Annotated in this window: 137 protein-coding genes (2 of these 137 only partly in view); 105 read left to right on the top strand and 32 right to left on the bottom strand. The window is 40.7% G+C overall.

What is annotated here, in order from left to right:
• The 8 genes from LLW17_RS00945 to LLW17_RS00910 all read left to right on the top strand — a co-directional run.
• Nucleotides 1-1,754: the 3' portion of a SusC/RagA family TonB-linked outer membrane protein gene (locus LLW17_RS00945; protein WP_228228394.1), read on the top strand. The gene continues 1,315 nt to the left of window position 1, outside the view; the window shows 1,754 of its 3,069 coding nt (coding positions 1,316-3,069); its start codon lies off the left edge, out of view; its stop codon occupies nucleotides 1,752-1,754.
• A gap of 8 nt (nucleotides 1,755-1,762) precedes the next feature.
• On the top strand, nucleotides 1,763-3,472 hold the full coding sequence (locus tag LLW17_RS00940; protein WP_228228393.1) for a RagB/SusD family nutrient uptake outer membrane protein: 1,710 nt from the start codon (nucleotides 1,763-1,765) through the stop codon (nucleotides 3,470-3,472).
• Between the two features lies 1 nt (nucleotide 3,473).
• Complete coding sequence (locus LLW17_RS00935; protein ID WP_228228392.1) at nucleotides 3,474-4,541, top strand: DUF1735 domain-containing protein; 1,068 nt, start codon at nucleotides 3,474-3,476, stop codon at nucleotides 4,539-4,541.
• A gap of 151 nt (nucleotides 4,542-4,692) precedes the next feature.
• Entirely contained in the window at nucleotides 4,693-6,633 is a 1,941-nt protein-coding gene (locus LLW17_RS00930; RefSeq protein WP_228228391.1) for a DUF5060 domain-containing protein, read from the top strand.
• Between the two features lie 6 nt (nucleotides 6,634-6,639).
• On the top strand, nucleotides 6,640-7,506 hold the full coding sequence (locus LLW17_RS00925; protein ID WP_228228390.1) for a 3-keto-disaccharide hydrolase: 867 nt from the start codon (nucleotides 6,640-6,642) through the stop codon (nucleotides 7,504-7,506).
• Between the two features lie 258 nt (nucleotides 7,507-7,764).
• A complete protein-coding gene (locus LLW17_RS00920) occupies nucleotides 7,765-9,573 on the top strand; it encodes a glycoside hydrolase family 2 protein (RefSeq protein WP_228228389.1) in 1,809 nt (602 codons plus the stop codon).
• A 204-nt stretch (nucleotides 9,574-9,777) separates the two neighbouring features.
• Nucleotides 9,778-11,415: a glycoside hydrolase family 43 protein gene (locus LLW17_RS00915; RefSeq protein ID WP_228228388.1), complete on the top strand. Its 1,638-nt coding sequence runs from the start codon at nucleotides 9,778-9,780 to the stop codon at nucleotides 11,413-11,415.
• 17 nt (nucleotides 11,416-11,432) lie between these two features.
• Nucleotides 11,433-12,254 (top strand): 3-keto-disaccharide hydrolase, encoded by an 822-nt coding sequence (locus LLW17_RS00910; RefSeq protein WP_228228387.1) that lies wholly within the window; start codon nucleotides 11,433-11,435, stop codon nucleotides 12,252-12,254.
• Between the two features lie 125 nt (nucleotides 12,255-12,379).
• Here LLW17_RS00910 and LLW17_RS00905 read toward each other — a convergent pair whose 3' ends face one another.
• The 4 genes from LLW17_RS00905 to LLW17_RS00890 are packed head-to-tail and all read right to left on the bottom strand — an operon-like array spanning nucleotide 12,380 to nucleotide 17,749.
• Nucleotides 12,380-13,726, bottom strand: a complete 1,347-nt coding sequence (locus tag LLW17_RS00905; RefSeq protein WP_228228386.1) for a glycoside hydrolase family 27 protein — start codon at nucleotides 13,724-13,726, stop codon at nucleotides 12,380-12,382.
• Nucleotides 13,727-13,785: 59 nt separating this feature from the next.
• Entirely contained in the window at nucleotides 13,786-15,228 is a 1,443-nt protein-coding gene (locus tag LLW17_RS00900) for a family 43 glycosylhydrolase (RefSeq protein ID WP_228228385.1), read from the bottom strand.
• A gap of 5 nt (nucleotides 15,229-15,233) precedes the next feature.
• Complete coding sequence (locus tag LLW17_RS00895) at nucleotides 15,234-16,205, bottom strand: hypothetical protein (RefSeq protein WP_228228384.1); 972 nt, start codon at nucleotides 16,203-16,205, stop codon at nucleotides 15,234-15,236.
• Between the two features lie 47 nt (nucleotides 16,206-16,252).
• Nucleotides 16,253-17,749, bottom strand: a complete 1,497-nt coding sequence (locus tag LLW17_RS00890) for a sulfatase family protein (protein ID WP_228228383.1) — start codon at nucleotides 17,747-17,749, stop codon at nucleotides 16,253-16,255.
• A 231-nt stretch (nucleotides 17,750-17,980) separates the two neighbouring features.
• Here LLW17_RS00890 and LLW17_RS00885 point away from each other — a divergent pair, with 231 nt between their 5' ends.
• The 9 genes from LLW17_RS00885 (at nucleotide 17,981) to LLW17_RS00845 (ending at nucleotide 35,219) form a co-directional block, all read left to right on the top strand.
• Nucleotides 17,981-18,985 (top strand): family 43 glycosylhydrolase, encoded by a 1,005-nt coding sequence (locus LLW17_RS00885; protein WP_228228382.1) that lies wholly within the window; start codon nucleotides 17,981-17,983, stop codon nucleotides 18,983-18,985.
• Entirely contained in the window at nucleotides 18,982-20,364 is a 1,383-nt protein-coding gene (locus LLW17_RS00880; protein ID WP_228228381.1) for a glycosyl hydrolase family 28 protein, read from the top strand. Before LLW17_RS00885 ends, LLW17_RS00880 begins: the two co-directional genes overlap by 4 nt.
• A gap of 201 nt (nucleotides 20,365-20,565) precedes the next feature.
• Entirely contained in the window at nucleotides 20,566-22,056 is a 1,491-nt protein-coding gene (locus LLW17_RS00875; RefSeq protein WP_228228380.1) for an arylsulfatase, read from the top strand.
• An 18-nt stretch (nucleotides 22,057-22,074) separates the two neighbouring features.
• Nucleotides 22,075-23,523, top strand: coding sequence for a glycoside hydrolase family 27 protein (locus LLW17_RS00870; RefSeq protein WP_228228379.1), 1,449 nt, complete (start codon nucleotides 22,075-22,077; stop codon nucleotides 23,521-23,523).
• A 19-nt stretch (nucleotides 23,524-23,542) separates the two neighbouring features.
• Nucleotides 23,543-27,790, top strand: coding sequence for a hybrid sensor histidine kinase/response regulator transcription factor (locus tag LLW17_RS00865; protein ID WP_228228378.1), 4,248 nt, complete (start codon nucleotides 23,543-23,545; stop codon nucleotides 27,788-27,790).
• Nucleotides 27,780-28,760, top strand: coding sequence for a glycoside hydrolase family 43 protein (locus LLW17_RS00860; protein ID WP_228228377.1), 981 nt, complete (start codon nucleotides 27,780-27,782; stop codon nucleotides 28,758-28,760). The genes LLW17_RS00865 and LLW17_RS00860 overlap by 11 nt, the downstream gene beginning before the upstream one ends.
• 266 nt (nucleotides 28,761-29,026) lie before the next feature.
• A complete protein-coding gene (locus LLW17_RS00855; RefSeq protein WP_228228376.1) occupies nucleotides 29,027-30,160 on the top strand; it encodes a hypothetical protein in 1,134 nt (377 codons plus the stop codon).
• Nucleotides 30,161-30,549: 389 nt separating this feature from the next.
• The gene (locus tag LLW17_RS00850; RefSeq protein WP_228228375.1) at nucleotides 30,550-31,794 is read left to right on the top strand and encodes a site-specific integrase; all 1,245 of its coding nucleotides are present in this window, start codon (nucleotides 30,550-30,552) and stop codon (nucleotides 31,792-31,794) included.
• 851 nt (nucleotides 31,795-32,645) lie between these two features.
• Nucleotides 32,646-35,219: a family 43 glycosylhydrolase gene (locus tag LLW17_RS00845; protein ID WP_228228374.1), complete on the top strand. Its 2,574-nt coding sequence runs from the start codon at nucleotides 32,646-32,648 to the stop codon at nucleotides 35,217-35,219.
• A gap of 69 nt (nucleotides 35,220-35,288) precedes the next feature.
• On the opposite strand, the gene LLW17_RS00840 is transcribed toward LLW17_RS00845, so the two are convergent.
• Entirely contained in the window at nucleotides 35,289-36,194 is a 906-nt protein-coding gene (locus LLW17_RS00840) for a helix-turn-helix domain-containing protein (RefSeq protein ID WP_228228373.1), read from the bottom strand.
• A gap of 505 nt (nucleotides 36,195-36,699) precedes the next feature.
• Between LLW17_RS00840 and LLW17_RS00835 the strand changes: the two genes are divergently transcribed.
• From LLW17_RS00835 to LLW17_RS00735, 21 genes are all read left to right on the top strand, one after another.
• On the top strand, nucleotides 36,700-39,918 hold the full coding sequence (locus LLW17_RS00835) for a SusC/RagA family TonB-linked outer membrane protein (RefSeq protein WP_228228372.1): 3,219 nt from the start codon (nucleotides 36,700-36,702) through the stop codon (nucleotides 39,916-39,918).
• A 31-nt stretch (nucleotides 39,919-39,949) separates the two neighbouring features.
• Entirely contained in the window at nucleotides 39,950-41,881 is a 1,932-nt protein-coding gene (locus LLW17_RS00830; RefSeq protein WP_228228371.1) for a RagB/SusD family nutrient uptake outer membrane protein, read from the top strand.
• 27 nt (nucleotides 41,882-41,908) lie between these two features.
• Nucleotides 41,909-43,108: a DUF5000 domain-containing lipoprotein gene (locus LLW17_RS00825; protein WP_228228370.1), complete on the top strand. Its 1,200-nt coding sequence runs from the start codon at nucleotides 41,909-41,911 to the stop codon at nucleotides 43,106-43,108.
• Nucleotides 43,109-43,143: 35 nt separating this feature from the next.
• Complete coding sequence (locus tag LLW17_RS00820; RefSeq protein WP_228228369.1) at nucleotides 43,144-44,367, top strand: DUF4998 domain-containing protein; 1,224 nt, start codon at nucleotides 43,144-43,146, stop codon at nucleotides 44,365-44,367.
• Between the two features lie 323 nt (nucleotides 44,368-44,690).
• Entirely contained in the window at nucleotides 44,691-47,705 is a 3,015-nt protein-coding gene (locus LLW17_RS00815; RefSeq protein WP_228228368.1) for a SusC/RagA family TonB-linked outer membrane protein, read from the top strand.
• 11 nt (nucleotides 47,706-47,716) lie between these two features.
• Entirely contained in the window at nucleotides 47,717-49,207 is a 1,491-nt protein-coding gene (locus LLW17_RS00810) for a RagB/SusD family nutrient uptake outer membrane protein (protein ID WP_228228367.1), read from the top strand.
• A gap of 391 nt (nucleotides 49,208-49,598) precedes the next feature.
• Nucleotides 49,599-51,140 (top strand): sulfatase, encoded by a 1,542-nt coding sequence (locus LLW17_RS00805; protein WP_228228366.1) that lies wholly within the window; start codon nucleotides 49,599-49,601, stop codon nucleotides 51,138-51,140.
• A 116-nt stretch (nucleotides 51,141-51,256) separates the two neighbouring features.
• Complete coding sequence (locus LLW17_RS00800; protein ID WP_228228365.1) at nucleotides 51,257-52,675, top strand: sugar porter family MFS transporter; 1,419 nt, start codon at nucleotides 51,257-51,259, stop codon at nucleotides 52,673-52,675.
• Complete coding sequence (locus LLW17_RS00795) at nucleotides 52,665-53,378, top strand: SGNH/GDSL hydrolase family protein (protein WP_228228364.1); 714 nt, start codon at nucleotides 52,665-52,667, stop codon at nucleotides 53,376-53,378. The genes LLW17_RS00800 and LLW17_RS00795 overlap by 11 nt, the downstream gene beginning before the upstream one ends.
• A complete protein-coding gene (locus tag LLW17_RS00790) occupies nucleotides 53,366-56,242 on the top strand; it encodes a DUF8487 domain-containing protein (RefSeq protein WP_228228363.1) in 2,877 nt (958 codons plus the stop codon). Before LLW17_RS00795 ends, LLW17_RS00790 begins: the two co-directional genes overlap by 13 nt.
• A 35-nt stretch (nucleotides 56,243-56,277) precedes the next feature.
• Nucleotides 56,278-59,592 (top strand): DUF5107 domain-containing protein, encoded by a 3,315-nt coding sequence (locus tag LLW17_RS00785; protein WP_228228362.1) that lies wholly within the window; start codon nucleotides 56,278-56,280, stop codon nucleotides 59,590-59,592.
• Nucleotides 59,593-59,598: 6 nt separating this feature from the next.
• The gene (locus LLW17_RS00780) at nucleotides 59,599-61,587 is read left to right on the top strand and encodes a sulfatase family protein (RefSeq protein ID WP_228228361.1); all 1,989 of its coding nucleotides are present in this window, start codon (nucleotides 59,599-59,601) and stop codon (nucleotides 61,585-61,587) included.
• A gap of 9 nt (nucleotides 61,588-61,596) precedes the next feature.
• Entirely contained in the window at nucleotides 61,597-63,123 is a 1,527-nt protein-coding gene (locus LLW17_RS00775) for a sulfatase family protein (protein ID WP_228228360.1), read from the top strand.
• Nucleotides 63,120-65,945 carry a DUF8487 domain-containing protein gene (locus LLW17_RS00770; RefSeq protein ID WP_228228359.1) on the top strand — a complete coding sequence of 942 codons (2,826 nt, stop codon included), beginning with the start codon at nucleotides 63,120-63,122 and terminating at the stop codon, nucleotides 65,943-65,945. Before LLW17_RS00775 ends, LLW17_RS00770 begins: the two co-directional genes overlap by 4 nt.
• A gap of 94 nt (nucleotides 65,946-66,039) precedes the next feature.
• Nucleotides 66,040-69,261 carry a beta-galactosidase, LacZ type gene (gene lacZ, locus LLW17_RS00765; RefSeq protein WP_228228358.1) on the top strand — a complete coding sequence of 1,074 codons (3,222 nt, stop codon included), beginning with the start codon at nucleotides 66,040-66,042 and terminating at the stop codon, nucleotides 69,259-69,261.
• Between the two features lie 10 nt (nucleotides 69,262-69,271).
• Nucleotides 69,272-70,450, top strand: a complete 1,179-nt coding sequence (locus LLW17_RS00760) for a glycoside hydrolase family 43 protein (RefSeq protein WP_228228357.1) — start codon at nucleotides 69,272-69,274, stop codon at nucleotides 70,448-70,450.
• A 9-nt stretch (nucleotides 70,451-70,459) separates the two neighbouring features.
• The gene (locus tag LLW17_RS00755) at nucleotides 70,460-71,899 is read left to right on the top strand and encodes a sulfatase-like hydrolase/transferase (protein WP_228228356.1); all 1,440 of its coding nucleotides are present in this window, start codon (nucleotides 70,460-70,462) and stop codon (nucleotides 71,897-71,899) included.
• Between the two features lie 51 nt (nucleotides 71,900-71,950).
• Entirely contained in the window at nucleotides 71,951-74,401 is a 2,451-nt protein-coding gene (locus LLW17_RS00750) for a beta-galactosidase (RefSeq protein ID WP_228228355.1), read from the top strand.
• 184 nt (nucleotides 74,402-74,585) lie between these two features.
• Nucleotides 74,586-75,596: an SGNH/GDSL hydrolase family protein gene (locus tag LLW17_RS00745; protein ID WP_228228354.1), complete on the top strand. Its 1,011-nt coding sequence runs from the start codon at nucleotides 74,586-74,588 to the stop codon at nucleotides 75,594-75,596.
• A 53-nt stretch (nucleotides 75,597-75,649) separates the two neighbouring features.
• Nucleotides 75,650-76,564, top strand: a complete 915-nt coding sequence (locus LLW17_RS00740; RefSeq protein WP_228228353.1) for an alpha/beta hydrolase — start codon at nucleotides 75,650-75,652, stop codon at nucleotides 76,562-76,564.
• Nucleotides 76,565-76,848: 284 nt separating this feature from the next.
• Nucleotides 76,849-78,228, top strand: coding sequence for a BNR-4 repeat-containing protein (locus tag LLW17_RS00735; protein ID WP_228228352.1), 1,380 nt, complete (start codon nucleotides 76,849-76,851; stop codon nucleotides 78,226-78,228).
• Between the two features lie 1,510 nt (nucleotides 78,229-79,738).
• Here LLW17_RS00735 and LLW17_RS00730 read toward each other — a convergent pair.
• A complete protein-coding gene (locus tag LLW17_RS00730; RefSeq protein ID WP_228228351.1) occupies nucleotides 79,739-79,936 on the bottom strand; it encodes a hypothetical protein in 198 nt (65 codons plus the stop codon).
• A gap of 118 nt (nucleotides 79,937-80,054) precedes the next feature.
• On the opposite strand from LLW17_RS00730, the gene LLW17_RS00725 reads away from it, so the two are divergent.
• On the top strand, nucleotides 80,055-81,158 hold the full coding sequence (locus tag LLW17_RS00725) for a Fic family protein (RefSeq protein WP_228228350.1): 1,104 nt from the start codon (nucleotides 80,055-80,057) through the stop codon (nucleotides 81,156-81,158).
• A 106-nt stretch (nucleotides 81,159-81,264) separates the two neighbouring features.
• On the opposite strand, the gene LLW17_RS00720 is transcribed toward LLW17_RS00725, so the two are convergent.
• Nucleotides 81,265-81,609, bottom strand: coding sequence for a hypothetical protein (locus LLW17_RS00720; RefSeq protein WP_228228349.1), 345 nt, complete (start codon nucleotides 81,607-81,609; stop codon nucleotides 81,265-81,267).
• Between the two features lie 1,166 nt (nucleotides 81,610-82,775).
• On the opposite strand from LLW17_RS00720, the gene LLW17_RS18910 reads away from it, so the two are divergent.
• From LLW17_RS18910 to LLW17_RS00700, 4 genes are all read left to right on the top strand, one after another.
• On the top strand, nucleotides 82,776-84,467 hold the full coding sequence (locus tag LLW17_RS18910) for a helix-turn-helix domain-containing protein (RefSeq protein ID WP_228228348.1): 1,692 nt from the start codon (nucleotides 82,776-82,778) through the stop codon (nucleotides 84,465-84,467).
• Nucleotides 84,468-84,747: 280 nt separating this feature from the next.
• The gene (locus tag LLW17_RS00710; RefSeq protein WP_228228347.1) at nucleotides 84,748-86,328 is read left to right on the top strand and encodes a sulfatase; all 1,581 of its coding nucleotides are present in this window, start codon (nucleotides 84,748-84,750) and stop codon (nucleotides 86,326-86,328) included.
• 123 nt (nucleotides 86,329-86,451) lie between these two features.
• Entirely contained in the window at nucleotides 86,452-87,888 is a 1,437-nt protein-coding gene (locus LLW17_RS00705) for a sulfatase-like hydrolase/transferase (protein ID WP_228228346.1), read from the top strand.
• A 166-nt stretch (nucleotides 87,889-88,054) separates the two neighbouring features.
• Nucleotides 88,055-91,927 carry a glycosyl hydrolase gene (locus LLW17_RS00700; protein WP_228228345.1) on the top strand — a complete coding sequence of 1,291 codons (3,873 nt, stop codon included), beginning with the start codon at nucleotides 88,055-88,057 and terminating at the stop codon, nucleotides 91,925-91,927.
• A 116-nt stretch (nucleotides 91,928-92,043) separates the two neighbouring features.
• Here the strand turns inward: LLW17_RS00700 and LLW17_RS00695 are convergent, their stop codons facing one another.
• On the bottom strand, nucleotides 92,044-93,462 hold the full coding sequence (locus LLW17_RS00695) for a sialate O-acetylesterase (RefSeq protein ID WP_228228344.1): 1,419 nt from the start codon (nucleotides 93,460-93,462) through the stop codon (nucleotides 92,044-92,046).
• A 46-nt stretch (nucleotides 93,463-93,508) separates the two neighbouring features.
• The gene (locus LLW17_RS00690) at nucleotides 93,509-95,146 is read right to left on the bottom strand and encodes a right-handed parallel beta-helix repeat-containing protein (RefSeq protein WP_228228343.1); all 1,638 of its coding nucleotides are present in this window, start codon (nucleotides 95,144-95,146) and stop codon (nucleotides 93,509-93,511) included.
• Nucleotides 95,147-95,406: 260 nt separating this feature from the next.
• Between LLW17_RS00690 and LLW17_RS00685 the strand changes: the two genes are divergently transcribed.
• The 9 genes from LLW17_RS00685 to LLW17_RS00645 all read left to right on the top strand — a co-directional run bounded on the left by LLW17_RS00685 (nucleotide 95,407) and on the right by LLW17_RS00645 (nucleotide 115,692).
• Complete coding sequence (locus tag LLW17_RS00685; RefSeq protein ID WP_228228342.1) at nucleotides 95,407-96,987, top strand: sulfatase family protein; 1,581 nt, start codon at nucleotides 95,407-95,409, stop codon at nucleotides 96,985-96,987.
• Nucleotides 96,988-97,134: 147 nt separating this feature from the next.
• Complete coding sequence (locus tag LLW17_RS00680; RefSeq protein ID WP_228228341.1) at nucleotides 97,135-101,163, top strand: two-component regulator propeller domain-containing protein; 4,029 nt, start codon at nucleotides 97,135-97,137, stop codon at nucleotides 101,161-101,163.
• Between the two features lie 150 nt (nucleotides 101,164-101,313).
• A complete protein-coding gene (locus LLW17_RS00675) occupies nucleotides 101,314-104,451 on the top strand; it encodes a SusC/RagA family TonB-linked outer membrane protein (RefSeq protein ID WP_228228340.1) in 3,138 nt (1,045 codons plus the stop codon).
• A gap of 5 nt (nucleotides 104,452-104,456) precedes the next feature.
• A complete protein-coding gene (locus tag LLW17_RS00670; protein ID WP_228228339.1) occupies nucleotides 104,457-106,004 on the top strand; it encodes a RagB/SusD family nutrient uptake outer membrane protein in 1,548 nt (515 codons plus the stop codon).
• Between the two features lie 17 nt (nucleotides 106,005-106,021).
• Nucleotides 106,022-107,350 carry a glycosyl hydrolase gene (locus LLW17_RS00665; protein ID WP_228228338.1) on the top strand — a complete coding sequence of 443 codons (1,329 nt, stop codon included), beginning with the start codon at nucleotides 106,022-106,024 and terminating at the stop codon, nucleotides 107,348-107,350.
• A 68-nt stretch (nucleotides 107,351-107,418) separates the two neighbouring features.
• Nucleotides 107,419-108,849 (top strand): sulfatase-like hydrolase/transferase, encoded by a 1,431-nt coding sequence (locus LLW17_RS00660; RefSeq protein WP_228228337.1) that lies wholly within the window; start codon nucleotides 107,419-107,421, stop codon nucleotides 108,847-108,849.
• Between the two features lie 19 nt (nucleotides 108,850-108,868).
• A complete protein-coding gene (locus LLW17_RS00655; protein ID WP_228228336.1) occupies nucleotides 108,869-110,437 on the top strand; it encodes a sulfatase family protein in 1,569 nt (522 codons plus the stop codon).
• 17 nt (nucleotides 110,438-110,454) lie between these two features.
• Nucleotides 110,455-112,542, top strand: coding sequence for a sulfatase-like hydrolase/transferase (locus LLW17_RS00650; RefSeq protein WP_228228335.1), 2,088 nt, complete (start codon nucleotides 110,455-110,457; stop codon nucleotides 112,540-112,542).
• A 444-nt stretch (nucleotides 112,543-112,986) separates the two neighbouring features.
• The gene (locus tag LLW17_RS00645; protein WP_228228334.1) at nucleotides 112,987-115,692 is read left to right on the top strand and encodes an MG2 domain-containing protein; all 2,706 of its coding nucleotides are present in this window, start codon (nucleotides 112,987-112,989) and stop codon (nucleotides 115,690-115,692) included.
• 124 nt (nucleotides 115,693-115,816) lie between these two features.
• Here the strand turns inward: LLW17_RS00645 and LLW17_RS00640 are convergent, their stop codons facing one another.
• The 4 genes from LLW17_RS00640 to LLW17_RS00625 form a co-directional block, all read right to left on the bottom strand.
• A complete protein-coding gene (locus LLW17_RS00640) occupies nucleotides 115,817-116,977 on the bottom strand; it encodes a TonB-dependent receptor plug domain-containing protein (protein ID WP_434084768.1) in 1,161 nt (386 codons plus the stop codon).
• A 47-nt stretch (nucleotides 116,978-117,024) separates the two neighbouring features.
• Nucleotides 117,025-118,230 (bottom strand): TonB-dependent receptor, encoded by a 1,206-nt coding sequence (locus LLW17_RS00635; protein WP_228228333.1) that lies wholly within the window; start codon nucleotides 118,228-118,230, stop codon nucleotides 117,025-117,027.
• Between the two features lie 11 nt (nucleotides 118,231-118,241).
• Complete coding sequence (locus LLW17_RS00630) at nucleotides 118,242-119,363, bottom strand: DUF4249 domain-containing protein (protein ID WP_228228332.1); 1,122 nt, start codon at nucleotides 119,361-119,363, stop codon at nucleotides 118,242-118,244.
• A 175-nt stretch (nucleotides 119,364-119,538) separates the two neighbouring features.
• Entirely contained in the window at nucleotides 119,539-121,644 is a 2,106-nt protein-coding gene (locus LLW17_RS00625) for a thioredoxin domain-containing protein (RefSeq protein ID WP_228228331.1), read from the bottom strand.
• 299 nt (nucleotides 121,645-121,943) lie between these two features.
• On the opposite strand from LLW17_RS00625, the gene LLW17_RS00620 reads away from it, so the two are divergent.
• From LLW17_RS00620 to LLW17_RS00600, 5 genes are all read left to right on the top strand, one after another.
• Nucleotides 121,944-124,931 (top strand): SusC/RagA family TonB-linked outer membrane protein, encoded by a 2,988-nt coding sequence (locus tag LLW17_RS00620; protein ID WP_228228330.1) that lies wholly within the window; start codon nucleotides 121,944-121,946, stop codon nucleotides 124,929-124,931.
• An 11-nt stretch (nucleotides 124,932-124,942) separates the two neighbouring features.
• Complete coding sequence (locus tag LLW17_RS00615) at nucleotides 124,943-126,427, top strand: RagB/SusD family nutrient uptake outer membrane protein (protein WP_228228329.1); 1,485 nt, start codon at nucleotides 124,943-124,945, stop codon at nucleotides 126,425-126,427.
• Between the two features lie 91 nt (nucleotides 126,428-126,518).
• Nucleotides 126,519-129,848 (top strand): VCBS repeat-containing protein, encoded by a 3,330-nt coding sequence (locus LLW17_RS00610; RefSeq protein WP_228228328.1) that lies wholly within the window; start codon nucleotides 126,519-126,521, stop codon nucleotides 129,846-129,848.
• An 82-nt stretch (nucleotides 129,849-129,930) separates the two neighbouring features.
• A complete protein-coding gene (locus LLW17_RS00605) occupies nucleotides 129,931-131,424 on the top strand; it encodes a vanadium-dependent haloperoxidase (RefSeq protein WP_228228327.1) in 1,494 nt (497 codons plus the stop codon).
• 16 nt (nucleotides 131,425-131,440) lie between these two features.
• Nucleotides 131,441-132,523, top strand: a complete 1,083-nt coding sequence (locus tag LLW17_RS00600) for an endo-1,4-beta-xylanase (RefSeq protein ID WP_228228326.1) — start codon at nucleotides 131,441-131,443, stop codon at nucleotides 132,521-132,523.
• A 2-nt stretch (nucleotides 132,524-132,525) separates the two neighbouring features.
• Here the strand turns inward: LLW17_RS00600 and LLW17_RS00595 are convergent, their stop codons facing one another.
• Complete coding sequence (locus LLW17_RS00595) at nucleotides 132,526-136,659, bottom strand: hybrid sensor histidine kinase/response regulator transcription factor (protein WP_228228325.1); 4,134 nt, start codon at nucleotides 136,657-136,659, stop codon at nucleotides 132,526-132,528.
• A 395-nt stretch (nucleotides 136,660-137,054) separates the two neighbouring features.
• On the opposite strand from LLW17_RS00595, the gene LLW17_RS00590 reads away from it, so the two are divergent.
• The 9 genes from LLW17_RS00590 (at nucleotide 137,055) to LLW17_RS00550 (ending at nucleotide 154,324) form a co-directional block, all read left to right on the top strand.
• Nucleotides 137,055-138,989 carry a glycoside hydrolase family 97 protein gene (locus LLW17_RS00590; RefSeq protein WP_228228324.1) on the top strand — a complete coding sequence of 645 codons (1,935 nt, stop codon included), beginning with the start codon at nucleotides 137,055-137,057 and terminating at the stop codon, nucleotides 138,987-138,989.
• A gap of 4 nt (nucleotides 138,990-138,993) precedes the next feature.
• Nucleotides 138,994-140,355, top strand: coding sequence for a glycoside hydrolase family 43 protein (locus LLW17_RS00585; protein ID WP_228228323.1), 1,362 nt, complete (start codon nucleotides 138,994-138,996; stop codon nucleotides 140,353-140,355).
• Between the two features lie 14 nt (nucleotides 140,356-140,369).
• Entirely contained in the window at nucleotides 140,370-142,811 is a 2,442-nt protein-coding gene (locus tag LLW17_RS00580; protein WP_228228322.1) for a glycoside hydrolase family 95 protein, read from the top strand.
• A 9-nt stretch (nucleotides 142,812-142,820) separates the two neighbouring features.
• Nucleotides 142,821-145,457 carry a xylan 1,4-beta-xylosidase gene (gene xyl3A, locus LLW17_RS00575; protein ID WP_228228321.1) on the top strand — a complete coding sequence of 879 codons (2,637 nt, stop codon included), beginning with the start codon at nucleotides 142,821-142,823 and terminating at the stop codon, nucleotides 145,455-145,457.
• Nucleotides 145,454-146,557 carry an alpha/beta hydrolase-fold protein gene (locus tag LLW17_RS00570; RefSeq protein WP_228228320.1) on the top strand — a complete coding sequence of 368 codons (1,104 nt, stop codon included), beginning with the start codon at nucleotides 145,454-145,456 and terminating at the stop codon, nucleotides 146,555-146,557. The genes xyl3A and LLW17_RS00570 overlap by 4 nt, the downstream gene beginning before the upstream one ends.
• A 3-nt stretch (nucleotides 146,558-146,560) precedes the next feature.
• Nucleotides 146,561-147,697, top strand: coding sequence for an alpha/beta hydrolase-fold protein (locus tag LLW17_RS00565; RefSeq protein WP_228228319.1), 1,137 nt, complete (start codon nucleotides 146,561-146,563; stop codon nucleotides 147,695-147,697).
• Nucleotides 147,698-147,715: 18 nt separating this feature from the next.
• A complete protein-coding gene (locus tag LLW17_RS00560; RefSeq protein ID WP_228228318.1) occupies nucleotides 147,716-150,391 on the top strand; it encodes an alpha/beta hydrolase-fold protein in 2,676 nt (891 codons plus the stop codon).
• A gap of 63 nt (nucleotides 150,392-150,454) precedes the next feature.
• Nucleotides 150,455-152,542, top strand: a complete 2,088-nt coding sequence (locus tag LLW17_RS00555) for a glycoside hydrolase family protein (protein WP_228228317.1) — start codon at nucleotides 150,455-150,457, stop codon at nucleotides 152,540-152,542.
• 48 nt (nucleotides 152,543-152,590) lie between these two features.
• A complete protein-coding gene (locus tag LLW17_RS00550; RefSeq protein ID WP_228228316.1) occupies nucleotides 152,591-154,324 on the top strand; it encodes a glycoside hydrolase family 43 protein in 1,734 nt (577 codons plus the stop codon).
• Nucleotides 154,325-154,803: 479 nt separating this feature from the next.
• Here the strand turns inward: LLW17_RS00550 and LLW17_RS00545 are convergent, their stop codons facing one another.
• Complete coding sequence (locus LLW17_RS00545; protein WP_228228315.1) at nucleotides 154,804-156,732, bottom strand: RagB/SusD family nutrient uptake outer membrane protein; 1,929 nt, start codon at nucleotides 156,730-156,732, stop codon at nucleotides 154,804-154,806.
• An 11-nt stretch (nucleotides 156,733-156,743) separates the two neighbouring features.
• Complete coding sequence (locus LLW17_RS00540; RefSeq protein ID WP_228228314.1) at nucleotides 156,744-159,851, bottom strand: SusC/RagA family TonB-linked outer membrane protein; 3,108 nt, start codon at nucleotides 159,849-159,851, stop codon at nucleotides 156,744-156,746.
• A 619-nt stretch (nucleotides 159,852-160,470) separates the two neighbouring features.
• Here LLW17_RS00540 and LLW17_RS00535 point away from each other — a divergent pair.
• From LLW17_RS00535 to LLW17_RS00520, 4 genes are all read left to right on the top strand, one after another.
• Nucleotides 160,471-162,738: a glycoside hydrolase family 3 C-terminal domain-containing protein gene (locus LLW17_RS00535; protein ID WP_228228313.1), complete on the top strand. Its 2,268-nt coding sequence runs from the start codon at nucleotides 160,471-160,473 to the stop codon at nucleotides 162,736-162,738.
• Between the two features lie 7 nt (nucleotides 162,739-162,745).
• Nucleotides 162,746-164,704, top strand: a complete 1,959-nt coding sequence (locus LLW17_RS00530; protein ID WP_228228312.1) for a sialate O-acetylesterase — start codon at nucleotides 162,746-162,748, stop codon at nucleotides 164,702-164,704.
• Between the two features lie 123 nt (nucleotides 164,705-164,827).
• Entirely contained in the window at nucleotides 164,828-168,025 is a 3,198-nt protein-coding gene (locus LLW17_RS00525) for a VCBS repeat-containing protein (protein ID WP_228228311.1), read from the top strand.
• Between the two features lie 185 nt (nucleotides 168,026-168,210).
• Nucleotides 168,211-170,664 (top strand): glycoside hydrolase family 31 protein, encoded by a 2,454-nt coding sequence (locus tag LLW17_RS00520; RefSeq protein WP_228228310.1) that lies wholly within the window; start codon nucleotides 168,211-168,213, stop codon nucleotides 170,662-170,664.
• Nucleotides 170,665-170,743: 79 nt separating this feature from the next.
• Here LLW17_RS00520 and LLW17_RS00515 read toward each other — a convergent pair whose 3' ends face one another.
• Nucleotides 170,744-171,886, bottom strand: a complete 1,143-nt coding sequence (locus LLW17_RS00515) for a redoxin domain-containing protein (RefSeq protein ID WP_228228309.1) — start codon at nucleotides 171,884-171,886, stop codon at nucleotides 170,744-170,746.
• A gap of 220 nt (nucleotides 171,887-172,106) precedes the next feature.
• Between LLW17_RS00515 and LLW17_RS00510 the strand changes: the two genes are divergently transcribed.
• Nucleotides 172,107-174,485 carry a GAF domain-containing protein gene (locus LLW17_RS00510; RefSeq protein ID WP_228228308.1) on the top strand — a complete coding sequence of 793 codons (2,379 nt, stop codon included), beginning with the start codon at nucleotides 172,107-172,109 and terminating at the stop codon, nucleotides 174,483-174,485.
• Nucleotides 174,486-174,492: 7 nt separating this feature from the next.
• On the opposite strand, the gene LLW17_RS00505 is transcribed toward LLW17_RS00510, so the two are convergent.
• Complete coding sequence (locus LLW17_RS00505) at nucleotides 174,493-175,698, bottom strand: Pycsar system effector family protein (RefSeq protein WP_228228307.1); 1,206 nt, start codon at nucleotides 175,696-175,698, stop codon at nucleotides 174,493-174,495.
• A 59-nt stretch (nucleotides 175,699-175,757) separates the two neighbouring features.
• On the opposite strand from LLW17_RS00505, the gene LLW17_RS00500 reads away from it, so the two are divergent.
• Together LLW17_RS00500 and LLW17_RS00495 are read left to right on the top strand one after the other, a co-directional pair.
• The gene (locus LLW17_RS00500) at nucleotides 175,758-179,468 is read left to right on the top strand and encodes a metallophosphoesterase (protein ID WP_228228306.1); all 3,711 of its coding nucleotides are present in this window, start codon (nucleotides 175,758-175,760) and stop codon (nucleotides 179,466-179,468) included.
• Nucleotides 179,469-179,483: 15 nt separating this feature from the next.
• The gene (locus tag LLW17_RS00495; protein ID WP_228228305.1) at nucleotides 179,484-181,049 is read left to right on the top strand and encodes a bifunctional GNAT family N-acetyltransferase/carbon-nitrogen hydrolase family protein; all 1,566 of its coding nucleotides are present in this window, start codon (nucleotides 179,484-179,486) and stop codon (nucleotides 181,047-181,049) included.
• Here LLW17_RS00495 and LLW17_RS00490 read toward each other — a convergent pair whose 3' ends face one another.
• The 3 genes from LLW17_RS00490 to LLW17_RS00480 form a co-directional block, all read right to left on the bottom strand.
• Complete coding sequence (locus tag LLW17_RS00490; RefSeq protein ID WP_228228304.1) at nucleotides 181,050-182,189, bottom strand: pentapeptide repeat-containing protein; 1,140 nt, start codon at nucleotides 182,187-182,189, stop codon at nucleotides 181,050-181,052.
• Between the two features lie 192 nt (nucleotides 182,190-182,381).
• Nucleotides 182,382-183,326 carry a mechanosensitive ion channel family protein gene (locus LLW17_RS00485; protein ID WP_228228303.1) on the bottom strand — a complete coding sequence of 315 codons (945 nt, stop codon included), beginning with the start codon at nucleotides 183,324-183,326 and terminating at the stop codon, nucleotides 182,382-182,384.
• Nucleotides 183,327-183,353: 27 nt separating this feature from the next.
• Complete coding sequence (locus LLW17_RS00480; RefSeq protein ID WP_228228302.1) at nucleotides 183,354-183,842, bottom strand: Dps family protein; 489 nt, start codon at nucleotides 183,840-183,842, stop codon at nucleotides 183,354-183,356.
• 190 nt (nucleotides 183,843-184,032) lie between these two features.
• Between LLW17_RS00480 and LLW17_RS00475 the strand changes: the two genes are divergently transcribed.
• The 20 genes from LLW17_RS00475 (at nucleotide 184,033) to LLW17_RS00380 (ending at nucleotide 201,722) form a co-directional block, all read left to right on the top strand.
• Complete coding sequence (locus LLW17_RS00475; protein ID WP_228228301.1) at nucleotides 184,033-185,031, top strand: SDR family oxidoreductase; 999 nt, start codon at nucleotides 184,033-184,035, stop codon at nucleotides 185,029-185,031.
• Nucleotides 185,032-185,041: 10 nt separating this feature from the next.
• On the top strand, nucleotides 185,042-186,313 hold the full coding sequence (locus LLW17_RS00470; RefSeq protein WP_228228300.1) for a nucleotide sugar dehydrogenase: 1,272 nt from the start codon (nucleotides 185,042-185,044) through the stop codon (nucleotides 186,311-186,313).
• The gene (wecB, locus tag LLW17_RS00465; RefSeq protein ID WP_228228299.1) at nucleotides 186,300-187,427 is read left to right on the top strand and encodes a non-hydrolyzing UDP-N-acetylglucosamine 2-epimerase; all 1,128 of its coding nucleotides are present in this window, start codon (nucleotides 186,300-186,302) and stop codon (nucleotides 187,425-187,427) included. Before LLW17_RS00470 ends, wecB begins: the two co-directional genes overlap by 14 nt.
• Nucleotides 187,424-188,470 (top strand): dTDP-glucose 4,6-dehydratase, encoded by a 1,047-nt coding sequence (rfbB, locus tag LLW17_RS00460; RefSeq protein WP_228228298.1) that lies wholly within the window; start codon nucleotides 187,424-187,426, stop codon nucleotides 188,468-188,470. Before wecB ends, rfbB begins: the two co-directional genes overlap by 4 nt.
• Nucleotides 188,471-188,480: 10 nt before the next feature.
• A complete protein-coding gene (gene rfbA, locus LLW17_RS00455) occupies nucleotides 188,481-189,338 on the top strand; it encodes a glucose-1-phosphate thymidylyltransferase RfbA (RefSeq protein ID WP_228228297.1) in 858 nt (285 codons plus the stop codon).
• Nucleotides 189,338-189,892: a dTDP-4-dehydrorhamnose 3,5-epimerase gene (gene rfbC / locus LLW17_RS00450; RefSeq protein ID WP_228228296.1), complete on the top strand. Its 555-nt coding sequence runs from the start codon at nucleotides 189,338-189,340 to the stop codon at nucleotides 189,890-189,892. The genes rfbA and rfbC overlap by 1 nt, the downstream gene beginning before the upstream one ends.
• Nucleotides 189,885-190,736 carry a dTDP-4-dehydrorhamnose reductase gene (gene rfbD / locus LLW17_RS00445; protein WP_228228295.1) on the top strand — a complete coding sequence of 284 codons (852 nt, stop codon included), beginning with the start codon at nucleotides 189,885-189,887 and terminating at the stop codon, nucleotides 190,734-190,736. Before rfbC ends, rfbD begins: the two co-directional genes overlap by 8 nt.
• A 52-nt stretch (nucleotides 190,737-190,788) precedes the next feature.
• On the top strand, nucleotides 190,789-191,406 hold the full coding sequence (recR, locus tag LLW17_RS00440) for a recombination mediator RecR (RefSeq protein WP_228228294.1): 618 nt from the start codon (nucleotides 190,789-190,791) through the stop codon (nucleotides 191,404-191,406).
• Nucleotides 191,407-191,409: 3 nt separating this feature from the next.
• Nucleotides 191,410-192,516, top strand: a complete 1,107-nt coding sequence (locus LLW17_RS00435) for a glycosyltransferase family 2 protein (protein WP_228228293.1) — start codon at nucleotides 191,410-191,412, stop codon at nucleotides 192,514-192,516.
• 88 nt (nucleotides 192,517-192,604) lie between these two features.
• Entirely contained in the window at nucleotides 192,605-193,960 is a 1,356-nt protein-coding gene (locus tag LLW17_RS00430) for a dihydrolipoamide acetyltransferase family protein (RefSeq protein WP_228228292.1), read from the top strand.
• Between the two features lie 199 nt (nucleotides 193,961-194,159).
• Nucleotides 194,160-194,936 (top strand): 3'-5' exonuclease, encoded by a 777-nt coding sequence (locus LLW17_RS00425; RefSeq protein ID WP_228228291.1) that lies wholly within the window; start codon nucleotides 194,160-194,162, stop codon nucleotides 194,934-194,936.
• Nucleotides 194,937-195,548, top strand: coding sequence for a fumarylacetoacetate hydrolase family protein (locus LLW17_RS00420; protein ID WP_228228290.1), 612 nt, complete (start codon nucleotides 194,937-194,939; stop codon nucleotides 195,546-195,548). It abuts the gene before it with no gap.
• 17 nt (nucleotides 195,549-195,565) lie between these two features.
• The gene (locus LLW17_RS00415; protein WP_228228289.1) at nucleotides 195,566-195,907 is read left to right on the top strand and encodes an Hpt domain-containing protein; all 342 of its coding nucleotides are present in this window, start codon (nucleotides 195,566-195,568) and stop codon (nucleotides 195,905-195,907) included.
• Nucleotides 195,907-197,154: a competence/damage-inducible protein A gene (locus LLW17_RS00410; protein WP_228228288.1), complete on the top strand. Its 1,248-nt coding sequence runs from the start codon at nucleotides 195,907-195,909 to the stop codon at nucleotides 197,152-197,154. The genes LLW17_RS00415 and LLW17_RS00410 overlap by 1 nt, the downstream gene beginning before the upstream one ends.
• A gap of 79 nt (nucleotides 197,155-197,233) precedes the next feature.
• The gene (gene rpmB, locus LLW17_RS00405) at nucleotides 197,234-197,473 is read left to right on the top strand and encodes a 50S ribosomal protein L28 (protein WP_228228287.1); all 240 of its coding nucleotides are present in this window, start codon (nucleotides 197,234-197,236) and stop codon (nucleotides 197,471-197,473) included.
• Between the two features lie 23 nt (nucleotides 197,474-197,496).
• Nucleotides 197,497-197,679 (top strand): 50S ribosomal protein L33, encoded by a 183-nt coding sequence (gene rpmG, locus LLW17_RS00400; RefSeq protein WP_028375871.1) that lies wholly within the window; start codon nucleotides 197,497-197,499, stop codon nucleotides 197,677-197,679.
• Between the two features lie 3 nt (nucleotides 197,680-197,682).
• A complete protein-coding gene (locus LLW17_RS00395; protein WP_228228286.1) occupies nucleotides 197,683-197,835 on the top strand; it encodes a DUF4295 domain-containing protein in 153 nt (50 codons plus the stop codon).
• Nucleotides 197,836-198,061: 226 nt separating this feature from the next.
• The gene (gene ftsY / locus LLW17_RS00390; protein WP_228228285.1) at nucleotides 198,062-199,015 is read left to right on the top strand and encodes a signal recognition particle-docking protein FtsY; all 954 of its coding nucleotides are present in this window, start codon (nucleotides 198,062-198,064) and stop codon (nucleotides 199,013-199,015) included.
• An 85-nt stretch (nucleotides 199,016-199,100) separates the two neighbouring features.
• On the top strand, nucleotides 199,101-200,747 hold the full coding sequence (locus LLW17_RS00385; RefSeq protein WP_228228284.1) for an amidase family protein: 1,647 nt from the start codon (nucleotides 199,101-199,103) through the stop codon (nucleotides 200,745-200,747).
• A gap of 12 nt (nucleotides 200,748-200,759) precedes the next feature.
• Nucleotides 200,760-201,722: a hypothetical protein gene (locus tag LLW17_RS00380; RefSeq protein ID WP_228228283.1), complete on the top strand. Its 963-nt coding sequence runs from the start codon at nucleotides 200,760-200,762 to the stop codon at nucleotides 201,720-201,722.
• A gap of 11 nt (nucleotides 201,723-201,733) precedes the next feature.
• Here LLW17_RS00380 and LLW17_RS00375 read toward each other — a convergent pair whose 3' ends face one another.
• Complete coding sequence (locus LLW17_RS00375) at nucleotides 201,734-202,807, bottom strand: serine hydrolase domain-containing protein (protein ID WP_228228282.1); 1,074 nt, start codon at nucleotides 202,805-202,807, stop codon at nucleotides 201,734-201,736.
• 171 nt (nucleotides 202,808-202,978) lie between these two features.
• On the opposite strand from LLW17_RS00375, the gene rimO reads away from it, so the two are divergent.
• Together rimO and LLW17_RS00365 are read left to right on the top strand one after the other, a co-directional pair.
• Nucleotides 202,979-204,286, top strand: coding sequence for a 30S ribosomal protein S12 methylthiotransferase RimO (gene rimO, locus LLW17_RS00370; protein ID WP_228228281.1), 1,308 nt, complete (start codon nucleotides 202,979-202,981; stop codon nucleotides 204,284-204,286).
• Nucleotides 204,287-204,317: 31 nt separating this feature from the next.
• Nucleotides 204,318-204,761, top strand: a complete 444-nt coding sequence (locus tag LLW17_RS00365) for a hypothetical protein (RefSeq protein ID WP_228228280.1) — start codon at nucleotides 204,318-204,320, stop codon at nucleotides 204,759-204,761.
• Here the strand turns inward: LLW17_RS00365 and LLW17_RS00360 are convergent.
• From LLW17_RS00360 to LLW17_RS00345, 4 genes are all read right to left on the bottom strand, one after another.
• Nucleotides 204,724-205,728: a carboxypeptidase-like regulatory domain-containing protein gene (locus tag LLW17_RS00360; protein WP_228228279.1), complete on the bottom strand. Its 1,005-nt coding sequence runs from the start codon at nucleotides 205,726-205,728 to the stop codon at nucleotides 204,724-204,726. The genes LLW17_RS00365 and LLW17_RS00360 overlap by 38 nt on opposite strands.
• Before the next feature lie 69 nt (nucleotides 205,729-205,797).
• Nucleotides 205,798-208,656, bottom strand: coding sequence for a M16 family metallopeptidase (locus LLW17_RS00355; protein ID WP_228228278.1), 2,859 nt, complete (start codon nucleotides 208,654-208,656; stop codon nucleotides 205,798-205,800).
• An 18-nt stretch (nucleotides 208,657-208,674) separates the two neighbouring features.
• Nucleotides 208,675-209,241, bottom strand: a complete 567-nt coding sequence (locus LLW17_RS00350; protein ID WP_228228277.1) for a mechanosensitive ion channel family protein — start codon at nucleotides 209,239-209,241, stop codon at nucleotides 208,675-208,677.
• Between the two features lie 6 nt (nucleotides 209,242-209,247).
• Nucleotides 209,248-211,728, bottom strand: coding sequence for a M14 family metallopeptidase (locus tag LLW17_RS00345; RefSeq protein WP_228228276.1), 2,481 nt, complete (start codon nucleotides 211,726-211,728; stop codon nucleotides 209,248-209,250).
• Between the two features lie 123 nt (nucleotides 211,729-211,851).
• Here LLW17_RS00345 and bshC point away from each other — a divergent pair, with 123 nt between their 5' ends.
• A complete protein-coding gene (gene bshC / locus LLW17_RS00340; protein WP_228228275.1) occupies nucleotides 211,852-213,456 on the top strand; it encodes a bacillithiol biosynthesis cysteine-adding enzyme BshC in 1,605 nt (534 codons plus the stop codon).
• Here the strand turns inward: bshC and LLW17_RS00335 are convergent.
• The 6 genes from LLW17_RS00335 to LLW17_RS00310 form a co-directional block, all read right to left on the bottom strand.
• The gene (locus LLW17_RS00335) at nucleotides 213,446-214,159 is read right to left on the bottom strand and encodes a YqjF family protein (protein ID WP_228228274.1); all 714 of its coding nucleotides are present in this window, start codon (nucleotides 214,157-214,159) and stop codon (nucleotides 213,446-213,448) included. The genes bshC and LLW17_RS00335 overlap by 11 nt on opposite strands.
• The gene (locus tag LLW17_RS00330) at nucleotides 214,160-214,609 is read right to left on the bottom strand and encodes a sterol desaturase family protein (protein ID WP_228228273.1); all 450 of its coding nucleotides are present in this window, start codon (nucleotides 214,607-214,609) and stop codon (nucleotides 214,160-214,162) included.
• A 1-nt stretch (nucleotide 214,610) separates the two neighbouring features.
• On the bottom strand, nucleotides 214,611-215,450 hold the full coding sequence (locus tag LLW17_RS00325) for a phytoene/squalene synthase family protein (protein ID WP_228228272.1): 840 nt from the start codon (nucleotides 215,448-215,450) through the stop codon (nucleotides 214,611-214,613).
• 6 nt (nucleotides 215,451-215,456) lie between these two features.
• Nucleotides 215,457-216,920, bottom strand: a complete 1,464-nt coding sequence (crtID, locus tag LLW17_RS00320) for a bifunctional phytoene desaturase/3,4-desaturase (protein WP_228228271.1) — start codon at nucleotides 216,918-216,920, stop codon at nucleotides 215,457-215,459.
• An 8-nt stretch (nucleotides 216,921-216,928) separates the two neighbouring features.
• Entirely contained in the window at nucleotides 216,929-217,834 is a 906-nt protein-coding gene (locus tag LLW17_RS00315) for a MerR family transcriptional regulator (RefSeq protein ID WP_228228270.1), read from the bottom strand.
• Nucleotides 217,835-218,003: 169 nt separating this feature from the next.
• Complete coding sequence (locus tag LLW17_RS00310; protein ID WP_228228269.1) at nucleotides 218,004-218,693, bottom strand: NUDIX hydrolase; 690 nt, start codon at nucleotides 218,691-218,693, stop codon at nucleotides 218,004-218,006.
• 199 nt (nucleotides 218,694-218,892) lie between these two features.
• On the opposite strand from LLW17_RS00310, the gene LLW17_RS00305 reads away from it, so the two are divergent.
• The 9 genes from LLW17_RS00305 to LLW17_RS00265 all read left to right on the top strand — a co-directional run.
• On the top strand, nucleotides 218,893-220,437 hold the full coding sequence (locus LLW17_RS00305) for an alpha-N-arabinofuranosidase (protein WP_228228268.1): 1,545 nt from the start codon (nucleotides 218,893-218,895) through the stop codon (nucleotides 220,435-220,437).
• 29 nt (nucleotides 220,438-220,466) lie between these two features.
• Nucleotides 220,467-221,465: a glycoside hydrolase family 43 protein gene (locus tag LLW17_RS00300; RefSeq protein WP_228228267.1), complete on the top strand. Its 999-nt coding sequence runs from the start codon at nucleotides 220,467-220,469 to the stop codon at nucleotides 221,463-221,465.
• 5 nt (nucleotides 221,466-221,470) lie between these two features.
• Nucleotides 221,471-222,451 carry an arabinan endo-1,5-alpha-L-arabinosidase gene (locus LLW17_RS00295; RefSeq protein WP_228228266.1) on the top strand — a complete coding sequence of 327 codons (981 nt, stop codon included), beginning with the start codon at nucleotides 221,471-221,473 and terminating at the stop codon, nucleotides 222,449-222,451.
• Nucleotide 222,452: 1 nt separating this feature from the next.
• Nucleotides 222,453-224,810, top strand: a complete 2,358-nt coding sequence (locus LLW17_RS00290; RefSeq protein ID WP_228228265.1) for a beta-L-arabinofuranosidase domain-containing protein — start codon at nucleotides 222,453-222,455, stop codon at nucleotides 224,808-224,810.
• A gap of 85 nt (nucleotides 224,811-224,895) precedes the next feature.
• Nucleotides 224,896-226,593: a ribulokinase gene (locus tag LLW17_RS00285; RefSeq protein WP_228228264.1), complete on the top strand. Its 1,698-nt coding sequence runs from the start codon at nucleotides 224,896-224,898 to the stop codon at nucleotides 226,591-226,593.
• On the top strand, nucleotides 226,586-227,284 hold the full coding sequence (locus LLW17_RS00280) for an L-ribulose-5-phosphate 4-epimerase (RefSeq protein ID WP_099645377.1): 699 nt from the start codon (nucleotides 226,586-226,588) through the stop codon (nucleotides 227,282-227,284). The genes LLW17_RS00285 and LLW17_RS00280 overlap by 8 nt, the downstream gene beginning before the upstream one ends.
• Before the next feature lie 31 nt (nucleotides 227,285-227,315).
• On the top strand, nucleotides 227,316-228,965 hold the full coding sequence (locus LLW17_RS00275; protein WP_228228263.1) for a solute:sodium symporter family transporter: 1,650 nt from the start codon (nucleotides 227,316-227,318) through the stop codon (nucleotides 228,963-228,965).
• A gap of 45 nt (nucleotides 228,966-229,010) precedes the next feature.
• Nucleotides 229,011-230,522 (top strand): L-arabinose isomerase, encoded by a 1,512-nt coding sequence (araA, locus tag LLW17_RS00270; RefSeq protein WP_228228262.1) that lies wholly within the window; start codon nucleotides 229,011-229,013, stop codon nucleotides 230,520-230,522.
• A 24-nt stretch (nucleotides 230,523-230,546) separates the two neighbouring features.
• Nucleotides 230,547-230,686 carry the 5' end (the start) of an aldose epimerase family protein gene (locus LLW17_RS00265; RefSeq protein ID WP_228228261.1) on the top strand. The gene runs 1,045 nt beyond the window's last position, so 140 of the gene's 1,185 nt are visible here — the first part of the coding sequence; its start codon is at nucleotides 230,547-230,549; the stop codon falls past the right edge of the window.

The raw sequence follows: 230,686 nt of genomic DNA, 5'->3' as shown, positions 1-230,686 counted from the left end.
ACTTGACCAATCGTGGGATTAAAAATATTAATGATCGCTATTTGCAATTTAATACCGGTTTGGATTGGGATCTAAGTTTCATCACAAAAGGTTTAACAGCGAGTGGTAAATTGACCTTTGATTTTTTTAATCGTTCTGTAGAAAATCAAAGTAGCCAGTATGCTGTTTATCAACCTCAATTTTTGGAAAATCAAGCAGGACAAGACAGTTTGGCGGTTTCAATTATTGGAGTCGATCAACCTATTAATCAACGTAATGTAAGTAGTAGTGAAGCTGCATTTAATAGACAATTGGGTTTTTATGGTACATTAAATTACGAAAGAAGTTTTGCTGATCACGCTATTGATATTACTGCTTTAGCTTACCGCACACAGCAAACACTACCTGGGACAACACAGGATTTAAAAAGACTCACGTTTGGTTTGCGTGCTAATTACATGCTCGCAGAAAAATATATTGTTGAATTTAGTGGTGCTTATATAGGATCGCAGAAGCTTGCTCCAGGTAATCGCTATGGTTTTTCGCCTACGGGAGGATTAGGTTGGTTAATTAGTAACGAGGATTGGTTTGAGAAGTCAGATATTTTTAATTATTTAAAATTAAGGGGCACAGCAGGACTTACATTGAATGATAGTTTTGATGGAAACTTCTTATACCAGACCTCATTTAGTAGAGCAGGATTTTTTAATTACAATAATACGACTGGTTTCAATGCAACCCGAAATCAGATCCTTCTTTATGATCAGGTGGGAAGTCCTATTGATTTTCAAAAGCGGTTTGATGTGAATTTTGGTTTTGATGCCGAATTGTTTAATAACACCGTTACGCTTAGAGCTAGCTATTTCCGAAGCAGATCTTATGATCTAGTAACTCAATTGAATAGTTCCACACCGGCTCTAACAGGTTATATAATAACAGCTAATAATAATTCTTTTGTCGATAAAGGTCTGGAGTATCAGCTTAATATAAAAAATGATATCGGAGAAGATTTTAAAATGGAAATTGGATTTACGGGTATTTACAATAAATCAGTTGTCGAAAAATTTGAAGAGCCTATCTATAGTGACGATTCACAGTATCGTGTAGCTACTGGTCAACCCTCAGGTTCTATATTTAGTTACGTTGCAGATGGACTGTTGGGTCCTGATGACTTCAACCCAGATGGTACTTTGAGAAGTGAGCTTCCACAACCTACATTTGGTAGTGTACAGCCAGGAGATATCAAATATATTGACCTCAATGGTGATGGGGTAATAGATGTAGATGATCAAAGAATAATTGGTAGTAATCGTCCCGATATGCAGTATGGTGTGAGCTTAAATTTAAACTACAAGAATTGGCAGTTTTATGTTTTAGGCGTAGGACAATTTGGGCAGGATCAATTTAGAAACGGGAGTTACTTCCGGTTTTCCGGGCAGGATAAATATTCGGTGTATGCATTAGATGCCTATGGACCGGGTAATACTGATGTAAATGCCACTATTCCCAGATTATCATCCGGGAACAACAGTAATAATAATAGGAATTCAAGCTTTTGGCTGTATGAAAATAATTTTTTCAACATACCTGCCATACAGTTAGGATATAATTTTAGAACAAACGAAACAAGCGGGATTAAGGATTTGAAAATCTACCTTAGAGGTATTGATGTCGTTTCCTTCAACAAGAATAAAGAATTTACAAACCTCAATTTTGGGGTTGGATCTTCACCACAGACATCTGGTTTCGCTTTAGGTCTTAATACAACATTTTAAAGTTACATATGATGAAAATAAATATACTCTCTGCCGGACTTCTTTGCTTTTTAGGAATTTTCCTAATTGGTTGTGATGAGTTTTTGGCAGAAAATCCGGATAACCGACTAGTAGAAGATGAAGTTGTTGCAACTCCTGAAATTGCAGAGGGTTGGCTGCTTGTGGCCTATGATAGATTGCCAACGTCCTATAACTTTAATATTGATGTTGTAAGTGATGATGCAGCAACTAATAATGTGGGTTCTAATTTAAATGCAATGAATCAGGGCGGATGGAATTCAGCCTTAAATCCAATTGCGATATGGAATCAGGTTTACGAAGTAAATCTGTATTTAAATACCTTTTTAGAGAATGAAGATCGGGTACAATGGTTTCCAGACCCTACTATGAACTCCAATTTTAGTAATCGCATTGTAGCTGAAGCAAGGGGGTTAAGAGCTTATTGGAATTTTCAATTACTACAGGCACATGCTGGTATTGGTACTAATGGCGAACTTCTTGGCTTTCCTATTGTGGATGGGGTACTTGATCCTCAAGACAATCTGGAAATCCCAAGATCTACTTTTGTTGAATGTTATAATTACATTCTTGCTGATTGTAATGCTGCATTAGAAGAAGGAGGATTACCTGATAAATGGACAGACTCAGGAGTTATTGATGTTGACCGGGTTTATGGTGCGCGCAATGAAAATAGAATTAACGGATTAGCAGTAAAATTAATCCGTTCTAAATTGGCTCTGTATGCTGCAAGCCCGGCTTATTCAAATTCTAATGCAACAACCTGGGATGAAGCAGCTCAGTACGCAGCTGAGGCGATTGAGGATTATGGCGGATTGAATTTATCACCACAAGATGTTGACTTCTATTTAAGAAATAATTCTAATGAGGTTATTTGGGCTTCTACAAATGCTACAAATCAAAGAGGTATGGAAGGAGCTAATTACCCTCCATCTTTATTTGGAAACGGATCCACAAATCCTAGTCAAAATTTTGTAGACACCTTTCCTATGCGAAATGGAGAACCTATTAATATGTCTTCCAGTTATAATCCCAATAATCCATACGCTAATCGCGACCCGAGACTTGCCAAATATGTCATTTATGACGGTTTAAATTTTGATGGGAAAATCATTAATACTCGACTAAATGCTGACGGAGCTAGTAATCCCAACGTTGATGCTTTAGCATTTAATCAAAATTCAACAATAACGGGATACTATTTAAGAAAATTTATGAATGAGGATGTAAATCTACCCGGTAATGGGCAACCACAAGGGGCTTCGCATTTTTATACCTATGCCAGGTTTACGGAATTGTTATTGAACTTTGCAGAAGCTGCAAATGAAGCAGGAGGGCCAGATTTTGAAATAAATGGCATTACTCCGCGTCAAGTTATCAACGCTATCCGTTTAAGAGGAGGTATCACGAGTACAGATTATGTTGATTCGATTACAAATACAGCAGCGATGCGAACTCTTATACACAACGAAAGACGGATAGAATTGTCATTTGAAGGCAATCGCTTTTGGGATATAAGACGATGGTCTAAAACGGATTTAATAGATGAAAATGTTAGAGGATTACGTATTTCTCCAGATGCCACAAGCTTTGAAGTTTTTGAGGCAAGCGTAAGAGATTATATGCCATTTCAAATTTATGGACCAATCCCACTAGCAGAAACACAGAAATATTCAATAATTCAAAATCAAGGATACTAAAATGAAAAATTTAACTCTAAAATTGTTTTCAATTCGGTTATGCTCACTGCTATTATTAGCCTGTATAACATTAGGTTGCGAAAATCAAGAACAGGATTTTGATGACTTTGAAATACAAAATGTGTATTTCCCAATAAAGTATCCAATTAGAACCATCTCTCTTCAGGAAGATAGTAGAATTGATAATTCTATTGACCTTGAAAGATCATTTAATATTGGCGTGGCAATTGGAGGACTGCGTTCTAATGAACGTAATCGGGTCATCAACATAGCATTAGCTCCTGAATTGGTAAATGACGCATTTTTTGCAGACGACGAGAGACCGGTACAATTAATGCCATCATCTTATTACACTTTGGCTTCAAATAGTGAAGTTACCATTCCAAGTGGTAGTTTTAGTGGGCTTTTGAGGGTAAGTCTCACAGATGAATTCTTTAATGATCCTTTAGCACTTTCCGCCAATTACGTAATTCCCTTAAAAATTGAACCAGGAGATTACGATGTTTTGGATGGTATGCCTTTAGATGAAGTTACAGACCCAGATCCAAGATCTTCAGATGATTATCAAGTAAATCAAGAGCCCCGAAATTTCACTTTGTTTGCTGTAAAGTACATCAATAAATATCACGGAGTTTATTTACAAAAAGGTGCAGATGTTACTTTAGACGCAACGGGCTCACCAACTGATACTGTTATTTATAATACTGAAGATTTGGTTAGAAACATTCTGACTGAGGTTTTCACAACCAGTCTAACTTCCGTAGCAACAAATAGAATAGGAAATAATACGGGAGCTGGCGAGTATGGACTGAATTTAGTGATAAATGGTAACTCAATAAGCATTACGGGCCGGGAGGATTCAGATTTGAACATTGAAGGTTCAGGCACCTTTTTAACACGTGATGATCAGGGAGCTGAAATTTGGGGTGAAGAGTCTAGAAAAACAATGTTTTTAGAATATACATATACTGATACGAATGGAGCAAACCACCGTGTAAATGACACCTTAGTCTTTAGAAATGACGATCTCCGATTTGAAGAATTCAATATTATACTAAGCGAAGACTAGCACGGTAAGAATAGTATCCAATTCATGATCTATAATCTTCAACGATCTAATTTGATAATTTTTTTTAAAAAATTGTACGGCGAATACAAAATTGCTACAGCGATATTAATATTCATTTTACTAACATTCTGTGTGCTATTATTTTTCTAAAATGAAAATCATTATTTTATTATATGTTGTTTTGGGACTAATAAAGATTCCTTGCTCCTTAGCTCTAAATTCTGATAATGGTTCTTATTCTGATTCTGAACGCCTGAATACGATAAAGGATGACAAATGCAATTTCTATGGAATAGCTAACAAATCAGATCAAATGCAAAGTTGGCTTCAAGGTTCTGTAGAAGTAACAGGAGAACTAAAGAAATGGCATAAAATCACGTTAACATTTGATGGCCCAGAATCATCAGAAACTGCACAGCCAAATCCATTTATGAACTATCGTTTAGATGTTACTTTTAAACACATCTCTAGTGGTGCGGTTTATAAGATTCCTGGCTATTTTGCTGCAGATGGAATGGCAAGCGAAACTTCTGCAACAGCTGGAGATAAGTGGAAAGTACATTTTGCACCAGATCAAATAGGAGAGTGGCAGTACAAGGTAGACTTTAGAAAAGGTAATTGGGTAGCAGTTAGTGACCGTGAGGATCCCGGTGAGAGCGGAGGATATATGGATGGTAACTCTGGGTCAATTACTATTGCCACCAGTGATAAAACAGGAAGAGACTTTCGTAGTAAAGGACGGTTAAATTATGTTGGTAAGCGTTATTATCAGTTTGCCGAAACAGGAGAATATTTTCTAAAAGTAGGACCGGACGCTCCTGAAAATTTCCTGGCATATGTTGATTTTGATGGAACTTTTCACAATGATGGGCACAAGGATGAACTGGTAAAGACTTGGGAACCACATTTAAAAGATTGGGGTGAAGGTGATCCAAGCTGGCAAAACGGTAAAGGGAAAGCAATTATTGGGGTTATTAATTATTTAGCAAAAAAGGGGCTGAATGTTTTTTCTTTCCTCACAAATAATATCAAAGGAGATGATCAAAATGTATTTCCTTATATAGATTATGATACCTATGACCGCATGGATGTTTCTAAATTGGATCAGTGGGAAATCCTATTTGAACACGCTGATAAGTTAGGCATGTTCCTACATTTTAAAACCTTGGAAATGGAAAATCAAGGCCTTCTTGATAATGGGGGGGTAGGGGCTTATTCTAAGCTGTACTACCGGGAATTAATTGCGCGATTTGGTCACCACTTAGCATTGAACTGGAATCTAGGTGAAGAGAATGGTGACTGGGTCAAGAATCATAAGACACCACCGCAGTTTACAATGCAGCGTAAAAGTATGGCGCAGTATTTTTTCGATCACGATCCCTATCACCACCCCATAGTCATACACAATGGGAATTCGTTTGAAGATCTTTTAGGACCAGACTGTAAACTTACCGGTCCATCGATACAAACCCACAAGGCTGATTTTAGCATGGTGCATGGCGAAGTCCTGCATTGGCTCAAAGCATCTGCTGAATCGGGCAAACCATGGGCTGTTGCCGTAGATGAACCAGGCGATGCACAGCATTCTTTATTGCCCGATGAGGAGGACAAAGACCACTATGACGCCAGGCGTAACGGCTTATGGGGCACTTTTATGGCAGGTGGCTGGGGTACAGAGTGGTATTATGGTTACAAGCACTCCCATTCTGACATAACTGCACAAGATCACCGCTCCCGCGATTTGTTTTGGGATCAGGCAGTGATTGCAATGAATTTTTTTAAAAACAGTGTTCCGTACTGGGAAATGGAAAACCACAATGAATTGGTGAACAACTCCAATAATGAAAATACAGTTTATTGCTTTGCAAAGCCTGGTGAAATTTATGTTATCTACATAAATAGTTTGGAAACAGCCAGTCTGGATCTCAACGGCATTAATGGTAAATTTGATGTGAAATGGTTTAATCCAAAAACTGGGGGTAAGTTATTGAAAACAGAAATTACTGAACTAATAGGGGGGGGAATGCATAAACTTGGTACTTCGCCTGACAAGAAGCAAAAAGATTGGACTGTTGTAATTACTAAAAAATAATAGTCTATGATTACTTTAAAAAGTTTGCTCATTAGTTTAACGGTGTTTTCAACTGTCTTTGCTTGTAGCGAAAGATTTTTCAGAGGGGATGCTATTATTGAGAAAAGTCCAGAAACTGTCATTAATTCTGAAGAAGGTTTCCTGTCTTTATACAACGGTATAGATATGAGCAACTGGAACCTTTTATGCAGGGATAATGAAGAAGGTCTTGCAGAACGTGTCTTTACTGCCGGTGAAAATGGAGAACTGCATGTTTTTAAAGATTTCCCAGACGAATATGGTTATAAGGAAAACCGAAGCGGCACTCATTGTATGTTCTTCACACCCAAAAAATACAGCAGGTATATCTTTAGGTTTGAATATAAATGGGGGGAGAAACGATTCAACAATTTTGACCAGTTTCAATATGATGCCGGTCTGTACTTTCACGTTTATGACGTTAAGATTTGGCCTAAGGGAATAGAATATCAGGTGCGGTATGATCACACTCAAAAACTCAATCATACTGGCGATATATGGAATTCAGGGGCAGGTTTTGACTGGGTAGCATCAGATGAGAATACCTATTTACCACTAGCTGAAGGAGGAAGGGTTCAAAAACGCCGTGGGGGCGAGCACCGGGCTCGGTCAGGAATTGATTTTAACGCCCTTAATGGAAAATGGAATCAATGCGAACTTATTGTAATGGCAGATGAGTATGCAATTTTTAAACTTAATGGTCAAGTCGTTAATGTGCTCACCAATATGGATTTGAGTGAAGGTGAAATAGGATTGCAAGCAGAAACAGCGGAGATTTACTATCGAAACATTAAAATTAAAGAATTCAAAAAATTTATACCAATAGAAGATTTCCTAAAGGAGGGGCAACATTGAACTTTAGATTGAAATTTGCATAATTTTTAATTGGCATATTTGTGTTTTTACCCGCGCATAAGGCTCAATGCTCAGAATTTTATAAGGAAGTTGTTATAGTGTCTGTAAATCTGCTTTCAAGCCATCCATAACTTGATTTATGTTTTCACTAGCTGTGGCTGAAGGGAACTATCAGAAACACAACTAATAGATTGTATTTCTTGATCTAAAACTTTCAGAATTTATCGCAAAGAGAAATTTCCATTAAAACAAACATTTATGAAGGCGAGTATTCTTTATATTTCAATTTTTATTTTCATTTCTGGCTTTGCTCAACAAAAGAACGTACAAAGTACTCACTTAAAAGCTGAAAAACCCTTGGTTACACCCTGGGCCGCAGATTTGGACAAATACAATCCCCTTCCGGAGTATCCACGACCCACGATGGTACGTGAGCGCTGGAAAAATCTAAATGGTCAATGGCAATTTGGTGAAGCTAAACCTGGGGATGCACTTCCTGTAAGTTTGAATGAAGAAATTACGGTTCCGTTTCCTTGGGAATCCTATTTGAGCGGTATTCAGCGACAACTAGAATCTAAAACTGCTTGGTATAAACGTGATTTTAACATCCCTAGGGATTGGGATGGATACGAGATAAATCTCAATTTTGGTGCAGTTGATTTTGAAGCCCGGGTGTTTGTCAATGATAAATTTGTAGGGGGACACAAGGGTGGCTATGATCCTTATTCATTTAACATTACCCAGTATCTCAAAGTAGGAACAAACAGCCTTACAATATGGGTTAATGATCCCACAAATACAAAGGGCATTGCTTATGGTAAACAAAATGAAGACCGTTTTAATAATCCGCAGCGTTTTGCTTACTCTGCATCTTCCGGAATTTGGCAAACGGTGTGGCTAGAACCGGTGCCTGCACAACATATTGATTATTTAAAAATCCTTCCGTTTGTTGATGATTCAGAGGTTGAGGTTTTGGTAAATGCTTCCGCTAAAGCGCAATCAAAAATATTTGTAAAGGTGATGGATGGTTCCTTTGTGGTTGGAGAGGGAAGAGGAAGTGCAAATATTCCCTTCCGCATACCTGTAAGCAATCCTAAACTCTGGTCACCAAACGACCCCTTTTTATATGATGTTGTGGTCACATTACAAGATAGCACAACCACTTATGACGAGGTAAAAAGTTATACCGGGATGCGAAAGATTTCTATTGAAAAGGTAGGCAACCTCAAAAAGATTTTTCTCAACGACAAGTTTTTGTTTCAAATGGGGCCTTTAGATCAAGGCTATTGGCCTGATGGAATCTATACGGCTCCTACAGACGAAGCGCTCGTCTGGGATGTAAAAAATATTAAGGATTGGGGCTTTAATATGGTGCGCAAGCATATTAAAATAGAACCACAGCGATGGTATTATCACTGCGACAGGGAAGGATTGTTAGTTTGGCAAGATATGCCCAGCACGTTTGGTGAGCGCACAGAATATGAAAAAATTCAATTTGAAGCTGAACTCAGCAGTATGGTTCAGGGTTTTGCTTCACATCCTTCAATAATTACTTGGGTTGTTTTTAATGAACACTGGGGATTATATGATGTAGAACGAATTACCAATAATGTTATTAAAATGGATCCCTCACGTTTAGTAATAGGCAATAGCGGAATTGATGCAGGAAAACCTGATATTGATTATGAGGTGGGGCATATAAAAGATAATCACAGTTACCGTCCGCCTTCAGTGCCCTTTGCCTCAAATAAACGAGCAGTGGTAAATGGTGAGTATGGCGCGATTGGCTATAATGTGGATGGCCACGTCTGGGATCTTGATGGGCCTTGGGTGCATAATAATTATGATACTAAAGAAGCAGCCACAGAGGAATACCTCAAGTTTATCAGAATGATAACCGATGATTTTCAAAAAGAAGGACTAAGTGCTTCGGTTTATACTCAATGGACTGATGTGGAAAATGAAATGAATGGCTTATATACTTACGATCGTAAAGTTGAAAAACTGGACAAGAATAGAGTAAAAGAGGCTAATCTAACGACTTATCTTCCAAAAAAAGAAAATTAATCTTACCAGGTAAATGACGTTTTTCAAAAGCTTGTCCCAATATGTTGCTATAAGTTTCACTTATATTTATGTATCGGGTAATTTGTCTAATGCTGTTAAATCATTGACTCGGTGTGTTGAGCGCATAACTGGAAATTAAGTGCTATGAGGAGGCTTAGAGTTTTCAAAAGTCACCTGGCAAAACTAAAGAAGAATAGGATACACATGAAAAAGAGAATTTTAATTCTTATGGTTTCGTTGTTTATTTTGGGGGGACTATATTCTCAATCTCATATACCTGAAAACTTTCAGAACCCTATTATTCCCGGTTTTCATCCGGACCCATCGATAACCCGTGTGGGGGACGATTACTATTTGGTAAACTCTTCATTTAACTGGTTTCCAGGGATTCCCATTTTTCACAGTAAGGATCTTGTAAACTGGAAACAGATAGGCAATGTACTCAGCAGGCCTGAACAGCTCAATATGAAAACCCCGGGCAACGGGGGTGGGGTATGGGCTCCCACCATAAGGTTTCACGAAGGTTTGTTCTATGTAGCGGTTACTTGTAAACAGTGCATCAACGCTTGCGATTGTGGGGATAATTTTTATGTTACGGCCAAAGATCCTACCGGTCCTTGGAGCGACCCCATCTGGGTAGACAGGTCTTATGGTATTGACCCTACTATTTTTTGGGATGATGACGGGAAAAGCTATTACATCGGCTCAACCCACGAGCTCGAAGGTGGTAGGGAGTGGCCCTCACAGGATAAAATCTACATCAGTGAGATTGACCTGAAAACGGGAAAAATACTAACAGAACCCATTGTACTTACTTCAGGCCATGCAACTAATGCCAAGTTTGCCGAAGGTCCACACCTCTACAAAAAAGGACAAACCTATGTATTAATGATTTCGGAAGGTGGTACTTGGAGTAATCACGCTGTGACCACATTTACTTCGCAAAAGTTGTTGGGACCTTACGAACCCACTCAGGTAAATCCCGTCTTAACACACCGCCATCTGGGGGATGATGCCGCGATTACCACCCTGGGGCACGCTGATCTGGTAGAAACCCAAAATGGTGATTGGTGGGCAGTAGTTCTTGGCTGTAGGCCTGAGGAAGGTAAGTATTATCTGGGGCGGGAAACTTTTCTTACTCCTGTGGAGTGGCAGGGCAGCACGCCTATTTTTAATCCCGGCAAAGGCCAGGTCCTAATGACGGACAAACGCCCTGATTTGGCCTGGACGCCATTCAAGAAAATAACGCGTTTTGACTTTGAAGGAGATACTCTTGATCTCGGCTGGAATTTTCTGCTAACACCGCAAACCCAGTGGTATGGCCTAAAAAATGGAAAACTTAGTATAAAACTCCGCCCGGAAGTGGTTACCGAAAAGAACAACCCTTCCCTTATTGCCCGACGGCTGCAATATTTAAGGAGCGAAGCAACCCTAAAACTTAATTTTATAACCCGTAAAAATTATGAAAAGGCAGGGATAATAGTGTTGCAAAACACCAACTACAATTATCAGTTGCTCAAAGGAAAGGATTCCGTAAGCTTGATAAAAGTTTACAATGAAGACAGGAAAACACTAAGTACGGAGACTATTGCCTCTGCGAAATATATAGAAGATGAAGTGATCCTTAGTATGGTGAATGATGGGATGAGACTACGGTTTTATTTCGGCGAAAGCCAAGAACATTTGGAACAGTTGGGCGGTGATCAAGATGCTGGTGTCATCACCTCAAATGTTGCCGGAGGTTTCACTGGCGCCTATGTTGGCATGTATGCCAGTAGCAATGGCAGGTCGTCTAAAAATGAAGCGATGTTTGACTGGTTTGAATATCGGACACTAAAATAACTTAAGAAAAGTGATCCATGAAAGTAGTACTCTTTGTATTTGTATTGGGGCTTTTAGGCTGCACTGAAAGCAATAAAAACTCGGTTGCTGTTTCAACAGATCAAAAAACAAAAGAGTCGGAAGGTACTGTTATTAACCCGGAGTACCTTTTCAACGGTAAAAATCTCGACGGCTGGCATTTTTCTGCCCGGGATAGTAGTTTTACAGCAGCACCAGAAAGTATTTTTGCAATTGAGAATGGTGTGATACACGTCTATCCCGATCAGGAAAACGGGAGTGAGCAAACTTTTGCAGGACTTATAACAGATTCCATTTATAGAGACTATGTCTTAACACTAGAATATAAATGGGGTAAAAAAAAGTTTAAACCACGGGATGAATTTGTGAGGGATGCTGGGGTGCTGTACCACGTTTTTGGCTCTGACGTGATCTGGCCCAGTGGTGTGGAATGTCAGATTCAGGAAGGCGATACTGGTGATATTTGGGCAATAGGTACACAGGTGACTTCAACGGTAAGTCCAGTTATACGAAATTATGATGTAAATGGCGATACCCTTACCCGAGGCACTATTCAAAGGCGTTTTGACCGTTTTCACCGGTCTTACGATTGGGAAAATCCTTCAGGTTGGAATATTTTAAAAATTGTCGTGCGGGGTAATAATGCTTACTATTATCTCAACGGAAAAGCAGTCAATGCAGCACTGAATATCATGTTCTACGATGAAAGTATAGGTTCTTGGAACCCCTTGTCGAAGGGGCGTATTTTGCTTCAGGCAGAAGGTGCAGAGATCTTTTACAGGAATTTGAAGCTGAAAGCGAACGATAAGACGGGTAATTAAGTGCCTACAAAAAAAAACACCTAAGAGAAAAACTTTTAGGTGTTTTAGTCATTTAATGCTTAAGCAAGCTAATGAACTTCTCCGTTTTATTGGTATCGTCAAAGGGTTTAATACCCCAAGTTAGTTTATTTTCCTTCTACTTTTAAAAGTAAAACACCATGAGGATTTACCAAGCCTGAGACGAGTTTGCTGCTCGTTTTATATTTTTTGTCTTTCCAGATATCCTGAGCATCGGTAATTTTTGAGAACCCTAACTCTTTAGCATCTACGCGTATCGTAGATGGGCTATCGCTTAAATTAAAAAGTGCAATATATTTTTCTCCACTATCCGGATCTGTACTCATCCAGGCCGCTTTATTCTCTTTACGCCATAATTGTTTTTGTTCAGTTCCATACTGATTCATACGGATGACTTCCGGTGTTGTGAGAAGTTTTTTGACAAAGGGAGTATTTTCAGGCATGTTACCCCCCATCATAAGTGGAGATTTAGAAATGCTCCAGAGACTAATGTGAGTCAACATCTCATCTTCTGTAAAGTTGCTGAATCGCTCAGGACCCTTAGGCCCACGTTTTGATATTTTTCCAATTTGAAGCATATCGGCATCAGGCCAGCTGTCTGGTCCGGAGATAGAATTCCATTTGTCGATTAGTTCAAACTGTTCTTTAAGACTATCCCATTCATCCCAAAAGTCTTTAGAAATTCTCCATAATTCCGCATTTTCCTTTACGTGTTCCCTATTTTCAAACTTCATATTTAGGGACAAACTTAAAACTATATCACTTTTATGATGGTCCAGGGCCTTACGCATTGCTTCAACTTCCTCTTTGCGATAGGGGTAGTTATCATTAAGATCTATATCATCTATTTTAATATAATCCACTCCCCAAGATTCATAAAGTTCAACCAGTGAATTGTAATATTCTTGAGCACCTTTTTTAGTCATGTCTACACCATACATTGTATTCAGCCACGGGGATACTGATGTGGTATCAGCAAGCTGAGCTGCATTAACTTCGGGAGCATCTTTAATAGAGCTTTTTGCCCATTGCGCTTGTCTGGGGATTCCACGCATTACGTGTATTCCAAATTTCAGACCTTTACTGTGTACATAATCGGCAAGGGGTTTAAATCCTTTTCCGTTCTCCGATGAAGGAAATTTTCTGGGATCAGGTAATAATCTGCTGTATTCATCCATCGGTATCCAGGGTACCGGAGCTCCGTCTTCAGGGAGGCGAAACTGCGGAGGATTAGCCTGAATACTTCCCGGTGGATGAGGATAAAACCAACAATAATCTACTACCACATATTCCCAACCCAGATCTTTCATGTTTTCTGCCATATAATCAGCATTAGCCTTAATCTCCTCTTCTGTAACTGCAGCACCATAACTGTTGTAGCTATTCCAGCCTAGGGGTGGAGTAGGAGCCTTTAGGAGGTTGTTATTCTGGGCATTAACACCTAAAACTGCCAAAAGGAGTAGAACGCATATTTTTTTTTGTAATGTCATAAGTCTAATTGTATTTTAAAAAATTAATGAATAGGTGCGCCAGCAAAAAATCTGAAGCTGTTTAATGATGCCTGAGATGCAGATTCATCAAATACCAGGATAATATTCTGAAATCCATTAGCATCGCGAAGAAAGGTTTCAGTAATTTTAGTTCCCGTACTTACCAAAGTCCCCAACAATGGACCTGAGGCTGAATCTTTATATATAGAAATTTTGGAACCTTTTGGAAAATTGTCAGCTTCCAGAGAGGCGTAGTAGTAGCCTGTTCCCAAATCAACATTTTTAAAGGTAAGAGTATTGCTTTTCTTTTTAATCTTTGCAATGGGTAAGACTATTTCGTAAGGCTGATCTACCACTACTTCATCCACTCCTTTGAGAGTTTGCTGTACCGGTCTAATAGTTTCTCCATCGCTATATTCTATTTTATCAATACAAACGGAACGTTGTGTCCACGTACCGGGTCCTTTAAAACTATCCTGTCTCCACGATGAAAGAGCTGAAGTATGATAAAATAAATATTCCGTACCGTGAAATTCTACAATTCCACCATGGTTACTTTGATATAGCCTCCAAGGCACATATTCATAATTGGGAAGTTTAGGTCCATTTTGGACATTTACACCTAGTTCAAAATTCAGTGGTCCTTTGTACTCAAATGGTCCTAAAGGGCTGTCACTAATTCCATAATCCAGTCTTGACTTGTCACGATTGATATCATCTGGATTTTCGGGATTTACCGGTTTACCGTAGTGAGAATGATAAGAAATCCAGTATTTCCCAGCTTTTTTGTTCATCCAGATGGCTTCCATAAAGCGGTTATCATCAACTTCCATTTTTACAGGCTCACCATCAAGCTCTATCATATTTTCTTTCAATTTTGCTCCGAAATGTTGTCCGTAATACAAATAGCGCTCTCCATCGTCATCAATAAATACTGCAGGATCAATACCTCGTGTTCCTTCAATCTTTTTGCTAATGATTTTAAAATGCTTATCCGGTGCATCGCTTACTGCCACCGCGGTATAACTAATGACTTCACGGTTACCTTCACCACCATCTTCCCCCAAAACAATTCTTACCGGGAAGTAGAGGTAGTATTTATTGTTGTAATAAATCATATCTGGAGCCCACAGAGCCCAATCCTCACCTTCTGGTTCTTCATTTGCCCCAATAACGTCGTATATATTTAGAACTTCACCATGGTCTGTCCAGTTTACCATATCGGGGGAAGAAAAGGTATGGTATTTATGCATTGTAGAGTAACCACCACCATTCTCGTGATCCACACTAGTGACCATCCATACCTTACCATCTGGCATCACATGCGGAGCGGCATCTGCCGTATACATATGTTGAATAACCGGGTTGTTATAAGGGTAGGGTGTGGTGTTGCTGTTTTTCTTTTGGGCCAGACCTGAAAGAGAAAACAGAAAAAGTAATAGAAAATTAAATCTAATAGTGTTCATGCTATTTACTTTAAATAATTTATTAAACCATTGATTTGATTGAGTGGAGTTAATTTATTTTTCGGAAACTCATAAGCCAGAAGATCCCAGGTCTCTGTAAAAGAAATACGTTGACCGGGCTTTATAACCTCCAGAGGACCAAGTGGTTCTATCTCGCATTTTTCATTTTTATAATACCATATCGAAACCTGGTTTGAAAGCATATCCCCATACAACTTATCGGGATATACCGGAAAGGTTTTTATGAAAAGTAAATCGTTTTGATGTATGTAGGCAATCCAACCCGCATCACTTTCTATGGCAAATTTTGGTACACTAGTAGGGCCAAGGATTTCAAGAATTCCATTTCTTTTACGAATATTCTTTTCCGGTACTGGATTAAAATCGATTGTTTGTTGGTCACGATAAAGAGCATAACCCTGCGGGAGGCGTTTGTTTTGTGCAATAGGAATGAGACATATTCCTCCTCCTTTTGCCAGGGTACGGCTCCAATGAGCATAGGCTTGGGGTATATTACCTGTATTTTCAATCGTTTGCGTGCATGTTAATCTTGATGATTCTGAGTCTAATATGAATTCCCTAATTAGCTTTAGCCCAAGAACCGTATCTATAGGGCTAGTCATAGTAGCGGAAAGCTTCCCCGTAATCTTTGCTTGCCATTTATTAAAGAAACTCGCTCTAAAAGGCGTTGTTTTTTCTGGACCAACATCCATCCTACCTCCCGGAACTTCAAAACGTTCCTCACCACCTTTCCAGATTCTCCCATCGTGTTTAGGATTTTCGAAAAGTATATTTTTCCCGTGCAATGAATATTCTAGAACACTACCACCCAAATTTGGGTTGAGAATGACACGTGTATTCTTGTTTTCAAGTAAGATACATCCTTCATATTCATACGCTGAAATGTATTGCGCACGTTGTGCTTTCGCCGATAGGCAAAAAACAGAAAATATGATCACTAACAGAGTATAATTCAATTATTAAATGTTTAAGTCTTTAGATATCCAGACATTATTTTTATAAATTATCCTTTTGTCAAATCTCTTCTCGGAGTATTTGGGATTCGCATAGTTTTAATTGTATCAAATTCAGGGTTAACGCAACGCTCGCCCCAGCGCTTATACATATCTAATAAAGAATAGGGGTTTTGTGGTTCTGTGCCTTTATCACCATAGGTATCCTGCCATTTTTGTAGATGATTACGCATAGTATTCAGTTGGTTTTTGTAGGCCGCGTTTTCGGCTAAATTATTTATCTCGTAGGGATCGTTTATAAGGTCAAACAACTCTTCTTTGGGTTTTGTGGGCTTCCAGTATTTTGCCTGTACCTCATTGAGGTTGCCCGCATCATAAGCCGCTTTTATTGATTTAAATTCTGTTCGTTGATCTCGATAAGAAGGCTGTGTATAGGACCGCTCGGGCATATAATTTTTAATGTATTTAAACTCTTTAGTGCGTACAGCTCTAATGCGATCAATGCTGAAATCACATCGATCCCGGGTAGCGATAATAAAGTCGCGCTGGTAATCATTTGCAAAAAAGTCGAACCCTTCCATAGATTTCGGGATTTCAAGCCCGGCGAGAGCTAAAGAGGTTGTGCCTATATCAATACCGCTTACGAGATCCTTACGTCGCTTATTCTTTTGGAGTTTATCTTCTTTACCAAAATAGCTGACAATAAGAGGTATTTGAATGCCTCCGTCATATACAAATTGTTTATGCCGTATCCCCTTGTAACCATGATCGGTAAAAAAGAAGATGTAGGTGTTATTTAGCAGATTTTTGTCTTTCAATTTTTGAATGATATTAGCCACCTCAAGGTCTGTCATTCTTGCAGCATCATAATGACGTGCAATATCTTCACGTACTTCTGGAATATCTGGATAGTAAGGAGGAATTTCTATATCATCACGATTTATTGGATTTATCTGACCTTTTAATTTAGGATAGAGTTGAGTAATTCCCCATTTACCACCAGTCAGTTGTACTTGGCCAAAAAATGGACGTTCCTGGCTAAGAGAGTCTATCCAGTTGCCTTTACCCGAAAAGGTATACCAATAATCCAAAGCCACGGAATCATTATATAAAGCTTTTCGATTGTATATAAAATTGTAGTCATCCTTCCCGTGATTAAAAGTATAATACCCGGCAGTTTTAAAAATCTCAGGAATAGTTAAAAAATTTTTTGGTAAGAAAATGGCATCTTCAACAGTGCGGGAAGAATGATGGTTATGTGTACCAAATGTAGTAGGCATGGTTGAAGTTATAATAGCTGATCTTGCTGCAGAACATACTGGCGCCGGTGTATACGCGTTTTCAAAAAGCACACCGTTTTCAGCAAGAAAATCTATAGCAGGTGTGGGGTTGTTGTTTGCACCATAACAACTTAAAACCGGATTTAGATCCTCAACATAAATCCACAAAATATTTGGGGGATTAATACTGATTTCCATTGAAGGTATTTCAGGCTTATTGCCCATTAATAAGCAAAGGCCTAAAAGAAAAAATAAAGTTTTGTTCAAAATCATAAGGAGCTACTAATAGAACCGAAAATTAGTTTTTAAGCATTGTCCTTAGTTGTCTATTTATTCAAAATCTTGTCTTACGTGATCCAAATGATTAAAAAGTAATTATTTGAGGTGTTTAAATCATTTGGACAAAAATTGGACTTAAATGGAAGGTAGAGTGATTTTCTATTTGAACTAATTTTATTTAAAAATAGTATGTACTCGAGAATTTTTATCCTCTGTTATTTGTTAGCAAGTATCCCAAACTTCGCTCAGGAGAAAAACGTACTTTCATGGCACAACCCTATTCGCGAAGGTCTTCCTAAATATGGAATGAAAGATTTCTATATAATGGTTGAAGATAGCACCTATTTTTTGTTGGGAACGTCCTATAAAGATCCTTACAGATTTAATAATAAAGCTTTGCGTTTATATGAGTCTAATAATTTTCAAGAATGGACAGTTTCTTCAATTTTGCTTGATTTGGAAAGGCTTGACTCGTCCAGTTGGTATAAGCATGTAATCAGTGCTCCAGAGATCCACCGGATCAGAAATCGGTATTACTTAACTTTTAATGGACGAAATGACAGTATAAATCCCTATGGAAAATTGGGTTTCGGGATTGCCGTAGCAGATAAGCTTAAAGGACCATATAGGGTTTTAAATACTAGTAAGCCATTGGTCGAAACTAACCACGCCGGACTAGTAACTGATCCTGATAATCAAACATTTCTCTACTACGATATGGATGGTAGAATTTATATGGCTCCCATAAATCTTGAGACCGCTGCCCTAGTAGAAGACCCGAAGGAGATTTTGGGACCAATTAATCTAAAGGAAAATTATAAATATTTAGATGCCCCAAATATTACAAAGGTAGGTGAAACGTATCATTTATTGGTTTCTCAATTTTTTGGAGGATATAGAGTTTTAGTTAATCATTTAACTGCAAATCACCCAATGGGTCCTTGGGTTTGGGAACAATCAAACCCTATTTATGAGTGGCTTGAATCTGAAGCTGATCTTAAAGTTAAAAATAGGTATCCCGAAGCAAATGGTTACGCGCCTCCTACCCAGGTAATTTTCAGTAACACCTTATTCGAAGGAATTAGTGGGGGTTTCTTTATAGCATATCATAGTTCTGAAAAATATAGTGAGCCCTATTTATGCATTGAACCGGTAATTGTTGAAGAGCATAAAATTGAGCCGCTTAATCCTAAAGCGATTAACCAAATGATTATCATTCCATGAAAAAAATATTGAATTTAATTTTATTAGGTTGTTTAATGCAGCTGCAAGCACAGATAATAACTTATACTCCAACAGAGAATATAATAGATAATAACCCCTACATCCATCCTTCAAAACATTACAAGGTAAGTCTTCTGCAGAACGGGGATAAAATAAATGATTTTACTTATTGTATGAAAGCGCAACATAATACCAATAATTCGCAAAATACAGCGTGGTCTAACTTCTCATTTTCTGGGTCTGTAACAGTACAAGTAGAACGTTTACAAGATACAGTTGATTTTGTCCAGGTTCTACCCCGCAGCGCAAACATTCAGGTTAAGAAAGAAAATAGCAATTTGATAAGTTTTACTATAGACAAACCAGGGCATTATTCCATTGAATTTGAGAGGGGGACCGTTATAGACTATCCTTTGCTTCTTTTTGCAAACCCGCTTGAGAAGGATATTCCTGATCCTGCAGATCCTGATGTTGTTTATTTTAAACCTGGATTACACGAAATAGGGGATCGTTTTGAGATTAAGAGTAATCAAACTGTTTATTTGGCTGGAGGAGCTTATGTAATAGGTCAGTTCTTTGCAGAAAATGCAAAAGATATAACAATCAAAGGTCGCGGGATATTATCTGGAGAGGTCTATCAGCCTCGAACTCATCAGCACATGATCAGTATGCAAAATGCAGAAAATATCAAGGTAAGTGGCATTACTATGATACACTCTCCGCGATATATGATAGCGTTAAGGGGTAAAAATCATTTTTTTGATAACGTTAAAATGATGGGCTGGTGGTTTAGTACCGATGGAATTTCTGCTGGAGAACACACTGTGGTTGAGAATTGTTTTTTTAAAGTTAATGATGATGCCGTAAAGCTTTATCAGAGCAACACACTTGTGAAGAATTGTGTGATTTGGCAATTAGAAAATGGCGCTCCGTTTATGATTAGCTGGAATGGAAGCAGTGATTTTGGAGGAATTGAAGTACGAGATATTGAAATTATAAGAGTGGAGCATCATTGGGATAATGAAAATCTAGCTGTTGTTTGTGCAGTTCATGGTGGGGAAGCTAACATAAGCAATATTAAATTTGAAAATATTGTAATTGACAATAGTAAATGGCGGATTTTCCATTTAGTAACGCGTCCTAATCGCTGGGGTAGGTGGAATCCTAAATCAGGTTCGCTATCAAACTTTGAATTTAAAAATTTCAAGTACTATGGAACACCGGTAATTAAAAATCTGATAGCCGGGCACGATGCTCAACATCCTGTTTTCAACATGCAATTTGAAAATATTGAAATCGCTGGTAGGCAGCTAACCGATTTAAAAAAACACTTCATAATTGATCCTCGGTTTACAAAGCATATTACAATCAGCCAATAAATCTAATTGTCTTTTTATTTAAAAAAATCCATTTGTATGCACAAATGAGCAAAATGTGTGTGCAAATGAGTTTATCGCAATCGATATCTCTACATAAGTTTGATTTCAAATATTAAATGTTTAAACATTTGAGATATTCTAAGTTATTCTTGTCCAATTGAACAGGAGGTTGATAATTAAAAAATAATTTCTAATCTAAAAATGAGAACTATACCCAAATTAAGAATTGTATTAATGATGTTTTTATTAAGCAATTTAGCTTGTAAGAATAATTCAAATTCTAATGAGAATCCTAAAGAAGAGGTAAACGAGTTACCTCCAAACATTGTTTTAATTTATGTAGATGATCTTGGTTTTGGAGATTTAAGCTCTTATGGACAGAAAGAGTTAAAAACTCCGAACATTGACAAGCTTGCTGAAGAAGGCATGTTATTTACACAACATTATGCGGGATCTACAGTATGTGCTCCTTCGCGTGCAGCTTTAATGACAGGTAAACATACAGGCCATACTTCTGTGCGAGGTAATAGTCCAGAGGGTCAGCTTTTAGAAAATCAAGAAACCACGATTGCTGAACTATTAAAAGAAAAGGGATACACCAGCGGTATTATAGGTAAATGGGGTATAGGAAATCATCCCGAACCAGACGACCCATCTAGAAATGGTTTTGATCATAGTTATGGATATGTCAATATGTGGCACGCTCATAACTTTTATCCTGAATTTCTTTATCGTAATGGTAAGAAGGAGATGCTAAAAGGAAATGAACTCGATGAGAGTTATCCATATCCTGATGATATGAAAGAAGGCACCGGAGTGGCAAAAATCAAAGAAACCTATGTACTCGATAAATTTCAAGAAGATGCCCTTTCATTTATTGATAAAAATCAGAAAAATCCATTTTTTCTCTATTATGCTATTAATATGCCTCATGCTAATAATGAAGCAGGCTATTACACCGGAAACGGTATGGAAGTGCCTAATTATGGTTCTTATAAGGACAAAGATTGGCCAGAACCTGAGAAGGGTTTCGCTCAGATGATACATCTTATTGATCAAAAAGTTGGAGAAGTGGAAGCAAAGCTTAAAGAGCTTGGATTATCAAATAATACGATCGTAGTTTTTGCAAGTGATAATGGACCGCATAATGAAGGGGGGCACAGTGTAGATTTTTTCGATAGCAATAGTATATACCGCGGAGCTAAAAGAGATTTATATGAAGGAGGAATAAGAGTGCCATTAATTGTTAAATGGCCACAAAAAATAAAAGCCGGGTCAACTACTAATATGCCGGTAGCTACTTGGGATTTTCTCCCAACTTTTGCAGATTTAACTGGGATTCCTGAACCAGTTAACATTGACGGAATTTCATTTGCTCCTTTATTATTAGGAGATACTAAAAATCAGCAAAAGCACGAATATTTATATTGGGAATTTTATGAACTCGGAGGTCGCCAGGCTATACGAGTCGGGGATTATAAGTTGGTAAAGCTTAATGTGAGAGATCCTGATACTCCTGTAGTTTCAGAACTCTATGACATTGTATCAGATCCAACAGAATCAAAGAACATTAAAGCCGATTTTCCTGATAAAGTAAGTGAACTTGATTCACTAATGAATGTAGCTCATCAGGAACACAGATTACTCTCATTGTTTTCTCAAGAACAAGACGCAGAAACCCGATTTGAATAATAACTTATCTATCATAAAATGAATAAAATTAAATTTATAATAATTCTTTGCTTAGGCGTACTTACATCTTGTGTAGATTCAGAAATTTCGTCACAGACGGCAAATACGAGTAAATCTGTAGAAAAAAATATATCTGTAGATACTGAATTTGAATTGGCAGCGACGCCTCCTATGGGTTGGAATAGCTTTGATGCATACGATTGTCGGATAAACGAAGAAGAATTTAAGGCTACCGTTGATTATATGGCTGAAAACCTTAAAGAGTATGGATGGGAGTATGCTGTTATTGACTATATCTGGTGGCACCCAAATCCCGGAAACTGGGATACACCAAGGCGAAAAGGTCACCCTAATATTCGTTATAATGATGATGGTAGCCCATTATATCCGGAATACACTAATATGGATGAGTTTGGAAGGTTGATTCCTGCTGTTGAGCGCTTTCCTTCTGCTGCAGGGGGCAAAGGATTCAAACCTATAGCTGATTATGTTCACAATAAAGGATTGAAATTTGGAATTCATATTATGCGTGGGATTCATCGCGTTGCCGCTTTTCAGGCTACTCCCATAATGGGTACAAATATGACTGCTAAGGATATAGCAGAACCTTTTGATACTTGTAACTGGTGCAATCATATGTATGGTGTAGACGGTTCTAAAGAAGGGGCTCAGGAATATTATGACTCACTTTTTAAACTTTATGCTGAGTGGGGAGTTGATTTCATAAAAGCAGATGATACTATGTTCCCTCCTTATCACGATGAGGAGATTGAAATGATTCATAAAGCAATAGAGAAGTCTGGAAGACCAATGATTTTAAGCCTTTCTTGCGGCGAAGCACCCGTTTCAAGAGCGCCTCACCTTATTGAAAATGCAAATATGTGGCGAATTTCAGCAGATTTTTGGGACAATTGGGAATCTTTAGAGCACAATTTTGATTTACTAAATGCTTGGTCCCCATTTATAGGCCCGGGTCATTGGCCAGATGGTGATATGTTACCTATTGGTAAATTATCACTAAATGATAGACCCCACGGTAAAGAGCGCATGTCTAATTTTACAGAACCGGAACATTATACTTTGATGACTTTATGGAGTATAGCAAAGTCACCTCTTATGATGGGAGGTGATCTGCTTTCAACTCCCGAAAGCACAATGAAATTTCTTAAGAACAGAGATGTCATTTATGTAAATCAGCATAGTGTAGACAATCGTCAAGTAATCAAACATAATAACGAAGCAATTTGGATTGCAACTGACCCAGCTAATGGAGATAGATTTATAGCTCTATTCAATCTGGCGGATCAACCTGAAACTATTTCTTTTAATCTCGAAGATGAATCTCTTAGAGGTACTTTTAAAGTAAAAGACTTATGGGAAGGGAAATATTTAGAAAATGTAAATCAAGTATTAAGTGCTAAAATTGCTCCTCACGGTGGAAAAATATTTAGATTAACTAAATTGTAATTACACATATTTATTTTTCATGCCTAGAAAGCTCATTGTTCTATCTGTTTTTTGGTTATTTCTTAATTCCGTTCAGGGGCAGGATTACCTATTTAAATTCAAGAAAATTGGAGTGAACGAAGGTTTGGCACATACTGATGCAACTTCTGTAATTAAGGATGAAAACGGTTTTATATGGATAGGCACTTACGGAGGTCTTAATAAGTATGACGGATACAATTTGCGTCTTTTCACTAATAACGTAAATACTTTATCTAAGGCTTATATTAATCGAATTAGCGACTTAGCACGTATTAATGAACATTTGATTCTCGCTACTCAAGGAGGTCTGGCTGCATTCAATACGCGTACTGAGCAGTTTGAAAATATTAGCTGGAATTTGATAAATGAAGAAGATATAACAAGAACTAAAGTAGGAAATATTCTTATTGTCAAGGATTTAGTTTATGTCATCATCGATAAAAAAGTTTATGCTTTTAAATTTAATTTTAGTCAAAATCGAATTGTATTAAACGAAAAGAAAATCAATGTGCCAGATTTTCTCGGTATCGTAAACAGTCTATCACAGGACTTTCTAGGTAATATTTGGTTAACTACTCCAAGAGGTCTTTTCAAAATTGAAACTGAAGATCAGGGAAGACAAATAAGGATCAAACCAATTGAGGTTCAAAATCTAGATGGAAAAATCTTTCAGGATTTTACTACTGTTTTTACCAACTCAAAAACTGAAATGTGGTTAGGTGGAACTAACACACTATTAAAAGCTGATCTTTATAGCTTAGACGATGGTAAAATAAGAGTCAATCCCATTGATGGTTTTGACCGTGAAGTGCGTAGAGCCTTTGATCTTGACTCAGATGAAAATTTTCATATTAGTGCTATTTATAGTTCTAAGAATGGGAAGGTATGGATAGGTACTGATTATGGATTGATTGAACTGGTCAGTAAACAAAATAATAAAATAACTTATAATTTTTATTCCGATGATCGTGGTAATGAGAGCAGCCGCCTTTCGGGAAAGCGTATAAATAGCTTTTACGCTGATGGCACTGGCAATATTTGGATAACTTTCTTTGGTTCTGGGGTCAATCTCATCAATCTTAATCAAAAGCGATTTAATTTATTAACCAATATTCCATTTTCTAGAGAAAATAATTATGCTCCAAATTACATCAGGGCTGTTACAGAGGACGAAAAAGGTAATATTTGGTTGGGTTCTGAACGAGATGGGTTAGTATATTATGATTTTGATAAAAATAGTTTTAAATCTTTTCAGCATAGTAAAAATGATCCGAATTCAATTATAAGTAATAGTATACGGTCATTATTATATGATTCTAAAAAAAGATTATGGGTGGGTACTACAAAAGGAATAAGTATTATAGATACGCGATCAGGAAGAACACGTCATTTAAATGCACTTTCACCAATTGAGCATCATCGATTATCTGACAATACAATTTTTTCAATTGCCGAGGATAAATTTGGAGCTATTTGGGCAGGATCTTGGTTTAATGGTCTAAACAAAATTACCCTAACTGACGAAAATTTACATATCGATAAAATTTATAAGACTCAATTAGGAGAACCTTTTGGATTAACTTCTAATGAAATTACTGAAATTAAAACCGATTCCCTAAGACGTGAAATATTGGTCTCAACAGTAGAAGGATTGAATCACATCTATTTAGATTTTAATGGTGAAATTGATTCCATAATACATTACAAGGGAACTAATGGAGATAGTACATCACTATCATCTAATTATGTTTGGCCAGTAGAGCGGCTCAACGATAGTATTTTATATGTCGGCACGATAGGAGGGGGACTTAATAAGCTCATCCTAAATCAAAAAAATGATTTAGGTTACAAAGCTTTGAGAATTAACAATAAGTCAAATTTAATTAGTCAGGATGTTGAATCCTTGATCTTAGATGATAATAAAGTATTATGGGTTGGAGGTCGAGGTATTACGCGTTACGATATTAAAACAAAAAATATATCTGCATTTACTGTTGAGGATGGTCTACAAGGTAATAGTTTTAAAATTGGAGCCAGTCATCACGGGGCAAGCGGAAAACTTTACTTTGGAGGAACACACGGACTCACGTATTTTCTTCCAAATGAAATAAAAACAGATACAACTCAAGCTTCAATTGTATTATCGGGTATTGCTGTAAATAATGATTTGATAAGACCGGGAGACGATACCAATATTTTAGATCAACAGATTAACAATATCAATGAATTAAAACTTCAAAGCGACCAAAATAATTTTACTTTTTACTTCAGTAGTTTGAATTATGCCAATGCAAAGAATACTACATTTCGTTATAAGCTTGAAGGATATGACGAAGATTGGATATATATAAATAATAGCGCACCACAGGCAACTTATGCAAACCTTCCTTATGGAAAATATAGTTTTAAAGTAAACGCTACAAACACAGATAATTACTGGTCTAATAAGACTAAAAACTTATCATTGGTCATTACTCCACCATTTTGGCTTTCAGTGTATGCGAAGGTATTTTATGTCTTAATTGGTATTTTAATGCTATATCTAGCTTCAAGATGGATTTTGCTTAAAAGAGCTTACGACATTTCTATTTTGGAGAAAAAACAGGAAGATAAAATCCATAAAATGCGTCTTCAGTTTTTTACAAATATTTCTCACGAATTTAGAACACCACTAACATTAATTATAAATCCGCTTGAAGAATTACTGAAAGGCAATGTAGGAAATCGTAAAAGAGACAGATATTATAGTCATATGCTCAAAAATACTAAGCGGATGCTACGTCTCATAAATGAATTAATGGATTTTCAGAAGATAGAGACTAAAGCGTACAAGTTACAATTCAAAAAAGAAAATCTCAATAAGGTACTTAAGGATGTCTATGAAAGCTTTGAAGAGTTTGCCGCTTTGCGAAATATCAAGTTGATATTTAAAGAAACTATTAACCTGGAGAACTTTTGGTTTGACCGGACAGTAGTTGAAAAAATAGCGTACAATATACTAGGCAATGCTTTTAAGTTTACGGATGATGGGGGAGAAGTGGGAATTCACATTCTAAAAAATCTGGATCAAGAAAAAAACCTTAAAAATGCTACACGTTTATCGTATAACAACTTAAATTCAGAGTTGATTTGGTTAAAAATTTATGACACTGGAAAGGGAATATCAGAAAAGGAAATGAATCATATTTTTGACCGCTTTTTTCATAATGACAAGATAGATTCATTAGAATCTCAAGGTTCAGGAGTTGGTCTTTCGCTTGTTAAAAGTCTAGTAATGTTACAAAACGGGGAGCTAATTGTAAAAAGCTCGGAGCAAGTAGGAACTTGTTTTTATATTGGTATTCCTTTCATTAAACATTTAGAAGCTGAAGAATTACAAGAGCCACAGGTACAATTATCCAAATCATCGCTAAGTCCTATTTACGACACCCCAAATTTCATCCACAATATTGGGAATTCTTATGGAAAAGGTTCTTTACTTGTTGTGGAAGATAATAAAGAGCTTAGGTTCTTTATTAAGGAAAATCTTCAGGATGATTTTACAGTTTTTGAGGCTGAAAATGGTAAGCAAGCTATACAAATTATAGAAAACAATATTATTAATGTTGTGATAAGTGATATAGTTATGCCAGTAACCGACGGAATTGAACTTTGTAAATGGGTAAAAACAACTAAGAAATATGAGAATATACCTTTTATCTTACTCACCTCAAACCTATCTATTGAAAAACAGCTAGAAGCAGCACAAGCTAAGGCTGATCTATATATATCAAAACCTTTTAGTATTGATGTGCTTAAAATTAATGTTCAAAATATTCTATCAAACCGTTTGAGTCTAAAGGAAAGTATTGTTAAAGATACGTTTGTAGAGTCGTATTCAATGACTGAAAAATCAAAGGAAAATGAATTCGTCCAAGAGTTAACCCAAACTATAATTGAAAATTTAGAGGATAATAATTTTGATGTTTCTTCCCTATCAGAATTACTGAATATGAGTAGAACAAATATTTACAACAAAATTAAAGCTACAACCAATAAAACAGCCGTTGAGCTCATTCGAGAGATACGTGTTAAAAAGGCAGCGGAAATTTTACTTACAGAGGAGGTGACAGTTGCTGAAGCTATGTATAGAGTAGGTATCCAAAGTCAATCCTATTTCACTAAAATATTCAAAAAAGAATATGGTAAAACTCCCTCACAATTTGTGAATGATGTAAGCACTAAAAAGGGGCACGATGTCACTTAGGATTTTAAACTTATTTGCCTTTTTTTTTATGAGTTTGTTTGGTTTTAGTCAACAGAACTTAAATAATATTCGGGTTAGAGATCCATTTATTTTACCGGATACTAATTCAAGTACCTACTATCTTTACGTACAGACCGGAAACCGCTTATCTAATAATGATAGTATAAAAGGAGTTGAAGTTTATACTAGCAAAAACCTAACGAGTTGGGAAGGTCCTAAGACAGTATTTTCAGCCGAAGATTACCCTCGTGAAGATTTACAGATTTGGGCTCCGGAAGTTCATTTTTATCGAGGTCAATATTATATGTTTGTGACTCTTACTTCTCATGAAAAAATAGATAATACCAAACAAGGGGAAAAGCAGCCAAGACGATGGACCCAAATATTAAAATCTAAAAGCCCATTCGGGCCTTTTAGATCTTTTGGAAAGAGAAGTGCAACACCTAAAGATTGGATGAGTCTTGATGGGACATTTTGGGTTGAGCATGATGTTCCATATATGATTTTCTGCCATGAGTGGGCCCAAATTGGAACAGGAACCGTAGAACTTGTTCGACTTAAAGACGACCTATCTTCTGCGAAAGGAAATCCTAAAACCTTATTTAAAGCGACAGATGCGAATTGGGTTGAACGATTTATGCGTAAATCTGATCAAACAATAGGAGGTTATGTTACTGACGGGTGCTTTATTTACAAGACAAAAAAGAATACGCTTCTGATGATTTGGTCAAGTTTTGGTAAAAATGGTTATGCTTTAGGACAGGCTGCCTCTATTTCCGGTTCCATAAAGGGACCCTGGAAGCAGATAGAACCACTTATCTTTGATGAAAACGGAGGTCATGGAATGATTTTCAAGACCTTCCAAGGAGATTTAAAATTGGTTCTTCATCAGCCAAATGGTAATAATTTAGAGCGCACCAGAATCTTCGATTTGGAAGATAGTGGAAACTTCCTTACTCTAAAACATTAAATATCGGATTTTAAATTATCTGGAACTTTTAACTAGAAAGCGGCTGCTATAATTACCTCAATTGGTTTAACTAATAATAAGACTTACTATTTTCATATATACTATTAAGCTTATTACTAGCTGTTTTGTATATGTCTAAACATATTATTCCTCTATTGATTTTAATCAAATCAACAAGGGTCTAGGTAAGATGAGCAAACAAACTCGATTTAATCTATTTTATTTTGATCCTGTTCAATATAATATTAACCTCAAAATATTTGATTATGGATTATTTTAAATCAATCACACTTGTTTTTTGCTTACTTGTTCTCTATAGCTGTGATAAGGATGATACTGCTTTATATTCAAAAGAAACCTCTGATGACAGTTTGGTTTCAAATCTCATTCTAACTCCCCAGAGCCCCAACCAACTTATTAATAATTATACAGGAAACGCTAATTTTGATTCAAATACCGGAATTCTCACATTTACATCTAGTGGAAAAATTAATTTTCCAAATAGGTCTCAGGGGCAGGAGACTAGATGGTTTGTACCTCCATCAGTAAGTAAAATAATTATTAAAAAGCAAACTCGTGTTGAAGGTCAATTCGATGTGGCGACAGGAACTAATGTAATTATCCAAGGAGAGAATAAATTCTCATCGAAAGTTTTTGGGACTAACCTACAAGCATATTCGGGCACTGGTGGATTGATACCTGTATCTGCCGGAGAATTCTCAGCATTTTTGAGCAGTGGTAATGGAACCAATCTTATAATTGACAATTTAACCAGTATAAATCCCAAAGGTTGGCACAGTAGAGCTAACTATGCTACCGGAGCAAGGTTGACCCTTAAAAATTCTCGATTTATTGATGACCGCGGGGGGTTTGGAAATCATAGCGATGGTGTTCATAATGCAGATTTAGTTGAGAATTGTTATTTTGAAACAGGTGATGATATAATTTGTGATTATAGCGATGCTCCTACAATTGTAAGAAATTGTGAAATTAATCTGGTCCAAAATGCTATGCCAATTCAATATGGATACAATGGGCCAACTAGTGGTAATAATACTTTAACCATAGAAAATTTGTTAATAACTGGTGATGTCGGTAGAAATGGAGCTTCGCTAATACAATGTTTAAATAGAAATAATAATTCTCAAACAGCAACTAAGACAATAAATATTGACGGGCTTTATTTCAGGCCAAGTAATAATAACAGCAAGGGTTTTATTGTAAATTGTGATGATAATATCACTCTACAGGGTACTTGGAAAAATGTAAATATTAATGTAGCAGATTATTTTAATTCAAGTTTAGATTCAAAATCAGGCCAGGCCATTTCGTTCATATCAATTTGTAATACTACAAATAAATACAAAAATTATAATTGTGGAAATCCTCCAATGCCTTAGTAAAGGGAATAATTTTAAATTTTAGTGAAAAGTCAGTAAGTTTTCTTAAATTGATTTAGAAAGATAAACTTACAAAACTTGTGAGTTAATCGTGAGTTCAGAAAGTAGAATAACTCGTGAGACCATATAATTAAAGGAGTTGGAGGGTTTTTAAATCATCCTGCCACCCCGACGAACCACATACAAGTGGAAACTAAAAGCCTGTAAATCTATTGATTTACAGGCTTTTTTATTTTATACCCTTTCAATTGATAGGGTTTGATATCAAGCAGTTTAGTGAATGATTCGGTGAATACATTTTTAAGCTCGATTCACTATCTTAGAAGGACATTTTGAAAGGTTTGACTCTCGTCTTTGAAAAACTAATGTTTCATTAAAAGACGCTCGAAATGCCTGATTTTACTACTTTTTCCGTATTATTCTTCACTAGAAAATTAAACCGGAACAAACAGGAATTGTCTATTTACGCCCGGATAACCGTAGATGGAAAATGCTCAGAAATGAGCTTAAAACGAAAAACTTCAGTGAATGATTGGGACCCTTCCAAGGGAAGAGTCCGGGGAACCACAGCAAAAGCAAGAAATTTAAACAGTTATTTAGACCAGGTTTACTCCAAGTTGCTGGATGCCCATAAAAAGCTTTTGGATAAAGACTCACTCATAACAGCTGATCGAATCAAAGCTTATTATTTAGGTTTTGATGAAGATCATATGACGCTTTTAGATATCTTGGAATATCATAATAGCAAAATGCATGGGGTGCTCAAATGGGGTACGCTTAAGAACTATTATACTACAGCGGAATACCTTTCCCGGTTCTTAAAAGAAATAAAGAAGACCGATAATATATACTTAAAGCAAATCAATTATCAATTCATAACTGAATTTGAAGATTTCCTGCGTAAGGTTAAACCCAAAAAAGGGCAGAAGCCCTGTGGGCCAAATGGAACGATGAAGCACTTAGAACGCTTTAAAAAGCTTCTGAACTTGGCTATTAAACTGGAATGGTTGGTTAAAAATCCATTCCACAGTTATTCTTTTAAATTTGAGAAGAATGACCGCCAGTTTTTAACGGAACGCGAATTGCAAAAACTGGAAGAGACTTTTTTCAAAAGTGCATCGCTCGAACGGGTGAAAGACCTGTTTTTGTTTTCTTGCTACTCCGGTTTATCATATATCGATTTAAAGGAACTCACCACAGATCAACTGGTCAAGGGAATGGACGGTAAAGATTGGATTTATACTAAGCGGGAGAAAACCCAGCAGTCGGTTAAAATACCCTTGTTGCACTCCGCAAATACGATTCTAAAGAAATATAGAGGACATAATATTTTAGAGGATTCAAATGCGGTCTTTCCTGTGATCTCTAATCAGAAAATGAATAAGTATTTGAAGGATATCATGCTGGCTATTGGAGTTCGAAAGAAAATTACCTTTCACTCTGCCCGGCACACCTTCGCTACGGTGGTTATGCTGTCAAATGGTGTACCTATAGAAACCGTTTCTAAAGTTTTAGGACACACGAAGCTATCTACAACTCAGATTTACGCAAGGGTTATGGAAGATAAGCTTAGTAAGGATATGGGTAAATTGGATAAGTTGATTCAGGAGAAGAGGGTTGTAAATAGTGAATAAACAATACCTTAACCAATAAACTTCGTAATTTTAGCACTATCTTATAAAGTGTGTAACTAAAAATAGCGGGAGCAAAACCCCGCTATTTTTTTTAAATTCAGAGTTTACACCATTATGAAGAAAGAGGAGTTAATCAATTCTGATTTTGTAAAACAGTTTAAGACAGGCGATGAGCTCAACGGTTTTTTCAAGCAACTGTAGAAACGCGGTACTGAGAACCTGCCTGCGGTGAGGCAGGAATAGTTGAAGGTAAGCTTGATGCGCATTTGGATAACAATAAAAACCAATAATCCAAGACCGGAAATACCCGCAATGGTTATACTCCAAAAACACTAAAAACTTCTTTCGGAGAATCACAACTTGCTGTCCCAGAGATAGAGTTTGAGTTTTAACCCTATCATGGTTCTTAAGAGATACTATGGTATACGGGATAATAACATCTTTGTGTCGCTTTACCTATGTCAAGGGTATGAGCAATAGCTATATTGAAGAGAAGTCTATAACATTTATGTATCTACATATGCTATATCCAGAATAACTGATAAAATCTCTGCAGATATAGTAGCCTGTCAAAACAGGTCATTAGAGCCCTATCTTTTAGTATTTATCAAATTTTTAATTTCTAAAAGCTAAAGAAGTAATTAATAGATATTGCTAATTGTTTAAAATGTAAAATTTTCCAGTATTTCCGTAGTTTACTCTAGCAAGAGTCTGATTTTAAGCTGATAAATTTACGTGATTAAGTTTTTCACAACAGTTTCTCAAACGATATCGTACTGAAATTGATTTTTAGTTTCCGCTATTTGGAATACGATGAATTTAATTTCAAGGGTATTTAAAAAATCACTCGTATGTTTAAAAAATTACTTTTTATTGCTCTGTCTTTTGCTTTTAGCGTTTCAGGCTTTTCTCAAAAGGAATCTATAAGAAATGGAGTTTCCTGGTTTGATACAGATGGGAATCGAATCAGTGCCCACGGTGCAAGTATTCTGCAGCACGATGGGGTCTATTATATGCTGGGTCAGGATTACTCAAATGATTTCTTCACTATCGGGGTCAATTTATACTCCTCTACAGATTTAGTGAATTGGACATTTTTAAATAAGGTTATTGACGCTACTACAAATCCGGAAATAGCAAGTCAACAGCGTATAACAGTTAGACCAAACTTAGTCTATAATGAGGCAACAGATCGCTTTATTATTTGGTCTGGATGGAAAAACAGAAGTCTCACATATGGCGCAATAGCAATTTTTAGCTCCCCCACGGTCGATGGTAACTATGCATTTGAAAAGATAATTGAACCTCTGGGCTATGATTCTAATGACAGTACATTATTTGTTGATACCGATAACACGGCATACTACATTTCAAATAATAAAGACAACCGAAGCCTAAATATCTACAAATTAACGCCTGATTATATGGACCTAACGGGTGATGTAAATATTTTATTCGCAGGAACGAGTAAAGAAGCTCCTGTACTTTTCAAAAAGGATGGTTACTACTATCTTTTAAATTCATATAAAACAGGCTGGGATCCCAATGAAGGACAATATGCATACACTACTTCTATAATGAAGCAGTGGTCTTCTTTACGGAACTTTGGTAATCGAATAACTTATGATACTCAGCCTACAGCTGCTTTTAGTGTAACCGGAAGCGAGGGAACTTCTTACTTTTATATGGGAGATCGCTGGAAAGATCCTGATCTTCGTGAATCAAAAAATATAATTCTTCCTATTGAAGCTAGTTTTGGTAATTTGAGTTTGAAGTATGTACCTGAACTTAAAATTGACATGGAAAAAGGAACCTGGAGCGCATATGATGATAATGTGTACGTTCCCAACAATGACTGGCGGGTAATTACAGTTTCTAGCGAGCAGAATAACACAACTTTTTCTTCCTCGAATGTTTTTGACAATAATGTAAATACCATTTGGAATACTAATTATACAAACGGTATAGATTCCTATCCTCACGAGATGATTATTGATTTAGGCAACAATTACGATGTTTCCGGGTTTATGTGTGTACCCAGACAAGATCGAAGTCCTAACCTAATTAGTGATTTTCAACTATACTTAAGTATGGATGGTGAAAACTGGGGTAAACCCGTAGCTTCTGGAAGAATGAGTTATTGGAGCGAGTTGTATTTTCCTGTTAAGAATGCGAAGTATATGAAACTCGTGGGACGTAGCGATATTTTCGGAACGCGTTTCGCGTCGGCAGCTGAGTTTAGACTGATGATGAATTCTGAGGATTATGAGGAAAACGGGATAAATTCATATTATAACATTAATGGTGGAAGCTTTAGTGTAGGGACTAAAATAGGAGTTGACATAAGTGATACCGTACGTTTAGGACCGCAAGCTCAGACGCCTACGGGTCAAACTCAATTTTATGGCTCTTGGAGCTATCACGGGCCAAAAGACTATTATTTTGAAGGTCGCGCTCCATTTATAAGTGATATAGAGTCCGATGATTTGGGTCAATACACGGTTTATTATTTAGATGATAAATTTAATGTTCAAACAAAAAACATTGAAATAGGTCTAAAATTAAAAACAAAATTGATAGAGGTCTCAGATGTTGTTTGCAACGGTGATGCTACAGGATCTGCTTCGATTGAAGTAATGGATGGATTTGCTCCTTACACGTATGAGTGGAGCAATGGGCAAAAAATGCAGCAGGCAACAGATCTTAGTGCTGGTGAATATACCGTAGCAGTTACAGATGCCTCGGGGTATACCATTACTGAAAATATAAAAATAAATGAGCCCGAGGCTTTGCAAATACGGGTCACTGAAAATGCTGAATTGCAATTTGGGTATGAAAGCCAATGCGTTACACTTGAGGTTCAATCAGTCACAGGTGGTTCAGGTAATTATTCATATTTATGGAGTACTGGAGAAATTTCAAAGACAATTGAAGTTTGCCCAACTGAAACGACTATTTATACTGTTTTGGTTACTGACGAAGCGGGTTGTACTATAAGCGAAAGTAGTGAGGTGACTGTTGAGGACGTAAGATGTACTCAAAGTTCTGGTATGACTAAAATTTTACTATGTTATAAGGGTAAAACACTTTGTGTAGCAAAAAGCGCAGTACCAGCATTAGTTGAAAACGGAGCATTAATAGGAAGTTGTACAACTGAAGACCCAGTTGAAATCGAGCAATTATCAATTTATCCAAACCCTACATCAGATCTCGCAACCGTAAGTGTAAATTCTGTGATCGCAAATAAAGGTAGTTTGACAATTTATGATATGTTAGGGACTATAATATATGAGTCAAAAATAAAGTTAAACGCCGGCGAGAATGCTTTTGAAATTGACCTTAGTCAGCAAAAGCCAGGAGTTTATATTGCACAAATCAGAAGCGCTAACTTAGAACCATTAAGTGCAGAAATAATTAAGAATTAGAATTTAAAAGAGATATATTGAAAATGACTTTAAATGCATATTGCTCCCGACTTGGAGGTAATATGCATTTTAATTATCTAGTTTTTTTTGCTTAAAATCTGACCTGTATTTTGAAGGTGGCATTCCCATCATTTTTTTAAAAGCTCTAGAATAATAATAGGGGTCATCAAAACCTATTTTAATACAAATTTCTTTCATGGTCATATCTGTAAAGTACAGGTATTGACATGATTTCTGAATCTTCAATTTATTGAAATAATGTATGGGAGAGTAGCCTGTTCTTTTTTTAAACAACTCAGAATATCTTGAAACAGATAAGTTTTGTTCTGCTGCAAGTTCCTCAACTTTAAGGTTCTTATTGAGATTTTTATTTAAAAAATCAATTGATTTAGTAATTGTATCTTCTTTAGCCTGAGCAGGATTAATATCCTCCTGATAGATCATTGTAGCAAGAAGATGATATAATTCAATATTCGCCAGCTCAACATTTTCAATTTCAAAACCAACTTCGAGAAGACTCATAATTCTGAAAAATACCTTTAAACGATCTTCATTTCGGGGTATATTTTTTATTTGAGGTTTATTATTTAACTGAAATTTTTTGTAAAAGACTTCAGCTTTTTTTCCTATAAAATGTGCCCAGTAAATGGTCCAGGGTTCATTAATTGAACTGCTGTAATGATGTGCAATATGTGGAGGAACCAATATAAATGTATTAGGGCTTACATCATAACCCTCATTCTCAATTTCAACCCGACCTCTGCCTTCTGTGCAATAGAGTAAAATGTATTCTGCGCTTCCAAACTTTCGGCGTCTGTCGTGATATACAGCCTGTGGATAATAACCTATGGCTGTTAAATTAAAGTCTGAAATCAATTCATTTTTTTCTATTTCCATTTTAATATTCGGAGGAATAGTGATCATGCGTTGCCCTAAAAAACCTTCTCTTATTTTTTGATGCTTTAACTGGTTCATAGTTATTGAGGAATTAGCACAGACTTTTTTTTATCATGATTAGCAAAACATTTTACATAAATCACAGTGGCAGAACGCAAAATGATGAATTTAATCAGTCGATAAAATGTTTACTAATTTATATATTCTGTTAAACTATTTCGTATAAATTATTCGATGAATAATCCATATTTTAATATGATAGCTAATTTACAAAAACGATGTAGTAAATCATATTTTACTGTAAATTTTACACATATTAATTGGATATATGTTTATAGCATTGGATTTCAGTTAATTATTAATATTAGAAACTATTTATTTAATCCAACCGACTGCCTTAGGGATAAAATCGTAAAATTATCCATTATAAGAAGAGAAGTATCCATTTTTTGTTAAAATGTTTAACATTAGTTTTGAGTTTTAGAATTCTAAATCGTCAAACTGAATGTATAGTTCAGCTTGATTTTGTAGTAGCTTTTAAAACATAATTTAAAAGTGAAGTCTAAACACAAATCTCAATTTAATGATTAGAAAAATACTTCAGTTAATTACGATAGTTTCTTTTTTTGCATTCATTTCTTTAGAAGCATCCGCAAAAAATATTCTTAAGAACAACAATACTTATGATCAACAGGTTGTAAGGGGAACAGTAAGATCTTCTGATTCTAATGGGCCTATACCAGGAGTATCTGTATTAGAAAAAGGTACTCAAAATGGTGTTGATACTGATTTTGATGGGAATTATCAGCTTACAGTTTCAGGTCCAGATGCAGTCTTAGTGTTTTCTTATTTGGGTTTTACCACGCAAGAAATACGAGTTGGAGATGAAACCGAAATCGATGTAGTTTTAGAACCAAGTACAGAATCTTTAGAAGAGTTGGTAATAGTCGGTTTTGGAGGCTCCCAGAAAAAAGAAAGCCTTGTAAGTTCTATTGCAACGGTACCGGTGGGCGAATTGCAAACCCCGACGAGCAATTTGACTAATGTGCTGGCTGGTCGCGTTGCCGGTCTGATAGGTTATCAACGATCTGGTGAGCCCGGCGCAGATAACTCAGATTTTTTTATAAGAGGTTTAGGGTCTTTTGGTCAGGGTAAGCGTAACCCGCTTATACTTATTGACGGTATAGAATCTAATACTACAGACTTAGCTCGGTTACAACCAGACGATATTGCTTCATTTTCTGTTTTGAAAGATGCCGCGGCTGCTTCCATATATGGTGCACGTGGTGCAAATGGCGTAATTCTCGTAGCTACTAAGAGTGGTAAAGTGGGTAAGGTTCAGTTTGATTTTAGAGTAGAGAATCGTTTTTCATCAAATACAGATAACTTTCAACTTGCCGATAATATTACGTATATGGAGTTGGCTAATGAAGCAACATTAACTAGAGATCCACTAGCTCCGTTACCTTATTCTCAGAATAAAATAGATAGAACAGCGGCAGGCGATAATCAACTTCTGTATCCTAATAATAATTGGATTGATGATCTTATTAAAGATTACACTTGGAATCAGGCATATAATTTAAGTGCCAGTGGGGGTAGCGAGCGTGCCAGATATTACATTGCGGGTACTTTAAATATTGATAATGGTTTGCTTAATGTAAATGGGATAAATGATTTTAACAATAATATTAAACTTTTTAATTACGCTATACGAAGTAACATCGATATTGATCTGACAAAAACTACTAAAGCTACCATTCGTGTATATGGGCAGTTTGATGATTACACAGGTCCAGTTGGTGGACAGGACGCTCAGGGCAATCCTATAAATGGAGGGCAGCGTATTTTTAATTTAGCCTTATATTCTAATCCGGTTTTGTTTCCGGATATCTACCCTACAGAATTACGACCCTTTACTACGCATCCGCTTTTTGGAGGTGCCGAAACGAGACCGGGTAGTGGAGTTCTTGCATTGAACCCCTATGCGGAAATGGTAAGGGGGTATCAGGAATTTAAAAATTCAACTATTCAAGCTCAATTTGAGATTAAGCAGAAGCTTGATTTTATTACTGAAGGTTTGAGCGCGCGCTCGATGGGTTATATTAGAAGGTTTTCTAACTTCGGTACCGCAAGACAATACAATCCCTTTTATTATTCTTCAAGAAGAAACCCAGAAACTGGAGAAATCGTTCTTTCTGTCATAAATGATGGTAGTGCGGCATCTATAGGTACCACGGGTACTGAGTTTCTAGATTTCCAGGAATTAGGTAAAAACCTCGACTCGCGTATTTATAATGAAACAGCTATAAATTATAATCGCACCTTTAATGAAAAACACGCAGTTTCAGGTTTGCTTTTAAATTTAATAAGCAGCTATCAAACCGGAAATAGTGGTAGTGTTCAGGCTTCTTTGCCCACCCGAAACCACGGTATTTCCGGACGATTTACCTATGGATATGACGATCGTTATCTTGCAGAACTAAATTTTGGTTATAATGGATCTGAAAAATTTTCAGAAGGAAACCGTTACGGATTTTTCCCCTCTTTTGGTGTAGCCTATCGTATTTCTAATGAGCCTTATTTTGAAAACTTTAAAAATAAGAATATTGTTACAGATTTAAAGTTGAGAGCTACTTACGGCTTTATAGGTAATGATGAGATAGGCAGAACTCAGGATCGTTTTTTTTATCTGTCAAATGTTAATCTGAACAATGCGACCTACGGAGCAACATTTGGAGAAGATTTTGGTTTTACAAGACCTGGAGTTTCCATAAGCCGTTATGCAAACAGTAGAATAACCTGGGAGCGATCAGAGCAGATTAACTTGGGATTAGATTTTGAACTCTTCAATTCGGTCGACTTTATTTTTGATGCCTTTATTCAAAACCGAACCAATATTCTTCAGGAACGAGCAGATGTAAGTCCTACTCTTGGGCTTCAGGTAACTCCATCTACAAATTTTGGAGAGGTTCAAAGTAGAGGTATTGATGGCGCAATTGAATACAATAAGCAATTTTCTAGCGACTGGTGGACCAGTCTAAGGGGTAATTTTACCTTTGCTACTAGTGAGATTAAAGAATTTGCAGAAATAGATTATCCGGATAATTTATCCTTTTTACAACGTAAAGGAGATAATGTTTCTCAAGGTTACGGTCTTATTGCAGAGCGTCTATTTGTTGATGATGAAGAGGTAGCAAATTCCCCCACACAGTTTGGAGATGTAAGGGGAGGAGATATAAAATACCGCGATGTTAATGGTGACGGACAAATAACCAATTCAGATCGTGTGCCTATTGGTAAACCACAAACACCCGAGTTAATTTATGGTTTTGGAGGAACGGTTGGATACAAAGCCTTTGATATCAGCTTTTTTGTACAGGGATCCGCAGGTTCTTCATTCTTCATTAATCCTGCACTCATTCAACCGTTTTTTATAAATGGCCGTTCAGAAAGCGGTTTGCTTAAAGCCATCGCAAATAGTCATTGGTCTGAAGAAAATAGAGATGTTTATGCTTTCTGGCCCAGATTGAGTACACAACAGGAAGTAAATAATAACCAGCCCTCTACCTGGTGGATGCGTAGTGGGGATTTTATAAGACTCAAAAATGTCGAGTTAGGCTATAATGCCCCTGAAAAGTTTACCAAAAAATTTGGCTTAAAAAGTTTTAGAATTTATGCTAGCGGGATAAATCTTGCAGTTTGGAGCGCATTTGATCTTTGGGATCCCGAACAGGGGGCAAATGGCTTGGGTTATCCCATACAATCGGTATACAATCTAGGTATAACCGCGAGACTTTAAAAAAAGATAGTATTTAAACTTAGAACGTTCTATGAAATCATCAATATTTAAATCATACTTAATAATCACATTTGCCGCAGCAGTATTCTTACAGTCCTGTGAATCACATTTGGATGTAGTGCCAGATAATGTGGCTACTATAGACAATGCTTTTACCTTACGAAACGAAGCTGAAAAGTATTTGTTTACTTGCTATTCTTACCTTCCACAGGAAGGAGACATTAGATTCAATATTGGGATGCTTGCCGGAGATGAAATGTGGAAAAATGAATTAATTCTACCTGATCTTGGAAACTTTGAAATCGCAAAAGGAAATCAGAACGTAGGCACTCCTGAATTTAACGTTTGGGACGGTACAAATTGGGGTGCTGGTCCTGGTAATAACTATGCTATTTATCAGGGTATCCGCAATTGTAATATTTTCATTGAAAACCTTCAGGATGAGTCTAAAGTACGGGATTTACCAGATTTTGAGCGTAGCAGATGGATTGCGGAAGCCAAATTTTTAAAGGCATACTACCATTACTATTTGATGCGGATGTATGGTCCAATACCTATAATTGATCAAAATATTCCCATTGAAGCTTCTACAGAAGAAATTAATGTTTATAGAGAACCGGTTGATGAGGTTGTTAATTTTATAGTAAATCTGCTTGATGAAAGTGTTACCGATTTACCCGCAGAAATACTGGATACCGGTAATGAATTGGGTAGAATTACCCAGCCTATAGCTCTGGGTATAAAGGCCGAAGTGCTTTTGCTTGCAGCCAGTCCTCTTTATAATGGAAATCCAGACTATGCCGGCTTTGTAGATACTAGAGGTGTACAGCTAATCAATACCACACCAGATCCTGAGAAATGGCAGTTGGCCGCAGATGCGGCTCTAGAGGCCATTCAGGCAGCTGAAGGTGTAGGGGCGTCACTCTATGAGTTTGAACAAAACCAGTTTGACTTATCAGATACCACATTAACAAAATTAAGTTATAGCCAGGCATTTACAGAGCGTTGGAATTCTGAAATTATCTGGTCTAATCCAAACAGTCGTACAGCAACTCTACAATATTATTGCATGGTTCCGGTTAGTACAGATTATACCCACACCTTATGTCAAAAGATTCTATCGCCGCCTATTAAAATTGCAAAAGAATTCCATACTAAAAATGGAGTTCCCATTGACGAGGATAAAACGCTCAGCTTTAACAATGATACAGAGCTCAGAGTGGCAACAAATGAAGACAAATATAACATACTTGAAGGGTATCGCACAGCGCGTCTCAATTTTGACAGAGAACCTCGATTTTATGCCAGTTTAGCATTTGACGGAAGTACTTTTTACAAACAAGATAGTCCCTCGAGATCAGATGAAAATACCTGGGTCGTACGTGCGAAATATGATGATTATGGTGGAAGTAATGCGGGGCTTTTATACAATGTAACCGGTTATTATATTAAGAAACTGGTAGATTGGCGAATGACAAATACTACTGGTACACCTTACAGAGCTTATGCCTGGCCAATACTTCGATTATCAGATTTGTATTTGATGTACGCTGAGGCACTCAATGAAGTGGAAGGCCCAACCCCTACCGTTTTAGATTATGTAGACCGTATACGGGAACGTGCTGGATTGCAAGGGGTAGCAGATTCCTGGACAACGTATTCATCCAGCCCTTCAAAATATACTTCTAAACAAGGAATGCGCGATATCATTCAGCAAGAACGCCTAATTGAATTTGCCTTTGAGGGCAAACGTTTTTGGGATTTAAGAAGATGGAAAAGAGCCGTGGAAGAGTTTAACACAGATATTACGGGCTGGAATTTTTTAGGAGATGAGGAATCTGAGTATTATCAAATTAGGACTTTAAGTCAGCAACGTTTTGTTGCTCCACGTGATTATTTATGGCCTTTGTCTGAAAATACCCTATTGCAAAACCCCAATCTGGTTCAAAACCCGGGTTGGTAATAAAAAAGAAATTAAAAAAAAGAAATTATGAAAAATGTAATGCTTAATAACAGTTGTCTTTTAGTTTTCTTTGCGTTGATTCTCTCAGCTTGTTCTAGTGATGAGAATGCAAATGAACCGCTTACTGCAGATAGTAATGCTCCCGGCCAGCTGGCAGATATTCAGATAGTTGATCTTGCCGGTAAATCAGAAATTAAGTATAAATTACCCGATGATCCCAACTTGCTTTATGTAAAAGCTACCTACGTTTTAGATACAGGACGTGAGATGGAGGTTAAGGCCTCGTATTACCAAAGGAGCCTCTTAATAGAAGGTTACGCTGAACCTGGAGAGCACGAGGTTAAGTTATATACTGTAAATCGTAGTGAAGTAGAATCAGAACCGATCACGGTAACCATTAATCCTAAAGAGTCGCCTCTTTTTGATGTATTTAGAAGTCTTGAAGTTGGACCTGATTTTGGTGGGGTTTTTATACAGGCAGATAATCCGGAGCGGGCTCAATTGGCCATCTTACTAATGGAAAAAAATAATGAAGGAGATTGGGAGACTACTGGTAATAGTATTTATACTTCTACAGACAGTATTTTTAGGACCGTGCGCGGGCTAGATACAATTAATTATAATTTCGCATTTACGGTAAGAGACCGTTTTTTAAATACTTCAGACACTTTATTTCAAACTGTTAAACCGATTTATGAAGTTGAGATACCAGCAGGACAGTATTCGGGATATCCGCTTCCCGGAGATGCACCTACTACTGAATTTCCCTTTCCAATTTCCAGAATGTTTGATGGTAATTTTATAGCCTGGCCTTCTCTTTATATAACTGATGCTGCAGCTCCGGCGCCGCATTCGTTTACAATTGATCTTGGTGAGGCCATTAAAATAAGTCGTGTGAAAATCTGGGATCATCCACAAAGCGCGAGATTTTACTATTGGCAGTTTAATATGCGCAAATTTGAAATTTGGGGTTCAAACAATCCTTCGCCTGATGGTAGCTATGATAGTTGGGATAAGTTAGGAACTTATGAGGTTATTAAACCCTCCGGCTTGCCACTGACGCAGCAGAATAATGAGGATGTTGAATTTGCACAGGACGGTTTCAATTGGGCCATACCCATTACGGCTCCTAAATACAGGTATTTGAGAATTAATAACCTGGAAAACTGGGGTGGCACTGGTCGCCTAGCTATAGCAGAAATGCGTGTTTACGGGGATCCCAGATAAATTGAATAGCTTAAAAGTTAAAGATTATGATAAAAATGAATAATAAGATAAAAGGCGTTTTAGGAGTTTTAATAGCAATACTTATGGTATGCTCCTGTGCAGAAGAAGATGAGTATCTGAAGTTTACTGAGGGTGGAGAAATACTCTATACTGGTAAAATGGATTCAGTAACTGTCTTTTCAGGACGTAATCGTGTTCAATTAAAAGCATTACTATCCGCAGACCCTAAAGTCACTTCATATAGGGTCTATTGGGCAAATAGGACAGACAGCATTGTTTTTCCGGTTGATCCCAATCGTACAAATGACACTATAATCCAAATTATAGATAATTTACCTGAAAACATTTACAATTTTGAAATACGAACCTTAGACGATCAGGGGAATACATCTATCCCGGTATTTGAAACGGGCAGAGTATATGGGGATCGTTATAGTAGTTCGTTACGAAACAGACCTATAGCTGAAAGTGCCTTGCGCGGCGATTCAGTAGTAATAGATTTTGTAGAGTCTGACTTAACTTCAGGTATTTTCACTACAGAGTTAGAATATACTGATAACAATGGGATTATGAATTCTATCGTTGTACCTGTAGACTCCACCAATCTTGTTTTGAGAAATTTTGAATCTGGAGAATTTTTCAGATACCGTTCAGGATTTAAGCCAGACAGTACGAGTATTGACAACTTTTACACACCATATGATACCATCGTGCCGATTCTTCCACTTACCGAGGCACCCTATCTTGAAAATCGAAGTGCACCATTTGCTATTTCAGATGATTCGGGTCAACGTTATTCTACTCCATCTAACTGGGTTCACAACGCCGCAGCACTTATTTACCAAGGTAGCTATGGTAATGTTGATAAACAATCTGCAAATAGAATGAATATCGTAACGGGATATGGAGGCGTACCCGATTTAGTAAATGCTAAACTATTTCAACGCCTTAACCTGGAATCCGGTACGTACACCTATACCTTTGTTTCACAGGCAGGTAATTGGAATCTGAACGATAAGCTTTATGTTCTCGCGGCATTGGGAACCGAATTGCCCGATGTTGATGATATTGAAACATCAGCTCAAACTTTGGCTTTTGAACGCGTTGCTAATGGTATAGGGCAGACCAATAATTTCACGTATACAATGTCTTTCACCTTAACAGAAACTACTCAAGTTGCTGTAGGGCTAGTCGCTTCCAATGTACCCGGCACCAGCAGATATATGCCGGTCAATTCGTTCAGTTTGACAAAAGAATAATGAGGTTTTATGAACCTTTGAATTCTACGTCCCCACTTTGGGGACTTTTTTTAATCTATATAGGTCAGCTCATTTATAAGTTCACCTCGCATTTATAACGTCAGAATGTCTAGTTTTTCCGTGAATTCATCCATTTTGATTTAGATACTTTCCTTATACATTTATTAAAATATTCATAAAATTAATATCAAAATTTTAATCATTGTTCAAAATCATTTCCAGGTTGAGTCATGTTTTGGCAATTTCTAACTACTTAAATTATGATTTATACTAATTACTTTAAACCTGGCTTAAATAGGTGTTCAGGTTTATTCTTATTATTTATGTGTCTATGTACCATTAATACATATGCTAGAACTTTTGAGCGTCCTGTAGAATTAGCCGTTCAAAAGACTATTACAGGGACGGTGCGCTCTGCAGAGGATAACACTGCGTTACCTGGAGTTTCTGTTGTAGAGAAGGGCACATCTAACGGTACCGTTACAGATTTTGACGGTAACTATAGCCTTAATGTTGCTGATGGAGCAATTTTGGAGTTTTCGTTTGTAGGATTTAAAACACAGGAAATGAGGGTTAGCTCACAAAGCGAAATCGATATCGATATGCAAACCGATGTTGCTTCACTTGATGAAGTTGTAGTTGTGGGTTATGGTACACAAAAGAAAAGAGATCTTACGGGTGCAATATCCCGTGTGAGTTCAGAAGATTTTAGTCCGGGAGCAAACCGAAGTGCTGCAGATTTGCTAAAAGGTACTGCATCAGGAGTAGCAGTAACTCAAACGAGTTCTGCTCCAGGTGCTGGTCAAACGGTGCGAATACGGGGGGCAGGTTCTATAAATAGTTCTAATGGGGTTCTTTATGTAGTAGATGGTTTGCCCGGAGTAGATCCTAATTCATTAAGTCCCGGTGATATAGAGTCTGTTGAAATATTAAAAGATGCGTCTGCTGCATCCATTTATGGTACGCGTGCGGCAAATGGTGTCGTGCTTATCACTACAAAAAAGGGTCAGTCTGGTACCGCTCAAATAAGCTACAGTACTTACACTGGTATTCAGGATGTTCCAAATATTGTAGAGGTTTTAAACGCACAGGATTATGCGCGACTAGTAAATCAAAGACTTGAGTTTGACAATCGCCCAGCGGAATTCACTGATGAAGATATAGCCGGTTTTGGAGCAGGAACAAATTGGCAACAGGAAATTTTTAGAAAGGCTGTTGTTCAGAATCACCAGATTTCTGTTTCCGGTGGTGATGAAAGAAGCAAATATTATGTTGGGATTAACTATTTTGATCAGGATGGTGTCGTCATCAATTCCGGCACAAAAAAATACAATTTAAGAACCAATGTTCAATCAAATCCTTTAGATCGCTTAAAGCTTTCTTTGGGTGTTAACTATACCGAAGAAACAATAAGAAGTATTCTTAGTGCAGGTGCAGATGGAGGGTTACTCTCGGCTGCGCAGCGTGCAGATCCCACTATTCCTGCAGGACTTGATCCTGAAACTGGCAGGTATTACAATATTGGTTCTTCTACTTCTGACAATCCTTTGGCTCTTGCAAACGGTATAAGTAATAAGAATGTAATTCGCAGGTTTTATACTTCTTTGACAACAGACTATGAAGTTGTTGATAATCTTACAGCTACATTACGCCTGGGAGCTGAATCTAATAATAGTCGTCAGGATGCCTATAATAGCCGTATTACCATGGGTGGCTTAGGTCAGGGAGGTGTTGCTTCTATCAGTGCTGGAGAATCAACACATTGGCTTGTTGAAAGTCTTTTAAAATATGAAAACACGTTTAACGACGTTCACGATTTTTCAATCCTTGGTGGAGCAACCTGGGAGCGTTTTGATTCGAGAGGACTTGGAGCGAACAGTCGCGGGTTTATTTCTGATGTTTTGGGTACTAATGCGTTAGAAAGTGGTGATGGCGACAATGGTGATAACGTGAGTAGCGATCGCTCTGCCAATCAACTTAATGGTTTTCTGGGTAGAATGACTTATGCTTATGATGGTAAATATTTACTAACAGCTTCATTTAGGTTAGATGGGTCTTCCCGTTTCTCTGATGAAAATAAATATGCCTTCTTCCCCTCTGCATCTTTAGGTTGGCGATTAGGAGAAGAGGCTTTCTTAAATTCTGTTGATTGGGTTGATGAACTAAAACTAAGAGTAGGTTATGGAGAATTAGGAAATCAGGGTATCAATAACTTTGAGACCATACAAACATTAGTAGCCGGCGGAAACTCTGTATTTAACGATCAGATTGCGATAGGAGTTGTACCTGCAAGATTACCAAATTCAGACTTAAGGTGGGAGACTACTTCAGAACTCAATGTCGGTTTAGATTACGGCTTTATAAATAATCGTATCACAGGTGCGATCGATTATTTTTATCGCGTTACTAAAGACCAGTTATTCTTCAAGCCCTTACCGGCGGTTGTGGGATTTGGTTCTGTTAGAACCAATATTGGCGAGGTACTTAATACCGGTGTTGATTTCAGTTTAAGTACCAAAAACCTAACCGGAGCATTTAAGTGGAATACTGATATTACGTTTTCTTACTTAAAAAACGAAGTTACAAGCTTGCCTGATTTCACTCAGGAGATTATAGGTGGCTATGCCGGAAATAATGTGGGCGCTTTCTGGATTGTTCAGGAAGGAGCCGCCTTACGCTCTTTTTACGGTTATGTTATTGATGGTCTTTTTCAGGAAGGTGATGATATAGCAAATTCACCTACTCCGGCACCTAATTTTCAACCGGGAATGCCACGTTTTGTTGATCAAAATGGGGACGGTACAATTAATGCCGAAGATCGTGTGATCATAGGTAGTCCTTTCCCAGATTATACCTACGGAATGCGCAATACCTTTTCCTATAAAAACTTTACCCTGAGTACTTTTATTAATGGGGTTGAAGGTGTAGACAGGTATCAATCAGATATTGCAGAAACACTTTATCCACAAAATAACTTCAGTAATCCGCTGGCAACATATTATTATAACAGATGGACTCCCGAGAATACGAACACAAATATTCCTTCGGGACAGAATTTCACCCTTTATGGGGGTGCTCAGGCAGTCAATACTTTGACTGTAGTTGATGCTTCCTATGTTCGTTTAAAAAACGTAACACTATCTTATAATTTTCCATTGAAAGATAGCTTCCTATCCTCTTTAAATATTTTTGTTGCTGGTGATAACCTTGCAACATGGACAGACTTTTTAGGGTATGATCCTGAAGCGAACATTCAGGGAGGAAGCCTTGAAGCAAAAACATATAACGCTTATCCTTTGGCACGCGTTTACAGACTGGGCCTTGATATCAAATTTTAAAAAAGTATACTATGAAAACATATTTGAAACGATCAATATTAACATCATTAGCTATAATGAGTGTTTTAAACTTTACTTCCTGTTCAGAATTTTTAGAGGAAGAAGTTTACACGCAATACGACCCTGACAGTTTTCTTCAGGATCAGGAAGGGGTAGATGCTCTCTTGACCGGGGTTTATGCATCTACAGAAATTTCAGGAGGTGATGCGAGAAATATTTATTACGCGTTAAGTGAGTTTCCTACAGATGTTTCTTTTGAGACCGATGGAGGTTTTGCTAGTCAGGTAAAACCTATTCAGGAGTTTAACCTCAATCCATCTATCCCATTTATTTCAGGAGCATATTCTAAGTTTTACGCTGCAATTGCCAGAGCTAATAATGTGCTTTTGGTAACCTCAGGTCTTCAGGGTATTGATGCTGATGTGGTGGAGAAAATTAATGCTGAAGCGCGCTTTCTAAGAGCATATTCGTATTATATTCTACATAACTTTTTTGGTACTACTCCAATTATAGAGATTCCTGCAGGAGCAACAATTGATGAGATTGAAACTATAGGGAAAGAGACGCCTCGTCCTACAGAGGCAGATTATAGGGCATACGTAGAAGCAGATTTGATATTTGCTGCCACGACTTTAGATCCTGGTACATTAAGCAGTCGTGCTAATAAAGGAAGTGCATATGCATTACTCACTAAATTTTATTTAAGCAATCGCGAATGGCAAAAAGCAGCAGATGCCGCCGCCGAAGTTTTAAAGCTGGATTACGAGCTCTATAATGACTATACAACCCTATTTTCTATTCAGGGCGAGAATAATAAAGAGTATATTTTTAGAACAGAATGTAAAGTGGGCAGCAATCAGGTTAATCAATATATGCCCCATGCTTTTCCTCCAAGATTTCGAGTGCAGCCAAATTGGGTAAATTTTGCCGCTCAGTTTAGAACATACACGGCATTTTATGAAACTTTTGAAGAGCAGGATGAGCGACGAAAACTATTTTTAACCGAGTATATTCCTGATAATCGAACCGAACCTGTTCAGCTGGTACGTGATAATAATGGTAATCCTCTTAATAATGCACGAAGCTTTAAATACACTCCTGACCCTGACGCACAAGGTGTAAATCATGGTAATGACATACCGGTTATAAGACTGGCAGATATCATACTTGCCCGTGCCGAAGCACTCAATGAAGTTAATAACGGTCCCACCCAGGAAGCAATTGATTTAATTAATCGCGTTAGAAATCGTGCAAAAGCATCACCTGTAACACTTAATCAATTTGCCACCATGGATGCATTGAATGATTTCATATTGGCAGAACGCGCCCGTGAATTATATACAGAAGGTATATTGCGCCGTGAAGATTTAATAAGACACGATAAATACATAAGCAGAGCTGTAGAGCGAGGATTCCCTGCTCAGCCATTTCATGTGTTGTATCCCATACCTCAGGATCAGCTGGACAGCAATCCAAATCTTGCACAAAACCCTGGATATTAAATCATAATAAGGTCTGTACTTAATTTTTAGTCAAGCAAAAAGCCGTTTAGTAATGGCTTTTTGTTTTTTGTAAAATTTTACGATAAAAAAATATATCTATCGATTTCGAAATATTTCGTTTTTAAGATGAATTTTTAAAAATTCGCTCTAATTGTGATATAATCCTACTATTTAAAGGTGTTTCAAGAGGATTTTTAGGATTTAAATCAATTGTAAGTTTTAAAAAAGAGCGAGTGTAAAATTATCCATTTTATGAATTGATATGTCCATTTTATTCCAGGATTCAATCAGATATATTTGAGTTAACAATATTTTAAGTTTCTGTAGGTTGAAAAAACATTTAAAACAAATTAAAAATCTGGGATTCTGTGCATTATTAGCTTTCTGTTTAATGGCTTGTAAAACCACAAATTCAGATCAAAATCAAACAGTAGGAACATCAAAGCCCAATGTCCTGTTTATTTTGGCTGATGATTTGGGTCTGCACGATTTGAGTGTTACAGGCAGCACCTACTATGAGACTCCAAATATTGACCGTATAGCAAACGAAGGAACCGTTTTCACCCAGGGATATGCTTCAAGTAGGGTGTGTAGCCCTTCCCGGGCAAGCATCATGACGGGACAATTTACAGCGCATCACGGTATAACAGATTGGATTGGTGCAGCTTCGGGAACTGATTGGAACCGTAATGATAAAGTATTACCCGCAGCGTACAATCATGCTTTAAGTGATGAAGTTATTACTTTGCCTGAAGCTTTTAAGTCTGCCGGCTATACTACATTTTTCGCCGGTAAATGGCATTTAGGTGATACTCCATCAACACCTGAAAATAACGGTTACGACATCAACAAAGGGGGTTGGGAAGTAGGTAGTCCTATTGGCGGATATTTTTCTCCCTGGGAGAATCCGATGTTGCCTAATAAGGAAGCCGGAGAAAATTTGTCCTTACGTTTAGCAAAAGAGACTAGCAAATTTATTCAGGATCAGAACGGTATGCCCTTTTTTGCAATGCTCTCTTTTTATGCTGTGCACGGTCCTATAGAAACAACCGAGGAACGCTGGAAAAAATATCGGGACAAAGCCGAAGCTCAGGGCATTGCTCCTTCAGGATTTGAAATGGAACGTGTGCTTCCCATTCGAGTAGAACAGGACAATCCCATTTATGCAGGTCTGATTGAGCAAATGGATGTTGCTGTTGGATTGGTTCTTAATAAATTAGAGGAATTGGGTTTGGCAGATAATACTATCGTAGTTTTTACATCAGATAATGGCGGGGTGGCATCTGGAGACGCTTTTTCAACATCAAACTTGCCTTTACGTGGAGGCAAGGGCTATCAATGGGAAGGTGGTATCAGAGAACCTTATTTTATCAAGGCTCCCCAACTGAAAAATGCTCCTAAAGAAATAAACGCCCCGGTAACCGGAGCCGATTTTTATCCCACTCTATTAGATTTAGCAGGTATTGCGCAACCTGAGAGTATCGCTCTTGACGGTCAAAGTTTAAAGCCTCTTTTTGAAAATGAAAACCTTGAAGACCGTTCGCTTTACTGGCATTATCCACATTATGGTAATCAGGGAGGAGAGCCTTCATCGATCATTCGTAAAGGAGATTATAAGCTTATTTATTATTACGAAAGCAATACCAGTGAGCTTTATAATTTAAAAGAGGATCCGGCAGAGCAAAATAATATCGCCTCAGAAGCTGCAGGTCGTACACAGGATATGCAGGCAGAACTGTTAGCTTATTTAGGCGAAGTAGGTGCTAATAAGCCGGTTCCTAATCCTGATTTTGATGAAACAAAAGCCAGACAGCAACAAATAGACCGTCGGGAGAAATTATTACCCAGACTCGAGACTGAGCGTAAACAAATGCTTTCTAAAGATTATAAGCCTAATGAAACCTGGTGGGATAGCAAGCTTACTAAAGATTAATAAAATGGGACAAGACGTTTTATCCACCTGGTCGATAATCTTCCGAATTCTTAAAGGAATCCAATCATATTAAAAGACACAAATACGTTTATCCTATAATTTCTCAACCCTTATCAATGGAAGACATAAAATTCAATTTTAAATACCTGCTATTCCTTGCCTTGGTCTCGGCAATGGGAGGCTTCTTATTTGGCTATGACTGGGTGGTCATAGGTGGGGCAAAGCCATTTTATGAGTTGTATTTTGGAATTAATGAACTACCATCGCTTCAAGGCTGGGCCATGAGTAGTGCTTTGGTTGGTTGTATTTTAGGGGCAGTACTTTCGGGAGTGGTAGCAGATCGATATGGTAGAAAAAATCCACTCATACTCGCTGCTTTATTATTTACGGTATCGGCTTTCGGTACGGGATACGTTGACTCGTTTACTCCATTTATTATTTACAGATTGATTGGAGGTCTCGGTATCGGTCTGGCTTCCACACTTTCGCCTATGTATATTGCAGAAATAGCTCCTGCAAAATACCGAGGCCAGTTTGTAGCCATCAATCAATTGACAATCGTTGTGGGAATACTCGCAGCACAAATTACTAATTATGCAATCGCAGACAGTATACCAGCAGGAATGACCCCTGCCGAAATACTCACATCCTGGAATGGTCAAACCGGATGGCGCTGGATGTTTTGGGCAGAATTAATCCCTGCAGGTTTGTTTTTTATCCTGATGTTTATCGTTCCTAAAAGTCCACGTTTTCTTGCGAAGGTAAATGAAGATCAGGCAGCTCTAAAAGTACTTCAGGCCATTGGTGGCGAAACCTACGCTGCACACGAGCTGCAAAACATGAAGCAAACGCTTCAGGAAAGCAGTAACAAAAAGATTAAACTTTCAGAATTGAGAAGTGCTAAAGTCCTTCCTATTTTGACTATTGGTATTGTCCTGGCATTCTTTCAGCAATGGTGCGGAATCAATATTATTTTCAATTACGCCGAAGAAATTTTTACAGCTGCCGGGTATAGCGTAGGCGATATGCTGTTTAATATTATCATTACCGGCAGTGTCAATCTCGTATTTACGTTTGTGGCGATGCGCACGGTTGACAGCTGGGGCAGACGTAAGCTTATGCTTTTTGGATCTATAGGTCTTGCATTTGTTTACGCATTGCTGGGTGGGGCTTATTATTTTGAATTCAATGGTCTTCCGGTTCTTATTTTAGTGATTGTGGCGATTGCTATCTATTCCATGTCACTGGCGCCTATCACCTGGGTGGTATTGTCAGAAATTTTCCCCAATCGCTTACGTGGAGTTGCGATGTCGATTGCAACCTTTTCGCTTTGGGTGGCGTCTTTTATCCTCACGTTTACCTTCCCAATTCTAAACGATTTACTGGGGTCTTACGGTACCTTCTGGGTATACAGTGGTATTTGCGTTTTAGGCTTTCTGTTTATCAAACGCAAGCTTCCCGAAACCAAAGGGAAAAGCCTCGAGGAAATTGAATTTGAATTGTCTAACAAAACCGGTCTAACAGATGAAAAATAAACTAGCGCTTATTCTTTTTGTTTTTGCATTGAGTCATACCATGTCTTTCGGGCAGATAGCGGGTAAAGATTATCTCGATTCTTTGAAGCATGAGCTACGGGTTAAATGGCCAAATAATCATATGATAAACCTGGTCTTTCACGGGCACTCTGTGCCTTCCGGATACCTTACAGGAGGTGTCACAGACCGTCTGGCTGCTTATCCTTTTAGAACCTTACAACACGTAAACAATCATTATCCTTATTCGGTTGTTAACAGTATTACTACAACAATCGGAGGGGAGCAGGCAGAGCAGGGAGCGCTTAGAATGACTGAGGTTCTCAATCACAAGCCTGATGTAGTTTTTATCGATTATGCTTTAAACGATCGTAGCATAGGATTAGAACGCGCTAAAACTGCTTGGGAAACTATGATTAAAGAAGTATTGGCCCACAATATCAAACTCATTTTGCTTACCCCAACCCCGGATTTGCGGGAAGATATTGCTTCAGAAGAGGCAAATCTTGAAATGCATAGTCAGCAAATACGGGATCTGGCTAAAAAATACAAAGTGGGACTGGTTGATAGTTATGCGTTTTTCAAAAAACTCACTGAAACGGAAGATTTAAAAGCCTATATGGCTCAAAATAACCACATCAATCAAAAAGGGCATCAGTTTGTTGCCGATCTAATTTTTGAAAACTATTTCTCATGGAACGACTAAATTCAATAAATACTTATAACTTATTGATTTTAAGACGATCAGCGCAATTTCTTTTGGTGATTGTGATGAGTTGTGCTTTAGGTTCTTGTGAACAACCCGAGAATACTAAGATGGACTTGTCTGGAAACTGGCGTTTTCAAATAGACTCATTAGATCAGGGAGAAGAAAAGGGGTGGTTTTCTAAAGAGCTGGCGGAAAATATTCAACTGCCGGGTTCAATGGTTGAGAATGGTAAAGGCGATGACATTGATCTTCAAACCAAGTGGACGGGCAATATGTGGAACGATAGCTTATGGTACACCAGCCCTAAATATGCCAGGTACCGTCAGCCTGATAACATTAAAGTTACTTTTTGGTTACAACCTGATAAAAAGTATTACGGCGCGGCCTGGTATCAAAAAACAATAGATATCCCTGAAAATTGGCAAGACAAGGTTCTTGAGTTTAATATAGAACGTGCGCATTGGGAATCTACCGTATGGCTTGATGATCAAAAACTGGGATCGCAAAATACGCTAGGTACAGCGCATAAGTATAAGCTGCCAGAGAATTTAAAATCCGGTAAACATACACTTACTGTGCGTATGGATAACCGCGTAAAAGATATCGATGTAGGTCTTGATGCACATAGTATTACAGACAACACGCAATCTAACTGGAATGGCCTGGTAGGCGAAATAAGCCTGACTGCCAAACCTAAAATTTACATTGAATCATCACGTATTTATCCAGATGTGGCTGCAAAAAATATTCAGGTTCAATTACAGGTTCAAAATACTACAAATGAAATAGCAGATGCAAAAGTCACACTTGAGGCATTTGGACTTTCTGAAAATATCAAAGACGTCGCTGGACATACTGAAGAATTAAGTCTCAAACCCGGTGTTAATGAAATTTCGTTTACTTACAAAATGGGTGGTAGTCCTGTTTTGTGGGATGAGTTTTCGCCCAATTTATACGAATTGGTTGTACAGGTAGCAGCAAATAAATTCAAAGACGAGCAGCGAGAAACCTTTGGGATGCGCGATTTTAAGGCCGACAAAACGCGCTTTACAATCAACGGAAGGCCTGTCTTTCTAAGAGGTACACTCGAGTGTTCAATTTTCCCACTAACGGGATACCCACCTGTAGATGTAGATTCCTGGGCTCATATTTTTGACGTAATAAAAAGTCATGGTTTAAACCATATGCGCTTTCACTCCTGGTGTCCTCCAGAGGCTGCTTTTGAAGCTGCAGATCGAGCTGGGATTTACCTGCAGGTAGAAGCTTCCGGTTGGGGAACCATTGGTGATGGAGCACCTGTTGATAAATGGTATTATAAAGAAGGGGAAGCCATTTTAAAAGAATATGGTAACCATCCTTCATTTGTGATGATGGCTTACGGTAATGAGCCCAGTGGTAAGAATCATAAGGATTATTTAACCAAATACATAGCTCATTTTAAAGGTTTAGATTCCACAAAAATGTACACCAGTGCAGCCGGCTGGCCTTTTATTGAATCTGCAGACTATTTCAATACTCCTAAACCGCGTATTCAGCAGTGGAATCAGAATTTGAATAGCATAATAAATGCAGAACCGCCACAAACCCGGTTCGACTATCAGGATATTATAGATAATACCCCAATGCCTGTAGTAAGCCACGAAATAGGCCAATGGTGTGTCTATCCTAATTTTAAAGAGATCGAGAAATACACCGGGGTTTTAAAGCCAAAGAATTTTGAAATTTTTAAAGAAACACTTGAGCAGAATGAGATGGGAGATCTGGCTGATAGTTTGCTCTTAGCTTCAGGTAAGCTTCAGGCTTTATGTTACAAAGCAGATATTGAGGCTGCATTGCGTACTAAAGGCTTTGCCGGTTTTCAGTTATTAGACCTTCACGATTTTCCCGGTCAGGGAACCGCCCTTGTGGGAGTGCTTGATGCCTTTTGGGATGAAAAGGGATACATCTCACCGGAAGAATTCAGGTCTTTCAGTGGGCAGACTGTACCCCTGGCGCGCTTAGACCAACGTACGTTTACAAGTGCTGACACGCTTAAAGCTTCGGTTGAATTGGCGCATTTTGGTGCTGAAGCAATGGTTGATGTTACTCCAAAATGGACACTCGCCGATGAGTCAGGCAACCTTGTAACCTCAGGGACTTTTGCAAGTTTAGATGTCCCTATTGGAAATGGTCTGCAACTTGGCACTATAAACTTTCCGCTTCGCGAAATCAAAACAGCCCAGCAACTAAAACTGAGTATTGAAGTCGAATCTTTTGAGAACAGCTGGAATATCTGGGTATATCCAGCAACTACAGAACCAATTGATAGGGATATTCGTGTAGTAAAGAGTCTTGACGCCAATACCCTAAAATATCTTGAAGCAGGAGGCAAGGTCTTGCTTAATGGTGATAAAGGTTCCGTTGCAGCAGATAAAGGAGGGGATATAGGCATAGGTTTTTCAAGTATTTTCTGGAATACCTCTTGGACTAATGGTCAAAAACCACATACCCTTGGTATTCTTTGTGATCCCGACCATCCGGCTCTTGAAAATTTTCCAACAGAATACCATTCAGACTGGCAATGGTGGGATGCGATGTCTCATAGTAATGCCATAATACTTGATGATTTTGCCCCCGCTCTAAAACCAATTGTTCGGGTAGTGGATGACTGGTTTGAGAACCGTAGACTGGCTTTGCTTTTTGAAGTGAAAATAGGTAAGGGGAAACTCTTGATATCGGGTATCGACTTGCATACTGACCTTGAAGAGCGTATTGAAGCGCGGCAATTGCTTTACAGCTTGAAGAAATATATGTCTGGAGACAAATTTCAACCTAAAAACGAGTTGACAGCAGAAGACGTAAAGCAATTGTATGCGTCATAAGATAAATAGTAGAAAATAAGGAAATTAAGAATATCATGAATACAGTTAAAGCCTGGAGAGAGACCATAACAATTCCTACTTATGAAGTGGGAACTCCTGAAAAATATCCGGTTTTTTTAGAAAAACGTGTTTATCAGGCCAGTACCGGATCTGTTTATCCACACCCGGTAATTGAGAAAATAAGTGATGAAAAGGTAGATAAGGAATGGGACGTTATTTTTATAGAGAATGATTACCTCAAACTAATGATTCTACCAGCTTTAGGCGGAAGGATTCAGCGGGCTTATGATAAGATCAGAGAACGTGATTTTGTGTATTACAATCATGTGATTAAGCCTGCACTAGTTGGCTTAACAGGTCCCTGGATTTCGGGAGGTATCGAGTTTAACTGGCCACAACATCACCGGCCCAGCACCTATGATCCTACAGACTCGTATATAGAAGAAAATGGAGACGGGAGTGTTACCGTATGGGTAAGTGAAGTAGAGCGTATGTTTCGAACTAAAGGCATGGCTGGTTTTACGTTACATCCTAATAAAGCCTATCTGGAAATAAAAGCTCAGCTTTACAACCGCACGCCGCACCCACAAACTTTTTTATGGTGGGCCAATCCGGCTGTTGCGGTAAATGACCATTACCAATCGGTTTTTCCGCCAGATGTAAATGCTGTTTTTGATCACGGTAAGCGCGATGTTTCAGAATTTCCTATTGCTAAAGGTGAATACTATAAGGTAGATTATGCTCCGGGAACCGATATTTCACGATACAAGAATATTCCGGTACCTACATCCTATATGGCGATTACCTCAAAGTACGATTTTGTAGGAGGCTACGAGAATGATTCTAAAGGTGGACTTCTGCACGTTGCGGATCACAATGTTTCTCCGGGTAAAAAGCAATGGACCTGGGGGAATGGAGATTTTGGCCATGCATGGGATCGCAATCTTACTGATGAGGATGGTCCCTATATCGAATTGATGTGTGGTGTTTATACCGATAATCAGCCCGATTTCTCGTGGATGCATCCCTATGAAGAGAAAAGCTTTAAGCAATATTTTATGCCTTACTACAATGTAGGTGTCGTAAAAAATGCGACTAAAGAGGCGCTCCTCAATTTAGAACTTGAAGACGGGAAGGCACATTTAAAGGTCTATGTGACTTCGGTATATGATAATTGCCGCATTACCCTAGCCTGTGGAGATACACTTTGCCTTGATGAGACTTTAGATTTAGATCCGGCTCACGGCTTTGATACATTGATTGATACCGGAAACTCAAAATACCAGGATCTTAAAGCAGAAGTTCAAGATACCAACGGAAATATATTGGTTAGCTGGTCACCAGGCAATGACGAAGTAGGCGATATCCCGGAAGCAGCAAAGGCAGCAAAAGAGCCGAAAGAGATAGACAGTGTAGAAGATTTATTTTTAAATGGCCTGCATCTGGAGCAATACCGCCATGCTACTTTTGATCCCACTGCCTATTATCTGGAAGCCCTGCGCCGTGCTCCCGGAGACGTACGTAACAATAACGCGATGGGTTTATGGAAGTTGAAGCGTGGGAAATTTGAAGAAGCTTTAGCCTATTTTGATACGGCGATTGAAACGTTGACGACACGTAATCCTAATCCTTATGATGGGGAGCCTTACTTCAACAAAGGTGTCGTTCTTAATTATTTAGGTCGAAAGGATGAGGCCTATGCGGCGTTTTTTAAATCTTGCTGGAATGCTGCCTGGCAGGCGGCGGGATACTTCAATCTTGCTCAAATAGATTGTGACAGAAATGATCTGATTAAAGCGTTAGAACTTGTAGATAAAGCCCTTATTAATAACTGGCACAATCATAAAGCCCGTCACTTAAAAGTTATTATTCTTAGAAAAATGGGGCGTGTACAGGAAGCACAAAAACTGGTTGACGATTCATTAGAAATAGATCGGTTCAATTTTGGTGTACTTTATGAAAAATATTTACTGAGCAGCGATGCCAAAGATTTAAAGATGTTTCATGAAATGCTAAGGGGATATGAGCACAACTACATTGAGTTTGCATTAGATTATGCCCAAGCTGGTGAGTATGAGACTGCCATCGAAGTTTTATTAAGCGATACTCTTGAAGATGCAGATTGCTACCCAATGATCTGCTACTTTGCCGGTTATTTCTTCGAAAAAGCTAATGATAACAGTAAAGCTGCAGCCTGGTACAAAAAGGCGCAAAGTGCCAAATCCGATTATTGTTTTCCCAACCGTCTTGAAGAAGTTTTGGCCTTGCAGGCAGCAATAGACTTTGATGATGCTGATGCCCAGGCGAATTACTATTTAGGTAATTTTTGGTATGCAAATAGACAATACAAAGAGGCGCAGAAATGTTGGGAACGAGCTATAACGCTAGACGATAAAAATGCGATCGCACACCGTAATTTATCCTTACTGTATTACAATAAAACCAATGAAAGAGGTCGTGCCCGCAAGCATTTGGAATACGCTTTTAGTCTTGATCCGGAAGACGCACGACTATTGATGGAATTGGATCAATTGTATAAAAAAGTTAACGTTTCGGTTGACGACAGACTTTCTATTCTAGAAGGAAATAGCAATCTCACCGAATCTCGTGATGATTTATACCTGGAGCGTATAGCCCTTTATAATTTCAAAGGAAATCACAAACAAGCCCTACGACTTTTAGAATCGAGGCAGTTTCATCCCTGGGAAGGAGGAGAGGGTAAAGTGCCCTTTCAGCATATCAATACCCATGTAGAACTAGCCAAAAACCTTTTAAAAGCAAACAAGCCCGAAGCAGCCATTGAGCACCTGCAAGCGGCACAGGTTTATCCACATAATCTGGGCGAAGGAAAACTTTTTGGAGCTCAGGAAAATGATATTTTCTATTGGCTGGGTTGCGCTTGGGAGCAACTGGGTGACCTTAAAAAGGCGAAGAAAGCCTGGCAAATTGCCTCAGAAGGTTTGAGCGATCCAAGTCCCGCAATATTTTACAACGACCAGCAACCTGATAAGATTTTTTATCAGGGACTCGCTTTAATAAAATTAGATAAGAAGAAGGAAGCCATAGCCCGATTTACAAATCTCGTGAATTACGGGAAAGAACACATTGATGACCGGGTTAAACTCGATTATTTTGCAATTTCACTACCCGATTTATTAATTTGGGAAGAAGATTTGCAGGTGCGCAACCGTATTCACTGTCAATATCTTATCGGTTTGGGAGCTTTAGGTCTCCAGGATTTAGAACAGGCAGAAGCGGCATTTGATGCGGTTAAAGAGCAAGACCTGTATCACCTCTCTGCGCATTTACATCATAAGATGGTATCAGAAAAACAAATGAGCTCTAATTAAGTGATTTTGAAACTAAAAAGTACGATTTGTCTGGTTCTGTTACTGCTGATAGGTTTTATTATAACTGCTCAGGAACGGCCTAATATCCTGTGGATCACGTTTGAGGACACTTCTTCTCAATTCATAGGCTGTTACGGTAACGAGAATGCAGAGACTCCGGTAATTGATGAAATGGCTAGAAGAGGTATTCGATACACCAGTGCCTTTTCTACCAATACGGTTTGCTCGCCAAGCCGTACTTCGATTATTACCGGGGTGCCTACTTTTAAGTTAGGGACAGGGCATCATCGGAGTAAATACGCTATTCCTGATTTTATAAAAGGCTTTCCTGCATATTTACGCGAAGCAGGTTATTATACCTCAAATAATTACAAAACAGATTATAATGTTGCTAATGATCAAGCATTTATAGACGAAGCTTGGGATGAAAGTTCTAATGAAGCCGGCTGGTGGAAGCGGGGTAAGGATCAACCGTTCTTTTCAGTTTTCAACATTAATGATTCGCATCAATCACGTACCATGTCAATGTCTTATGAGTGGTACGAGAAAAATGTATTGGGCTACTTGCCACTGGAATCTAAGAATTCATCAGAATTGCCCGATAAACAGGCTTCAGCCGAGAACGAAATTTCAATATCGGGAGCAAATACAGGCGATTTTGCAGGACTTCATCAAAAGCATTGGATTGCCGATAGCGCTTTTGCGATGCCATCTATTTATAGGGATTCACCGGAGATGCGTAAGCAAATGGCTCGTGTTTACAATTCGCTCAAGCTTACCGACCTAAAGATTGGCAAACTGCTCAATCGGCTACAGCAGGAAGGGTTAATGGAAAACACCATCATTTTCATTTTTGCCGATCACGGTGAGGGAATGCCCCGTATGAAAACCAATGGGATTGGCCTAGGCTATCGTGTCCCATTTGTGGTTTGGCTTCCACAACGATACAAGTATCTGGCTCTAAATGGAAAAACCGGAATTGTAAATGATGAATTGGTAAGTTTCGAGGATTTAGCGCCGACGGTTTTGAATTTGGCCGGAGTTGAACTTCCAAACTATATGGATGGTCGCGTGTTTTTTGGTAAGGATAAACAACCCGAACCTGAATATCTCTTTTTAGCTTCAGACCGGGCAGATAATGGTCTTGATTTAGTGCGTTCAGTAACTGATGGGCGCTATATGTATTCCCGCAATTTTATGCCGTTTTTCCCGGAAATGAAATACATAAACTATATCGAAATAGGAGAAATTACTAAGCATATGCGCGAAGATTTAGCCAATGATAAGCTTAACGAAACTCAGCGAAGTCTGTTTGAACCCAGACCTGTAGAGGTCCTTTACGACCTTAAAAACGATACCTGGGAAACTGATAATCTGGCAACTAATCCCGAGTATGCTTCTTTATTGTCTAAAATGCGTGCTGCCTTAAAGGAAAATATACTTCAGGAATGCGATGTACAGTTTATGCCGGAATATGAGCTTTCAAAAATCTCGGAAGACAGTACGCCTTACGATGCAAAAGCCGATAATCAGTATTACCCATTAAACGAGATTTTAGAAACAGCAATGCTGGTAGGCAAAAAAGATTCAGCCAGTATAACGGAAACATTAAGCAAATTGGAACATGACAATAAGTTTGTGCGTTACTGGGCTGCAATGGGTCTATATGCTGCGCGTAAAAGTCTTACGGATGCAGCTCTGAAAAAAATCAGCGCTCATCTTATTGACGACTATGGTCCGGTACAGGTAACCCTTTCTGCTTTATATTATGATCTAAGTGGCAATGCAGTAGCTGAAAAAATGCTTAAAAGTACTCTGGACCAAGCCGAACCGGAATTGGCACTTATGGCAATCAATTATTTGCTTTATACAAGTAATAGAACTCCTTTTATCAAAAAGGTTCAGGATATTAACCAGTCTGATGCGCCCTATAAACTAAAAGCTTCGGCACTTGATTTTCTCAATTTAGAAGGGCTCGCAGAAGCCGGCGATTAGCAAAAAACTATGAAAGTATTACAAATATTCGGGGTTGTTTTGGTATGCTTGATTTCAGGTCTTAAAGGTTATACCCAGACCGATTTAAAGAAACCCAATATCATTTTAATATATATAGATGATTTGGGCTATGGCGATATTGGAATAAATGGGGCTGTTGGGGTTAAAACGCCCAATATTGATGCACTGGCAAAAAATGGCCTAAATTTTACCGATGCACATTGCGCCGCGGCAACCTGTACACCTTCAAGGTATTCGTTATTGACGGGTAGTTATGCATTTCGAAATAACGCTGCAATTTTAGAAGGCGATGCTCCACTTATTATTGACACGACCAGATATACCCTGCCCGATATGCTTAAAAATGCGGGCTATACCACCGGGGTGGTAGGGAAGTGGCATTTGGGGTTGGGTGACGGAAATACCAACTGGAATCAACGGGTTTCACCGGGTCCGGCAGAAGTAGGTTTTGATTATAGCTTTTTGATTCCCGCTACCGGAGACCGCGTACCTACGGTATTTATAGAAAATCAATACGTTGTAAATCTTGATCCGCAAGATCCTATTGAAGTAAGTTATGGGAAGGCAATCGAAAATGCTTATCCTACCGGTCGCGAACATCCCGAACTGCTTAAGCAATATGCAGACAATTACCATTTGGGAGCGGTAACAAACGGGATTAGCCGTATAGGATATATGAAGGGCGGTAGCAGCGCGCTTTGGGTTGATGAGCAAACACCGTATGTCCTTACTAATACCGCTAAGAGATTTATTGAAAAGAATCAGGATCATCCGTTCTTTTTATACTATTCCTTTCATGATATCCATCAGCCGCGCATTGCGAATGTCAATTTTATTGAAGCCAGCAGTATGGGACCTCGAGGGGATGTAATTGCCCAGATGGACTGGTGCGTGGGTGAAATTGAAAAAAAACTCAGGGAGTTAGACTTGCTGGAGAATACCCTAATCATTTTTACCAGTGATAACGGTCCCATTTTAGACGATGGCTATGTAGATTATGCACGTGAATTGGTGGGAGATCATAAGCCGGGTGGACCTTATAAAGGTTCAAAATATTCAGTTTTTGAAGCAGGAACCCGGGTACCCACCATCCTAAGTTGGCCGGGGGTCATAAAACCGGGTATCTCAGATGCCCTATTGTCTCAAGTGGACCTATACGCCAGTCTTGCTAATCTTTTGGCCGAAAAAAATCCGGGTAAAAAAGCTCCTGATAGTGAGAACCACATCGATGCCTGGCTGGGCAAAACGCAAAAAGGACGTGAATTTTTACTGGAAGAAGCTTACGCTTTTGGTTTAAGGAAAAACAACTGGAAATACATTCAGCCTAAAGAAAATGCTACCGTACCGGGTTGGATTACTCAGAAATACGTGGACCCGGGTTTCAGTACCCACCCGCAACTGTATAATTTAGAAACAGATCCCGGTGAAACCACTAATCTCGCTGAAGATTTCCCTCAGGTGGTTATTGAAATGGAAGACAAACTCAATACAATTTTTAAGAAGCCGCGACTATGAACCCCACTAAAAATCTAAACTTCAAACGTTTTTTTATACTGGTCGCATTTTTGATTCTTACGGCCTGTACAGAAGAAACAAAACCTGGTCAGAATGGTTTTGGTATGGCTTCTGAAGACACTATTGCTACAACAACAGGTGATGAATTGAGTCTGGCAGGTCTTTGGCGCGTAAAACTCGATTCACTAGATCAGGGTAAGCAAAACAACTGGTTTGCAGAAGCTTTTAAAGGGCAGGCTATAGACTTACCCGGTACACTTGATGATGCCGGTATTGGTATAAAAGACACACTTACTCCGGCCCTTAATAATTATGTACTTTCTAATCTGGCCCGTAAACATGCATATATTGGTAAAGCCTGGTATCAAAAGCAGATTGAGGTTCCTCAAAATTGGTCCAATCAGGATAAAATTTTAAGTCTCGAACGGGTATTATGGAGTTCTACTCTTTATGTAGATAGTCTGCAAGTAGGTTCTGAAGAAAGTCTTGTGGGTAGTCACAAGTATGACCTGAGTGAAATCTTAACCCCGGGTAAACACCTCATTACTGTGGTAATTGATAATTCTAATCTGTATCCCCAAATTAATGTAAAAGGGGATAAATATCCACTTGAGGTCAATCAGGATATGGCTCACGCGTATACTAATCATACTCAAATTAAGTGGAATGGTATGTTAGGAGACCTAAAAATAAGCGCATCTCCTAAAAATAAACCTGAGAGCCTCAAATTGTATCCAGATGACTTGAACGATGCAATACAGGTGGTTTACCAACATAGGGATGTTGAAGTTAAGAGCGTTAGACTTGAAATTTCTGATGCTTCCGGTAAAAGTTTATTTGATGAGACTATTGAACGGCCCGTGGTAGAAGGGGAGTATGTACACTTTTCCATTCAACGCCCTGAAGGCTTAGCGCCCTGGGATGAATTCAATCAAAACCTCTATCAGGTAAAATTGACAAGTGGTGATTCTCAAATTTCCCAAACTTACGGACATCGCGTTCTGGAAGCCAGGGATGGAGATTTAGTTCTAAATGGCAAACGTATCTTTTTAAGAGGAAATTTGGAGTGTGTGATATTTCCATTAACCGGGCATCCTCCCATGGAGGTAGAGGAATGGGCTAAGCTTTACGAGCAGGCAAAAAATTATGGTCTCAATCACATACGTTTTCATTCTTGGTGTCCGCCGGAAGCAGCATTTGCAGCAGCAGATGAAGTTGGAATGTATTTACAGGTAGAATTGCCCCATTGGAGTTTAACCGTAGGCGAGGATGCACAAACCACTGCTTTTCTGAAAGAAGAAGCACAAAAAATACTCAAAGAATATGGGCATCATCCTTCGTTTTTATTTTTCTCGATGGGTAATGAGTTGCAAGGCAATTTTGACGTGTTAAATGCAATGGTTAAAGAGCTTAAAGCAGAGGATAGCCGTCATTTATATGCAACTACCTCGTTCAGTTTTCAAAAACCGGCAGGCATATTGCCACAACCTGAAGATGAAGTTTTCATAGCGCAGTGGACGGACAAAGGCTGGATACGCGGTCAGGGCGTATTTAATCACAAATACCCCAGTTTTGATGAAGACTTTTCGGCCAATAGTGCCCATATAGATGTTCCGCTCGTTTCACATGAAATAGGGCAGTACTCTGTGTATCCAGATATGAGCGAAATTGAAGATTATACCGGGGTTTTAATGCCGCTTAATTTCATTGCCGTTCGTAATGATCTGGAGCAAAAAGGGATGCTTGATAAGGCAAAAGACTTTACCTATGTTTCCGGAAAGCTCGCTACGATGCTTTATAAAGAAGAAATAGAACGCGCACTAAAAACACCCAGTTTTGATGGTTTTCAATTGCTGCAATTGCAGGACTTTCCGGGTCAGGGGACTGCACTCGTGGGAATTTTGAATGCTTTTTGGGAATCAAAAGGAGTCGTTTCAGGCGAAGAATTCCGAGAATTCAATAGTCCGCTGGTTCCTTTGGCACGGTTTAAAAAAGCGGTTTATGAAAGTGGAGAAACATTTAAAGCAGGTATTGAAATTGCTAATTTTTTAGAAGAGAAAACTAATCAGAAAATTAAAATCAGTTTGAAGGACGATGATGGAAAACCGTTACTTGAAAAGGTACTCGAAAACATTGACCTTAAGATTGGTAACAACATAAATCTTGGATCTATTGAATTCCCCGTAAATGTCGATCAGGCCGAAGCATGGAGTTTAGAAATCAGTTTACTCGATTCAAATTATAAAAATCATTGGCCGCTGTGGGTATATCCTAAATCAGGCGTTGAAATTTCAAATGATGCTATTGTTGAAACGCGATCTTTTGAAAAGGCAATACGTTTATTAAAAGAAGGAAAAACGGTTTTACTCAATCCCGATTACAAGGAACTTAAAGGTGTTACCGGGAGATTTGTTCCTGTTTTTTGGAGTCCTGTACATTTTCCCGATCAGCCCGCAACAATGGGGCTCTTGATCCAGAAGAATCACCCTGCTCTTGCTTTATTCCCTACTGAAAAATACACCCAATGGCAGTGGTGGGATTTGTGTAAACAGTCCACCTCGGTTAATCTCGGAGATCTGGAAATTGACCCCATTGTAGGGGTAGTAGATAATTTTGTTACAAACCGCAAACTGGGAGATGTTTTTGAAGCCAGAATCGGGTCGGGTAAACTCATCTTTAGTAGTATGGATATTTCAAACAATCTTGAGAAACGCCCCGCTGCCCGTCAATTACGAAGCAGTTTACTACGGTACATGGAAAGCGATTCGTTCAAACCGGAAATTACGTTAACCGAATCGCAATTACAGAGCCTGAAAAAATGATATTGATTGTGTAGCTCAATGAGCTAGATTTCTCAAACCTACAAATTCAAGTAAGTAACCTATACATAATTCATCTAATTAAAACGGTAATTTAATGACATCCAGAAATTTTAAAATACTAATTGTAATCCTGCTTATTTACAACGTGAATTTTTTCGCGCAGGAAAAGTCAAAACCTATCTATACAGCTCCAAAATGGGAAAACCCCGAGTGGGAGAATCCTGAAATTTTTCAGATAAACCGGGAAGAACCTCGGTCTACATACTATAATTATGCTTCTGAAGAATCTGCACTTGCTGCTTCAGGTTGGCAAAAATCTCCATACTACAAATCGTTAAATGGCACCTGGCAGTTTTACTATGCCGATAGCGTGCAGGCCAGACCGGTAAATTTTTACAAAGAAGATTTCAACACCGCAGGTTGGGATACTATTGAAGTGCCTTCTAATTGGGAAATGCAGGGTTTTGGTCTACCCATTTACACCAATGTTAAATATGTATTTCCAGCGAACCCACCTTACATTCCACACGAGCTAAATAATGTAGGGACTTACAGGCGTAATTTTACGGTTCCTGAGGATTGGGAGGGTAAAGAGACTTACCTGCATTTTGAAGGGGTGAGTGGTGCCACGTATGTTTATGTGAATGGTGAATTTGTAGGTTATAACGAAGGCAGTAAAACTCCGGCAGAATTTAATGTTACCCCTTACCTGAAGAAGGGAGAAAATATACTCGCCGTTCAAATTATGCGCTGGTCTGATGCCAGTTATATGGAAGATCAGGATTTCTGGCGTTTAAGCGGTATTGAGCGTGATGTGTATTTGAGAGCTGAAAATCCGGTATATATAAAAGATATCCGCCTAAATGGAGATTACCTGATAGATACTAATTCAGGGAAATTCTTTGTTGATGTTGATTTTGGAAGTACCGCAAAGCGAAACGAAAAAGGGGAAGTTGAAATAAAACTCCTTGACGGCGAAAAAGAACTTTATAATGAATCGCATAGTTTTCAAATTCCTGCTAGGGGTGATTCATCTTTCTCCAGTGAGGGAGAAATTATGTCAATACAACCCTGGTCTGCCGAAAATCCAAAACTCTATACGGTATCAATCAGTTTAAAAGATAATAAGGGTAAAGTATTGCAGGCCACTACTCTTAAAACAGGTTTCAGAAATATAAAAATTGAAAACAATCAATTTTTAGTAAACGGTAAGCCCGTACTTATTAAAGGTGTAAATCTTCACGATCACGATGAGCGCACCGGGCATGTAATCACCCCGGAACTTACACTTAAGGACATGCGATTGATGAAAGAGAACAACGTTAATGCCATACGTTGTAGTCATTATCCCAAAAATCCATTTTTCTACGAGATGGCAGATAAATACGGGTTTTACGTAATTGATGAGGCAAACATTGAAACCCACGGAATGGGGACAACCAATCAGGGTCTTGACAATAATTTAGAGCGTCAAAAAGTACATCCCGCATACCTTCCCGAGTGGAAAGGGATGCATATGGATCGTACCAAACGCATGTTTGAGCGCGACAAGAACCATCCTTCTATTGTAATCTGGTCATTAGGTAACGAGGCAGGAAACGGCGATAACTTTATGGCTACGTATGCCTATCTAAAAGAAGTGGATAAGACGCGCCCCACGCAGTACGAGGGAGCAACAGGGTACTCCAATACAGACATACAGGCACCTATGTACGATCGTATTCCCAAGTTGATTAATTATGCTGAAAATAATCCTCAACGCCCACTGATTCTTTGTGAATATTCCCATGCGATGGGGAACAGTCTTGGTAATTTTCAGGACTATTGGGATGTTATAGAGAAATACGAGGTATTACAAGGTGGCTTTATCTGGGATTGGGTAGATCAGGGATTACTGGCTACAACTCCTGAAGGTGAAAGCTACTGGGGGTATGGCGGTGATTTTGGTGCCGAAAATATTCAGAATGACGGTAATTTTTGTTTAAACGGTATTGTAAACCCAGACCGTACCGCACATCCAGGGCTTGCTGAACTAAAAAAAGTATACCAGAATATCGCATTTACAAACCTCAATCTGGATTCTAAAACAATTGAAATCCATAATAAATACTTTTTTACCCCTTTAAGTGATTTTGACTTTAGTTGGGAACTCCTGCGTGAAGGTGTTCAGGTTGCGACGGGTGATATGCCCGCAATCAATCCTGCTCCACAGGAACGTGTAATTACTCCAATTAAACTTCCGGAAATTCGAATAGGAGGTGAATACCAATTGCGCTTATTTGCAAAAACAAATACGGCTATGCCGTTGCTCGATGTGGGAACGGTTTTAGCCCAGGAAGAGTTTGTCTTTGGAAACTATGATTATGTTTCGCACTGCGAAGTTGATGAGTCTGTCTCATTTACAGCTGAAAAGCAAGGTGATAATCTACTGCTCAAATCTGAAGCTGTTGCCATTACGTTCAATACGCAGAGCGGAAGCATGACGAGTATGGATTATGGTAGTGGTAATATTTTGGTGCAGGGTATTCAGCCTAATTTTTGGAGACCTACAACCGATAACGACTTTGGTTTTAATATGCCAAAAGTTTTTGGAACCTGGAAAACAGCTAGTGAAAATCAGGTCCTAAAGAAAATGCACCTTAAAACAAACGGTAAGATTTTGCCAACTGATAAGCTTAAGAAAAAGAAACTGGGAAATCAGGCTTCCATCGAAACTGTATATAATCTGGGTGATTCAATCGGAACAGTTGCGGTTAACTATGAGCTTCAGGCAAATGGTCAGATACAGGTAACCATAGCATTAAATGACCTTCGGCAGGGACTATCCAATCTACCCCGATTTGGCTCCAATCTTATTTTAAAGGACGAGTACGATCAGGTAAACTGGTACGGGCGTGGACCTCAGGAGAATTATCAGGATCGCAATACGGCAGCTTTTGTAGGCAATTATACTGCGTCTGTTAAAGATTTATATTTTCCCTACATAAGACCTCAGGAAAACGGGTACAAGACAGATACGCGTTGGGTACGATTTACGAACCAGTCCGGAGCGGGGATTGAGGTAGTTGCTCCAGAGCTTTTTAGTTTTAGTGCGCACCATCAATACAATAGTGATTTTGACGCCGGAAAACAGAAGCAGCAACGGCATACCACAGACATCAAAAAGCGTGATTTAGTCAATGTCAATATTGACGCCACTCAAATGGGAGTAGGAGGCGATACCAGCTGGGGGGCACGACCATTAGATCAATATCAAATCGAAGCAAAAAACATGAAGTACTCGTTTATTATTAAACCAATACAAACAAAAAAATAAATCATTTACTATGATAAGTCTCAAAAAATATGCGTTGCTCACTCTTGTTAGTTTTACCCTGAGTGTTTGTGCTCAGAAAAAAATCGCGCATTTCGATAATGAAAATCCGGTCTGGGCAGATACAGAGGGGACACACATAAATGCTCACGGAGCAGGAATGCTTTATTACGATAATACCTATTATTGGGTAGGTGAGCATAAAGTAGCTGGCGGACGTGGTAACAAATCCTGGGTGGGGGTTCGTATATATTCCTCAAAAGACCTTTATAACTGGAAAAATGAAGGAGTTGCACTCAAGGTTGTGAAAGACACCACCAGCAAACTACAGCAAGGCTCAGTAATTGAGCGGCCTAAAATTATTTATAATGACAGTACGGGTAAATTTGTAATGTGGTTTCATCACGAATTGAAAGATCAGGGTTATGATGCGGCGCTTACAGGTGTGGCTGTTGCTGACGAAGTTACAGGACCCTATGAATACATTGATAGTTTTAGAATGCATCCGGGAGTTTGGCCCTTAAATTTTACTGAAGAACAACAGGAAAAAGCAAAAGCAATGTTGGGTAAAAATGATGATCCAAACAATGCAAAAACATTACGCAGCGGGGATGTAAAACGGGTGGAAGCTTTAGAGAATGGGGTTTATCTCGTCCGGGATTTTGAAGTAGGGCAGATGTCTCGCGATATGACGTTGTTTAAAGATGATGACGGTACGGCTTATCATATTACTGCTTCAGAAGAGAACGGGACCCTGATCATTTCAAAATTAGCTTCAGATTATTTATCGCTCTCAGATGAATATGTACGCGTATTTCCCGGAGGTAATAATGAGGCTCCTGCAGTCTTTAAAAAGGATGGAAAGTACTATATGATCACCAGCGGACTCACCGGTTGGGCTCCCAATCCCGCGCGATCTGCCGTTGCAGATGACATGCTGGGGCCGTGGACTTCTTTGGGTAATCCCGTGCGTGGTAGTGAAGAAGAGCGTAAAACTACTTTTAGAACTCAAAGCACTCACGTCATACCGGTTGAGGGCAAGGAGGATGCATTTATTTTTGTAGCAGACCGTTGGACACCACAGGATGCGATCAAAGGCGAATACATTTTTCTACCCATAGAATTTGAAGACGGAAAACCCATACTAAAATGGTACCCGCAATGGGATTTGAGTTTTTTTGATAATCAATAAATGCACAAAATGAAATTATATTTAAAAATAGTCACTCTGGTCTTTTTGGCAACAAGCACTGCCTGTAAAACTAATACGTCGTCTGAGGATGGGGCTAGCTCACCAATTACAACTACCGAAAGACCGCCGAACATTATTGTGATTTTAATAGACGATGCCGGTTATATTGATTTTGGCTTTATGGGAAGTGAAGACCTGGATACTCCGCGTATTGATGAACTCGCAGCAAGTGGTACTGCGTTTACAGATGCGCATGTAAGTGCCACAGTCTGTGCTCCTTCCCGAGCAGGATTAATTACCGGAAAGTACCAGCAGCGCTTTGGTTTTGAAGCCAACGGAACCGGTGGTGTTGGGCTAAGTGATGAAGTGGAAACCATTGCCGATGTATTTAAGGCAAATGGTTACAATACTTATGCTTTAGGTAAATGGCATCTTGGAGAAGAAGATTCAGACCATCCCAATCAGCGTGGCTTTGATGATTTTTATGGTTTTCTGGCAGGTAGTCGCTCGTATTTTCCATTAAAAAATCCTTCCGAAGAAAACATGCTTCAGCATAACGGAGAGCGTGTGATTTTTGACGGCTATATGACAGATGTGCTGGGTGACCAATCTGTGAAGTATGTTGAACAAAGCGCCGAAAAGCCTTTTTTCATGTATCTCGCTTACAATGCCGTGCATACCCCAATGGATGCGAAAGAAGAAGATTTAGAAAAATATAAAGATCATCCCCGTCAAAAGCTTGCAGCGATGACCTGGTCTCTTGATGAGAACGTAGGCAAATTACTAGATAAGCTAGAAGAACTTAATCTACGAGAAAATACGTTAATCTACTTTTTAAGTGATAACGGTGGTGCACACAATAATGATTCTATGGGAGGACCTCTAAAGGGCTGGAAAGGAAATCAATTTGAAGGTGGTCATAGAGTACCCTTTGTAGTAAGCTATCCAAAACTGATTGCGGGAGGAAAAACCTTTAACGGACTCTCTTCTTCTCTGGATATTTTCACTACGTCTCTTGCAGCAGCAAATATTGAGAAACCGGAAGGTCTTGTTCTGGATGGAGCCAATCTCTTGCCGTATTTACAGGAGATTGAACATGGTAATCCACACGAGCAATTGTTTTGGCGAAAATTAGAAGAAGGAGGTGCGCGCATTGGAGACTATAAGACAGTTCGTGTTAAAGATTTTGGAGTCAATTTGTATAATCTTGAAAAAAATCTGGGAGAGACTATTGATCTTTCTTCGGAGGAAGAAGACCAACTTAAAAAGCTGGAGACTGCTTATAGGCAATGGGAAAGCAATTTAATGGCGCCGCTTTGGGATGAAGGAGATCAATGGATGGATGTGACTTATCATATTAATAAAAGTCTGATGCAGAATAAAGAACCTTTGTATAAAGACATTTGGGATCCTGCGTTTAAAACGGACCGGGAGTATATCAAGCATTAATTCAGGCTCAAACCATTTTAAGAGTATCCTTAAACAGCAAAAAATAAACCTTTGAAACACGTAACTTTTCTTTACACGCTACTTATTCCAATATTATTGAATGCTCAAAATGAGGGCGTGACAAGTTATGAGATTGATTTACGTGTTCCTGAGAAAGATATATTTTCAGAGCATTTAAAACTAGGAGGTAAAAATTTCAAAGGAACAAGCTATGAGGTCAATAATTTTTACATTTCAAAAAATGAAAAACCCAGTATTCCAATAACCGGCGAGTTTCATTTCTCAAGATATCCTGAAGCTTACTGGGAAGAAGCAATCCAAAAAATAAAAGCAGGAGGCATCAATATGCTGGCGACTTATGTTTTTTGGAATATGCATGAGGAGATTGAGGGAGAATTTATTTGGAATGGAAACAGGGATTTACGAAAGTTCATCAAATTATGCGCACAATACGAGATGCCGGTTATTTTACGTATCGGTCCTTTTGGTCACGGAGAGATACGCAATGGAGCATTACCCGATTGGCTTTTGGCAAAGCCCATTACAATACGTTCAAATGATCCTAATTATTTATCCTATGCAGAACGGTTATATGACGAGATCGGTAAGCAAATAGAAGGTCTTTTATTTAAAGATGGAGGTCCCATTATTGCGACACAACTTGAAAATGAATATCAGGCGTCTGCCGCTCCCTGGGGATTAACGTATCCCGGTCAACCTTTGGACTATACCAGTGCAGAGCGTGATAAAGATTTTGTTCTAAATGGAGTGGGCACTTCTACACAAGAAAACCCTTACGCAGATTTGGGAACAGATCATATGCGTGTTTTAAAATCCTTAGCACAGCAAGCAGGAATCATAACGCCCTTTTATACTGCTACTGGTTGGAGTAGAGGAGCTATAATCCCCAATGAGACCTTGCCGGTAACTGCCGCTTATCCATACCCTACCTGGACTAAATCTCCCGATTTATCTCCATTTTATCTGTATGCCGATTTGCATAAAACGCCTGATTATAGTCCGGTGAAATACACGGTATCAGATTACCCGGCCTTTACGGCAGAATTAGGAGGGGGTATAATGGCCACTTATACCAGAAGACCTTTAGTACCTGCCAAAAGTCTGGATGCTTTAATAAACAGGTGTCTGGGGAGTGGAGCCAATGGAATAGGTTATTACATGTATCACGGAGGTTCCACACCAAGAGGACAAACCAATTTCTTTAGCGATGAGGCTTTTGGATCTCCTAAAATCTCCTATGATTTTCAGGCACCTATTGGCGAGTTTGGCAATATCAATGAATCTTTTCACAGACTAAGGATTCTACATTATTTCATCAATTCCTTTAGTGAGCAGCTTGCACCTATGCAGACTGTTTTGCCAAAAAATAGCGAAAGTATTAAACCTGCTGATACGGTATTATTGCGTTATGCGGTTCGTTTTAAGGATCAATCTGGTTTCTTATTTCTCAATAATTTTCAGGATGACACCCAGATGACCACTCAAAAAAATGTGCAGGTAAACCTGCAGTTAGAGGAGGGAAATCTTCAAATTCCGGAACATGGAGGTTTTGACCTTGCTGTTGATGAAAATGCGATTTTTCCATTTCATTTGGATATCGAAGGGCTTCATCTTAACTATGCTACTGCACAATTGATGACCCGTTTTGAGAATTCAGGAACAACCTATTACGTATTCTTTTCTCCCGAAGGAACTTCAGCTGAATTTTCATTTCGCTTTGATGAATCTTTTAAAATGCTTTCAAACAGATCAATTGAAGTAGATCAAAATTCCAGGAGATGGTTGGTGAAACCTATTTCCACAAATAAGAGCCTGTTTACTTTTACTAAAGGCAAGAAAAAGACAAGCATATTAGTATTATCAAAGGAAAAAGCACTGAAAAGTTGGCTTATTCCCGGACCAACCGAATCGCAACTCCTATTTACAGATGCCCTTGTTTTGAAGAATGAAGATTCCTTAAAGTTTATATCCAAGGGGAAAAATGATTTTGATCTTGAAATTTTTCCTAAGACGAAACAGGTGCCTAGGTTGAGCTTCGGAAAACTAAACAAGCTACAATCAATGAATCTCTTTACGGGATTTGAAGTGCATCTGCCTGAAGCGCAACTCGAGTTTACAAGCAGCCGTTTTTCTGAAAGACGATTGGTTTTTGATTTTAAGGGTGGAATACCGGAAAGCCTGAATGACGTCTTTATAAAGTTAGATTATGAGGCCGATACAGCTATGGGATTCTATGATAATCAATTAGTTTCTGATCAGCTGTATCTGGGAATGCCGTGGGAAATAGGCTTACGGGAACTCATTAATCTAAAAGGAGCAGAAGAAATGAACTTTTACTTCAGACCCATTTATAAAGACGCTCCGTATTTAGTAGATCTTAAAGAAAGTGCGTATTTTACGGGAAGTACAGGTAAGGTCCTGATTAAAGACATCAAGTTCATTCCGCAGTATCAAACCTCTATGTCACTATTGTCAAACTGATGGTTTAAAAGAATTGGCTATAAAATTGAACGTAGAAATTATTGATGAATATTTCAGTTTTCAAAATTAAGTTGAAAGACGAAAAGAGACACCAAATTAGAACTGTAGATTTCAAATAATCAAAAATCAAAACAAGTCTCCAAGATTAATTTTTTCCAAATGGAACAGTCTTAAAATATCTTACATGGAAAAATGGTTTTTAGTGGTCTTTCTGTTTATACCTTTAATACTGTTTTCAAACTATGGTGATGGCTCACCCGGTGACTCAAATATTCAATATCTTGGGCGTTGGGATAAATCCAATTCGCAGGCTTATCACAGCTATTGGGGAGGAGCATATCTTAAAGCCCGATTTTCAGGCAAAACAGTGCAGCTTAATTTAGGCAAGGCGGTAAACATTTATGTAAATATTGATAATACCGGTTTTAAACTGTATCGAGCAGAGCCGGGCATTCTCAATTTAACTCCAGAATCTTTAGATGATCAGGTGCATCAATTAATGGTTGTTGCCAGTTATGCTAACGACGAGATCCTTTTTAAAGGATTGATTCTGGACAAGGGCGCTACTACATTAGCCCAGCCTCAAAAAGAACTAATTGAATTCATAGGAAATTCCATTACTTCGGGTCAGCACACTACATATAAGAATTTATCGGCGTATTCCTGGATTACAGGAGAAAATTTAGAAGTAAATCATACCCAAATTTCGTACCCCGGCATTACCCTAACCGATGGATATCACTATACGGGAGACTGGGCATCAAAAAAAGGTCAGGAATTTCAATACTTTAGCGCCAAAAGCCCGGGTCATCAGGACTGTCCTAAATGGGACTTTAGTAAGTACACACCAAAGATTGTTGTTATAAACCTGGGTACTAACGATCATAACTTAAAGGTTCCCAATTCTGTATTTGAAGAAACTTATTACCAATTTTTGAAAAACATTCGTGATGAGTTTCCCGAGACGTTTATTGTTGCAATGGGAACTTTAGGAGGTTTTTATATAAAGGAAACCAAAAATGCCGTAGTTCGATTTTCTGAATCTTTAGATTCTCACATACAATTTATTGACACAACCGGCTGGCTGTTACCTTCACAAGATTTTGTAGATACCAATCATCCCAATGATCAGGGACATTTAAAGATAGCAAAGAAACTTGCGCCTATTTTAAATCAATATCTTGTAAAAAATTAAATAATGGAATACGTATCAAAATAAAGCACGACTGTAATATTAAAATGTTACCTATGAAGTTTTTTTTTATGACTGTAGTTATATTATTTGCTCAGACCGGTTTTGGGCAGCAAAAGGAGTTTCCCATATATGAAGGATCGGTCCCAAACTCAAAAGAGAATGATTTCAAAGAAATAAAGGGCAATTGGGGGGGCGATCATTTTTATTTTGGAAACGTAACAAAACCCACATTGACAGCCTTTATACCTGATTCTGAAATTGCAACAGGCACTGCAGTAATTATCTGTCCCGGAGGGGGGTATAGGGTAGTTGCAGTAGATCACGAAGGTTACACAGTGGCGCGAGCATTTCAAAATATTGGAGTTGCTGCTTTTGTTTTAAAATACAGAACACCTTCAGAAAAAACAATGCATAAACCTGCTATTGGGCCATTACAGGATGTGCAAAGAACTTTTCAGATTTTAGGCGAAAAAGCACGTGAATGGAATATAGATACTTCTAGAACAGGGATTATGGGCTTCTCAGCCGGTGGACACCTGGCAGCATCAGCTGCTACACATTATGATAAAAACTACCTTGAAGATAGCGATGAGGTTATTCTAAAGCCTGCCTTTATGATTCTGGGATACCCGGTGATCAGTTTTTCTGAAGGGCTAACACATATGGGATCTAGAAATAATCTTCTTGGAGAGAATCCTTCTCAAGATTTAATAGATTCTTTTTCCAACGAATTACTCGTAACTCCGCAAACTCCAGTTGCATTCATTTTTCATTCAGGAAATGATAAAACGGTGAAAGTTGAGAACAGCATAAAATTTTACGAGGCTTTAAACAAAAATGGAGTCAATTCGCAGTTGCTTATTTATCCTGAGGGTGGTCACGGTTATGGTCTTGACAATCCATCAACGCCATCTAAATGGTTTGTTGAATGTAAAAACTGGATGATTGCTAATGGTTGGATTGATTAACGAAATGGAAAGTCTATTTGTAACTAGTCGAGATATTTTTATTTTAAAAGTTAGCACGATCTCAATTGCTTAAAACAACTTTGGCTATTTTGTGAAAACTGAAATCTATTTAGTGCCTTATAGCTATTGTCACGCTATAGTTCATTAGGAATAACTGTTAAGAGCCCAAAAATTCTGATGTAAAAAATGATAGTTTTGATAGTGACCCTGGGAAACTTAAAATAGCTCAATAAATTAATACAGCCCCTTTTACACTACAGAAACTAAAACAAAGATCGATAAGTTTGAACTATATAACACAGATTGGAATATTGATATTTCTGATCACGCTTCAGCCATTAACTATCCGTGCTCAAGAAAAGCTGGTTCAGCTGAATCAAGTCAAATTACTCAAGAGAACCGTACTGACAACTACGGCATATTGTTCAGACGGTAGTGACCGTGCCAGAGAAGGTAAGCCAAGATTTCACGGACCAATGGTTGCAAGAATCAATTCTCACAAGGGTTATCAATATGTTAGCTATTATGAGGCTAACGGCGATATAGTTGTAGCGAGGAATGAGATAGGTCAAGAAAAGTGGGAAAAGTTAATCCTTCCAGATTATAAAATGACCTCTCAAGACCGTCATAATAAAATTGCCTTGGGTATTTCAAAAGCAGACGGGGTTATCCATTTGTCTTTTGACCATCACAATTCAAAAACATTCAACTATTCAAAAAGTATAGCTGGAGTTGCCAACGATCCACAAAGCTTTGAGTGGAAGTCAGATCTTTTTCAGTTACAGCCTAATCTGGGGTTGACAGAGCAGTTTGGCCTAATAACGTATCCCAATTTTTATGAGATTAAAAATTCAGGAGATTTATTGATGTACTGGCGTACCGGTGGTGCTACTGGCGGAGAAATGAATTTAGCGAGATACGAGTCATCTGCCGGCAGATGGAATTTTATAGGTCAGATCTCTTCTAGAGAGGGTTTATATAATTCTGCAAAAGGAACAAGAGGTCCTTATCATGCAGGTTTCGTTTCAGATAACTCGGGAGTTATTCACATAGGCTGGTTGTGGCGCGAGGCATATGATCAAAGAGATTTTAAGAACACTTTGGGCAATCATGGCATTTCATATGCTCAAAGTTCTGACGGCGGCAAAACATGGTTTTCTGAAAATGGAGTCCTGGTGGCAGATGCTGATAACAGTCTGCGTATGTCAATTAACAATTTAGGGACACCGCCTATTTCTGTGCCTATGAGATTAGATCCTAGCAATGTAGGGTTTACCTCTATTTATGACAAGAATCAGGAGCATCTTCTTTTTATGTTGAAACACTTAAATGAAACAATGGAAGATACTTATAACTATTTATATGTTAGAGATAAAGACGGAAACTGGAGTAAACAGAAGTCAGAAATAAAATTTGGTGGCAGTATGGCGTTTTTAGGCAATAAATTATTGATTTGTAATACTACTGGAATTTTCTATTCTGAAGAATCTGAAGGATATGAAACCTGGCAGAAGCTAGATTTTCCTTTTGACATTGATAGCGGAAGTATTCAGTGGGATTTTGACAGACTGAATGCGGGTTTTCTAAATTTCACAATTCAGTATAATCCAAAAAAAATAGGTGAACCTACACCAGTTGAGGTTTTTGAACTAAGCCTTTTATAAAGTATTGTTTTTAAATGGTAGATGTCTTGGGTGGGCGTTTCGATAATTGAAATCGGTATGGGATTAATAAAATTGAAAATTCTGTTTCCTAATCTTCAATCCTATTCCTTATAATTCCATCAACATTAATAAGATCATTTCAAAATGGAGATGGTACTGTAACTACTAACTTAAATAATTTTAAATAAAATCAACAAAAATAGCAAAACCTGTAAATCAAATATTCATAGCGTTTGTGTTACCAATTTTAGGTCATTTAGCGGAGGAAAGAAAAGCTATCCAAAAACCAATCTTATTCGTGTTTTCAGGGCTTAAAAGCGTATTGAAATTCTACCTTAGCAGAATCATCCCCTTTTCAAGAGAACCTAGGCGGGATTTTTTTTTACTAGTAATTTGTATATTCTTGATGATTAGCTAATCCCTGTTAGTCCATTTCCCAAAATTCCGCTAAGGCCCCATTACCGTAAAATAGCTTCATTCAAAATCTTGGATCCATCTATTATTTTGATTTCTTCATTTCATTTACCGACTTGCTACGCTTTTAGATACATTTCATCACTCTTAAATAAAAGGTACCTCGGCAGCATCGCACCAATATCGATAAACTTTTGGACGAATAGGCGATGCTGAATTTATCTTCATATACCTATGTATTTACGAAGGCTCGGAATTTTATAAAATAACGTATTTTTAAAAGGCTGGAAAGCAGCTCAGGTTTTTAAATTAGGGATATCCATTTATTTGACTTTCGCCGATAAACCTACCCAGCAAACATTAACATATCGGAAATTTTCCAAGAGAAAAGCCGATGGTTGCAGATGATAATTTGGCAACTAAATTGTAGGGATTTTTGTTCGCCTGCGGCGAACGAAAAGGAATAGCAAGAGGGTAACACGCTGCGCGATGTTACAGGGATATAACTCATTTTATTTCAGTGTTTTACGCATGTGTTTTCTGATGGATTTTGAACAATTTGCGACAAATGTGCTTTTAAGCCCTATAAATAGGCTGATTTTTGCGACAAATTCTATTTAGATTGGGGGTAAAGAAGGATATTTTTAGATAGTCCTCACCACATTCCCCTGCACGGGGTTTCGGGGAAAGAGGTTCGTCCAGAAGGTCTTGAACACAGGCCAAAAATATCAATTTTATAGTGTGACATCGAGTTTGATTTTTTCGGCCTGAGTTCGCCGGGGCATCCTAACTTGAAATGGACAATCTTTTACTTTCGTGATTTATTTTCTTTTTAATACACTCCCCACAGCATACCTTTTATGATAGCAAAAGTACAGGATTCTAAATTAGTCGGGCGCATAAACCGGTCGGCTTTGCCTTCCTATTTATAGCCCTCTTCTAATTTAAAATCCCGAAGGTTACAACTATCAAAAAAGGTATTGCGACGGCTCTGGAGGAAGTAAATGAAACACCAAAACCCCGTGTGCGTTTTGATCTAGGATGCTATTTCAATTGAGCAAAAAAGGATTTGCTCAAGATGAAATAAGTAAATGGTTTAGCGTTCGGTATGCGTTGATGATTCTTCGCTTAACAACTCCATTGTTTCATCTATAAACTGCATTTCGGAAAATGGAAGCAGTTTAATAGCAATCCCTATAACATCGGCTACATTAAATTCGATTTCCGTTGGATTGGTTTGTACCGTCCTAAAATAGCTATACAAGGCTGTCCTCAACAAATTTACTTTTCCCAAATAATAATAAATTAAACTCAAATTCTAGGTTTAAATAGCAGTATGAGCCGATTAGAAGTACTAATCGGCTCATATTTTCACTATATTTGAGCCAATTAACTAGTTTAATCGGCTCATCATGTATAATTGGCAATACGAAGACTGGCCAAATTTTAAGTATACAACAACTGAAATTGAAGAGAAACTCTTTGAATTCAGCCAAAGGGCTGGTCGCGTTAATGGTATATTGGAAGGACTTTCAGATAAGATGCAAATGGAAGCTATCTTATCGCTAATGGTTGCTGAGGCTGTAAAAACATCAGAAATCGAGGGAGAATACCTGAGCAGGGAAGATGTGATGTCTTCTATACGAAACAATATGGGTTATGGTACACCTAAAGCGGTCAAAGATCCAATGGCGCGGGGTGTGGGGGATTTAATGGTGCGGGTTAGGCAAAATTTTGCAGAACCTTTGACAGACCTGGCATTATTCGAATGGCACAGAACGCTATTAGGGAGTGCTAAACGTATTAATACCGGGCAATGGCGTAAGCACAGTGAACCTATGCAGATCGTATCCTGGAGCTGGGGCAGGGAGAAGATCCATTTTGAAGCTCCGCCTTCCCATTTGCTTCCGAATGAAATGCAAGCTTTTATAAAATGGTTCAATGAATCTCATCCAGAAGGAGTCAACCCTATAAAAAAGCCACTTATCCGTTCAGCGATTGCACATCTGTATTTTGAGAGCATTCATCCTTTTGAAGATGGTAATGGAAGGATAGGAAGAGCGCTTTCTGAAAAAGCGCTATCTCAAGACTTAAATCGCCCCATTCTGCTGAGTCTTTCAAAAGCAATAGAGCACGATAAACAAGCCTATTATAAGGCTTTAAAAAAAGCCCAGCAGTCCAATGAAATTACCGATTGGATTATCTATTTTGTCAATACTGTTTTAGAAGCTCAATCTCAAGCGGAAGAGCTTGTTGCTTTTACTTTGAGAAAAGCTCGTTTTTTTGATCGCAATAGAAATTCCCTTAATGAACGTCAGTTAAAGGTCGTTAATCGTATGCTTGATGAAGAACCGGAAGGGTTTGAGGGGGGAATGACTGCAAAAAAGTATATAGCACTCACCAAAACATCAAAAGCCACAGCAACGCGTGACCTTCAGGATTTAGCAGCAAAAAAAGTATTTATACCTATAGGAGAGGGACGTAGTACACGTTATGAAATCAACTTTGAGGACTAAAGCTGTCTTACTAAAGGTATTTCTAGAATAGTCGGCTTATGGTTAACTAGTTTAAGCTACTACCAGTTCTTTTAATTTTATTACGGGTAAAGAACATTGATCCTTATTATTCCAAATATGCTATGCGGTCACCTAAGGTATACTTTAAGATTTTCCTTTTTGCTTCACCCTTAATTTGGATTGCTCCATCAATTGTAAAATCTTTCAAACCGGTAACAACTATTTCATTTGTGTTCTTATTCAGTAAAATTTTATCTGCATTTTCCAACTGAATTATTTCTGACTGAAAATTTACATTGCCCCGAAATTCTATAGTATTATTTTCTGGATCATATTTGGCTGTTTCAGAACTAAATGATGGTTCTTCTTTATCAGATACGATATATTCATTTTTTTGTCCAAATGAGTAAAACCCGATTAGAAGTCCAAATGTTAAGAGTATATTTTTCATACTTATATTTTGAGATAAATCAATCAAACTGTAAGTTATGAAAATTCGGTTAATGAATGAATTTCAGGTGTTACCGTCTTTCTAACTCATTATTTTATTTATCAAAAAAATTGAGAAGGTTGAGCTGTGATTGGCCTAAGAGTTTTAAAATGGCTTTTAACAAGGTTGGATTACTTTTAAATAAAGCAATCTTTTTTATATCTTTATAATATCAAATACGATCAATTCAGATCATTTTGAATGCTCTATTAAGTATAGTGAATTATTCGGTGAATAGACCTAGTAATTCAGCTGTTAGATACAGGAAATATAGGGGGTAAGGAGGTTTTCAAATTACCTGCCACCCCGACGAACCACATACAAGTGGAAACTAAAAGCCTGTTAATCTATTGATTTACAGGCTTTTTTATTTTACACCCTATCAATTGATAGGGTTTGATATCAAGCAGTTTAGTGAAGGATTCGGTAAACAGATCGAACATTTCATCTGTAGAATTCCAGAAATGAAGGAGTTGGTGAACTAATTAAGATGCCTGCTTTCAATTAGCCCATAAGGTACTTGGTCTCCTGTATTGTCAATGAAATTTTAATTTTTCGTTTTTCAAAACCCGTTTTCATACACTCTTCATAAACCATTCTAGGGGATGGGTAGGCTTTGACTTGAAAGAGCCTTATTCAAGACCCTCCTAAGATAATTATTCAGATCAATAAATAAATCTCAAAGCGTATGCTTTTATTAGGATGTAAAATGTTTGCAATTACCACAACATTTATAAGTTAGGTATCTCTAAATCCGGGACAGTAATTTCGATTCCAAAAACCTCAATTTTACTTCAATTAGGAGTCGAAGTAATTTTAAACCATGTTTGGAAAATTAAGTAATTGTAAAAGCGGCAAAGCGTAAAGGATCTAAACGCCTTTTATCTCTAAGGACATCGCATAAGAACTAATACTCCTTGTATCTTTTAATTTTTCAGGAATCTCCGCAGGCTTCTTTTTATGTGGTGGCAGATATTTTTTAGTACTTCTATGTTGGGGAGCTTTATATTATGTGCAATCATTTAAAAGATCGAAAAATGACTGATGTATTATTTATATTTGCATTTAATTAACATTTGTAATAAAATCAGGTTCTTCACTATTGATTTTGACTAAAACCAGAGCCCGTGTATTTTAATATAAAATATTGTTTCATCATTATTTTACTCATATCAGTAAGCTTACAGGCACAGAAAAGTAACAGGTTTGAAAGACTTTCTGAAGAGGAACTTTTAAAGTATTACGATTCAACTGCTGATTTAGATAGTTTACAATTTATTGCTAATCGCTATTTAGAATTAGCTAAAGCATCAAATGATAAAATCAAGTTAGCCAGAGGATATGACCTTATGGCGAGGGTATATGATACGGACACCAATTTAAAATATGCCGATTCTATTATTCAGGTAAGTAAAAATCTGGAAAATCATAAAAATTACCCTGCAATCGGTTATTTACTAAAGGGGTTTTATTACTATATCAAAGATGATTTTGTAAATGCGTTAGTTAATTTTGAGGAGTCAGAGCAGTTTATTTTGAAGAATGATTTCGAAAAAATTCTAACATATAGATTAGGAGTTTCTGCAATCCATAAATTGATTGGTAGCAGTAGTATAGAATTTCAGAAAAGGACGCTTCAACTCATCGAAGATCAGGATGATTTTGAATTGGTATATTACGATGCTTTCTTTAATATTTGCGAAGGAATTGCTTATTCCTATCTTGATCTAAATGATCTTAAAAATGCAGAATTTTATTTTTTAAAAGGACAAAAACTAGTTGATAAGTTAAATCTTGATGATTATGAAAGTTTTATATTCCACGACAGAGGAATTCTTGCCTTTGAGAATCAGGATTATGATTCTGCACTTGATTTTTTTAATAAGGCCTCTGTTTCTGATTTTGATTTAAGTAAAAGAATAACTTTCTTAATTGATAGGGCTAATGCGAAGCAACTTTTTGGAAATTATGCAGGAGCTAAAAAAGATTTTATTAGAGCCGACTCATTATTTGTTGATAGTGGGGTTTTTCCGGAGCAGTTGAATGATTTATACAGTTTTCTAATCTGCGATGCCAGCGACTCAAAAAATTTTGAAATGCAGCAGGTATATATAGATCGTTTTATTCGCGTTCAGAATGAAGAAAAATCTCGTTTTGAAGAGTTAAATAAATACATTAACAGCAAAAGTAACTCCCTCAATCATTCCTCTGCAATCATTTCAAAATCAGAATTCAATAAAGCAGGGTTTGTTTTTTTATTGATCATAGCGACTTTATTGCTCTTTGTTTTAATAATTCTATTCATTAAGAGGGCTGAAGTAGCTGATAAATTCTCCATGCTTTTGGAGGGAGGCTTTCTATTTAGGGGCCCTGATCCTAAAAATAAGGATACATCACAAAAAGTGCAGCAGGCTGAGCAGGTAGTTACATATGAGCAAAAGGATGCAGATTCTACCCTTGATTTAGGTATTGATGTTGTTGTAGTAAAAGATATTCTCAAAAAACTAGATGACTTTGAGGCTAAAAAAGAATTTATCAAAATAGGAGGATTGAGAAATGTTTCTTCTCATTTAAAAACCAACAGCTCTTATCTTTCAAAAGTTATAAATGCCTACAAAAAGCAATCTTTTGCAAATTATATACACGAGCTTCGAATTGCTGAAGCAGTAAATAAATTAAAGAGCGACACCATTTTAAGATCCTATACAATAGAAGCTATATCCAAAGAATTTGGTTACTCTAGTGCTGAATCTTTCTCAAAAGCCTTCAAAAGAATCACCAATTTATACCCATCTGTTTTTATTAAAAATCTAGGCTGAAACTTTTAGTTTAAGTTTCAATTTCAAAATAGTAGTCGTTGAAACGAATTTCTCCGGTTCAGTAGCGCAGTTTTTCGCTAAATCTAAACTGAAAATGCGTAAGTATTTGAACGATTTCCAACTTAATAGGGTGTTGCAGCATTAAGTGACTTGAAGGTTGCAGTGTAATTTTTACGTTAAGTAAAAATAAACAGATATGCCATTGCTGGTTGATTGATTTAACCCCGTATTTGAATTTGAAGTACCCCTATCCTTAAAGGACTACTATTATTTTAGGCGTATGTATAAACCGCTATTATTTTGGCTATTCCTTTTGGGTTTTTCAAATTCTCTGGAAGCTCAAACCTTTGATTCTTCTTCGCGTCCCAACATTCTTTTTATTCTTGCAGATGATTTGGGGTATCACGATCTGGGTATCACGGGCAGCCGGTATTATGAGACCCCCAATATTGACCGTATAGCTAACGAAGGAACCGTTTTTACTCAGGGTTATGCGGCCAGTCGGGTTTGCAGTCCATCGCGGGCCAGTATTATGCTGGGGCAGTTTACCGCCCGTCACGGAATTACAGATTGGATCGGAGCACCGGAAGGCGAAGCCTGGCGCGATTTAAACCGATATGACAAAACGCTTCCTGCAACTTACAGGCATCAGTTGCGGCAGCAGGCAATCACACTACCCGAAGCCTTAAAGGCCGGTGGCTATGCTACTTTCTTTGCCGGTAAATGGCATCTGGGCGATGGCGATTCTTCCCCTGAAACAAATGGATACGATATTAACAAAGGAGGCTGGGAAGTAGGCAGTCCTAAAGGGGGATACTTTTCTCCCTGGGATAATCCTAGACTCCCGAATACAGAACCGGGAGAGAATCTTTCCCTGCGCCTCGCCAAAGAAACCTCACAATTTATTGCCGGGCATGCTGACACTCCTTTTTTTGCCATGCTTTCCTTTTATGCTGTACACGGACCTATTCAAACCACAGAGCAAAAATGGGCTAAATACCGAAATAAGGCAGATTCGCTGGGGATGGCTCAACGCGCTTTCGTAATGGAGCAAATGCTGCCCATTCGAACAGAACAGGATAATCCGGTTTATGCAGGCTTAGTAGAACAAATGGACGATGCGGTTGGTTTGGTTATCGAGCAGCTTAAGCAAAGCGGACTATATGAAAAAACCATTATAATATTTACTTCAGATAATGGAGGTGTGGCTTCCGGCGATGCTTTTTCAACTTCAAATCTTCCCCTGCGTGGTGGTAAAGGCTATCAATGGGAGGGAGGTATCAGAGAGCCATTTTTTATCAAATTGCCCGGGAACTATAACGCCGTAAAAAGTTCAGATGTTCCGGTTACGGGGGCTGACTTTTATCCTACGCTGCTCGATTATGCAGGCATACCTCAAATCCCAGAGCAGGCAGTTGATGGTAAAAGCCTTAGACCGCTGATAGAAGGTGAGAATTTTGAGGAGCGAGCGCTGTTTTGGCACTATCCGCATTACGGTAATCAGGGAGGTCTGCCTTCATCTATTATTCGAAGAGCAGCGTTCAAGCTTATTCACTATTGGGAAGATGATCACGATGAATTGTATAATTTGGAAGATGATCCCGGTGAACAACGGGATCTTTCCGCAGTTGAACCTGAACGGACTCGTGAACTAAAGGAAGAATTGATGGCTTTTCTCGAAGAAACCAATGCACTTCGGCCTAAAAGAGACCCGCAGTTTGATCAACATAAACGCAATGAACTTGATCGGGAGCGATTAGAAGTTCTGCTGCCAAAACTGGAAGAGGAACGCCTTCAGATGTTATCTAAAACCTATACTCCTAATCAAACCTGGTGGGGAAGTAAAATAACGCGAGATTAATTTTTTTTCAGGTAATTCGGGAGGGTTCCCTAAGCTTTCCCGTTCTGAAATTGTAAAGTAGACCGTTTTATTCTCTGATTATTTTAAATACCTGCTTAGTTACTAAACGTATCTTAAACTATTATGAAAACCTTTACTATCACCTGTTTTTTGGCCATTTGCGTGTTTCATACTTCCTGCAAAACACCAACCGAAAAGCAGCAAAATACACCCAGCTCCGAAAACCCTATCCCACCTAATGTCATTATCATCCTTATTGATGATGCAGGTTATGCCGATTTTGGCTTTATGGGTTCCGAAGATTTAGAAACTCCGCGTATTGATGAGCTGGCGGCAAGTGGTGTTGTATTTACCGATGCCCACGTAAGCGCTACCGTATGCGCGCCATCCCGTGCCGGGCTCATGACCGGTAAATACCAGCAACGCTTTGGATTTGAGGCTAATAATACCGGTGGCATTGGCCTAAGTAATGAGGTGGTTACTATGGCTGATGTTTTTCAGGCTAATGGTTACAACACCTACGCGTTGGGTAAGTGGCATTTAGGCGAAGAAGAATCAGATCATCCCAATCAAAGAGGCTTTGATGAATTCTATGGTTTTCTAAGCGGAAGCAGGTCGTACTTTCCGCTTAAAGATCCGGGCGAAAAAAATATGCTTCAGTACAACGGGGAGCGGATGGTTTTTGAAGGCTATCTCACCGATGTTTTAGGGGACCAAAGTTTACGATTTGTTGAAGAGTCAAAAGAAACGCCATTTTTTATGTATTTGGCCTACAACGCTGTGCATACTCCAATGGAAGCGAAACCGGAAGATCTGGAAAAATACAGGAACCATCCCCGTCAGGATTTAGCTGCTATGACCTGGTCATTAGATCAAAATGTAGGTAAGCTTCTCGATAAATTAGAGGCTTTAGGATTGCGTCAAAACACGCTGATTTACTTTTTAAGCGATAACGGCGGGGCTCATAACAACCAGTCTCAAAACGGTATGCTCAAAGGATGGAAAGGCAATCACTTTGAAGGTGGGCACCGGGTTCCTTTTATTCTGAGTTATCCCTCAAAGGTAGAGCCGGGTAAAACTTTTGACGGACTCAGCTCTTCACTCGATATTTTTAAAACCTCGGCAGCTGCTGCAACTCTTAAACTACCGAAAGACCTTCAGCTTGACGGGGTAAATCTGCTGCCTTATTTAACCGGGGAACTACAGGGTGATCCACATCAGCAATTATTCTGGCGAAAACTGGAGGAGTCTGCGGCACGTATGGGTGCATTCAAAACCGTAAGGCTTCATAATGTAGAGACGGTGCTGTACAATCTTGACGAAAACATTCAGGAAACAGAGAATCTGGCCGGATCTAATTTGGCAATGCTTAAAGAGCTGGAAGAGGCCTACCGCAAATGGGAAGAAACTCTCATTGCTCCGCTTTGGGATGAAGGAGATGAGTGGATGGATGTCACGTATGAAATTCAGAAAAGTCTGATGCAAAATAAACAACCGCTTTACGAGGACATTCACAGTGATGCCTTCAAAAAAAATCGGATTCGTATAAACCGGGATTAGGAATTTTTCAGCAATGATTAGGGAATGAATGATATATCCCTCGTGTTGAATGATTTAAACCAGAACAAATCTGCCTGAAACTCTAGTTTTAGGCAGATTTTGTTTTTAGGAACTAGAGACAAAATCGGGGCAATTTCACCAACACTAATCCTAAATAATTCCGAAGATGAAAAAAAATTACCTCCTCTTATTTTGCCTGAATTGCTTTTTAGGGCAATTCTTATTTGCAGGCGCACCTCCTCTAGACGATTACAACTGCAATCAAACTGCGCAGTACCTGTACTGGACAGGTGAGGAAAATCAGGACTTTTTCAATGAAAATAACTGGAGATTAGCAAAACAGAAACCTATAAATCCGTCAGATCCTATTGAAAATCACCGCTGTTTACCCGGAGCTAATAAAGAAGATTATCAGATCTGTCTGGGAGATCATGATTTGGGTTCTGATAAACACCCCGCTGCCGGAACGCTCGAGCCCGGTCTTCCCATTGCTTACAATCTGTATGCCTCAGGGGCTCAGATTCAGGTAAGCGGAGCTATTCATTTTAGCTGTGATACCAAAGGCTTGACGGTATCGCAAAGCGATTTACGTGTTGACGGGCAGTGGTCAAACGGGGTACTCAGTCTTGATAACCGAAGTACCGCAAAATTTAGTGTAAAACAGGAGTCGTTGCCTCAGTCGCGCTTTAACCTGCTTGATTCGGAAAGCTGGGTATATTTTATTAAAAATGATCCGGTAATGCTGGAGGCTGAAGCGCTAAATCAGATTTATGTAGCCGATCTTCCGGGTGTTTACAAAGCAAACTTCAGATTAGATCAATACTATCAGCAGGGTACTTTATTGCTTCAGCAGGATGATGCTTATGAGCCGCTCGAGATTTTTGAGGGTTCGGGTCTTAGTGGTAATTCGGCTACCGTAAAACCGTTCCAGATACATTCGGGCGCGGCAATTCCCGGTGGTCTGGATAACAGTATTTCTTCTTTTGTGCTTAAAAGAGGTTATCAGGTTACCTTAGCGGTTCAGGAAAATGGTACGAGTATGAGTAAAGTGTATATCGCTTCCGAAGAAGATTTAGTCGTTGAAGAGTTGCCTGCTGCTCTTAATAATACGGTAAGTTTTATTCGGGTACTTCCCTGGGAGTGGATTGTTAAGAAAGGTACCGGCGGTAATATAGCAGTTGTAAATGCAGGCTGGTTTTACAACTGGAATAACAATCAGGAAACCCAAACAAATTATAAGTACGTCCCAATGGCCTGGGGAGCGAGTGGCGCTACGGCAGATGCGGTTAAACGTATGACCGCCAAGGCCGAAGTGAACCATATTCTTGGTTTTAACGAGTCTGATAACTGCGAGGATCAATCGGGGCAATTTAATAACCTCTGCGAGCCCGAAGTTGCAGTAGCGTATTTTGAAAATCTGATGAAAACCGGCCTGCGTATAGGCACACCTGCACCTCGTGAGAACGGTCCGTTTGGCTGGCTGGCAGAATTCAGCGAGCTTGCTACTGCCCGAAACATTCGTTTTGACTATGTCGCTGTGCACTGGTATGACTGGGCCAGCAATCCCCAAAACACGCCAAACGCTTCAGCTCAGGATATTTTTAACCGGTTTAAAGCTTACTTAAAACGGGTTCACGATGCGTATCAATTACCCATCTGGATCACCGAGTTTAATGCCAATCCCAACCGAACCAATGCGATTCAGGACGAATTTTTACGCTTGGCTTTACCCTATCTTGAAAGTCTTGATTATGTAGAGCGCTACGCCTACTTTCAACCCAATTCAAACCTGTCTAGCAATCCAGTAGAATCAGCAAATTATCAGGATGAGGCCGGAAATTTAACCAATATAGGATTGCTCTACCGGGATCATATTTCGAGCCCGTCAATTGCAAATAGCACCTATGCAGCACCAAATAATCTGGAAGGTCTGGATCTTAATTTTGAAGAGCAGGAGCCGGTTGTTTTGGTTTATGAAGCCGAATGCACCTCGTACCTGGGTAATCAATTAGTGGCTGTAGAAGACACCAATGCCTCAAACGGATATTATCTTAAGTTAGATTCCGGTCGCGAAGGTGCTTCAGTACTGGCTAAACAGCTGCATTTTGACATCAGCATCCCCAAGGCGCAAAATTACCGGATCTGGTTGCGCTATAAGTCTTCAAATGCAGCAAATACCGGCGTGCGTATGTACATTGATGAAACCGAAGTCGCCGAAAACATAAGCGGTTTACGCAACGCTCAGTTTGACTGGGAACAACTTCCCCGTTTTGTAGACCTCACTGCGGGCACACACCGAATTACCCTGGAACCGGCTAATGAGCGTATGCTTATTGACGGAATCGCACTAACCACGGGCAGTGAGACTATTGATTTTGCCGGTGCAGCAGCAGATACCTGTGTAACTGCTGAAGAGCGTTGGGGAGCTACCGAAACCACAGCTCTATATTTTGCGGAAGCCGAACAGGCCGGCTTGGGAAGCGACTGGACTGTTAAAACCAGCCCCACAGCAATAAACCAGGCATATATAGAAAGTAATTTGAATGCAGCGAGTACTCCTCCGGCAGGAACAGGACTAGCTGTTTTTGAGATCGATGTGACCGAAGCAGGTCGTTATAATCTTTGGGGTAAGGTACAGGCGCTCACCGAAGCTTCTGACGCATTTTGGGTAAGCGTAGACAACGGTCCCTTTTTAAAATGGGATGGACTTAAAGCCAGTGCGTTTATGTGGAAATGGAGTAAGGTTTACAATGCGATAGCAGATGAAGAACAGGCTTTGAGCTATTTCTTAACCGCGGGGAATCATCAGGTAAGTGTTGCTTATGCCGAAGCGGGAACCAAATTAGACCGTATCGCACTTGCCGGTTTCAATCAGAATCCCGCTACTGTTGATCCCGATGTTTTGTTTCCAAATACTGCATTAGAATTTGAGGCAGAAGATGCGATTATAATTGGGAATGCAGCGTTTCAGAATTGTGAAAGTTCATCAAACGGGCAGCAGGTACGCCCGGCTGCGTTCAATTCTAACCGTATTCGTTTTGAAGGTATTGCCGTGGCTCAGGGAGGGACCTATACACTCAAGGTACATTATATGAGTAAAAACATCCGCAATTTTGGACTCCGGGTCAACGAAGAAAATTTGGGTAACCGCCCCATCGCATCATCAGGACTATGGTGCTTTGAAAGCGGAGTGCCTGCTGTTTATGAGGTGGAAATTAATCTTGTAGCCGGTGAAAATAGCATTGAACTCACCGGAGCTTCAGGCGATGCTCCCTTCTTCGATAAAATTGTTGTAGTAAAAGAACTGATTTATGAGTTGGAGGCCGAAAACGCGACACTTACAGGAGGCAGTTTTGTACAATATTGCGACGCGGCTTCGCAGGGAGCTTATGTAAACACGCGTGAATTTAATGGCAACGCTATTGTTTTTGAAAACATAACCACTACTCAGGCCGGGGAGTATGATCTGAAAATCGATTACGTAAGTGCAGTGCCCAGATCTATGGGCCTTAAACTCAATGACGCTCAGGTTGAGTCGCTTGATTTTGCAGATTCCGGAGAATGGTGCTTTAATGGCGGGCAGCCCGGCCAACTGGTGCAACGTGTAAGCCTTAATGCCGGTGTTAATCGCATAAGTCTCGTAAATGCAGGTGTTGTTGCTCCATTAATTGATAAGATAAGCATCAGGCTGGTAGAGGCAAGTGCTTCGGCGGTATCCAAATCAAAAGCAGGGAAAACCACTGCACCAGCCGTCGCATCAATTTCCGAAACTCCTGAATCAGCGATACTCGATTCAGAGTTCAGAATATATCCCAATCCGTTAAGAAGTGGCGCTTTACTTCGTGTTCAGTTGCCGGTAACCTGGGATTCGGCAGTAAAACTGGAGGTTTTAGACGTTTCCGGAAGGGTGCTGTATAAGGAAGAGAACAAGAGTGCGAACAATCTGGACTTACAGGCATCTCAGTTCGCATCGGGAATGTATTTGTTAAGGGTATCTAACGAAAAAGATCAACTCGTTAAGCGATTTGTGATTCAGTAAGTCTTAGCTCTATATCAAAGCAAAAACCGGCTCTAAACACAAGATTTAGAACCGGTTTTTTGTTTAATAAAGTAATCTACCGAAAGGTTTTAACCTTTTTAGTTAAGCTCATTCCGTTAATCTTCGGGCTCAATTAAAGGCCAGTCATCGGTTCTAAAAGGCGAGGCCGGGATGCCCGCGCTATTAATTATTTTAACTTCTCCCAGATTATCAAAACCAACCCGTAAAACAACCGGTTCCTGAACCTTTTCGCTTTGCACAATTAAAATGGAATCTTTGATTTGTGCCTGAGCCGGGTAGAATTTGCGATCAGCTCCTGCCAGTTTGATAGAACTGGTCTCGTTGACCCTGCCTGTAAGACCGCCTGAAGCATATTTAAATGAAACATAAGCCTTTCCTTTTTTAAAGATTACAGTATCCGGAACGGGACCCATATCATTTACCGCAGTTCTGTTGTAGGTTCTTGACAAGGCTAGTTTGGCCAGACGTTCACCTACCGGGCGTTTGTTTCGCGGGTGTATATCACCGGCTTCACCCACGTCATTGGTGATAGCCATACCGGTAAGCGGAATGTCTAAAGCCTGAAGTTGTGCTTCCCGTAAATAGGGAGGTTTTGTGCGTTTCCCGTAGGAAAAAGGTGCAATTTGGGTAAAATAAAACGGGAAATCGATTTCCCACTGCTTACGCCAGCTGCTGATGAGTTTTCGCATTAAAGGATGGTAGATCTGGTAATTTTCAATATTGGCCTCGCCCTGATACCAAATCACTCCCTGAATGCTGTAATTCTGTAATGGTGCAATCATCGCGTTAAAAGCCAGGCCGGGCTCTGTAGGTCGTGCTCTTCCTTCGCGCTGCAGCTTATGGGTATTCAGGATCGAATCACTGATTATAAGGTCTTTGCGTACCCAGGTTTCGGCATTGGTACCGCCCCAGCTGCTGTGCAAAATCCCGATGGGTACCTCTAAGTTCAGATGCAATTGTTCGGCAAAAAAGTAAGCCACTGCGGAAAAGTTTCGGGCATTTTCAGGCATACACACACTCCAGATTCCCGGAGCATCATCCTGAGGGGTTTCTGCCATTTTTCGATGTACGTCAAAAAACCGAATCTTCGGATAATTTGCTTTTTGCAGTTCGTTGCGAAAATGCGTTACGCCTCGATAGCCCTGAGAAACCGAATCAAGTGGCATTTGCATATTGCTTTGGCCCGAAGCAAGCCAGACCTCCCCAATATAAACATCGTTAATTTGCAGTTTTTCATGACCCTTGATGTGAAGTGTGAAGGGCCCACCGTAAGCGGGTGTTTTAAGTTTTACCATCCAGCGGCCTTTGTCTGCAAGTGTGCTTACCGTATCTGTATTCCAGGAACCCCAAACTTCAATTTTCTCGGAAGTATTGGTCGTCCAGCCCCAAATTTTCACTTCCGTATTTTGCTGTAATACCATATGATCTGAAAGCACCTGAGGCAGAATAATTTTGGAAAAACAGAAGGAGCTTTTCAGCAGTAAAACAAATGTGAGGAGAACTAGTTTTTTCATAAGTACCTGTCATTAAAAGCATGGATGATTTATAGGTTGACCGAAACTATTCGGGTTTGATAGCTCCCAGAAATGCAGCGTCTTCGATGGTTTTCCCTAAAAGATCGTGAGACATTTGAAGACCTCCCGGCAAACCCTGAGTATCCCCGGGGAGCTGAGGTATGCTAATTCCCTTATTAATCAAGCTTGAATCTAAAGGGATATAATCTGAGGCATTCAGCCCACCCGGATTTTTAAAAACCGGATCGCCGTATTTCGGGTTTGTATCCTGAAGGCTTAGTTCTGCAGGCCAGCTTTTGGAATTCCAGAACAGGTTGTTTTCAAAAACTACATTAGACGCGATTTGTGAATCTTCAACCTCAGGACGGTATTGATCGCCGAGAACCAGTTTGTTTTCGCCTTTAATGCAGAAAATATTATTGGCAATCAGGATTCCACTGCTCGTTCTTTCGATCGCCACTTTGGGCTCGTAGGAGCCATCGCTGTAAATGGTATTGTTGTAGAAGTAGGTGTTAACCGGGCCTTTTCGTTTTTTGCTGGTTCCCTGATAACCACTCAGCCAGAAGATCTTACCTTCCTGAAAAGCGCCGTCTTTACCTTTGGTACGATTGCCATCATTGATGCTGAGGTTAAAACGGTAGGCGCAGTTGTAGTTATTACCTAAAATCTCACAAAATCCGCCGGCATTGTATGCTGAAATATTGTACTGCAGCACAATCTGATCGCAATTGAAATCAATATGCGCACCGGCAGAGTCACCGGGGCCGTTGGCGTATAAAAATTTGTTTTTTTCGATGAGTACGTTTGACGATCCCCAGGTCCACAGACCGCTGCCGCGACCCCATTTGCGGCTGTCGTCATCGCTTCCCGAATGGGAAACCAAATTATCAGCAACGTAAACCGATGCGACTTCAGACATTTGAATGCCGGGCCCGCCGGTTTTGTAAATCACATTATTGGAGATTTCTACATCGCTAATGTTCTGGTTGTTGCCGGTAAGCTTAATACCGGTATGACTTACGTCAGTAACGCTACAGCCGGTAATACGTACCTTGCTGATGCTGGCAAGAGGATTGTCGCTAATGACGCGTATACCCCAGCCATAGGCCTGCGTGCCATTCGCTGTGTTCACCTCATCAGCGCCACGCGTAAAGCCTTTGTTTTCGTGAAAAATTCCTTTCAACGTCAAATGTTTCAATACAATATTACTGGTGCTAACCTCGCCCTGCGTATGAATTAAGACCCCGCAGGTCATATTTTGACTGGGTTTTAAGCCGGTATAACCATCGCCGGTGATATTAAAATCATTAAGCTCTATATAGGAGCAATTTTGAATTTGAATACCATAGCTGTAATTCTTAAAATCGATTAGCGCAGGAGCATCAATCAAATTAGCGTCCCAATTTTTTGAGCCGATATAAATGGGATTTTGCTCCTCACCGTTTAAATTCGTAAGGATCAGGCTTCCGTAGAAAACTTGACCTTTTGCCAGAAAGACTGAGTCACCTGCTTTGAGATTCAGTTGATTGATTTTTTCCAGACTTTTAAATGCTTCTGCCTTACTTAAACCGGTATGGGTATCATCACCCAGAATGGGGTGCACGTAATAGGAATGAGAATAGGTCTTGACAAAAATCAGGACTGCGAAAAAAAACAAAAGCTTTTGGTTAAACATAAGATTCATAGGTAAAACTTAGAATAAAAATTACTTGATAGCGCTTCACGGAAATTAAGAATTTACCCAGGCTTTAAAATAGCTGTATCATTCAGTTGCGGGTATAAAACGTTCAATAGCCTGTATTTTTTAAAAAAACGATCCATATTCAGTACTCTGATAGTACAAATGACTAAAACGCCCTTTTTACCCCCTCTGCTGAATTAATGATACCCCTTAAGCCTGAGTGGCTAAACTAAATTTGATTACAAGATTCAAAAAATCAGATTATGTCAAAGTATTGTATCGGCCTTTTAGGTTTTATGCTGTTTCAGCTTTCCTGTAAACATGTTCAGGAACCCAGTACTACCCGAACTAATGCCTCTCCAGATGCCCTGCCCAACATTGTCATTTTTTACGTTGATGATTTGGGTTATGGCGATTTAGGCGTATACGGTGCTCAGGGCGTTAGTACTCCTAACGTAGATAAACTTGCCGCAAATGGAGTGGTGTTTACCGATGCGCACAGTACTTCGGCTACTTGCACCCCGTCGCGATATTCTCTACTTACCGGTCAATATGCGTTTAGAAATAATGCGTCGGTGTTACCGGGTGATGCTCCTTTAATAATTGATCCCGGTCTGGAGACCTTGCCAAAAATGCTGAAGCGGTCTGGTTATCGTACGGGAGTAGTGGGTAAATGGCATTTAGGTTTGGGTAACGGGGATGTAGATTGGAACACCACAATCAAACCGGGCCCCTATGAAACCGGTTTTGACTATAGTTTTCTAATACCCGCAACCGGTGACCGGGTTCCTTCAGTATATGTAGAGAATGACAGGGTAGTAGGGCTGAATAAAAGGGAAGCCCCTCTTGAGGTAAATTATTCCCGGAAAATAGGAAATCTTCCGGATGGCATGCAAAACCCTGAACTATTAAGGCAACCGGCCGATCCCGAACACAGCAATACCGTTGTAAATGGAATAAGCCGCATTGGGTTTATGACCGGAGGAGCCAGCGCGTATTGGAACGATGAAGATTTTGCAGATGTTCTTACCGCTAAAGCAGATACATTTATAAGCGAAAAAGCAGAACAGCCTTTCTTTTTATTTTTCTCCTTTCACGATATTCACGTTCCGCGTTTACCGCATCCGCGGTTTCAAGGGAAAAGTAGCATGGGCCCCAGAGGAGATGCTATTGTACAAATGGACTGGATCACAGGAAAAGTCATTGAAAGTTTAAAGCAGAAAAATCTTCTTGAAAATACCCTGATCATTTTCACCAGCGATAATGGTCCGGTTTTAAATGATGGCTATGAAGATCAGGCTGTCGAACTGTTGGGTGAACACAAGCCGGGCGGCATATATAGAGGTGGTAAATACAGTGCCTTTGAGGCCGGTACGCGTGTACCCACAATTGTTTATTGGGAAGGAAAGGCTATTCCAGGCGTGAATGATGCGCTTATTAGTCAGGTAGATCTTTATGCCTCGTTGGCAAACCTTACTGCATCTCCGTTACAAAAGGGGGAGGCTATTGATAGTAAGGATCTTTCTGAAGTTTTACTTGGGAAATCAAACGTCGGAAGGTCTGTTATGGTTGAGGAGTCTTTTACACTGGCGCTTCGAAATAAAAATTGGAAATTTATTGATGCTATGCCTGGAAAAAAGGGCCTTCCGACTTTTATAGCCCGAAAAGGTATCGAAGATGGGGCGAGTCATGAGATGCAACTGTACAATCTGAGTCTCGATCCTTCAGAACAGATTAATATCGCTAAAGACCATCCCGAACTGGTCAAAACGCTCAAAAGTAAATTGGATTCCATCAAAGCGGTCAAACCAATTGTTGCGGAGCGCGTAGTTCTGGGTAATTGATTTGGAGATTTTGCCTTTCGTCCCTCAAAATCCAATTTTTAAAATACTAGATAAAAAATGCAGAAGCATTTTTTTCTTAGGATTGATTTAACATTATTTTTACTACAACGTTTTCATTCCGTTTTTCATTCGATTTAAAAAACAACTATGCGTACTCTATTCACATTGGTTATTCTTTTCAAATGTTTTTTAATCTATGGTCAATTAGATGAACGCGAGTATATTTTAGAATATATAACTACCAAAGAAGGCCTATCCAATAATTACGTAACCTCAGTGGTTAGCGATAGTCTGAACGTAAAATGGTTTGGCACCGAAAACGGAATTACAAAATACAACGGTTACGATTTTAATGTTTTAAAACCTGGAGATACCTATCCTGAATTTAAAAATGAAAATATTGAAACCCTGTTTATAGACAGTGCTAATAATCTGTGGATAGGTACAAAAAGTGGCGGACTCTCTAAGCTCACCATTGAGACGGACGAAATCGTGTCTTACAATGATATTATAGACCTAAATAATCAGGGTGACCTACGTATTACCGCTATTGCCGAAGGGAAAAAGGGTGAAATCTGGATAGGTACCTGGGAAAATGGTCTGTTTGTTATCAATTCTGAAACTAATAAATTGGTGGAGCATTATCCACTTCAGGGAGCCGTTTATGCTATTAAAAAAGACGCGTACGACAATGTCTGGTTTACAAATAATCGGGTTTTGTCAAAATATGATGCTACAGAGAAAAAAATTGTAAAGTTTAATTTCAACAAAAGTGTTTTTGATATTCTTCCCGATGAACGGCGTAATAAAATTTGGGTGACCGTACCCATGTCAAAAAACACAAAACTTTATTTTCTGGACACTAAGAATCAAAAACTGGATTCTATTGAAACTAATGTGACCAGCGACTTTTCTAAAACACTCCTTTTAGACAACTATCACCGAATCTGGATTGGTACCTGGGGTAATGGTCTTTATATGAGCAACCCCGAGCTTACCCGTTTTGAAAAAGTAGATCTCGTCAATCAGGATTTAAATAAAAAGGCAATTAACTACGCCACTATACTGGATTTGCATAGAGATGAAAATGACATCACCTGGGTAACAACCGCTTATGGAGGAGTTGTAAAGTTGATTGAGAATGAAGGCTTTCAAAGTATGGGAAGAATTGCTTCCCTTGGTGCTATTCAGGCCAATTTAAACGTACACAGTTTATATGCAGATGACTCGTCGTTCTGGTTGGGCACTTTAAGCAATGGTCTGTATGTGGGAGATATCAGTGATAACTTGACAAACATAACTGAATTGTCAGATTTAAAAATCAATATCATCTACCGTAAAAACAATCTTATTTACGTGGGCACACAAAAAGGATTACACATATACGATAGAAATACCCGAAAACGCATTTTTGCAGATGAAAACCTGAATAAAATATCGGCCATCTATATAGATTCTCATAATAATCTTATACTGGGGACCCAGCAACGAGGTTTGATGATCGTAAGAGGCGGAAAGTTCAGAGATAAGACTGCCTACACCTATTATAGAGATTCAGAAGACAAGCAGCACAAATTAGAAAGTGACCGCATAACCGGTATTGTGGAAGACAATCAGGGCAATATTTGGGTAGGTACTTATAATGGTGTTCACCTTTTTGATCCCCGAAAGGAAATTTTTTACCATCAATCTCAGTTTCTTGAGGGGCAGTTGCCCAGCGTAATTATAAATAATCTGTTACCGGATACCGATTATTTGTGGCTGGGAACCCCGGGAGGTTTGATTAAGACCAAATACCGGGATAAAAAACTGCAGATCATAGAGGAATTTACATCCGGACGGGGATTAAGTAATGACTTTATAAATGCAATGACCCTTGACGGGCAGGATAATCTCTGGTTCACCAATCAGCGGGAGATTGTACGCTTAAGTCCAAATGGAGAAATCGTTTCTTTCGGAGAACTCAATGGGGTTATAACGACCTCATTTAACCTACGTTCGTGCTTTAATTTTAATAATGAGACCATTTATTTTGGAGGAAGCGACAACGTGGTTTTTTTCAATCCCGAAAGCATTGGGAAAATGCAGACTACCAGTGAGGTTATTCTTACTAATCTCAAGGTGAATAACAAAATAGTAACTGCCGGAGATGTTGTGAATGGAGAGGTCATACTTGAAAAAGACTTCAGTTATGTAGATAAGATTGAATTAACCCATAAGGACAAGCTGTTTTCCATAGGTTTTGCAAGCAATGATTACCTGGGGAAATCCAATATCAAGTACCGGTATAAGCTAGAGGGATTTCAATCAGACTGGATAGATCTGCAAAGCACCAATGAGCTGTTTTTTACAGGGCTTGATGCGGGCAGTTATATACTCAAAGTACAGGCAACGCGCAATAATATCAACTGGAGCGAGGCTAAAACCATAGCTATTAAGATTCTTCCGGCTCCCTGGTTTAGTATCTGGGCTTTTATAGCCTATTTCTTAGTAATTCTTGTAATAGCCATAATTTTGATTGATTTCTTCCGAAGACAAAACCGGTTGAAAAATAATCTGGAGATTATCCGCATTGAGAAAGAAAAACAGCAGGAACTTAATGAGGCAAAAATCAGTTTCTTTACAAACATCTCTCACGAGTTACGCACTCCGCTTACACTCATTCTAAGTCCACTTACCGAATTGCTTGAAGCCAACGATTTTACACCAAAAGTTTCGTATCAATTAAACGCAATTGAAAAAAATGCGAAACGCCTGCTCAATCTAATCAATCAACTGCTTGATTTTAGAAAAGCAGACCACGGACTTTTAAAACTGCGTGTAGCTCAGGGTAATTTTGTGCGATTTGCCAGTGAGGTTTTTCTGTATTTTAAAGATTCCGCAGAGCGAAAAGACATTACCTATACGTTTAAAGCAGAGCCTGAAGAAATAGAATTTCTTTTTGACCGAAACAAGATGGAAATCGTCTTGTGCAATCTGCTTTCTAACGCGATTAAATACTGTGAGCCCAAAGACAAGCTCACCCTTAAAATCAGCAAGAACGATGGCTTTTGTGTCATTCAGGTCAAAGATACCGGGATGGGTATGGATGCCCGGGAACTCAATAACATCTTCGATAAATTTTACCAGATTCAGACTGCACAAACGGCCAAAGTTGTAGGTAGTGGTCTGGGATTGTCCTTTTCAAAAAACATCGTAAACCTGCATCACGGTGAGATTTCGGTAGCCAGTAAGTTGAATGAGGGAACTGTTTTTACTGTAAAACTTCCGTTAGAAAGCCGAATGCTGCAAAATGATATTGATACGCAGTTTATGAAGACAGACGATATAGGCGCCTATTCTTCAGACCTTTCAAAAACCTATGTAGATACCCTACAGGTTAACAGCCAGGAATACACGCTGTTAATCATTGACGATAATGCGGAGATTCGCGAATATTTAAAATCCCTGCTTTCCGAAAGCTATACCATTTTGGAAGCGCGTAACGGAGTAGAGGGGCTTGAAATCGCAACCAAACAAGTGCCAGATCTTATTGTAAGCGACGTTATGATGCCCGAAAAGGATGGAATTTCGCTTTGTAAGGAATTAAAATCACAAATCAGCACTTCGCACATCCCGGTCATTTTACTTACAGCACGCAGTTCTACTGTTTTTGAAATCAATGGCTTAAACACGGGGGCTGATGATTATATAACCAAACCCTTTAATGCCAATGTTGTTAAGGCCCGTATAAACAGCCTTTTGGAAAACCGAAGAAAAATTCAGGAACACCTGCTCAATAAAGTGCGCTTTGAACCTACAAAGGCAGATGTAAATGCCACCATAAAAGATCCGGAAGATGATTTTATTGAAAAGGCCATCTTACTGGTTGAAGAGAACCTTCAAAATCCAGATTTTGGAATTGAAAATATGGTTGATGAACTGTATATGAGTCAATCTACACTGTATCGAAAAATCAAATCACTTACCGGCTTATCGCTTACCGCTTTTATTCGGTCTATACGACTCAAAAAAGCAGCTCAAATTATACTTACTTCAAACACCAAACTGAGTCATATTGCCTACGAGGTAGGATTTAATGATTATAAATATTTTAAGAAATCTTTTGTAGATCAGTTTGATTGCCTTCCTTCAGAATACCGGGATATTAAAAAGTCAAAAATAAAGCAGGTATAGCCTGTAACGTATTGATTTTACTGATATTGATTGATTTGTACCCTCTCTTGAATGATATGCCCTGCCTTCAAAATGATGTATTTATGAGATTTGATGTCATAACTAACTCTTAAGATTTTTAACAAATTGATAAGATTCAAATCTATGCTTATGAAGTCACGAAAAATTACTAAAAACAGGGTGGTCAGCTCCAAATTTCTGTTTTTGATTTTGCTGGGTTTTTTAGGAGTCCCCAACTTAAGTCAGGCGATTGCACAGGAGCAATTGCGTGTGACGGGTACCATTACTTCCGAAGAAGATGGGATGCCTCTTCCTGGCGTTACAATTATTGACGCTAATAATACAACTAATGGTGTCAGTACAGATTTTGATGGAAATTATGAAATTACGGTACCCTCAAACACTTCCCTAACTATAAGTTATGTGGGCTTTCAAACGAAAACGATTGAGGTGTCTGGTCGTAACGTGATTAATGTGACTTTATCTACAGATGTAGCCGCATTAGATGAGGTTGTCGTTGTAGGTTACGGTACACAGAAAAAAGTAAACCTAACCGGTGCCGTAGAGACTGTTACTTTTGATGAGGCGGTCAACCAACCGGTAACCCAATCGGGCCAATTGCTTTACGGAAGATTTTCGGGGGTGCAGCTCACGCAAACCTCGGGTAACCCGGGTGCAGATGCTTCTTCTATAAATATTAGGGGTATAGGAACTTTTGGCAATAACACCCCTTTAATAGTGATAGACAATATACAATATGACAATCTTGCAGCTTTCAATAACCTTAATCCATCAGACATCGCAAGCATAACAGTTTTAAAAGATGCCTCTGCTGCTGCAATTTACGGCGCACGAGGTGCAAATGGAGTTGTTTTGGTAACTACAAAGCGAGGTAAAGCCGATACCTTTGAGATAAGGTATAATGGATATTATGGAATACAGGAAGCCACTGTTAAACCAGAATTTTTAGGTTCATTAGATTATGCCACCCTAATGAACGAGAAATATAGAAATCAGGATGGCCCCGGTTTTTTACCGCGCTATACTGATGAACAATTAGAAGCCATTAGAACAGGGTCTTTACCTGATCAGTTTTCGGAGACCAACTGGGCAGATGTGGTTTTAACTTCGGCACCGGTAATGAATCACAATTTCTCATTTTCAGGAGGTAGTGAAAAAACCACATACCGGGTTTCATTTGGGTATCTGGGGCAGGAAGCTATAGTACGCAGTAAATTTCGTAGTGACCGCTACAACCTAAGTTTGAATATCAACTCCAAGATGAAGGAGTGGTTTAGCATCAGTAGTGTTACAAATGCTTTTTGGAGACATAATGAAGGTCCTACAGGAGGTCAGAATGCCTTTGATGGGGATAATGGGATCATCTATTCCTTTCAGCGTAGCGCACCCACCATTCCTTTATATTACAGCAACGGGGAGTATGGTGTTGTTGACGGAGCTTACCTGAATACAAATAACTCCTTCTTGACCCAAAACCCATTACGAAGAGGTTTTTTAGGAAATAACGAAAGTGATAATATAAATATCAGTGAACGTATAGGGCTGACATTTCAATTTACAGAAAATCTATCTTTTGAAACCAGCGGAAGTGCCAATATTATTTATGGTTTATCATCAGATTTCGCTCCAAGACAAATCGTAAATGACTGGGAAGGAAATGTAGTCATCAATAATGAATTGAACAATCTGAATAATTCTACAAACTTTGAATACCGCCTCCTTAACGAGAATATTTTACGGTATGAAAAGACCTTTAATGAAGTACATAACTTCGGCATTTTACTAGGTCATTCAGTTTCTTATTATAAAGATGATGGCTTTTCAGGCCAGTTAAGTGGTTTTCCTACTGATAATCTGGAGGAATTTAATGCTGGAGGTGTGGTTGACCCCGCGGTATCCGGTAGTGCTCTTGAGGAAGTGTATCAATCTTTCTTTGGAAGAGTGAACTACAACTACAAAGGAAAATATCTTGCAGAATTTAACTTGCGAAGGGATGCCTCTTCAAAATTTGGGCGGGATTATCGTTACGGAACTTTTCCCTCAGGATCAGTTGGCTGGAGAGTATCTGAAGAAGCATTTATGGAAGATGTTGACTTCATTTCAAACCTGAAACTAAGAGGAAGTTGGGGTATAAGTGGTAATGACCGCATTGGTAATTACATCTTTTCTCAGACCTATAATCCGGGGATAGATTATGTTTTGGGTAACGATAATACGGTAGTTGGGGTAGCCATAACCAGCCTGGCAAACCCGTCCATTAGATGGGAAGAAACCGAGCAATATGATATAGGTATAGATTTAGGTCTATTTAATAACAGACTTGAGATTGTTTCTGATTATTTTAAACGGAATAGTACAGATATTCTCTATGGTAATTTTCCCATACCAAACACCCTGGGAATTACAAATCTAGCCGCTCAAAATGCCGCTTCGATGGTAAGTGAGGGGATTGAATTAAATCTTAACTATAGAAACAATATAGGTGGTGTTAAGTTTAGTGTAGGCGGAAACCTGACCAAGTTTTTAAATAATGAAGTAACCGGCCTGGGTGACGGAGGAGAAGAAACCATTACTAACATCAATATCATTCGCGTAGGAGAGCCCTTTAGAGCCTATTATGGTTATCGGGCGATTGGAGTTTTTCAGAGTCTTGAAGAAATAGCTGATGCTCCGGTTCAATTCAACAATGCGCTTACAGGGCCTGGTGATCTACGTTACGCAGATATATCAGGACCTGATGGAGTTCCCGATGGGGTAATAGATGCTAATGACCGTACTATTATAGGAAATCCCAACCCCGATTTACTTATCAATTTTAATGGCTCTGTAGAATTTGGAGGCTTTGATTTTAATTTCCTTTTTCAGGGAGTGAGTGGTGTTGACAGGCTTTTACAGGGTAATGGTAATTTACCTATGGAAGACGACCGAAGTAATGTTTTGACTTATTGGTTAGGAAGATGGACTCCTGAAAATCCCAGCGCTAATTTACCACGTGTGGGAGGTCAGAATAACGGCATCGTATCTTCATTTTACGTTCAGGACGTGTCTTATTTAAGATTAAAGAATATCGAATTGGGATATTCATTACCCAGCTCTTTAACCGAAAGAATTCTGGTGGATGATTTACGATTCTTTGTGGGCGGACAAAACCTCTTAACCTTTACCGGTCTTGAATATTTTGATCCTGAAGGTGCAAATGGTGCTCAAAGCAATAGAAATGCGCCTCTTTACAAGACAATCACATTCGGCGTTAATTTAAAATTATAACAGAGATGAAAAAGATATTTATAGCATTTATCATAGTTCTCACCACTACAAATTGTAGTCAGGATTACCTTCAGCGCGAATCCCTAACACAAATAGCCGAGGGTAACTTCTGGCAATCTGAAGCCGATGCTTTTCTGGCACTCAATGCTGTTTATTCAACACTTCAGTCCCGATCGTTGTACGGTGGTAATTTAAATGGTTTTCAAGGTATCCCCGGCTATGACGGTATAGGAGATAATGCCTACACCCAATTTGAATACGAGGGGCCTGCATTATTTATGGAAGGAACTATGGATCCTACTAACGGAATGATTCTCAACCTGTGGAATAACAGCTATCAGGGAATTGCCCGTGTAAACTCTGTAATACAAAATGTAGAAATCATTTCTGAAGATCTGGTTTCAGCAGAAACGAAAGAGGGTTTATTAGGACAGGCCTATTTTCTAAGAGCCTTGTTTTACTTTAACCTTTCAGTCTATTTTGAAGATGTTCCTTTGATTACTGCTCCACAAACTTTAGAGGAAGCGTATGTTTCAAAAAACACCTTTGAGGAGGTAACAGCACAAATCGTTGAAGATCTTAAACTCGCGGTTGAATATCTTCCGGAGGCTCAGCCTTCAGGACTAGAGGGCTACGCGACTAAAGGGGCGGCATTAGGCTTATTTGCACGAGTGCAATTATACAATAAAGTATATGAAGGTCCTGAGGGTGTGATTGAGTTGACTAACCAACTTTTAGGTCTTAATTACGACTTGCACCCGGATTACGGAGCGCTTTTCACCCCTGAAAATGAATTGTCTCAGGAAGTTGTTTTCGCTGTGCGGTTTTTGAGAGGAGATGACACCTCAAATGGAGAGAATTTTAGTGCTACTTTCTTAGGTACTCCTAAGGTTGATCAACGGCCTATGCCAAATTTAGTAAATGACTACTATTGCACAGATGGTCAGCCTATATCAACTTCACCTTTGTACAGCGCTGCTAATCCTAGAAATAACAGAGATCCCAGAGCTTTGGCGACCATTTATTTTAGAGGCGACCAATATCTTGTTGAGCCTGCGCGCACATTCACTGGTAACAGTCCTACGGGCTTTGGCATGCGTAAATACATAAGACGTGGCCCTGATGCCGAAGGTAACGCCGTTTTTGGCGATGGTTCACAGGATTTTTACGTCATTCGCTTTGCTGATGTACTGCTTATGAGAGCAGAAGCCTTAGCTGAAACCGGAAACATAGACGGGGCAGCGGCATTGGTTGACCGGGTAAGGGCACGTGTAAATATGCCCAGTGTGGCAGAAGCCGAAGGAACTGTTAATCAGGCTCAAATGAGAGCTATTGTAAGACACGAGCGCAGAGTAGAATTAGCTCTTGAAGGACTGCGTTTTATGGATCTTAAACGCTGGGGAGATATTGAAGGAGGCATTCAGCGGGCCAGTTCAGATCCTGTAGGGCCTTATGCTCCGCAATATTTGGGAAGACGATCAGAAGTATTCCCCATACCACAATCTGAAGTAGATGTAAATAAAAACTTAGTGCAGAACCCTGCATGGCAATAACATAAAATCAAAGAGTTATGAAAAATTATTTAGCAATAGTAATAGCAACCGTTTTACTAGTAAGTTGCGAACCTAATGTAATTGGTGACTTCGAGGATACCGCGACCGCATCTCAGGAAACCGATGAGGCTTTAGTTACCAAAAAAGGAGTAGCTTATACCAATCGGGCCAAAGCCTGGTCGCATAGAACCAGTGAGTTAGGAGCCCACTGGATGTATAGCTGGGGAAATGAGTTACGCGAGGAAATACCTGATAATGTAGAGTATGTACCTATGTTTTGGGGGAAAGGCTCTGTAACTGATGACAATATATCCCGCATTAAAGGTTTAATCGCAGAAGGCAAGGTAAAGTATGTGTTAGGGTTTAACGAACCTGATGGCGCAGATCAGGCAAATATGAGCGTTGATGAAGCCATCGCCTTATGGCCTAAAATTGAAGAATTAGGAGTCCCCATCGGTTCACCGGCCACAGTAAATCCTGAAAATGCTTGGATGGTTGAGTTTATGCAAAAGGCCGAAGCTTCAAATTTAAGGGTAGATTTCATTACCGTTCATTCCTATGGGGGTTCTAATGTCCTGAACTTTATCAATAAACTGAAAAATACCTACAACGCATATGGTAAGCGACCCATTTGGGTCACCGAATTTGCCGTGGCCGACTGGAATGCTTCTTCACCTGAAACAAACCGTTACAGTCAGGAAGAAGTCATATCATTTATGCAGCAAGCCACACAGGCAATGAACAATATTGAATGGGTGCATCGCTATGCCTGGTTTGATGGAAGACAGGCTCCGCTTTATACTTCATCGCTTTTTGACGAAGATTCAAATATCACAACCGTTGGAGAGGTTTATGCAGCCATCAATCACAATGAAAGCATTGGTCCGGGGCAGGATACCGAGTACACCCCACCGGTAGACGATAAAGAATTAATGGTTAATGGAGGCTTTGAAAGTGGTGAGATCGCTCCCTGGGCAGGTTTCAAAAATGGAGTTGTAGGCACTGGTGCGGGACCACGCACCGGTAATTTTGCAGGTAGAATAGAAAATGGAGACGGTTCTTTGGTTTATGTTACAGCTGCTGAACCCGGTAAAACCTATATCTTGAAATTTTGGACCAAATGGCTTTCAGAACCGGCAAATACCATTTCTGCTAAAATACGAAACGATGCAGGCAATGCCTTGCTATTTTCGGCACCTGACCTTGCAAAAACTACCGAGTGGACTGAGACTTCGTATGAATTTACAGTACCCGAAGGAGTCACTACACTACGATTTGTATTCTTCAAGGCAAATGGCTTTCCACCCTTATTTTTAGATGACGTTTCCTTTAAACTGAAGGAATAAATCAGATCCAAATGCTTCTACTTTAAGGTAGAAGCCTTTTTTAATCGGTCTTAAATGCTTTTTAATTTATGTTAAAATCATTCGTTTTTTTTAATTCAATTATTTTAGGTCTGTTGCTTTTCACACCTAAACTCATTGCTCAGGATGCTGAATCTCAAACCTTAAAAACGCAGCCTAATGTAATCGTTATTCTCGCCGATGACCTGGGTTATGCAGATGTGGGTTTTAATGGCAATACAGATATCCCCACACCAAACATTGATCGTATTGCCAGAGAAGGTGTAAAATTTACCAATGCCTATGTAAGCTATGCGGTTTGTGGACCCAGTCGCGCCGGAATTTTAACCGGCAGGTATCAGGATCGCTTTGGCTTTAGTAGAAACCCATTATTAGCCCCTAATGACCCCAATATGGGTTTGCCTTTAAGCGAAGAAACTCTGGCCGATGCCCTGGGTAGAGCCGGTTACAAATCGGTCGCGCTTGGAAAATGGCATATGGGTGCACACGCATCACTGGTACCCCGCAAAAGAGGCTTTACTGATTTTTTTGGGTTTTTAAGCGGAGGACATCAATACCTTCCGGAATTGTGGACGCTTAATGATCTTACCGAGGCCCGCACGCAGTATGATGGATACAATACCAAACTGTTGCGCAATGAAACCCGCGTAGAAGAAACCGAATACCTTACTGATGCCCTTTCGCGCGAAGCGGTTAACTATATTCGGCAGTATAAAGACGCTCACTTCTTTATGTATCTCGCATACAATGCACCGCACGCTCCCTTGCAGGCTACTCCGGAGTATCTGGAACGTTTTGATCACATCAAAGATCCCAAACGCAAAATTTATGCGGCCATGGTAAGCGCAATGGATGATGGTGTGGGCCGTGTTTTAGAGACTTTAGATTCGCTAAAACTTGCAGACAATACCCTCGTTTTTTTCCTTTCAGATAATGGAGGTCCGGAGCATGCTAATGCTTCAGATAACGGCCTATTGAGAGGGGAAAAGGGCGATTTGTTTGAAGGTGGAATTCACGTACCCTTTGCCTTGCGTTGGCCGGCTCGCCTTGAAGGTGGAAAATTCTACGAAAAGGCTATAAGTGCCTTAGATATTTTCGCGACAGCCATAAATCAAACCTCAGAACGTATTCAAACCAAAAATACGCTCGACGGAGTAGATTTAATACCTTACTTGACCGAAGCGAATTCCGGAGATCCGCACCCGTACTTATTTTGGAGAAAATTTGATCAGGAAGAGTATGCGGTTCGGGCTGCTAACGGTTTGAAGTTTGAGATTCAGAAAAACCAATCCTATCTCTTCGATCTTCAACACGATTTGGGAGAAACTAATTCGATTTTAGAGGAGCGTACCCAAGATTCCCGCTCCCTTAAAGAACAGTACAGCATCTGGAATATGGAGATGAAAGATCCTGTTTTTTTGGGCCTTTTGCAGGATAAGCTGTATAGCAGGCAAAATCCTAACCGGTTCACAACGAATTAATAAGTTATATTTATTGACTATGAGCATACCAAAATACCCTCTGTTTTATCTGTCAGCCTTTTTCGTAACGCTTACTTTCTTCGGTTGTAAAAACGAAAATAAAAAGCAGGAAGTCACGCCGGAAACGGTTGTCAAACCCAATATTGTAATCATTTATGCTGATGACTTAGGCTATGGCGATCTTAGTTCTTATGGCGCTACAGCTTTGGAGACGCCTAATATGGATAGATTGGTGAATGGTGGGGTTAAGTTTACTAATGGCTATGCTTCTTCGGCAACCTGCTCCCCAAGTCGCTTTGCTCTGTTGACAGGAATGTATCCCTGGCGGAATGAGAATGCTAAAATTCTTCCGGGAACTGCTCCTTTACTTATTGATACCGCTCAAATGACCCTGCCCAAAATGTTGAAGGAGCAGGGCTATCAAACCGGCATTGTAGGAAAATGGCATTTGGGATTGGGCAACGGTACTGTTGATTGGAATGCAGAAATTACCCCGGGGCCTAATGAAGTAGGTTTTGAGTATAGCTATATTATGGCTGCAACTCAGGATCGGGTTCCCACGGTTTATATCAAAAATGGAAGAGTAGAAAACCTTGACCCAAATGATCCTATTCAGCTTGATTATGAAAAAAACTTTGAGGGAGAACCCACCGGGCTGGACAATCCGGAGCTGTTGAAGATGAAATGGCATCATGGGCATAACAGCTCAATCGTAAACGGCATTCCGCGTATAGGTTTTATGAAAGGCGGAGAGCAGGCAAAATGGGTAGATGAGCAAATGGCCGAAAATTTCTTGTCGAAAGCTCAGGACTATGTGAAATCTAAAAAAGACAAGCCCTTCTTCTTATACTACGCGCTACAGCAACCTCACGTACCCAGGACTCCGGCTCCTGAATTTGCAGGCAAGTCAGGTATGGGACCCCGTGGAGATGTAATTTTGGAAGCCGACTGGTGTGTGGGCGAATTTCTCAAAACTTTAGAAGAAGAAGGCCTTTTAGAGAATACACTCATTATTTTAAGCAGCGATAACGGGCCCGTTTTAAATGACGGGTATTACGATGATGCGGTAGAAAAGCTAGGCGACCATAAACCTGCAGGTGTTTTACGTGGCGGTAAATACAGCCTGTTTGAAGCCGGTACACGAGTGCCTTTCGCCACCTACTGGCAGGGCACAATCAAGCCTCAAACCAGTGATGCCGTGGTTTCACAGATAGATTTGTTGAGTTCGCTTGCAGATCTGGTGGGCAGTACGATTACCGGAGAGGATAGTCAGGATTTATTAAAGACTTTTTTAGGCAAAAGTCAGGAAGGCAGAGACAATCTTATTCTGGAGGCAACAGGCCGCACCGCGTTAAGATCAGGTGATTGGATATTTATTCCTCCCTACAATGGAGTTGCGGTTGCTGAGCAAGTCAATATTGAGTTGGGTAATGCTAGACAGTATCAATTGTATAATCTGTCTGAAGATTTAGGACAGCAAAGGAATTTAGCTGAAAGCAATCCGGAAAAGCTGGAGGAGTTGAAAGCGATTTATGAGAGCATACGCGGTAAAACGACGACTGAAGTACAAGAACTGGAGTTAAAATAATTAGTTGAAACTTACAGATGAAATACCTTCCCAATCTGTATTTTTTGGTTTTGGTTATTCTTTTTAGCCAAACAATTTGTGGCCAGCAAAAGCTGGTGCAAAAGGCCGAAAAACCAAATATCTTATTGATCCTTGTTGATGATCTAGGCTATGGGGATGTAGGCGTATTTTTTCAAAATGAACGTAAGAGCAGGGGAGATGATTCAGAACCCTGGATGGCAACACCTCATTTAGATCAAATGGCTTCCGAGGGTGCGATGCTTACCAATCATTACGTGCCTGCACCGGTTTGTGCGCCTTCCCGTGCTTCTCTTTTAAGTGGTTTAAGTCAGGGGCATGCTAACGTCAGGGATAATCAGTTTGATAAGGCACTGGCTAATAATCATACTTTGGGAAGCGTCTTACGGCAGGCGGGATATGCTACCGCATTAATTGGGAAATACGGGTTGCAAGGCAGCGCTAAATGGTCTGAAAATGGAGATTCCTGGCCTGCACAGCCCATAAATAGAGGCTTTGATTATTTTTATGGGTATATGCGTCACGCCGATGGTCACGAGCACTATCCCAACGAAGGTATTTACAGAAGCCCCAAAACCGTTTATGAAAATACTACAGCGATCAATACCGGTCTTGACAAATCCTACACGGCTGATTTATGGACGGCCAGAGCTAAAAAATGGATTACAGAACAGGTGAAGGAGGATAACAAACCTTTTTTTATGTTTTTATCTTATGATACACCGCACGCGGTACTTGAATTACCCACTCAGGAATATCCAGAAGGGGGTGGACTTGATGGCGGTTTACAATGGCTGGGTAAAGCAGGAAAAATGATCAACACGGCGAGTGGCACACCAGACTCGTATGTACATCCTGATTATGCGAAGGCTACTTACGATCACGATAACAATCGAGACACGCCCGAAGTAGCCTGGCCTGAGACCTATAAACGCTATGCTACCAGTGTTCGCAGAATAGATGATGCACTAGGTGATATTTTTAAATTATTGAAAGATTTGGATATCGATGAAAACACCCTGGTTGTTTTTGCATCCGATAATGGTCCGTCCAGAGAATCCTATTTACCCGAGGGTTATGTAGAAAATACTCCGGACTTCTTCAAGAGTTTTGGCCCTTTTGATGGAATCAAAAGAGATGTGCTTGAAGGAGGTCTGAGAACACCCTTAATTGTGAGATGGCCGGCCCAGATTGCTGAAAATAAAGTAGTAGAATCACCCAGTATCTTTTACGACTGGTTACCTACATTTACGGAAGCGGCAGGATTGACACCACCTGCAAATACAGATGGAACTTCACTGCTTCCGGCGTTAACCGGCAAGGGAGATCAGCCCGAGAGCCTGGTTTATGTTGAATACTTTCAGGATGGTAAGACCCCGGGATACAGGGAATTTGCACAAAAGAATCAAAACAGGCAGCGTGGCCAAATGCAAATGTTGCGAAAGGGGAATTACATAGGCCTACGTTATGATGTGAAAGCTGCCGATGCTGATTTTGAAATTTATGACGTGACCAAAGATAAGCAGCAAAAACATGATCTGTCAGGCTTAGATACTCTGGCTTCCCTGCAACAACTGATGAAAGAAGAAGTATTGCAGTTGCGAATAAAAGACACGTCAGCCCCCAGGCCTTATGATGATGCAGGTATTCCTTCCTTAAAAGGGCTTAAAGTTTCAAAGGGTTTTATTCTTAAAGAGTTTGATGTTCAGTATCCGTATCTTCCTAAATTGGATCTTCTAAAACCTATAACCGAAAAAAAATATGCCGAAGTTGAAGATTTACAGCACCTAAAAAGTAATTATTATTTGCTGGAAGCATTTATTGAAATACCGAAAGACGGCAGTTATACGTTTAGCTTAAATACGAAGGAGCAATGCTTGGTAAAACTACATAGGGCCTTGCTTTTTGACGCTGATTTTGATAAACCAAATAGTACTTTAAAACGCAGAGTCAACCTTCAAAAAGGATTACATAAAGTGAAAATTTACTTCAGGAATACAGATGATAAAGTAGCACCATTTGATCTCTCTTGGACAATTGAAATGCGAAGTGAATGTAACGTGAATAATGAATTTTGGATAGAATAATCAAATTTGCTTTTCACAGAACCGGGATCTTTTTGTCAATCAAATTGAAAGCCTTTTTTTTTTCGAAGTTTCAGGAGATAGCTGTTCAGATTTAGGGGTTTAAGCTATTTCTTAAATTTATTTTATAAGTTGTTTCTGAACCTCTCATAAATTCGCATCTCTTCAACCTAAAATAGCCTCAAGCTTAGGATGGCTTTAACGTGAAATTTCAATCGAGAAGATCATAAACTTGAAGTAACCGAACCTTTTTATTTATACCCTATTTATTGATAGGTTTTGATATTGAGCAGTTTAGTGAGCGAGTTGATAGATTTTAATCCACGATTCACTATCTTACAAGAGCATTTTGATTGGTTTGTCTTTCGTTTTTAAAAGCCCTGTTCCTTTAAAAGCGAATGAAATTCCTGATTTAACCAGCCTTTCCGTCTTGTACTTCTGCAGTGTATGAAAAATATAATTGTCCTCCTGGTTTTAATGACGACGGCTGTTTGGTCACAAGAGCCTAAGTTAATAAGTTCACAAGCTGTATCCGCAGAAAAAATATACCTTCAGTTAGACCGGAATTTATACACTACTACAGATACCATTTGGTTTAAAAGTATTCTTTTAAATGCTTCACAGCATACGCCTTCTACTTTAAGTGGGGTGTTGCACGTAGAACTCATCCAGGAAGATGAAACCCTTTATAAAAAACAATTGATCAAACTGGAAAATGGAATTGGCGAGGGGTATTTTGTTTTAAATAAAAATGCAAGCGAGGGCAAATACCTGGTGAGAGCTTACACCCGGTGGAATGAGAATTTTGAAAACGATTTCTTCTTTGAAGAATATATTTACATTTTTGGTGCAGATGATAAAGGTGTAGATCCCATTGAAAACATAAGCTTAATAGAGGATGAAGAGAACAACAGGCATTTGCAAGTTCATTTTAACCCAAAAGCTATTGATTCATCCCACCGGAATAAACTAACCGTATTCATAACTCTTGATGACAAAAAAGATACGCTGGCTCTAGGTAAAGGAAAAAACGAAAACTACAGTCTCGATTACAGCGTGGATGAAAAAACTCAATTTGCAACCTTCAAAATTCAAACCGACAATAATAAAATACGTGAAAAAACAGTCATTCTGAATAAGGAATACATTGATCTTCAATTTTTCCCTGAAAGCGGAAAATTAATACACGGCTTATCAGGTAAAGTAGGATTTAAAGCGTTAGATGCTAACGGAAATGGAAAACCTGTTGAGGGAGTTATTTTAGATGAAAAACAAAACTTTATAACTCCTTTCAAGAGCAATAGTCTTGGTATGGGCTACTTCTTCATTAACGAAGCAGACAGCACTAAAAATTATTTTGCGCGGTTAAACACTTCTGCGCTAAAAGGAGAGGCAGTACTACATCCATTACCTAAAGTGGCTTCTAAGGGCACATCCTTATCGGTAATTAAACAAGGTGAAAATGTATTGATAAAAACAGCATCTAATTTCCTGAAAAATGAAAAGATCTTTCTTCAGGTTTCTATGCGTGGTGTCAATTTGTATAAACAGGAGGCCAATTTAGAGCAGGGAGCTCATCAAATGTTGATGGCTGTCAACCCTCTTCCGGAAGGGATCATTGTCATTAAGCTTTTGGATAAGCAGAAGAAACCCATTGCCGAACGTTTGTATTTTAACGAAAAACGAAACAACAGACTGCAAATTGATCTTTCCGCAGATAAACAGGTGTACAACAAACGGGAACTGACATCGCTTACCATCAAAACCAAAAAGGACGAAAAAGCACTGAAGACAAACCTGTCACTTCTTGTAATAGACAAAAAGAAATTAGGAAGCGCACAAACCTTACGTCAAAACATCTTATCCTATTTCTTAGTAGATTCTGAACTAAAAGGAACCGTGGAAAATCCCGGTTATTACTTTAAATCAGACAGTAGTAAGTATTTCGATTTAGAAGCCTTGATACTGACACAGGGATGGAGTAATTATACGTATGCTCAAGTTTACGAATCTTTCATTAATAAGCCGGAAACGGCATTGTCAGTATCCGGTAAAGTGAATACCCTTTTTTCCAATAAGAAAGGGAAGGAGAATATAGAGCTTACGATGATTACTTCCGGTAAAACGAAATCCATCTACACCCAGGTAAGTGATAGTCTGGGTAATTTTGATTTCAGGTTAAAAGATGAATATGGGGGTAAAATGGAAGTAATCGTTCAAACTACCGGAAAATCAGGCGCCAAAAAAAATAATCCGGTTTCATTTTTTAAAAGAGAATCACCTCCAGTAACTTTCGAGCACGATAATTCTGTTTATGAACTGGACAGTATCGTAACTGTCTTCGTAGAGGAAAGTAAAAAGCAACGGAAAATGGAACAGGAATTTGAAATGCAAAATGGTAGCGTGCTTTTAGATGAGGTCAATTTATCGGCTTATAAAATGACCCCCAACCGAAAAAAAGTGATGGAACGATTTGGGAAGCCCGAAGTGGTAATTGATGGCAAAGAGATTCTTTCTAAAAAGCAAACCTGGTCCTACGGTTTGTTCAGCATATTAATGCACGAATATCCGGGTATTGTGAATATTCGGCCAGGCAATGAAGGGTATTTACAGGCAAATATTAATAATGACTCCACACTCTTCGTTGTAGACGGCATCCCCGTTCAATATGTAGATTTTTCGCTTATTCCAAATATTCCTCCTGAAGAAATCACCAGTATGGAAATCATTTATTTCGCCCGTGATTTTCAGGATTTATATTGCTCCGTACACCCCGAAATACTTGAATGCAGAATGGCGCCACCAATATGGGGCCATGTCATTGCCCTTTATACAAAAGCTCAAATTGGAATTCACGGGGCGCGTAAACCGGATGGATTAACACCAAACATTGTCGATGTCTTTGCCTCTCCTCGCGAATTCTATGTCCCAAAGTATGACAATAAGCAGAACAATACATGGAAAAGCCTTGATCTCAGAACGGTTATAAACTGGAAACCCATACTTCAAACCAATGAATCGGGAGAACTGATGACTTCGTTTTATAATGCAGATGTTGAAGGGGAAATGATGGTAGTGGTCGAGGCGCTTTCAGATGAAGGTGAAATTGGTTACCAGGAGATTACGTATGAAGTAACGCAACATTCAGATTAAACTTATTTTTTAGAATTTTGGTTTTAAATGAAGCTCTATTCGATACAGTAGGTAATTGGAATGCTTGCCTTCGCCTGTCGTCATTAATTTATTTGGAATGGTCTTAATACAGAAGGATAGGGAATCAATCAAATACAAAATTGTAGGTTAGTGAAAATATGGGGCTGTTCATAATCGTGAGCTCGTATGAACCCAAAGGGCTCCCACGAAATATATTGGCATTGGCATCTCCACTTCGTTGCGTATAAAATATGTTGTATTGGTTCTTTCTGGCATAGACATTATAAATTGTGAAAGTCCAGTCGCCAGCCCATCTTCGATTCAGTTTTTTACTGTAGTTAACCTTCCAGGAAAGATCCAGGCGGTGGTAGGTTTTTAAACGCACATTATTACGTTCTAAAAAAATGGGTACATCAATACCTTCAAGATCAAAATACCCGTTAGCAGTAGTATAGGGTCGCCCGGTCTGGGCTGTGAAGTTAAAGCTTAGGGTGTTGTATTTACTTCCCTCTAAATTTATGGTACTATTAAAAACATGAGGCCTGTCAAAATCTGATGGATACCACTCATTGTTATTAACCCGGTCTGCCAATCGTTCGCTTTCTGTCTTTAAAAAACTTCTTGCCCACGTATAATTTACCCAGCCGTTGATTTTGCCTTTTGGCTTTGTTAAGCTGAATTCTACACCATAGGCTTTACCCTTAGCCTGAACCAGGTCGCGTTCTACAAATTCCTCCAAAAAGAAATCGGCTCCCGGCTTATAGGTTAAATTGTTTTCGCTGTTTCTATAGTAGGTTTCTATGCCAAGTTCTACCGCGTTATTCAGAATATTCCGGTAAAGGCCAATGCTATAGCTGTCACTTGTTTGCGGAGCTATATTGGCATTTGATGTTTTCCATCTGGAGGTAGGAAGCGGGGTAGTAGCGTTATAGATGTTCTGTAAATATTGATTCAATCGCGCATAACTTGCTTTAAGCGAGGTGTTTTGACCTAATTTTAAATTGAGCCCTAAACGCGGTTCCAGAGCATTGTAGCTTTTTACCTTTTCTCCCTGGTCAAATTCTGTAACGTTAGTGATTTCTCCGGTACTCTCATTAAATGTAGCAGCGGTATAGGGACCAACAAATGTAAAGTTGGTAAATCGTAATCCCCCAGACAATGTTAATGGTTCAAAGGGTTTCCACGTAAAATTTGTATATGCCGAAACTTCATAACTTGTTTCCTCATCCAGAGAAACCGGGAGAATGCCTTCCGAGCTTCCTGGATCTAGCTTACCCGGCTTTATTCTGTATTGATTGCCCTGTATTCCGGCATAATAATTCAGGTTTTCATTTACTTTTTTCCATATTCTGAGAAGATACTGGCAAAATTGATCTGGGATTCATATTCAATAACGTTGTCTCTGTCCTTTTCGGGAAACAGGGTTTTTGGAGTGTACTTACTCAGCAGAAAAACGGTTCTTAAGCTGGAATCGTCCCTAAACGAATGCGTCCATTGAAGGGTGTTGTTGAAGGTTTTAAAATCGTATTGATTGCTTTCGGCATTCACATTTTCAATTTTGGCAATCAGATCAAGTTGGTAAAAATCTGTGCTGTAAAAGTTGGTGAACGAAATTTGGTCTTTATCGGTGGGCAGATAGAGTAATTTAATGGTATGGTCGTAAAACCGGGCTTTGGTGTTCTTCAGCCTTTTAGAAAAGATGGGTAATAAAAAATCGGTAAATCCGGCTCTGGTACCGGCATATAGAAATAGTTTGTCCTTAATAATGGGAGTTTCCAGGGAAAGCCTGCTGGAAACCAATCCGATACCGCCGCTTAGCTTCAACTTGTTTACATAAGGATTTCTAACTTTCACGTCCAGTACCGAAGTTGTTCTTCCTCCGTAACGTGCGGGAATATTGGCCCGATAAAGATCTATAGACCCAAGAGCTTCGGGCGTAAACACAGAAAACAAACCAAATAAGTGGGTAGGATTGAAAACAGGGGCGTAATCGTACAAGAGCAGGTTTTGGTCCAGAGAACCGCCTCTAACGGAAAGGCCATTGCTTACTTCACCAGCATTATTGATACCGGGCAGTAGGGTCATACTTCTTAAAACGTCGACCTCTCCCAAAACAGCCGGCATTTTTTTAAGTTCGGCAGGAGCCAGTTTCAGGGCTCCCATCTGCGCTGTTTCCAAGCGTTCACTGATGCGTTTTGCGTTGAGCACAATTTCCGAAAGTTGCTGTTGTTCTTCCCGGAGTCTTAATTGTAAGGTTTTGTTCTCATTAAGGAAGATCTCCGTTTCCAAAGTTCTAAAACCGATGTAGGAGATCGCTGCGGTGTAGGTGTCTTGCTGCAGTTTTAGTTCAAATTCTCCATCGACATCGGTAACGCCTCCACAGGAACAAGGTCTTAAACTGATCTGAACATTCTCAATGGGTTTATTCGTAAGATCATTCAGTTTTTTGAAGGATAGGGTATATTCTTGAGCTGAGATAGTGTTTGTTACACAGGCCCATAAGACACAAATTAGCAGCAAAGGCAGTCCTTGTCTCATCTGTATTTTTACTAGTCGATCCATCCCTCCGGTTGTATTGCTGTTCTGTGTCTGCTTTCATCACAAGGGGCGTACAAGTAACTGGGGCCTGGGCCCGTAGGTGGTGGCTCTGGTCTGGGCATTATCTGGTTTTCTATGGGAGACGCTTCAACTGTGGTTCGGTCTATCATAATAGATTGTGTAAATGCCGAAGCGGCCGTAAACCTCCCCAATACAAATTCATCCGGGTCTTCCGGATTATACATGTTTCCTATAAGTGCTGCAGGCAAAGGCGCATTGAACCCCCCGTTATTATCTACCAGATCCTTGATAGCCCGGTAATACTCATAAGCCTTTGGTGTCAAAGAAAATTGCTGTATTTCGACAAGGATCCTGGTTTTTCTGGTTAAGGGAACCTGAGCTATTGATAGTGCAGAGGTCGTGGTTCCATTAGAAAAACTATCTGAAAAGATATTTATAGAGTCTCCATAATCTATTTGCCAGCAGTCCGATTCACACCAATAGGTATAATACTCTACGTTCTCATCGGGTACGCAGGCTCCGTCTCTAAATTTACTTTCGACGCAAACCTGACAAATGCGAGCCTTGTCGTAGGTTTTATGACGCCAGTAATAATAATTATCCTGATTGGGCGGATCATCAAAACTTATCAAAATCTCATGCCCCGGGATATAGTCATCGTAGTCTTCACTAAACTCCAGTTCATCATCAAATACAGCACTTATGCTTTTAATAGGAACAGAAGGATTGATTGTCTCAACCTCAGAGAAATAGGTTTTTCCATTGGGCAGACTGGCTTCCAAATACCATTTTTCACCAACAGTTCCCTTAAAGCTTAAATCTTCAGGGATATATTGAAAATCCTCTTCAAACAAGGCTACTCTCTCGCCTGTGACTTCATTGACGAAAAAAACAGTGGCGCCACTTACAAAAATATTCCTGTAATAGAGAGCAACATCTGATTCGGTTATATTGACGTATGAAGAACCCGCAGTGGTACCTACAAATCCATCAATATATATGATTCCCTCTTTAAATTCGTAGGTTGGTGTAAGCGGATTTGTACAGGCTAAGAAGTTTAAGAATCCTAAAAATAGGAATAGGCGAAATTTAGCTTTAGATGGAAAAATCATACCTGAAAAATGTAATTAACTTATTCGTTTTCAGGCATAAGGTACTTATTTAATTTTATACGCAATCGATTGATTTCGTTTTAAGTTAAATTTTACAAGTAAGATAGATAGTTTACGATCTCAAATTGATTAACCCGATTCTAAAATGGATTATTAGTTGTTAACGCATAAAATTTTAAGGAAAGAACTGATGATTCATTAATCCCAAAGCCTCAGAAACTGTGCTTACAGGATATTTACAAGTGCGTTGCTCGCAAATATAAATCAGGGTTTTTCCTGCAACATACCGGCTTTCAAATATAGGAATGTCCGTTTCGGTTTCCTCAAAAACGATCAGCGTATTAGGAAGGTAACGGCTGTTGAGATCCCGGCTAAAATTTGGACTCTGAGGTCCCGTTAGCGCTACGTCATAGAATGGAAATACGCGTTTTAAGCTAACAAACTGCCAGTGTGCATAAGCATCAGGGGCTATCTCAATTTCGGAAACCATAGCGTTGAGCATCGCGTTTGATTTGGCTGCCAAATCATCATCGTAGTAGATGTTGGCGAGTAACAGGAGGTTATTAGCCATTACCGCATTAGCCGAGGGCATAACTCCGTCATTTGTAATTACGATGGGAGCAATGAGATTATCCTGACTGTTGTATTTATAAAACGGCGAATCGTTAATCCGAAATTTGGATAGGGCTTCAACCGTAAGTTCTTTAGCATCCTCAAGGTATTGGAGGTTGCCGCTGAGGGTATACAGTTTTAGCCCGGCAGAACTCAGATAGGTATAATCATCTAAAAAACCTGCTACAGGTTTACTACCCGATTTATACGAATGTACAAGTTGTCCGTTTTTCAGGGCTTTTTCCGTCAAAACCTTATACGTTTCTTCTGCCTGCTTCAAGTAATCGAAAGTACCCGTGGCGCTGAAGGCATCTGCCAGCGATTCGATCATCAACGCATTCCACGAGATTATGATTTTATCATCTTTAAGCGGAAATTTTCGTTTGGCTTTTAGGGTATTAAGGTCTTTTTTCCAGGAAGAAGTGAGTCTTTTCAATTCGGCTGTACTCAGGTTGTTTTCCTTAACGAAAAGCGAATCGGTTTTGGTTTTATACAAATTATAAGCTTCTTCAGTATTTGATCTTTGAGAATCGAGGTTGTAGTATTTTTTAAAAAGTAGGGGTTGTTCCGAAACTTTAGCCAGTTCTTCCTGGGTAAATACATAATAGGCACCTTCCTCACCATCCAGATCGGCATCCAGAGCAGCGATGTATTCTCCGCCTGAAGTTTTAAACCGGGCGTTTAGAAAGTCAATCGTTTCAGTAATGCGTTGTTTGTAAAGCGGATTTTTAAAAATTTTATAGGCTTTAGAATACAGGCTTATCAACTGCGCATTGTCGTAGAGCATTTTCTCGTAATGCGGAATTTTCCACTCGGCATCTGTGCTGTAGCGGTAAAAGCCACCTTCGAGATGATCATAAACGCCTCCAAGAGCAATTTTATTAAGGGTAAGTTCGGTAAACTTTAGGGTTTCTACATCCTGGTTTAAATAAGCAAAGTCTAAAAGATAGCTCAGACCCGAAGGAAGCATAAATTTTTGTCCGTTGCCAAAACCTCCCTGTTTTAAATCCCAATCCTTTTGCCAGTTTTTAACCCAGCTGGTACTTGTTTTACTGTCAATTGTTTTAACGGAGGCTGAATTAGTAGCAGTGTTGAGTTCCTGAATGCGACGCGTTACTTCACTTGCGTATTCCTGTGCGCGCTCCGGGTCTTTTTTATAGAGACTATCTACCAGCTTAATACTGGTCATCCATTCCTCCCGGGTGTGATAGGTGCCTCCATAAACGGGGTTGCCATCGGGTAGGAGAATCATATTTAAGGGCCAGCCCCCTGAGCCACGCATTAGTTGAAGCGCGGTCATATAAAGGTGATCTACGTCCGGGCGTTCCTCCCGATCTACTTTAACATTTATAAAGTGGGTATTCATAAACGCCGCAACACTGTCATTAGAAAAGGTTTCCTCTTCCATTACTGTACACCAATGACAAGAGGCATAGCCAATACTCAATAAAACCAGCTTCTTCTCTTTACGCGCGTAATCAAATAACGTATCACTCCAGGCATTCCAGTTCACCGGGTTATGCGCATGTTTTAGCAAATAAGGGCTGGTTTCGTTTATCAGTGCATTGGTATGCGCGTATTTTTTTTGCTCTTTATTATCCTTTCTACAACCCGTTAAACAAAAACAGATTGAAAGTATAAGAAGGCTATTGTAAAGTATGTTTTTCATCAGTTTAAAAGTAGGGAATTTGATCAAAAATTAGCTGGATTACCGGCTATTACCAAAATAGGCAATTACAAATGATGCTCCACTTACTTTAAGCATTAAAAATCAAGAAATCCCCATTATTCAAGACTTCTGAAGCCATGATGCAACAAAATTTAAAGAGGTTGCATCATTTGTTCTATTGCAATCAGACGGGTGCAAATACTTTTGTGAAGAATAGTTCAGGTGTTCGTTCTACGAAATCGATGTATTATTTAATCTGGAATTTTAATTTTTAAAAGTTAAACTCAAAATTCACCAATATGACCAAAATTAAGCTTGCAATTTTTGCGTTTGTTCTGCTGCTCACCGGCGCAGACTTACTTGCGCAAACAAAAACCATCACGGGTACCGTTAAGGATCCGTCAGGAATGCCGCTACCAGGTGCCTCTGTAGCTGTGATAGGGACTAATAAAGGCGCATCAACAGATTTTGACGGGATGTTCTCAATCGATGGAGTTGCATCAACAGATAAAATTCTTATTAGTTATGTAGGTTTTGAAAACCAGGAACTTACTGTAGGTTCTCAAACAACATTCGATATTACTTTGGCAGAGTCTGCAGAGGCTTTGGAAGATGTAGTGGTAGTCGCCTATGGTTCACAAAGCAGAACCAAAGTTACCGGTGCTATTTCAACAGTTGACTCTGAAGCTATAGATGCCTTACCGGTAACCAACGCCGAGTCAGCCTTACAGGGTAGAGCTCCGGGTGTTACGGTAACCAATGCAGGTGCTCCGGGTACATCACCCAATGTACGTATTAGAGGTCTCGGAACTTTTGGTAATAATGATCCACTATATGTTATTGATGGTGTTATTGTAGGGAACCTTTCCGGTATCAGTCCAAATGATATCGGATCAGTATCCATATTAAAGGATGCATCAACTACTGCTCTTTACGGATCCTTAGGATCTAATGGTGTTGTTTTAGTAACTACCAAAAGTGGAAAACCGGGACGAGGAACACTTTCTTTTAATGCTTACAGTGGATTTCAAACGATCTACAAGCGTTACAATACACTAAATACCGATCAATATTTGCAATTTGCTAATGAAATTGGTGCTAATATCGACCGACCAGCAGATTTTTTAAATAATTACACAAACTTTCAGGACGCTATTTTTGAATCTGGTCTCATTCAGAATTATAATGCTGCTTATTCAGGAGGTAATGAAAACGGTACGTATCGGTTTTCAGCCAATTATCAGGATCAGGAAGGAGCTGTTATTAATTCTGGTTTTGAGCGTTTTTCTTTTAGAGCTACATCTCAATATACTACCGGTAACTTCAAAATAGGTGAAACGATGTCGGTTGCGTTTAGTAAAACTAAACCTATTTTAGAAAGCGGTGGTCGTTCTTTAATTGAACACGCTATAAAGGCTGCTCCCTATCTTAATATATATAACGATGAAAATTTAGGTGGTTTTCAAGGGCCTAACAGTGCAGCTGATGGTCAGGATGCCGAAAACCCGGTGCGGGTTCAAACACTTAGTGATTTTGAAACCCGAAACGTAGCTGTAATAGGAAACGTTTATGCAGAATATGAGATTCTAGACGGGTTAAGTGTAAGATCTCAGGTAGGTCTTGACTTTTTTGACGGATTGACTAATCAGTTTACTCCGGCTTTTAATGATGATGATTTAGGGGCTACCCACTTCCAAAACTTTGCATTTGCTCTAAGAGGAAGTACCAGAGGACAGGCAATTACATTTGACAATAGCTTGACTTATAAAAAAACGTTTAATGACGTTCATAACTTAGAAGCACTTGCCTTGGTTGAGCAATACACAAGTAAAACTGAAAGTTTTAGTGCAGAGGCGCGTAATACCATTACTAATGATATCAAAGAATTAGGTAGCGAACAACAAGCTGCGGGAAGTACAACTTTTGAGAACAATCGTTTGAGTTATCTGGCCCGTATAAATTACGATTATGATGATAAATACATCGTATCAGCCTCATTCAGGAGAGATGCATCTTCTCGATTTGGAGCTAACAATCGATGGGGTAATTTTCCCGCATTTTCATTAGGCTGGAACATAGCTCGAGAGGATTTTATGAATGATAGTGAAATTGGTACCCTTAAACTCAGAGGGAGTTATGGTATAACCGGTAGTGACCGAATTGCTGATTACAGATATTCTACTACCTTATTTAGTGACTTTGTTTACCCGGTGGCAGGTGTAGCTGCTATAGGTACCACTCCTAACGGCTTGGCAAATCCCGATTTAAAATGGGAAGAGACCAGCATGCTTAACGTAGGTCTTGATTTTGCCGCACTAAATAATAAGTTTACAGCATCATTAGAGTATTATAGAAATCAAAGTGATGAGTTATTAGTAGATATTCAGCTTCCTCTTTCTTTTGGATATAGTAGTTCAACTGTTGCTTCCAATGCTGCTTCGGTTCAAACCAATGGGGTTGAATTAGCTTTAGGATATAACGATTATGACGGTGATTTTACCTGGTCTGTTAATGTAAACCTGGGAACCAGCACAAACGAGGTTTTAGACCTTGGTGGAAGTACAGAACAGTTTTTCTTTGATGGTTTCGAAGGAGAGCGTGTTATAAGAGCTGAACCTGGAGAACCTCTGTTTCACTTTTATGGTTTAGTTACCGATGGTATTTATCAAAATCAAGCTGAAGTAGACGCTGTTTTTACAGCAAATCCAGATCAAGATGTAGTGCAGCCAGGTGATATACGTTATGTAGACACCAATAATGATGGTACCATTAACTCTGCTGACAGACAGATTATAGGTAATCCATATCCGGATTTAACCTATGGTTTAAATTTTGATGCCCGTTATAAGAACTTTGACTTCAATTTGTTTATTAATGGCGTCGCAGGTAATGATATTTACAACACGAATATCTATGATTTACAAGGTATGACCAGATTGTTTAATGCCGGAGTTGAGGTTTTAGATCGCTGGACTCCGACAAATCCATCGAATTCTATACCGCGTTACGACGGAGCGCCACAGAACGTTGTCGCTTCAGACCGTTTTGTAGAAGATGGTTCATTTATGCGTCTTAAAAATCTAAGCGTGGGTTATACTTTTGATGATACGGTTATTGATTTTGTTAAACGATTAAGAGTATATATGAGCGGTCAAAACTTAATAACGCTGACAAACTACTCCGGTTTAGATCCTGAAGTAGTAAGTAGAGCAGGAGAGGTTGGTTTTGATCGTGGGGATTATCCGCAGCCGGTTTCTGTATTACTAGGTTTTGATGTATCATTTTAAAAAAAAGAATTATGAAAAACTATAAAATTTTTGCACTGTTTGCCCTGGTTTTTGTGGTGACACAGTCTTGCGACGAAAGTAATTTGGAACTTACTAATCCAAATGCTTTAAGTCCTGAAACATTTTTCACAAACGAGGGACAGGTTCGATCTGCAGTAAACGCTTCTTATGCTCAAAATCAAACTAATGCGCTTTACAGTCGACTCTTATTTTACATGTATGATAACATGGGGCAGGATAACAGTCCTAATCCACAGCAGGAAGCAAACAAATTAACCTATAGTAGGTTTACGTTTGACTCGAGTAACACCGAGATTGCTGATTTTTGGGATAGTTGTTTTAAAGGTGTGAACAAAGCTAATTTTGTAATTTCAAACATTGATCGTATAAATGAAATTCCGGAATCTATTCTATCAGAAAGACTGAAAAATAAATATATAGCGGAAGCACGGTTTTTAAGAGGTCATTATTATTTCTTACTAGCCACACGTTTTGGTGGTGTGCCGTTGTTTAGTGGTCTTCCTGAAAGTTCAGAAGGTTTGCCACGTGCTACGCGTGACGAAGTTTTTGCCCAGATTATTGAAGATTTTCGTTTTGCAGCAGATAATTTACTTGCAAGAGGTGAAGAATTGAATGGGCGAGCAACTAAAGGTGCGGCTTTAGCCTACCTGGGTAAAGCACTTTTGTTTCAAAAGCAATATGATCTGGCATATGATGCCTTTGATGATATCACCGGTTACGATTTAGAGGATAATTATTTTGACAACTTCAAGGAAGAAACAGAACACGGAATTGAGTCTCTTTTTGAAATTGAATTTGACCGCGCCATTGGTACAGCTAATAAATGGGATTCAAATGTTAGCGCACAGGGCTTTAATGAGTCTACCTTTAGAGGTCAGGATTATGGAGTATTAGATTGGTTTAATGTATACCCATCACAGGATTTATTAGATGAATATGAAGAAGGGGATATTCGCTCAGCCGAAAACTTTTACTTTGAAGGCGACACATACAACAATGGAGAGGGTGTGATTGTAGCAAGTGATTTATCAACAACAGCGGGAATACGTCCTGCAGGATGGAGAAAATATCAGAATTATTACCGTCGTAATGCAGAAGAGCAGGAATCTGGTATCAATTTTAAAGTGATACGTTATGCAGATGTGTTATTGATGAAAGCTGAGGCTGCCAATGAAACAAACCGTACTCCGGAAGCTATTACTCTCATCAATCGTGTAAGAGAGCGCGCAGAGCTTGACCCTATAGATGATAATCTTAGTAAGCAACAGGTTTTTGACGCAATTGTACACGAACGTAAAGTGGAGCTAGCCGGTCAGCAGGTTCGCTTTGATGATATCATCAGATGGGGTATCGCAAGCACAGAACTAGCAGGTACCGGTTTCCAACAAGGGAAACATGAAGTTTGGCCTATACCGGATAGGGAAATAAGTGCCAATGACGCAATTAGTCAGGACGATCAGAATCCCGGTTATTAATTTGAATTGGTTTACCACAGAAGCAACACTATTTTTATAGTGTTGCTTCCGTGTTTTACAGCATTTATCTTTTTCTGAAACCTTTGTTTTTATGATACACCTTAGTTTGCGAATTGTTTTACTTGCCTGTTGTCTTCAGCTTTTGATTTCCTGTGGGAAAGAAGAGGAAGCAGCAGATAAGGCTGACGCTAAAGATTTTAAAATTTTCGAAAGTCTTGAGGCAGAAGCTACCGGAGTTTCGTTCACAAACACATTAACCGAAAACGATTCGCTTAACTATTTCACCTACAATTATATTTATATGGGTGGTGGTGTTGCGGCTGGAGATATCAACAATGATGGGCTTATAGATTTGTATTTTACCGGAAATCAGGTGCAGAATAAACTCTATCTCAACAAGGGAAATCTGCAATTTGAAGACATTACTTTGCCCGCAGGTGTGGGTGGAGATGGCCGCTGGTACACCGGGGTGACGATGGCCGATGTCAACGGGGATGGTTACCTCGATATCTATTGCTCGGTTAGCGGAAAATTTGAACCCAGAACTAATCAGTTATTCATCAATAATCAGGACAACACCTTTACAGAGCAAGCTAGCGCTTATGGACTGGCTGATGAAGGTAACAGTATTCAGGCAACGTTTTTTGACTACGATAAAGACGGCGACCTCGATATGTATCAGGCTAATTATCCTCCTACCAAATTCAGTTCACCAACCTGGGTCTATGAGCAGTATATGCGTAATCCTTCAGACCTGCAAACCGATCACCTCTACGAAAACACCGGTAACGGCTTTGTAGATGTGACCGATAAAGCCGGTTTGCGATCCTACAGTCTTTCGCTTAGCGCAACTATAGGCGACTTAAATAACGATGGCTGGCCCGATATTTACGTTTCCAGCGATTTCAATTCGCCAGACATGATGTATCTCAATAAAGGCGACGGTACTTTTAGTGAAGTGGTTAAAGAGGCCACGGCACAAACTGCATTTTACGGGATGGGGGTTGACATTGCCGACTTCAATAACGATGGTCTGCTCGATTTCTTTCAGGCCGATATGGATGCTAAAATCAACCGGCGCAAAAAGGCCAATATGGCGAGTATGAATGCCGATTTGTTTTGGAGTGTGGTAGATGCCGGGTTTCATTATCAATACATGCACAATTGCATGCAGATGAATAACGGGGTTTTTAATGCGGAAGGCATACCCGATTTTTCAAACATTTCCCGAATAACCGGAACATCTTCCACAGACTGGAGTTGGGGACCGCTGTTTGCCGATTTTGATAACGACGGCCTCAAGGATTTGTTCATTACAAACGGAACGCGTCGTGAAATTAATGATAACGATTACTTCAACCGTATTGAAGAGAAAGGCGGCATAGCTCAGGATAGTTTACTGTTTTGGAGCCAAAACATCCCTGAAGAAAAGCTCGACAATTTTATGTTTCAGAATAAAGGCGATTATGCTTTTGAAAAGGCCAATGACTCCTGGAATATCAGTTTTAAAGGTTTCTCAAACGGCGGTATTTACGCAGATCTGGATAACGATGGCGATCTGGAACTGGTCACAAACAATATTGACGATCCCGCTTCGATATTCAACAATAAGTCTTCAGAGCGTTCAAATTTTTTGCGGATAAAGTTTAAAGGCGAAAGTGCCAATGGCATGGGTATTGGTAATCGTATCTATTTGAAGACAGGCGATACGACTCAAATGCAGGAGCTTACCCTTACCAGAGGTTTTCAATCCTCGGTTGCGCCTGTATTGTATTTTGGGCTGAACAAGACCGAAAACATTGATGAGGTTCGTGTAGTATGGACAAGCGGGAAAGAAGAAGTACTTCGGGATGTTACTGCAAATCAGGAATTGGTTTTTGACGAAAAAAACGCAGTACAACCCGATGCGTCTCTATTAAAGCCTCAGAATGAAAGGCTGTTTGCTCAGGCCGGGGAGGGCATATTCCCAGATTATTTACACACTGAAAATACCTATGATGATTTTAAAAATCAGGTCTTACTACCTCATAAAATGTCTGAATTTGGTCCTGCTTTAGCAGTTGGCGATGTTAATAATGACGGTTTGCAGGATTATTTTATAGGGGGTGCAAAAGATCAGGAAGCCTCGCTCTTTATCCAGGAGCAGTCGGGAATAAGCCGCAAAGCTGTAGCCGCTTTTACGAAGGATAAAATCTATGAAGATATCGATGCTGCATTTTTCGATGCAGATGGGGATGGTGACCAGGATTTGTTTGTGGTAAGCGGTGGTTATGAGTTTGGTCAGAGTTCGCCATTGCTTAATGACCGTTTGTATTTAAATGACGGTAAAGGCGGTTTTAGCCTTGCCGAAGGTGCCCTGCCTGATTTAAAATCCAGTGGTGCCAGGGTTTATGCGGAAGATTTTGATGGTGATGGGAAACAGGATCTTCTGGTTTTGGGTCGCCAGACTCCCGGGAAATACCCATTCCCGGCATCTTCATACCTGCTGAAAAATACCGGGACCAGGGCTAATCCTAAATTTGAAGTCGCAAATGATATGCAACCCGAAGCTTTTAAAAATTTAGGCATGGCTACAGCCGCATCTGTTTCCGACTTTAATGGAGATAACAGACCTGATATCATCATCGTAGGGGAGTGGATGCCCATACGTTTATTTGAAAATACCGAAAACGGTTTTGTCGAGGTTTCTAAACAGGTCCTACCGGCTAAAGATACCACCGGATGGTGGTGGAGTATTGCTTCAGGCGATTTTGACGGGGATGGAGATGTTGATTATCTGTTAGGCAATAACGGACTTAATTATAAATACAAAGCTTCAGAAGAAGAGCCATTTGACATCTATGCCGGAGATTTTGACAGCAACGAAAACCAGGACATTGTACTCGGCTATTACAATGACGGTAAGCAATATCCCTTGCGTGGCAGACAATGCTCCTCGCAGCAAATTCCGGGCATAAAACAGAAATTTAAAGACTACGCCAGTTTTTCTGAAGCTACTTTAGGTGAGGTATATTCTGAAAAGTTATTAAACAGCGCCTTGCATTATCAGGTAAAATCCTTCGCCAGTATCTATCTGGAAAATGATGAGGGTAAAATGATTGTGCATGAATTGCCTCGTGCTGCGCAATTGTCTAGTGTAAACGGTATTGTTGTTAAGGATTTTAATAACGACGGAAACCTGGATGCTCTTTTGGCCGGTAATTTATACCAGTCTGAGATTGAAACTCCCCGAAACGATGCTTTTAAAGGGGTGCTATTGGCGGGTGACGGTAAAGGTGGTTTTACAGCAATACGAGCGGCAGAAAGCGGTGTTTTTCTTCCGGGAGATGTAAAAGCTCTCAAGCCTTATCGCATGGGCTCTGAAGACTATATTTTGGCGGCTAAAAATTCAGATTACCTTCAGGCGTTAAAAGTGAACTGATTTCTGTAAAAAAGAATACAGGTGTTTTTTATACACTAAATATAATTTTGTTTCTTTATATGTTATTTTTTAAGAATTTATTATGAAATTTTTCATTTCTAAAAAGCGCTTCAGCCTGCTGGTTTTAGTGCTGGTTTTCAGTTCGGTTATCGCTAATGCGCAGGACTATGTACCTGTGATGACTTTAGAAGATCGTCTTGATGATATGGATGATCAGAACCTGGCCTACCAATGGTCTGAAATGGCTATACTGGCTACCGCAAACGATACCGATCGTATCGCTCCCCGGCCAACAGTAACTTCCCGTTTTCTCGCTCTGATTTTTGTAGCGGTTTTTGACGCCTGGTCTGCTTTTGATGATGCGGCAATCCCGGTCTATATGGAGGGCTACGATAAGTTTCCGTCTGAAGCACAAACTCTGGCCAATAAAGAAAAGGCAATAAGCTATGCTGCTTATCATACCTTAAGAGAATACTATCCCTACGACAGCCTTCAGTTTAAAAAATTTATGCTGCACCTGGGATATGATCCTGATGATACTTCTTTAGATCCCACCACTGCTGTAGGTATTGGCAATCTGGCGGCGCAGGCAACCATTAAAGCCCGTTACCATGATGGTTCTAATCAATACGGGGAAGTAGAAGGATTTTCTATACCTTATTCAGATTATACAAACTATAAACCGGTAAATACGGTAGATCAGCTCAACGATTACGACCGTTGGCAACCCAAGTATTTTACACGGGATTCCGGCGAAAAATTTGCGCCCAGCTGCCTTACACCGTATTGGCAACTGGTAAAACCCATTGCGCTTAAGAGTGCCGATCAGTTCAGACCCGGGCCACCCCCAAAAGTAGGATCAGAACAGCTTCAAAAAGAAGTGGAAGAGGTGGTTGAACTGCAGGCCAATCTTACAGACGAGCAACGTGCACTTGTAGAATTTATGCGTGATGGTCCGCAATCTGTGCAACAGGCAGGACACTGGCTTAAGTTTGCCCAGCAGGTTTCAAAACGTGACAATCATAGCCTTGATGAGGATGTCAAAATGTTTTTTGCCAATCAGGTTACGGCTATGGATGCGTTTATTGCTTCCTGGGATTCTAAAATGTTTTACGACTCTGCCAGACCTTTTGCATTGGTACATCACTATTTCAAAGGAAAAGAAATCACCGGATGGAAAGGCCCCGGCCTGGGTACCGGCACGATCAAAGGAGAAGAATGGAGACCTTATTCACCATCAGCTTTTCTTTGCCCGCCCTTTCCCAGCTATACTTCCGGTCACAGTACCATAAGCGGTGCCTGCGCCGAACTTTTAAAATTATGGACCGGCAGTGACTATCTGGACGTGCAGGTAGAATTGGTTCCGGGTGCTTTAACAGAGCCTCAGGCATTGGGAGAGCCCATCATTCTTGATTTTCCCACCTTTACGCAAGCCGCAGAAATGGCCGGGATTTCCCGGGTAATGGGCGGCTATCACATACAGGCAGATAATATTGCCGGTCTGGAGCTTGGTCGCGCCGTGGCGCATCAGGTTTGGGATTTTTACAACTATCATACAGGACAATCCAATTACTAATTACAAAAATGAACTAATGCAAAAAACAGCAGAAGCTTACTCCAAATTAATGATTTTAAGTCTGATCTTTTTTATCGGATGCGTTTCGGAACAATCTGAAGAAAAAAAGGGTCTGAAAGACTTCAGTTCATTTCCCATTGGAGGGGCCGTTGAAATACGGCAGGTGCTGCAGGATACCGCATTAGAAGCCATTATTTTCGAGAACTTCACCAGTATTACGGCTACTTCAGATATGAAGATGTACGCTATTGCTCCGGAAGAAGGAAACTACAAGTGGGATCGAGCAGATAGTCTGGTAGCTTTTAGCCAAAGAAATGATCTGCGTCTTTTTGGTCATACTTTGGTTTGGCATTCGGGGACACCGCGCTGGGTTTTTCAAAAGGGTACAGAAGATAGCCTCTGGCTGGGTGATTTTCTTAAGACCTACATTCAGGATTATGTGGGCCGTTACAAAGGGAAAGTAGCTGCCTGGGATGTGGTTAATGAAGGTTTTGATACGCAGGGTGGCGAGTACAGAAAAACCCTTTGGTACAACAAATTAGGAAAGGAATACATCGCGAATGCCTTTAGATACGCTCACGAGGCAGACCCTGAAGCAGATTTATTCTACAATGATTTTAATCTGGAGCGTGATACGGCAAAACTTAACGGAGTGCTTAAAATGATTGAAGAACTTAAGGCAGATGATGTGCCCATTACCGGCCTTGGGGTTCAAATGCACCTGCGTATGGATATTCCCGATAGTCTAATACGTGAAAGTGTGCGTAAGATGGCTGCAACCGGATTAAAAATTCATTTTTCGGAACTGGATATCATCTTCAATACGCACGATGATACCCGTGGAGGTGGGGAGCAACTGTACAGCAGCGTCACCCCAAAAATGTTAGAGCAACAGGCTCAAAAGTATGAGATGGTTGCAAAAATTTATAGGGAAGAAGTGCCGGTTTCGCAGCAGTTTGGGATTACATTCTGGGATTTTACAGACCGCGATACCTGGATCAATCCGTTTTTTGACCTTAAAGACTGGCCTACCATTTATGATGAAAAACTGGAACCCAAACCTGCCTATTTCGGTTTTAGAAAAGGTCTTTCAGAATAACCTCATTTAATGTCTGTAGGAAGTTTTCCAAATTCGGCTTTAAAGCAACGTGTAAAATAGGAGGGCGTGGCAAAGCCTACTTTATAGCCTACTTCACTTACCGATTCTACGCCGTTTTCCAGAAGCTCTTTAGCCTTTTCCAGACGTATTTTTCGTATAAATTCATTAGCAGTCTGGCCCGTAAGCGCCTTGATTTTGCGGTAAAGCTGGCTGCGGCTCAGCGACAGTTCATCGGCCAGATTTTCTACATTGAGCTTGGGATCACTAATGTTCTGGTAGATGTAGTTGATGACTTTAGCTATAAATTTTTTGTCTAAAGAGCTGCTGTTAAGCTTCAGATCTGCCGTGCTCAGTTCCTGAAAATATTTGGTAAACAGTTTTTGCCTGTTGGCGATGAGCTGTTTAAGCTGGGAGCGCACAATTTTTATATTAAACGGCTTGTTGATATAGGCATCTGCACCGGCATCAAGACCGGCGAGCCAGTCGTCTGTCTGGGCTTTTGCCGTAAGCATAAGTACGGGTATATGGCTGGTTTTAATATCATTTTTCAGCTTGCGACAAAAGGTGACCCCATCCATTTGCGGCATCAGCACATCGGTAAGAATAACATCAGGTATAAATTTTTGAGCCAGATTAAGTCCTTCCTCACCATTGATGGCTTCGATTATTTTATACGATGTTTTAAGCTGTTCTTTAAGGTATTTACGCAATTCAAAATTATCTTCAATAATAAGTAGCGTGTTTAGTTTATCTCCCTTTTTGATTTCAGGTAAGGATTTCTGGGAGGTGGTAATCTCTTCGGGAACGGGCGTTTCCGTAATTTCTGCTTCGGGAACGAGATCGGTAACCGATGTGAGTTCCTGAGCAGAGAAATGCGCCTTGCCGAGACCCAGATAAATTCTAAAGCTTGTCCCTTTATTAACCTTGCTGCTCACTTCAATTTTACCTTTATTCATAATCAGAAAGCTGCGCACCACCTCGAGACCAATACCCGTGCCCCCATAGTACTGCTTATTCATCCCTTCTACCTGGTAAAAAGGGTCGAAAACTTTCTCAATCTCTTCTTTTGGAATGCCAAAACCGGTGTCTTCTACCTGAATTTCTAGGGCTTCTACAGGAGTTTCAGAGGAGATTTCCGGAAGGATTATCGGGGAGTCTGTGCGTCTTAGCCCTACTGAAACCAAACCATGATCGGGTGTCGCCTTAAAGGCGTTGGAGAGCAGGTTAAAAATGATTTTTTCCAGCATTCCCGGGTCTGCGTACACGTGCAAATCTTCTTCTTCAGATGCTATTTCAAGCGCGATATTACGCTGAAAGGCCTCTTCCTTAAAATGTGCGACAATTTGTTCGCAAAAGGGGGTGATGGCTATTTTTTCAACTTTTAGCGTTGTTTTATTGAACTGAAGTTTTCTAAAATCCATCAATTCATTGATCAATCGAATCAATCTTTCGGTATTTCTAAAAATACTCCTGTGCTTTTCGGCAATAGCCTTTGGAAAAGTGTATTCTTTATTGGTGATGATATCCTCAATCGGATTTTTGATCAGGGTCAACGGGGTGCGAAACTCGTGGGAAATATTTGTAAAAAACTGAAGTTTCCTGTTGTTAAGCTCTTCTTCCTGCCGGCGCTTATCGCGCTCGTATTGAATCAAACGCTTTTCGGCCAGTCTGCTTTGAGTAAATTGATAGCCTATGTAGGCCAGAATAAGGCTGAGCAGGATATAAAGTAAAATGGCCCAGGTTTGCTTATACCATGGGTGTAAGAGGCTTATGCTTAATGCGATGGGCTCCTCGGTCCAAACCCCGTCATTATTTGCGGCTTTAACCTTGAAGGTGTAATTTCCGGGAGGGATATTGGTATAGGTCGCGCTTTTGGCATTGCCCACATAGTTCCAGGAATTATCAAAACCTTCGAGAATATAGGCATAGCTGTTGTCTGAAGGTCTTGTAAAATCTATCGCAGCATATTCAATGGTAAATACCGATTGATGCGGTTTTAGAGTAAGCTTTTGGGTTGAAAACAGGACCTCGTGTAAAGGTGAATTCTCCGTCTTTGGACCCACTTTTTCATTAAACAATCGCAGTTCGGCAAAATACAGATCGGGTTGTTGCATAGAGCTGTTAATCGCAGCAGGGTCAAAGTAATTGATGCCTTTGTAATTGCCAAAATACAACCTGCCCTGATCGTCTTTCAAAACCGAATTGTTATGAAAGTCATTGGCCAGAAGCCCGTCATTTACCGTGTAATTAATAACCTCTTCACTTTTGGGATCGAAGTTTGAAAGCCCATTATTTCCGGCAAGCCACAATCGGTTTTGAGAATCACTTATGATTGAAGCGATAGTTTGCTTCTCTATTACATCCTGAAACCAGATGTAAGAGTCTGTTTTCTTATCGTATTTACACAAACCACCTCCGTCTGTACCAATCCATAAATTGCGCTCATCATCTAGAAACAGAGACAGAATGTAATATTGTAAATCCTCGCTATCCCTGTCCGCGTACATTCGGGCATTTTGTGATTGTACCTCGTAGCCGTCTGTCTTCTTTTTAACTGTAAAAAGACCTTTGGTAGTGCCAACCCAAAGCATGTCATTTTGATCGATAACTACTTTACGCACATCACAGTTGGCCATTCCGGCACTGCTGAACGCTTCACCATCCAGGCGTTCAAATTGATTTGTTTTAGGATCGAAGGTGATTAGACCGGCATTAAATGTGCCTATGTAAATCGTACCCTGCGAATCTTCGGCAAAGCAAATGGTACTGCGCGATGCCAGACCATTTTGACCGGTATAATTAGTAAATTGTTTAGATCCTTTTTTGAGAAAAAATATTCCCGCATTCCACGAACCGGCCCATAAATTGTCCTTACTGTCAAGAAAAAGTGCCTGAATATCGCTGGTGGTAAGGCCTGTTGCGATAGGGTTGTCAGGATCTATTAAATGGGTAAAGCTGCCGTTCTTTTTATCGTAAACGTCAATACCACCCCCGTCCATACCTATCCAAAGCCTCGAACGGTCATCTTCAAGTATTCCGGTAACCGAGCCGTCCTGTAGCGATTCAGTTTTGTATGGAATGCTTTCCAGATCCTTAAATTTATCATAATCAGGATCATAAAAACTGATGCCGTCGCTGTAATAACCCATCCAGATGCGATCATCTTTATCTACAAAAAGACTCCAGATAGAGTTTGATTGAATGAGGTTATCGCCAAATTTACTGTGGGTATAATTGTCCAGCAGGCGACCCTCCTGGTTGAGGATAAAGAGGCCGTCATTTTCGGTACCAACCAGGATCTTGCCGTAATCGATTTCGGTAATTGAAAGAATACGTTTTGTAGTAATGGGAAGCTCCCGGTAGTTGTACAGTTTTTCATTTAAGTCAAGCCGAAATAAGCCGTTACTGTATGTGCCAATCCAAAGATTGCCGTTGGCGTCTGCACGTATCTTGCTGATGTGATAGGGTATACGTGATTTAGTTCCGTTTAAGATAAACTCGCTTCGGTCGATTTGCCTGGTTTGCTCATTGTATTCAAACAAGCCTAATGAGGTACCCAAATAGATTTTAGACTGAACTATTTCAATACTGTTAAATCTGAGCCAGTCATTATTTATCGGGATTTTAAAGGGAATGGGGTCAATTTTTCCACTTTGTTTATTCACCTGGTAAACCCCATTATTGTGCGAACCTACAATTAAAGTGCTGTCGTTGAGACTGCTCACACAGTGAATGGCGAAGGGTTTTTCATTTTCCGCGATTAGCAGACTGGTGTTCTCAAAATCATCGGTTTCGGGCCGGTAGCGGTTTAAGCCTTTTTCGGTACCCAGCCAGATAGTACCCATAGCATCAGTGTAAATCGCGTGTACCAGGGAGCTGCTTAGCGACTGGGTGTCCTTCCAGCTCTCTTTGTAAGAGGTAAAGTTACTGCCGTCATACTTAAATAAACCTGCCCCGTAAGTTGAAAACCACAGAAATCCATTGGTGTCCTGCGCAAATGCCGTTACTGCACGCTGCACGGGAAGGTTTTTGACCTCGGTAAATTGAAGTTTCTCCTTTAATTCCTGAGCTTTCAGGTCTAAAGATCCGATGGCGCAGAAGAGTAAAATCGAAAAAAATATGCGGTTAACTATCATAAGTAAACGTGTACTCAGGCTATGCTCAAGGATAAGAACAATGACGTTTTTAAGCTGCTTTAAATCACTTTAAAACGGTCTGACCGGTTAAATTTAATCGAAGCTAGTGCTATTTGATCAGCTATTATTAGGGGTGTTCAGACTTTTTCTAAAAAACGGATGGATCAACTATTCGTATCAATGAGGCCTTTTGATGTAATTATTTTGAAATACTGTTTGTGTAAAATGACTTTTGATGAGTATATGCTAAAAATAATTGGTGTCCAAACTTTAGAAACCTAAGCATAAATGTAATCAAAACACTTTTTGTAATTTACGCTTTTTAGGCTTATAGTCTTTTAAACCATTTGAAAATTTTTTAGTCTAACCCGTAGATGGAATCTTTAAGCAAAATTATGAAGAGAAGTTTTACAGCATTATTAATCGGTTTTGGCCTTAGCCTTTATGCCCAAAAAGAAACGATTACCAGCCCCGAAGGATCCCTTGAGGTTGCCGTCGATGTAATGGATGGCAATCTGGTCTATTCGGTAAATTATGATGACACAGAGCTATTTACAAATGCCCCTTTAGGCTTTGTTACAAACGAAGGGGATTTCAGCAAAGGTTTGGTTTTTGTGGAAGCTGTAAAGGATGCTGTTAGTAAAACGTACGAGCAGGATAAAATCAAACAATCTCAAATTACGTATAATGCAAACACCCTTCGGTATACAGTACGTGATTCTAAAGACCGCCGATTTTCTGTTTTAGTTCAGGTAAGCGATAACGATATCGCTTTCCGGTATGAGATCGATAAATGGGGCGAAACCCGTGCTATTGTTGTAGAAAAGGAACTTACCGGCTTTAGCTTTCCGCAGGAAACCACTTCTTTTTTATCTAATGTGATGCGGCCAATGACCGGTTTTGCACGTACCGCTCCCAGTTATGAGTCGGCCTACACGGCAGACAAGCCCATAGCCGAACAAACCGCAGCGGGTGGTTATGTTTTTCCCGCACTCTATAAAATTAAGGATGAATATTGGGTTTTGCTTTCCGAAACCGGCGTGCGCAGTTTATATCCCGCTTCGCACTTAAGCGCGTATCAGGATGGTACTTTTTATATTGAATACCCCAATGAAAAAGAGAACAACGGTTTTGGCAGCAGCGGGGCACAGTTGGGCCTTCCGGGTATAACGCCCTGGCGTACAATCACCGTAGGCAAAAGCTTAAAACCTGTGGTAGAAACCACAATTCCCTGGGATGTGGTTGAGCCGCTTTACGAGCCTTCGCAGGAATACGAATATGGTAAAGGCAGTTGGAGCTGGATCATCTGGCAGGACGCCAGTATGAATTATGAAGACCAAAAAGCCTATGTGGATCTGGCAGCGGCAATGGATTTTAAATACATTCTCATAGATGCCTGGTGGGATGAGCGTATTGGTTACGAGCGTATGAAAGAGCTTATTGATTACGCTGCTTCTAAAGATGTGGGCGTTTTTCTTTGGTACAACTCTAACGGGATTGTAAACGACGCCTTCCAGACTCCGTTAAATAAAATGAATACTTCTATTGAACGTAAAAAAGAGATGAAATGGCTTCAGGAAGCCGGTGTGAAAGGCCTTAAAGTAGACTTTTTTGGTGGGGATAAGCAGGAAACCATGCGCATGTATGAAGACATTCTTTCAGATGCTAACGATTATGGACTGATGATTATCTTTCACGGTACCACCCTGCCTCGCGGATGGGAGCGCATGTATCCCAATTTTGTGGGTAGCGAAGCGGTTGTAGCTTCAGAAATGCTGGTTTTTGTGGAAGATGTACGTAAAAGAGAGGCTTATAACGCTACTTTGCATCCCTTCATTCGCAACGCTGTCGCCAGTATGGAATTTGGCGGCGTGGTGCTTAACGACTATTTAAATAGAGGAAACAAATCCGGACAAAAACGGCTGACTACCGATGCCTTCCAATTGGCGACGGGCGTGTTGTTTCAAAACCCGGTACAAATGTTTGCGCTTACGCCAAATAACCTGGACGATGCACCGAAGTTTCAGCTCGATTTCCTCAAAGAATTACCTACCACCTGGGATGAAACCCGTTTTATGGATGGCTATCCCGGAAAGTTTTCGGTACTGGCAAGGCGAAATGCAGACACCTGGTATGTTGTGGGGGTAAATGCCGAAGCCGAGCCTAAAAAATTGAATTTGGAACTTCCTTTTTTGGCGGGCAAAACCGTGAGCCTTATCAATGATGATAAAAATGGCGAAACTTCTACCCAAACGATTAAGATTCCTAAAAACGGAAAACTAAACCTGACGATGCAATCGGGAGGTGGTTTTGTAATTGTAAATGAATAAAACGATGAAGAAAAAAAATCTTTTTCAACTGTTAAGCTTACTGGCTTTTACTTCGGTTTTCGCCCAGAATCCCATTATACAAACCAATTATACGGCAGATCCTGCTCCTATGGTTTATAACGGTAAGGTTTATCTGTATACCTCACACGATGAGGACGATTCTACCTGGTTTACTATGGATGACTGGCGCCTGTATACCACAGAAGATATGGTAAACTGGACCGATCATGGTACCGTGCTGAGCTATAAGGATTTTGACTGGGCGCAGCGCAATGCATGGGCCCCGGTTACAACAGAGCGGGACGGTAAGTTTTATATGTATGTGCCTATAACAGACCGAAATGGGCAAAACGGAATTGGTGTTGCTGTGAGCGATAGTCCATACGGTCCTTTTATTGACCCATTAGGCAAACCACTCGTTCAGGAAAGTCAGGCAGATATTGATCCTGCGGTGTTTGTTGATGATGACGGGCAGGCTTATTTGTTCTGGGGAAATCCCGTGTGTTATTACGCAAAGCTTAATGAAGATATGATCACGCTGGGAAGCGAAATTCAGCAAATTCCCAATACGATAGAAGCATTTGGGAAGCGGGAAGGGGAACCTAATGAAAGACGTCCCACGACCTATGAAGAAGGTCCCTGGGTGTATAAACGTGACGGGTTATACTATCTTATTTTCGCCGCAGGGCCATTACCAGAGCACCTTGGCTATTCTACAAGCAAAAACATAACCGGACCGTATACCTACCAGGGCAAAGTGATGCCCAGACAGGGCGGGGCATTTACAAACCATCCGGGGGTGATAGATTATAAAGGGAAAACCTATCTGTTCTATCACAATGCAGCACTTCCCGGGGGTAGCGGCTTTACGCGTTCGGTGGCTGTTGAAGAGTTGAAATTTGATAAAGATGGAACTATCCCGGAGCTTCAAATGACCGATGGGATTGAGAAAAGTTTACAGGTTTTAAATCCCTTTGTAAAAACCGAAGCGGAAACCATTGCCTGGTCTGAGGGCGTCAAAGCTCACGAGAATGAGAACGTTGGTGTTTTTGTGACCGCAATGAAAAATGATGCTTACATCAAAGTAAAGGATGTTGATTTCAGAGCCGAAGGAGCAACCCGTTTTACCGCCCGTGTGGGAACCACCCACAACAGCGATGTAAGTATGGAAGTTCACCTGGACAGCAAAGAGGGGCCGCTGGTAACCGCTTTTAAGGTGCCGATGACGGGAGGCGACGACCGCTGGGCTTTGGTTTCTCAAGAGATTGAAAAAGTAAGCGGCGTGCACGACCTCTATTTCGTTTTTAAAGGAAAAGCAGCAACTAAAATTATGTTCTTCGATTACTATATGTTTTCAGAGAACTAAATTCAATTAATACTATGAACATCAAGAGCAGCATTTTTCTGATTTTTCTGAGCTTTTCGGCTTTTGCCCAACAGCCCGATATGACGCTGCGTTATGATGAACCCGCTAAACTTTGGGTGGAAGCACTTCCGGTTGGGAACGGCCGTCTGGGTGCTATGATTTATGGCGATCCGGATCACGAGATCCTTCAGTTGAATGAAAATACACTCTGGGCCGGGAAGCCGTATCGCAACGATAATCCGCAGGCTAAAGAAGCCCTGCCTCAGGTACGCCAACTTATTTTTGACGGAAACTATGCGGAAGCTGAGGATTTGGTCAATCAAAAATTTTTTAGCGGTAAAAGCGGAATGCCCTATCAAACGCTCGGGAAACTTCATTTGGACTTTAAAAATACAGGAGCAGTAACCGATTACGAGCGCACCTTAGACCTGGAAACGGCTGTGGCAACCACGCAATGGTCGCGAGATGATGTCGCTTATACAATGGAAGTTTTTTCGTCTTTCCCCGATCAGGTTATTGTGGTTCAACTTACCGCAAGTGAATCGGGAAAACTCAATTTTGCAGCTTCTTTAACCAGAGAGGAGCGAGCCACTTCTTTTGTTGATGATGAAAATACACTTCGTTTACAGGGAACTTCGAGCGATCACGAGGGTGTTGTAGGTGCCGTAAAATTTGAAGCGCAGGTAAAAGCAAAAACCAGTGGCGGAAGCCTTTCGCAAAGCGAAAACAAATTGGAAATCACCAACGCAGATGCTGCCACTTTATACATCTCGATGTCTACCAATTTTAAAAGCTATAACGATATCGGTGGGGATGCAGAAGCTAAAGCAATGTCTTTTTTAAAGGGCGCTTCTCAAAAGAAATTTGAAGATTTAAAGCGTGCACATATAGCAGATTATCGATCTTATTTCAATCGGGTTCAATTCAGTCTGGGCGAAACTACTCCCAGCTCGGAAACCACCGATGCCCGCGTTGCTAATTTTAAAGACGGAACCGATCTGGCCCTGGTGCCTTTGTATTTTCAGTTTGGACGCTATCTGCTCATTTCGTCCTCACGCCCCGGCGGCCAACCGGCCAATTTACAGGGTATTTGGGCAAATGACTTAAAACCGGTCTGGGATAGCAAATACACCATAAACATCAATACCGAAATGAATTATTGGCCTTCTGAAAGTACCAATCTTTCAGAACTCCACGAGCCTTTGATTCAAATGATACGCGAGTTGTCTGAAGCTGGAAAACAAACCGCCAGCGATATGTACGGAGCTTCAGGCTGGGTTGCCCATCACAATACCGATATCTGGCGCATTACCGGTCCGGTAGATGCGGCTTTCTGGGGAATGTGGCCTATGGGCGGCGCCTGGCTTTCGCAGCATTTGTTTGATAAGTATGAATACACAGGCGATACGCAATTTTTAGATTCGGTTTATCCCATTTTGGAAGGTTCAGCACGCTTTTTACAGGATTTTTTGGTTGAAGAGCCTAAGCATAACTGGTTGGTGATCGCGCCTTCTATATCACCTGAAAATGCGCCGTACAGCGATCATCCCGAGTCTGTGACTGCCGGAGCTACTATGGATAATCAGTTGGTTTACGATGTGTTTACCAAAACCCTGAGAGCTTCAAAAATTCTAAATAAAGAAGGTGAACTTTTAACGCAGATTGAAGCCAGCCTCAAGCGTTTGCCACCTATGCAAATTGGCAAATGGGGACAATTACAGGAGTGGATGTACGACTGGGATAATCCCGAAGATAACCACCGCCATGTATCGCATTTATACGGCTTGTATCCTTCCAATCAGATTTCGCCCTATCGCACCCCCCAGCTTTTTGAGGCGGCTAAAACTTCTTTGGAAGCACGTGGTGATGAGTCTACCGGTTGGTCTATGGGCTGGAAGGTAAACCTATGGGCGCGTCTGCTCGATGGAAACCACGCGTATAAGCTGATTCAGGATCAATTGACACCATCCATTCAACCTGATGGTAAGCAACGTGGAGGCACCTATCCCAATTTATTCGATGCGCACCCGCCCTTTCAGATTGATGGGAATTTTGGCTGCACGGCCGGGATTGCCGAAATGTTGGTACAAAGTCACGATGGCGCGATTCATATTTTACCGGCCTTACCCGATGCCTGGGAGAAAGGCGCTATAAGCGGACTTAAAACCCGTGGTGGTTTTCAGGTAGATTTGGAATGGGAAAATAATAAAGCCAAAACAATTAAAATTACATCCACATTAGGAGGCCTTTGCCGCATCCGTTCTTATGAACCTTTAAAAGGCCAAGGATTATCAGAAATTACTAGAGAAGTTGAAAATGGATTTTTCCAAACACCTGAAATCCCTGAACCCCTGATTGCAAATCCGAAGGAATTGACAAAGCCGGAACTCAAACCTGTTTTTGAATACGAATTACGAACTGAACCCGGACAAACCTATATACTGACCACAGGTTAAACTTATAAAATGAAAAAATTTGAATCTCTTATTGCCATTCAACGAGGAGTAAGTATACTGGTTTTTAGCTTTGTTTTTACCGCACTAAGCGCCCAGGATTATCCCTATCAAAACCCTGCACTTTCGCCTGAAGAACGTGCTGAAGATTTGGTAAGCAGGCTCACGATTGAAGAAAAAGCAACCTTGATGTGTGACGTTTCTGACGCGATTCCACGTCTGGGTATCAAGAAATTCAACTGGTGGAGTGAGGCGCTGCATGGTTTTGCAAATACCAATGATGTTACGGTATTCCCCGAACCGGTGGGAATGGCCGCTTCTTTTGATGATGAGCTGGTATTTAAGATTTTTGATGCCACTTCAGATGAGGCCCGTGCCAAATACCATCAGACGATGCGCAATGGCGAAGAAAACAGGCGGTTTATGAGCCTTTCGGTGTGGACGCCTAATGTAAATATCTTCCGGGACCCGCGTTGGGGGCGTGGTCAGGAAACTTATGGTGAAGACCCATACCTCACTTCGCGAATGGGTGTACAGGTCGTCAAAGGACTTCAGGGCCCTGAAGATGCCAAATACCGAAAATTACTGGCCTGCGCCAAACACTATGCAGTACATTCGGGACCCGAATGGAGTCGCCACGAACTCAACCTAAACAACATTTCCCAGCGGGATTTATGGGAAACCTATTTGCCTGCGTTTAAGTCTCTGGTACAGGATGCTGATGTGCGCCAGGTGATGTGCGCCTATCAGCGACTGGATGACGAACCCTGCTGCGGTAGTGACCGTCTTTTGCAACAAATCCTGCGCGATCAATGGGGCTTTGAGCATCTGGTGGTATCCGATTGTGGGGCTATTCAGGATTTTTTCACCTCGCATAACGTCTCTTCCGATGCGGTTCACGCTGCCGCGAAAGGGGTACTGGCCGGGACAGATGTAGAATGCCAGTGGAATAACCACAATTACAAACTCCTGCCGGAAGCTGTAAAACGCGGTCTGGTACAGGAAGAAGAAATAGACATCCGCGTTAAGCGGGTGCTCAAAGGCCGTTTTGAGTTGGGCGAAATGGATCCCGATGCGATTGTGCCCTGGGCGCAGATTCCGGCTTCGGTGATCAATAGCGAAAAGCACCGCCAGCTCGCACTGGAGATGGCCCGGAAATCGATGACCTTACTTCAGAATAAAAACAAGGTTCTTCCGCTCAATAAAACCATAGATAAAATCGCGGTGCTGGGGCCTAATGCTGATGATGAGCCCATGCTTTGGGGAAATTACAACGGTACTCCCGTGCGCACTATTACCATCCTGGAAGGAATAAAATCTAAAGTAGGCGAGGAGCGCATCGTATACGATCAGGCTTGTGATCTGGTGGAAGATAAAGTAACTGAAAGCTATTTTTCAAAAATTGGTATTGCTGGTAAAAAAGGCTTTAAAGCGACCTATTGGAATACGCCCGATTACAGCGGACCGGTCATTGCCGAAACCTACATTACCAATCCGCTTAAACTCACCACTGCAGGGCAACACGAGTTTGCTTCAGGCGTAAATCTGGAAGGTTTTTCAGCCAGTTACGTAACCGAATATACAGCAGATAAAGACGAGGAACTCGCGTTCAAATTTGGCGCAACCGGTCATTTTGAGCTATTTGTCAACGGAAAATCGCTAAGAGCAACTAACAACTGGCGAACGCTTCCTTCAACACTTCCGTTTCTCGTAGTAAAAGGAAAAACCTATAACATTGAGATTAAGTATGCCCAAGTGAACAACTGGGAGGCCAATCTGGAGTTCAATTTTGGGAAAGAAATCCCGGTAGACTTTACCGGTCTGATTGCCAAATTAGAGGGTATTGAAACGGTAATTTTCGTAGGCGGACTCTCCACCTTACTGGAAGGTGAGGAGATGCCGGTAAATTATCCCGGTTTTAAAGGTGGAGATCGTACCGATATTGAGCTTCCTGCGGTACAGCGCAACTGTCTGAAGGCTTTAAAAGAGGCCGGTAAAACCGTGATTTTTGTAAACAATTCGGGTTCTGCTATTGGTTTGGTGCCTGAGACGCAAACCTGTGACGCTATTCTTCAATCCTGGTACGGCGGTGAATCGGGTGGGCAGGCCGTAGCCGATGTACTTTTTGGCGATTACAATCCTTCCGGAAAATTACCGGTTACCTTTTACCGCGATACCACCCAGCTTGCCGATTTTGAAGATTATGCTATGGATGGTCGTACCTATAGGTATATGAAGGAAGAGCCGCTGTTCAAGTTTGGTTTCGGCTTAAGTTATACCACGTTTGAAATTGGCGAAGCTTCTGTTCCAAAAACGGAAATCGCAAAAGGTGAGCCTCTGCAATTTACGGTTCCGGTTAAAAACACCGGGGATCGCAGCGGTACCGAAATCCTTCAGGTGTACCTCAGAAAAACCGACGATGCCGATGGGCCTATTAAAACCCTGAAGCAGTTTAAACGAGTCGAACTTCAACCGGGAGCACAACAGCAGATTGCAGTCGTGATCGAACCCGAATCGTTTCAGTTTTACAGTGAAGAAAAGCTTGAAATGACAGCCGAACCCGGAGAATACCAGATCTTTTATGGCAACAGCTCTGATGAGGCCGACTTAAAAACATTCTCCATAAACCTTAAACAACCGCAATTATGAAAAAACTCGCAGTACTTTTTTTGTGCCTGAATTTCTTATGGTCTTTTGGACAAGAAGCTATTCAGGAAGATTTTAAACCTTCCACATTAAATCAGCCTGGTCAGGAATACCCGATGGTCAACTCGCAGGGCTATGTGCGTTTTAAAATTAAAGCCCCGGCTGCTGACAGCGTTTCGGTAAGCTTAGGATTGGGAGGGCGTGGCGGTACTAAACTCACTAAAAATGAAGAAGGTTTCTGGACCGGAACCACCGAAGGCCCAATGGATGAAGGCTTTCATTATTACCACCTTACCGTTGACGGCGGTACATTTAACGATCCCGGAGCAAAGAACTACTACGGTTCGGTGCGCTGGGAAAGTGGAATCGAAATTCCCGCACACGACGAGGAATTTTACGCGTTAAAAGATGTGTCACACGGTGCGGTACAACAGATCTTGTTTCCTTCTCCCAGTACCAATACTTCGCGTCGCGCTTTTGTGTACACTCCGCCGGGCTATCACTTGAATACCGATAAGGAATATCCGGTACTGTACCTGCAACACGGATGGGGCGAGGATGAAACCGCCTGGATGAATCAGGGGCGTGCTAATTTAATTATGGACAATCTGATTGCAGAAGGCAAAATCGAGCCTTTTATCATTGTGAATACCTACGGAATGACCAACGAAATCAAATGGGGTGGTATTCGCGATTTTGATATCAAATACTTTCAAACCGTTCTTACCGAAGAACTGATTCCTTATGTGGACTCACACTTCCGTACGCTCGACAATCCTGAAAACCGCGCAATGGCCGGCCTTTCAATGGGCGGAATGGAAACCCGAATGATCACGATGAATAAGCCCGGTCTGTTTCAGTATTACGGTCTCTTAAGCGGCGGAACGTATAGCCCGGAAGATTTAAAAGAGCACGAAGATTTGAAGCTTGTTTTTCTGAGTGCCGGAAGCAAGGAAAATCCGGATCGGGTAAAGCAGGCAGCAAAAGCCCTAAACGATGCCGGAATCAAGTCAGTTTCTTATGTTTCTGCGGGTACCGCGCACGAATTTTTAACCTGGAGACGGAGCCTGTATCAAATGGCTCCACTTTTATTCAACGAATAACGTATGAAAACACTACAACATATTACCTGTCTTTTTTGGCTTGCCGGTCTCAGTTTAGTTCAGGCTCAGGAATACAAACCCTCTTCGGTAAATCAGGCGGGGAAAGCCTTTCCGCAGGTGAATGCCGAAGGCCGGGTGCGCGCACAAATTTCAGCTCCCGAAGCTATTTCGGTTAAACTTGATATTGGCGGTGTCAAATACGAAATGACCAAAGACGCAGAAGGCGTCTGGACGGGCGAGTCGGCTCCTCAGGATGTGGGCTTCCATTATTACCAGCTCAATATAGACGGTGCTTCGGTACCTGATCCCGGCACCAAATACTATTACGGAGCAGGCCGTTGGGGGAGTGGTATCGAGATCCCGGCTCCGGACGATGCTATTTTCGCCATGCGAAAAGTCCCTCACGGAAAAGTTGTGGAAAACCTGTATTTCTCTGAAATTACCCAGCAGTGGAGACGCAATTTTATCTACCTCCCGCCGGGTTATACTACTTCAGATAAAAATTATCCCGTGCTCTATTTGCAGCACGGAAGCTACGAAGATGAAACCGGCTGGTCTTCACAGGGTCACGCCAATCTTATTTTAGACAACCTGATCGCTGATGGTGAGGCCGAGCCGATGATTATCGTGATGGATAACGGCTACGCATATAAGCCTGATGCACCCAAAGAAGGCAGACCCGAATCGGTTTTTGAGGAGGTAATGCTTAAAGAAATCATCCCGATGACTGATGCCGAGTTTAGAACACTTGCTGATCGCGAGCATCGCGCCATCGCAGGACTTTCCATGGGAGCTAATCAAACGATGCGCATCCTAATGAACAACCTGGATACTTTCTCGTATTACGGTGGGTTTAGCGGTACGGCAAACTTCGGTATTGAAGGCGCCATTGATGTAGATACCTTTTTAAATGGTGCGTTTAGTGATGGTGCACAGGTTGATGAGCAGCTTAACTTGTTATGGCTGGGACTGGGTACCAAAGAACCGGAACGTTTTCCGAAGACGATAAATGCCTTTGTTGATATGCTCAAGGCTCAGGAAATAACGTACACGCTTTACGAATCACCGGAAACCGCACACGAGTGGCACACCTGGAGACGCTGTTTGCATCAATTTGCTCAACAATTATTTAAAGACTAACCGAAAACCAATTCCATTATGAAAAAACACCTTTTACTATTCGGTTTACTTATTCTGTCTTGCAGCACCGGTTGGTCGCAGGATGAAAACTTTCACATCTATCTGGCTTTCGGTCAGTCGAATATGGAAGGTCACGCCCGTTTTGAAGCCCGGGATACTGTTGTTAACGATCGCTTTAAAGTGATGCAGGCGGTAGATTGCCCCGATCTGGATCGTGAAAAAGGCAACTGGTACACCGCCAAACCGCCTTTATGCCGTTGTAAAACCGGCTTAACACCTACAGATTACTTTGGCCGCGAACTCCTTGAAAATCTACCTGAAAAGGTACATGTTGGGGTGATCAATGTTTCTGTAGGCGGTTGTAAAATTGAATTGTTTGACAAAGATAACTTTGAGTCTTACGTAGAGACTTCACCAGACTGGCTGAAGAATATGGTGAAAGAATACGATGGCAATCCCTATGCGCGCCTGGTGGAAATGGCTAAACTGGCTCAAAAGGATGGCGTGATCAAGGGTATTCTGTTGCATCAGGGAGAGTCAAACACCGGTGACAGTTTTTGGCCTCAAAAAGTAAAAGGCGTTTACGATAACCTGATCAAAGACCTGAAACTCGATCCTAAAAAGGTTCCGCTTATTGCCGGCGAACTCGTGAGCGAAGGGCAGGGTGGAGCCTGCGCCAGTATGAATCCCATCATCAGGACGCTGCCGGATGTGATACCGAATTCCTATGTGGTTTCTTCAGAAGATTGCGAGGCGATTGCAGATCATTTGCATTTTTCCGCCGCAGGCTATAGAAAACTGGGCAGACGTTACGGCGAGCAGATGCTCAAGCTTTTAGGCTATCCCAAACTGGTCAAGGAAGCACCTAAAGGTTTTGATGTGCTTCAAAGCGAGATCAAACACGGAACTATAGACACCATTCAATATCCTTCTAAAACGGTGGGAACAAACCGAAAAGCTTTGGTATATACCCCTCCCGGTTATACAAAAGGCAAGAAATACCCGGTACTTTATTTGCTGCACGGAATTGGCGGCGATCATTTAGAATGGCTGAAAGGCGGGCATCCTGAAGTTATTTTAGATAATTTATATGCAAACGGTGAGGCCGAACCGATGATCGTCGTGATGCCAAACGGACGCGCGATGAAAGACGACCGCGCGGTTGGCGATATCATGGCACTTCCTAAAGTGCAGGCTTTTGCCACATTTGAGCAGGATTTACTAAACGATTTGATTCCATATATCGAAAAGAATTATCCGGTGAAAAAAGACCGGGAGCATCGGGCCATAGCCGGTTTGTCTATGGGGGGCGGACAGTCGCTTAATTTTGGTCTGGGTAATCTGGACACCTTCTCGTATGTAGGCGGATTTTCTTCGGCACCCAACACCAAAGCCCCTGAAGTTTTAGTCCCTGACGCAAAAACAGCCCGCGAAAAACTGAACCTGCTGTGGATTTCTTGCGGGGATGCAGACCGTCTGTTGCGTTTTAGCGAACGCACCCACGAGTACCTGGTTGACAATGATGTGCCTCACGTGTACTACATCGAGCCGGGTGATCACAATTTTAAGGTCTGGAAAAACGGCCTCTATATGTTTGCGAAACTCCTTTTTAAACCGGTAGATGAATCGCTTTTTACGAAATACAGTCTGCTGGGTACGCCGGCTTCCACCAATATGCGCAATGCAAAATATCCGCAGTTGACGCCGGATGGCAGTGCGATTTTCAGGCTGAAAGCTCCCGACGCCAAACGCGTACAGCTTGATTTAGCCAAAAAATACGATATGGATAAGAATACCGAAGGCGTTTGGGAAGTGCGTACCGATTCGCTAACGGAAGGTTTACACTACTATTCCCTGTTGATTGACGGGGTTGCCGTTGCAGATCCTGCCAGCAAGACGTTTTACGGTATGGGTCGAATGGCCAGCGGGATTGAAGTTCCGTTTAAAGGCGATGATTATTATGCTTTGAAGGAAGTTCCACACGGAGATATCCGAATAAAACAATACTATTCACCCGTGCTGAACAGCTGGCGTCAGTTTTATATGTACATGCCGCCGGGCTACGAAAGCAGTGATGAAGAATATCCCGTTTTATACATTATGCACGGTGGAGGTGAGGACGAAAGCGGCTGGGCGATGCAGGGTAAAACCAATTTGATTCTCGATAATTTAATCGCTGAAGGCAAAGCAAAACCCATGATCGTAATAATGCCCGACGGCAATATGCCGGCTTCAGCCTTTACGGAAATGGGCCTGCAAATGTTTACAAACGAACTGAAAGACGGTTTAATCCCTTTCGTAGAAAAAAACTACAGGATTAAAGAAGGTTCTCAAAATCGCGCTTTGGCAGGGCTGAGTATGGGCGGAATTCAAACGCTTTTTACGGGTGTTCAAAATACCGATATGTTTGATTACCTGGGCGTTTTCAGCTCCGGTTGGTTTGCCAATGACGATTCCATCTCCGGAAAGCAATACGAGTTTATGAAAGAAAACGCAGACCAGATCAATGCTAATCTCAAAGAATTCTGGGTTGCGATGGGAGGACAGGAAGATATCGCTTACAACAATTGCAAGGTGATGCTGCAAAAGTTTGACGAGATGGGCATTGAGTACACCTATTCGGAATATCCGGGCGGGCATACCTGGCCCGTTTGGCGCAACAACCTGTATAAATTTGCCTCTTTACTTTTTTAAATCCAACGTAAAGGATTCAAAATAAATTGATCAAATTGAATATTAAATAATAGCTGTATAAAAATGAAGAACTTAAAATGTACGTATTCGAATATCCTGTATTTGGCGGTGTTTCTAATTGTAACATCGGGAATAAAAGCCCAGGATTATGTTGCGGAGACAACCGGTTCCAATCAACCTGCTGTGCATAAGGGCATAGGTAATCCGTATCTGCCCCTTTGGGAGCATCTGCCCGATGGTGAACCGCGGGTTTTTGAAGATCCTGACAATCCCGGAAAATACAGGGCATACATCATAGGTTCGCATGATGTTCGCTACACCAGTTATTGTGGTCCTGATATCAGAATATGGTCTGCACCGGTTGAGAACCTTTCGGAGTGGAAAGATGAAGGTCCCGTATTTACCTATCAGGTTGATGGAGAATGGGATGTGATGTATGCTCCCGATTTGGTTGAGGTAAAAGATAAAGAAGGTAACAAAACCTATTACCTGTATCCGCATAGCCGGGGTTATAACCGGGAAGCCATGGTGGCCAAAGGAAGCCGTCCTGACGGTCCGTTTACGCCCATTAATCTTACCGAAGACGGAAAAAGATCCCTTCCCGGAAGTATTCTGGGCTTTGATCCTGCCATTTACATAGAATACATTGACGATCCGGCAGATCCCGATTATGAAATAGGCTTCAGGGCTTACGGCTACTGGGGTTTTCAGAAATCTTCTGCTGCACAATTAGATCAAAATACGATGTATTCCTTAAGACCGGGTACCGAGATCATTGAGCGCTTACTGCCGGCCAGCCGCAGATACGGAGTTATTCGTGACCCTGAAGGAACCACGTTTCCGAAAATATACCCTGGAGAGGATTTAGGTAGTTTTAATTTCTTTGAAGCTTCCTCCATACGTAAAGTGGGAAATAAATACGTTACGGTTTTCAGTGGGTATTCAGGACCTGATTACGGGGTGGGAAGTTCGAATTCCACCTTGCGCTATGCTGTGGCCGATTCCCCTTTAGGCCCCTGGAGAAGCGGCGGGGTTCTTGTGGATTCACGTGCGCCGGTACTTAATGAGGATGGAACGGCTATTCAGACCACATATTCCGGTCACAACACCCACGGAAGTATTGAAGAGATAAACAATCAATGGTATGTTTTTTACCATCGTCCGCCGCGCGGTTTCGGCTTTGCCCGTCAGGCAATGGTAGCACCCATAACGGTTTCCTGGGATGAAGAATCAGTAGAAGATGGTGGTTCCGTTTACCTGCGTGGGTACGATCCGTATGCATCAGATGAGATTTGGACAGCAAAAGCTTCAGATGCGTTAGAGTATAAAGGTGCCGAAGTTACTTCGGAAGGATTTCATATTTACGGGCTTAATCCCTATCAATACTATTCTGCCGGTTATGCCTGTTACCTTTCTGATATAAGCATTCAGCAAGACGCCTGGGATATTTGGGATAACCATATGCCTATTTCCGGTTTAAAAAACGGTCACATTATTGGCTATAAATATTTTGGATTTGGTGGATTAGCGGAAGACCAGAATGGTGTTACAGCTTTTGAAGGCACCAAAGAAGGTAATGCAACTATGTTCAACCTTTTCCTAAAACCACAATCACAAGAATCATTCAAGGTACAGGTTTGGTTAGATGGTCCCTGGGATAATGCTACCTGGAACGGAACGCAAATAGGAGAAATTACTGTTCCGGCTAATACTGAAAACGAGATTACGCAATTTAAACTGGATGTCTCCGAATTTGTAGACAAGCTTGATAAAAAACACGCGCTATTCCTCAGGATAGAAGGCTCTGATGCAGAATCGCTCGGGGAGCTTGTCGGGCTTGGTTTTAGTTCTAAAGACAAGCCGATTAACCGTCCGGTGGTGCCTGAGGTATTCATTTCTGCAAATGGCAAAGCTCTTGACCTACCAGAAACACCGGTGAGATCTACCAATGAAAACGGTATTACTGGCTATGACATTTATGAGGCAACTTTCAATGCGGGAGATGCTGCTTCTGTACCTGTATTAACTGCAAAATCAGATAATCCTGATGTGAAAGTTGATATCACGCAGGCATCATCTCCTTCAGAAAAAGCTGTTGTGAAGTTTGACTACAAAGGCAAAGTAAAAACCTATCACGTCGCTTTTGAATAGTCCGGACTCAAATAAATTTTTAAACACCTTAAACTAAATATTCCTATAATGAAAAAACAAAATCTAATTCTGGCGCCTGCCCTGGCGCTTATCTTAAGCCTTACCAGCTTTGATTTGAAGAAAGACCGGCCAGACCCACCAAAGAAGGGTACTCCGGTATTCTCCAATGTGGTTTATGAAGGTAATGATGCTGTTTATACTAATAATCCGCTTGAAGCTAATGAATTTTACAATCCCATTCTTCAGGGATGTTATCCCGACCCTGCAATAACGCGCAAAGGGGATGATTACTACCTTGTGGTATCATCATTTGCGATGTTTCCGGGGGTGCCTATTTTTCACTCTAAAGATTTGGTGAACTGGAAACAAATCGGTCACGTTTTAGATCGGGTATCGCAATTGGATGTACACGATACCGGGATCAGCCAGGGTGTTTACGCACCGGGAATTACCTACAATGAAAACAACGATACCTTTTATATGATCACGACCGCGTTTGCGGGAGGTTTGGGTAACATCGTGGTTAAAACCAAAGACCCGATGCAGGGCTGGAGTGATCCTATCAAACTGGATTTTCAGGGGATTGATCCTTCCCTATTTTTTGATGATGACGGGAAAGCCTATGTAGTTCACAATGATGCGCCTAATGCAGGAGAGGAATTGTATCAGGGTCACCGTGTGATTAAAGTTTGGGAATATGATGTTGAAAAAGATCAGATTATTAAAGGGACCGATAAGATTATCGTAAACGGAGGCGTTGATTTAGCTGATAAACCCATCTGGATTGAAGCACCACATCTATACAAAAAGGATGGTAAATACTATTTGATGTGTGCCGAAGGAGGAACCGGAGGCTGGCACAGTGAGGTGATTTTTATGAGTGACAATCCTAAAGGCCCTTTTGTTCCTGCACCCAGCAACCCGATTCTGACACAGCGTTATTTTCCGAAAGATCGCGAAAACAATGTGGACTGGGCAGGCCACGCAGACATCATTGAAGGTCCTAACGGACAATGGTACGGTGTTTTCCTGGCTATTAGACCTAATACTGCCGGCCAGGTAAATAGCGGACGTGAAACCTTTATTTTGCCGGTTGACTGGTCTGGGACCTATCCGGTTTTTGAAAATGGTCTGGTGCCTATAGAGCCTACTTTAAAACTTCCGGAAGGGGTGGAGAATAAGACCGGAAAAGACGGGTATTTTCCTAACGGGAATTTTACGTTTGAAGAAGATTTTAGTGGTGATAAACTGGATTATCGTTGGATTGGCCTTCGTGGTCCCCGCGAGGCTTTTATAAAGCAAACCAAAAAAGGTCTTGAAATTGAACCTTTTGAAGCTGAAATTACCGAATTGAAACCCACTTCAACCTTGTTTCACCGCCAAATGCATAAGACGTTCAGTTTTAAAACCGATTTGACTTATAAGCCAAAGTCAGATGAAGATTTTGCAGGTATTACTGCTTTGCAAAATGAGCGTTTTAATTATGCTTTTGGAGTCACTAAAAAAGGGAAGGATTATTATGTTGTATTGCAGCGCACTGAAAAAGGGGAATCAACGATTATTGCCAGTGAAAAGATTGATCTGGATGGTAAACTCTCACTGAAAGTAGAAGGGGATAACGCTGATTATAAATTCAGTTATGCTACAGATGGAGCTAATTATAAAACTCTGGGCGGAACCGTTAGCGGAGATATTCTATCTACCAATGTAGCCGGTGGTTTTACCGGAGCTTTGGTAGGATTATATGCTACTTCGGGTAATAGTATTGAGCCGTTAGAATAAATATTTTTATATGAAAGTAAGATGAAAGAGGCCTTCGGGCCTCTTTTTTATTGGATACTATTTAAGGGTTTGATTATAATTTAAAAACTGAGTAAACATTTTGTTAGTTATAGCTTTAAGTAAGCTTGCTTTCGATTGTAAAGGGTTAAAACAGCTAAGATCGGGTATTATAAATCTTTTGAATAGAACCTTTCCGTCGTAAGAGTTAGTTACTCGTAGCATTAAGCTTCTTATTTCCAAATTATATTTTCAAGAATCAGGTTTTGAAATGATGGATATTTTTTAAAGCAATCCTCAAAATTCGAGTAGAAAAATACCTACTTGCCTGAAAACGCTAATGTACCCGTTTATTTAGTTGAAGTGAAATAATACCATTTGAGTTTTTCAAGTAAAATTTCAAGTGCACATTAGGCATAAAAAAACTGCCCAAAAGTTGTAAAGCTTTTGGGCAGTTGCTATTTCAAACTCTTACTTTGAAATTAATAGCCTGGGTTTTGGTAAGCAGCTTTTTCGGCTGCAGAAAGATCCATGTTATCTAATTGGCCTTGAGGTATAGGCCTTAAATAATGGTAAGGTTCAATTGTTCTATTGATTACCTGCGGGTTATGATCTGTAGCATTATCACCAGCTATAGTATATGATGCGGCAAATTCTGCCCATTTTTGCGTACGTACCAGATCATACCAGCGATATCCTTCGCCAAAGTATTCGCGGGAACGCTCCTGAAGGATATAATCAATAGTTATCGTGGCAGGAGTATTAGCTACCAGTGTAGCACTATTATCTTCCATACGCACTTCCTGTTCTCCATTGTCAAATCTCCACTTTCCGGCACGGGCACGTATCACGTTGATCAATTGGCGTGCAGATTTACCGGCCTGGGTAGCTGCGCCTTTAACAGCAGCTTCGGCGGCAACGAAATAGAACTCCGAAAATTTGGCTATTGGGAAAGGTCTTGTAATGGCTCCGTTTGGTGAGCCTAGGCCTCCTGCATTATCTGTGCGGTAAGTTCCTAACTTCCACAAGCCGGGATAAAACCTTCTGTTTATTTCATTAGGGTTTATTACATAATCTGATCTTCCAGGAAGAACTCCACCGCCAATGTTAGCACCATTTACATATTGCACATCAGGGTTGTATTCATCTAAAAAGGAAATTACAGCATCTCCTGGAGCAATTTCTATTCCGTTAGCGGCTGTGAGCGTTTCAGCTGTTGACCCTCCTTTATCCCAATTACCTCGATAACTGGTGACAAATGTTCCGTCGTAGCGAGAATCTAGATCCTTATCATCAAATGTTTCGGTAAGAACTTCAATTGGAGGAGCCATACGAGTCCAGGGACGTCCATAACTTTGTGCTGCTTCACGTTGAACAGCTGGCACTCCGTCAACATTAATTGTAGTGTAGTTAGAGGTAACCATCCAAACAGCAGTATTCGCACCTCCACCGGTTCCGCTAAAATTTATATCTGCTCCATTGTATATTTGACTTTCTTCTGTACGATCTGCATAAAGCATCATTTCACTATGTCGATCGTTTGTAGCAACGTGCACATCATAAAAATAGTCAAGTAGTCTATAAGGGCCAGGATTATCAACTCCCTGTACTGCTACGTTGTAAGCTTGTTGAAAATAATATGCAGCATCGCGACCATCAGGGTCTGTACGCGGAGCTTCCGGATAAGTTGGAATGTTATTGGGGTTTTGTAACCACCAGGCATAAGTAAGGTAAGCCTTTGCAAGATAAAGTCGAGCAACATTTTTTGTTAAGGTACCCGTTAATCTTGGGGTTTCGGGTAAATCATTAACTGCTGTTATTAAATCAGGTATTACGGCTTTGGTATATACCTCTGGTACAGTATTACGTACTGATGTTCTCGCTGCAGAATTGTTAAACTTCAGTTCTCCTGCACCTAAGTCAAGTGGTACACCTCCATGAGTTTGAACAAGTAAGAAGTAATAGAAAGCTCTAAAAAAACGTGCTTCAGCGATTAAAGAATTGTCTAAACCTACAGCTTCTGCATTTTCAATTATACCACTTGCTGTATTAATGGCCGGAAAAGAGTTTCCCCAAACAGCACCTACTGAAAATCCACTATCAGAGTTTAGGTCACCTCTACCTGCTAAATCATAATCCAGAAAATTATTATCTGCACTCTGAGCGGCAACATATTCATCTGTTCCTGTTTCAGTAGCGTTCAAAAAATAAGCATCACCATATAAGTATCTTAAGTTTGAGTACAAATAGGTTATACCTCCTTGAACTCCTAATTCTGTTCTAAAGAAGTCTGGAGTAAAAGAACTTCTAGGCGTTTCTTCCAAGACAAATTCTTCTGAGCAAGATCCCATAATCACTAGGATGCCTAGAATAAGAATAGACTTGAAATGTGTTAATTTATTTTTTTTCATGTCAATATTTATTAAAATGAGATATTTAATCCTAATAAGTAATTACGAGTTGTAGGGGCATTAGAACCAATTGTTGGTATTCCGGTTGAAATTTGCGCTGTGTTGACCGCAACATTTTGACGGGTACCGTCTCCATTAATTCCTGAGTTTGTTTCCGGATCCAGACCTGATTCCTTTTTAAAATCTGAGAAAAATACAAACGGATTTTGAGCTGTAGCATAGACCCGTAGGTTTTGAATTCCGAGTTTGTCTAATAAATTTTGCTCAAAATTGTATCCGAAAGTAATAGTTCTAAACCTTAAAAATGATCCATCAAAATAACCTAGAGTGCTCGCGTATTTTTGATTATCACCACTTTGAACACCTCCAGGGGCAGGATATTTAGCATCTGTATTTTCAGGAGTCCAGTAATCTACACGAACGTTATTACTTCTTCCGGTCAATAAATTTAGGTATCCGTTTGAACTATATAATGTACTTACAACAATACCACCCTTCTGAAATGTTCCGACAGCACTTAAGTCGAAATTTTTATAAGCAATTCGGGTATTAAAACCACCCTGAAAATCTGGTGTTGGGTCAATTATAATTCGATCATCGGGTCCTATAGCACGCACTGGAGAACCATCTTCATTAAATTCACCAGTATATCGTACTTTTATCATTCCCGGATTATTATCACCGGGTTCATATTGGCTAATAAACTGGTAGTCAGGGTCAGATTCATTCCAGAGGCCGATTCTATCATAGTCAAAAATTACATTGATGGGACTTCCTACAAACCATAAGGAATTTACGTTCTGATCCTCTCCTGTTGCCAGTGAGGTAATCTCATTTCTGTTAGAATACAAATTGAGGCCTGCGTCCCAGGTGAAATCTGGAGTATCTATGATTGTACCATTAAGGGATATTTCAATTCCTTTATTTTCGGTTGAACCAATATTGCTTCTAACATTATTAACTCCAGATGTGGGGGGTAAACCAAGTGTATATAAAATATCATTAGTTTTAGTTAGATAATATTCTACGGTACCCGATAATCTGCTATTGAATATGGAAAAATCTAAACCATAATTATAGGTTTCTGAAAATTCCCAACCCAATGTTGGGTTTGGTAATAGAGAAACAAAATATCCTGTGGCAAATGTGCTTCCAAAGTTGTAATTTCTTGTTCCTAAGTTTCCTTGTGTTGAATAAGGCGCTATAGCTTGATTAGAAGTCTCACCGTATCCGGCTCTTAATTTTAATTGATTTATGAATTTAACATCGCTCATAAAAGATTCATTGGCAATATTCCAACCTAGTGAAACTGCGGGATAAGTAACCCATTTGTATCCAGGAGCCAGTCTTGATGAGCCATCAGCTCTTAACGTTGCTGTAAATAAGTAACGATTGTCATATTGATAGAGCACTCTACCCATATAGGATAATAAGCCATATTCTGTAAAGTTTGTGCCGTATCGGGTAATGTCTTCAGCTAAAGATGCGTCTAGATTGTAAAAAAGGAATTTTTCGTTAAATAAATTTTGGACTCCTATCCCGGAACTTTCAATTTCGGTTTTTTGAGAAGAGAAAAGTCCAACAAAATTCACTTTATGCTTATCAGCAAAGGTTCTATCGTATAATATCTGATTTTCAATCACATAATCTCGAGTCATTCCCGTGTCGTAACTTGCATTAGAAGGACTGGTCGGGTTAAAATTGAATACACCCTGACCGGTAAAGTTACCATCTCTGCTAGTGCGTAAATTTAAACCTAGATTTAAACGATACTTAAGACCTTCGATACCGGGAATATTAACTTCAGCAAAAATGTTATTGTATGTCCCAAAATCTAATTGATCGTTTGTTCTTCTTTCTCCAATGCGATTAATTTCATTCCGTGTGGGGATCCAGAGCTGGTCTGCTGAAGTTCGGAGCCGTACCGACTCAAGAAAGTCACCATTTTCATCGAAAGGACTTAACAGTGGTGAGGCTCCCAGGTTAGGCCCCACAATGCTACTTGCTTTACTGAAATTCATAATTGAATTTAGTCCAAATCGAAATGCACCCACTTCCTGATCTACGTTTGCAGTTAGAGAATATCTTTCAAATTTGTCTCCGGGAAGTACAGAGGTTTCTTTAAAATAGCCCATACCAAAACCGTAGGCGCCTTTTTCAGATCCGCCCGAGATGTTAAAATCCTGACTTGTTTGCATTCCAGACCCATACAATAAGTCCTGCCAATCTGTATCATTTGCAAGATCCTCATCTCCGCCAATCTCAAAAATGGGAGTCCCACCGTTATTTGCGGCAACATCAGCTCGCAATTGAGTGAGCTCTGCCGCATTCATCATCGGGAATTTGCTAAATACCTCTTTAGTTGCATAATATGAATTTATAGATATTCTTGCTTTCTGACCCTTTCTTCCGGTTTTAGTTTCAATAAGTATAACTCCATTCGCACCTCTTGAACCGTAAATAGCGGTTGCAGAAGCGTCTTTAAGGATATCAAGACTTGCAATGTCATTGACGTTTATGTCATTTAAACTTCCTGAAAAGGGAATGCCATTGAGGACGATTAATGGATTATTATCCCCAGAGAGAGAACGCACACCTCTAATCCTAATCTGAGGAGCTGCACCAGGACGTGTGCTTGTTGTTTGAATTTGCACACCAGCAGCCCTACCTTGTAATGCCTGTTGAAAGTTAGCAGATTGAACCTCATTAAGTTCGTCTCCTTTAATGGAGACAACCGAACCTGTTACAGATTCCCGTGATTGCGTGCCATAACCTATTACAACCACTTCATTTAGAGATTCCAAATCATTCTCCAGCGTTGCATTAACCTGAGTCCTGCTATTTACGGGTACTTCCTGAGCCTCATAGCCCACAAAACTAAATACCAGAATAGCATCTCCCGGTACATTATTTAGTGTGTAATTGCCATCAAAATCGGTTACAGCTCCATTATTGGTTCCTTTGACGATAACGTTTGCGCCCGGTATCGGCCCATTACCATCGCTTACTGTACCCGTAATTGTTGATTGTGCATAAATTCCTGAACAGAAAAATACACTTAAGAAGAATAGCCCAAGGTACCTGAGAATTTTCTTCTGAAAAAGTAAAACGCTTTTCATAAAACTTAGTTGTTTGAATTAATTAGTCATTCGAGTTATTTTGAATTGGTGATGCCTACACATAGAACTTGAGTAAGTCTTTACTTTTAAACTCAATCGATTTCGCTACGTCGTAAAAAGCTCAACGATTAGTGATTTAAAACGTACAAATGACTCTTATTGTCTTAAGTACTATATGTATTGTTTTCAAATGTATATAAATCTCCTATATCAAACAACCGATTGCGTAATTTTTTGTTAAGATATTTTTTAGATTAAAAATATGCAGTAGTGGGCTTATATTCAGAGCTTAAGTGCTTGATTGTATTCTCTGTTTATTTTTAAATTGCTCAATTGAAAAATTTGGAAAACGTCAATTATTTCAAAATGTCTTTCTTTTAGAGCGTTACTTTTTTATTTTTTTCAAGCCCTCATTTGTATGTTTCAGGAATGAACTGATTTCATTCCAGGGCGGTTTAGCTTATTTATTCAGTATTTTCTGCCTAAATACCATTAAGTCTTTAAAAATGATGGTAGAGTGCTAAATTATTTTTAGTTTGCAACCGATTGCGTAAAATCATTCGTGATCCTTAAATTTCGTTTTCCTCAGCTGTTGGGGTGTCTTTAAATTCCATTTTATATGAAAATAGTTTCAAAATTTTGGGCTGGTATGCTGTTTAGCTGCTTCTTTTTAGTATCCTGTAATACCGATCAAAGTAAATCAACGCAAACGATTGAAAAAAATCAGTCTCAAAATCCGGAATTTCCGTTTTATGACACTTCTTTATCTGTAGATGAGCGTGTAGCAGATTTGATTTCGCGATTATCGCTTGAAGAAAAAGCAGCTCAGATGATGAACAGTACTCCGGCAATCGATCGATTGGGAATACCGCCTTACGATTATTGGAATGAAGCCCTTCACGGTGTTGGGCGTGCTTCTGCAGCCACTGTTTTTCCGCAGGCGATAGGCATAGGTGCAACCTTTGATGCAGATCTTGCGTATCGAATTTCCAACGCCATTTCTGATGAAGCCCGGGCTTTATACAATGCCACCAGCGAAAAGGGAAATTTTAACCGCTATAACGGTCTCACGTTTTGGACCCCGAATATCAATATTTTTAGGGATCCGCGTTGGGGTAGAGGTCAGGAGACTTACGGTGAAGATCCGTATCTGATGTCATTGATTGGTGTTGCTTTTGTAAAAGGTCTGCAAGGTGATGACCCCGATCATCTAAAAACAGCAGCCTGCGCCAAGCATTTTGCTGTTCATAGTGGTCCTGAGCAGTTACGACACGAGTTTAATGCTACTGCGACTTTAAAAGATATGTATGAGACCTATCTACCGGCATTTGAAGCTTTAGTCAATGAGAATGTGGAAGCCGTTATGTGTGCCTATAATAGTACTAACGGCGAACCTTGCTGTACCAATAAATACTTACTAGATGAAGTTTTAAAACAAAAATGGAATTTTGACGGACATATTCTTAGCGATTGTGCAGCTCTTGTTGATTTGTATGTTGCCAAAGGCCAGGGTGGTCACGGTACTGCGCCTTCCAAGGCCGGTGCTGCTGCAATGGCAGTAAAAAGCGGAGTAAGCTTGAATTGTGGAGACACCTACAGCGCATTACCGGAAGCGGTAGAGCAGGGTTTAATTACGGAAGCCGAAATAGACGAGCAACTAGCACTCTTGCTCAAAACCCGTTTCAAGCTGGGCTTATTCGATCCTAAAGGAAGCAATAAATACGATGCGCTTTCTCTTGATGTGGTTAATAGTGAGAAACATCGCGCTTTAGCACGCGAAACTGCTCAAAAAAGTATTGTGCTTTTAAAGAATAATGGAATTCTTCCGCTTAAAAAAGACCTGCCAAAATATTTCCTAACCGGCCCGAACGCAACAAGTACAGAAGTTCTCCTGGGTAACTATTACGGTGTTAACTCGAATATGGTAACCATTCTTGAAGGTATCAGCGCAGCGATTAGTCCTACCAGTCAGTTGCAATACCGTCAGGGCGCCATGTTGAACAAAGATTCCAGAAACCCTATTAACTATGCAACCGGTAATGCGGCAAACACCGACGTGACGCTGGTCGTTTTGGGTCTTTCAAGCACGCTTCAGGGCGAGGAGGGTGATTCTATAGATTCAGATACTGCGGGAGATCGTTTAGACTATGGTTTACCACCCAATCAAATTCAGTATTTAGAAGATTTACGGGAAATGGCCGATAGAAATCCTGAGGACCGTAAACCGCTAATAGCAATTGTCACAGGAGGCAGTCCGGTTGACCTGGCGCGGGTGCAGGAGCTGGCTGATGCGGTACTTTTTGTATGGTATCCCGGTGAAGAAGGCGGCACAGCGATAGCAGACGTGCTTTTTGGCGATGTTTCTCCGTCAGGAAGATTACCTATTACCTTCCCCAAATCGCTAGATCAGTTACCCGCATACGAAGATTATTCCATGGAAGGGCGTACATATAAGTATATGAACGAGGAGCCTATGTATCCGTTTGGTTTTGGACTGAATTATACCCAGTTCGAATACAGTGATGCTGTTGTAAATAAAACTGAGGTTACAAAGGAGGAAAGTCTGAGTCTTGAAGTGACCGTGACTAACACCGGTAAGGTGAAGTCAGACGAAGTGGTACAGGTGTATATTTCTGATTTGGAAGCTTCGGTGCGCGTGCCTAATTTTCAATTTATAAATACTAAGCGCGTTACATTAGAACCCGGAGCCTCCGAAAAAATCACATTTGAGATCAAGCCCGAAAACTTTCAGCTTGTGCTTGAAGATGGTTCTAAAACTATTGAGCCCGGTTCATTTAGGCTTTATGTGGGAGGTGCAAGCCCTATGAAACGCAGCTTGGCATTAGGAGCTCCTAAAATGGTCGAAATAGAATTTGCAGTAAACTAAAAGCAACATGATTTTCAAAAGAATAAACGCACTCATCCTTTTCATGTTCAGCCTGAATTTTTCTGTACAGGCCGAAGTTAAATTACCTGTTTTAATAAGTGACGGGATGGTGCTGCAACGGGATGCTAAAGTGCCGGTTTGGGGCTGGGCAGATCCCGGCGAACAAATTATGCTTTCCTTTAAAAGAAAAACCTATAAAACCACCACCGCTAAAGACGGAAGATGGAGTATTGAACTCCCTAAAATGAAAGCCGGCGGACCCTTCAAAATGGTGATTTCTGGTAAGAATAGTGTTGAAATCGATGATATTTTGATTGGTGATGTTTGGTTGTGCACCGGTCAGTCTAACATGGTACATCAGCTGGATATTCACGATGTGCGCTACGCGGAAGAAATAGCGAATGCAGATAATCCTGCAATCCGACATTTTAAAGTGCCTACAACTCCTGCTATCTCAGGACCTCAGGAAGATCTTGAGGGGGGTGAGTGGCAAAAAGCAGTGGGGGAGGAAATTCGCCCATTTTCGGCTGTTGCGTATTTCTTTGCCAAAAAAATCTACGAAAAATACCAGATTCCCATTGGCTTAATCAATGCCAGTGTGGGTGGTACGCCCATTGAGGCCTGGATTCCGCGGGAAGGCTATACCGATTACCCGGAAATCTTAAAAATCATCGAAGAAAATAAAGACACGGCTTTTGTAAATGCGCAACGTCAAAACCGTCCTCAACCGGAAGAATCTGCAGAAGAGGAAACCGACAAAGGACTTATGGGTACGCCGTGGTATAGTAATGATTTTACGCCTAAAAACTGGCGCCGTATCAACATTCCCGGGTATTGGGAAGACCAGGGTGTACGAGACCTTAATGGCACAGTCTGGTACCGCAGGGAAGTTGAGATTCCCGAATCTATGATAGGCAAAAAAGCCCGCCTTTTTATGGGCCGCATCGTTGATGCCGATGAGGTGTATATCAATGGTGTTCTCGTGGGGAACAAAACCTATCAATATCCGCAACGCCGCTATGAGGTACCCGATACCTTACTCAAAGCCGGAAAAAATAATTTTACAATTAAAGTCACCAATTACAACGGTAAAGGAGGTTTTGTACCAGACAAACCCTATTATATTTTTACCGAGCAGGATACGGTAGATTTAAAAGGCTATTGGCAATATAAAGTGGGCGAAGTTTTTAAGCCATTTGATCGCTCCGCTTTTGTGGACAGAGATTCCGGAGCGCGCGTGCGCCGTATCAATCCGCAAAACGAACCAACCGCATTATACAATGGGATGATCGCACCTTATAAGCAACTTCCGGTTAAAGGTATCTTGTGGTATCAGGGCGAAAGCAATACCGGTAATCCAAAGGCTTACGAAGGCTATATGGCAGCTTTGATTTCGGGTTTGCGCAGTGTTTTAGGCCAGCCTGAAACACCATTTATTTATGCGCAATTACCTAATTTTATGGATGTGTCTTATCTGCCTTCCGAAAGCAATTGGGCCGAGTTGCGTGAAGCCCAGCTAAAAGCGCTGAAGAATTCCAACACCGCTATGACCGTAAATATTGATTTGGGGGAGTGGAATGATATTCACCCGGACAATAAAAAAGACGTGGGAGAGCGTATGGCGCTTGCAGGATTGAAGTTGGCCTACGGTGAAAATCTGGTGTATTCGGGACCTGTTTACGAAAGTCACACCGTTGAAGCCGGAAAAGTAATTTTGAAATTTAAGCATACAGGCAATGGCCTGATGAGCAATGATGGCGAACCCCTGAGCGAATTTGCGCTTGCAGGTGAAGACGGTAAATTTGTTTGGGCAAACGCCAAAATTGAAGGGGATCGTGTGATTGTCTGGAGTGATGAGGTGGCAGAGCCAAAGTATTTGCGCTATGCCTGGGCAGATAACCCGGACAATCCCAATTTATACAATAAAGAAGGGCTTCCGGCGTCGCCTTTTAGAACTGAGTTATAATCTACTTAGAGAATTTTAATTGATTAGTTGAATATGATTCGCTTGAAACGATTTTTTGTTGCTTTTGCGGCTGCAGGAGCACTTTACTCATGTAAAGACTCGGGTTTTCAGAGAAAAACGAGTATGTCAGAAACTCTTTTTACCCAAATATCAAATGAGGATACGGGTGTTCATTTTAAAAATTCAATCCTAGAGAAAGATCAATTTAATGTTCTAAATTATTATTACACCTATAACGGGGGTGGGGTGGCTATAGGCGACGTTAATAACGACGGACTCGAGGATGTCTATTTCACTTCAAATCAAAATGCTAACAAGCTATACCTGAATAAAGGAGATTTTAAATTTGAAGATATTACCGATGTAGCAGGTGTGGCAGATGCCGAAGGTTGGACGACCGGCGTCACGATGATAGATATTAATAACGACGGCTATCTGGATATTTACGTTTGCAAATCGGCTTCTATGGGCAATAGCCTTGAACGTAAAAACAAGCTGTTTGTTAATCAAAAGAACGGCACATTTACCGAAGAAGCTGCCAAATGGGGAATTGCAGACGACGGTTATTCCATTCAGGCGTATTTTTTAGATTTCGACCGGGATGGCGATCTCGATATGTATTTGATCAATCACCGGGATGACTTTTTAAATTCGGTTGACCTTAATGCAATCGTTAATGACGACCAGTTTTACCCGCAAACTTCAGATCACCTGTACCGCAATGACGGCTCTGCTTTTACCGATGTTACTGCGGGTAGCGGTTTGATTAATAAGGAATTCAGTCTTAGTGCTTCCATTGGAGACTTTAACAACGACGGCTGGCCCGATATTTTTGTGGCTAACGACTTCATCACGCCCGATAAGCTTTACATCAACAACAAGAATGGCACGTTTGCCAACGATATCAATACCAAAATGAAACACATCTCCTACAGCAGTATGGGATCTGATTTTGCGGATATCAACAACGACTTTTTACCCGATTTACTGGTTTTAGATATGTCTGCGGAAGATCATCAGCGCGGAAAACAAAATATGGCCAGTATGAACACCGAAGGATTCTGGTGGATTGTTGAAGCCGGTTTTCATTTTCCGTATATGTCTAATGTGCTTAACCTAAACAACGGTAACGGTTATTTTACAGATATCGCACAGGTTTCGGGAGTATCGAAGACAGATTGGAGTTGGGCGCCACTTATAGCCGATTTTGACGGTGATGGCTACAAGGATATTTTTATTACAAACGGGATCAAACGCGAAATCGCCAATCAGGACTTTGGAAGGTTTCTCGATGCCAACGAAGGTTCTTTGGAACAAATGCCTATCGACAGTATTCTCAAAGAAATGCCTTCAGATAAGCTTCAGAATTATGCCTTTAAGAATAATGGAGATTTGTCTTTCAAAAAAGTGATTGAAGACTGGGGCTTTACCCAGGCCGTGAATTCAAACGGAGTGGCTTACGGGGATCTGGATAATGATGGTGATCTGGATCTGGTAGTAAACAATCTGGAGGATGAGGCCGGTATTTACCGCAACAATTCCACCGCAAATTTCATCAGCCTTAAGTTGAAAGGCGATGCTAAAAACCCGCTTGCAATAGGCTCTAAGGTGAAAGTGTATACAGACAGTACGCAACAATATCAGGAGCTGTATTTATCCCGTGGATATCAATCTTCGGTTTCCCCGGTTTTAAATTTTGGGGTAGGTGAAGAGCAGCAAATCTCCAAAATAGAAGTGGTTTGGAATACCGGAAAGGTTTCAATTTTAGAAAATGTCAAGGCTAATCAATTTCTGACCTTAAATGAGGCTGAAGCTGGTAATGCTGTTGAAACACCTTACGAGCGTCCTGAACATTTTGAACGCGTAGATCCGCGGGAACTTGGGCTGACCTATGCGCACGAAGAAAATGATTTTAATGATTTTTCAAGACAGGTATTACTGCCTCAAAAGCAATCGCAGCAAGGCCCCGCATTTGAAACTGCAGATGTAAATAACGACGGCCTCGAAGACGTATTTTTGGGTGGAGGTCCCGGCCAGGCGGCACAGTTGTATCTGCAACAAGCCGGAGGGACGTTTACACAAACAACTCAGCCTGCATTTGCGGCTGATAAAGCCTTTGAAGATAACGGAGCGCACTTTTTTGACGCTGACGGAGATGGTGATTTAGATTTATACGTTGCCAGCAGCGGCTATGAGTTGCAGGAAAATGACAGCAAACTGCAAGACCGCCTCTATCTGAATGACGGTAAGGGGAATTTTAGCACTTCTTCGGCTTTGCCAAAAATGCTAACAGGGTCCAAAGCGGTTGTTTCCCTAGATTACGATCAGGACGGTGATCTGGATTTAATTGTGGGAGGGAGAATAGTTCCCGGTAAATATCCCTTGTCGCCACGTTCCTATGTTTTAGAAAATGAGGGTGGAACATTTAGCGATGTAACTGAAAAAGTCGCACCTGCCTTTGCAGAAGCAGGCTTGATTAATGATCTGATCCTGTCAGACTACGACGGCGACGGCGATCGCGATTTGTTGGTAGCAGGGGAGTGGATGCCTATTACAGTTTTCAAAAATGAAAACGGAAGCTTTCAGCCTTCAGAAATTGAAGTTTTGAAAGAAACCTCCGGCTGGTGGAATACCCTTGCTGAAATTGATTTTGACCAGGATGGCGACCTGGATTATTTCGTAGGAAACCTGGGCGCAAATAATAAATTTCATCCTTCCGTAGAAAAACCCTTGCATATCTATGGGAACAACTTCGACAGCGACGGCAATTACGATATGATTTTGAGTAAGGTGTATAAAGGCAGTTTAGTGCCTGTACGGGGTAAAGAGTGCTCTACGATGCAAAATTCGTTTGTAAGTGAAAAAATCAAAACCTATAAGGAGTTCGCTATATCTACACTAACCGATATTTATGGCAGCGAGCAGATTGCTAATTCCTACCACAAACAAGCCAATGAATTTGAATCGGTTTATCTTGAAAATCTGGGTAACGGAAACTTTAAAATCAAACACCTGCCTGTTCTTGCTCAGCTGGGCCCAACGATGTCGTTTACGTTTGCTGATGTAAATAAGGATGGCCATCTGGACGTAATTGGTATAGGTGCGATTCACGAAGCGGAAGTAGAAACTGTAAAATACGACTCTAACGTGGGTTATGTTTTGCTAGGCGATTCAAAAGGCGCGATGAAACCGTTTAAAGACATCAGTTTTTACAACGATCTTAACGCGAAACAGATGAAGCAGGTGGTTGTAGGAAATGACACGTATTTGGTTATTGCGAACAACGACAGACCGCTTACAGTCTTCAGGATCAAAGCCTAATCAGATAGAATTATTTGGATACTTTCACGGTTTATACGTATTTTTATTTTATAAATGTGTAATTTACATTTATGAAATAAATCGATTTCGTTACTCGGAATCTTTTGTATAGTCAAATTGTGATTTCTAAGGAGTGCGTTTCCTGCATTTAGTTTTCACTTAAAACCAATTTAACTACTTAAACCATGAAATCCATTTTCCTTTGGGCAATCTGCTCTTTACTAATTTGTGGGGGTTGTGCCAGTAAATCTTATGAAGTTTATGATTCCGGCATCAAAACGCAAACCGATTCATTAGCTATACAGATCGAATTTATCTCGCCTTCCATTGTACGCATCAAAAAGTATCCAAAGGATCGTTCCTTTGAAAAGAATAGTCTTTCGGTAATAAAAGAAGCCGAAAAGGTATCAGTAGAAGTTGAAGATCTCGAAAATGGAGTTGCTTTGAAAACGGCCGGGTTACGATTGGAGTTTGATACCATCGCAAAAGCGATCAGCTTTTTTAAACCGGACGGCAGTCTTTTATTACGCGAGAGTACCGCTTCATTTAAGCCTTTTGTTGATAATGGAGAAGACACTTTTACTGTAGGTCAAAGCTGGAATTTAGAGGCAGATGAACCCATTTACGGTCTGGGAATTTTACAGAATGGTAAAATGTCGCAACGCAATCAGAGGGTTGAAATGGTACAGAATAACACCTGGGATTTTTCGACCTTTTTTCAATCTCCTAAAGGTTATGGTGTTTTCTGGGACAATTACTCGCCTACAACCTTTAATGATGCTAACAATGAAACCTCGTTCACCTCTCAGGTAGGCGATGGGATTGATTATTATGTGATGGCGGGCGAAAATGCAGATGAAGTCATTGCTGAAATGCGTGATCTTACCGGGCAGGTGCCTATGTTTCCGCTATGGACGTATGGGTTTTGGCAAAGCCGCGAGCGTTATAAGAGTCAGGAAGAAACCGTAGGTGTAGTTCAAAAGCACCGCGAACTGGGCGTTCCACTTGACGGAATTATTCAGGACTGGCAATATTGGGGAGATAATTACCACTGGAATGCAATGGATTTTGGAAATCCGGCATTTCCCGAGCCTCAGAAATTCGTAAATGACGTTCACGATCTCAACGCGCATTTGATTATTTCTATTTGGTCTTCTTTTGGACCCGAAACGCCTCAGTTTAAAGAGCTGAAAGAAAAAAATATGTTGATGGACTTTCAGACCTGGCCCCAGTCAGGAAAGGAAACCTGGCCACCGGATATGAATTTTCCTTCGGGAGTACAGGTTTACGATGCTTATGATCCGGAAGCACGTGATATCTATTGGAATTACCTGAGTAAAAACCTGTTTTCATTAGGGATTGACGGCTGGTGGATGGATTCTACAGAGCCCGATCATTTAGAAATTCAGGATAAAGATTACAACAATGAGACCTATTTAGGTTCTTTTAGAAAAGTGCGTAATGCATATCCACTGGAGACTGTAGGTGGTGTTTATAAGCACCAGCGCGAGGAATCTTCAGATAAACGCGTGTTTATTCTTACGCGTTCGGGCTTTGCCGGGCAGCAGCGTTATGGCGCTAATGTGTGGTCAGGCGATTTAGGTTCTTCCTGGGAATCTTTACGCAACCAGATTCCTGCCGGTCTTAATTTTACACTTACCGGAAACCCCAATTTTAATACTGATATCGGAGGCTTTTTCGCAGGAGCCTATAATAAATCCTGGAGTGACGGGACGGCTTCTAAAAATCCTTTGTTTCAGGAGTTGTATGTACGCTGGTTGCAATATGGGGCCTTTACCCCAATGATGCGGTCACACGGTACTGATTTGAAGCGTGAGATCTATTATTTTGGTGAAAAGGGCGAAGCTATTTACGATGCGATTCAAAATGCTATCGAATTACGATACAGCTTATTGCCGTATATCTATAGCATTTCTTCAGAAGTTACTCACAATCAGGGCAGTTTTATGCGCGCACTGGTGATGGATTTCCCCCAGGATAAAAAAACCTGGGATCTGAATGACGAGTATATGTTTGGCGATGCAATTCTGGTTGCGCCGGTACTTGAAGCCCAATACACGCCTGAAAAAGTGATGAAAGTAGATGAAGAAACCGGTTGGAATAAAGGAAAAGAACGTGGTGAAGAAGGATGGCCTGTAGTAGATTTTACGGAAACTAAATCGACACCTGTTTACCTTCCGGAAGGAAGCAGCTGGTATGATTTCTGGACAAATGAAAGCTTTGAAGGCGGGCAGGAAATTACCAAAGAAACTACAATTAATACGATACCCTTATACGTAAAAGCCGGAAGCATTTTGTCTAAGGGGCCTGACGTTCAATATGCTGAAGAAAAGTCGTGGGATAATCTGGAGATACGGGTTTATGAGGGAGCAAACGGTAGCTTTAGCCTTTATGAGGACGAATTTGACAATTACAATTATGAAAATGGAGCATATTCTACTATAAGCTTTACGTGGGATGACGCAGTAAAAACTCTTAAGATCGCAGACCGAAAAGGGGAGTTTGACGGAATGCTTCAGGATCGTAAATTCACTGTTGTGAAAATCGGAAAGGATGGCGCGGTTTCAGATGCACAGACTGTAGCTTATTCAGGAGCTGCAATTGAAGTAACGTTTTAGAAACAGTCTATCCGAAAATTAAAAGAGCCCTTTGAAAGTAAATTTCAAAGGGCTTTTTTAATGGGTTTAAGAAGGAAATTTAACCTTCTCCTAAAAGTTCCTGCATTTTAGAAACTAAAGCTTCTCCACGCAGATTTTTTTCGATAATAACACCTTCCGAATCTAAAAGGTACGTTGCCGGTATTGCGGTAATACCATATTTACGAGCGATGGGATCCTGCCATTCCATTAGGTTTGATACGTGATACCAGGTCATCTTGTCGTTTTCAATAGCGGCCAGCCATTTATCACGTGCAGACTCGCGATCCAGAGAAACGCTGATGATGTTTAGTCCCTTATCGTGGTATTGATTGTAAACATTAACCACATTGGGATTTTCTTCCCGGCAGGGCTTGCACCAGCTGGCCCAGAAGTCTATGATGGTGTATTTTGATCCCATGGCTTCTTGCAGTGATAACTGTTCGCCATTTGGGGTAGGAGCAGTAAACTCTGGGGCTTTATTGCCCACTTCGGCAAGCGAGGCAGCAGCTTCACGTTCTTTGGCCTGAGCGATCATTTCTTTTAGTTTAACACCTTTCTCCATTTCCTGAAGGTTTTGGTCAAGCTTATCAAATAAAGCCTCAGCGCGATTGGCATCAATAGCTCGCGTACCTACCAGATCAGATAATACGATGATGCTAACATACTTATCGGTGTTTTCTTCAATTAACTCAATGCGTCGCTCGGTATCATCTGTGTTTATTTGTTCAAACTCAGCTCGCAGTGCGGTTATCCCGGCGGTATCACCGTTACGCTGAAAGTTCATCGCCTGTTCCTGAAGTTTATTTTTCTTCTTGTTCGATTCAACAACATCATTGTAATACAACTTAAAAAAGTCATTCTCCTTGCCACCGTTCACTTTTGAAGTGTAGAGACTGTCTTTATAGGCACGTACGCTTATGTTTTGATTTTCAGCAATAAGAATCACGGTTCCCTGGGCAGCTTCAAAGCCCAAAACCATCATTTCCGGATTTTTAACTTCAGTAGGATCAAAACTAAATTCTCCTTCTTTAATAACCGTAGTATCTACGCCTACGAGACGGTTATTTTCGTCTATTTTTTGAAGGTAAACCTTGGTATCATTATCAATATCGGGTGTAGTTCCCGAAATTCTAAAGTCTGCTTCTTCGGCACAGGAGATCGCGAGCGCCAGAGTAAGACCTGCTAAAAGTATTCGTTTCATAAAATTTAAGATATAATGCTGCAATATACGGGATTTATAGCTTTTAGGAACAGACAAAGGTATTATTCAAAGACCTCTTGCAGGCTGATTAACGCATGTGACATACCGCATCTTTGTTTAATATATTTCGGGTAAACGTAAGTTTAAACCTATGTTAAAGACTAAGCCTCTGTTATTATTTGTAGTCAATTTTGACTAAATTCTATTTAAATTTAGTTTGATGGAAGAGTTAAAGGATTTTCCCTTACAGGTTGAGCTTAGTCTCACCAAGGTTTTTGAGATGCTAAGGAAACGTATGAAGCAATCTCAAAACCCGATTACGCGCGAGTATATGAAGTCTATTCTAGACTATGCGGAAGGATATCCTGAGCTGGCTGAAGGTATCAAGGATTTTGAAAACATCCACAAATACGAAGAGCCGTTAAGCACTTTACTCGATAATCTTTTCCCTGCAGCGCTCACTAAAAATGAGATTAAAGCGGCTACAATTCCCTTTCAAAACCGAATATTTAACCCTACACGCAGATTTGCTACGATACTCGAAGAAGCAGGGCCCGACTTTAAACTAAAAATACGGGACCTGGATACCGAGTTCTATTATATTTTAGGTTGTGTGATTATCTTAAACACGTATTACGGGTATGAGGTTGACATCAGCCGACCGCTGTATTACGAGATTCCAGATAAAAACGGAATCATTCGCAGTTACCGGGCCACGATCAATGCAGATTTTACCTATTGCGAGCCTACCGATGAGGCGATTGAAATCACGTCTGATATCGCAGATAAACTCATTGCAAACGGTTACGATTATAAACTTTGGAAAGAGTATTTTCCTCCTCAGAGCTGGATTTTAAAAGGAATTACCATTTTAAATCTTACCGATGTCACGGTTGACGATTCGATTTCAGATTTAAAAAGCACTTTACTTTCCAAGAAAACCCTGAACGAAAATACCTCGCAGCAGTTTAAGGAAATTTTTAGCGCTATTTTCAACATTCCCGATTTACGGGTAGGTTTTACCGAGTTTGATGGGGGAAATGATCATTTCGCCCAGATGTCTGACGAGAAAATGCTTACCAGTTTTATCTTAAATAAAGATGCGCGAAACGATTGTCGTAAGAGCATGTGCGACAATGCCTATAACTCACTGGTAAAAGATAAAAACTATTTTATAATACCAGATGTTGAGGAGTATGCGCGTAAAAGCGGACACAATATTCTGGCTGAAAATTTACTTACTCAGAGAGTAAAAAGCTGTATTCTGGCGCCCATTGCAAAAGGAAATGAGCTCCTTGCAGTACTCGAACTGGTTTCTGAAACGCGTAATAAACTGCACAGTCTTAACGCTACCAAGCTTGATGATGTGATGCCTTTTATCGTTTCTACGGTAGAGCGCAAACGCAATGATCTTGAAAACCGAATAAAAGCGGTCATCCAAAGCGAATGTACCAGCATACATCCCAGCGTTTTGTGGATTTTTGAGGAGGAAGCCAAACGCTTTATTAAAAATCAGGATGCCGGCAAGTTTGCTGCCTTTAAGGATATCGCCTTTGAAGATGTGTACCCGCTTTACGGTCAAATTGACATCGTAGGTTCTTCAGATGAGCGTAATAGCGCCATTCAAAAGGATATTCTCATTCAGCTTAAAATGGTAGATACCATTCTCGAGTTAGCTCTTAAGGCCCAACCAATGCCTATTTATGAGCAGGTAAAATTCCGTATTGAAGAATTTACAAATCAAATCAATGATCAGCTTAATGCCAGTAGCGAGAGTGAGGTTTTCGCCTTGCTTAAAGAAGAAGTAAACCCCTTACTCAACCACCTGAACACTAAAATTCCTGAGCTGAAAAAAGCTATCGATAACTACAAAACGGCCATTAATAAAGATACAGGGCTCATTTATGAGAACCGCAAGCATTATGATGAGACCGTTCAGCTTATCAATCAAAATCTGGCAACCTTCATAGACCGTAAGCAACAGGAGGCACAGGAAATTTTTCCGCACTATTTTGAGCGTTACAAGACCGACGGTGTTGATCACAACATTTACATAGGCGCATCGATGACGCCCACCAGTGCTTTTAACGAGGTTTACCTGTACAATTTAAGATTGTGGCAGCTTTCTACGATGTGTGAGATGGAAAATCATTTTTATCACAAACAGGAGGGAGCGCAATTGCAGCTTGATGCCGCGTCGCTTATTTTGGTTTTTAGCACCACCTTATCTATCCGTTACCGAATGGATGAGAAAAAATTTGATGTAGACGGAACGTACAACGCGCGGTATGAGATTATCAAAAAGCGCATTGATAAAGCCTGTATTAAGGGTAGTGACGAGCGTGTGACTCAAAAAGGGAAGATCGCTATAATTTATTCGCAGGATACTGATGCTGAAGAGTACACCCGTTATATTCACTATTTACAGCGCAAAAAATACCTGGGTCAGGAAGTGGAATACGTAGAGCTTGAAGATGTACAGGGTGTTGTGGGGTTAAAAGCCATTCGGGTAAATGTACTGTATACTTCAAAACTACCCCGGTCTAAAGAAAATCAGACCATCACGTATGATGATCTGATGGAAGTTTTAGACTCTTAAAGGGATCTTACATTATCGAGAAGGCAGTAATAAAGCTGATTACCGAAACGATAATACCGACCATAAATACGGTATAGGTGCGCCTTAGCAGCATATACTTTTTATTTAGAACCACACCCAGCAGATATAAATCTTTGGTAAGCGCTTCATAGATGTAGTCTTTATCGTAGATAATCTCATTGATTGCCCATTGATACTGGTCGTATTTCATTTTGTGGAAGTTTCCAAAAAACAAAATATTTACCTGCTTCTTCTTGACCTGCTCACGGGTAAATTCGCCGGAGGTGACATTGGGCCGCGTAGAAAGTATAGACATAATTATAGAGGCTACGCTAAAAAGCACCAAAATCAGGGTGGGTACAAGCAGGTGACGGTTACTGGGCGCATCTAGCTTGGGGATCATATTAGACAAAGCCAGAGAGATAATGATCGCATTTACTGAAAGCAGGATGTTTGCTTTGGTATCTGCGATATCGCTCAGTTTGATATGGTTTCGCAATGTGGTACGGTACAGGGTTTGAACACCGCGATCCGGACTTTCATCTTTGTATTTAGCCTTTAGTTTGGCTTTGATCTCTTCTTTCTTGTATTTTTTCTTTTTCTTTTTTTCTTTTTTCAGCAGGGAAATCAGATTTTCATCTTTTTGAGATTTCCAGTTACGGGCGGCATAATCGGTATAGAATCGATGTTTATTGGTAAACATATCGATGTTTTCTTCCCTCCATTGAGTAGGAGAGAAGTCTGCACTTCCGGTAAGCAGTAATTCCTGACGTAAAAACTCACTGGTTTGCTTGTAGTAGTCTTTGGCAAAATGCGAATTGTCTGCATCTTTAAGAATGCGCTCCATTTCATTTTTAGGTTCAACTCCCATTTTGGTAGAAGCGATAAGATCGATGACCATTTGCTGAATTTCAGGATCGGTTCCTTCTTGTTTCATATAGTCTTTAGCAATCTTTATACTGGCATCTTCATGAGCCTCTCTGGTAACTGTATAACCCGTGTCATGCATCCATGCGGCCAGCACCAGCGCCTCTTTCTGTTTAACATTAATTTCAGAGTTATCGGCGATTTCTTTAGTACTTTTAACCACTCTGACCGTATGATCATAGTTATGATACAGATAACTATTTGGAAGTTTTTCCTTAAAAAGTTCGAGTACAAATTGATCTGCTTTCGAGATAGAGTTTGATTCTTTTTCTGCAGTTTCAGCCATGTGAATATTGATTTAACAAGTTACGAAAAGTACAAAAAAGAATTTCGAATAGAATTTTCATGACAAAAAATAACATACTTCTAACACTTGGCAGCCTCTTGCTTTTAACGGCTTGCGCCACCTACACTAACCGCTATCGCAATGGGGTTGAGCAGGGTGACTATCCCGAAGATAAGGAGATTGAACGCAGCTTCTATCTTATAGGAGATGCCGGGAATGCTCCAATGGGTGGAAGTACAGAAGGTTTGTTGCTTTTCAAAAAACTTCTTGATCAGAATAATGATCCTAATTCGTTTGCAATTTTTTTAGGGGATAATATCTACCCGGTGGGAATGCCTCCCGAAAACACACCGGAACGCGCTCTGGCAGAGCATCGCATAGACGCCCAGATAGCAGCAATTAAAGAATACAAAGGTACCCCTATAATCATACCCGGTAATCATGACTGGTATAATGACGGACTCAACGGACTCAACCGGGAAGAAGAGTACATCAAAAAAATTACCGGGGAAGATGATATTTTTTTACCGCGTGACGGTTGTCCACTGGTGAGCTATGACGTGAATGACGAGGTTCACCTGATTTTGCTAGACACGCAATGGTATCTTGAAGACTGGAACAAAAACCCCAAAATCAACGATAAGTGCGATAACATTAAAGATCGGGAGAAGTTTTTTATCGAGTTTCAAAATGAACTCAAAAAGAATCAGCAGAAAACGGTGATAATAGCGATGCATCATCCTATGTACACTAATGGTGTACACGGAGGTAAATTTGCTTTAGATAAGCACCTGTATCCTTCCCAGCAAAAGCTACCCTTACCCATACTGGCCTCTTTAGTCACGCAGGTGCGTACTCAGGGTGGAGTTTCAAAACAGGATCGATTCAACGAAAAGTATAATGAATTGATGAAGCGACTGCGTATTCTGGCGAAGGACGTAAAAAAATCGATATTCGTTTCGGGTCACGAGCACGGTTTACAGTACATAGAACATGAGGAGGTAAGGCAAATTGTTTCAGGCTCCGGCTCTAAATCTTCGTATGCCTTTTTAGGTAATGACGGATTGTTTAGCAGCGACTATGAAGGCTTTGCCCGGCTTGATATTTTTACAGACGGTTCTTCCTGGGTTAGGTATTACGGCACCAATCAGGAGACCGGAGAACCGGAGCTCTTTTTTCAAAAGCAGGTTTATTCCCCAGATAAATTAGTAGACTATTCAAATCTCAATCTTGATTATCAGCCTACCGTTCAGGCTTCGGTGTATACTGTTGAAGAAACACAGCGTTCAGATCTTTTTGAGAATGTTTGGGGAGAGCAGTACCGCGATGTTTATGGCAAAAAAGTAACCGTTCCGGTGGCTATTTTAGATACGCTATACGGAGGGCTTAAGGTGATTAGACCCGGTGGAGGTAACCAAACCAAGTCCCTCAGACTTGAAGATAAAGACGGAAAAGAATACAATCTAAGGTCCTTGCGAAAAAGCGGTGTGCAGTTTTTACAGAATACGGTTCTCAAGCAAAACGAAGACATGGAGGAAGATCTTGAAAACAGTCTTCCGCAAAGCCTCATTCAGGATTTTTATACATCGGCACATCCTTATGGTGCGTTCGCAATTCCTACCTTGAGTGAAGCCGCAGGTGTTTTAAGCACACATCCCCAATTGTTCTATGTGCCCAGACAGCCTGCTTTAGGTATTTATAATGAAAATTACGGGGATGAACTCTACATGATCGTCGAGCGGCCGGCTAAAGAATATGATGGAGCGTTATTCAATTATCCAGATGATATAGAGAGCACCGATGATATACTGAATAAATTGCGCAGTGATGAAGAAAATAGTGTCGATGAAACCGCTTACATCCGCGCCCGAATGTTTGATATGCTGGTTGGAGACTGGGATCGTGACAATGATCAATGGCGCTGGGCAGAGTACAAAAATCAGAACGGTAAGGATGTATTTGTACCCATACCCCGGGATCGGGATCAGGTTTTTACCAACTTTGACGGAACCATTTTAAATATTGCTCAGACCCTTTTTGGTGCAGCAAGACAATTTCAGGCTTATGATAAAAACCTTAAGGACATTAAATGGTTTAACAAAGAAGGAATAAAATTAGACCGAGCACTGGCACAGCGTTCGGGACGTGAAGTTTGGCTGAATGAGGCACGTCATATTCAGGAACAAATAACCGATTCGATTATAGAACAGGCCTTTAATCAATTACCTCCGGAGGTGCGAGTTGGCAGGTCTATAGCAAACATAAAAGAGAATCTCAAAGGGCGTCGGGACAATATTTTAGAAATAGCACAGACGTACTATGAGTACCTGGCAGAGTTGCAAATGGTAACCGGGACTGATAAAGATGACTACTTTGAAATTACACGAAGCGATAATGAGACTACAGTTAAAGCCTGGCGTATTAAAGACGGTAAAAAAGCCGATGTTTTAATCAACCGTACCTATTACTCAGATGAGACCAATCAATTATGGATTTACGGTCTGGACGACGATGATGTATTTGAAGTAAACGGAACAGGTGATAACCCCATTTTTATTCGGATTATCGGAGGGCAAAACAATGATATTTACCGGGTCTATAACGGTCGGGAAATCAAGATTTACGACCACGAAAGTCTCCCAAATACGATTGAGGCCAGAGGAGGAGCTAATTTTAGACTTACCGATGTTTACGATTACAATACCTATGATTATCAAAAAGACATTCTGCGTTACAACACCATAACTCCGGCTATAGGTTATAATCCGGATAACGGCCTTACTTTGGGGTTGAGTGATGTTTATACCGTAAACGGTTTTAAACAAAATCCTTTTAGTCAACAGCACCGCTTTAAAGCCAATTATTTCTTTGCCACCCACGGCTTTGACTTCAGTTATGAAGGGGAATTCGCGGGGATATTAAATGACTGGAATCTGGTTTTAAAAGGAAGATTTACAACGCCTAATTTTACTCAGAACTTCTTTGGCTTCGGAAATGAAAGTATAAATCCCGACGACCGGCAGGGTTATGACTTTAACCGCGTGCGAATGAGTATAACAGAGGTTTCTGGAGGTTTATTGCGTAATTCAGACTATGGTAGTACCTTTTCGGCAAATGCTCTATTGCAAAGCATTAAATTGCAGGAAAATGCCCTGCGCTTTATTGAGCGCGCCTCCATTACCGAGCTCGACGAAGCTCAGTTTTTTGCAACCTTAGATGCAACCTATGAGTACCACAGTAAAGACAATACCCTCGTACCTAGCAGAGGTATGGATTTTGTTTTAAACGGTGGTTTTACAAACAACCTGAGCAATACAGGAAGACGGTTTTTTTACCTCAATCCCAGTCTGGGTTTTTACAATGCATTAAGTGCAAACCGTAAATTGGTGTTGAAAACCACGGCCCGTGCGCAATTCAGGTTTGGAGACAATTACGAGTTTTATCAGGGAGCGCGACTGGGCGAAGATAACGGCTTACGCGGATACCGTTTTGACCGCTTTATCGGAGATGAGGCATTTTCCACATCGGCAGATTTGCGTTATGGTTTTGATACCTTTAAAACCGGTTTGCTGCCCTTGCAAATAGGTATATTTGCAGGCTATGATGTAGGTCGCGTCTGGTTTGATGGTGACACTAATTCAGAAAAATGGCATGATTCGTACGGCCTGGGCTTTTGGGTAAATAGTGCTGATGCTTTAAGCGGAACCTTCAATCTTTTTAAAGGGTCTGAAGGTTACCGGGTTTCTTTTGGCTTCGGCTTTAATTTTTAAATTTTTAAACATTTTATGAAAGACGTAGAAAACGTAGATAATATTGATAAACGCGAGCGCGTAGATACCATTAATCTGGAGTATTTAGATATCAAGGATTTTGAGGAACTCAAAGAAATCATGATAGCCGTTTATCCCGCGATCCCAGACCCGTATTGGGAGAAAAAGCACCTTAAAAAACTGATGACGGTTTTCCCCGAAGGACAGGTTGTTGTTAAGGTAAACGGAGAGATTGCCGGTTGTGCATTGTCTATTATTGTAGACTACGATAAGTTTTCAGATAAGCATACCTATATGCAAATAACGGGTAATGAAAGTTTCAGCACCCACACGCCCAAAGGTAATGTCCTGTACGGAATAGATATTTTTATCTCGCATAAATACCGCGGTATGCGTATAGGTCGCAGACTTTACGATTACCGTAAGGAGCTTTGTGAAAACCTGAATTTAGAACGTATCGTTTTTGGTGGTCGTTTGCCAAATTACCATCAGTATGCAAAAGAATTAACGCCGAAACAATACATTGAGAAAGTGCGGACTCGTGAAATTAACGATCCGGTCCTTGATTTTCAGTTGAGCAACGATTTTCACGTAAAAAGAATTATTACCAATTATCTGGAAGGGGATAAGCAGTCTAAGGAATACGCTGCGCTCCTGGAATGGGACAACATCTATTATCAAAAGCCCGAGAAGAAGCCTAACAGCGTTAAAACTGTTGTGCGTCTTGGTCTGGTACAATGGCAAATGCGTACCTATAAAAACTTTGAAGAACTCATTGAGCAGGCCGAATACTTTATAGATACCATTTCGGGATACCGCTCTGATTTTGCCTTGTTTCCCGAGTTTTTTAATGCGCCTTTGATGGCGGCGTACAACCATCTTTCTGAGCCTGATGCGATACGCGAACTTGCCAAATATACCGAACGCATACGCGACCGGTTTTCAGAACTTTCGGTGAGCTACAACATCAACATCATCACGGGTAGTATGCCGTATATAGAAGATGGAAAGCTCTACAACGTAGGGTTCTTATGTAAACGCGACGGTACTATCGAAAAGTTTTACAAGCTTCACGTAACCCCTGATGAAGCCAAGGCATGGGGGATGAGCGGTGGCGAAAAACTCAAAACCTTTAATACCGATTGTGGTAAAATAGGTATTCTTATATGCTATGATGTCGAGTTTCCGGAATTAAGCAGGTTGCTGGCCGATGAAGGTATGGATATCCTCTTTGTTCCTTTCCTTACCGATACCCAAAACGGCTATAGCCGCGTAAGGCATTGTGCTCAGGCCCGTGCAATTGAAAACGAATGTTATGTCGCCATAGCGGGAAGCGTGGGTAATATCCCAAAAGTGCATAATATGGATATGCAGTTTGCACAAAGTATGGTGCTTACACCCTGTGACTTCCAATTCCCTACCAATGGGGTTAAGGCGGAAGCTACACCGAATGCCGAAATGATTCTGGTTGCAGACGTGGATATCGACCTGCTTAAAGAGCTTAATCAGTTTGGTAGCGTACACAACCTTATAGATCGAAGAAAAGATTTATTTCAGCTTAAGTGGAAGCGTAAAAACTAATCAGGATTTAGGCAGCAGCTGATAGTGGTCTTCGTCAATTTCAACCACTTCATAGGTTTGAAATAACCAGGCACTCTGATCTTTGTTGAGTTGTAAAGAAGCGTCCTGTTCAAAGGCTTTTTGAACACGGGCGTTTTTTAAAACAGCTTCTTTGATTTTAGTCTTTACCAGACTGGTGTTGCGCAAATCAGCTCCGGTAAGATTGGTTTTGCTTAGATCAGCCCGGTCTAAAATGGCGTTTTGAAGTTTTGCGTTTTCCAAATCTGCCTCGCCCAGGCCTGTATAGCTCAGGTTTGTTTGTTGCAGGCGCGCGTTGCTTAAATCGGCTTTTTTAAAATCGGTTCCGGTGAAGTTGGAATTTCTGAGGTCTGCGTACGATAAATTGATTTCGAGCAAATCTGCGCCTTTAAGCGTAAGATCGCGCAACTCGGCATACGTAAAATCGAGACGGTTCATCAGTTTACCATTAGTTCGGCTGCGGGAGGTTGCATTGAGGTTTATCCCGGTTTCCAGAAGCGAAACCAGCAGATAACCGCGCTCAGGACTTATTACCTGCACGATGAGGCTGTCGTTTTCCAGATATTTGTAAGGCTTCAGCATTTTACTTAGGGAAATAAGACGACCCGCAGTCGCATCATTTATGGTGTTTTGTGGATTTACACGTACATCATCACTTATTTCTTTCAGCATATTATCCATGAGCAAAAGCGTTTGTCCGCGACGTTCGGCTTCCTGTAAATAGGTTTGCTGATCGAGGCGATTGTTTTGCTGTTTAAACATTTCGCTTTGCCCCGTAATCAGTTTGTTTTGCTGCGAAAGGTAATAAGTTTGAAAAATAAGCAGGATTGAAGGCAGAATGGCTGTAATCACCAGCAAAAAGCCTACGCGTGTAAGGCGAATAATTATAGCACTGAGTAAATCAGAAAGGGTTTCTCTCGAAACGCGCTGCTGTTCTGAAAGTTCTTCAAGAAAGCGTTCGATGCTTTTTTTAAGCTTTGCTCCCAGAATAAAGCCGGAAGATTGCTTTAAAAAGGTCCAACCCAGTTTACGGCGTTTCTGTTTAGATTGCTGTTGCTTATCGAGTTTGGCTTTTAGTTTTTGATTTTCGGCCTGCAGGCGTGCAAATTCTTCGGGACTCATAAAATTTTACTAGTTGTGTAAATGTAGTAAAACGAAATTCAAGCCGTCTTGTTATAAAAACTGAAAATTAATCGGGAGTATGTTCGCTTAAGTAAATGAGATACGCATAAAACAACAACGCCCGAAGTAATTGTGATACTTCGGGCGTTGCTTATTTAAAATTAAATTCTATTTACATATCCGTATAGCTGTTTAAGATACAGCCTCACCGCCACCTGAGTTGGCAATGGTAATGGTCTCAGAACGGAATTTATTTTTACCAAAATCAAGTGTGCGTATTGGGAACGGAATGTTGATGTCATTTGCATCAAAAGCTTTCTTGATCGCGATAATTGCTAAATCCTGAGCGGCAAGCATATCTTTCCGTTTGGTAACGGGAGCCCAGAAACGCGCAACAAAATTGATTGAACTGTCCCCAAAACTTTCGTAGAAAAATTCAATTTCTTCAGATCCCTGTTGTTCAAATTTAGCACTCAGGGTTTCTATGGTGAGTTTTTTTACGGCTTCCAGATCGCTTTCATAGCCTACACCGCAATTGACAAAAACACGGCTTCGTGCTGTTTGTGACCAGTTTTTGAAAGGAGAATCTACAATACTCGAGTTGGGCACAATCACATAGTTATTATCAGATTGTCTGAGTGTGACGTTACGCAACGTAATATCTTCAACAAATCCTGAATAGTCATTGGTCTCTACCCAGTCTCCAAGTTGTAATCTGGGCATAAAGCTCAGGATTACCCCGCTAAAGGTATTGTTAAGAGTTCCCTGTAAAGCCAGACCAATGGCCAAACCTACCACACCGGCTCCCGCAAGTACCGAGGTCAATACTTTGTCTAAATCCATAATGCCTAAGGCAACAAAAAATCCGATCAGTACGGTAATGGCAAAGGCCGTTTTGCCTGCCATCACACGAATGGAATCCTGTTTTACGCCACGCATAAGGATTTGACGCACAAATTTGGATACGTATTTTGCCAGAAACCAAAAAATGGCGAATACCAGAATGGCTATAACAAAATTGGGGAGTTTGAGGATTAGACTTTCGCCCCAGCCGTGTAATTTTTCGATTAGCTTATCAAAGTCAAAAAAGTTCCAATCTGAATTTTCCTGAGCTTCAGTCTGTAAAGTTGATAACATAAAAGTTTAGGGTTGGTTAGTGTTTTATTATTTCTGGCGATTTTCGGTCTTGTTCATCCGCCAGGTATCCAGCATCCAACTCGTTTTTTCGAGCTCTCTGATATAGGCTCCCAAAAGATCAATGGTACCTTCATCGTTGCCTTTATCTGCCTCGTCAACCACTTTGCGCATTTGAATTAGGATTTTACCGTGATCATCGAGCAGGATATTAACCATATCGATGTCGTTGGTATCACTAGGTGATTCTTTAATATTTGAAAGTTCCAGATATCGGGTAAGATGGCTTTCTGGTTGATGACGCAGGGTAAGTATGCGTTCGGCTAGTTCATCTATTTTGATGAGTGCGTCATTATACATTTCTTCAAACTTCGCGTGCAGGTCAAAAAAGTTTTCACCTACTATATTCCAGTGAAAATTGCGGAGTTTTTGATAGTAAATATGATAATCTGCCAGTAAGATGTTTAATTGAGTGACTGTATTTTGTGTTTTGTCACGATCTAAATTGAGGTAATTCATAGTGTGTAATTTCTTTATCTTTTTTCTTAAAATTACTAATGTTTTCCTCCTATTGGCAGATTATACGGGCGTTTAGTATAAGTTTAACTTGTGAAAATGATATTTTCCCAAGTTTAAATCAAATTTGTTAACGAAATATTAATTTAATTCAATAATCTTGATTTAAATTAGATTAAAAATACAAACCCCTATGCATACGTCAACTCTCCCTAGTGTTGCCGGTACACGTATTTTAGTTACCGGTGGAGCCGGTTTTATCGGTTCGCATTTGATACACAAGTTTCTTGATCTCGGGGCTTTTGTGAGGTGCCTCGATAACTTTTCAACCGGAAAGCCTCAAAACCTTCTCCCATTCAGGGAGCACAGGAATTTTGAGTTTTTGGAGGGTGATATCCGCGATTTTGATGTTTGTAAAAAGGCTGTTTTGGGTTGTAATGCCGTATCGCATCAGGCTGCTTTGGGATCTGTGCCTAGAAGTTTAGCAGATCCTGTTAGCTCAAATGCCGTTAATGTTTCGGGCTTTTTAAACATGCTTGAGGCTAGTCGATTAGAAGGCATTACTCACTTTGTTTACGCTGCGAGTTCGGCTACATATGGAGATGCCAAAGCCCTTCCCAAAATAGAAAGTGAGATTGGAGAGCCGCTTTCGCCTTACGCTGCGACAAAGCTCTTTAATGAGATTTATGCCCGTGTATACTTCAAAAATTATACATTCAGCAGTATTGGTTTGCGATACTTTAATGTTTTCGGTCCCAGACAGGATCCCGAAGGTGCCTATGCGGCAGTTATACCAAAATTCATTGCGAGTTTAATGAATGGCGAGTCTCCTGTAATAAATGGTGACGGTTCTTTTTCCCGAGATTATACCTATATAGAGAATGTGGTTCAGGCTAATTTATTAGCTTTGACCGCCACCGAAAGTCATGTTTTAAATGAGATTTACAACATTGCTTACGGTGAGCAAACCACTCTTGTAGAATTGGTGCGGGAAATTAAAGAACGATTGCTTAATTACGACCAAAACGTTAAAGATGTCGATCCTGTTTTTGGTCCTCAGCGAAAAGGTGATGTACCGCATTCGCTCGCATCGATAACCAAAGCGCGCAATCTTTTAGGCTATGAACCCGCCTATGACCTTAAAGCGGGGCTTACAGAAACTGTGGAGTGGTACTTTAAGAATTTGAACTAAAAGACAATTCATGAAAATTGGGGTAATTGGCCTGGGATATGTAGGTCTTCCGCTGGCGCGTCTCTTTGCAACACGTTATGATGTGGTGGGCTTTGACCTGAAGAAACAGCGTGTTTCAGAACTGCAGAAGGGCATAGATCATACCGGAGAGGTAGAGACCCCGCAGCTTCAGGAAGTTTTAAAATCTGCCAATAGCACGTCTAACGGACTCTACTGCACTGCCGAACCTTCAGAACTCAAAGAGGTAAGCGTATTTATTGTCACGGTTCCTACCCCGATAGATAAGAATAACAACCCAGATTTAACTCCGTTGATCAAAGCCAGTGAACTTGTAGCTCAATATTTAAAACGGGGAGATCTGGTGATTTATGAGTCTACGGTTTATCCCGGTGTTACCGAAGAAATCTGTGTTCCCATTCTTGAAAGGGATTCAGGCTTAGAATTTAATATTGACTTTTTTGCAGGTTATTCACCCGAACGTATCAATCCCGGCGATAAAACCCATACCGTAGATAAAATACGCAAAGTAACCGCCGGCTCCACGCCTGAGATTGCAGTAAGAGTAGATGAACTTTACGCTTCGGTAATCAGCGCGGGTACCTTTAAAGCCGCCTCGATCAAGGTAGCCGAAGCTGCAAAGGTGATTGAAAATTCACAACGCGATATTAATATTGCTTTTGTAAACGAATTGGCGAAAATTTTCAATCTTTTAGAAATAGATACACAGCAGGTGCTTGAAGCCGCGGGTACAAAATGGAATTTTCTACCCTTTAAGCCAGGTTTAGTCGGTGGGCATTGCATAGGGGTAGACCCCTATTATTTGGCACAGAAAGCAAAACAGGTAGGATATCACCCCGAGATCATACTTGCCGGAAGACGCCTCAATGACAGTATGGGCACTTATATCGCCGCTCAGGTTGTAAAGTTGATGGCACAGCGGGATATCAGGCTCAAGGATAGCAAGATTCTGGTATTGGGAATCACTTTTAAAGAAAATTGTCCAGACGTGCGAAATACGCGGGTTATAGATATAATACGGGATTTGGAAGAATATGGTGCGCAGGTTTCGGTCTACGATCCGCAGGCAGATGCGAGGCTCGTCCAGGAAGAATATGGTTATACCTTGTTACCCCAGTTATCAGGTAACAAGTTTTCGGCCATTGTGCTCGCAGTGAGTCATACAGAATTTGCAGATTTAAATCTTGACGATTTAAAAGCCGAAAATGCAGTTGTTTACGATGTAAAGGGCTTTTATAAAGAAGGAGTAGATGGCAGATTATAAGGAGCGGAAAAGAATACTTTTTGTCTTTGGTACGCGTCCCGAAGCCATAAAACTCGCTCCGGTCATAAAAGCACTTCAAAATGATGCATTCTTTGATGTAAAAGTTTGCCTCACCGCCCAACATCGCGAAATGCTCGATCAGGTTCTTGATTTTTTTAAGATTGAAGCCTGGTACGATTTAGATCTGATGCGTAAAAATCAGGATTTGTTTGATTTGACTGCCCGCATTTTAACTGCTTTAAAACAACCCCTTGCAGAGTTTAAACCCGATCTGGTCTGTGTGCACGGGGATACTACAACAACAATGGCCGCAAGTCTGGCTGCTTTTTATGCGGGCTGTAAAGTAGCACATATTGAGGCCGGCTTACGCACATTTAATAAACAATCCCCGTTTCCTGAAGAATTAAACCGTCAGATCACGGGTCGTATAGCAGATTTTCATTTTGCACCAACGGCTACTGCTTCAGCTAACCTTAAGGCCGAAGGAATAGCCGGGGAACATATTTTTGTAACCGGTAATACCGTAATAGACGCCCTGCAACTCACCGTTAATAAGGTAGCGGCCCTACAACCGAATTTTGCTAGGGGTATTCCATTTCAGAATAAGAAAATCATTTTAATCACCGGCCATCGCAGGGAGAATTTTGGCGATGGTATGCAGCGTGTTTGTGAAGCCTTAAGAGATTTGGCCCTTGCGCGACCCGATGTACATCTCGTTTATCCGGTGCATTTAAATCCGAATGTTAAAAACACGGTTTTTGACATTTTGGGGAACGTGCGTAATTGCTCGTTGATAGACCCCTTACAGTATCCTGATTTTGTCTGGTTAATGAACCGTTCCTATCTTATCGTAACTGATAGCGGTGGAGTTCAGGAAGAGGCTCCCGCACTGGGTAAACCTGTTCTGGTGACCCGAGACACAACAGAGCGTCCCGAAGCAGTAGATGCAGGTACAGTATCTTTAATTGGTACAAATCCTGAGAAATTGAGACAGGGTATCCTAACTTTGCTTGATGATAAACAACACTACGAAACGATGAGCAAGGCTCACAACCCCTACGGTGACGGTAAGGCCTCGCAGCGTATTGTACAGGTTTTAAAAGATAATTTATGAATATTTTAATCACTGGAGGAGCCGGTTTTATAGGATCTCACGTGGTGCGTTTGTTTGTGAATAACCGGCCTGAAGATCGTATTTTTAATTTGGACGCTTTGACCTATGCTGGTAATCTCGAAAATCTTAAAGACCTCGAGAATGCGCCTAATTATCAATTTTTAAAGGCTGACATTACCCAGGCAGAAACCCTGGATGCACTTTTTAGAGAATATAAATTTGAGCGGGTTATTCATCTGGCTGCTGAATCGCACGTAGATCGCTCTATTAAAGACCCCTTGGCTTTTGTAAAGACCAATGTTCTGGGGACTGTAAATCTTTTAAATGCCTGCTTAAAGTATTGGGAAACTCCATACAGCGACAATCTGTTTTATCACATCAGTACCGATGAGGTTTATGGTTCTTTGGGCGAAAGCGGATTGTTTACCGAAACCACGGCTTATGATCCCAATTCTCCGTATTCGGCATCCAAGGCAAGTTCAGATCACTTTGTTAGAGCCTACGGCGAAACCTACCGTATTCCATACATCATAAGCAATTGCAGTAACAACTACGGGCCTAATCAGTTTCCTGAAAAACTCATTCCTCTTTTTATAAACAATTGTATCGAGAATAAAGAGCTTCCGGTATACGGCGATGGTAATTACACCAGAGACTGGTTGTATGTGCTTGATCATGCCCTTGCGATAGAACTGCTTTTTGAATCCGGTAAAACAGGAGAGACCTATAACATTGGCGGTTTTAACGAGTGGAAGAATATCGACTTGGTGAAATTGCTTTGTGGGATTATGGATGAAAAGCTCAACAGACCCCAAGGTTCTTCAGCCAAGCTAATCACCTATGTAAAAGACCGCCCCGGTCACGATAAGCGCTATGCCATTGATGCTTCAAAAATAAATCAGGATTTGGGTTGGAAACCTTCGGTTACCTTTGCAGAAGGCTTGCGTTTGACTGTAGATTGGTATCTTGCAAATAAGCAATGGCTTAAAAGGGTAACAACAGGAATGTATCAGGATTATTATAACGATCATTACACACAATAATTAAAGTTTTATGAAAGGTATTATCTTGGCAGGAGGTTCGGGAAGCCGTTTGTATCCCCTCACCGTTGCGGTAAGTAAGCAATTGCTTCCGGTTTATGATAAACCTATGATTTACTACCCGCTCTCGACCTTGATGCTGGCCGGAATACGGGAAATTTTAATAATTACCACTCCTCAGGATCAGAACTCATTTAAAAATCTTTTGGGTGATGGTAAGGCCCTGGGTTGCTCTTTTACCTACGAGGTACAGCCCGAGCCTAATGGTCTGGCAGAAGCATTTATTATCGGAGCAGATTTTATTGGTAAGGATACTGTAGCCCTGATTTTGGGGGACAACATCTTTTATGGAAACGGCCTGAGTAAAATGCTTCAACAGCAAACCGATTTAAAAGGCGGATCTATTTTTGCATATCCTGTAAAAGATCCCAATCGTTACGGAGTGGTTGAATTTGATGAAAGCGGAAAGGTTCTTTCAATTGAAGAAAAGCCTCAGAACCCAAAATCAAAATACGCCATACCCGGTTTGTACTTTTTTGATAACCGGGCCGTTGATTTTGCAAAAGACGTTAAACCTTCCGCCAGAGGCGAAAAGGAAATTACCAGCATCCAAAACAGATATTTAGAATTGGAAGAACTGCAGGTTGCGGTTATGAGCAGAGGAATGACCTGGTTTGACACCGGTACTATTGACTCGCTCAATGAGGCAACCGATTTTGTACGGGCCATTGAGCATCGCCAGCAGTATAAAATAGGCTGTATCGAAGAAGTGGCATTCCTGATGGGATTTATCAGTTCAAACCAGCTTCAAGTTCTGGCTAATAATTATGGAAAATCCCCATACGGGAGCTATCTCAAAACATTACTTTAATGCAATTTATTGAAACCGGTTTTAAGGATTTATGGCTTATAGAACCCGATATATTTCAGGATGGGCGAGGATACTTTTTTGAAGCTTTTAATGCCCGTGATTTTAAAAAAGCTACAGGTATAGATGCTGTTTTTGTTCAGCAAAATCAATCCAAATCAACGGGCAATGTGTTGCGTGGTATGCATCTGCAAACCGGTGATGCAGCACAGGCAAAGCTGGTGCACATTCTTCAGGGTAAGGTTCTTGATGTTGTGGTAGATTTACGTCAAAACGAGTCTACTTTTAAATCTTACTACAGCATAGAATTAAGTGGCGAAAATCAGCGACAGCTTTATGTGCCCAGAGGTATGGCTCACGGTTTTCTGGTGCTTGAAGAAGATACCCTTTTTACCTACAGTTGCGATAATTATTACAATCCCAAAGCAGAACTTACCCTGCGCTATGATGACCCTGAAATCTTAATCGACTGGCCAACACAGAACGATTTAAAACTTTCGGTAAAAGATCAGGCAGGTCTTGATTTGGATAAGGTGTTAAAAAAAATGTATGGTTAGCAAACAACTGCGTGTGGTGGTAACAGGTGCCGGTGGGCAATTGGCGCAGTGTATAAAACATCTCGATGCCAATTTTAATCACCTTTTTTATTATAAAGACCGAAAAGCGCTTGATATAACCGATGCCAATTCGGTTAAGACAGTCCTTGATGCCCTTAAACCCCACGTGATCATCAACGCGGCAGCTTATACACAGGTTGATCTCGCAGAGACCGAAACAGACGCCGCTTTCGCCGTTAACGAACGGGGAGTCGCAAATCTGGCAGCATATTGTTCGGAAAACCGGGTGAAACTCATTCATATCTCTACAGATTATGTTTTTGATGGAGCGTCTTCCAGACCCTATCTGGAAAGCGATGCTACAGCACCTCAGACGACTTACGGGAAATCAAAACGCGCAGGAGAACTGGCGATTTTGGAGGCAGCCATCCCGGCCTTTTGGATTATTCGCACCGCCTGGTTGTATAGTATTTACGGCAAGAATTTTTATAAAATCATACTCAATCTGGCACAATCCCGGGATGAATTAAGCGTGGTAAATGATCAGACGGGAGTGCCCACACATGCATTGGACCTGGCTCATTTTATACTGAAACATATACCACAGCTTAATCCGCAAAATTCGGGGATATATCATTTTGTGAATTCGGGTCAGGCCAGCTGGTTTGATTTTGCACAGGCGATTGTTGCCCAAAACGGACTCAAAACAAAGGTGATCGCAGTGAGCAGCGCACAGTATCCTACATTAGCCCGTCGCCCAAAATTTAGTGTTCTCGACAATTCAAAACTCCAGAAAACCTTTAACTATTCAATCAGGGACTGGAGCACAGCTTTGCCCGGCTAAGCTTGTTTCCGGGTAAGGTTTAAGAGCTTAAAATCTTTAGTACCTTTGAAGCATGGATTTTTCATCAAAATTATTGGAGCAGGCTGTTTACGAGATGTCTCAACTCCCGGGTATAGGTAAACGTACCGCCTTAAGACTGGTATTGCATTTACTGCGTCAAAATGAGAATCAAACGCTTCAACTTGCCGAAGCACTCACCAGGCTACGCACCGACATTAAATTTTGTAAAAACTGCCATAATATTTCAGATGTAGCCCTTTGCGAGATTTGTGCAAATCCCAATCGCGATGCTTCAATAGTTTGTGTGGTTGAGGATGTGCGCGATGTTATGGCGATAGAAAACACCAGTCAGTATCGCGGTCATTATCACGTTTTGGGCGGAAAAATATCGCCATTAGATGGGATAGGGCCTCAGGATTTGACGATTCAGTCTCTTAAAGAAAAAGTAAAGTCGGGCGGTGTGGAAGAAGTGATTTTTGCGCTGAGCTCCACCATGGAAGGTGATACGACCAATTTTTATATTTACCGGCAGCTTGAAGAATTTGGTATTAAAACTTCAACCATCGCGCGCGGTATTGCGGTAGGTGATGAGTTGGAATATGCAGATGAGGTGACTCTGGGCCGAAGCATTTTGCACCGCATTCCTTTTGAAAATTCGCTTAAAAACTAAATTATGCTGCTTTCGGTGATTATTGTGAGCTATAAGGTACCGCAGTATCTGCAGCTTTGTCTCGAAAGCCTTACCCGTTCCCTGAAAAATATAGATTCTGAAATTATTGTAGTCGACAACGCCTCTGAAGATGCGACAATCCCACTTGTAAAAACTGCTTTTCCACAGGTTAAATTGCTCGTAAACTCAGAAAATAAGGGTTTTTCTAAAGCCAATAATCAGGGTGTGGCAGTTGCAAAGGGCAAATACCTGTGCATTCTAAACCCGGATACGATGGTCCCCGAAACCTGTTTTCAGGATGTTTTGGCATTCGCCGAAAAAAAAGACGATCTGGGAGCTGTTGGGGTTAGGTTGATTGATGGTACCGGCAATTTCCTTCCCGAGAGTAAGCGCAATCTGACTACGCCTAAGGTGAGCATCCAAAAGTTGTTGAGCAATGGTAACTCCTATTATGCTACAAATCTGGATGAAACAGAAACCGGAAAGGTGGCTATTCTCGTTGGAGCTTTTATGTTTTTAAAACGACAGCTTTATCAGGAGGTAGGCGGTTTTGATGAGCGTTTTTTTATGTATGGAGAAGACATTGACCTGAGCTATGTCATAACCCAAAAGGGTTACAGTAATTATTATCTGGGAAAAGTAACAGTATTGCATTTTAAGGGAGAGAGCACGGTAAAAGACAGGCAGTATGCCCTTCGTTTTTATGGAGCTATGCGTCTTTTTGCCCGCAAGCATTTTCACAAAAGCAATCTTTTTGATCGTTTGCTGGGTTTTGCGATTAAGCTCATCAGTCAGACCTATGCAGCGCAGGAAATCAAAAAGCCCATAAATCTGGGTTTTGAGCGGCGTTATTGGGTAAGTGATACGCCTAATTTAAACGATCAGCCAGATGACATACTTAGGCTTAACTGGGACGGACTCAGAGCGGCTTACTCCGAAAAACCGCAGCATTCCCGTTTTATCTTTGACCTGGAAGGCAGTAGAACTGCAGACGTTATTACTGCTATGCAGCAGTTAAAAAACCGCCAAAATACATTTCGCATACGCCCTTCAAATTGTAATTTTAGCTGCGGGAGTGATTCGGCTCATCATCGGGGGCAGGTGCTTTAAGCCGTATGATTATTTATTTAGAAGTCATATCAACTTATTTTTATTAAATTCGCAAAATAATTCAACCAATAACTTTTCTATTAATAATATGGCAAAATTCGAACTTAAGTTACCAAAGATGGGAGAAAGTGTCGCCGAAGCTACCGTGACCAACTGGCTCAAAGAGGTAGGCGATACCATTGAACTTGATGAACCCGTCGTAGAGATTGCCACAGATAAGGTAGACAGCGAGGTGCCGAGTGAAGTTTCGGGTACTTTGGTAGAAAAGTTCTATGAGGCTGATGATGTAGTAAAAGTGGGGGAAACTTTGGCAATCATTGAGATTGCCGGTGATGATGCACGCGCTGAAAGCAGTTCTGAGCCTGAGTCTCAAGAACCTGTTGCAGATGTTGATCAGCCGGAAGAGGAAGAAACAGCATCAGCAGAAGCAGAAGATGCAGCGGCTATGCTCGATCAGGCAAAAGAGACTACTTCGGCAGCCGCAATTTCCAATACAGGAGAGCGTTTTTATTCTCCTTTGGTAAAAAATATAGCCCAGCAGGAAGGGATTTCTCAGGAAGAACTGGATACCGTTAACGGCACAGGCCTAGAAGGTCGGGTTACAAAAGACGATATTCTGACTTACTTAGAAGAACGTAAGTCCGGAAAAAAACCGGAAACAAAACAAGCTGAACAGCCCAAGACTGAATCTAAACCTGCAGCTCAGCCTCAGGCAACCCCCGTAAGTGTAAACGGTGGCGATGAGATTATCGAGATGAGCCGAATGGGTAAAATGATCGCCAAGCATATGGTTGCTTCGGTACAGACTTCTGCCCACGTACAGTCTTTTATTGAAGTAGACGTTACGGCTATTGTAAACTGGAGGGAGCGTGTTAAAAATGATTTCCAGAAGCGGGAAGGAGAGAAGCTTACCTACACGCCTATTTTTATGGAAGCTGTGGCAAAAGCGATTCGTGATTTCCCTATGATTAATATTTCTGTTGATGGAGATCGTATCGTAAAACGCAAAAATATAAACCTGGGTATGGCTGCGGCATTGCCCGATGGAAATTTGATTGTTCCGGTAATACGCAACGCAGACCAGCTCAACCTGGTCGGAATGGCCAAAGCAGTAAATGACCTGGCAAACCGTGCGCGCAATGGTAAACTTAAGCCCGATGATACTCAGGGAGGAACCTATACGGTTACCAACGTGGGGACATTTGGCAGTGTGATGGGAACACCCATCATTAATCAGCCTCAGGTAGGAATACTGGCCTTAGGGGCCATACGTAAAGTTCCTGCGGTTATTGAAACTCCGGAAGGGGATTTTATAGGCATTCGCCAAAAAATGTTTTTATCGCACAGTTACGATCACCGTGTGGTTAATGGAGCTCTGGGTGGACAATTCGTTCAGCGCGTGGCACAATATCTCGAAGACTGGGATAGTGACCGTCAGGTATAGCTCGGTAAACCTTATACTTATAGAAAATGAATCAAATCCCTCCGGTTTATCCACAGGGATTTTTTAGTATTTTGGAACAGAGAATTGCCCTTTGAAATAGGGTTTAAGACCCTTTCACCATCAAAAAACAAAATCAAGAATCTCAAAAAGCAGATGATTTGAATTTGGTAATTGTACTTTTGCATTTAAACGACAACCTATGAATTTAAATCTTACCAGACCCATTTGCTTTTTTGACCTGGAAACTACGGGAGTAAATGTGGCTAATGATCGTATTGTAGAAATTTCGGTACTTAAAGTTTTCCCTAACGGAAAGGAAGAGAAGCATACCTGGCTGGTAAATCCTACCATACCTATTCCGCCTGAAACTACTGCGGTTCACGGTATAAAAGATGAAGATGTTGCCGATAAACCTACTTTTAAAGAACTGGCCACAGAGATCAATAATCTCATTAAAGATTCTGATCTGGCAGGATTTAATTCAAATCGATTTGATATTCCGCTTTTAGCTGAAGAAATGCTTCGCGCTGAGGTAGATTTTGATATGAAAAACCGCAACGCTATTGATGTTCAGACCATTTTCCACAAAATGGAACAACGCACACTAAGCGCGGCCTATAAATTTTACTGCGATCAAAATCTCGATGACGCGCATAGTGCCGAGGCAGATACCATTGCGACCTATGAAGTTTTAAAAGCACAGCTTGATCGCTATGATGAGCTTGAAAACAATATGAAAACCCTTGCGGAATTTAGCGCTCGTAAAAAGTTTGCAGATTTTGCAGGCTTTATAGCCTACAATAAAGAAGGAGAAGAGGTTTTTAGCTTTGGTAAGCATAAAGGGAAAAAGGTGGAAGACGTGCTTGAAAACGAACCCGGTTATTTTGGGTGGATTCAAAACGCCGATTTCCCATTGTATACTAAAAAAGTGCTTACCGGAATCAAGTTGCGAAAATTGAATACAAAGTTGTCTTAGATGAAAATCATTTGCATTGGTCAGAACTACGCTGAGCATATAAAAGAGCTTAACAGCAAAGCTTCAGGCGAACCGCTTTTTTTCTTAAAGCCTGACTCGGCTGTTTTACTAAACAAACATCCTTTTGTAATACCCGAGTTTACTCAGGAAGTGCATTACGAGGTTGAGGTATTGATACGTATTAACCGTTTGGGTAAATATATTCAGCCTAAATTTGCACATAAATATTTTGATCAGATTGGTCTGGGAATAGATTTTACTGCTCGGGATTTACAGCGCGAGTGTAAGGAAAAAGGCCATCCCTGGGAAAAGGCAAAGGCCTTTGACGGCTCGGCGGTAATAGGTGAATGGTTACCTAAAGAAAGTTTTAAAGATTTAAATGCAATTAATTTTCATTTGAAAAAAAATGATGAAATTGTACAACTAGGAAATACAAAAAATATGATTTTTGATATTCCAACCCTTATCGCTCACGTTTCGAAGTTTATGACTCTCAAAATAGGAGATGTCCTTTTTACGGGAACCCCCTCGGGAGTAGGACCGGTAAGTATTGGTGATAAGCTGAGTGGATATCTGGAAGACAAGGAGCTTTTTAGCGTCAACATAAAATAACCCAAATTTACACGATTATGCCCAAACATTATGACCTGTACCAGCTAGAAGATATGTCTGGCGGTGACAAAGAATTTATGCAAACTGTTGTAGAGACTTTTTTAACCGAAATTCCTCCGGATCTTCAAAGTATGAACATGGCAATCGATAACGACAACCACAGGATGGCCTACCAGTTTGCTCATAAAATGAAACCCAATCTGGAAATGTTCGGTATAGATCTTATACGGGAAATTTCAGCAATGGAGCGCTGGGCAGACACCAGTAAACCTACTTCGGTCATACGCCCGCAACTCGACACAATTAACAAAATGGTTTCTGATGCCATTGAAGAAATGCGTAAAGACTGGAAAATGTAATGCAGGCACACATTATTACAATTGGTGATGAGATTCTCATAGGCCAGATTGTAGACACCAATTCGGCTTTTATTGCCAAAGAACTCGATAAAATAGGCATTGAAGTTGCCGAGATATCATCGATTTCAGATTCTAAACAACACATTGTAGATACCTTAAATGCCGCCCGGCAGCGCTGTCAGGTGGTTTTGATCACAGGCGGTCTTGGTCCCACTAAAGATGATGTTACCAAACATACTTTTTGTGAATTTTTTAAAGATGAGCTGGTTGAAGACCCCGGTGTTCTGGCAAATATTGAAAGGATATTCAAGCATCATGTGGGCAGGCCAATGCTGCCCGCAAACCGATCTCAGGCTTTGGTTCCCAGCAAGTGCACGGTGCTGATGAATAAAAACGGTACCGCTCCGGGAATGTGGATGAAAAGGGATGATACCGTATTCATCTCCATGCCCGGTGTGCCTTTTGAGATGAAAGCCTTAATGACCGATGAGGTGATTCCCCGGCTTCAGAAAGAGTTTAGCAGGCCTTATATTCTTCATAAAACCTTACAGACCTACGGACGTGGAGAGAGTGAGATTGCAGACACGATTGAAGATTTCGAGAACAACCTGCCTTCAGCTATAAAGTTGGCTTATCTGCCTGCTTTGGGGAAGGTGCGCTTAAGGCTTTCTACTAAAGGTCCCGATCGCGATGTTTTAGAACGAAATCTGGACGAACAGATTGCAAAACTACAGGAATTGATAGGCGATATCATCGTAGGTTATGATGATGGCGAATTGATCGAAGTCGTAGTAGGGAATCTCTTCAAACAGAAAAATAAAACGCTCGCTGTCGCCGAAAGCTGTACGGGAGGTCAAATTGCTGCGGCTATAACGGCTAATCCGGGCGCTTCAGGCTATTTTAAGGGCGGAATGGTTACCTATGCCACACACAGCAAGGTAGAGCTGCTTAAAATAGATCAGAAATTAATAGACACGCATTCGGTTATAAGTGCTCCGGTAGCCGAAGCAATGGCCTTAGCGGTTCAAAACTGGTACAAGTCAGACTTTGCAGTCTCTACAACCGGTAATGCAGGACCTTCAAAAGGAGATTCTGATGCCGATGTGGGCACAGTTTTTATTGGGATCGCCACTCCCAATGGTGTTTATTCGCAGGAATTTAAGATGGGAAGTCAGCGGGAGCGGGTCATTTCAAAAAGTGTAAACAAGGCTTTTGAACTGCTTCAAAAAGAAATTTTAAAAAACTAGGCTTTTGTGTTGGTCAACTTGTTTTAGTTCTGTAAATTTGCACCCTGTTTTTCAGTAACACATTATAAAGTTAAGAATCATGTCAAGAGTTTGTGAGCTTACGGGCAAAAAAGCAATGGTAGGAAACAATGTTTCTCACGCGATGAATAAAACCAAGCGTAAATTTGATGCCAATCTAATCAAAAAACGTTTTTACATCCCTGAGGAAGATAAGTGGGTAACACTTAAAATTTCTACAGCCGCTCTTAAAAATATAAATAAGAAAGGTATTACCGCTGTGCTTAAAGAGGCTCGCGCTAAAGGCTTTCTTACTAAGTAATAACGGTATAACGATTAGGAATTATGGCAAAGAAAGGCAATAGAGTACAGGTAATTTTAGAGTGCACAGAGCATAAAGCTTCCGGAAAACCGGGAACTTCTCGTTATATTACCACTAAGAATAAAAAGAACACCCCAGATAGAATGGAGTTGAAGAAATTCAACCCAATCTTGAATAAAATGACTGTTCACAAAGAAATAAAATAAGACATGGCAAAGAAATCAGTAGCAACATTACAGACCGGTTCAAAACGTTTGACCAAAGCCATTAAAATGGTTAAATCTCCTAAGACAGGTGCATATACTTTCGTAGAGGCAGTAATGACACCAGAACTTGTAGGAGAGTTCTTAGATAAAAAATAAAACATTTTAAATGTTTATCTGGAGCCGTTGCACATAGTGTGACGGCTTTTTGTATTTCCTAATTGGCGCCGCCAAAGGCTAAAGGTTGTCAAGGCTTTTTTTAAATTGGAAATATGTTGGTGCCAGGTGTAATTTAGACTTGCTCCAACCTTATTTACTTTTAGTGATTTCAAAATCCTTATAAAGGCAATACCTTTGCCCAGCTAACCAATGCATCCTGAATACGATGAGTTTTTTTAAAAATATATTTTCCAAAGAAAAGAAGGAAACTTTAGACAAAGGTCTGGAGAAAACCAATACCAACTTTTTAAGCAAACTGGGTAAAGCCGTTGCAGGTAAGAGCAAGGTAGATGATGAAGTGCTTGATGATCTGGAAGAAGTACTGGTGTCCAGCGATGTCGGGGTGACAACAACCATCAAAATCATAGACCGTATTGAAGCACGTGTTGCTAAGGATAAATACCTGGGAACCGAAGAACTCAATTCTATTTTACGCGAAGAAATCGCAGGTTTACTTAGCGAAACCAATGCAGGCAATGCGACCGACTTTTCGGTTCCTGCTAAAAAGCCTTACGTTATTATGGTTGTGGGCGTTAATGGTGTGGGTAAGACCACTACCATAGGGAAGCTTGCCTACCAGTTTAAACAAAAAGGCCTGAAGGTAGTTCTCGGAGCTGGCGACACCTTTAGAGCCGCGGCTATAGATCAGTTGCAGATTTGGGCAGATCGGGTAGATGTACCTATCATCAAGCAGCAAATGGGCAGTGATCCTGCTTCAGTGGCTTACGATACGGTGCAAAGTGCAGTAAAAATGGATGCCGATGTGGTGATCATAGATACCGCCGGACGTTTGCACAACAAAGTAAACCTGATGAATGAGCTGAGTAAAGTAAAACGGGTAATGCAAAAGGTGATTGCCGACGCTCCTGACGAAGTTCTACTTGTTTTAGATGGCTCTACCGGGCAAAATGCCTTTGAACAGGCCAAACAGTTTACTGCGGCTACCGAAGTTACTTCGCTTGCTGTTACCAAGCTTGACGGTACTGCCAAAGGTGGCGTGGTTATCGGCATCAGCGATCAGTTTCAAATTCCCGTAAAGTATATAGGAGTAGGTGAGGGTATTGAAGATTTACAGGTATTTAATAAGATTGAATTTGTAGATTCGTTTTTTAGAGTCTAAAAATTAGCAAATACATCAAAATAGAAAGGCATCCACATTCGTGAGATGCCTTTTTGTATTTTTAGAGGAAAATCTACCTCAGACTATGAAAAACCTACTACTGCTTTTCACAGCTCTTGCTGTCCTTTCGTGTAAAGAAAATCAATCGGCATCAACAGTTGTAGAGTCAACAGAAACTGTAAAAGACACTACCGTCAAAGAACGCGAGTATGCCGTGCTCGATTCTAAAGTTTTAAATACCGAAGCGCTCTGGTCACCATTTCAAGATGCATTGGAAAAATTTTCAGAAGCTGATTATGAAAAAGTAAAAGCACTTGCTTTCGAAAAAACCATTCCTGAAATTCAGGAGGCTAAAGCAAATGGTAAACTTACCTACGAAGAACTGGTTCTTTTTTATTTAAGCCGAATTAAAAAATACGATCGAAATAATGAGCTGTCGCTTAACTCTGTTATTGCTTTAAATCCTAAGGTGCTTGAAGAAGCGCGAAAACTTGATTTGCAGGAAAAGCTGTTGATAGATAGGTATTCCATTCATGGGATGCCGGTTTTGCTAAAGGATAACATCAATGCGGCGGGTATGCCAACTACAGCAGGTGCCGTGGTTTTTGAGAACAACAATGCAGATGATGCATTTATCACCCAAAAACTAAAAGAACAGGGCGCTTTGATCCTGGGAAAAGCCAATCTAAGCGAGTGGGCCTATTTCTTTTGTAATGATTGCCCCAGCGGCTATTCGGCTGTTGGCGGACAAACCTTAAACCCCTACGGCCGTAAGATTCACGATACCGGCGGTTCCAGTTCGGGGAGCGGGGTGTCTATGGCAGCCAACTTTGCTGTTGCTGCGGTAGGATCAGAAACCAGCGGATCTATTTTGTCACCATCCAGTGCCAATTCGGTTGTTGGGCTTAAACCCACCATTGGTTTGTTGTCACGCGGCGGTATTGTTCCTATCTCGAGTACGCTCGACACACCGGGCCCAATGACGCGCTCGGTAATTGACAATGCGATTCTGTTGCAGGCGATGACTGGGCTTGATCCCGAAGATGAGAAGGCGGTTAAGCTGGCAGCAACACAAACCGATTATGTAAAGCCTTTAAAAGATTTGGATGCTAAAAAATTCCTGAAAGGCAAACGCCTGGGCTATTATAAAAGTTACGAGGATACGTTGTACATTCAGGCGGTTGCGGCATTACGGGATGCCGGTGCTACGTTGGTAGAACTGGAGCGTCCTGAGATTGATCTTCCGCAATTTTTACGCGTACTCAATCTCGATATGCAAAAAGATCTACCGGCTTATATAGCTGCGTATGGAGCCAAAGATCTTGCAGTGAAAGATCTAAACGACATCACGGCTTACAATAAGAAGGATTCCTTAGTTCGTATGCCTTACGGCCAGGGTTTGTTGTATGGAGTGCTTGCCGATTCGGCTTCTGCTGAAGAATTTACAGCGATTAAAGACACCTTAGAACGCAACGGAAGGCAGTTTTTTGATGAACCTATGAAAGCGAATGACCTGGATGCAGTATTGTCTATCAATAATTATATGGCAGGTTACGCGGCAGTAGCCAAATATCCTGCAATTACGGTGCCTATGGGCTATTCTGAAACCAATCAGCCGATGGGACTTACGTTTATCGCACCAACCTTATCAGAAGAACTCTTGCTTCAGTTGGCGTATGCTTACGAGAGCATTTCGCAAAAGCGTAAAACTCCGATAGATTTTGATAATTAATAAAATATGATTTTGAATAATTTAAAGTTTAATTTAGCAATATTCATAATTTTTTTAAATTTTGTAAGCTGCTCCAGAAGTGATGATGCTAAAACAGATTTTGATACCTATTACAAGGTTATGATTCAGCGAAATGGAAGCGGATATTTTATTGGGGATAATAAATCGAAGGTTTTTAAGGAATTTAGGATTAAAAATAATTTTATTGCTTCGTATAAATCTCCAGAAAATGATGAAGTTTTATTTTATAGAACTGATAATGATCGTGGAAAATTATATTCTTTTAAGGTTGATTTGAATCAGATTTACAATAGCGAAGATTTAGAATTCGAATTTGAAGAGAATTTAGTTATAACAGATTTACCAAGTTCTAGCTTCTATTTAGAAATTTTAGATGCTACAAATTTCTTTTTTATTGTAAATAATGAATATGATGTTGAGTTTTTGAAATATTCTAATAATACACTTATAGAAACCAAAAATTTAAGTAAGTCATTTGCTATCTATGATCTAAAGGATTATTCGAGCTATATTTTTTTAAAAGAAACTTCAGAATTAGTCCTCCTTGAAGAAAATCTAAGTTATAATCAAATTCTCAAAAAAATAAATATTAATACATGGGATTTTAATTCAAAAGATGTGGCATATCCAGGTAAAATATTCAAATTTCTAGTAGTACCAGATGGATATTATATATTAAGTTCAATTGAAAGAGGACATATTCCGTATGTTTATTTACTCAATTCAGAAGGAGATATACTAAGTACTTATGATAAAGATTTTAATTATTTTCTAAGGATAATTAGTCGTCCTATTTTTTATGATCCAGTAGATAAACGTTTAGAATTTATTGCATTAGGTGACGGAATTAAAGCGCAAGGATTTTTTGATATGAATAATTTTGAGATTTTCCAAAATAGCATAAGCGGTACTATGCATTTAAATAGTGGAGTAGTTTACTATTTTAGTCCATAAATTTTAATTTGCTAAAAAACCTCCTTCAACTTTCCCCACAACTCATTATCAAAACTCGTAGGTCCCAGGTCGTCGGCGTCAGCAGCGGGACCCAGGCGTACAATAACGCGGTTTTGACTGGGAATTACGTAGAGCTTTTTATCGTTGGCCCCCAGACCGGCAATGAGATCATCCGGGGCATTGGGAATTAATTTTCCGGTAAAGCTTTCTGTAAGGCTGGGAAGTTTGAAGCTGCTTTTTCCATTTAGCCACCAGAGGTATCCGTAAGCCGGGTTAAGGGACTGTGACGTATTGGCCATTGCATCCCAGTAGTCGGTATTCAGCAGCTTGTTTTCGCCCCAGCTTCCTTTATTTAAATTGAGAAGTCCAAAGCGTGCCATCCCGCGGGCTGTACTAAAATACACATTGTTGTAGCCCAGACTTACCCAGCGACCGTCCATTCCTATTCGGTCTTTCAGCTCTGCTTTAAAAAAAGCATCAAAACCATTTGGAGCTGCGGCATCAAGTACCGGCTGAAGCAGGGTGTAATACGCATTGTAATAGTACCATTCGGTTCCCGGAGCTTTGCGATAGTACAGGCATTCCGGGTCATAGCAATGAATGTCGCCCCTTGTGAAGTCACCACCGGAAGTCATTGTAAGTTGGTTTTTTATGGTAATCGCATCTTCCTGAACCGGGGTCATAGAGGTCCAGCCTCTGCCCAGATAATCGGTGGTTTTGTCATCAAGCTCTAACAATCCCTTTTGTTCAGCGAGCCCTACCGTAAAAGCCGTCAGGGTTTTTCCGGCAGAATTCCAGGCAAAGAAATCTGCTGCAGTTTTTCCGTCATAATAGGCTTCAAAAGCTATTTTTCCGTTTTCTAAAATGATGAAGGCTTCGGTATTGGTGTCTGTAAGAAAAGTATCCAGATTATTCAATGCTGCAGTATTCCATCCCAATTCGGTGGGGCTTACCGTCTCCCAGGTTGAACCGGTCAATGGTGGAAAGTACAGGTTTTCATCAGGCGCGGGACCTTCAGCATCATCAGAGCCCGAAGAGCAGGAGCAAACCAAAAGCGCAGCAAAAAGATATAAAAGCGTCTTCATAAACAGGGATTTACGGCTTTGACCAAATTACACATAAAATGGTTTAATCAGAATGGTCACTTTTTAAAATGGAACAAAAAATCGGCTTATTCCGGGTATGCAGATACCTTGGTTAGGAGCTTATAGATTGACGAATTTACCGTATCTTTGCGCCCCGAAATAAAGAGCCTTATGCGTACTAAAACCCTTAAGAAGAACAAAATAAACGTGGTAACTCTGGGTTGCTCGAAGAACGTTTATGACAGTGAAGTGTTGATGGGCCAGTTGCGTGCCAACAATAAAGAGGTTGCGCACGAGGAGGAAGGGAATGTCGTGGTGATTAATACCTGTGGTTTTATCGCTAACGCGAAAGAAGAATCGGTGAATACCATTCTTGAATACGTACAAAAGAAGGAAGACGGCCTGGTTGATAAGGTTTTTGTTACGGGTTGCCTTTCCGAACGTTATAAACCCGATTTGCAGAAGGAAATTCCTAATGTAGATCAGTATTTTGGTACTACCGAACTTCCGTTATTACTGAAGGCTTTAGGTGCAGATTACAAGCACGAACTCATCGGTGAGCGCTTAACGACTACGCCAAAAAATTATGCGTATTTAAAAATAGCCGAAGGTTGTGACCGTCCCTGCTCGTTTTGTGCAATCCCATTGATGCGTGGTGGACATAAAAGTACGCCGATTGAAAACCTGGTTATCGAAGCCGAAAAACTAGCCGCAAACGGAATTAAGGAACTTATTCTAATCGCTCAGGATCTTACCTATTATGGGCTTGATTTATACAAGGAGCGGGCACTTGCCAAGCTTTTGCGCGAGCTGGTAAAGGTGGAAGGCATAGAATGGATTCGTCTGCATTACGCGTTTCCTACCGGTTTCCCAATGGATGTGCTGGATGTGATGCTCGAAGAACCAAAGGTGTGTAATTATATCGACATTCCGTTACAGCATATTTCAACCAAATTGCTGAAGTCGATGCGTCGTGGTACTACCTACGAAAAAACCAATGCGTTATTGAAGACCTTCCGGGAGAAAGTACCGCAAATGGCGATACGTACAACCTTGATTGTGGGTTATCCGGGCGAAACTCAGGAAGATTTTGAGTTGCTACGCGATTGGGTAAAAGAAATGCGTTTTGAGCGTTTGGGTTGTTTTACCTACTCGCACGAAGAAAATACCCACGCGTATAATCTGGAAGATGATGTTCCGGAAGACGTAAAGATGGAGCGTGCCAACGAGATTATGGCCTTGCAGTCGCAGATCAGCTGGGAATTGAATCAGGAAAAAATAGGGAAGGAGTTCCGTATCGTGATTGACCGTAAAGAAGGGAACTATTTCGTGGGCAGAACCGAATTTGATTCACCGGATGTGGATAACGAAGTTTTGATAGACGCCACGAAACATTATTTGAAAACCGGAGAGTATACCCGGGTTAAAATCACCGAAGCCGAAGATTTTGACTTATACGCCGAGCCGGTTACAAATTAAATGTTTAGTTTTAGGAGTAAAATAAACTCTGATGACTACAATTACCTCTAAACTGCATAAAAAGCAACGCAACTATTTATTGATTTTTGGTTTTTTGTATTTGATTGTGGGCGGTATAGAATATGCTCTAGATTCCGGCTCTGTCTTAAATTGGTCGTATCTGATATTTGGTGTAGTTATGCTGACCGTTCTAGCCTACCAACTCTACAATAAGCGATTATTCTCTGTGATTAAGTGGGATTCTAAAAAGCTGATTCTAAAGGCTCCGGAGCAAAAGCCGATTGTGTTTGACAGGAAAGCAATCAAATCAATTAAACTTACCGATAAAAGCCTGACGATCAACGCAGGCCTCGGTTCTGGCGAAATGATGGATCTCGATTATTTCAAGGAAGAAGATCTGGCATTCTTTAATAAAGAATTTGTTCAGGAGAACTCGTCTAGGGCTGAAGCTTATAATTTTGCGGAAGCATCATAGCGAGACGTCTTCTCCCCATGGCACCTCCAATTATAATCCCCGAAGGTGGAAAATGATTGCCAAATTTATCAATTTGAAATGGTACTTTAGCCGTAATAGAAGACTGCTGGTCATTATCAAAAAGAATAGAAAGTTGTTCTGCCGTTTGCTCTACGTGTATGTTTTCTTCACCCTGTTGCAACTTAAAAAACTGATAGGGGGCTACTTCAAAACTTTTGTGAAAAATACGGAAACCGTGCTCCCCAAGTTTTTGATTTGCGAGTGACCTCATAAAATGAAGGGTCGAACCTTCAAAGGCTTCATCGCGGTGCTTTTTGAAACGCCGGGGTACTTTAGGTTTAAGTTCTCTGAAAAAGCTGGTCCCCGCGTAGTAAACCATATATACCAGATTCAGGTCAGATTTTAGGCTCTTTTCATAATCGATGTAAAAGTCCTGCAACTCATAGTCTATTACGTAGCCCAGATACTTGTTTTCGATTTGAATGGGTTTAGTGGCCCAGGCAACCAGCCTTTTTTTTGAAGCGCTGTAATGCAGTTTTATAACTTCTTCATTGAGGATTTTCACGTTTTTAGACACCTCAGTTCCGCCTAAAAACTCCCGTTTAAATTCCCGCATTTTATGCTCCCGAGACCAGGGGTCGGTTTCCAGAAAGACTTCACCCAGTTGCTCGGTGCTTTCCGTTAAGTAAACAACAGGAAGTTCGCTTATGTTTTGATAATTATTAATGTATACGGGATTATAACCCAGCATACTAATCACCAAAGCACTCTTTACTCCCGGCTGTATAGCAATCGAGTAATGGCCGTCCTTATTGGTAATTGTACCTAAAGTCGTTCCGTCAAAATAAATGGAAACATCTGCCAGTGCGGTAGAATCCTGAGCACTATAAACGTAACCCGAAAGTCTATCCTGTGCAAAGCCCGAAAGCGAAAGACACAGCCCCAATACACGTATCAAATACCTCATGAAAAGAAAAACTATTAGTATAGTTATAAAACTACACTAATAGTTTTCAAATAACGAAATTTCTGAACTTTATTTTTTTAAAGCTGGCTGTGGCTCCAGATTTTCAGTAACGATCTGAACTTCAAGACCCAAATCTTTCACTTTTTGTAATTGGGTTTTAGCATCGCCTACAATTATATAGATCATCCTGTCAGGATTTGCATAGGTATTTGCAAGTGACTTAATCTTATCGAGTGTGATGGTTTTCATCGTTTCCTGTTGCTTCAGGATATAGTCTGGCTTATAGTTGAACGTAGCAATTTCGCCCAGATAACTCAATTTGGCGCCCGGAGTTTCAAAATTGCGGGCTTCACTTTTTAAGAAATAGCCTTTGGTAAGTTCGAGATCTTCTTCATCAAAATCAGTCGCATAGCTGCTCATAATATCACGTACAAGCTGCGTACTTTCTGCAGTTACATTGCTGCGGACTCCGCTGGTCACCAGGAAGGGACCGGGCAGGGCAGAACCCTCAAAACGGGAACGAATGCCATAGGTATAGCCTTTGGTTTCGCGCAGCATTTGGGTAAGTTCACTGGCAAAACCACCACCACCCAAACGGTAATTCATCATCGTTGCCGGTAAATAATCAGGGTTTGAAGCGGCAAGGGCTACATAACCAAACCGCAACTGAGACTGTTTGGCATCAGGCACGTCCAGAAAATAAACAACCGGTTTTTCAGGCGTTTTATCAAATTTTGGAGCGGGAATGCTCACTTCCTTGCGCGTCCAATTTGTCACGAGTGGTTCTAATGCCGAAAGGGCTGTAGCTTCATTTAATGCCCCTACGAGTTGCACATCGGTGAGATTGGGAACCAGATTTTCGTAATAGTTCTTTAAATCTTCAAGCTGAAGGGCTTCAACAGATTGCGTGGTGCCCAGAATGTTTTTGGCCAGCACATGGTCCTTTCCGTATATGGCTTTCGCGAAAGCGAGATCGGCAATACTACCCGGATCTGCTTTTTGCTGTTGAATGCGGGTGAGCACTTCTTTTTTCTGAAGTTCAAATTCTGAAGCATCCCAGCGTGGTTGTAAAAGTATTTCAGAGACTAAAACCATCGTCTGATCAAAATTGCGGGCCAGAGTTGTTCCGCGTAACGTGATGCTTTCAGAGCCGGCATATACGTAAACCGAAGCACCCAGCAAATCTAAAGCTTCTTCAAGCTCGGCTGTGTTTTTGGTTGCGGTACCTTTGGTCATTAATCCTGCGGTAAGATTGGCAACCCCGTTTTTATTTTCGGGCTCCAGGAGCAAACCGCCTTGCATTTTGAATTCAAAATTTACCAGAGGCACTTCATCACTGAGGATGCCATAAACCTGAAGTCCGTTTTCTACTTGTTGCGACCAGACTTCCGGAACTTTAATCTCAGGTGATTTGCCGTAAGGTGGTTCAATGCTGCGGTCAAATGAGGAAGGTGTACGCTCGTATTCAGCAGTTAGTGATGGATCAAAGCTTTCTTCGGCACCGTTTACGATTTGCTCTTCCACAACTTCAGCCGGTTCTGCTCCTTCGAGAGCCAGAACAGCTTCGCCTTTGGGGACAAAACTGGTTACTACATAATTTTTGCCTTTGATGTAAGTATCGTAGGCTGCCTTTACGTCAGCGGCAGTAACCGCCTGTATTTCTTTAATATCCTGATTGATGTAACCCGGGCTTCCGGCAAAAATCTGATATTGCGCCAGTTGAAAACCTTTGCCTAGAACACTGCTCAGGCTATTGAAAAAGCGGGTTTCCTGTGTGGCTTTGATGCGCTCGAGATCCCGTTCGCTGATTCCGTTTGCCTCAAAAAGCGCAAAAGCCTGCTCAATCCCGGTTTGTACCGAATCGAGATCGACCCCTGCATTGGCACGTACGCTAAGACTCACTTCCCCGGCCAGTTCAGAACCGAAGTAACGCATAGACGGGTTGGTTGCAAGCTGAAGCGTATCAACAAGGATGCTGTTGAGCGGTGCTTTCTTTCCTTCAGAGAGATAGGTTGTAAGTACGCTTAGCGCGTACGAATCAGCCGTATATTCAGCAGGAGCCGGCCAGGTCATCGTAAGCTGTGGCAGGCGAGCGAAATTGTCTTCGTAAAAAAGACTTTTGGTAGTCTCTAAAGTTGGAATACGTTTTTCAAGCGGAGTAACTTCTTCGCCACGAGGGATTTCACCAAAATACTTTTGAACCCATTCCTTTACCTGAGCCGGGTCAAAGTCTCCTGCAATGCTCAGCGTCACATTATTGGGCACATACCAGCGGTTGTAGAATTCTTTAACATCAGCCAGGGTCGCGTTTTGCAAATCTTCAAGCGAACCAATCACCTGCCAGTTGTACGGATGATCTGTAGGATATAGATTTTTATGAATCACATAGCGCTCGTGCCCGTACGGACGGTTATCGTAGCTCTGACGCTTTTCGTTCTTAACCACCTGCTTTTCTTTGGCCAAAACCGGTTCAGTTACCGTATTGATGAAATAGCCCAGCTTATCCGCTTCGGCCCAAATCATCTTCTCCAGCGCGTCGCTGGGTACGGTCTGAAAGTAATTGGTACGATCCCGGTTGGTCGATCCATTAGCTCCGCTGCCACCTACACGGGCGCTTAGTTTATCAAGACCGCCTTTACCCAGGTTTTCAGATTCTAAAAACAGGAGGTGCTCAAAGAGATGAGCAAAACCGGTACGTCCTTCTTTCTCACGGGCAGAGCCCACGTGCGCGGTAAGTGCAACCGCTGCCACAGGATCTGAGGTGTCCTGATGCAGAATTACCGTGAGCCCGTTATCTAAGGTGTATGCTTCATAACTTACTTCAAAGTCTGATTGGAATTCTTCGGTTTTTGTTTCGGTTTTTGTTTCGGTTTTGCAGGCTGTAAAAGCACAGGCAACGAGTAACAGGACAGTGATTTTTTGGATCATTTTAAAGGCGTAAACAGGTTAATCTTCTATTTGAGAACGGTTTGCTTCGCCGTCGTCCTCTTTTTCTATTGGGTTTTCTTCAAAAAACTCTTCGGGCTTCATAATGCGCATGGTTTTTTGAGTAACTATGGTATTGGCAAGCGTATAGACGTGATTGTCCTTATTCCGCAGGTGCAAAAAGAATAGTGTAATGTTTTCTACGCGACCGGCCATCGGGAAATCCTTATCTACAATTTCGACATAATCCCCAATTTTTAGCGGATGATTGAAAAAGAGAATAAGTCCCGAAGTGATGTTGCTCAGTAACGACCATTGTGCAAAAAAAGCAACTCCTAAAATGGTCAAAATAGAGCCAATACCTGCAATAACATCTGCTCCTTTAAGTCCCCAGATCATTGCCAGAGAAAAACCCAGGACCACAAAAAATAGGATGTTAAGTACTTTTATGGTAATCTGCTTTCGGGTAATATCAAAATTCGCACGCAGATAGCGTCTTATAATAAGTTTGGAAACCATGTAGCGAATAAGCAGCAACACGGCCAAAAAAATGATACTTTCAAGTATTTTGAGTTCTATAAAATTCACGGCAAATTAATTTCTATACGATGAAGGATTAGCGATAAACAGAGCGTTTACAAAAAAGAGCTTTCCATTTTCCCAAAAGGCGCGAAATAACGGATCATCGGCCAGATATATCAGACTACCGCGTCCCATAGGTTCCTGACCAAAAATCAGGGAGTTTTTTAAACCGGTAAGGGCATCGGCACCCGCAAAGCCCGAAACATTTTTAGGGTTTTCGCCCAGATAGGCCACATTATAACCGGCATCGAGTAATTGATAAGCCTGATCTCCAATTTTTAAACTGTAATAGGTGTCGTCATAGCCAAAAGCCAATGGATGCGAGTTGTCTACCTGAGTTTCAAAAATGCTTCCGCTTATAAGATCTTTTGAGCTTTGCATTTCGCGGTCTTTATAGGGAATTAGCTTTGCAGCGATTGAATCTTCCGCATGTTCTTCAGAATCCTCAGCTTTTTTAAGACTGAAACCGTCCTGGTCTGCAAAAGCTCTAAGTGCCCCGCGTATGGCAACCACATTTCCACCGGAGCGAACCCAGCTTCTTATTTGGTCTAAGGCTTCGTCTGAAAGCGAATACCTTCCGTCAGGCATCACCAGCACATCGTAATCATTAAGATTGACGCGGCTAAATTCGTCTGCGCGAATTGAAGTCACCGGGTAGTCTAATTGTTGCTCAAAGAAATGCCAGGTGGCACCGTAGCTTAACGAACTCGTCTGCTCGCCAGTGAGCATCGCGATTTTAGCTTTATTGATGAGTTTGACGTCTGGCGAACCAAAGTCCGGCCCCGCGCTGGCAAAACTCGTTGAAGATGGCGTTAATCTTCGTTCGAATTCATTAGCGATCTCAACCAGTTTCTGATCAAATGCTGAATGATTCATATTGTCGCTTCGCGTAATCACCAGGCTTCCTGCCGGGTAGTCTTTATTCTCAAGACGAAATGCTTTTTCGCTAAAACGTACTTTTATGTTTTCTTTCAGCATGGCGGCCAAGAAACGTGCATCCTGCATACTGTTCCATTTGCTTATATATCCGGCAGAATTAGTATTTGCCGTATTGGAAACTGCATTTACTGCTGAATCTGCAGTAGATGAGCCGGCAGAACTACTTGCAACCGCATTAAGTCCATAAGCGTAAGGCAAGCTCCAGGCAGTAATATCATAGGTTAAGGGAGTCGAAAGTGCGGCTTCAGGTTCAAGCAAGACGTGAACCAGTTTTCCTTTAGGCTGGTCGGTACTTACAACAAGCGCCCGGTCGTAAGAAAGGCTTTCGTCTTTCTGGGAGGTATAGTTGTAACCGCTGGTTTTACCTTTTCCGGTAAATTGATAGCTGATTCCGTGAATGTCAAACAAATCGGCCAACGCCTGCAAATGATCGGCCTCGCCGCTAAGGGTAAAGCTTTTGTACGCCACATCAGGAGAACTGAAGTATTTTTTGAATTCCGTATTCAGTTTTTTGGCATTTTGAGAGGCAATTTCCACAGTTGAAATTCCGGTAGTAAAATGATGCTGCACACGATCTACCAGGGTGAGTACTTCGCCATCTGATGTTTTAATACCCAGACCCGCACCGCCATTACCGGCCTGCTCGTAAGTCATTCCAATCGCACCCGTGTAGGTAGGGTAGGTATCGCCATAGCTGGGATACAGCAGGTCAAAACGCTCCCGGGTAAAAAACAACCAACCGTTTTTGTTAAAGTATTTGGCGTGGTTGGCACCTATTTGAGTTTGAAAATCCCGTTGAAACGGAGTTATGATATCGTGAAAAGGTTCTGCAGCAGGCGCAAAATAATAGGGTTCGTTAATGCCCTGTTCGTGAAAATCTACGTGAATATGCGGCATCCACTGATTATATACTTTGAGACGCTGTTGGGTTTCAATCTGTGTCGCCCAGGCCCAGTCGCGGTTTAGGTCAAAAAGATAATGATTGGGACGACCACCAGGCCAGGGCTCATTGTGCTCAATCGCATCAGGGTTGGTGTCGTAAGGGCTGGATTTAACTTGATTGTACCAGTTAGCATAACGATCTCTTCCATCGGGATTTACACAGGGATCTATGATTACTACGGTGTTTTTTAGCCATTCTTTTTTTGTGGTGATCAGGTCGTAAAGGGTAAGCATCGAAGCCTCGGTGCTGCTGGCCTCATTACCGTGTACATTATAACTAAGCCAAACTATGGCCTTGTCAGGAGTGGCTGTACCATTTTCTACACCGGCATTTTTTAACTGATTGGTGCGAATGGTCTCCAGATTGGCCAAATTTTCAGGTGTTGAAATCACGGCATAGGTAAGGGGTCTGCGTTCGTTTGTTTTTCCATATTCCTGATAAGTAACCCAGTCAGACTGCTCTGCTACGTGCTTAAAATAGGAAACAACATTGGCGTGCCGGGTAAATTCGGTGCCAATCTCATAGCCTAAAAAATCAGACGGACTTTGAAGGTTTTGTGCCGAAAGAATCGTGCACGTAAAGGTGAACAGGAGGAAAAAGGATCGAATCATCTGCATTGTATTTTAGAAGCTTTAAAACTACTAAAATTAGAGCGAAGTCATCTGTGCGAATTAACGTAAATTTGGGGCTGTTAACACCCTATTCGTATTATTTTACCCTGTAAAAAACAGTACATGTCCACGCATAAAATTCCCTATTCAGACACCGGTTATTTTTCAAAGCTTATTTGTGATTATTTGAATCAGGATGAGAATCTTTCGGGGTTTTATGGGCAGTTCCCTACGCTGGAAAATTTTAAAGCTCAGATTGAACAAAAGAAATTTTCTAATGAAAATCGTAAGGTTTTGGTTTCCGCTTTGCGAAATCAATATGCAGGTTTTGAGCAGATGGCTGAAACTCAGGAGGCGCTTGATCTTTTGGCCTTGCCCAATACCTATACTGTCACGACCGGGCATCAGCTCAATCTGTTTACCGGACCGCTTTATTTTATGTATAAAATTATCAGCACCATTACGCTTTCGCGAAAGCTAAAAGAAACTTACCCTGATTCGAATTTTGTGCCGGTGTATTGGATGGCGACAGAAGACCACGATTTTGACGAAATCAATTACTTCAGACTTCACGGTAAGAAAATACAATGGAACCGGGAAGATATCACAGATAATGACAAAGGTGCCGTTGGTGCGCTAAACAACGACGGCCTTGACGCTGTTTACGAGCGTTTGCAGGCAGAATTGGGAACTACACGCATTGCTCAGGAACTGGCTCAGCTTTTTGAAACGGCTTATTTAAAAACAGATAATCTGGCTGATGCTACGCGATTTTTAGCGCACCGGCTTTTTGGCGAATACGGTCTGGTGATTGTAGATGGAAACGATCACGATTTAAAAGCAGTTTTTGCGCCTTATATGAAGCAGGAATTGCTGGAGCAGAAAGCCTTTGACCTGGTATCTACTCAGGCTGAAAAATTAGAGGAAAATGGGTATTCGGTACAGGTGAATGCCCGGGAAATCAATTTATTTTACCTGGCGGAAGGTCTTCGCGAACGTATCATTAAGCAGGACGGAAGCTATTTTGTAAACGATACCGAGCTTCAGTTTTCGGAAGCTGAGCTTTTAGAAAAATTGCAATCCACACCGGAAGCTTTCAGTCCTAACGTGATTATGCGTCCGCTTTATCAGGAAGTGATTTTGCCGAATCTGGCATACATAGGCGGTGGAGGAGAAATCGCATACTGGCTGGAGCTCAAAACTTATTTTGATGCTGTAGGGGTGACTTTCCCAATGCTGATGTTGCGTAATTCAGCCTTGTTAATTACAGAAAAGCAGAAGGAAAAACTCGAAAAACTGGATATAAGTCTAAACGAATTGTTCCTGAGTCAAAATGACCTGGTCAATCGAAAAATTCGTAAAATTTCGAATATCGACATTGATTTTTCGCCTCAAAAACAACATTTGGTAAAGCAGTTTGAAGCTTTATACGAACTCGCAGAGCAAACCGATAAATCCTTTTTAGGAGCTGTAAAAGCTCAGGAAGTAAAACAATTAAAAGGGCTAGATAATCTGGAGAAACGCCTGCTGAAAGCTCAAAAGCGAAAGTTAAGCGATCACGTACAACGCTTTACACTGATTCAAAACGAACTCTTTCCGGCTCAGAATTTACAGGAGCGGGTGTTCAATTTCTCGGAGTTTTATGCAGAATACGGAGCAGATTTGCTTCCGCAGTTGTTTGAAGCTCTCGACCCGCTTGATTACCGATTTACGGTAATTAGTTTTTGATAAGCTTTTTGCCTTCGATGCTAATAGCAGAGCCGTCCATACATTGAATGCTATCGGGTTCCCGGGTAGAGAGATCGCTAAACGCTTCACCGTAAAACCTTTCGAAATCAAAAACAATCTCGTAATCGAGTATGTCATAGCTTTTCCACAGCGGGTGTTTGACCTCATATTCCCAGGTTTGGGTATCTGATTTTTTGCTGTAACCCCAAAAATGCTCTGTGATAAAGGCTGTAATCCCTTTAGGATCGTAGCTTTTAGCTTCAGGGGATGTGGCGACCTGCATTAAATTCCAGTGATCTTCCAGATGTATGCCGTAGCTAAAAAAGTTTTCTTCTTTGGTAAGATCATGTTTGTAATGCATTTTATAAACACTGTATTTTTCGTTATACAAAGTGTTTGCAACCCAGGCAATGGCCGGTTTGTTCACAATTTCAGAGATAAATACCGTACCGCGCTTCCAGATGTTTCCATCCTTATACCGTACATAAAAGCGTAAGTTGATCTCTTCAAAACTGCGGTGAAACGGGATGGGAATTCCTTTAAGCTTAACATCATCAAATAAGAATCCCACCAGGCTTACGTAACACTTCCCCTCAAAAAAATCGAGTTCGGTATGAGGAGGAAGATAAGGCTCTAAGATCGCGGGATCGATTGCATAGTTTGCAAAGCACAGGTATTTCCAGTGCGCGGTGAGAAAACTCATCTACCTTTTAAAGTATTTAAGCGGAGGAATGAGCATCCCGAAACATTCACCATCTCCCTTGCCCAGGTGTTTGTGGTGAATTTTGTGCGCCCGTCTGATGCCTTTTGCGTACCAGTTGTTTGCGTTTCTAAAAAGTTTAAAACGCTGGTGTATAAAGATATCGTGAACCATAAAGTAGGTTACCCCGTAGGCAAAAATACCCAGTCCGATGGGCAGTCCAATCCATACATTTTCATATTGCCAAAGCAAAAAACAACCTATGCTTATAAGGGCATAGAAAATAAAGAAGAAGTCGTTGCGTTCCCACCAGGAACCATGGTCTTTATGATGATGGTCTCGGTGTAATACCCAGAGAAACCCGTGCATTACGTATTTATGGGTAAACCACGCCATAAACTCCATGATAAAAAAGGTAAGTACAAAAACAGCAATCCAAAGTAATGCCTGCATTTTATATAAGATTTAATCTGTATTTCACATAACTGCGCGCCAGCAATGATGCTTTTACATAGTTAGGAACTCGTATACGTGCGTTTTTAATTTCCAGCGAAGGGGTGTTTTTAAGTTTACTCAACAGCTTTTTGTAATAGCGGTAAGCGGTGTAAACCCCAAATTTTGCTTCTACCGGCAATTTACAAATCCCCGCGAGTCCTTTAGCAAAATCGGCCTCAATTTCTGTTATGATACGTTGTTTTGAAGCTTCGTCAAGTTCGTTAAGGTTGGTGTTGGGAAAGTAGGTGCGACTTAATTCTTCGTGGTCTGCCTTGAGATCGCGTAAGAAGTTTACTTTTTGAAAAGCAGAACCCAGACTCATCGCGCAATCTTTGAGTTCTTCATACTTCTGGCGATCACCCTTTACAAAAACGGTAAGGCACATAAGGCCTACCACATCTGCAGAACCGTAAATGTAATTTTTGTATTCTTCTTCGGTAAGGTATTTGTTTTTACTTAGATCAAGACGCATACTGTTCATAAACGCATCTACCAGATGTTTTTCAATTCCATATTTGTGATAGGTATTCTGAAAAGAATTGAGAATCGGGTTTAGGCTTATGCGATCGGTAAGGGCGTTTTCGAGATCGATTTCAAAACGCTTAAAAAGAGTTTCTTTATCGTAATCGTGAAAGGTATCGACGATTTCATCAGCAAAGCGTACAAAACCGTAAATGTTGTGAATGTCCTGACGTATGCCCGGCGAGAGCATGCGAGTAGCCGTAGAAAACGAAGTGCTGTAGGAGCGCGTTACGGTTTCTGAACAGGAAAGGGATACGTTGTCAAAAATTTGTTTCATTCTTTTTCAATTGTTCTTTTTGGTAATTAAACCTGCTGTAAGTTTTCCCGAAATCAAAGCAGGAGGTACTCCGGGTCCCGGAACTGTTAATTGACCGGTGAAATATAAATTAGCAACTTTTTTACTCTTTAACTTAGGTCTTAAGAATGCAGTTTGAAGCAGCGTATTGGCCATCCCGTAGGCGTTACCTTTATAGGAATGATATACTTCTACAAAGTCATTTACACAAAAAGACTCTTTAAATATAATATTTTTTTTGAGCTTTTGATTGGTGATCTTCTCAAGTCTGGTTAGGATGATATCAAAATAGGTATCACGTAATTCCTGTGAATCATACAGACCCGGAGCAAGCGGAATCAGAAAAAAGCCGGCTTCTTTTCCTTCCGGAGCCATAGTAGCGTCTGTTTTTGAAGGGAAGTTTGCGTAAAATAAGGGTTCGTCTGGCCACTCGGGATTATCGTAAATATCCCGTGCGTGTTGCTCAAAGTCCACATCAAAAAATAAGGTATGGTGATCAACGTTTTCAACTTTCTTATCAAAACCTACATAAAACAGGAGAGAAGAAGGGGCAAATACCCGGCTTTCCCAGTATTTTTCAGAATACTGTCTCAGTTTTTGAGGCAGAAGGGTCTCCGTATGATGGTAGTCTGCCCCGCTTAAAACAACATCTGCTTCAACTGATTTATTGTTGACTTCAATACCTATAGCCTTATTGCCCTGGGTACGAATGCGACTCACTTCACTATTAAAATGGAAGGTAACTCCCAGTTCTGTCGCCAGACTGGTCATAGCGTCTACAACGGCGTGCATACCGGTTTTAGGATGAAAGGTTCCGATCCCAAAATCAGCGTAATTCATAAAGCTGTAAAAAGACGGGGTATCCTGTGGTTTAGCACCCAGAAACAATACCGGAAACTCCAAAATTTGTACAAGCTTTGGGTTTTTAAATGATTTGCGTACGTCTTTACTTATGGTGCTAAAAAAGCTTCCTATTTTTTTTATGGTTGCCGGTGTAACCAGCTCAAGAGGGGAAACTCCCGGTCTGTATACCAAATCTTTTATGGCCACATCGTAGTTTTTGCCGGCTTCGTCTATAAAGCGCTGCAGTTTTGCACCGCTTCCGGGTTCTTCCTGTTCGAAAATCAATTTTATTTTCTCCAGGGTGTCGGGAATACTGATGTAGTCACCGGGGCCAAAATATACCCTATAGGCAGGGCCCAGTTTCTCCAGACTGTAATAATCTGAGGCCGACTTGCCAAAATCCTGAAAAAAGCGTTCAAAGACATCAGGCATCCAGTACCAGGAAGGGCCCATGTCAAAAGTAAAGCCTTCCCTTTTTAATTGTCTCGCGCGCCCTCCGGCAGAACTGTTTTTCTCGTAAATATGAACATCGTGACCGGCTTTAGCCAGATAAGCAGAGGCAGCCAGAGCTGAAAATCCTGATCCTAAAACAGCAATCTTTTTTGGCATGATTTGTATTAATTTAAAAGCGTCTGAAACGCTTCAATGGTTTTAATGAGTTTTACATTTGAAGGCATATCTGCCTGATTTTCTTCGTGAATGAGGCGACCTAACAAATATAGAGGTACTTTATCGCTTTCTACATCCCGGTTGAATTGCCGGGCAAATTCAGCAATACTAATCCCGTTGCTATTTATGGTCATATAACTCACAAAATGAGCATCGGGCAGTGCGCTTACCAGATATTTTAAACTTTCGGTCTGAATACTTTGACCTAGATAAATGTATTTGAAGCCTTTTGCGGCTACTTCGTAATTGAGGAATATAAGTCCCAGATCGTGGATTTCATTTTCAGGAAGAAATAAAACAAAGGTTTTAGAACTCGTACTCTTGTTGTTGGCACTATAACTTTCAATCTTTACCTGCATTTTTTGACGTATAAGATTGGAAATAAAATGCTCGTGTGCCGGGTTTATGGCGTTGGATTGCCAAAGCAGGCCAATCTCCTCAAGAAGCGGGATGAATACCTGAAAAAATATCTTTCTAAACTCCATTTTCTCCGAAAGCGTATTAAACGTTTTGGTAAACAAATGGTGATCAAAATTCATCATCGCTATTTTAAACGAACTAATAGCGTGATAATTAGAGCCAAGCCGGTTTTTCTTAAGGAATTCCTGAACCAGATGAGCAATCTCTTCGGTTGAATGTTCTGCTACTTTAGAAATTTTATAGTCGTGCTGAAGCAGAAACGTGACATTGAGTAGTTTTTGCAGATCGGCCAGATCGTAATATCGAATATTGGTGTCGGTACGCTTGGGTTCCAAAAGATTATACCTGCGCTCCCACATACGTATGGTGTGCGCTTTCACACCTCCAAAGCATTCCAGATCTTTTATACTGAAAGTAGATTTTACTGCATCCATATGTGGTTATAAGCCGATCAACTCTCAAATTTAATTCTTTGTTTAAAAGAATGAGGAAATTCTTATACAAAAGGATTAAAATTGGGATTTAATTAAGATAACCGGGGCTATAACGCACAGATTGTTAATGAATACCTAATGGAAGAGGAGTCTTAACGCCTCAATTACACTAGATTTTAAAGGTAAAACCTTCCTCGATCTTTTGGTCGTACTTCTCTTTATCAAACTGATAGAGGTAAGAGCCTTTTCTGGAGGAAGTCATATCCTTCTCATCGAGTTTAACCAGAATATCAAGCGCATTTACTTTATTGATAAAGTTGCGTTTGTCCAATTCGACGTCCAGAATGGCTTCATAAAGTTTCTGCAATTGCAGCATCGTGAATTTCTCAGGCAGTAATTCAAAACCAATAGGTTTACTCACCGCCCTGCGGCGTAATCTCAGGATTGCTTTTTGTACCATCTCATTGTGGTCAAAAATCAGGTTGGGAGCCTCTTTAATGTCAAACCATTTTGCAGTATAGTCGCCGTCTTCCAGAAGTTTGTGATCCTCACTATTAATCAGGGCATAATATGCGGTAGAAAGTGTGCGCTCGCCGGGATCGCGATCTACTTCGCTAAAGGTATACAGCTGTTCCAAATAGATGTCATCAAGACCGGAGAGGTGATTGAGAATGCGTTTTGCAGCATCATCCAGAGTTTCGGTGCGTTTTAGAAAGCCTCCTATAAGTGACCATTTTCCTTTTTCAGGTTCAAAGTCTCTTTGAATAAGCAGGATTTTAAGTTGATGCTGGTCAAATCCAAAGATGATGCAGTCCAGAGCCAGAAGCACTTTATCTGCGGTTGAATAGCTGCTTAACATTTTAATTTTTTAACAAATATAAAATTAATTAACAAATGTGGATTACACAGTTTAGGCCCTTACTGGCTTTTGTGTTTTCATAAATATTCAAAAGTAGGTTTGATTTTAAGAAAATTTTACCTTAATTTGTTAAATGTGAAATTAACACTTAAAACAAAGCTTCAATAGCGCAAACGTTTTATTTAAAAAAATAAACTCTATGTTACGTACTACCCGTATTCTTCCGGTTTTTCTTCTTTTTTTGACTCCGCTGATCACTTTGGCTCAGGCTACAGTATCACTCAATCCATCAGACGAAGCTCCCGTAATTGACAAAAATATTTACGGTCATTTTGCAGAGCATCTGGGACGGTGTATTTACGACGGTCTCTATGTGGGCGAAAAAAGTAATATTCCCAATACAGAGGGTGTTCGTAATGACATTATCAATGCTTTAAAAGATTTGAAGATTCCCAACCTGAGATGGCCGGGCGGTTGTTTTGCAGATACCTATCACTGGAAGGACGGGGTAGGGCCACAAAGCGAGCGGCCTACAATCGTAAATACCTGGTGGGGTAATGTGACCGAAGATAACAGCTTTGGTACGCATAACTTTTTAAATCTCTGCGAAGAGCTTGGAGCAGAACCTTACCTGGCCGGAAACGTGGGGAGTGGTGAAGTACAGGAACTGGCTGACTGGGTGCAGTACGTGAATTTTGACGGAATCAGCCCAATGTCCGATTGGCGAAAGGAAAACGGCCGTGAAAAGCCCTGGGGTGTAAAATACTGGGGTGTAGGAAACGAAGCCTGGGGTTGTGGTGGAAATATGCGAGTAGAATATTATGCTGATATCTACCGTAAATATGCCACTTTTATGTCTGATGCCGGTCTAGAAGGCGGTTTGTATAAAATAGCTTCAGGTGCCAGCAACGACGATTATCACTGGACGGAAGTTTTGATGCGCGACATTCCGCATAACCTGCTGCAAGGTGTTGCTTTACACCATTATTCTGTGATAGACTGGAATGCAAAAGGACCTTCTGTAGGCTTTTCGGAAGACCAGTATTTTAAAACTATGGAGCAGGCCTGGTTAATGGAAGAACTCATTACCAAGCATGTTGAAATCATGGATAAGTACGATCCTAAAGGCAAGGTAGACTTAATCGTTGATGAGTGGGGCGGCTGGTATGATGTTATGGAAGATACCAATCCCGGCTTCTTATTTCAGCAGAATACGATGCGTGATGCGATGATTGCAGGTATGACTTTAAACATCTTTCACAATCATGCAAGACGTGTGAAAATGGCCAATCTGGCTCAGGTTGTAAATGTGCTTCAGGCGGTTATTCTTACCGAAGGTGAGAAAATGATCCTGACTCCTACCTATCATGTGATGAAAATGTACAACGTGCATCAGGATGCGCAGCTTATTCCTATCGAATTGAATACGCCAGACTTTGAGTTTAATGGTGAAAAGCTTCCGGCAGTAAATGCTTCGGCTTCAAAAGATGCAGCAGGAAAGGTTCACATCTCTTTGGTGAATATCGATTCTAAAAAATCAAATACTGTTAGCGTAGCCGTAGGTGCTTTAAAACTGAAAGATATCAGCGCAACAATTCTAACTTCAAAAACACTTGAAGATCACAACACATTTGAGTCGCCGGAAAAAATTCAGCCTGAACAATTCAAAAAATTCAAGCTTAAAAACGGAACTCTTGAAGTAGAGTTACCACCGTTTTCGGTAGTGGTTCTTGAAGCAAACTAAAAGCGTAGCAACAAATCAAATAGAGACTTATGATCAAAAGTCTTAGAATAGCATTTTTTTCATATCTGTGTTTTGTGTTGTCTGACAACGCTTTAGCTCAGGATCCTGAGCGGGGGGAAGAACTTTTTAAAGAACTTGAAAGTTCGTTTAACAATCCCATCATTACCAATAAATACACGGCTGATCCCGCAGCTTTTGTTCATAACGGCCGGGTCTATCTGTATGTCGGGCACGATCAGGCGCCGGAAAATGAAGAGCGCTATATTATGGATGAGTGGCTGCTGTATTCTTCAGACGACATGGTCAACTGGAAGGAGCATCCCGTTCCATTAAAACCAAGTGATTTTGATTGGGCTATTCATTCAGCCTGGGCTTCTGAGGTTGTTGAAAAGGATGGTAAGTTCTACTGGTTTGTGACCGCAGAGCATAATGATTCAAAACCCGGAAAGGCTATAGGAGTAGCCGTGGCAGACAGCCCGGAAGGACCCTGGAAAGATGCCATTGGTAAAGCGCTCATCACAAATGATATGACGACGCAAACTGATATAAGATGGGACGATATCGATCCTACCGTTTTCATCGATGATGATGGCACGCCGTATCTATATTGGGGTAATCGGGTTTGTAAATATATTAAGCTGAAAGACACTATGATTGAAATGGACGGTCCTATCCATACCGTTGATCTTCCCAAGTTTACCGAAGCTCCTTACATCCACAAACGCGGCGATTGGTATTACCTGTCTTACGCGTATGACTTTCCTGAGAAAATAGCTTATGCGATGTCTAAATCCGTTACCGGTCCCTGGGAGTTTAAAGGGATTTTAAATGAAGTGGCCGGCAATAGCAATACCAATCACCAGTCTATTATTGAGTTTGAAGGCAACTGGTATTTTATTTATCATAACGGGAGCATTCCTATTCACGGAAGTAGTTATCATCGTTCGGTATGTGTAGATCGCCTGTATTACAATGAAGACGGAAGCATCAAACGTATTGTGATGACCTCAGAGGGAATTCAACCGTAATATAAATGAAAAAGCACCTTGCACTTTTAGTATTCCTAATCAACGGAAGCTTTTTTGCTCAGGACATACGGGTGCATGATCCGGTAATGATTAAAGAGGGAAATACGTTTTACCTGTTTAGTACCGGTAGGGGAATATCGGTTTTCAGTTCATCAGATTTGAAGAACTGGGAACGCCAGCCTCAGGTTTTTCAGGAAGAGCCGGTTTGGGCAGATGAGGTTGCTCAGGATTTTAACAATCATATCTGGGCTCCAGACATCAGTTTTCATAACGGGAAATACTATTTGTATTATTCGGTTTCCGCATTCGCGAAAAATACATCAGCTATAGGCCTGACAATAAATTCAACATTAGATGCAAACGATCCTGCCTATAAGTGGGAAGATCAGGGAATAGTAATTCAGTCGATTCCCAACCGGGATTTGTGGAATGCCATTGATCCCAATTTGATCATTGATGAAAAAGGAACGCCCTGGCTGGCTTTTGGAAGTTTTTGGGAAGGCCTCAAAATGGTCAAACTTGCTGACGACTTAAAATCAATCGCAAAACCTCAGGAATGGTACACGATTGCACGAAGAGAACGCTCTTTTGAGTTGGCAGACGATAACCCGGGTGATGCGGCTCTTGAGGCTCCGTTTATCTTTAAAAAGAACGGTTGGTATTACCTGTTTCTATCCTGGGATTTGTGTTGCCGGGGAGAAAACAGCACCTATAAAGTTGTCGTGGGCCGTTCTAAAAAGGCAACCGGTCCCTATGTTGACCGGGAAGGCAAAAGCCTTAACGCAGGTGGTGGAACCCTTATCCTTGAAGGCAATGCGAACTGGTATGGAGCTGGGCACAACGCTGCCTATACCTTTGATGACAAAGATTATATCATTTTCCACGCATACGATGCGCAGGATAATGCGAAGCCAAAACTGCAAATCGCTCAGCTCTCTTGGGACGATACAGGCTGGCCGGGTTTAAATATTAAAATAGTAGATTAATATGAAAAAAATACTTGCAGTATTAGGAATATGGAGTTGGGGTCTTTCGGCGCAGCAAAGCGTTGATTTATTCCCGCTCAATCAGGTTGAGGTTACTTCAGGCGTTTTTAAAGAAGCCGCTTTAACCGATTTTGAATACATCAAAGATTTAGAGGCAGATCGCCTGCTTGCACCTTTTTTACGCGAAGCCGGTCTCGAGCCTAAAGCCGAATCTTATACCAACTGGGAAAATACCGGTCTTGACGGGCATACTGCAGGACATTACCTGTCTGCCTTGTCTATGTATTACGCGTCTACCGGCGATCTTGAAGCTAAAGAGTTGCTAGACTATGCGCTTACCGAATTACAAAAAGCACAACAGGCAAACGGTAATGGTTACGTGGGCGGAATTCCCGGAAGTAAGCAGCTATGGGATGAAATTAAAGCCGGAAAAATCAATGCATCAAGCTTTGGATTGAATAACAAATGGGTGCCTTTGTACAATATTCACAAGACCTTCAACGGACTCAAAGACGCGTGGCTGCACGCCGAAATTCCAATTGCAAAAGACATGTTGATCGATTTGACTGATTGGTTTATGGGCATCACTGAAAATCTTTCTCAGGAACAAATTCAGAATATGCTGCGCTCCGAACACGGCGGCCTAAACGAAGTTTTTGCTGAAGTCTATGCGATTACCGGCGATAAAAAGTACTTGAAACTCGCTAAAGACTTTTCCCAACTGGCATTGTTGGAGCCACTAGCAGCTGATGAAGACATCCTAACCGGAATGCACGCCAACACTCAAATCCCGAAATTCATCGGTTTTGAGCGCATCAATCAATTGGAAGCAGATAAAGAATACCACGATGCCGCGTCCAATTTTTATGATAACGTGACTGAAAAACGCAGTCTGAGCATCGGCGGAAACAGCGTTCGGGAACATTTTAATCCTGTTGATGATTTTTCTTCGGTGATGAGCAGCGAGCAGGGGCCTGAGAGTTGCAATACCTACAATATGCTTAAACTCAGCAAGCTCTTATTTGAAGACACGGCAGAGGAAAATTATATCGATTTTTACGAGCGAGCTCTATACAATCACATTTTATCCACTCAGAATCCCGAGGGTGGTTTTGTGTATTTTACCCCCATGCGCCCCGGGCATTACCGCGTGTACTCGCAGCCTGAAACCAGTTTCTGGTGCTGCGTAGGCTCAGGGATGGAAAATCATACCAAGTACAACGAACTCATTTACGCAAAAGCGGAAGACAAGCTTTATGTAAACCTGTTTATTCCTTCTGAAGTGAAATGGGAAGAAAAACAGGCTTCCTTAAAACAGGAAACCCGGTTCCCGGAAGCTGATTTTACAGAATTGATTTGGCAAAGCCGAAAGAAAACCAAAGGAACGCTGATGTTGCGCTATCCGGAATGGGTGGCAGCAGGGGCTTTAAAAGTTTATGTAAACGGAAAGCTTCAGGAGCTTGAAGCCAAGCCCGGAAGCTATATTGCTTTAGAACGCAAATGGAAAAACGGCGATCGCATCAGGATGGAAATGCCTATGCATCTCAGTCTCGAGCAAATCCCGGATGAATCAGGCTATGTTTCGGTAAAGTATGGCCCGCTGGTTTTGGCGGCTGTGACCGGAGATGAAGATCAGAAGGGAATGTTTGCTGACGATAGTCGTGGCGGTCATATTGCTAACGGCCCGTTTTTGCCTTTGACTGAATCGCCCACATTTGTTTCAAAAGCCGGCGAATCAATGCTTGACCAGATCAAGCCCATTGCCGGTAAAACTTTACAATTTACCGCTTCGCAATTGTTGTATCCTGATGCATATAAGGATTTGGTGCTTCAGCCATTTTACAACATTCACGAAAAGCGCTACACCATTTATTTTAAAACCGAAACTCCTGAAAGTCTTGCCGAAATGCAGCGCAAACTCGAGGAGCAGCAAAAGGCCGAAGCCTATCTGAGATCAATCACGCTTGATTATGTGGCTCCGGGCGAGCAGCAACCCGAGTCTGATCATGGTTTTGATTCTAAAGATTCTAACAGCGGTGTGCATCAAAACCGCCACTGGCGCGATGCGACGGGTTGGTTCAGTTATGATTTGAGAAACAAAGATGCTTTGGCTAAAACCTTGCGCATTACCTATTACGGTAAAGATGCGGGAAGGAAGTTCGATATTTTGGTAAACGGGCAGGTGATCGCATCTCCTCAATTTGATGGGACGCAGGGCAATTCGTTCTTCGAAGTAGATTATGATTTACCCGACGACCTTGTTGCAAAAAGCGAAATTTTAAATGTGCGTTTTGAGGCGGCTCCCAACTCCAGGACCTCAGGAATTTATGGTGTGCGTTTGTTAAATGCAGACTTTTAAGAAAATAGTTAAAATTATTTTAAATGTATCTTTTACATTTTTAATTTGAAAATAGTAGATTTGTCAGATAACAGCAGTTTAGTTTATGAAAAAATATGTTATAGGTCTGGATTACGGCTCAGATTCGGTTAGAGCAGTTTTGATTGATGCATCTAACGGTCAGGAAATCGAAGCTGAAGTTAGTTATTACAAGCGCTGGAAAGAGCGTTTGTATTGTGACGCTTCAGAAAATCGTTTTCGTCAACATCCTTTAGATCATTTGGAAGGTTTGGAAGCTACGATAAAAGCAGTTGTTTCCCGAAGTGGGGTAGAAGCCGAAGCGGTAAAAGGAATTTGTATAGATACCACCGGTTCGTCTCCAATTCCTGTTAATCAGGATGGAATTCCGCTGGCGCTAACTGCCGGGTTCGAAGAAAACCCCAACGCCATGATGGTCTTGTGGAAAGACCACACCGCTATTGAGGAAGCTAATGAAATCAACGACCTCGCCCGAAGCTGGGGAGGTGAAGACTTTACCAAATATGAAGGCGGAATCTATTCTTCTGAATGGTTTTGGGCGAAAATTCTACACGTTGCCCGTGAAGACGAAGCTGTAAAAAAAGCAGCTTATTCCTGGATGGAGCATTGCGACTGGATGACGTTTACCTTGCTTGATAATGTTTCGTTGGCCGACTTTAAACGCAGTCGTTGTGCAGCGGGTCATAAGGCGATGTGGCACGAGAGCTGGGGCGGCTTGCCACCCGAAGAATTCTTAGGAAAATTAGATCCGTATCTGGCGCAATTGCGAGATCGATTATATACTGAAACCTATACCTCAGATGAGATTGCCGGTACCTTAAGCGCAGCCTGGGCTGAGAAATTAGGCCTTACAACAGATACGGTTATCGCCGTGGGTACTTTTGATGCGCACGCCGGTGCAGTAGGTGCCAAGGTTGAAGAGCATACGCTGGTTCGGGTGATGGGAACGTCTACCTGTGACATCAGCGTTTCGGCTCCTGAAGTTACGGCAGATAAGACCGTTCGCGGTATTTGCGGGCAGGTTGAAGGCTCGGTAATTCCCGGCCTTGTAGGTCTGGAAGCCGGTCAGTCGGCTTTTGGAGATTTATTGGCCTGGTTTAAAGATGTTTTGAGCTGGCCTATAGATAACCTTGTTCTGACTTCAGATATACTTTCCGCAGAACAAAAAGAAAAACTTAAAGCTGAAATAGAATCAGACTTTATCAGAAAATTATCTGATGCCGCTGAGGCTATTCCGCATCACGAAGCCATTCCGGTTGCTTTAGACTGGATCAACGGAAGAAGAACACCAGACGCCAATCAGGAACTGGAAGCGGCAGTTACCAATCTCAATATGGGTACGCGTGCTCCGCATATCTTTAAGGCTTTGGTGAACGCGATTTGCTTTGGCTCCAAGAAAATAATGGATCGCTTTGCAGATGAAGGTATCGAGATCAAAACAGTTGTAGGTATTGGTGGCGTTGCCCGCAAGTCTAAATTTATCATGCAATCGCTGGCAAATACGCTTAACGTGCCCATCAAGGTTGCAGCTTCAGATCAGGCGCCTGCTTTAGGAGCAGCTGTTTATGCCGCTGTAGCTGCAGGTATTTATCCGGATGTGATCACTGCCAGCCAGACTTTAGGAAGTGATTATGAGGCTGAATATCAGCCCCAACCGGAATATTTAGAGGTTTTTTCAGAACAGATGGAACGCTACGAGGCACTGAGTGCTTTCGTTGAAAATTCAATTGTAAAATCAAAAAAGACATTAGAACATCATGTATAAATCCCTGAAAGAAGAGTGCTACGAGGCTAATATGGAACTAGACGCTTTAGGTCTGGTTATTTACACTTTTGGTAACGTAAGCGCCGTTGACCGTAAAAATGGAGTTTTCGCCATAAAACCCAGCGGTGTGCCCTACGAAATCTTAAAGCCCGAAGACATTGTTATTGTCGATTTTGATAACGAAATCGTTGAAGGAACCAAGCGACCTTCTTCAGACACCAAAACCCACGCCTATCTCTACAAACACTGGGAAAAGATAGGAGGTATTGCACATACCCACGCTACCTATTCTGTCGCATGGGCACAGGCACAAATGGATATTCCGGTATTTGGAACCACACACGCAGACCATTTAACGGCAGACATACCTTGTGCTGCACCTATGCACGACGATTTAATCGCGGGTAATTATGAGCACAACACAGGTATTCAGATCTTGGACTGCTTTAAGGAACGCAATCTTGATTATAACGAGGTAAATATGGTTTTGCTGGGTAACCACGGACCTTTTGCCTGGGGAGAAACCGCGGCAAAAGCGGTTTACAACAGCAAGGTGCTTGAAGAAATCGCGCGTATGGCGCAATTGACGCTTCAAATTAATCCCAATGCACCCAGACTGAAGGATTCTTTGATCAAAAAACATTACGAGCGTAAACATGGTAAAGATGCCTATTACGGGCAGGGCTGCTAATTTTTAATTTAACCTTTTACATTTTCATATTATGGGACTAATCACTTTTGCCGCATTTACACTGTTAGTGGCGGTTATTTCGTATTTCGCGTCGCGTACGACCGATGAGACCACCTCAGACGGGTATTTCCTGGGAGGACGTAGTCTTACCGGTCCGGTAATCGCGGGATCTTTACTGCTTACTAACCTCTCTACCGAACAGATCATCGGTACCAACGGTGTAGGTTTTAGTGAAGGTATTCTTATTGCTGCTTATGAGATTATTGCCGCAGTTGCAATGGTCTTTACTGCGTTTGTGCTCTTGCCTAAATATTTGAAAGGAGGTATTTCTACCATTCCTCAATTTTTAGAGAAACGCTACGGAAAACTTACGAAAACGATTGTGTCTATCCTGTTCCTTATGGCGTATGCGATCTCGATGCTTCCCACCGTATTATACTCGGGTGCATTGGCGATCAATACGATGTTTGATCTTCCCGAGCGTATGGGTATGTCGCCTGAATCAGCCCTTTGGGTAACCGTATGGGGTATTGGCCTTATAGGTTCGGTGTATGCAATTTTTGGTGGATTGAAAGCCGTTGCAGTTTCCGATTCGATCAATGCCGTAGGTCTTATTGTAGGAGGTTTATTGATTCCTATTTTTGGATTGATGGCCGTAGGTGACGGAAGTGTCATTGAGGGTATGAACGTGTTGACCACCAACCTTCCTGAAAAGTTTGACATTCTGGGAGGGCCTAATTCTTCGGTGCCGTGGACCACTCTATTTACCGGGATGTTAATTGTAAACTTTTACTATTGGGGTACTAACCAGGCAATCATTCAGCGGGCTTTAGGTGCCAAGAACCTTGCTGAAGGTCAAAAGGGTCTTTGTCTTGCTGCTTTTGTAAAAATCTTAGGTCCTATTATCGTGGTATTGCCGGGTATCATTGCCTTCCAATACTTCAACGGAAATTTGGACAATGCTGATGAGGCTTATCCTATGCTTGTAAAAGCGGTACTTCCCACTGCTTTTGTAGGGTTCTTTGCAGCGGTACTTTTTGGTGCGATTTTGAGTTCGTTTAACTCGGCTCTTAACTCGTCGGTTACCCTTTTTGGTCTTGACCTGTACAAACAATATTTCAACAACAACGCTTCAGAAAAGCAGGTGGTACGTGCCGGTAAAATCTTCGGTACTTTACTCGCTGTATTTTCGATGATGATTGCTCCTTTGCTCTATGGCGTTGAAGGAGGTATTTTCAATTACCTGCAGGAACTTAACGGTTCGTTTAGTGTGCCAATCCTTGCCATTATTTTGGTAGGTTATTTCTCAAAACGTGTTTCCGGCAAAGCGGCCAATATTGCGATTGTTTTTGCGGTAGTTACCTATCTGGTGACCCTTTACGTGATCAAACCCATCATCACCGGTAATGCGGTTACAGCTGCAGAAGCAGGAGGTATTACTGACGCTTCAGAACTGGCTGTGATTGCTAAAGAAGCCTTCCCAAGTTTCTTGCACATTATGGGAATCATCTTTGTTTTGGTACTGGGAATCTTATTTAGCGTAAGTAAATTCTACCCACGTGAAACCGATTATCTGGAGGAATACACCCGTCAGGTGGATATCACTCCGTGGAAATATCTAAAACCCGCCGGTATTGCGATCTGTGCAATGGTAGCGATGGTCTACATCTATTTCTCTTAAACTGAAAAGCATCTTAATAAAATTAATACGACTACAACCTATTTTATGAATTACACTATTGAACATTTAGAGGTCTGGTTTGTAACCGGAACCCAACATTTATACGGCGAAGAAACCCTGAAGCAGGTGGCTGCCCACTCTCAGGAAATAGCCGCCGGTCTTAATAACTCTAAAGACATTCCGGTAAAGATTGTTTACAAAGACCTGGTAAAAACTCCAAACGAAATTACAGACCTGTGTCTGGAAGCAAACGGAAACAAAAACTGTATCGGTTTAATTTTATGGATGCATACCTTTTCGCCTGCTAAAATGTGGATTAAAGGTCTTAACCTGCTTACCAAGCCGGTTTGCCACCTGCATACGCAATTTAATGCGGCCATTCCGTGGGATAAAATCGATATGGATTTTATGAACTTAAACCAGTCGGCTCACGGAGATCGGGAGTTTGGTTTTATGATGTCGCGTATGCGTAAAAAGCGTAAAGTGGTTGTAGGTCACTGGCAGGAAGCCCGTGTTCAGCAAAAACTCGGCATTTTTACCCGTGTAGCTTTGGGATGGAATGAGTTCCAAAACCTTAAAGTAGCCCGTATAGGAGATAATATGCGTGAAGTAGCCGTAACCGAAGGGGATAAGGTTGAAGCGCAAATGCGTTTTGGTTTTACCGTAAACGGTTTTGATTCTTCTGATATTGTGGCTAAAATAAACGAGATCAAGCAGGAAGATCTGGAAGCACTGCTTAAAACTTATGAAACCGAATACAATTTAGCCGATAAAATCAAGGAAGGTGGCGCACAGCGCGATTCACTCGTAGAGGCTGCTAAAATTGAATTGGGACTTCGTGCCTTTTTAGAGGAAGGTGGTTTTGGTGCTTTTACAGATACGTTTGAAAATTTAGGTGAACTGAAGCAATTGCCAGGTATCGCAACCCAACGTCTTATGGCTGATGGTTACGGTTTTGGTGGAGAAGGTGACTGGAAAACTGCTGCTTTGGTACGCGCTATGAAAGTAATGGCAATTGGTATGGAAGGCGGTACTTCGTTTATGGAAGATTATACCTATCATTTTACGCCAAAAGGTTCATACGTTCTGGGATCACACATGCTTGAGATTTGTCCTTCTATCGCAGACGGAAAGCCGAGTTGTGAGGTGCATCCTTTAGGAATAGGAGGAAAGGAAGATCCTGCGCGTTTGGTTTTTAATTCGCCCGAAGGTCCTGCAATCAATGCTTCTTTGGTCGATATGGGTAACCGTTTCAGACTTATTGTCAACGAAGTGGAAGCCGTTAAACCGGAAGCTGACCTGCCGCATTTACCGGTAGCACGCGTACTTTGGGATTGTAAGCCAAACCTTGATATTGCTGCCACAACCTGGATTTTAGCGGGTGGCGCGCACCATACCGTGTACAGCCAGGCGGTTACGACAGAGTTTATGGAGGATTTTGCCGATATTGCAGGTATTGAACTGGTGGTAATAGACGATCAAACGCGTGTGCGTGACTTTAAAGACACACTAAATGCCAATGAAGCTTATTTTCACTTGTTTCAGCATAGAATGTAATTAACAATTTAGCTTTTATCATTTATGAATATAATTAAAAGATTACTGGTCGTTCCTGTTGTTTTGGGAATAGCGTTTACAGCAGTTAACTGTAAAAACGAGACAAAAAAAGACGAGACAGCTGTAGTGGAGGAGATGCCAGAGGCATCGATCACCAAATCTGA

Origin of the sequence: Leeuwenhoekiella parthenopeia, from assembly GCF_020782115.1 — a bacterium.
GTDB classification, from domain to species: Bacteria; Bacteroidota; Bacteroidia; order Flavobacteriales; family Flavobacteriaceae; genus Leeuwenhoekiella; species Leeuwenhoekiella parthenopeia.
The sequence above is the reverse complement of the archived record's forward strand: the minus strand, read 5'-3'. Positions and strand labels throughout refer to the sequence as shown.

What these genes read in the sequence shown, in the direction of transcription:
- LLW17_RS00940 (WP_228228393.1), top strand. Translation starts at nt 1,763, where the DNA reads ATGATGAAAATAAATATACTCTCTGCCGGACTTCTTTGCTTTTTAGGA.
- LLW17_RS00935 (WP_228228392.1), top strand. Translation starts at nt 3,474, where the DNA reads ATGAAAAATTTAACTCTAAAATTGTTTTCAATTCGGTTATGCTCACTG.
- LLW17_RS00930 (WP_228228391.1), top strand. Translation starts at nt 4,693, where the DNA reads ATGAAAATCATTATTTTATTATATGTTGTTTTGGGACTAATAAAGATT.
- LLW17_RS00925 (WP_228228390.1), top strand. Translation starts at nt 6,640, where the DNA reads ATGATTACTTTAAAAAGTTTGCTCATTAGTTTAACGGTGTTTTCAACT.
- LLW17_RS00920 (WP_228228389.1), top strand. Translation starts at nt 7,765, where the DNA reads ATGAAGGCGAGTATTCTTTATATTTCAATTTTTATTTTCATTTCTGGC.
- LLW17_RS00915 (WP_228228388.1), top strand. Translation starts at nt 9,778, where the DNA reads ATGAAAAAGAGAATTTTAATTCTTATGGTTTCGTTGTTTATTTTGGGG.
- LLW17_RS00910 (WP_228228387.1), top strand. Translation starts at nt 11,433, where the DNA reads ATGAAAGTAGTACTCTTTGTATTTGTATTGGGGCTTTTAGGCTGCACT.
- LLW17_RS00900 (WP_228228385.1), bottom strand. Translation starts at nt 15,228, where the DNA reads ATGAACACTATTAGATTTAATTTTCTATTACTTTTTCTGTTTTCTCTT.
- LLW17_RS00880 (WP_228228381.1), top strand. Translation starts at nt 18,982, where the DNA reads ATGAAAAAAATATTGAATTTAATTTTATTAGGTTGTTTAATGCAGCTG.
- LLW17_RS00875 (WP_228228380.1), top strand. Translation starts at nt 20,566, where the DNA reads ATGAGAACTATACCCAAATTAAGAATTGTATTAATGATGTTTTTATTA.
- LLW17_RS00870 (WP_228228379.1), top strand. Translation starts at nt 22,075, where the DNA reads ATGAATAAAATTAAATTTATAATAATTCTTTGCTTAGGCGTACTTACA.
- LLW17_RS00865 (WP_228228378.1), top strand. Translation starts at nt 23,543, where the DNA reads ATGCCTAGAAAGCTCATTGTTCTATCTGTTTTTTGGTTATTTCTTAAT.
- LLW17_RS00860 (WP_228228377.1), top strand. Translation starts at nt 27,780, where the DNA reads ATGTCACTTAGGATTTTAAACTTATTTGCCTTTTTTTTTATGAGTTTG.
- LLW17_RS00855 (WP_228228376.1), top strand. Translation starts at nt 29,027, where the DNA reads ATGGATTATTTTAAATCAATCACACTTGTTTTTTGCTTACTTGTTCTC.
- LLW17_RS00850 (WP_228228375.1), top strand. Translation starts at nt 30,550, where the DNA reads ATGCCTGATTTTACTACTTTTTCCGTATTATTCTTCACTAGAAAATTA.
- LLW17_RS00845 (WP_228228374.1), top strand. Translation starts at nt 32,646, where the DNA reads ATGTTTAAAAAATTACTTTTTATTGCTCTGTCTTTTGCTTTTAGCGTT.
- LLW17_RS00840 (WP_228228373.1), bottom strand. Translation starts at nt 36,194, where the DNA reads ATGAACCAGTTAAAGCATCAAAAAATAAGAGAAGGTTTTTTAGGGCAA.
- LLW17_RS00835 (WP_228228372.1), top strand. Translation starts at nt 36,700, where the DNA reads ATGATTAGAAAAATACTTCAGTTAATTACGATAGTTTCTTTTTTTGCA.
- LLW17_RS00830 (WP_228228371.1), top strand. Translation starts at nt 39,950, where the DNA reads ATGAAATCATCAATATTTAAATCATACTTAATAATCACATTTGCCGCA.
- LLW17_RS00825 (WP_228228370.1), top strand. Translation starts at nt 41,909, where the DNA reads ATGAAAAATGTAATGCTTAATAACAGTTGTCTTTTAGTTTTCTTTGCG.
- LLW17_RS00820 (WP_228228369.1), top strand. Translation starts at nt 43,144, where the DNA reads ATGAATAATAAGATAAAAGGCGTTTTAGGAGTTTTAATAGCAATACTT.
- LLW17_RS00815 (WP_228228368.1), top strand. Translation starts at nt 44,691, where the DNA reads ATGTGTCTATGTACCATTAATACATATGCTAGAACTTTTGAGCGTCCT.
- LLW17_RS00810 (WP_228228367.1), top strand. Translation starts at nt 47,717, where the DNA reads ATGAAAACATATTTGAAACGATCAATATTAACATCATTAGCTATAATG.
- LLW17_RS00805 (WP_228228366.1), top strand. Translation starts at nt 49,599, where the DNA reads ATGGCTTGTAAAACCACAAATTCAGATCAAAATCAAACAGTAGGAACA.
- LLW17_RS00800 (WP_228228365.1), top strand. Translation starts at nt 51,257, where the DNA reads ATGGAAGACATAAAATTCAATTTTAAATACCTGCTATTCCTTGCCTTG.
- LLW17_RS00795 (WP_228228364.1), top strand. Translation starts at nt 52,665, where the DNA reads ATGAAAAATAAACTAGCGCTTATTCTTTTTGTTTTTGCATTGAGTCAT.
- LLW17_RS00790 (WP_228228363.1), top strand. Translation starts at nt 53,366, where the DNA reads ATGGAACGACTAAATTCAATAAATACTTATAACTTATTGATTTTAAGA.
- LLW17_RS00785 (WP_228228362.1), top strand. Translation starts at nt 56,278, where the DNA reads ATGAATACAGTTAAAGCCTGGAGAGAGACCATAACAATTCCTACTTAT.
- LLW17_RS00775 (WP_228228360.1), top strand. Translation starts at nt 61,597, where the DNA reads ATGAAAGTATTACAAATATTCGGGGTTGTTTTGGTATGCTTGATTTCA.
- LLW17_RS00770 (WP_228228359.1), top strand. Translation starts at nt 63,120, where the DNA reads ATGAACCCCACTAAAAATCTAAACTTCAAACGTTTTTTTATACTGGTC.
- lacZ (WP_228228358.1), top strand. Translation starts at nt 66,040, where the DNA reads ATGACATCCAGAAATTTTAAAATACTAATTGTAATCCTGCTTATTTAC.
- LLW17_RS00760 (WP_228228357.1), top strand. Translation starts at nt 69,272, where the DNA reads ATGATAAGTCTCAAAAAATATGCGTTGCTCACTCTTGTTAGTTTTACC.
- LLW17_RS00755 (WP_228228356.1), top strand. Translation starts at nt 70,460, where the DNA reads ATGAAATTATATTTAAAAATAGTCACTCTGGTCTTTTTGGCAACAAGC.
- LLW17_RS00745 (WP_228228354.1), top strand. Translation starts at nt 74,586, where the DNA reads ATGGAAAAATGGTTTTTAGTGGTCTTTCTGTTTATACCTTTAATACTG.
- LLW17_RS00740 (WP_228228353.1), top strand. Translation starts at nt 75,650, where the DNA reads ATGAAGTTTTTTTTTATGACTGTAGTTATATTATTTGCTCAGACCGGT.
- LLW17_RS00725 (WP_228228350.1), top strand. Translation starts at nt 80,055, where the DNA reads ATGTATAATTGGCAATACGAAGACTGGCCAAATTTTAAGTATACAACA.
- LLW17_RS00720 (WP_228228349.1), bottom strand. Translation starts at nt 81,609, where the DNA reads ATGAAAAATATACTCTTAACATTTGGACTTCTAATCGGGTTTTACTCA.
- LLW17_RS00710 (WP_228228347.1), top strand. Translation starts at nt 84,748, where the DNA reads ATGTATAAACCGCTATTATTTTGGCTATTCCTTTTGGGTTTTTCAAAT.
- LLW17_RS00705 (WP_228228346.1), top strand. Translation starts at nt 86,452, where the DNA reads ATGAAAACCTTTACTATCACCTGTTTTTTGGCCATTTGCGTGTTTCAT.
- LLW17_RS00700 (WP_228228345.1), top strand. Translation starts at nt 88,055, where the DNA reads ATGAAAAAAAATTACCTCCTCTTATTTTGCCTGAATTGCTTTTTAGGG.
- LLW17_RS00695 (WP_228228344.1), bottom strand. Translation starts at nt 93,462, where the DNA reads ATGAAAAAACTAGTTCTCCTCACATTTGTTTTACTGCTGAAAAGCTCC.
- LLW17_RS00690 (WP_228228343.1), bottom strand. Translation starts at nt 95,146, where the DNA reads ATGAATCTTATGTTTAACCAAAAGCTTTTGTTTTTTTTCGCAGTCCTG.
- LLW17_RS00685 (WP_228228342.1), top strand. Translation starts at nt 95,407, where the DNA reads ATGTCAAAGTATTGTATCGGCCTTTTAGGTTTTATGCTGTTTCAGCTT.
- LLW17_RS00680 (WP_228228341.1), top strand. Translation starts at nt 97,135, where the DNA reads ATGCGTACTCTATTCACATTGGTTATTCTTTTCAAATGTTTTTTAATC.
- LLW17_RS00675 (WP_228228340.1), top strand. Translation starts at nt 101,314, where the DNA reads ATGAAGTCACGAAAAATTACTAAAAACAGGGTGGTCAGCTCCAAATTT.
- LLW17_RS00670 (WP_228228339.1), top strand. Translation starts at nt 104,457, where the DNA reads ATGAAAAAGATATTTATAGCATTTATCATAGTTCTCACCACTACAAAT.
- LLW17_RS00665 (WP_228228338.1), top strand. Translation starts at nt 106,022, where the DNA reads ATGAAAAATTATTTAGCAATAGTAATAGCAACCGTTTTACTAGTAAGT.
- LLW17_RS00660 (WP_228228337.1), top strand. Translation starts at nt 107,419, where the DNA reads ATGTTAAAATCATTCGTTTTTTTTAATTCAATTATTTTAGGTCTGTTG.
- LLW17_RS00655 (WP_228228336.1), top strand. Translation starts at nt 108,869, where the DNA reads ATGAGCATACCAAAATACCCTCTGTTTTATCTGTCAGCCTTTTTCGTA.
- LLW17_RS00650 (WP_228228335.1), top strand. Translation starts at nt 110,455, where the DNA reads ATGAAATACCTTCCCAATCTGTATTTTTTGGTTTTGGTTATTCTTTTT.
- LLW17_RS00645 (WP_228228334.1), top strand. Translation starts at nt 112,987, where the DNA reads ATGAAAAATATAATTGTCCTCCTGGTTTTAATGACGACGGCTGTTTGG.
- LLW17_RS00635 (WP_228228333.1), bottom strand. Translation starts at nt 118,230, where the DNA reads ATGAGACAAGGACTGCCTTTGCTGCTAATTTGTGTCTTATGGGCCTGT.
- LLW17_RS00630 (WP_228228332.1), bottom strand. Translation starts at nt 119,363, where the DNA reads ATGATTTTTCCATCTAAAGCTAAATTTCGCCTATTCCTATTTTTAGGA.
- LLW17_RS00625 (WP_228228331.1), bottom strand. Translation starts at nt 121,644, where the DNA reads ATGAAAAACATACTTTACAATAGCCTTCTTATACTTTCAATCTGTTTT.
- LLW17_RS00620 (WP_228228330.1), top strand. Translation starts at nt 121,944, where the DNA reads ATGACCAAAATTAAGCTTGCAATTTTTGCGTTTGTTCTGCTGCTCACC.
- LLW17_RS00615 (WP_228228329.1), top strand. Translation starts at nt 124,943, where the DNA reads ATGAAAAACTATAAAATTTTTGCACTGTTTGCCCTGGTTTTTGTGGTG.
- LLW17_RS00610 (WP_228228328.1), top strand. Translation starts at nt 126,519, where the DNA reads ATGATACACCTTAGTTTGCGAATTGTTTTACTTGCCTGTTGTCTTCAG.
- LLW17_RS00605 (WP_228228327.1), top strand. Translation starts at nt 129,931, where the DNA reads ATGAAATTTTTCATTTCTAAAAAGCGCTTCAGCCTGCTGGTTTTAGTG.
- LLW17_RS00600 (WP_228228326.1), top strand. Translation starts at nt 131,441, where the DNA reads ATGCAAAAAACAGCAGAAGCTTACTCCAAATTAATGATTTTAAGTCTG.
- LLW17_RS00595 (WP_228228325.1), bottom strand. Translation starts at nt 136,659, where the DNA reads ATGATAGTTAACCGCATATTTTTTTCGATTTTACTCTTCTGCGCCATC.
- LLW17_RS00590 (WP_228228324.1), top strand. Translation starts at nt 137,055, where the DNA reads ATGAAGAGAAGTTTTACAGCATTATTAATCGGTTTTGGCCTTAGCCTT.
- LLW17_RS00585 (WP_228228323.1), top strand. Translation starts at nt 138,994, where the DNA reads ATGAAGAAAAAAAATCTTTTTCAACTGTTAAGCTTACTGGCTTTTACT.
- LLW17_RS00580 (WP_228228322.1), top strand. Translation starts at nt 140,370, where the DNA reads ATGAACATCAAGAGCAGCATTTTTCTGATTTTTCTGAGCTTTTCGGCT.
- xyl3A (WP_228228321.1), top strand. Translation starts at nt 142,821, where the DNA reads ATGAAAAAATTTGAATCTCTTATTGCCATTCAACGAGGAGTAAGTATA.
- LLW17_RS00570 (WP_228228320.1), top strand. Translation starts at nt 145,454, where the DNA reads ATGAAAAAACTCGCAGTACTTTTTTTGTGCCTGAATTTCTTATGGTCT.
- LLW17_RS00565 (WP_228228319.1), top strand. Translation starts at nt 146,561, where the DNA reads ATGAAAACACTACAACATATTACCTGTCTTTTTTGGCTTGCCGGTCTC.
- LLW17_RS00560 (WP_228228318.1), top strand. Translation starts at nt 147,716, where the DNA reads ATGAAAAAACACCTTTTACTATTCGGTTTACTTATTCTGTCTTGCAGC.
- LLW17_RS00555 (WP_228228317.1), top strand. Translation starts at nt 150,455, where the DNA reads ATGAAGAACTTAAAATGTACGTATTCGAATATCCTGTATTTGGCGGTG.
- LLW17_RS00550 (WP_228228316.1), top strand. Translation starts at nt 152,591, where the DNA reads ATGAAAAAACAAAATCTAATTCTGGCGCCTGCCCTGGCGCTTATCTTA.
- LLW17_RS00545 (WP_228228315.1), bottom strand. Translation starts at nt 156,732, where the DNA reads ATGAAAAAAAATAAATTAACACATTTCAAGTCTATTCTTATTCTAGGC.
- LLW17_RS00540 (WP_228228314.1), bottom strand. Translation starts at nt 159,851, where the DNA reads ATGAAAAGCGTTTTACTTTTTCAGAAGAAAATTCTCAGGTACCTTGGG.
- LLW17_RS00535 (WP_228228313.1), top strand. Translation starts at nt 160,471, where the DNA reads ATGAAAATAGTTTCAAAATTTTGGGCTGGTATGCTGTTTAGCTGCTTC.
- LLW17_RS00530 (WP_228228312.1), top strand. Translation starts at nt 162,746, where the DNA reads ATGATTTTCAAAAGAATAAACGCACTCATCCTTTTCATGTTCAGCCTG.
- LLW17_RS00525 (WP_228228311.1), top strand. Translation starts at nt 164,828, where the DNA reads ATGTCAGAAACTCTTTTTACCCAAATATCAAATGAGGATACGGGTGTT.
- LLW17_RS00520 (WP_228228310.1), top strand. Translation starts at nt 168,211, where the DNA reads ATGAAATCCATTTTCCTTTGGGCAATCTGCTCTTTACTAATTTGTGGG.
- LLW17_RS00515 (WP_228228309.1), bottom strand. Translation starts at nt 171,886, where the DNA reads ATGAAACGAATACTTTTAGCAGGTCTTACTCTGGCGCTCGCGATCTCC.
- LLW17_RS00510 (WP_228228308.1), top strand. Translation starts at nt 172,107, where the DNA reads ATGGAAGAGTTAAAGGATTTTCCCTTACAGGTTGAGCTTAGTCTCACC.
- LLW17_RS00505 (WP_228228307.1), bottom strand. Translation starts at nt 175,698, where the DNA reads ATGGCTGAAACTGCAGAAAAAGAATCAAACTCTATCTCGAAAGCAGAT.
- LLW17_RS00500 (WP_228228306.1), top strand. Translation starts at nt 175,758, where the DNA reads ATGACAAAAAATAACATACTTCTAACACTTGGCAGCCTCTTGCTTTTA.
- LLW17_RS00495 (WP_228228305.1), top strand. Translation starts at nt 179,484, where the DNA reads ATGAAAGACGTAGAAAACGTAGATAATATTGATAAACGCGAGCGCGTA.
- LLW17_RS00490 (WP_228228304.1), bottom strand. Translation starts at nt 182,189, where the DNA reads ATGAGTCCCGAAGAATTTGCACGCCTGCAGGCCGAAAATCAAAAACTA.
- LLW17_RS00485 (WP_228228303.1), bottom strand. Translation starts at nt 183,326, where the DNA reads ATGTTATCAACTTTACAGACTGAAGCTCAGGAAAATTCAGATTGGAAC.
- LLW17_RS00480 (WP_228228302.1), bottom strand. Translation starts at nt 183,842, where the DNA reads ATGAATTACCTCAATTTAGATCGTGACAAAACACAAAATACAGTCACT.
- LLW17_RS00475 (WP_228228301.1), top strand. Translation starts at nt 184,033, where the DNA reads ATGCATACGTCAACTCTCCCTAGTGTTGCCGGTACACGTATTTTAGTT.
- LLW17_RS00470 (WP_228228300.1), top strand. Translation starts at nt 185,042, where the DNA reads ATGAAAATTGGGGTAATTGGCCTGGGATATGTAGGTCTTCCGCTGGCG.
- wecB (WP_228228299.1), top strand. Translation starts at nt 186,300, where the DNA reads ATGGCAGATTATAAGGAGCGGAAAAGAATACTTTTTGTCTTTGGTACG.
- rfbB (WP_228228298.1), top strand. Translation starts at nt 187,424, where the DNA reads ATGAATATTTTAATCACTGGAGGAGCCGGTTTTATAGGATCTCACGTG.
- rfbA (WP_228228297.1), top strand. Translation starts at nt 188,481, where the DNA reads ATGAAAGGTATTATCTTGGCAGGAGGTTCGGGAAGCCGTTTGTATCCC.
- rfbC (WP_228228296.1), top strand. Translation starts at nt 189,338, where the DNA reads ATGCAATTTATTGAAACCGGTTTTAAGGATTTATGGCTTATAGAACCC.
- rfbD (WP_228228295.1), top strand. Translation starts at nt 189,885, where the DNA reads ATGGTTAGCAAACAACTGCGTGTGGTGGTAACAGGTGCCGGTGGGCAA.
- recR (WP_228228294.1), top strand. Translation starts at nt 190,789, where the DNA reads ATGGATTTTTCATCAAAATTATTGGAGCAGGCTGTTTACGAGATGTCT.
- LLW17_RS00435 (WP_228228293.1), top strand. Translation starts at nt 191,410, where the DNA reads ATGCTGCTTTCGGTGATTATTGTGAGCTATAAGGTACCGCAGTATCTG.
- LLW17_RS00430 (WP_228228292.1), top strand. Translation starts at nt 192,605, where the DNA reads ATGGCAAAATTCGAACTTAAGTTACCAAAGATGGGAGAAAGTGTCGCC.
- LLW17_RS00425 (WP_228228291.1), top strand. Translation starts at nt 194,160, where the DNA reads ATGAATTTAAATCTTACCAGACCCATTTGCTTTTTTGACCTGGAAACT.
- LLW17_RS00420 (WP_228228290.1), top strand. Translation starts at nt 194,937, where the DNA reads ATGAAAATCATTTGCATTGGTCAGAACTACGCTGAGCATATAAAAGAG.
- LLW17_RS00415 (WP_228228289.1), top strand. Translation starts at nt 195,566, where the DNA reads ATGCCCAAACATTATGACCTGTACCAGCTAGAAGATATGTCTGGCGGT.
- LLW17_RS00410 (WP_228228288.1), top strand. Translation starts at nt 195,907, where the DNA reads ATGCAGGCACACATTATTACAATTGGTGATGAGATTCTCATAGGCCAG.
- rpmB (WP_228228287.1), top strand. Translation starts at nt 197,234, where the DNA reads ATGTCAAGAGTTTGTGAGCTTACGGGCAAAAAAGCAATGGTAGGAAAC.
- rpmG (WP_028375871.1), top strand. Translation starts at nt 197,497, where the DNA reads ATGGCAAAGAAAGGCAATAGAGTACAGGTAATTTTAGAGTGCACAGAG.
- LLW17_RS00395 (WP_228228286.1), top strand. Translation starts at nt 197,683, where the DNA reads ATGGCAAAGAAATCAGTAGCAACATTACAGACCGGTTCAAAACGTTTG.
- ftsY (WP_228228285.1), top strand. Translation starts at nt 198,062, where the DNA reads ATGAGTTTTTTTAAAAATATATTTTCCAAAGAAAAGAAGGAAACTTTA.
- LLW17_RS00385 (WP_228228284.1), top strand. Translation starts at nt 199,101, where the DNA reads ATGAAAAACCTACTACTGCTTTTCACAGCTCTTGCTGTCCTTTCGTGT.
- LLW17_RS00375 (WP_228228282.1), bottom strand. Translation starts at nt 202,807, where the DNA reads ATGAAGACGCTTTTATATCTTTTTGCTGCGCTTTTGGTTTGCTCCTGC.
- rimO (WP_228228281.1), top strand. Translation starts at nt 202,979, where the DNA reads ATGCGTACTAAAACCCTTAAGAAGAACAAAATAAACGTGGTAACTCTG.
- LLW17_RS00365 (WP_228228280.1), top strand. Translation starts at nt 204,318, where the DNA reads ATGACTACAATTACCTCTAAACTGCATAAAAAGCAACGCAACTATTTA.
- LLW17_RS00360 (WP_228228279.1), bottom strand. Translation starts at nt 205,728, where the DNA reads ATGAGGTATTTGATACGTGTATTGGGGCTGTGTCTTTCGCTTTCGGGC.
- LLW17_RS00355 (WP_228228278.1), bottom strand. Translation starts at nt 208,656, where the DNA reads ATGATCCAAAAAATCACTGTCCTGTTACTCGTTGCCTGTGCTTTTACA.
- LLW17_RS00345 (WP_228228276.1), bottom strand. Translation starts at nt 211,728, where the DNA reads ATGATTCGATCCTTTTTCCTCCTGTTCACCTTTACGTGCACGATTCTT.
- bshC (WP_228228275.1), top strand. Translation starts at nt 211,852, where the DNA reads ATGTCCACGCATAAAATTCCCTATTCAGACACCGGTTATTTTTCAAAG.
- LLW17_RS00335 (WP_228228274.1), bottom strand. Translation starts at nt 214,159, where the DNA reads ATGAGTTTTCTCACCGCGCACTGGAAATACCTGTGCTTTGCAAACTAT.
- LLW17_RS00330 (WP_228228273.1), bottom strand. Translation starts at nt 214,609, where the DNA reads ATGCAGGCATTACTTTGGATTGCTGTTTTTGTACTTACCTTTTTTATC.
- LLW17_RS00325 (WP_228228272.1), bottom strand. Translation starts at nt 215,450, where the DNA reads ATGAAACAAATTTTTGACAACGTATCCCTTTCCTGTTCAGAAACCGTA.
- crtID (WP_228228271.1), bottom strand. Translation starts at nt 216,920, where the DNA reads ATGCCAAAAAAGATTGCTGTTTTAGGATCAGGATTTTCAGCTCTGGCT.
- LLW17_RS00315 (WP_228228270.1), bottom strand. Translation starts at nt 217,834, where the DNA reads ATGGATGCAGTAAAATCTACTTTCAGTATAAAAGATCTGGAATGCTTT.
- LLW17_RS00310 (WP_228228269.1), bottom strand. Translation starts at nt 218,693, where the DNA reads ATGTTAAGCAGCTATTCAACCGCAGATAAAGTGCTTCTGGCTCTGGAC.
- LLW17_RS00305 (WP_228228268.1), top strand. Translation starts at nt 218,893, where the DNA reads ATGTTACGTACTACCCGTATTCTTCCGGTTTTTCTTCTTTTTTTGACT.
- LLW17_RS00300 (WP_228228267.1), top strand. Translation starts at nt 220,467, where the DNA reads ATGATCAAAAGTCTTAGAATAGCATTTTTTTCATATCTGTGTTTTGTG.
- LLW17_RS00295 (WP_228228266.1), top strand. Translation starts at nt 221,471, where the DNA reads ATGAAAAAGCACCTTGCACTTTTAGTATTCCTAATCAACGGAAGCTTT.
- LLW17_RS00290 (WP_228228265.1), top strand. Translation starts at nt 222,453, where the DNA reads ATGAAAAAAATACTTGCAGTATTAGGAATATGGAGTTGGGGTCTTTCG.
- LLW17_RS00285 (WP_228228264.1), top strand. Translation starts at nt 224,896, where the DNA reads ATGAAAAAATATGTTATAGGTCTGGATTACGGCTCAGATTCGGTTAGA.
- LLW17_RS00280 (WP_099645377.1), top strand. Translation starts at nt 226,586, where the DNA reads ATGTATAAATCCCTGAAAGAAGAGTGCTACGAGGCTAATATGGAACTA.
- LLW17_RS00275 (WP_228228263.1), top strand. Translation starts at nt 227,316, where the DNA reads ATGGGACTAATCACTTTTGCCGCATTTACACTGTTAGTGGCGGTTATT.
- araA (WP_228228262.1), top strand. Translation starts at nt 229,011, where the DNA reads ATGAATTACACTATTGAACATTTAGAGGTCTGGTTTGTAACCGGAACC.